203 protein-coding genes and 2 pseudogenes (2 of these 205 cut by a window edge) are annotated in these 228598 nt (G+C 71.7%); 111 read left to right on the forward strand and 94 right to left on the reverse strand.

All coding sequences use genetic code 11. The annotated features are described in order from the left end of the window. The 7 genes from ABD292_RS17985 to ABD292_RS18015 form a co-directional block, all read left to right on the forward strand. Positions 1–665: the 3' portion of a Gfo/Idh/MocA family protein gene (locus ABD292_RS17985; RefSeq protein WP_344208507.1), read on the forward strand. Its footprint begins 439 nt before the window's first position; only the last 665 of its 1104 coding nucleotides appear in the window; its start codon lies off the left edge, out of view; the stop codon is at positions 663–665. A gap of 114 nt (positions 666–779) precedes the next feature. Further along, positions 780–2123 carry a S8 family serine peptidase gene (locus ABD292_RS17990; RefSeq protein ID WP_344208509.1) on the forward strand — a complete coding sequence of 448 codons (1344 nt, stop codon included), beginning with the start codon at positions 780–782 and terminating at the stop codon, positions 2121–2123. 1 nt (position 2124) lies between these two features. Continuing rightward, entirely contained in the window at positions 2125–2334 is a 210-nt protein-coding gene (locus tag ABD292_RS17995; protein WP_344208511.1) for a hypothetical protein, read from the forward strand. Positions 2335–2374: 40 nt separating this feature from the next. Then, positions 2375–4003, forward strand: a complete 1629-nt coding sequence (gene lysS / locus ABD292_RS18000; protein ID WP_344208513.1) for a lysine--tRNA ligase — start codon at positions 2375–2377, stop codon at positions 4001–4003. Next, complete coding sequence (locus ABD292_RS18005) at positions 4000–4533, forward strand: AAA family ATPase (protein WP_344208515.1); 534 nt, start codon at positions 4000–4002, stop codon at positions 4531–4533. Before lysS ends, ABD292_RS18005 begins: the two co-directional genes overlap by 4 nt. A gap of 58 nt (positions 4534–4591) precedes the next feature. Next, complete coding sequence (locus ABD292_RS18010; protein ID WP_344208517.1) at positions 4592–5326, forward strand: glycosyltransferase family 2 protein; 735 nt, start codon at positions 4592–4594, stop codon at positions 5324–5326. A gap of 19 nt (positions 5327–5345) precedes the next feature. After that, positions 5346–6317 carry a ketopantoate reductase family protein gene (locus ABD292_RS18015; RefSeq protein ID WP_344208519.1) on the forward strand — a complete coding sequence of 324 codons (972 nt, stop codon included), beginning with the start codon at positions 5346–5348 and terminating at the stop codon, positions 6315–6317. Here ABD292_RS18015 and ABD292_RS18020 read toward each other — a convergent pair. Beyond that, a complete protein-coding gene (locus ABD292_RS18020) occupies positions 6283–6810 on the reverse strand; it encodes a DUF6886 family protein (RefSeq protein ID WP_344208520.1) in 528 nt (175 codons plus the stop codon). The two genes, ABD292_RS18015 and ABD292_RS18020, sit on opposite strands and share 35 nt — an antisense overlap. Before the next feature lie 74 nt (positions 6811–6884). Here ABD292_RS18020 and ABD292_RS18025 point away from each other — a divergent pair, with 74 nt between their 5' ends. Beyond that, positions 6885–7322, forward strand: coding sequence for a hypothetical protein (locus tag ABD292_RS18025; RefSeq protein ID WP_344208522.1), 438 nt, complete (start codon positions 6885–6887; stop codon positions 7320–7322). A 5-nt stretch (positions 7323–7327) separates the two neighbouring features. Here ABD292_RS18025 and ABD292_RS18030 read toward each other — a convergent pair whose 3' ends face one another. Continuing rightward, the gene (locus ABD292_RS18030; RefSeq protein WP_344208524.1) at positions 7328–7759 is read right to left on the reverse strand and encodes a hypothetical protein; all 432 of its coding nucleotides are present in this window, start codon (positions 7757–7759) and stop codon (positions 7328–7330) included. Positions 7760–7821: 62 nt separating this feature from the next. On the opposite strand from ABD292_RS18030, the gene ABD292_RS18035 reads away from it, so the two are divergent. Then, entirely contained in the window at positions 7822–9723 is a 1902-nt protein-coding gene (locus ABD292_RS18035; protein ID WP_344208526.1) for a sensor histidine kinase, read from the forward strand. Here ABD292_RS18035 and ABD292_RS18040 read toward each other — a convergent pair. The 4 genes from ABD292_RS18040 to ABD292_RS18055 are packed head-to-tail and all read right to left on the reverse strand — an operon-like array spanning position 9688 to position 11967. Next, entirely contained in the window at positions 9688–10164 is a 477-nt protein-coding gene (locus tag ABD292_RS18040; protein WP_344208528.1) for an NUDIX domain-containing protein, read from the reverse strand. The genes ABD292_RS18035 and ABD292_RS18040 overlap by 36 nt on opposite strands. 7 nt (positions 10165–10171) lie before the next feature. Next, positions 10172–11035, reverse strand: coding sequence for a hypothetical protein (locus ABD292_RS18045; protein WP_344208530.1), 864 nt, complete (start codon positions 11033–11035; stop codon positions 10172–10174). A gap of 27 nt (positions 11036–11062) precedes the next feature. After that, the gene (locus ABD292_RS18050) at positions 11063–11806 is read right to left on the reverse strand and encodes an MBL fold metallo-hydrolase (protein ID WP_344208532.1); all 744 of its coding nucleotides are present in this window, start codon (positions 11804–11806) and stop codon (positions 11063–11065) included. Between the two features lie 14 nt (positions 11807–11820). Next, a complete protein-coding gene (locus tag ABD292_RS18055; protein WP_329587265.1) occupies positions 11821–11967 on the reverse strand; it encodes a hypothetical protein in 147 nt (48 codons plus the stop codon). A gap of 204 nt (positions 11968–12171) precedes the next feature. Here ABD292_RS18055 and rho point away from each other — a divergent pair, with 204 nt between their 5' ends. The 9 genes from rho to ABD292_RS18100 all read left to right on the forward strand — a co-directional run bounded on the left by rho (position 12172) and on the right by ABD292_RS18100 (position 22424). Further along, positions 12172–13440, forward strand: coding sequence for a transcription termination factor Rho (gene rho / locus ABD292_RS18060; protein ID WP_344208535.1), 1269 nt, complete (start codon positions 12172–12174; stop codon positions 13438–13440). A 65-nt stretch (positions 13441–13505) separates the two neighbouring features. Continuing rightward, positions 13506–13757 (forward strand): hypothetical protein, encoded by a 252-nt coding sequence (locus tag ABD292_RS18065; RefSeq protein ID WP_091087807.1) that lies wholly within the window; start codon positions 13506–13508, stop codon positions 13755–13757. Next, a complete protein-coding gene (locus ABD292_RS18070; protein ID WP_344208539.1) occupies positions 13754–15856 on the forward strand; it encodes a hypothetical protein in 2103 nt (700 codons plus the stop codon). The genes ABD292_RS18065 and ABD292_RS18070 overlap by 4 nt, the downstream gene beginning before the upstream one ends. A gap of 148 nt (positions 15857–16004) precedes the next feature. Next, a complete protein-coding gene (locus tag ABD292_RS18075) occupies positions 16005–16421 on the forward strand; it encodes a hypothetical protein (protein WP_344208541.1) in 417 nt (138 codons plus the stop codon). A gap of 609 nt (positions 16422–17030) precedes the next feature. After that, positions 17031–17489, forward strand: a complete 459-nt coding sequence (locus tag ABD292_RS18080; RefSeq protein ID WP_344208545.1) for a GntR family transcriptional regulator — start codon at positions 17031–17033, stop codon at positions 17487–17489. Between the two features lie 482 nt (positions 17490–17971). Further along, positions 17972–18547 (forward strand): RNA polymerase sigma factor, encoded by a 576-nt coding sequence (locus ABD292_RS18085; RefSeq protein WP_344208547.1) that lies wholly within the window; start codon positions 17972–17974, stop codon positions 18545–18547. Further along, complete coding sequence (locus tag ABD292_RS18090) at positions 18544–19437, forward strand: hypothetical protein (protein ID WP_344208549.1); 894 nt, start codon at positions 18544–18546, stop codon at positions 19435–19437. Before ABD292_RS18085 ends, ABD292_RS18090 begins: the two co-directional genes overlap by 4 nt. Positions 19438–19484: 47 nt before the next feature. Beyond that, positions 19485–20513, forward strand: coding sequence for a putative RNA methyltransferase (locus ABD292_RS18095; protein ID WP_344208551.1), 1029 nt, complete (start codon positions 19485–19487; stop codon positions 20511–20513). Between the two features lie 144 nt (positions 20514–20657). Then, a complete protein-coding gene (locus ABD292_RS18100) occupies positions 20658–22424 on the forward strand; it encodes a S9 family peptidase (RefSeq protein WP_344208553.1) in 1767 nt (588 codons plus the stop codon). Between the two features lie 236 nt (positions 22425–22660). Here the strand turns inward: ABD292_RS18100 and ABD292_RS18105 are convergent, their stop codons facing one another. Further along, positions 22661–23863: a PP2C family protein-serine/threonine phosphatase gene (locus tag ABD292_RS18105; protein ID WP_344208555.1), complete on the reverse strand. Its 1203-nt coding sequence runs from the start codon at positions 23861–23863 to the stop codon at positions 22661–22663. Between the two features lie 462 nt (positions 23864–24325). Between ABD292_RS18105 and ABD292_RS18110 the strand changes: the two genes are divergently transcribed. Both ABD292_RS18110 and ABD292_RS18115 read left to right on the forward strand, forming a co-directional pair. Beyond that, positions 24326–28519: a HAMP domain-containing protein gene (locus ABD292_RS18110; protein ID WP_344208557.1), complete on the forward strand. Its 4194-nt coding sequence runs from the start codon at positions 24326–24328 to the stop codon at positions 28517–28519. A gap of 2 nt (positions 28520–28521) precedes the next feature. Next, positions 28522–29157: a response regulator gene (locus ABD292_RS18115; protein ID WP_344208559.1), complete on the forward strand. Its 636-nt coding sequence runs from the start codon at positions 28522–28524 to the stop codon at positions 29155–29157. Here ABD292_RS18115 and ABD292_RS18120 read toward each other — a convergent pair. Together ABD292_RS18120 and ABD292_RS18125 are read right to left on the reverse strand one after the other, a co-directional pair. Beyond that, positions 29154–30434, reverse strand: coding sequence for an NYN domain-containing protein (locus tag ABD292_RS18120; protein ID WP_344209101.1), 1281 nt, complete (start codon positions 30432–30434; stop codon positions 29154–29156). The two genes, ABD292_RS18115 and ABD292_RS18120, sit on opposite strands and share 4 nt — an antisense overlap. A 186-nt stretch (positions 30435–30620) precedes the next feature. After that, positions 30621–33140, reverse strand: coding sequence for a sigma factor (locus ABD292_RS18125; protein ID WP_344208561.1), 2520 nt, complete (start codon positions 33138–33140; stop codon positions 30621–30623). Between the two features lie 136 nt (positions 33141–33276). On the opposite strand from ABD292_RS18125, the gene pyrE reads away from it, so the two are divergent. Then, positions 33277–33810, forward strand: a complete 534-nt coding sequence (gene pyrE, locus ABD292_RS18130; RefSeq protein WP_344208563.1) for an orotate phosphoribosyltransferase — start codon at positions 33277–33279, stop codon at positions 33808–33810. Positions 33811–33817: 7 nt separating this feature from the next. Here the strand turns inward: pyrE and ABD292_RS18135 are convergent, their stop codons facing one another. Then, complete coding sequence (locus ABD292_RS18135) at positions 33818–34225, reverse strand: hypothetical protein (protein WP_344208565.1); 408 nt, start codon at positions 34223–34225, stop codon at positions 33818–33820. 80 nt (positions 34226–34305) lie between these two features. Then, positions 34306–35007, reverse strand: coding sequence for a DedA family protein (locus ABD292_RS18140; protein WP_344208567.1), 702 nt, complete (start codon positions 35005–35007; stop codon positions 34306–34308). Between the two features lie 129 nt (positions 35008–35136). Between ABD292_RS18140 and fbaA the strand changes: the two genes are divergently transcribed. The 3 genes from fbaA to ABD292_RS18155 all read left to right on the forward strand — a co-directional run bounded on the left by fbaA (position 35137) and on the right by ABD292_RS18155 (position 37998). After that, positions 35137–36159 (forward strand): class II fructose-bisphosphate aldolase, encoded by a 1023-nt coding sequence (gene fbaA / locus ABD292_RS18145; protein ID WP_344208569.1) that lies wholly within the window; start codon positions 35137–35139, stop codon positions 36157–36159. A 34-nt stretch (positions 36160–36193) separates the two neighbouring features. Then, entirely contained in the window at positions 36194–36604 is a 411-nt protein-coding gene (locus ABD292_RS18150) for a DUF3151 domain-containing protein (protein ID WP_344208571.1), read from the forward strand. Between the two features lie 110 nt (positions 36605–36714). Continuing rightward, positions 36715–37998, forward strand: coding sequence for an adenylosuccinate synthase (locus ABD292_RS18155; protein WP_344208573.1), 1284 nt, complete (start codon positions 36715–36717; stop codon positions 37996–37998). A gap of 5 nt (positions 37999–38003) precedes the next feature. Here the strand turns inward: ABD292_RS18155 and ABD292_RS18160 are convergent, their stop codons facing one another. Continuing rightward, entirely contained in the window at positions 38004–38552 is a 549-nt protein-coding gene (locus ABD292_RS18160) for a GNAT family N-acetyltransferase (RefSeq protein WP_344208575.1), read from the reverse strand. A 219-nt stretch (positions 38553–38771) separates the two neighbouring features. Between ABD292_RS18160 and ABD292_RS18165 the strand changes: the two genes are divergently transcribed. Further along, positions 38772–39677, forward strand: a complete 906-nt coding sequence (locus tag ABD292_RS18165) for a glycerophosphodiester phosphodiesterase family protein (RefSeq protein ID WP_344208577.1) — start codon at positions 38772–38774, stop codon at positions 39675–39677. 16 nt (positions 39678–39693) lie between these two features. On the opposite strand, the gene corA is transcribed toward ABD292_RS18165, so the two are convergent. Then, a complete protein-coding gene (corA, locus tag ABD292_RS18170; protein WP_344208579.1) occupies positions 39694–40758 on the reverse strand; it encodes a magnesium/cobalt transporter CorA in 1065 nt (354 codons plus the stop codon). A 415-nt stretch (positions 40759–41173) separates the two neighbouring features. Between corA and purD the strand changes: the two genes are divergently transcribed. The 4 genes from purD (at position 41174) to ABD292_RS18190 (ending at position 46068) form a co-directional block, all read left to right on the forward strand. Continuing rightward, on the forward strand, positions 41174–42400 hold the full coding sequence (gene purD, locus ABD292_RS18175) for a phosphoribosylamine--glycine ligase (protein WP_344208581.1): 1227 nt from the start codon (positions 41174–41176) through the stop codon (positions 42398–42400). Next, the gene (locus ABD292_RS18180; protein ID WP_344208583.1) at positions 42397–43233 is read left to right on the forward strand and encodes a phosphoribosylaminoimidazolesuccinocarboxamide synthase; all 837 of its coding nucleotides are present in this window, start codon (positions 42397–42399) and stop codon (positions 43231–43233) included. Before purD ends, ABD292_RS18180 begins: the two co-directional genes overlap by 4 nt. A 78-nt stretch (positions 43234–43311) precedes the next feature. Further along, positions 43312–44577 carry a UDP-N-acetylglucosamine 1-carboxyvinyltransferase gene (gene murA / locus ABD292_RS18185; RefSeq protein WP_344208585.1) on the forward strand — a complete coding sequence of 422 codons (1266 nt, stop codon included), beginning with the start codon at positions 43312–43314 and terminating at the stop codon, positions 44575–44577. A gap of 201 nt (positions 44578–44778) precedes the next feature. Continuing rightward, positions 44779–46068 carry a GTP cyclohydrolase IIa gene (locus ABD292_RS18190; protein ID WP_329592708.1) on the forward strand — a complete coding sequence of 430 codons (1290 nt, stop codon included), beginning with the start codon at positions 44779–44781 and terminating at the stop codon, positions 46066–46068. Between the two features lie 265 nt (positions 46069–46333). Here ABD292_RS18190 and ABD292_RS18195 read toward each other — a convergent pair whose 3' ends face one another. Next, a complete protein-coding gene (locus tag ABD292_RS18195; RefSeq protein ID WP_344208587.1) occupies positions 46334–46786 on the reverse strand; it encodes a rhodanese-like domain-containing protein in 453 nt (150 codons plus the stop codon). Between the two features lie 163 nt (positions 46787–46949). On the opposite strand from ABD292_RS18195, the gene ABD292_RS18200 reads away from it, so the two are divergent. After that, positions 46950–47891, forward strand: coding sequence for an EamA family transporter (locus tag ABD292_RS18200; RefSeq protein WP_344208589.1), 942 nt, complete (start codon positions 46950–46952; stop codon positions 47889–47891). Here the strand turns inward: ABD292_RS18200 and hisC are convergent. The 6 genes from hisC to ABD292_RS18230 form a co-directional block, all read right to left on the reverse strand. Further along, entirely contained in the window at positions 47881–48945 is a 1065-nt protein-coding gene (gene hisC, locus ABD292_RS18205; protein ID WP_344208591.1) for a histidinol-phosphate transaminase, read from the reverse strand. The two genes, ABD292_RS18200 and hisC, sit on opposite strands and share 11 nt — an antisense overlap. A gap of 23 nt (positions 48946–48968) precedes the next feature. Next, positions 48969–49649 (reverse strand): NUDIX hydrolase, encoded by a 681-nt coding sequence (locus tag ABD292_RS18210; RefSeq protein WP_344208593.1) that lies wholly within the window; start codon positions 49647–49649, stop codon positions 48969–48971. Between the two features lie 45 nt (positions 49650–49694). Next, a complete protein-coding gene (locus ABD292_RS18215) occupies positions 49695–51497 on the reverse strand; it encodes a DUF4434 domain-containing protein (RefSeq protein ID WP_344208596.1) in 1803 nt (600 codons plus the stop codon). Between the two features lie 20 nt (positions 51498–51517). Then, complete coding sequence (locus tag ABD292_RS18220; RefSeq protein ID WP_344208598.1) at positions 51518–52606, reverse strand: glycosyltransferase; 1089 nt, start codon at positions 52604–52606, stop codon at positions 51518–51520. A 19-nt stretch (positions 52607–52625) separates the two neighbouring features. Continuing rightward, the gene (locus ABD292_RS18225; RefSeq protein ID WP_344208600.1) at positions 52626–53873 is read right to left on the reverse strand and encodes a nucleotide sugar dehydrogenase; all 1248 of its coding nucleotides are present in this window, start codon (positions 53871–53873) and stop codon (positions 52626–52628) included. Positions 53874–54003: 130 nt separating this feature from the next. Then, complete coding sequence (locus ABD292_RS18230; protein ID WP_344208602.1) at positions 54004–55689, reverse strand: glycosyltransferase family 4 protein; 1686 nt, start codon at positions 55687–55689, stop codon at positions 54004–54006. A 55-nt stretch (positions 55690–55744) separates the two neighbouring features. On the opposite strand from ABD292_RS18230, the gene wecB reads away from it, so the two are divergent. Next, positions 55745–56875, forward strand: a complete 1131-nt coding sequence (gene wecB, locus ABD292_RS18235; RefSeq protein WP_344208604.1) for a non-hydrolyzing UDP-N-acetylglucosamine 2-epimerase — start codon at positions 55745–55747, stop codon at positions 56873–56875. 55 nt (positions 56876–56930) lie between these two features. Continuing rightward, complete coding sequence (locus tag ABD292_RS18240) at positions 56931–58967, forward strand: glycosyltransferase family protein (protein ID WP_344208607.1); 2037 nt, start codon at positions 56931–56933, stop codon at positions 58965–58967. On the opposite strand, the gene ABD292_RS18245 is transcribed toward ABD292_RS18240, so the two are convergent. Further along, entirely contained in the window at positions 58968–59630 is a 663-nt protein-coding gene (locus ABD292_RS18245; protein ID WP_344208609.1) for a hypothetical protein, read from the reverse strand. A gap of 316 nt (positions 59631–59946) precedes the next feature. On the opposite strand from ABD292_RS18245, the gene ABD292_RS18250 reads away from it, so the two are divergent. The 5 genes from ABD292_RS18250 to ABD292_RS18270 all read left to right on the forward strand — a co-directional run bounded on the left by ABD292_RS18250 (position 59947) and on the right by ABD292_RS18270 (position 65277). Continuing rightward, a complete protein-coding gene (locus ABD292_RS18250) occupies positions 59947–61581 on the forward strand; it encodes an FAD-dependent oxidoreductase (protein WP_344208611.1) in 1635 nt (544 codons plus the stop codon). A 245-nt stretch (positions 61582–61826) separates the two neighbouring features. Next, positions 61827–63941: a sensor histidine kinase gene (locus ABD292_RS18255; protein WP_344208612.1), complete on the forward strand. Its 2115-nt coding sequence runs from the start codon at positions 61827–61829 to the stop codon at positions 63939–63941. 13 nt (positions 63942–63954) lie between these two features. Further along, entirely contained in the window at positions 63955–64362 is a 408-nt protein-coding gene (locus tag ABD292_RS18260) for a roadblock/LC7 domain-containing protein (RefSeq protein WP_329587382.1), read from the forward strand. After that, positions 64359–64724, forward strand: a complete 366-nt coding sequence (locus ABD292_RS18265) for a DUF742 domain-containing protein (RefSeq protein ID WP_344208615.1) — start codon at positions 64359–64361, stop codon at positions 64722–64724. Before ABD292_RS18260 ends, ABD292_RS18265 begins: the two co-directional genes overlap by 4 nt. After that, complete coding sequence (locus ABD292_RS18270; protein ID WP_344208617.1) at positions 64705–65277, forward strand: GTP-binding protein; 573 nt, start codon at positions 64705–64707, stop codon at positions 65275–65277. Before ABD292_RS18265 ends, ABD292_RS18270 begins: the two co-directional genes overlap by 20 nt. Before the next feature lie 84 nt (positions 65278–65361). Here the strand turns inward: ABD292_RS18270 and ABD292_RS18275 are convergent, their stop codons facing one another. Genes ABD292_RS18275 through ABD292_RS18290 form a run of 4 tightly spaced genes read right to left on the reverse strand, consistent with a single transcriptional unit; the run spans position 65362 to position 69411 of the window. Continuing rightward, positions 65362–66801 (reverse strand): protein kinase domain-containing protein, encoded by a 1440-nt coding sequence (locus tag ABD292_RS18275; protein WP_344208619.1) that lies wholly within the window; start codon positions 66799–66801, stop codon positions 65362–65364. 15 nt (positions 66802–66816) lie between these two features. Then, positions 66817–68625, reverse strand: coding sequence for an N-6 DNA methylase (locus ABD292_RS18280; RefSeq protein ID WP_344208621.1), 1809 nt, complete (start codon positions 68623–68625; stop codon positions 66817–66819). After that, positions 68625–69206 (reverse strand): M48 family metallopeptidase, encoded by a 582-nt coding sequence (locus ABD292_RS18285; protein ID WP_344208623.1) that lies wholly within the window; start codon positions 69204–69206, stop codon positions 68625–68627. Before ABD292_RS18285 ends, ABD292_RS18280 begins: the two co-directional genes overlap by 1 nt. Positions 69207–69225: 19 nt before the next feature. After that, the gene (locus tag ABD292_RS18290; RefSeq protein ID WP_344208625.1) at positions 69226–69411 is read right to left on the reverse strand and encodes a hypothetical protein; all 186 of its coding nucleotides are present in this window, start codon (positions 69409–69411) and stop codon (positions 69226–69228) included. A gap of 202 nt (positions 69412–69613) precedes the next feature. On the opposite strand from ABD292_RS18290, the gene ABD292_RS18295 reads away from it, so the two are divergent. The 9 genes from ABD292_RS18295 (at position 69614) to ABD292_RS18335 (ending at position 80903) form a co-directional block, all read left to right on the forward strand. After that, positions 69614–72181: a HelD family protein gene (locus ABD292_RS18295; RefSeq protein ID WP_344208627.1), complete on the forward strand. Its 2568-nt coding sequence runs from the start codon at positions 69614–69616 to the stop codon at positions 72179–72181. 81 nt (positions 72182–72262) lie between these two features. Continuing rightward, the gene (locus ABD292_RS18300) at positions 72263–73420 is read left to right on the forward strand and encodes a serine/threonine-protein kinase (RefSeq protein ID WP_344208628.1); all 1158 of its coding nucleotides are present in this window, start codon (positions 72263–72265) and stop codon (positions 73418–73420) included. A gap of 159 nt (positions 73421–73579) precedes the next feature. Then, positions 73580–73936 (forward strand): hypothetical protein, encoded by a 357-nt coding sequence (locus ABD292_RS18305; protein ID WP_344208630.1) that lies wholly within the window; start codon positions 73580–73582, stop codon positions 73934–73936. Between the two features lie 15 nt (positions 73937–73951). Next, on the forward strand, positions 73952–74401 hold the full coding sequence (locus ABD292_RS18310; RefSeq protein WP_344208632.1) for a PASTA domain-containing protein: 450 nt from the start codon (positions 73952–73954) through the stop codon (positions 74399–74401). A gap of 339 nt (positions 74402–74740) precedes the next feature. Beyond that, positions 74741–75409: a Crp/Fnr family transcriptional regulator gene (locus ABD292_RS18315; RefSeq protein WP_344208634.1), complete on the forward strand. Its 669-nt coding sequence runs from the start codon at positions 74741–74743 to the stop codon at positions 75407–75409. Between the two features lie 105 nt (positions 75410–75514). Continuing rightward, positions 75515–76441, forward strand: coding sequence for a hypothetical protein (locus ABD292_RS18320; RefSeq protein WP_344208636.1), 927 nt, complete (start codon positions 75515–75517; stop codon positions 76439–76441). After that, positions 76425–78458 carry an nSTAND3 domain-containing NTPase gene (locus tag ABD292_RS18325; RefSeq protein WP_344208638.1) on the forward strand — a complete coding sequence of 678 codons (2034 nt, stop codon included), beginning with the start codon at positions 76425–76427 and terminating at the stop codon, positions 78456–78458. The genes ABD292_RS18320 and ABD292_RS18325 overlap by 17 nt, the downstream gene beginning before the upstream one ends. Beyond that, positions 78455–79579, forward strand: coding sequence for a hypothetical protein (locus tag ABD292_RS18330; RefSeq protein WP_344208640.1), 1125 nt, complete (start codon positions 78455–78457; stop codon positions 79577–79579). Before ABD292_RS18325 ends, ABD292_RS18330 begins: the two co-directional genes overlap by 4 nt. Then, positions 79572–80903 carry a DUF4407 domain-containing protein gene (locus ABD292_RS18335; RefSeq protein ID WP_344208642.1) on the forward strand — a complete coding sequence of 444 codons (1332 nt, stop codon included), beginning with the start codon at positions 79572–79574 and terminating at the stop codon, positions 80901–80903. The genes ABD292_RS18330 and ABD292_RS18335 overlap by 8 nt, the downstream gene beginning before the upstream one ends. Here the strand turns inward: ABD292_RS18335 and ABD292_RS18340 are convergent. The 5 genes from ABD292_RS18340 to ABD292_RS18360 all read right to left on the reverse strand — a co-directional run bounded on the left by ABD292_RS18340 (position 80900) and on the right by ABD292_RS18360 (position 88530). Further along, positions 80900–82975 carry a restriction endonuclease gene (locus ABD292_RS18340; RefSeq protein WP_344208644.1) on the reverse strand — a complete coding sequence of 692 codons (2076 nt, stop codon included), beginning with the start codon at positions 82973–82975 and terminating at the stop codon, positions 80900–80902. The two genes, ABD292_RS18335 and ABD292_RS18340, sit on opposite strands and share 4 nt — an antisense overlap. Before the next feature lie 335 nt (positions 82976–83310). Continuing rightward, entirely contained in the window at positions 83311–83685 is a 375-nt protein-coding gene (locus ABD292_RS18345; protein WP_344208646.1) for a DUF742 domain-containing protein, read from the reverse strand. Further along, positions 83682–86402, reverse strand: coding sequence for a sensor histidine kinase (locus ABD292_RS18350; RefSeq protein WP_344208648.1), 2721 nt, complete (start codon positions 86400–86402; stop codon positions 83682–83684). The genes ABD292_RS18345 and ABD292_RS18350 overlap by 4 nt, the downstream gene beginning before the upstream one ends. A gap of 167 nt (positions 86403–86569) precedes the next feature. Further along, positions 86570–87238, reverse strand: a complete 669-nt coding sequence (locus ABD292_RS18355; RefSeq protein WP_344208651.1) for a DUF998 domain-containing protein — start codon at positions 87236–87238, stop codon at positions 86570–86572. Between the two features lie 155 nt (positions 87239–87393). Beyond that, the gene (locus ABD292_RS18360) at positions 87394–88530 is read right to left on the reverse strand and encodes a S1 family peptidase (RefSeq protein WP_344208653.1); all 1137 of its coding nucleotides are present in this window, start codon (positions 88528–88530) and stop codon (positions 87394–87396) included. 183 nt (positions 88531–88713) lie between these two features. Here ABD292_RS18360 and ABD292_RS18365 point away from each other — a divergent pair, with 183 nt between their 5' ends. Further along, the gene (locus tag ABD292_RS18365; RefSeq protein WP_344208655.1) at positions 88714–89211 is read left to right on the forward strand and encodes a hypothetical protein; all 498 of its coding nucleotides are present in this window, start codon (positions 88714–88716) and stop codon (positions 89209–89211) included. On the opposite strand, the gene ABD292_RS18370 is transcribed toward ABD292_RS18365, so the two are convergent. Next, entirely contained in the window at positions 89205–90356 is a 1152-nt protein-coding gene (locus ABD292_RS18370) for an MFS transporter (protein WP_344208657.1), read from the reverse strand. The two genes, ABD292_RS18365 and ABD292_RS18370, sit on opposite strands and share 7 nt — an antisense overlap. A 145-nt stretch (positions 90357–90501) precedes the next feature. On the opposite strand from ABD292_RS18370, the gene ABD292_RS18375 reads away from it, so the two are divergent. Beyond that, positions 90502–91779 carry a TIGR04013 family B12-binding domain/radical SAM domain-containing protein gene (locus ABD292_RS18375; protein ID WP_344208659.1) on the forward strand — a complete coding sequence of 426 codons (1278 nt, stop codon included), beginning with the start codon at positions 90502–90504 and terminating at the stop codon, positions 91777–91779. Between the two features lie 14 nt (positions 91780–91793). On the opposite strand, the gene ABD292_RS18380 is transcribed toward ABD292_RS18375, so the two are convergent. Both ABD292_RS18380 and ABD292_RS18385 read right to left on the reverse strand, forming a co-directional pair. Further along, positions 91794–92057, reverse strand: a complete 264-nt coding sequence (locus ABD292_RS18380) for a hypothetical protein (RefSeq protein WP_344208661.1) — start codon at positions 92055–92057, stop codon at positions 91794–91796. A gap of 146 nt (positions 92058–92203) precedes the next feature. Then, on the reverse strand, positions 92204–93514 hold the full coding sequence (locus ABD292_RS18385; RefSeq protein ID WP_344208662.1) for an RNA-guided endonuclease InsQ/TnpB family protein: 1311 nt from the start codon (positions 93512–93514) through the stop codon (positions 92204–92206). Positions 93515–93526: 12 nt separating this feature from the next. On the opposite strand from ABD292_RS18385, the gene tnpA reads away from it, so the two are divergent. From tnpA to ABD292_RS18405, 4 genes are all read left to right on the forward strand, one after another. Continuing rightward, positions 93527–93919, forward strand: coding sequence for an IS200/IS605 family transposase (gene tnpA, locus ABD292_RS18390; RefSeq protein WP_344209103.1), 393 nt, complete (start codon positions 93527–93529; stop codon positions 93917–93919). Positions 93920–94096: 177 nt separating this feature from the next. After that, on the forward strand, positions 94097–94591 hold the full coding sequence (locus ABD292_RS18395; RefSeq protein ID WP_344209105.1) for a MarR family winged helix-turn-helix transcriptional regulator: 495 nt from the start codon (positions 94097–94099) through the stop codon (positions 94589–94591). A gap of 32 nt (positions 94592–94623) precedes the next feature. Continuing rightward, positions 94624–94812: a hypothetical protein gene (locus tag ABD292_RS18400; RefSeq protein WP_329587413.1), complete on the forward strand. Its 189-nt coding sequence runs from the start codon at positions 94624–94626 to the stop codon at positions 94810–94812. A 97-nt stretch (positions 94813–94909) separates the two neighbouring features. Next, on the forward strand, positions 94910–96328 hold the full coding sequence (locus ABD292_RS18405; RefSeq protein ID WP_344208665.1) for a xylulokinase: 1419 nt from the start codon (positions 94910–94912) through the stop codon (positions 96326–96328). 10 nt (positions 96329–96338) lie between these two features. Here the strand turns inward: ABD292_RS18405 and ABD292_RS18410 are convergent, their stop codons facing one another. The 8 genes from ABD292_RS18410 to ABD292_RS18445 form a co-directional block, all read right to left on the reverse strand. Beyond that, entirely contained in the window at positions 96339–97499 is a 1161-nt protein-coding gene (locus tag ABD292_RS18410; RefSeq protein WP_344208667.1) for a hypothetical protein, read from the reverse strand. Next, positions 97496–98002: a SigE family RNA polymerase sigma factor gene (locus ABD292_RS18415; RefSeq protein WP_344208669.1), complete on the reverse strand. Its 507-nt coding sequence runs from the start codon at positions 98000–98002 to the stop codon at positions 97496–97498. The genes ABD292_RS18410 and ABD292_RS18415 overlap by 4 nt, the downstream gene beginning before the upstream one ends. 61 nt (positions 98003–98063) lie before the next feature. Next, positions 98064–98429, reverse strand: coding sequence for a hypothetical protein (locus ABD292_RS18420; protein ID WP_344208671.1), 366 nt, complete (start codon positions 98427–98429; stop codon positions 98064–98066). A gap of 82 nt (positions 98430–98511) precedes the next feature. Beyond that, entirely contained in the window at positions 98512–99312 is an 801-nt protein-coding gene (locus ABD292_RS18425) for a TNT domain-containing protein (protein ID WP_344208673.1), read from the reverse strand. A gap of 256 nt (positions 99313–99568) precedes the next feature. Beyond that, the gene (locus ABD292_RS18430; RefSeq protein ID WP_344208675.1) at positions 99569–101065 is read right to left on the reverse strand and encodes an arabinofuranosidase catalytic domain-containing protein; all 1497 of its coding nucleotides are present in this window, start codon (positions 101063–101065) and stop codon (positions 99569–99571) included. 203 nt (positions 101066–101268) lie between these two features. Beyond that, positions 101269–102537 carry an RNA polymerase sigma factor gene (locus ABD292_RS18435; protein ID WP_344208678.1) on the reverse strand — a complete coding sequence of 423 codons (1269 nt, stop codon included), beginning with the start codon at positions 102535–102537 and terminating at the stop codon, positions 101269–101271. Between the two features lie 57 nt (positions 102538–102594). After that, entirely contained in the window at positions 102595–102969 is a 375-nt protein-coding gene (locus ABD292_RS18440; protein WP_344208680.1) for a YciI family protein, read from the reverse strand. Between the two features lie 37 nt (positions 102970–103006). Next, positions 103007–103666 carry a DUF998 domain-containing protein gene (locus tag ABD292_RS18445; protein WP_344208682.1) on the reverse strand — a complete coding sequence of 220 codons (660 nt, stop codon included), beginning with the start codon at positions 103664–103666 and terminating at the stop codon, positions 103007–103009. A 413-nt stretch (positions 103667–104079) separates the two neighbouring features. On the opposite strand from ABD292_RS18445, the gene ABD292_RS18450 reads away from it, so the two are divergent. Both ABD292_RS18450 and ABD292_RS18455 read left to right on the forward strand, forming a co-directional pair. Beyond that, positions 104080–104982 (forward strand): squalene/phytoene synthase family protein, encoded by a 903-nt coding sequence (locus ABD292_RS18450; protein WP_344208684.1) that lies wholly within the window; start codon positions 104080–104082, stop codon positions 104980–104982. Further along, positions 104979–105839 carry a DMT family transporter gene (locus ABD292_RS18455; RefSeq protein WP_344208686.1) on the forward strand — a complete coding sequence of 287 codons (861 nt, stop codon included), beginning with the start codon at positions 104979–104981 and terminating at the stop codon, positions 105837–105839. The genes ABD292_RS18450 and ABD292_RS18455 overlap by 4 nt, the downstream gene beginning before the upstream one ends. Here the strand turns inward: ABD292_RS18455 and ABD292_RS18460 are convergent. Further along, the gene (locus ABD292_RS18460; RefSeq protein WP_344208688.1) at positions 105735–106892 is read right to left on the reverse strand and encodes an MGDG synthase family glycosyltransferase; all 1158 of its coding nucleotides are present in this window, start codon (positions 106890–106892) and stop codon (positions 105735–105737) included. The genes ABD292_RS18455 and ABD292_RS18460 overlap by 105 nt on opposite strands. Positions 106893–106934: 42 nt before the next feature. Between ABD292_RS18460 and ABD292_RS18465 the strand changes: the two genes are divergently transcribed. The 7 genes from ABD292_RS18465 to hpnH all read left to right on the forward strand — a co-directional run bounded on the left by ABD292_RS18465 (position 106935) and on the right by hpnH (position 114536). Next, positions 106935–107657, forward strand: coding sequence for a polysaccharide deacetylase family protein (locus ABD292_RS18465; RefSeq protein WP_344208690.1), 723 nt, complete (start codon positions 106935–106937; stop codon positions 107655–107657). 157 nt (positions 107658–107814) lie between these two features. After that, positions 107815–108693 carry a squalene synthase HpnC gene (hpnC, locus tag ABD292_RS18470; protein ID WP_344208692.1) on the forward strand — a complete coding sequence of 293 codons (879 nt, stop codon included), beginning with the start codon at positions 107815–107817 and terminating at the stop codon, positions 108691–108693. 10 nt (positions 108694–108703) lie between these two features. Next, complete coding sequence (hpnE, locus tag ABD292_RS18475) at positions 108704–110047, forward strand: hydroxysqualene dehydroxylase HpnE (protein ID WP_344208694.1); 1344 nt, start codon at positions 108704–108706, stop codon at positions 110045–110047. Further along, positions 110044–111036 carry a polyprenyl synthetase family protein gene (locus ABD292_RS18480; protein ID WP_344208696.1) on the forward strand — a complete coding sequence of 331 codons (993 nt, stop codon included), beginning with the start codon at positions 110044–110046 and terminating at the stop codon, positions 111034–111036. Before hpnE ends, ABD292_RS18480 begins: the two co-directional genes overlap by 4 nt. 1 nt (position 111037) lies before the next feature. After that, the gene (gene shc, locus ABD292_RS18485) at positions 111038–112918 is read left to right on the forward strand and encodes a squalene--hopene cyclase (protein ID WP_344208698.1); all 1881 of its coding nucleotides are present in this window, start codon (positions 111038–111040) and stop codon (positions 112916–112918) included. Next, a complete protein-coding gene (locus ABD292_RS18490; RefSeq protein ID WP_344208700.1) occupies positions 112915–113535 on the forward strand; it encodes a phosphorylase family protein in 621 nt (206 codons plus the stop codon). Before shc ends, ABD292_RS18490 begins: the two co-directional genes overlap by 4 nt. Continuing rightward, positions 113532–114536 carry an adenosyl-hopene transferase HpnH gene (hpnH, locus tag ABD292_RS18495; RefSeq protein ID WP_344208702.1) on the forward strand — a complete coding sequence of 335 codons (1005 nt, stop codon included), beginning with the start codon at positions 113532–113534 and terminating at the stop codon, positions 114534–114536. The genes ABD292_RS18490 and hpnH overlap by 4 nt, the downstream gene beginning before the upstream one ends. Before the next feature lie 8 nt (positions 114537–114544). On the opposite strand, the gene ABD292_RS18500 is transcribed toward hpnH, so the two are convergent. From ABD292_RS18500 to ABD292_RS18535, 8 genes are all read right to left on the reverse strand, one after another. Then, on the reverse strand, positions 114545–115282 hold the full coding sequence (locus ABD292_RS18500; protein WP_344208704.1) for an SDR family NAD(P)-dependent oxidoreductase: 738 nt from the start codon (positions 115280–115282) through the stop codon (positions 114545–114547). Next, entirely contained in the window at positions 115279–118227 is a 2949-nt protein-coding gene (locus ABD292_RS18505) for an FAD-binding and (Fe-S)-binding domain-containing protein (protein WP_344208706.1), read from the reverse strand. Before ABD292_RS18505 ends, ABD292_RS18500 begins: the two co-directional genes overlap by 4 nt. Positions 118228–118232: 5 nt before the next feature. Further along, positions 118233–119999, reverse strand: a complete 1767-nt coding sequence (locus tag ABD292_RS18510) for a thiamine pyrophosphate-dependent enzyme (protein ID WP_344208708.1) — start codon at positions 119997–119999, stop codon at positions 118233–118235. Between the two features lie 58 nt (positions 120000–120057). Further along, positions 120058–121824, reverse strand: coding sequence for a glycoside hydrolase family 15 protein (locus ABD292_RS18515; protein ID WP_344208711.1), 1767 nt, complete (start codon positions 121822–121824; stop codon positions 120058–120060). Between the two features lie 19 nt (positions 121825–121843). After that, positions 121844–122941, reverse strand: a complete 1098-nt coding sequence (locus tag ABD292_RS18520; protein WP_344208713.1) for an enolase C-terminal domain-like protein — start codon at positions 122939–122941, stop codon at positions 121844–121846. A gap of 39 nt (positions 122942–122980) precedes the next feature. Continuing rightward, positions 122981–124363, reverse strand: coding sequence for an FG-GAP repeat domain-containing protein (locus ABD292_RS18525; RefSeq protein ID WP_344208715.1), 1383 nt, complete (start codon positions 124361–124363; stop codon positions 122981–122983). A gap of 31 nt (positions 124364–124394) precedes the next feature. Continuing rightward, positions 124395–125753 carry a VCBS repeat domain-containing M23 family metallopeptidase gene (locus ABD292_RS18530; RefSeq protein WP_344208717.1) on the reverse strand — a complete coding sequence of 453 codons (1359 nt, stop codon included), beginning with the start codon at positions 125751–125753 and terminating at the stop codon, positions 124395–124397. Positions 125754–125868: 115 nt separating this feature from the next. Next, entirely contained in the window at positions 125869–128412 is a 2544-nt protein-coding gene (locus tag ABD292_RS18535; protein WP_344208719.1) for an ATP-binding protein, read from the reverse strand. Positions 128413–128589: 177 nt separating this feature from the next. On the opposite strand from ABD292_RS18535, the gene ABD292_RS18540 reads away from it, so the two are divergent. Beyond that, positions 128590–129771, forward strand: coding sequence for a glycoside hydrolase family 26 protein (locus ABD292_RS18540; RefSeq protein WP_344208721.1), 1182 nt, complete (start codon positions 128590–128592; stop codon positions 129769–129771). 25 nt (positions 129772–129796) lie between these two features. On the opposite strand, the gene ABD292_RS18545 is transcribed toward ABD292_RS18540, so the two are convergent. The 5 genes from ABD292_RS18545 to ABD292_RS18565 form a co-directional block, all read right to left on the reverse strand. After that, entirely contained in the window at positions 129797–134104 is a 4308-nt protein-coding gene (locus ABD292_RS18545) for an nSTAND1 domain-containing NTPase (protein ID WP_344208723.1), read from the reverse strand. A 17-nt stretch (positions 134105–134121) separates the two neighbouring features. Beyond that, positions 134122–134469, reverse strand: a complete 348-nt coding sequence (locus ABD292_RS18550) for a CU044_2847 family protein (RefSeq protein ID WP_344208725.1) — start codon at positions 134467–134469, stop codon at positions 134122–134124. Positions 134470–134569: 100 nt separating this feature from the next. Next, complete coding sequence (locus ABD292_RS18555) at positions 134570–135028, reverse strand: DUF3592 domain-containing protein (protein ID WP_344208727.1); 459 nt, start codon at positions 135026–135028, stop codon at positions 134570–134572. Between the two features lie 25 nt (positions 135029–135053). Continuing rightward, positions 135054–135977: an alpha/beta fold hydrolase gene (locus ABD292_RS18560; RefSeq protein WP_344208729.1), complete on the reverse strand. Its 924-nt coding sequence runs from the start codon at positions 135975–135977 to the stop codon at positions 135054–135056. Between the two features lie 142 nt (positions 135978–136119). Further along, positions 136120–136836 carry a TetR/AcrR family transcriptional regulator gene (locus tag ABD292_RS18565; protein WP_344208731.1) on the reverse strand — a complete coding sequence of 239 codons (717 nt, stop codon included), beginning with the start codon at positions 136834–136836 and terminating at the stop codon, positions 136120–136122. Between the two features lie 93 nt (positions 136837–136929). Here ABD292_RS18565 and ABD292_RS18570 point away from each other — a divergent pair, with 93 nt between their 5' ends. Beyond that, positions 136930–137667 (forward strand): siderophore-interacting protein, encoded by a 738-nt coding sequence (locus ABD292_RS18570; RefSeq protein WP_344208733.1) that lies wholly within the window; start codon positions 136930–136932, stop codon positions 137665–137667. A gap of 3 nt (positions 137668–137670) precedes the next feature. On the opposite strand, the gene ABD292_RS18575 is transcribed toward ABD292_RS18570, so the two are convergent. From ABD292_RS18575 to ABD292_RS18590, 4 genes are read right to left on the reverse strand one after another with little or no spacing between them, the layout of a single operon-like run. Next, positions 137671–138420 carry an amino acid ABC transporter ATP-binding protein gene (locus ABD292_RS18575; RefSeq protein WP_344209107.1) on the reverse strand — a complete coding sequence of 250 codons (750 nt, stop codon included), beginning with the start codon at positions 138418–138420 and terminating at the stop codon, positions 137671–137673. A 29-nt stretch (positions 138421–138449) separates the two neighbouring features. Further along, a complete protein-coding gene (locus tag ABD292_RS18580) occupies positions 138450–139355 on the reverse strand; it encodes an amino acid ABC transporter permease (RefSeq protein WP_344208735.1) in 906 nt (301 codons plus the stop codon). A 2-nt stretch (positions 139356–139357) separates the two neighbouring features. Then, a complete protein-coding gene (locus ABD292_RS18585) occupies positions 139358–140317 on the reverse strand; it encodes an ABC transporter substrate-binding protein (protein ID WP_344208737.1) in 960 nt (319 codons plus the stop codon). 15 nt (positions 140318–140332) lie between these two features. Further along, positions 140333–141904: an amidohydrolase gene (locus ABD292_RS18590; RefSeq protein ID WP_344208739.1), complete on the reverse strand. Its 1572-nt coding sequence runs from the start codon at positions 141902–141904 to the stop codon at positions 140333–140335. Positions 141905–142023: 119 nt separating this feature from the next. Between ABD292_RS18590 and ABD292_RS18595 the strand changes: the two genes are divergently transcribed. Next, complete coding sequence (locus ABD292_RS18595; protein ID WP_344208741.1) at positions 142024–142899, forward strand: LysR family transcriptional regulator; 876 nt, start codon at positions 142024–142026, stop codon at positions 142897–142899. Positions 142900–142919: 20 nt separating this feature from the next. On the opposite strand, the gene ABD292_RS18600 is transcribed toward ABD292_RS18595, so the two are convergent. Together ABD292_RS18600 and ABD292_RS18605 are read right to left on the reverse strand one after the other, a co-directional pair. Next, positions 142920–143336: a DoxX family protein gene (locus ABD292_RS18600; RefSeq protein ID WP_344208743.1), complete on the reverse strand. Its 417-nt coding sequence runs from the start codon at positions 143334–143336 to the stop codon at positions 142920–142922. A 162-nt stretch (positions 143337–143498) separates the two neighbouring features. Next, positions 143499–144359: a universal stress protein gene (locus tag ABD292_RS18605; RefSeq protein WP_344208745.1), complete on the reverse strand. Its 861-nt coding sequence runs from the start codon at positions 144357–144359 to the stop codon at positions 143499–143501. A 210-nt stretch (positions 144360–144569) separates the two neighbouring features. Between ABD292_RS18605 and ABD292_RS18610 the strand changes: the two genes are divergently transcribed. Then, complete coding sequence (locus ABD292_RS18610) at positions 144570–145466, forward strand: sulfotransferase family protein (protein ID WP_344208747.1); 897 nt, start codon at positions 144570–144572, stop codon at positions 145464–145466. Here ABD292_RS18610 and ABD292_RS18615 read toward each other — a convergent pair. Next, on the reverse strand, positions 145461–147449 hold the full coding sequence (locus tag ABD292_RS18615) for a sensor histidine kinase (RefSeq protein ID WP_344208749.1): 1989 nt from the start codon (positions 147447–147449) through the stop codon (positions 145461–145463). The genes ABD292_RS18610 and ABD292_RS18615 overlap by 6 nt on opposite strands. Beyond that, positions 147446–148696, reverse strand: coding sequence for a sensor histidine kinase (locus ABD292_RS18620; RefSeq protein ID WP_344208751.1), 1251 nt, complete (start codon positions 148694–148696; stop codon positions 147446–147448). The genes ABD292_RS18615 and ABD292_RS18620 overlap by 4 nt, the downstream gene beginning before the upstream one ends. Positions 148697–148882: 186 nt before the next feature. Between ABD292_RS18620 and ABD292_RS18625 the strand changes: the two genes are divergently transcribed. Genes ABD292_RS18625 through ABD292_RS18635 form a run of 3 tightly spaced genes read left to right on the forward strand, consistent with a single transcriptional unit; the run spans position 148883 to position 151340 of the window. Further along, positions 148883–149482, forward strand: a complete 600-nt coding sequence (locus tag ABD292_RS18625) for a hypothetical protein (RefSeq protein WP_344208753.1) — start codon at positions 148883–148885, stop codon at positions 149480–149482. Positions 149483–149505: 23 nt separating this feature from the next. After that, positions 149506–150675 carry a sensor histidine kinase gene (locus tag ABD292_RS18630; RefSeq protein ID WP_344208754.1) on the forward strand — a complete coding sequence of 390 codons (1170 nt, stop codon included), beginning with the start codon at positions 149506–149508 and terminating at the stop codon, positions 150673–150675. Continuing rightward, entirely contained in the window at positions 150672–151340 is a 669-nt protein-coding gene (locus ABD292_RS18635; RefSeq protein ID WP_344208756.1) for a response regulator, read from the forward strand. Before ABD292_RS18630 ends, ABD292_RS18635 begins: the two co-directional genes overlap by 4 nt. 362 nt (positions 151341–151702) lie before the next feature. Here ABD292_RS18635 and ABD292_RS18640 read toward each other — a convergent pair whose 3' ends face one another. Both ABD292_RS18640 and ABD292_RS18645 read right to left on the reverse strand, forming a co-directional pair. Next, entirely contained in the window at positions 151703–152347 is a 645-nt protein-coding gene (locus ABD292_RS18640; RefSeq protein ID WP_344208758.1) for a hypothetical protein, read from the reverse strand. A 738-nt stretch (positions 152348–153085) separates the two neighbouring features. Further along, positions 153086–153301 (reverse strand): hypothetical protein, encoded by a 216-nt coding sequence (locus ABD292_RS18645; RefSeq protein WP_344208760.1) that lies wholly within the window; start codon positions 153299–153301, stop codon positions 153086–153088. Between the two features lie 112 nt (positions 153302–153413). Between ABD292_RS18645 and ABD292_RS18650 the strand changes: the two genes are divergently transcribed. Both ABD292_RS18650 and ABD292_RS18655 read left to right on the forward strand, forming a co-directional pair. Then, positions 153414–154190, forward strand: a complete 777-nt coding sequence (locus ABD292_RS18650) for a hypothetical protein (protein WP_344208762.1) — start codon at positions 153414–153416, stop codon at positions 154188–154190. A 79-nt stretch (positions 154191–154269) separates the two neighbouring features. Further along, positions 154270–154440, forward strand: a pseudogene (locus ABD292_RS18655) (response regulator transcription factor); the annotation flags it as partial. Positions 154441–154489: 49 nt separating this feature from the next. Here ABD292_RS18655 and ABD292_RS18660 read toward each other — a convergent pair. Both ABD292_RS18660 and ABD292_RS18665 read right to left on the reverse strand, forming a co-directional pair. Then, complete coding sequence (locus ABD292_RS18660; protein ID WP_344208764.1) at positions 154490–155407, reverse strand: phosphotransferase family protein; 918 nt, start codon at positions 155405–155407, stop codon at positions 154490–154492. Next, a complete protein-coding gene (locus tag ABD292_RS18665; protein ID WP_344208766.1) occupies positions 155404–155880 on the reverse strand; it encodes a glycine-rich domain-containing protein in 477 nt (158 codons plus the stop codon). The genes ABD292_RS18660 and ABD292_RS18665 overlap by 4 nt, the downstream gene beginning before the upstream one ends. Positions 155881–156124: 244 nt before the next feature. Between ABD292_RS18665 and ABD292_RS18670 the strand changes: the two genes are divergently transcribed. After that, positions 156125–157912 (forward strand): ElyC/SanA/YdcF family protein, encoded by a 1788-nt coding sequence (locus ABD292_RS18670; RefSeq protein ID WP_344208768.1) that lies wholly within the window; start codon positions 156125–156127, stop codon positions 157910–157912. Continuing rightward, entirely contained in the window at positions 157854–158681 is an 828-nt protein-coding gene (locus ABD292_RS18675; RefSeq protein ID WP_344208771.1) for a WbqC family protein, read from the forward strand. Before ABD292_RS18670 ends, ABD292_RS18675 begins: the two co-directional genes overlap by 59 nt. A gap of 184 nt (positions 158682–158865) precedes the next feature. Here the strand turns inward: ABD292_RS18675 and ABD292_RS18685 are convergent, their stop codons facing one another. Next, complete coding sequence (locus ABD292_RS18685; RefSeq protein WP_344208773.1) at positions 158866–160209, reverse strand: FAD-binding oxidoreductase; 1344 nt, start codon at positions 160207–160209, stop codon at positions 158866–158868. A gap of 179 nt (positions 160210–160388) precedes the next feature. On the opposite strand from ABD292_RS18685, the gene eno reads away from it, so the two are divergent. Next, entirely contained in the window at positions 160389–161663 is a 1275-nt protein-coding gene (gene eno, locus ABD292_RS18690) for a phosphopyruvate hydratase (protein ID WP_344208775.1), read from the forward strand. Between the two features lie 15 nt (positions 161664–161678). On the opposite strand, the gene ABD292_RS18695 is transcribed toward eno, so the two are convergent. Further along, positions 161679–162158, reverse strand: coding sequence for a VOC family protein (locus ABD292_RS18695; RefSeq protein ID WP_344208777.1), 480 nt, complete (start codon positions 162156–162158; stop codon positions 161679–161681). A gap of 107 nt (positions 162159–162265) precedes the next feature. Here ABD292_RS18695 and ABD292_RS18700 point away from each other — a divergent pair, with 107 nt between their 5' ends. The 3 genes from ABD292_RS18700 to ABD292_RS18710 are packed head-to-tail and all read left to right on the forward strand — an operon-like array spanning position 162266 to position 164309. After that, positions 162266–163084, forward strand: a complete 819-nt coding sequence (locus ABD292_RS18700; protein WP_344208779.1) for a patatin-like phospholipase family protein — start codon at positions 162266–162268, stop codon at positions 163082–163084. Between the two features lie 5 nt (positions 163085–163089). Beyond that, a complete protein-coding gene (locus tag ABD292_RS18705; protein WP_344208781.1) occupies positions 163090–163857 on the forward strand; it encodes a helix-turn-helix domain-containing protein in 768 nt (255 codons plus the stop codon). Between the two features lie 53 nt (positions 163858–163910). Further along, positions 163911–164309: a VOC family protein gene (locus tag ABD292_RS18710; protein WP_344208783.1), complete on the forward strand. Its 399-nt coding sequence runs from the start codon at positions 163911–163913 to the stop codon at positions 164307–164309. On the opposite strand, the gene ABD292_RS18715 is transcribed toward ABD292_RS18710, so the two are convergent. After that, complete coding sequence (locus tag ABD292_RS18715; RefSeq protein ID WP_344208785.1) at positions 164290–166488, reverse strand: polysaccharide lyase 8 family protein; 2199 nt, start codon at positions 166486–166488, stop codon at positions 164290–164292. The two genes, ABD292_RS18710 and ABD292_RS18715, sit on opposite strands and share 20 nt — an antisense overlap. An 18-nt stretch (positions 166489–166506) precedes the next feature. Beyond that, positions 166507–167493 carry an Lrp/AsnC family transcriptional regulator gene (locus tag ABD292_RS18720; protein ID WP_344208787.1) on the reverse strand — a complete coding sequence of 329 codons (987 nt, stop codon included), beginning with the start codon at positions 167491–167493 and terminating at the stop codon, positions 166507–166509. Positions 167494–167578: 85 nt separating this feature from the next. Here ABD292_RS18720 and ABD292_RS18725 point away from each other — a divergent pair, with 85 nt between their 5' ends. Further along, complete coding sequence (locus ABD292_RS18725) at positions 167579–168940, forward strand: DHA2 family efflux MFS transporter permease subunit (RefSeq protein WP_344208789.1); 1362 nt, start codon at positions 167579–167581, stop codon at positions 168938–168940. A gap of 5 nt (positions 168941–168945) precedes the next feature. Here ABD292_RS18725 and ABD292_RS18730 read toward each other — a convergent pair whose 3' ends face one another. The 3 genes from ABD292_RS18730 to ABD292_RS18740 all read right to left on the reverse strand — a co-directional run bounded on the left by ABD292_RS18730 (position 168946) and on the right by ABD292_RS18740 (position 173258). After that, positions 168946–170289, reverse strand: coding sequence for a right-handed parallel beta-helix repeat-containing protein (locus tag ABD292_RS18730; protein WP_344208791.1), 1344 nt, complete (start codon positions 170287–170289; stop codon positions 168946–168948). Positions 170290–170381: 92 nt separating this feature from the next. Beyond that, a complete protein-coding gene (locus tag ABD292_RS18735; RefSeq protein ID WP_344208793.1) occupies positions 170382–170852 on the reverse strand; it encodes an ATP-binding protein in 471 nt (156 codons plus the stop codon). A gap of 126 nt (positions 170853–170978) precedes the next feature. Next, positions 170979–173258: a xanthine dehydrogenase family protein molybdopterin-binding subunit gene (locus tag ABD292_RS18740; protein ID WP_344208796.1), complete on the reverse strand. Its 2280-nt coding sequence runs from the start codon at positions 173256–173258 to the stop codon at positions 170979–170981. A 74-nt stretch (positions 173259–173332) separates the two neighbouring features. Between ABD292_RS18740 and ABD292_RS18745 the strand changes: the two genes are divergently transcribed. Beyond that, on the forward strand, positions 173333–173812 hold the full coding sequence (locus tag ABD292_RS18745; RefSeq protein WP_344208798.1) for an MSMEG_6728 family protein: 480 nt from the start codon (positions 173333–173335) through the stop codon (positions 173810–173812). On the opposite strand, the gene ABD292_RS18750 is transcribed toward ABD292_RS18745, so the two are convergent. Beyond that, entirely contained in the window at positions 173728–174831 is a 1104-nt protein-coding gene (locus ABD292_RS18750; RefSeq protein ID WP_344208800.1) for a carboxymuconolactone decarboxylase family protein, read from the reverse strand. The two genes, ABD292_RS18745 and ABD292_RS18750, sit on opposite strands and share 85 nt — an antisense overlap. A 165-nt stretch (positions 174832–174996) precedes the next feature. On the opposite strand from ABD292_RS18750, the gene ABD292_RS18755 reads away from it, so the two are divergent. The 8 genes from ABD292_RS18755 (at position 174997) to ABD292_RS18790 (ending at position 183634) form a co-directional block, all read left to right on the forward strand. Continuing rightward, positions 174997–176160, forward strand: coding sequence for a sensor histidine kinase (locus ABD292_RS18755; protein ID WP_344208802.1), 1164 nt, complete (start codon positions 174997–174999; stop codon positions 176158–176160). Further along, entirely contained in the window at positions 176157–176834 is a 678-nt protein-coding gene (locus ABD292_RS18760) for a response regulator (RefSeq protein WP_344208805.1), read from the forward strand. The genes ABD292_RS18755 and ABD292_RS18760 overlap by 4 nt, the downstream gene beginning before the upstream one ends. Before the next feature lie 13 nt (positions 176835–176847). Continuing rightward, positions 176848–177447: a sulfite oxidase-like oxidoreductase gene (locus tag ABD292_RS18765; RefSeq protein WP_344208807.1), complete on the forward strand. Its 600-nt coding sequence runs from the start codon at positions 176848–176850 to the stop codon at positions 177445–177447. A gap of 1 nt (position 177448) precedes the next feature. Next, a complete protein-coding gene (locus ABD292_RS18770) occupies positions 177449–178177 on the forward strand; it encodes a ferredoxin reductase (protein ID WP_344208809.1) in 729 nt (242 codons plus the stop codon). Position 178178: 1 nt separating this feature from the next. Beyond that, entirely contained in the window at positions 178179–178445 is a 267-nt protein-coding gene (locus ABD292_RS18775; RefSeq protein WP_020542957.1) for a DUF6510 family protein, read from the forward strand. A gap of 171 nt (positions 178446–178616) precedes the next feature. Continuing rightward, positions 178617–180035, forward strand: coding sequence for an LCP family protein (locus tag ABD292_RS18780; protein WP_344208812.1), 1419 nt, complete (start codon positions 178617–178619; stop codon positions 180033–180035). A gap of 31 nt (positions 180036–180066) precedes the next feature. Further along, positions 180067–182730, forward strand: coding sequence for a helix-turn-helix transcriptional regulator (locus tag ABD292_RS18785; protein WP_344208814.1), 2664 nt, complete (start codon positions 180067–180069; stop codon positions 182728–182730). A 4-nt stretch (positions 182731–182734) separates the two neighbouring features. Further along, on the forward strand, positions 182735–183634 hold the full coding sequence (locus ABD292_RS18790; RefSeq protein ID WP_344208816.1) for an alpha/beta fold hydrolase: 900 nt from the start codon (positions 182735–182737) through the stop codon (positions 183632–183634). Between the two features lie 115 nt (positions 183635–183749). On the opposite strand, the gene ABD292_RS18795 is transcribed toward ABD292_RS18790, so the two are convergent. Further along, positions 183750–183920: a DUF3073 domain-containing protein gene (locus tag ABD292_RS18795; protein ID WP_344208818.1), complete on the reverse strand. Its 171-nt coding sequence runs from the start codon at positions 183918–183920 to the stop codon at positions 183750–183752. 87 nt (positions 183921–184007) lie between these two features. Between ABD292_RS18795 and ABD292_RS18800 the strand changes: the two genes are divergently transcribed. After that, entirely contained in the window at positions 184008–184340 is a 333-nt protein-coding gene (locus ABD292_RS18800; RefSeq protein ID WP_020542962.1) for an ArsR/SmtB family transcription factor, read from the forward strand. Here ABD292_RS18800 and ABD292_RS18805 read toward each other — a convergent pair. Next, positions 184333–184887 carry a DUF3159 domain-containing protein gene (locus tag ABD292_RS18805; RefSeq protein ID WP_344208821.1) on the reverse strand — a complete coding sequence of 185 codons (555 nt, stop codon included), beginning with the start codon at positions 184885–184887 and terminating at the stop codon, positions 184333–184335. The genes ABD292_RS18800 and ABD292_RS18805 overlap by 8 nt on opposite strands. Positions 184888–184964: 77 nt before the next feature. Here ABD292_RS18805 and ABD292_RS18810 point away from each other — a divergent pair, with 77 nt between their 5' ends. Then, a complete protein-coding gene (locus ABD292_RS18810; protein ID WP_344208823.1) occupies positions 184965–185477 on the forward strand; it encodes a PadR family transcriptional regulator in 513 nt (170 codons plus the stop codon). Between the two features lie 9 nt (positions 185478–185486). Next, positions 185487–186365, forward strand: coding sequence for a 1,4-dihydroxy-2-naphthoyl-CoA synthase (locus tag ABD292_RS18815; protein WP_344208825.1), 879 nt, complete (start codon positions 185487–185489; stop codon positions 186363–186365). A gap of 9 nt (positions 186366–186374) precedes the next feature. Here ABD292_RS18815 and ABD292_RS18820 read toward each other — a convergent pair whose 3' ends face one another. Continuing rightward, on the reverse strand, positions 186375–187340 hold the full coding sequence (locus ABD292_RS18820; protein WP_344208827.1) for an NADP-dependent oxidoreductase: 966 nt from the start codon (positions 187338–187340) through the stop codon (positions 186375–186377). Positions 187341–187424: 84 nt separating this feature from the next. On the opposite strand from ABD292_RS18820, the gene ABD292_RS18825 reads away from it, so the two are divergent. Next, complete coding sequence (locus ABD292_RS18825; RefSeq protein WP_344208829.1) at positions 187425–188012, forward strand: TetR/AcrR family transcriptional regulator; 588 nt, start codon at positions 187425–187427, stop codon at positions 188010–188012. After that, complete coding sequence (locus tag ABD292_RS18830) at positions 188009–188923, forward strand: aminoglycoside phosphotransferase family protein (RefSeq protein ID WP_344208832.1); 915 nt, start codon at positions 188009–188011, stop codon at positions 188921–188923. Before ABD292_RS18825 ends, ABD292_RS18830 begins: the two co-directional genes overlap by 4 nt. 49 nt (positions 188924–188972) lie before the next feature. On the opposite strand, the gene ABD292_RS18835 is transcribed toward ABD292_RS18830, so the two are convergent. Next, on the reverse strand, positions 188973–189884 hold the full coding sequence (locus ABD292_RS18835; protein WP_344209109.1) for an NADP-dependent oxidoreductase: 912 nt from the start codon (positions 189882–189884) through the stop codon (positions 188973–188975). Between the two features lie 216 nt (positions 189885–190100). On the opposite strand from ABD292_RS18835, the gene ABD292_RS18840 reads away from it, so the two are divergent. The 3 genes from ABD292_RS18840 to ABD292_RS18850 are packed head-to-tail and all read left to right on the forward strand — an operon-like array spanning position 190101 to position 197415. Next, a complete protein-coding gene (locus tag ABD292_RS18840) occupies positions 190101–190595 on the forward strand; it encodes a hypothetical protein (protein WP_344208835.1) in 495 nt (164 codons plus the stop codon). Beyond that, the gene (locus ABD292_RS18845) at positions 190595–192601 is read left to right on the forward strand and encodes a flotillin family protein (protein WP_344208837.1); all 2007 of its coding nucleotides are present in this window, start codon (positions 190595–190597) and stop codon (positions 192599–192601) included. Before ABD292_RS18840 ends, ABD292_RS18845 begins: the two co-directional genes overlap by 1 nt. Continuing rightward, positions 192598–197415 carry a DNA repair ATPase gene (locus tag ABD292_RS18850; RefSeq protein ID WP_344208839.1) on the forward strand — a complete coding sequence of 1606 codons (4818 nt, stop codon included), beginning with the start codon at positions 192598–192600 and terminating at the stop codon, positions 197413–197415. Before ABD292_RS18845 ends, ABD292_RS18850 begins: the two co-directional genes overlap by 4 nt. Here ABD292_RS18850 and ABD292_RS18855 read toward each other — a convergent pair. Then, the gene (locus ABD292_RS18855; protein ID WP_344208841.1) at positions 197410–198264 is read right to left on the reverse strand and encodes a dihydrodipicolinate synthase family protein; all 855 of its coding nucleotides are present in this window, start codon (positions 198262–198264) and stop codon (positions 197410–197412) included. The genes ABD292_RS18850 and ABD292_RS18855 overlap by 6 nt on opposite strands. Before the next feature lie 72 nt (positions 198265–198336). On the opposite strand from ABD292_RS18855, the gene ABD292_RS18860 reads away from it, so the two are divergent. Next, positions 198337–199212: a LysR family transcriptional regulator gene (locus ABD292_RS18860; protein ID WP_344208843.1), complete on the forward strand. Its 876-nt coding sequence runs from the start codon at positions 198337–198339 to the stop codon at positions 199210–199212. Positions 199213–199265: 53 nt separating this feature from the next. Here the strand turns inward: ABD292_RS18860 and ABD292_RS18865 are convergent, their stop codons facing one another. From ABD292_RS18865 to ABD292_RS18875, 3 genes are read right to left on the reverse strand one after another with little or no spacing between them, the layout of a single operon-like run. Continuing rightward, on the reverse strand, positions 199266–200216 hold the full coding sequence (locus tag ABD292_RS18865; RefSeq protein ID WP_344208845.1) for a serine hydrolase domain-containing protein: 951 nt from the start codon (positions 200214–200216) through the stop codon (positions 199266–199268). A gap of 47 nt (positions 200217–200263) precedes the next feature. After that, positions 200264–200785, reverse strand: coding sequence for a flavoprotein (locus ABD292_RS18870; protein ID WP_344208847.1), 522 nt, complete (start codon positions 200783–200785; stop codon positions 200264–200266). A gap of 28 nt (positions 200786–200813) precedes the next feature. Then, positions 200814–202250: an MFS transporter gene (locus tag ABD292_RS18875; protein WP_344208849.1), complete on the reverse strand. Its 1437-nt coding sequence runs from the start codon at positions 202248–202250 to the stop codon at positions 200814–200816. A gap of 149 nt (positions 202251–202399) precedes the next feature. Here ABD292_RS18875 and ABD292_RS18880 point away from each other — a divergent pair. After that, positions 202400–203676 (forward strand): annotated as a pseudogene (locus tag ABD292_RS18880) (RNA-guided endonuclease InsQ/TnpB family protein). Here the strand turns inward: ABD292_RS18880 and ABD292_RS18885 are convergent. Next, complete coding sequence (locus ABD292_RS18885; protein ID WP_344208851.1) at positions 203673–204398, reverse strand: class I SAM-dependent methyltransferase; 726 nt, start codon at positions 204396–204398, stop codon at positions 203673–203675. The pseudogene ABD292_RS18880 and the gene ABD292_RS18885 overlap by 4 nt on opposite strands. A gap of 100 nt (positions 204399–204498) precedes the next feature. Here ABD292_RS18885 and ABD292_RS18890 point away from each other — a divergent pair, with 100 nt between their 5' ends. The 7 genes from ABD292_RS18890 to ABD292_RS18920 all read left to right on the forward strand — a co-directional run bounded on the left by ABD292_RS18890 (position 204499) and on the right by ABD292_RS18920 (position 210542). Beyond that, entirely contained in the window at positions 204499–205863 is a 1365-nt protein-coding gene (locus ABD292_RS18890) for an LCP family protein (RefSeq protein ID WP_344208853.1), read from the forward strand. A gap of 86 nt (positions 205864–205949) precedes the next feature. Then, positions 205950–207002 carry an ABC transporter substrate-binding protein gene (locus ABD292_RS18895; protein ID WP_344208855.1) on the forward strand — a complete coding sequence of 351 codons (1053 nt, stop codon included), beginning with the start codon at positions 205950–205952 and terminating at the stop codon, positions 207000–207002. A 6-nt stretch (positions 207003–207008) separates the two neighbouring features. After that, positions 207009–207806, forward strand: coding sequence for an ABC transporter ATP-binding protein (locus ABD292_RS18900; RefSeq protein WP_344208857.1), 798 nt, complete (start codon positions 207009–207011; stop codon positions 207804–207806). Continuing rightward, complete coding sequence (locus ABD292_RS18905; RefSeq protein WP_344208859.1) at positions 207796–208653, forward strand: ABC transporter permease; 858 nt, start codon at positions 207796–207798, stop codon at positions 208651–208653. The genes ABD292_RS18900 and ABD292_RS18905 overlap by 11 nt, the downstream gene beginning before the upstream one ends. After that, positions 208653–209039, forward strand: a complete 387-nt coding sequence (locus ABD292_RS18910; RefSeq protein ID WP_344208861.1) for an RrF2 family transcriptional regulator — start codon at positions 208653–208655, stop codon at positions 209037–209039. The genes ABD292_RS18905 and ABD292_RS18910 overlap by 1 nt, the downstream gene beginning before the upstream one ends. Before the next feature lie 96 nt (positions 209040–209135). After that, positions 209136–210065, forward strand: a complete 930-nt coding sequence (locus ABD292_RS18915; RefSeq protein ID WP_344208863.1) for an ATP-binding protein — start codon at positions 209136–209138, stop codon at positions 210063–210065. A gap of 90 nt (positions 210066–210155) precedes the next feature. Next, positions 210156–210542 carry an SCO5389 family protein gene (locus tag ABD292_RS18920; protein WP_344208865.1) on the forward strand — a complete coding sequence of 129 codons (387 nt, stop codon included), beginning with the start codon at positions 210156–210158 and terminating at the stop codon, positions 210540–210542. On the opposite strand, the gene ABD292_RS18925 is transcribed toward ABD292_RS18920, so the two are convergent. The 3 genes from ABD292_RS18925 to ABD292_RS18935 are packed head-to-tail and all read right to left on the reverse strand — an operon-like array spanning position 210511 to position 213292. Continuing rightward, on the reverse strand, positions 210511–211557 hold the full coding sequence (locus ABD292_RS18925) for an LLM class flavin-dependent oxidoreductase (protein WP_344208867.1): 1047 nt from the start codon (positions 211555–211557) through the stop codon (positions 210511–210513). The genes ABD292_RS18920 and ABD292_RS18925 overlap by 32 nt on opposite strands. Positions 211558–211600: 43 nt before the next feature. Further along, positions 211601–212272 (reverse strand): ribonuclease HII, encoded by a 672-nt coding sequence (locus ABD292_RS18930; RefSeq protein ID WP_344208869.1) that lies wholly within the window; start codon positions 212270–212272, stop codon positions 211601–211603. Positions 212273–212290: 18 nt separating this feature from the next. Further along, on the reverse strand, positions 212291–213292 hold the full coding sequence (locus tag ABD292_RS18935; RefSeq protein ID WP_344208871.1) for a LysR family transcriptional regulator: 1002 nt from the start codon (positions 213290–213292) through the stop codon (positions 212291–212293). Positions 213293–213371: 79 nt separating this feature from the next. Between ABD292_RS18935 and ABD292_RS18940 the strand changes: the two genes are divergently transcribed. The 3 genes from ABD292_RS18940 (at position 213372) to ABD292_RS18950 (ending at position 218648) form a co-directional block, all read left to right on the forward strand. Next, the gene (locus ABD292_RS18940) at positions 213372–214607 is read left to right on the forward strand and encodes a pyridoxal phosphate-dependent aminotransferase (protein ID WP_344208872.1); all 1236 of its coding nucleotides are present in this window, start codon (positions 213372–213374) and stop codon (positions 214605–214607) included. Positions 214608–214788: 181 nt separating this feature from the next. Beyond that, positions 214789–215433, forward strand: coding sequence for a GNAT family N-acetyltransferase (locus tag ABD292_RS18945; protein ID WP_329587668.1), 645 nt, complete (start codon positions 214789–214791; stop codon positions 215431–215433). Positions 215434–215591: 158 nt separating this feature from the next. After that, positions 215592–218648, forward strand: a complete 3057-nt coding sequence (locus ABD292_RS18950) for an AfsR/SARP family transcriptional regulator (protein WP_344208874.1) — start codon at positions 215592–215594, stop codon at positions 218646–218648. Positions 218649–218925: 277 nt separating this feature from the next. Here ABD292_RS18950 and ABD292_RS18955 read toward each other — a convergent pair whose 3' ends face one another. Beyond that, positions 218926–220332 (reverse strand): DUF7059 domain-containing protein, encoded by a 1407-nt coding sequence (locus tag ABD292_RS18955; protein ID WP_344208876.1) that lies wholly within the window; start codon positions 220330–220332, stop codon positions 218926–218928. A gap of 151 nt (positions 220333–220483) precedes the next feature. Between ABD292_RS18955 and ABD292_RS18960 the strand changes: the two genes are divergently transcribed. Continuing rightward, a complete protein-coding gene (locus tag ABD292_RS18960; RefSeq protein WP_344208878.1) occupies positions 220484–220786 on the forward strand; it encodes a hypothetical protein in 303 nt (100 codons plus the stop codon). A 43-nt stretch (positions 220787–220829) separates the two neighbouring features. On the opposite strand, the gene ABD292_RS18965 is transcribed toward ABD292_RS18960, so the two are convergent. From ABD292_RS18965 to ABD292_RS18975, 3 genes are all read right to left on the reverse strand, one after another. Next, on the reverse strand, positions 220830–221789 hold the full coding sequence (locus ABD292_RS18965) for a 2-hydroxyacid dehydrogenase (RefSeq protein WP_344208880.1): 960 nt from the start codon (positions 221787–221789) through the stop codon (positions 220830–220832). Between the two features lie 67 nt (positions 221790–221856). Beyond that, entirely contained in the window at positions 221857–222453 is a 597-nt protein-coding gene (locus ABD292_RS18970; RefSeq protein ID WP_344208882.1) for a TetR/AcrR family transcriptional regulator, read from the reverse strand. Then, positions 222450–222965, reverse strand: a complete 516-nt coding sequence (locus ABD292_RS18975; protein WP_344208884.1) for a GNAT family N-acetyltransferase — start codon at positions 222963–222965, stop codon at positions 222450–222452. The genes ABD292_RS18970 and ABD292_RS18975 overlap by 4 nt, the downstream gene beginning before the upstream one ends. Positions 222966–223024: 59 nt before the next feature. Between ABD292_RS18975 and ABD292_RS18980 the strand changes: the two genes are divergently transcribed. The 4 genes from ABD292_RS18980 to ABD292_RS18995 all read left to right on the forward strand — a co-directional run bounded on the left by ABD292_RS18980 (position 223025) and on the right by ABD292_RS18995 (position 226481). After that, positions 223025–223492, forward strand: coding sequence for a winged helix-turn-helix transcriptional regulator (locus ABD292_RS18980; RefSeq protein WP_344208886.1), 468 nt, complete (start codon positions 223025–223027; stop codon positions 223490–223492). A gap of 52 nt (positions 223493–223544) precedes the next feature. After that, positions 223545–224360, forward strand: a complete 816-nt coding sequence (locus ABD292_RS18985) for an SURF1 family cytochrome oxidase biogenesis protein (protein ID WP_344208888.1) — start codon at positions 223545–223547, stop codon at positions 224358–224360. A gap of 9 nt (positions 224361–224369) precedes the next feature. Next, positions 224370–225113 (forward strand): tyrosine-protein phosphatase, encoded by a 744-nt coding sequence (locus ABD292_RS18990; RefSeq protein ID WP_344208890.1) that lies wholly within the window; start codon positions 224370–224372, stop codon positions 225111–225113. 171 nt (positions 225114–225284) lie between these two features. Then, positions 225285–226481, forward strand: a complete 1197-nt coding sequence (locus ABD292_RS18995) for an amidohydrolase family protein (protein WP_329587698.1) — start codon at positions 225285–225287, stop codon at positions 226479–226481. Here ABD292_RS18995 and ABD292_RS19000 read toward each other — a convergent pair. The 3 genes from ABD292_RS19000 to ABD292_RS19010 all read right to left on the reverse strand — a co-directional run. Then, complete coding sequence (locus tag ABD292_RS19000; RefSeq protein ID WP_344208894.1) at positions 226478–226828, reverse strand: YkvA family protein; 351 nt, start codon at positions 226826–226828, stop codon at positions 226478–226480. The two genes, ABD292_RS18995 and ABD292_RS19000, sit on opposite strands and share 4 nt — an antisense overlap. Before the next feature lie 65 nt (positions 226829–226893). Beyond that, positions 226894–228312 carry an amidase gene (locus tag ABD292_RS19005; RefSeq protein WP_344208896.1) on the reverse strand — a complete coding sequence of 473 codons (1419 nt, stop codon included), beginning with the start codon at positions 228310–228312 and terminating at the stop codon, positions 226894–226896. Continuing rightward, positions 228305–228598: the 3' end of an LLM class F420-dependent oxidoreductase gene (locus ABD292_RS19010; RefSeq protein WP_344208899.1), read on the reverse strand. Its footprint extends 684 nt past the window's final position; the window shows 294 of its 978 coding nt (coding positions 685–978); its start codon lies beyond the right edge, outside the window — the gene reads right to left on this strand; the stop codon is at positions 228305–228307. Before ABD292_RS19010 ends, ABD292_RS19005 begins: the two co-directional genes overlap by 8 nt.

A 228598-nucleotide genomic window follows, 5' to 3' on the forward strand; every position in this document is an offset into this window, starting at 1 on the left:
CGGTCGCCGTCACGGCGGCCACGCAGAGCCTCGGCCCCGAGTCCTGGCATCCCAATCCCGAGTTCTTCTACCAGCCGGGCGGCGGCCCGCTGTACGACCTCGGCCCCTACTACCTGACCGCCCTGGTGTCCCTGCTCGGTCCGGTCGCCCGGGTCGCGGCGAGCACCCGCAGGGCCCGCGCGGAGCGCGTCGTTGGCTCCGGCCCCAAGGCCGGCACCACATTCCCCGTGGACGTGCCCACCCATGTCAACGCCCTGCTGGACTTCCCCGGCACGGCGACGGCGGCGGCCACGTTCAGCTTCGACTCCCCCGTCAACCGCAGGATGATCGAGATCATCGGCACGGAGGGCGCGCTCTCCCTGCCCGATCCCAACACCTTCGAGGGGCCGCTGCTGGCCCGTGGCACGCACGACACGGACTGGCGCGAGCTGCCGGTCTCGGGCACCACCACGAGCCGGGGCATCGGCGTCCTGGACATGGCCAGGTCGCTGCGGGCGGGCACGCCGCACCGGGCCTCGGGCGAGCTGGCGTACCACGTGCTGGAGCTGATGGCCGCGATCGCCGAGGCGGGCGAGCGCGGCGAGTTCCGGGCGATCACCTCGACCCTGACCGCGCCCGAGCCGCTGCCCGACGGCTGGGACCCGCACGCCGCCACGCTGGCGTGAGACCGGGGGGCGCGGGTCGCACCCGCGCCCCCCGGCATTGCCAAAGGCCGGTCACTGCATGTATCACGGAGCGTAATCGAACGACCACGCTCGTCTCTTCGCGAAGGTGATCACATGCGTGTCCTGATCCAGCTCCGTCCTGCGGCCGACGTCGTGGCGTCCGTGCTCGACCCCTTGGTCGCCAGCTCGGTGTCCGACGTCGTCGCCGACCTGCCCGGCGTCCTGCTCGACGAGGCGTACGGACCGGTGGCGGTGCCCCGCGCCAGGCCCAGCGCGGCCCACGGCGGCCCGCTCTCGCTCTCCTCGCGCGTGGAGTTCTCGCTGTCCCCCGAGCACGCCTCGGTGCTGGTGCGCGGCGAGATCCCCGACTCGGAGCTGCCGATCAGGCTCGCCCGCCTGCAGTCGGCGGTCCACGAGGTCGCCGGCGTCTACGCCGACCCGCGGATCAGCCCGGCCGGCCCCACCTGCGGCGGCGACGGCCCGGCCGGCGACTGGCAGGAGGTCAGGCGGCTGCTGGGCGCCGCCGACCTGTGGGAGCGGGGCCACGACGGCGAGGGCGTGACCGTCGCCGTCTGCGACACCGGCATCAACGCCGCGCACGTCCGTTCGGTCCTCGGCGAGGAGGTCAGGATCGACGCGGAGCGCAGCTGGGCGCCGCCCGGCGTCCGCAAGACCCCCGGCCGCTATCCCGTCGAGCACGGCACGATGTGCGCCTTCGACGCGCTGCTGCCCGCGCCGAAGGCCACCCTGCTCGACATCCCCATCCTGCTCTCGCGGCAGGGCGACATGACGGGCCTGCTCTCCGACGCCGTCGCCGCCTACTCCCACCTGCGCGACGTGCTCAACGCCATGCCGCAGGAGTCGAGGTCGCTGGTGGTCTCCAACAGCTGGGGCCTGTTCAGCCCCGAGCACGATCTGCCGCCCGGCCACCCCGGCAACTACTCCGACAACCCGGCGCACCCGTTCAACCTGATCGTGGGCAGCCTGGCCGACGCGGGCGCCGACATCGTCTTCGCGGCCGGCAACTGCGGGCGCGACTGCCCCGACGGGCGCTGCGGCTTCCGCGAACGGCCGATCGTCGGCGCCAACGGCCATCCCGACGTGCTGTCCGTCGGCGGGGTGAACGTACGCGGCGAGCGCGTCGGCTACTCCTCCCAGGGGCCGGGCCGGCTCGCCGAACGCAAGCCCGACCTGTGCGCCTACACGCACTTCGCCGGCTCGGGCGCGGTGGGCGAGGCCGACACCGGCACCTCCGCCGCCTGCCCCGTCGCGGCCGGGGTGGTGGCCGCCGTCCGCACCGCCCGCCCGGCCGCGCAGCTCTCCCCCGAGCAGCTGCGCACCCAGCTCAACCGCACGGCCGACGACCGCAGCGCCGTCGGCTACGACTACGACTACGGCTGGGGCGTCATCGACCCGCCCGCCGCGGTCGCCGCCCTCAGTCGCGCCCGCGCGGCCTGACGTGATCCTGCTCCAGGTCCGCCTGCCGCCCGGCGCCACCCTCGCCGACGCCCTGGAAACCCTCGGCCTGACCGAGGAGGAGGTCGACGCCGGCTACGGGCTGGTGCCCGTCCTCCCCGAGGCCGGGCTGCACGTCCTGCGCGTCACGGAGGAGGCCGGCCGCCGGGTCGGCGGGCAGGTCTTCTCGGATCCGCCGATCGAACCCGGCTGATCCGTTGGCTCCGGCCATCCAGAACCGGGACAATAGCCCGATGGTTGAACGTGGTGATGGCGACTGGGTGTCCAGGTTCGCGGACGAGGTGATCTCCGAGGCGGAGCGGCGCGGCACCGGCCACCCGATTGTCTGCGCCTCCGGTCTCAGCCCCTCGGGCCCGATCCACCTGGGCAACCTGCGCGAGATCATGACCCCTCATCTGGTGGCCGACGAGCTGCGGCGGCGCGGCGTGCCCTGCGACCACCTGCTCTCGTGGGACGACTACGACCGCTTCCGCCGGGTGCCCGCGGGCATCGACCCGTCCTGGGCGGAGCACATCGGCAAGCCGCTGACCGCGGTGCCCGCGCCGCCCGGCAGCCCGCACCCCAACTGGGCCGAGCACTTCAAGGCCCCGATGATCGAGGCCATGGCCGCGCTCGGCGTGCGGTGCCGGATGATCAGCCAGACCGAGCAGTACACCTCGGGGGCCTACCGGGAGCGGATCCTGCTGGCGATGCGCGAGCGGACGGCGATCGACGCCGTGCTCTCGCGGCACCGCACCAAGCAGGCCGAGCAGCCCGAGGAGCCCGAGCGTCCCGGCGAATACTTCCCCTACCGGCCCTACTGCGAGCTGTGCGGGCGCGACCTCACCACGGTCACCGCGTACGACGACGAGAGCACCGAGCTGGCCTACACCTGCGAGTGCGGCTTCGGCGAGACCGTACGCCTGGCCGAGCACGACCAGGGCAAGCTGGTGTGGAAGGTCGACTGGCCGATGCGGTGGGCGTACGAAGGGGTGCTGTTCGAGCCGTCCGGCGTCGACCACCACTCGCCCGGCTCGGCGTGGACGGTCGGCGGCCAGATCGTCGGCGAGGTGTTCGGCGGCGAGCGGCCCATCGGCCCCATGTACGCCTTCGTCGGCATCACCGGCATGGCCAAGATGAGCAGCTCCAAGGGCGACGTGCCGACCCCGTCCGACGCCCTGGAGATCATGGAGGCCCCGGTGCTGCGCTGGCTGTACGCCCGCCGCAAGCCGGCCCAGTCCTTCAAGATCGCCTTTGACCAGGAGATCCACCGGCTCTACGACGAGTGGGACGCCCTCGGCCGCAAGGTCGCCGCCGGGCAGGGGCAGCCGGCCGAGCTGGCCGCGTACGAGCGGGCGGTCACCACCGCCGACGGCCCGCTGCCGGCGACCCCGCACCCGGTCCCCTACCGCACGCTGGCCTCCATCGCCGACGTCACGACCGGCGACGCCGAGCAGACCCTGCGCATCCTGCGCGACCTCGACGGCGTCGCCGGGCTCGACGCCGCCGCGCCGCGCCTGGACCGCGCGCAGCGCTGGGTGGAGCTGCACCTGCCCGCCGACCAGCGCACACGGGTGCGCGAGGAGCCGGACGAGAGCCTGCTCGACTCGCTCGGCCCGGACGAGCGCGAGTCGCTGCGGCTGCTGGCCGACGGCCTCGACGACTGGTCGCTGGACGGGCTGACCACGCTCGTGTACGGCGTGCCCAAGCTCCAGGCGGGCCTGCCCGCCGACGCCGCCGCGACCCCGGAGCTGAAGGCCGCCCAGCGGGCCTTCTTCGCCCTCCTCTACCGGCTGCTCGTCGGCCGCGACACCGGCCCGCGCCTGCCCACACTGCTACTCGCGGTGGGTGCCGACCGCGTACGCAAGCTGGTCGGCGCATGAGCGCCGTCCTCATCACCGGCATCATGGCCTCGGGCAAGAGCACGGTGGCCCAGCGGCTCGCCGAGCGCCTGCCGCGGGCCGCCCACGTGCGCGGCGACGCCTTCCGCCGGATGGTGGTCTCCGGCCGCGCCGAGATGACCCCCGAGCCCTCGGAAGAGGCGCTCCGCCAGCTCCGCCTGCGCTATCGTCTCACCGCGACCGCCGCCGACCTGTACGCCGAGGCCGGCTTCACCCCGGTCGTCCAGGACGTCGTGCTCGGCGCCGAGCTGGAGCACCTCGTCAACCTGATCCGCACCCGCCCCCTGCACGTGGTCGTGCTGGCGCCCCGGCCCGAGATAGTGGCGGCGCGAGAGCAAGGTCGGGTCAAGACCGGCTATGCGGGCGGATGGACACCGGCCATGCTCGACGCCGTGCTTCGCCGCGAAACGCCCCGGCTCGGCCTATGGCTGGACACCTCGGAGCAAACCCCCGAGGAGACGGTCGACAAAATCATCACTAGATGGGATGAAGCGATAATCGTCAAATCATAGAACGATCTATGCAAGGCGCTGTCAAGCGGACTGCATGCGCTGTGGAGAATCTGAAGTCATGAACATGCAGCCTTCCGCCGCCAGCGTCAGCGTCACCGTCATCGTGCCTGCGATGAACGAGGCCGACAACCTGCCCCACGTCTTCGCCACGCTGCCCGAATGGATCGACGAGGTGATACTCGTCGACGGCAACTCAACCGACGACACCGTCGCCGTCGCGCGGAAGCTGCGCCCCGACCTGCGGGTCGTCGTGCAGACCCGGCGCGGCAAGGGCAACGCGCTCATCGAGGGCTTCCAGGCCGCCAAGGGTGACATCATCGTCATGATCGACGCCGACGGGTCCACCGACGGCCGGGAGATCCGCAGCTTCGTCGACACGCTGCTCGCCGGCGCCGACTTCGCCAAGGGCTCCCGCTACGCGCCCGGCGGCGGCTCCGACGACCTCAGCCCCGTGCGCTCGCTCGGCAACAAGGCCCTGACGGGCCTGACCAACCTGCTCTACGGCACCCGCTACACCGACCTGTGCTACGGCTACAACGCCTTCTGGGCGCGCCACCTGGACGCACTGAACCTCGATTGCGACGGTTTCGAGATCGAGACGCTGATGAACGTCCGCGCCGCCAAGGCCGGGCTCGTCATCCGCGAGGTGCCCAGCCACGAGCGCTCCCGCATCCACGGCACCAGCAACCTCAACGCCGTCCGCGACGGCCTGCGGGTGCTGCGCACCATCATCCGCGAGCGGTCCGGGCGTGCCACCGTAGGGGGACGCACCCAGGTCGCCTTCGCGGAGTGACGGATGGCATTCTTCAACGATGCGCTACATCGTGATCGGAGCGGGAGCCGTCGGCGGCGCCATCGGGGCGCGTCTGCACCAAGGAGGCCATGACGTCCTCCTCGTCGCGAGAGGCGCCCATCTGGCGGCACTACGCGCCGACGGACTCCGCTTCATCACGCCGGAGGGCGCCGAGACCCTCCGGATCCCCGCGGCGGGCGGGCCGGTGCCGGCCCGCGCCGACGACGTGCTGATCCTCGCCACCAAGTCCCAGGACACCGTCGCCGCACTCGACGGCTGGTCCCGCGACCTGCCCGTGGTGTGCGCCCAGAACGGCGTCGCCAACGAGCGCGAGGTCCTGCGGCGCTTCCCCGACGTCTACGGCATGTGCGTGTGGCTGCCCGCCCAGCACCTGGAGCCCGGGGTGGTGGCCGCGTACGCGCAGCCCTGCACCGGCATGCTGCACGTCGGCCGCTATCCCCAGGGTGTGGACGACCTCACCGAGCGGATCGTCGCCGACCTCGGCAAGCACGGACTCGCCGCCCGCGCCACCCCCGACGTGATGCGCTGGAAGCACGGCAAGCTGCTCGGCAACCTCGGCAACGCCGTCGAGGCCCTGGTGGGCCACCCCGACGGCATGGCCGACCTGGCCGAACGCGCCCGCGCCGAGGCGCGGACGGTCCTCGACCGGGCCGGCATCCCCTACTCAACCCCCGAGGAGGAGGCCGCGGTGCGCGGCCACCAGGTGGACGTCCGCCCCATCGCCGGCGTCCGGCGCGGCGGCGGCTCGTCGTGGCAGAGCCTGGCCAGGGGCAGCGGCTCCATCGAGACCGACTACCTCAACGGGGAGATCGTCCTGCTCGGCCGCCTGCACGGCGTGCCCACCCCGGTCAACGAGGTGCTGCGGCGTGAGGCCGACCGGTGCGCCCGCGAGAAGCTGCCGCCCGCCTCGATGCCGCTGGAGACGCTCAACGCGCTCATCGACGAGCGTTGCGCAGCCGGATCCCGCTGAACTCCAGGCTGCTGGCCGTCACCTCGTTCCAGAACGACCACAGGTTGGGCAGCACCCGCAGCTGGATGCCCGCCCGCTCGTGCAGCTCGAACAGGTCGCCTACCGGCTCGGGCGGGCCCAGCGGCTCGACCGGGACGGTGGCGACCACCGCGTGCGGCGGGTCGCCGATCGGCCTGAACTCGCTCGCCGGCAGCCGGTAGGCGAACAGCTCGACCTCCCGCATGGCCTGCAGCCAGCAGTATTCGACGGCGTGCACCCGCTCGCCGCAGCCGGCCCCGATGATCCTGGCCCGGTCGTCCTCGGTGGTGCGCGGGCCCACCCACGCCATCGCGCGCGGGCAGGCGCGCGGGAACCAGTAGTCGGGGCAGCGCTCGGGACCGACCGCCCACACGTACGGCTCGGCCAGCGAGGTGGTCACCGCCACGTGCGGGACGAACCGCGCGATCGACGGGTCCTCGGAGAAGTGCAGCACCTGACCGGGCTCTGGTCTCATGAAAGTCATCATCGCGCATACCCCCGCGCCCGCCGGGCAGATGAAACCCACTCTTACGACAAGGGGTGAGTCGGATGATCTTCCTGGGTTTGATCCTGGTCCTGCTCGCCGTCGGCGCCGGTGTCCTGGTCTTCACCGAGGAGAGCAGCAGGTACATCCTCTTCGGTTACACCTTCGAGCTCAACCAGGTCGAGATGTTCCTCGCCGGGGCGGTCACGGCGGCCGTCCTGCTCGCGGGGCTCTGGATGCTGAGCTCGGGCGCGCGCCGTACGGCCAAGCAGCGTCGCAGCCTCCGCGCCCAGCGGGCGGAGGCCTCCAGCCGCGTGGCGCGGCTGGAGGAGGAGAAGCGCGAGCTCGAACGGCGTCTCGAGCGTGAGCACGCCGCCAAGCAGGCTCCCGTCAAGGGCGTTCCCGCGCAGCGGGAGCACACCGCCCAGCACACCGCCCGCCACTCGGCGGTCCCCGAGGACGACCGCCTCGTGGCCCGCGGCTCCGAGGACAGCAGGCGGTAAGGCCGTCAGGCCACGTCACGCGGCTTGTGGCGCGAGGGCAGGAGCTTGCCCTCGCGCCACAGCGCGAACCCCGTCACCAGCGCGCCCACGCCCTCCCAGAGCCCGACGCCGAAGAACTTCGCCGGCGCGGCCCCGGTCAGCACGAGCGTGGTGAAGACCGCGAAGGTGACCAGCCGGAAGGGCACGGTCCAGCGGAAGAACGGCGTGTAGTCGGCCGCCGCCGCGAACAGGTAGTAGACCCCCATGTTCACCGCCGCCATGGACGAGGCGGCCACGTAGACCAGCGTGTAGTCCCCCGCCGGTCGTGCGTCGAGGACCTCGAACCCCAGCATGGCCAGCAGCGTCGCGGGCGAGACGAGCCCGAGCAGGCCCAGCGCGAAGGCCAGGAATCCGAACACCGCCATGGTCCAGCCGGAGAAGGAACGCGGGAGACGCACAGGAATCCTTCCGAAGGGGGGTGTAATCTGCGAGGCGATCTCATCATGCACCCGGAGGTCGCATGCCCCCCAAGCGTGGCCGTCCCATCGCGGTGAAGCTCCTCGTCCTGCTGCTCGTCCCCCTGCTGTCCCTGGCCGGGCTGTGGGCGTTCGCGGCGGGCCTGACCGGCGGAGACGGGCTGCGCCTGCTCGCGATCAGCGAGCTGGCCACGAACGTGGCCCTGCCCTCGGAGAGAGCCGCCGCCGAGCTGCAGAAGGAGCGGCTGGCCTCGATCGAGTTCATGGTCGGCGACCTGCCGCTCAGCAAGGTCACCGAGCAGCGCACCCGCACCGACCAGGCCGTGGCGACCTTCCGCTCCTCCGCCAGGCCCATGCGTGACCTGTCGCCGGAGATGGCGACCCAGCTCAACGTGGTGTTCGGCAAGCTCGATCAGCTCAGCGAGACCCGCCGCGGCGTGGACGCCCGCACAAGGGCGCCGCTCGACGTCATCAACGGCTACAGCACGACCGTGGACGCCTTCTTCCGCATGTACGACGCCATGATCCTGGTGCCCGACACGGGCCTCTACCGCCAGGCGCGGGCCTCGACCATGCTCGGCGAGGCCACGGAGATGCTCTCGCGCGAGCGGGCGCTCATCGCGGTCGTGCTCTCCGCGGGCCGGGTGGGCGCGCGGGAGCGGGAGGCGTTCACCGGGATGGTCGCCACCCGGCGACTGCTGCTCAACCAGGCGCTCCCGCAGCTCGACAACAAGCTGCGGGGGCAGTACGAGCGGTTGGTCGCCTCGCCCGTCAACAAGGAGTTCCTGACGGCCGAGAACGCCATCAGGGACCAGGCGACCGCCGCCGGCCTGCCCGCCGCGGCGGCCACGTGGCCGGTCGACGCCCAGAACATGTGGACCGTGGTCGAGCGCGAACAGGTGCGGCTCACCCAGGACATCACCGGCCGGAGCAAGCCGGCCGCCATCGGGCTGCTGGTCAAGGTCGGCGTGGCCGGCGGCTTGGGCCTGATCGCGGTGGTCGCCTCGGTCCTGCTCTCGCTGCGCTTCCGCCGGCGGCTGGTGGAGGAGCTGGCCGGGCTCCGCGACGCGGCCACCGAGCTGGCCGAGGTACGCCTTCCCGCCCTGGTCGCGCGGCTGCGGACGAACACCTCCAAGCCGACGCCCGAGGAGACCGCGCCGCTGAAGGTCGTGACGCACAGCTCCGAGGTGGACGACATCGTCAAGGCGTTCAACCGGGTGCAGTCGACCGCCGTCGAGGCCGCCGTGGACCAGGCCAGGCTGCGGCACGGCGTCAACCAGGTCTTCGTCAACCTGGCCAGGCGCAACCAGTCGCTGCTGCACCGCCAGCTCCTCCAGCTCGACAGCATGGAGCGGGCCGCCGAGGAGCCCGGCATGCTGGCCGACCTGTTCAAGCTCGACCACCTGACGACCCGCATGCGCCGGCACGCCGAGAGCCTGATCATCCTGTCCGACCAGAGCCCCGGCCGCGCCTGGCGCAACCCGGTGCCGATCCACGACGTGCTGCGCGCCGCCGTGGCCGAGATCGAGGAGTACGAGCGGGTCGAGGTGCTCTCGACGCCGCCGGTCGCGCTCGTGGGCTCGGCCGTCACCGACGTGGCCCACCTCCTGGCCGAGCTGATCGAGAACGCCACCCTCTTCTCGCCGCCGCAGACCCGGGTGGACGTACGCACCTCGACCAGCCCGCACGGCCTCCTCGTCGAGATCGAGGACCGCGGGCTCGGCCTGCCCCGCGCCGAGCTGGACGAGCTCAACGACCGGCTGGACCGCACCCCCGAGTTCGACCTGGCGCAGAGCGAGCGGCTCGGGCTGTTCGTGGTCAGCCGGCTGGCGGCCAGGCACGGCATCAAGGCGACCCTGGTGGCCTCCCCGTACGGCGGCCTGACCGCGGTGGTGGCGCTGCCGTCGTCGCTACTGGCCGATCAGCCGGCCCTGGCCGGGCGCTAGGTAGGCGATCACGCCGGAGCCCCGGGCGGCCGCGGCGGCCACGAGCCGCGCGTGGGCGTGGTCGGCGAGCAGCCGCCCGGCCTCCTCGACGGTGAAGAACCCGTAGCCGTCGAGCTCCTCGGCCTGCAGCGTGATCGGCGTGTCCGAGCGCACCTCGCCGCAGTCGAACATGAAGTTCACCAACGGGTAAGGCACGTAGGGCAACCCGTCGACCCAGGCCACCGTCAACAGGGGGCCGACCTTGACGGTGAGCCCCACCTCCTCGGCGACCTCCCTTGCGCACGCCTGCGCGGGGTGCTCCCCGGCGTCGATGATGCCGCCGGGAAAGCCCCAGTGCTCACGGTAGTTGGGATTCACCAGCAGGACCCGGCCGCGCTCGTCCGTGATGTACGCCGCCGCCCCGCAGACCGCCCGGTTGACCGTCCCCCAGAAATCGTCCACCCACGAACTATGGCAGAACCTGGAGCAGCGCCCGGTTCCTCGTCCGCGCCGGCTCGGCGAGCCGCTGCAGCTCCGCGCCGGCGGCGTCCAGCACGACCAGCGTGTTGGCGGGCGATCCCGCGACCCGCACCACCAGGCGGCCGTCGGCCAGGTAGGAGGCGCCGATGAGCCGGCCCTTCACCTTCGGCGCCTGCCGCCGGCCGGTCACGAGGTCGAGCACGACCGGCTTGAACGCGGCCGGCCAGCTCCCGTCGCCGAGCGCGTCGGGGTCGGCCGGGAACTCCACGACGGCGCGGCGGCCGTCCGGCGACAGGCTCTGGACGTGCGTGACCTGCTTGACGCCCTTGGCCCGGACGGCCTTGCCGGTCTTCACGTCGAGCCGGTAGACGGCGTCGGCCTCGCCCGTGTAGCCGGCGAGGTAGCGGCCGTTCGCCGACCAGGCGAGGTGGCAGACGCCCTCGGAGCTTCCGAGCTTGCGCGGCGGGGCGCTCGCGTCGGCCTTGACGGACATGACGGCGTCGCCGCCGCCCGCGTAGGCGACGCGGGTGGAGTCGGGCGACCACACGGGCGTCAGGCAGGGGGTGCCGCCCTGGAGGCCGCTCGCCAGGGTGACGGTCCTGCCGCCCTCACGGACCTGGAGCCGGCCGCCCTGCGTCACCCAGGCGGCCTTCTTCCCGTCGGGCGAGGCGGCGACCTGCGGCAGCGTGCCGGTCCTCGCCAGCGTGTGCCACGCGCCGTCCTGGTAGCGGTCGAGCCGGTCGCCCCCGTACACGGCGGCGCCCGACAGCGGCTGCGGGGCGGCGGCCACGGCCTGCGCAGGGGCCGCCAGGGTGAGGCCGAGCACGACGCCGGCCACGATGCGAATCTTCATGGATGGCATCGTGACAGGTCAGCGCGCTCATAGGCGTACGAACGGCTCGCTGAAGTGGGAGGTGGCGAGCACCGCCCGCTCGGCCCGCAGCCGCTCCAGCACCTCGGTGCGGGTGCGGGCGGCGGCCTCGCGGTCGTCGTCGTAGCAGTAGTGCACGCCGGGGTCGTCGAGCTGGACCGGGTGGAGGACGAGGTCGCCGGTCATCGCGAGGTCGCCGGCCCGGACGATCTGGTGGCCGGGCGTGTGGCCCGCGGTCAGGTGCACGTGCACGCCGGGCGCGACCTCGGCGGCGCCCTCGACGACCTGGAGCTGCTCCTTGACGGGGGCGATCAGCCGGTCGAGCGCGCCGTCCCCGGCGGCGTCGAGCTCGGCGCGCTGGAGCACGTAGCGGGCGTTCTCGAAGACCGGCCGGCCGTCGTCGGTCACCCCGCCGCTCGCGTGGTCGCTGTGCAGGTGGGTGAGGACGACGGTCTCGACGTCGGCGGGCGCGACGCCGGCCGCGGCCAGCTCGCCGGTCAGCGTCCCGGGGACCGGCGCCCAGCTCGCCGCGAGCGAGCCGTGGCCGCCGATGCCGGTGTCGACCAGCGTGAGGCGGCCCGTCGCGGAACGCAGCAGGTAGCAGTGGAAGTGCAGGACCCAAGGCTCGTCCGGGAGCCCGGAACCGGGGAACATCTCGGGCAGGGGGCGGCGGATCGCCGCCCCCATGGGGCCCACGGCGTCGCAGAGAGGCGTCACCTCGACGCCGGAGACGGTGATCGGCTGATGCGGCACGAACCCCAGACTAGCTAGGCGGCGACCGGCTGGAGCGGGGCGACGTACTCGTTCTCGAGGTCGGCGGCGTACACGGCGCGGCAGCAGTTGGCGCAGCGGTACATGATCGGGCCCTCGTCGAGCTCGTGGTGGCACCGCGGGCAGTGGTTGACGGTCTTCATGATGGTGCTCCCCCAAGGAGTTCTTTCTTGTCTGCGTCCAGGAAACCCCGGCGAAGTTGCAGGGGCCCTGCATGCCACTTGACACCATGAAGCCGCTGCGCTGGGGGTTCTGCGCCTTTAGAGAATTGTCACGCGCGAGGCCGCGGATGCGCGGGGGAAACGCCGACAACCGCCCGGGAATAGTCCGAGAGGGCTAGACGTTTCATGGGTCGGATCGTGTGGTATGTTCCCACTCAAGCGTTGAGCTTCAGCTCCGCCGATCTTCATCACAGCCTCGCCCCGGCTCTTTCCGGCAGGCCCGGCTGCTTCCTCATCATCCGCCAGGCCACACCTTCGGCCCGGCGCCTTCCCAAGAGGTTCACCATGTCTGTGCACACCATTCCGCGACAGCGCGCGGACTCCGCCGACCGGCGGGTGAACGGCCTCCTCGATGTACGCGACAAGAACGCGTTCATCAGGGCCGGGCACCTTCCCGGAGCGGGGGACGTCCGTGTGCCCCCCGAGAAGATCAAGCAGTTCGGCCTGCGTCCCGGCGACCACGTCGTGGCGTCGTACACCGGCGGCAGGCTCGTGAGCGTCGAGTCGGTCAACGGCTCGCCGCACTGGCGGGAGCGGCCGGCGTTCGCCGACCTCGTGCCCGTCCACCCGACCGAGCGGCTGCGCGTCGAGACCGAGTCGCTCAGCACCCGCGTCATCGACCTGTTCGCGCCCATCGGCAAAGGCCAGCGCGGCCTGATCGTGGCCCCGCCCAAGGCCGGCAAGACGATGGTCCTGCAGGCGCTGGCCGCCGGGATCGCCCGCAACCACCCCGAGGCCCACCTGCTGGTGGTGCTGGTGGGCGAGCGGCCAGAAGAGGTCACCGAGATGCGCGCCGGCATCCCCGGCGAGATCTTCGCCTCCACCTTCGACCACCCCGACCGCGACCACACCGCCGTCGCCGAGCTGGCCGTCGAGCGCGCCAAGCGGCTCGTCGAGGACGGCCGCGACGTCGTGGTGCTGCTCGACTCCCTGACCCGGCTCGGCCGGGCCTACAACAACCTGGCGCCCGGCGGCGGCAAGGTGCTCACCGGCGGCCTCGACGCCGGCGCCCTCTACCCGCCCAAGCGCTTCTTCGGCGCCGCCCGCAACGTCGAGGGCGGCGGCTCACTCACCATCCTCGCCACCGCGCTCGTCGACACCGGCTCCCGCATGGACAACAGCCTGTACGAGGAGTTCAAGGGCACCGGCAACATGGAGGTGCACCTCACCCGCGAGCTGGCCGAGCAGCGGCTGTTCCCCGCCGTGGACCTCGACGCCTCCGGCACCCGGCGCGAGGAGATCCTGCTGCACCCGCAGGAACGTCAGATCGTCTGGCGGCTGCGCCGCTCCCTGTCCGGCCTGGACCGGCAGCAGGCCGCGCGGATGCTCATCGACAAGCTGCGCGCCACCTCCTCCAACGCCGCCTTCCTGCTGGAGACGGCCGCCGCCGCCTGAGCGAATCGGAATGTATCCGAGACCGGGCGGGCGCGTTTCGCGTACAACTGCGGTGGGAGGTCAGCATGGCTACTCGTACCGAGTTGATGAACGCGCTGCGCCGCGCGCAGGAGTTGTCGGACCAGCACTGGCATTCCCTGGACCGGCCGCTGCTGCAACTGTCGAGCGGCCGCACCTGGACCGGGCCGACCGCTGACCGGTTCGCCGGCGACCTGGCGCACCAGCGCGCGGAGCTGTGGCGGGGGCTGCGCGGAGTCATCGACCACCTCCACGAGACCATCTCCCACCAGACCGTGATGGGGCCAAGAGACGAATGACTTTTTCCTCCATCCACGCCGGCGAGATGCACCAGCTCGGATCCGGCGTGCAGAATGCGGGGAAAAGCCTGACCGAATGCGCGGCCCAGCTCCGGGCGATCCTGAACGAGGTCGAGCTCACGCACCCCGGTGTGGCCGCGATCGGCCGCGTCGGGCAGTGGCTGACCGACCAGGCCCCCGACCTCTACCGGCGGCGCGACCTCGCGTACGAGGCCGAGCAGGTCGACGTGGACGTCTTCGGCAACCCGCTGCCCGGCGCAGCCCTCCCGGCCGGGATGACCCGGATCGACGAGGCCAGGCTCATCCCGGCCGCGGTGCGCGCCGAGGCGACCCGAGCGGCCCCGCTGTTCACGTCCGCCGCCCGCGGCGACGCCGCCGCGCTGAAGCAACTCACCGCCTTAAAGAACCGACTGTCCGACCCGCAGTTCGCCACCGCCCTCCTGGAACACCTCGGCCCCGGAGGTCTGCTCACGATCCCCGCCGCCATGGGCACGCGGGTACGCAAGTCCCTCGACGCCGACGACGACTCGGCAGCGGCCGTCCGGCGCCAGAACCACGACGTCCTGTCCATGCTGAGCAAGGCGTTGGCCACGGCCACCGACCCGGCCGCGCACGCCCGTCTCGGCCGCAAGTTCCTGGAGGAGCTGAAGCGGCAAGGCCGCACCGAGATCCCGGCCCCGGACATGGGCGGCCTGACGAACCCCGGCTACTGGTCCCTCGGCCAGATCCTCGCCGCGGCGCCGAAGCAGGCGTACAGCGAGTGGTTCATGAAGACCATCGGCCAGGACATGATCCGCTGGGACCGCGACTACCTGAAGCAGCACCGCACCCGGTTCCTGCCAAAGGACACCGACGTCTACAACCTCCCCGCCCCCACCGAAACCCGCCCCTTCCAGGGCTCGGACGTCATCGGCGCCGCCGACCCGATCGCCGCGCTCCTGACCGTCGCTGGCACGTCGCGCGAACGCGCCCAGGCACTGCTCGACGACCGGGATCTCCTGAAGTACCTGATGAGCGACCGGCGTCCGCAGTGGGCGATGGGCGATCGCGGGGAGTCGCTGGGCGCGGCCATGGAGGCCGCCATGAAGGGCTCCGACGCCGACTCCAAACGACTGGTCGTCAGAGCCACACAGATCCTCGCCGACGACATGAAGCCGCACGTGTCGGTCAACGACAGCGGGGAGGTCGAGATCAACGACCCCTCCGACCTCGACTGGCTTTCCGGCATGCGCGACAACATGGGCCGCATCCTCGCCGAACACACCGACGACATGGTCACTTCCTTCTACAAGAACTACAAGCGAGCGCAGGACCATGAACTGATAGGCATCGTCGACGGGCGGCCGATCGCTGAGTTCCATCCTCCGGACATCGACCTCGTCCTGCTGGACGTCGCCAGCGACGAGCAGGGATATCAGGCACTGCTCTTCGGGCAGATCGCACACATGCGGGGCAGGATCGACCAGGCCATCGCGACGCACGACAACACCTTCCTGCGGAACGTGATCACCAACGATTCCAAGGCGCTGGGACACCTGCTTGAGGGACGCAAGCAGGCCCTGGTCGGCCGAGGCAGGGAGGCCGACGCGGCGGACGCGGCTTTTCGGAAGGTGGTCGAGGCCGGCATCGGCCTCGTTCCCGTCCCCTTCGCCGGACAGGTGGGGAAGGTGGGAGTTGAAGCAGCCAGCAGCCTTTTCGAGAACTTCGTGAAGGACGGCTACGCGAAGGCCGGGAACTGGCTGGTGGAGCAGACCGGCCACGGCGGCGGGAAGACAGCCAAAGGTTTCGGTGTGGCCGCGTCTGATCAAAAGGCAGCCGAGCAGATGATGAGACAGATGCTTGAGTCGTCCTCTGTCGCCCACGGATACTACGATCGCGACGGTTTGGAAAAGCAACCTTTTGTCGAGGGCAACCCGCCGCGCGTCAAGGCCCCCCACCAGATGACCAGATACGAGTACGACAACTTTGTGAGTTGGCTGGATCGCCACTCCAGAGTGCCCGACGATTTCGGGAGCGCCCAAACGAAAGTAAGGGTGGGGGCCGACGAGTTTCAGATCAATCTCAAGGGCCTCAAAAAGAAGGCAGGGGACGATGACTAGACGGCAGACAGCACGATACTGCCTGACCGCCTTGGTTCTTCTGACCGTTTCATGCACGGCCGACCCTCCGAGTCCCACACCTTCGACCGGGCCCGCCGCCGTCGTCGACCGCCCTCCCTATCTGTGTGACTTCATCCCGCAGGCGGCAGTGGCCGACCTGACCGGCTACACCGGCCGGTACACGGCGGGCTCCGGCAAGATTTCCTCTGCGGACAGTTGTGCGGTCATGAACGACACGCAGAGCATCCTTCTCACGGGGTACGAGCGCACAGCAGAGCGGAGTGTCATCGAGAAGTGGATGCGAAACGGGGAGGAGAACGGCCGCATCAGACTCCCGGAGGAGCTGGGTATCGGAGCGATAGACAGCTACGAGGTTCGAGGTTATCCGTTTCGTTCGGCCGGCACCTTGTTCCGCTGCGGGAACGAGAACTCGCTCATCACCATCTACGTCAAGAGAAATCCCATGCGGAACCAGGACCAGGACCTCATCCAGCTCATGCGCATAGCTCAGCGGCGATTCGCCGAGATGTTCAAGTGCGAACCCGGTGGCGCGCCACAGGGTTGACGCGACACGGCGATGTCGACCACCTGGGCCCAGTGGGACTTTGATCGTCGCCCGCGCTTTCATCGGGCTTCACCGCGCATGATCTTCTCGAAGGTGCGCCTGGCTGTCGCGATCAACGTCCATGCTGTTTCGTGGGCAGTCCGCTTGTCCCGGTCAGTACGGCGGACAAAGCCCTGCCCGGCGGCGGCGCACAGCTCGTACGTGATCGGCCGACAGCCACATGTCCACGAGAGCACACGGATGTGCGACGTGCGCTGGGTCGGCTCGTACCAGGCCAACACATGATGGTCTGGCAGAAGCGGCCCGACATGCGATCTGTGGACGTCGGGAAGCCTCCCTCCACGCCGTGTCACCACGTCCTTCCCTCGAAGATCTCCACAAGGCTCTCGAGCGCGATGCCGACGCGAGCCAGGACAAGTTCACGTATGTGATCGCCGCCTGATGGCAGCCGGTATCCGCGCTCTTCGAGCAAGGTCCTGATCTCCGCCACGAGAGGCTCGATGCGTGGATCTGTAGTGACTTGTTCTAATCCATGCAACAGACGGATTATGTGGCCCCATGTATGTAGTCGCCAGTTAAGGGACGTATTGGGACATCTAAGATGCGGCTGTGCTCAACCCTCGGGGCCCCGTACCGCTTTATCGCCAGCTCGCCAACCTCCTGCAGAAGCGAATCGACGACGGCGAGCTTCAGCCGGGTGCGCTTGTGCCGTCCGAGGCCGACCTGGTGAGCGAGTTCGGCGTCGCGCGTATCACCGCCCGGCGCGCGATCCGGGAACTGCGTGAGGCGGGAGTCATCTACACGATCAGGGGCGACGGCTCTTATGTCGGGCCGGAGAGCGCGTCACGGCAGGTCAGGTCGGGATGGAGATTCCAGACGATCGCCGACGACCTGGCCGCGCGGGTCCGGGCCGGAGACTTCCAGCAGGACGTGCCGCTGCCGTCCGAGACACAGCTCGCGCAGCACTACGAGGTGGCCAAGGGCACCGTTCGGCGCGCTTTGTCGGTGCTCCGCGACCAAGGGTTGGTGTTCACGGTGTCAGGCCGTGGCACCTACCCGTCTCCATGAACAGGCCCGACTCCTATGGGCAGTGCATTGCCCGCGGGCTCTTCATGGCGTATCCGCCAGCGCGTGACTTCTAGAGTCGGATAGCGGCAGGTTCGGCTCGTGCAGGATTTCGGAGTTGCGCGAGAGACGGCGCGAAAGGCGACCGGGATCCTCAGAGAGTTCGGCCTTATCTCCACGGTGCGCGGCACGGGCAGTTTTGTGACGGATCCCAGTGGATGGACGGAACAAGCCGGTCAGGGGTTTCGGTGGCGATTGCTGTAGCCGTCGTCGACTGCTGTGCAGGCGGGGCTTCACAGTCAGACGCTCCCGGGGCTCGGCACCGGGGGCTGCGTTTCCGGGGAGAAGGTCGCCCGGTCAGGACCGATCGCGGCGTTCGGCGGGCGTTCGCGCAGGCTGGGGCGACGTTCGGCAGTCAGATGTAATAGTTCGCCGCCTTCCTGACCAAGAAGGGGAAAATCGGGCGCTACAGGAAGGCACACGGGATGGCCGACAATCCATCGCGGGATCTCCGCCAGACGATGCGGGATCCCGCGGCGTTCGAGGTCTTCTACCGAAGACACACCGAACGGGTGAGCCGCTTCGTGGCCCGGCGGATGACCGATCCGCACACGGTGGACGATCTCACCACAGAGGTGTTCCTGGCCGCCATCGACACCGCGGCCACCTACCGGCCGGACCGGGGCAGCGAGGAAGCATGGCTGTACGGCATCGCACGCAACGTGGTGGCCTCCGAGCAGCGTAGAGCGGCCAAGGAACTGCACAAGAACGCCAGAGCGGCGGGACGGCGCACGCTGGACGCCGATGACATCACCCGCCTGGAAGAGCGCATCGACGCGGAACGAGCCGCCCGCCCGCTGCTGTCCGCCATCGCCGGCCTGCCCGGAAGCCTGCGGGCCGTGGCCGAGCTGGTGGACGTGGACGGCCTGTCGGTAGCCGACGCGGCGGCCGCGTTGCGCATCCGCGTCAGCACCGCCAGGGTCCGGCTGCATCGCGCGCGCCGCAGGCTCATGGCCGACCCGGCTGGTCGCCCGGAATCCATCTTGGAGGGATCGTCATGAATGAGACTCTTGCCGGGTTCGAACAGCGCCGGCTGGCCGAGCTGAAGGACCACATCACCACGCGGGCGGCAGCCGAACGCGACAGGCGGCCGCGCCGCCGGATCAGTCTCGCTGTGGCGGCCGGAGCGGTGGCCGCCGCCGTGGCCACCGTGGCCACCGTCACGTCCATGGGGGGCGGCGACCCCGCCTATGCCGTCACCAAGGACTCCGACGGCATCGTCTATGTGACGGTACGCGACTTCCGCGACGCGGAGGGATTGAGCAGGCAGCTCGCCGATCTGGGCGTCCCGGCCCTCGTCGACTTCGTCCCCGCCGGCCAGAAGTGCAGGGACGAACGAGGGACCGTCGTGACCGACGTTCCGCGCGGCCTGTACTACCCGCCGACGCAGATTCCGGGCGACAAGGAGGGCCTGGGCTGGCGGATGCAGATCGACACCAAGCTGTTCAAGCCGGGCCAGACCTTCGTCTGGACCCTGGAGGTCGACCCCGTCTACGGATGGACCGGCACCAGCACCATCCTCATGCACGATCCCGTGGCGCCCTGCGTGCTGGTCCCCGACGACACGCGACACAACGTGCAGACCGTGTCTCCTTGGCCGGCCACATCTCTAAGGGGTTACGAGGTGGGCGGGAAGACCGTCGGCGAGGTCCGGCCGGAGATCGACAAGCGCGGCCTCAAGGTCACCTACCTCATCACCGAGCCCCATCCCGATAGCGACCGGTTGCCTCCCGAAATCGCGCGCAGCGTCCCTTACGTCATGTACCCCAGTAAGCAGAGCACTCCGGTCGGCGATGATTGGTTCGTCTGGCAGGCGGACGAGCGGCAGCCGGGCACGATCCGGCTGATGGTCACTCCCAAGCTCAACGGCCGGGCCGGCGTCGATCACTGAGACCGGTCGGCGGGCCCGTGCACCGCGCGTGCACGAGAATGGGCCGCATGCTGGCTGACATCGTCGAATATCTCGTGTGCCCGGTCTGCCGTGCCGATCTGTGGCTGGACGAGCGGGCGCTGCGGTGCGCGGGCGGGCACGCCTTCGACGTCGCCCGGCAGGGGTACGTCAGCCTGCTCGTCGGGTCCCGCGCGCCCGGGACGGCTGACAGCGCGGAGATGGTGGCCGCCCGGGCCGCGTTCCTCGACGCCGGGCATTACGAGCCGCTGGCGGCAGCCGTGGCGGCGGCCGTGGCCGAGGCCGTGCGGGCGGACGTGGCCGGAGAACATGAGCCGATTACCGAAACCAATGACGGCAGCCAATTGAGGGCGTACCGTGGGGCGGTAATGGAGGCCGGTCGCGGCCCGGGGCAGGCAGAAGGCCCCGAGTCCGGCCGGGACAGCGTCGAAGGTCGTCGCGCGGGGGGCAGGTCCGCGCCGGTGATCGTCGACGCGGGCGCGGGCACCGGGCACTATCTGGCGGCCGCGCTCAATGCCGTGAACGATGGCATCGGGATGGCGTTCGATGTGTCGAAACACGCAGTGCGCCGGGCAGCGCGGGTGCATCCGAGGGCGGGCGCGTTCGTGGCCGACGTCTGGAAGCCGCTGCCCATCAGGGATGGGGTGGCGGACGTGGTGATCGACGTCTTCGCGCCCAGGAACGGCCCGGAGTTCGGGCGGATCCTGCGGCCGGGCGGGGTCGCGGTGGTCGTCACGCCGGCCGCCGAGCATCTGAGCCCGCTGGTGGGCGAGCTGGGGCTGCTCTCCGTCGACGAGGAGAAGGAGCGCCGGGTCGCGCGTGGCATGGAGGGCTTCGTCCAGGCAGGGCGGCGCACCGTCGCGTTCGACATGGAGCTGGACGCCGGCGGGATCGCCCAGGTGGTCGGCATGGGGCCGAGCGCGTGGCACACCGATCCGGCCGAGCTCGATGCCCGCATCGCGGCGCTTTTCTCCCCTGAGAGGGAGAGAGTGGTGACTCGCGCGGCGTTTCACCTGTCTATCTTCGAGCCCGCACCGCGTTCAAGACCTGCTCCTTGACTGACGTGTGCGACTGGTGTTACTGATGGGGCATTTAGTCCGAAATTCCCCCACATTCCCCAAGTATTTCTCCCAGACAGACGTAATACTGGACGGCATCCCGGGCCCATTGGCACGGGACATCAACGGGAGGGGGCGCGCCGCATGAAGGCGGAGGAACGCTGGCAGGCCAGGTTCCGGGCCTCGCGCATGACGCTGCCGTCCTGGGCCCGCCAGGCCCCGCACCGCTCCATCTACCGCTCCAACGCCACCGGCAAGTGGGAGGTCTACGCCTGGGACCGCGTCACCGGCGCCGTCCGGCAGGTCACCGACCGGCCCAAGGGCACGGCGTACGCGGCGCTCGACCCCACCGGCCAGTGGATCTACTGGTTCGCCGACACCGAGGGCGACGAGTTCGGCGTGTGGTGGCGCCAGCCGTTCACCGGCGGCCCCGACCAGGAAGTGGCCCCCGGCCTGCCGCCCGGCCAGCCCGGCGGCATCGCGCTGTCCATGACCGGCGTGGCCGCGATCAGCTGGGCCAGCGAGGGCACCTTCCGCATCCACCTGGGCCGCCCCGGCGAGCCGTTCCGCCAGCTGTACGAGCACACCGAGGCCGCCTGGGTGGCCGCCATGTCGCTCGACGGCTCCCTCATCGCGATCAACCACGGCGAGTACGGCGACTTCCGCCATCCTGCGCTGCGCGTCGTCCGCCCCGACGGCAGCGTCGTCGGCGAGCTGCACGACGGCCCCGGCAAGGGCGTGACCGGCCTCGGGTTCGCCCCCGTCCCCGGCGACCGCCGGCTGCTCGCCCTGCACGAGCGCCGCCACCGCAACGAGCCGCTGGTCTGGGACCCGGTGACCGGCGAGCAGCGCGAGATCTGGCTGAAGGACTCCGGCGACCTCGACGCCGACTGGTACGACGACGGCCGCGCCCTGCTCATCCTGCGCGACGACCGGGCCCGCAGCCACCTGCACCGCTACGACCTCGGCGGCGGCACCCTGACCTCGATCGAGACCCCGCACGGCGTCATCGACGAGGCCGCGCCCCGGCCCGGCGGCCACGTCGAGTACTCCTGGTCCAGCGGGTCCAGGCCGCCCGTCATCCGCTCCACCAACGGCCAGGTCGTGGTCAACTCCGGCGGTCCCGCCGCGCCGCACAGCGTGCCGGTCGAGGACCTCGACGTCGAGGGCGAGGGCGGGCGCATCCACGCGCTGATCTCCAAGCCGGAGCACGGCCTCGCCCCCTACCCCACCGTCTTCCTGCTGCACAGCGGTCCGGCCATGCACGACCGCGACGCCTTCTCCCCCACGGTCGCGGCCTGGGTGGACGCGGGCTTCGCGGTGGTACGGGTCAACTACCGCGGCTCGACCGGCTACGGCACGGCCTGGCGCGACGCGCTCCACGGCGACGTCGGCCACATCGAGCTGGCCGACGTGGCGGCGGTGCGGCAGCGCGTCGTCGAACGCGGCATCGCCGACCCCGCCCGCCTGGTGCTGGCCGGCTCGGCGTGGGGCGGCTACCTCACGCTGCTCGGCCTCGGCACCCAGCCCGACCTGTGGGCGGCCGGCATCGCGGCGGCGCCGATCGCCTGCCACCAGACGTCGTACGAGGACGAGGTCGAGAGCCTGCGCGCCTACCACCGGGCGCTGTTCGGCGGCTCGCCCGACGAGCAGCCCGAACGGTACGCCGCCAGCTCCCCCATCACGTACGTGGACCGCGTGGGCGCCCCGCTGCTGATCCTCGCGGGCGAGAACGACGCCCGCTGCCCGTTCCGCCAGATCGAGAAGTACGTGGCCAAGCTCGCCGAGCACGGGCGCGAGCACGAGCTCTACACCTACGACGCCATCCACGGCTCATTGGTGGTCTCCGAGCAGATCGCGCAGATCGCGCTGCAGCTCGATTTCGCCAGGAAACATGTGAAAACCCGCTGACATATGACATGTCGTAAAGAGTTGGCGGTTCCGGTGTCTTGAACGTCGGCGGCCCGCGCTGACAGGCTCGCGCGGAGCGCCGTCACGCCCCGGTCCCCGGGACGTACGGGCCCCGCTCGCCCGGCCACGCCCTCCCCGGCCCCGCCGCCGTTCGGTCCTGCCCCGACCGGCGCGCCCGCCGGCGCGGAGGGCGGGCCCGGCGCCGGCCGTACACAGCCGGGCACCCGGAAAAGCGGTCAGCGGGCGCGCAGGACGACGATGGCGAGGTCGTCCGCGCTCGGCTCGGTGGCGAACTCGGCCACCCCGCGCCGGATGCGCTCGGCCACCGCCCGCGCCGACAGCCCCGCGCACTCGCCCAGCATCCTCGCCAGGCCGCCGTTGTCGTCGAGCAGCCGCCCGCCGTTGCGCCGCTCGGTGACGCCGTCGGTGACGGCGAGCAGCACGTCGCCGTGGTCGAGGTGGACGGTGTCGGCCTCGAAGAGGACCTCGTGGAAGACGCCGAGCAGCGACTGCGGCGTGGTCACCGCCTCGACCTTGCCGTTGGGACGCAGCCGCAGCGCCTCCGGGTGCCCCGCCGAGACCAGCCGCACCTCCAGCCCGCTCGCCACCGGCGTGATGTCGCCGTGCAGCAGCGTCAGGAAGCGCGCCCGCTCCCCTTCCTCCAGGATCGCCTGGTTGAGCCGCCCGAGCACGGCGGCGATGCCGTAGCCCTCGCGGGCCAGCAGCCGCAGCGTGTGCCGGGCCAGGCCGGTCACGGCGGCCGCCTCCGGCCCGGTGCCGCAGACGTCGCCGATGGCGAAGCGCCAGGAGTCGTCGCCCGCCTTGAACAGGTCGTAGAAGTCGCCGCCGACCTCGTTGGCCTCGCCGGCGGGCTCGTAGATGACGCCGTAGTCGAGCCCCGGCACCTCGGGCTCGTTGGGCGGCAGCAGGCTGCGCTGGAGCGCCCGATTGGCGGCGGCCTGCTGGGCGTACAGCCGGGCGTTGTCCATCGCGAGCGCGGCGCGCCTGCCGATGTCGTCGGCGAACTGGATGACCTCGTCGGGGAAGCGGTCGGGCCGGCCGAGGCACATCAGGCCGAGGCCGCGGCCGCGCGCCGTGAGCGGCACCGCCAGCACCTGGGAGTCGGGCAGGTGGAGCAGCGAGGTGACCCGGTCGTCGGCCTCGCTGACGTCCAGGCCGTCGAGCTGCTCGCGCAGCCCGTCGATCCTGGCCTCGTCGGCGTGCCATAGGTAGACCAGCCGCAGCGGCCCCGAGTCGCCGGCGGAGGTGTAGACCGCGCACCAGGTCGCCAGGCGCGGCACCACGATCTGGGCGATGATGGCGGGCACCATGTCGGGGTCGAGGGTGCCGGCGAGCAGGTCGCTCGCGTCGGCCAGGAACCCCAGCCAGTGGGGTCCGTGCGAGCTCTCCTCCACCCGCTCGGCGGCCACGCGGTCCACGGAGCCCGGTAGCGTGAGTCTTGCCCAATGGACACGGGAATCGCCCCTGAAGGTGACTCCCCACTCCTCGACGTTCGCGGAAGGAGCCTTCGGATCACCGTGGGAAACCATGCGCTGACGGAACTCCACCCGCACCGCATCCCCAAAATGCTGCCACATTACTTCAAAAGGCTCGTCAGCGACTTGCTCTGCCAAATCCCCCGCTACCTGCTCGGCGGTATGGAGCACGCCACCAGCGGCCCACGCGGTCATCACCTCGCGCGTGAACCTCATCGCGGCCGTCACAGCGGTCTCGCCCGGCGCGAATGTCGCAGCCAGCACCGCATGGGGAGATGCAGTCATCCCATCGTGCCTACCACACATCGCACGGGCTTGGGGTAAATCCAAGGACAGGACTACGAGCTACTCAACGTGACAGACTTGAATCACTCGCGAAGGCCCAGGGCGAGTGAAGGAGGCCCCATGACCACGGCCAAGGCCGCGCCGACCCCGGAGGAGAGGACTTACACCGAGTCCGATCTCGTGCCCATTCTGGAGACTCTCTTCTCGTGGCGTGACGGCGATTTCCGGCGGCGGGTCCCCCACGCACCCCCGGGCATCCTGAGCGAGGTGCGGCTGCTGCTCAACGAAGTGGCCGACCGTCGCGAGCATCTCGCGAACGAGCTGGTCCGCGTACGTAAAGAAGTGGTCAAGGAAGGCCGCTTCAGCGAGCGGCTGACGCCCGGCCCCGGCGTGGGCGCCTGGGCCGAGAGCGTCGAGTCGGTCAACATGCTGATCGACGCCCTGGTCAGCCCGGTCAGCGGCGCCGCCGACGTCATCGACGCGGTGGCCAAGGGCGACCTGTCGCGGCGCATCGACCTCGACCGCTCGGCCCGCGGCGAGGTGCGCCGCCTGGGCAAGGCCATCAACGGCATGGTCGACCAGCTCGCGCTGTTCAACTCCGAGGTGACCAGGGTCGCCCGCGAGGCCGGCACCGAGGGACGGCTGGGCGGCAGCGCCAACCTGCGCGGCATGTCGGGAAGCTGGCGCGACCTCACCGAGGCCGTCAACACGATGTCCTCGCGCGTCGCGGCCCAGGTCCGCGACATCGCCGTGGTCACCACCGCGGTCGCCAAGGGCGACCTGAGCCGCAAGGTCACGGTCGACGCCGTGGGCGAGATGTTCGAGCTGAAGAACACCGTCAACACCATGGTCGACCAGCTCTCCGGCTTCGCCGAGGAGGTCACCAGGGTCGCCCGCGAGGTCGGCACCGAGGGCCAGCTGGGCGGCCAGGCCCAGGTCACCGGCGTGTCGGGCGTCTGGAAGGACCTCACCGACAACGTCAACTTCATGGCCAACAACCTCACCTCGCAGGTGCGCAGCATCGCGACCGTGGCGACGGCCGTGGCCCAGGGCAACCTGTCGAAGAAGATCACCGTCGACGCGCAGGGCGAGATCCTCCAGCTCAAGGACACCCTCAACACGATGGTCGACCAGCTCTCGTCGTTCGCCGACGAGGTGACACGCGTGGCCCGCGAGGTCGGCACCGAGGGCAAGCTGGGCGGGCGCGCCGAGGTCAAGGGCGTGTCGGGCGTCTGGAAGGACCTCACCGACAACGTCAACTCGATGGCCAACAACCTGACCTACCAGGTCCGCAACATCGCGCAGGTCACCACCGCGGTCGCCAACGGCGACCTCACCCGCAAGATCGACGTGGACGCCCAGGGCGAGATCCTGGAGCTCAAGTCCACCATGAACACGATGGTCGACCAGCTCTCGTCGTTCGCCTCCGAGGTCACCCGCGTGGCCCGCGAAGTCGGCACCGAGGGCCAGCTCGGCGGCCAGGCCCAGGTGCGCGGCGTGTCCGGCGTCTGGAAGGACCTGACGGACAACGTCAACTCGATGGCCAACAACCTCACCTCACAGGTACGCCAGATCGCCGCGGTCTCGTCCGCCGTTGCGCAGGGCAACCTGTCGAAGAAGATCACCGTCGATGCCCAGGGCGAGATGCTGCAGCTCAAGGACACCCTCAACACGATGGTGGACCAGCTCTCGTCGTTCGCCTCCGAGGTCACCCGGGTGGCCCGCGAGGTCGGCACCGAGGGCCAGCTGGGCGGCCAGGCCCGGGTGCAGGGCGTGTCGGGCGTCTGGAAGGACCTCACCGACAACGTCAACTTCATGGCCAACAACCTGACCTACCAGGTGCGCAACATCGCCGAGGTGACCACCGCGGTCGCCAACGGCGACCTCACCCGCAAGATCGACGTGGACGCCCAGGGCGAGATCCTGGCGCTGAAGACCACCATCAACCGCATGGTCGACCAGCTGTCCTCCTTCGCCTCCGAGGTCACCCGCGTGGCCCGCGAGGTGGGCTCGGAAGGCCAGCTCGGCGGGCAGGCCCGGGTCGAGGGCGTCGAGGGCACCTGGAAGCGGCTCACCGAGAGCGTCAACGAGCTGGCCGGCAACCTCACCACCCAGGTGCGCGCCATCGCCACCGTCACGAGCGCCGTCGCCCGCGGCGACCTCACCCGTTCGATCGCCGTCGAGGCGCAGGGCGAGCTGGCGGAGCTGAAGGACAACATCAACTCGATGGTGGCCAACCTCCGCGAGACCACCCAGGCCAACCAGGAGCAGGACTGGCTCAAGTCCAACCTGGCCCGCATCTCCCGGCTCATGCAGGGCCACCGCGACCTGTTCGAGGTGGCCAAGCTGACCATGAGCGAGCTGACGCCGCTGGTCTCGGCCCGCTACGGCGCCTTCTACGGCATCGACCCCGAGGGCGACCACGAGCTGGTGCTGATCGGCGGCTACGGCGTGCGGCCCGACAAGGCGCCGCGGCAGCGGTTCGCGATCGGCGAGGGCATCGTCGGGCAGGCCGCGGCCGAGGGCCGGCACATCGTGCTCGACGACGTGCCGCCGCAGTTCATCACGATCGACAGCGGCCTCAGCCAGTCCACGCCCGCGCAGATCGTGGTGCTGCCGATCCTGTTCGAGAACCGCGTGCTCGGCGTGCTGGAGCTGGCCTCGTTCACGCCGTTCGGCGAGGTGCACCTCGACTTCCTGCGCCAGCTCGTCGAGACCATCGGCGTCACCATGAACACCATCATCGCCAACTCCCGCACCGAGGACCTGCTGACCGAGTCGCAGCGGCTCACCCGCGAGCTCCAGGAACGCTCCGACGAGCTGCAGCGCCAGCAGGAGGAGCTGCGCAGGTCCAACGCCGAGCTGGAGGACAAGGCGGCGCTGCTGGCCAAGCAGAACCGCGCCATCGAGATCCAGAACTTCCAGATCGAGCAGGCCCGCCGCACCCTGGAGGAGCGCGCCGAGCAGCTCGCGGTCTCCTCGCGCTACAAGTCCGAGTTCCTCGCGAACATGTCGCACGAGCTGCGCACGCCGCTCAACAGCCTGCTCGTGCTGGCCAAGCTGCTGACCGAGAACGCCGAGGGCAACCTCACCTCGCAGCAGGTCGAGTTCGCCAGGACCATCCACAGCGCCGGCTCGGCGTTGCTCCAGCTCATCAACGACATGCTCGACCTGTCCAAGGTCGAGGCGGGCCGGATGGACATCCACCCGATCCAGGTGGCGCTGCCGAAGATGGTCGACCTGCTGGAGGCGGCGTTCGCGCCGCTCGCGCAGGACAAGGGGCTCGCGTTCACCGTCGACATCGAGCCGGACGTGCCGGGCGAGCTGCGCGCCGACGAGCAGCGGCTGCAGCAGGTGCTGCGCAACCTGCTGGCGAACGCGGTGAAGTTCACCCCGCGTGGCGAGGTCAAGCTGCGCGTGTCGATGGCGCCTCCCGGCGTCGACTTCGACGACGACACCCTGCACGACGCCCGCGACCTGCTGGCGTTCCAGGTGATCGACACCGGCATCGGCATCGCGCCCGACAAGCGCGACGTCATCTTCGAGGCGTTCCGCCAGGCCGACGGCACCACCAGCCGCAAGTACGGCGGCACCGGCCTCGGCCTCGCGATCTGCCGCGACATCGCCCGGCTGCTGGGCGGCGAGATCCACGTGGACAGCGAGCTGGGCAAGGGCAGCACGTTCACGCTCTACCTGCCCGCCTCCTACACCGGGCCGCTCGCGGCCACCGACGGCGGCGTGGCGCGGCGGCAGCTCATGAGCCCGCCCTCCGACGAGCCGGCCGCGCACGCCGTCCCCGAGCCGCCGCTGCCGCTCGACCTGCCCATGCCGGAGCTGGTCGAGCCGCCGGTCGAGACCCCGTCGCAGTGGCAGGGCGACGACCCGCTCAACGGCGCCAAGATCCTCATCGTGGACGACGACATCCGGAACGTGTTCGCGCTGACCAGCGTCCTGGAGCGGCACGGCTCGACGGTCGTCTACGCTGAGAACGGCCGTGAGGGGATCGAGCAGCTCGAACGGAACGAGGACGTCGCGCTCGTGCTGATGGACATCATGATGCCGGAGATGGACGGCTGGGCCACCACTTCGGCCATCCGGCGCATGCCGCAGTTCGCCGACCTGCCGATCATCGCGCTCACGGCGAAGGTCATGCGCGGCGACCGCGAGAAGAGCATCGCCTCCGGCGCCTCCGACTACGTGCCCAAGCCGGTCGACGTCGACCGCCTGCTCGAACGCCTGCGGGGCTGGCTCAGCCGCGGCAAGGGCGCCGCATCCGACTCAGCCGCATCCGACTCATCAGGCGAAGGGGCGTGATCGTGCCGGATCGTGCCAAGATCCTGCTGGTCGACGACCGCGAGGAGAATCTCATCGCGCTCGAGGCCATCCTCAGCTCGCTCGACCTGGTGCCGGTGCGCGCCCGGTCGGGCGAGGAGGCGCTCAAGGCGCTGCTCAACACCGAGTTCGCGCTCATCCTGCTCGACGTGCGGATGCCGGGCATGGACGGGTTCGAGACGGCCGCGCACATCAAGCGGCGCGAGCGGACCAGGAACATCCCGATCATCTTCCTGACCGTGGTGGACAGCGCTCCCGACTACGCCTTCCGCAGCTACGCGGCGGGCGCGGTCGACTATCTCACCAAGCCGTTCGACCCGTGGGTGCTGCGGGCCAAGGTGTCGGTGTTCGCCGAGCTCTACACCATGCACAAGCGGGTGGCCGAGCAGGCGTCCCTGCTGCGCGAGCGGCTCACCGGCGAGCTGCCGCCCGGGGCCGGCGACCACACGTCGGTGCTGCCCGAGCTGTCGCGGCGGCTGACGGCGGTCGAGGACGAGCTGGCCCGGATGCGGGAGCTGGTCCGCAAGTCGCAGGACCAGGCGCTCGCCGCTCCGCTGTCCGATCTCACGGATCGGGTCACGCACCTGCGCGCCGGGTTCGACGCCCTGTCGGGCGGCTAGCTCCGGGCCCGCTCCAGGGCGTCCCAGAACCCCCTGCGCAGGGCGTGGCGCACCTCGTCGTGGAGCAGGAAGTCGATCGGCAGCGACGACCCCTGCAGCAGCCGCGCCTCCAGGTCGGACGGCATCCGGGGCTTGCGGGCGAGCACCGCCTCCAGCCACAGCGCGGGCGCGTCCCTGGCGACGGACTCACCGAAGTCGTGCCCTTCGCGGTGGGCGGCCTTGACCGCGTCGGACAGCGTGGTGGCGCCGGCCGTGGCCGCCGCGGGGACGACCGGCGCGGCGTGCGGCCCCGAGTACGAGCCGTGCTGCGACGGCTGGTAGCCCCCGCTGCCGGACTGCGCGGCGAACTGTCCCGTGCTGGGCGACGGCGAGGGGGCCTGCTGTGCCGGCGGCGGTGCGGACGGCTGGATCGGGATGGGCCCGGTGGCCGGCGCCGGGGACGAGGGCTGCTCGATCTGGTAGTTGGTGTACGTCGGCAGCACCGGCGGCGCGGACGACTGCCCGCGTCCGGAGTGGGCCGAGCCGTTCGCGGAGTGCTGCCCGGTCGAGCCCGACGACCCGGCCGCGTGGCTCCCGGACGGCTGCGGCGCGGCCAGCGGCACCGAAGAAGGCAGGGAAGAGGGCAGGGACGAGGGCGGCGGCGACGGGGGCGGCTGCGCGGGCGGCAGGGCGTGGGTGCCCTGGCCATTGGTCAGCGGCTGGGCCTGGTGATGGTGGTGCCCGTTGGACGACTCGCTGACGCCGGAGACCATCGCGACGTAGGGCCGCAGGTGCACCGCACCCAGCTCGACCAGGTCGTCGCACTCCTGTTGCAGCGAACGGGACACCGCCCACCCGCCCTCGGCGGCCACGTGGATGACCGTGACCCGGATGCCGAGGTCCTGCGCGTCGCAGACGACCTGCGTGAGGTCCTCGTCGCCGCTGACGACCACGGCGTCGCAGATGGCGTTGTTGCGGGCGAGCGTCATGAGGTCGCGGTGGACCTGGGCGTCCACGCCCTCGCGCCGGCCGGGCCTGATGCGCGACAGCCTGAGCTTGAGCCCCGGTATGTCGGCCAGCGCGTCGTGCTCCGGCGTGCGCCGGCCCTCGACCGTGGCTTCGTACCAGTAGCAGCGCAGCAGCGGCAGCCCGGTGCGCTCGCGCGACAGGCCGGTCATGAGCTGGAGCAGCCCCGGGTAGTCCCAGGCGACCGCTTCGCGATGGCGTGTGCCGTGCACGGCCATCGCTCCGTCTGCCAGCAGATAGCCGGCGTCCACGAACAGCGCGCAGCGATCCACTGACACCGCCCCTTTCCTGGTGGTCCGACCTTGCTGGCTCTGCACCGTCAGAGACCGGATCCGGCGGCCCTCTCTCAGGGTAATGAAAGCAGGTGATCGTCCGAGGGTTAATCCCGACGATTCGCCCCTCGGCCGTCGATGCGCTGGGTCGCCTAGGCGAACCGTACCAGTTTGTCCTTTTCGCGGTCACGAGCGTGCCCGTACGCTCAGCGCCGCCACCCCGAACATGACCACGTCCTTGTCGGTGGCGATCGTCAGCCCGGGATCGGCCCCCAGCTCCGCGCCGACCGTGTCGACGTCCACGCCGAACGTCATCTCCGCCACCCCGCCCGAGGAGCCGTCGAAGACGTTGGACCGGTCGCGGTCGCCGCCCGCCGGGGTGAGGGCGCCGCTGCCGAGGGAGACGCGGTCGCCCGCGAGGCCGGCGTCGCCCTCCCAGGTGACCAGCTCGGCCCGCGCGGGAGCGGCCGCGGGGGTGAGGCCGCCGATCGGCAGGCGTACCCGCCGTCGCGGCCCGCCGACGACGGTGGCGCTGTCGAGGACCACGGCCTGGCTGTACGGCTCGCGCGGATCGGTGACGACCAGCACCAGGCTCCACCCGGCGTGCCCCGCCGTCCCCTCCATGACGGGCGCGTCGGCCGCCCACCACAGGCCGCTCCTGCGCGCACCGGCCGCCAGCATGCTCACGTCGGCGAACGCCTGGTAGACCGGCCCGTTGGGCAGCTCGCGGACGGCCGCGTTCGACGGGTGGACGGTGACGTACGACCCCCGCCCCGGCGGACGCACCCTGATCGGCCCGGCCCGGTCGCCGCTCGCCGACCAGTAGAGCCCGGCCCACACCACCCGCCCGCCCTTCGGCAGGACGAGCCGGGCGGCGCTGGAGCAGCGGGTCGCCGGATCGTCGTCGCGGTCGAGCGGCTCCATCGGCCACAGGTCGTTGTCCCGCTGGTCGCCCTGCCGCCGCCGGGCCTCCGGGCAGCCCTCCCGCTCCTCGGGGCAGGTCAGCAGGGAGTTGCCGACCGCGCGTACGGTGACCCTGCCCTCGGTGGCGAACCTGGCGGGCGCGCCGCTCGCGCGCACCCCGTCCTCGGCCCGCGCCAGCACCCGCAGCGCCCCGGCCTCGACCCGCAGCGCGGGCCCGGCGCCCTCGGGCGCGTTCTCGTCGACCCGCACCCGCAGGAACACCGCCGTGCCCTCGCCGGGCGGCAGCGGCGCCCGCCCGCACCGGGCGCCGCCGCCGGTGGGGCGGCAGGCCCAGCCGTCGGCCGTGCCGGCCGGGCCGTGGAGCGCGGCGGCCTGGTGCCGGCGGGCCGTGGGGATGAGCGTGACGCCCTTCGGCAGCTCGACCAGCGCGGCCACCTCGCCGCTGGGCGCGTCGCCGTCGTTGCGCAGCCGGACGCCGACGATGCCGGGCTGGGCGCGGACGAGCGCGCCGAGCGGCTCGACGGCGGCCCGCAACCGGGCCTGACCGGACGGGCTGCGCGCCGGCCCAGGGGCCGGCGGCGACACCAGCGCGCGACGCCCGACCGGCCCCAGCTCGGGACCCCCGACCGCCCCCATCAGGTACGGCCCCAGCTCGGAACGCCCAACCGGCCCCAGCAGGTACGGTGCCAGCTCAGGACTCCCGCCAGGCCCCAGCGGGTACGGCCCCAGCTCGGAACCCCCGCCAGACCCCAGCAGGTGCGGTGCCAGCTCGGAACGCCCGACCGGTCGTGGCGGTGACGGAGGAGACGGCACCGGCGCGGCCGGTTCCATCGCCGTCGAGGCCGCCACGGACCGGCCAGCCGGCTCGTCGGCCGACATCAGGAACAACGCGGCCGTCATCGCCGCCGCGACCGCCGCGCCACCGCCCAGCGCGGCCCTCCGCCGCCGCGCCGCCCGCCGGAGCGCGGCGAGGACCCCCAGCAGCCCGGCCGCGCCGCCCGTGCCCTTGGCCAGCGCCGCGGCGTAGCCGCCGAAGAGCGGGCCGACGTACAGCGGCCCCACCATCACCCGCAGCCCGCGGTTGACGTCGGCCAGCTCCAGCAGCACGCCGTTGCACTCCTCGCAGCGGCCGACGTGCTCGTCGACCACCCGGGAGTCGCGCCGCGCCAGCCCGCCCCGCACGTACGCGCCCATCCTGCCGAGCACCGGCCGGCACTCGCGCCGCGGCCGCGAGCCGAGATGCACCTGGAGGTACGCCTGCCGCAGCCCCTCACGCGCCCGGTAGGCGAGGGCGGCCACGCCGTTGGCCGACAGGCCGAGCAGCGGCGCGACCGCGGCGGGCCGGCACCGCTCGACCTCGACGTGCCAGAGCACGGCCCGCCACCGCTCGGGCAGCGACAGGTAGGCGCGGGCGACGATCGACCTCTCCAGCCCGACGAGCGCGGGATCGACGAAGGGCGCGCCGGGGTCGTAGTCCTCGATCTCGCCGCCGGCGAGCCCGCCGCTCTCGACGCGGGAGCGGTCGTGGACGGTGCGGCGCACGACGGTCAGTAAGCAGGTGCGGAAGCTCCACTCGGGGCCTCGGCCCCGGCCCACGAGGTCGAGGACCTTGGTGAACGCCTCGGCGACGACGTCCTCGGCCTCCGTGCCGCGGACGAGCTGGCGGGCCAGCGCCCTGGCCGCGGCCGCGTGCCGCCGGTAGAGCAGGCCGTAGGCGGCGGCGTCGCCCTGTGCGGACGCCCGCAGGAGATCCGCGTCGCTGCGCGGCGGTTCGACACTCATGGTGACCTCGCGATTACGTGGCGTTGCCTCGCGCATACATTCCGCAGTCCCCGTCTTGGCTAAACCGGGAGACCTGCTTTGGCCGCGAAGCTGTACCGGCGGGGTCGGGGCTGATCAGGACCCTAAGCTTGGAGGCATGACAGACCGCGACAATCTGCTGGCCGAGATCAAGAAGAAGGCCGTCGTCCACGGCAAGGTCACGCTCTCCTCGGGCATCGAGGCCGACTGGTATCTCGACCTGCGGCGGATCACGCTCGACGGCGTGGCCGCGCCCCTCGTCGGCAAGGTGATGCTCGACCTGACCGGCGACCTCGGCTACGACGCCGTGGGCGGCCTCACCCTCGGGGCCGATCCGGTGGCGGCCGCCATGCTGCACGCGGCGGCGGCGCGCGGGCGCGCGCTCGACTCGTTCGTGGTGCGCAAGGCCACCAAGCAGCACGGGCTCCAGCGGCGCATCGAGGGGCCCGACGTGGCCGGGCGGCGGGTGCTGGCCGTGGAGGACACCTCGACCACCGGCGGGTCGGTGCTGACCGCCGTGGAGGCGCTGCGCGAGGCCGGGGCCGAGGTGGTGGCCGTGGCCACGATCGTCGACCGGGGGGCGCGCGATCGGGTCGTCGGCGAGGGGCTGGAGTATCGCACCGCGTACACGCTGGACGACCTGGGGCTCTGACCGGCGCTCAGCCGGAGGCGCGCACCGTGAACGCCTGCCTGGCGCCCGGCTCGCCCTGCGGGCGGGGCAGGCCGTTCTCGGTGACGCGGACGGTGCCGCCGTCGCTCACCACGACGTCCAGCTCGTCCTCGAAGTAGTTGACCTCTTCGCCCCTGCTCATCTCGCGGTGCTGGAGCACGTCGCCGCCCGGCACGCGTACGGTGACGGTGGGGCACGTCTCCGCCAGGCACTCGATGCGCACGGTCGGCACCCGCGCGTCCGGCTCGCCCACGGGGGTGGCCGGCGCGGAGACCCGCTCGCGCTCGGCCTGTGACGGCGCGCTGAGCGTGCCGATCAGCGCCCGCGCGCCGATGACCAGGAGTGTCACCAGGGCGCCCGCCGCGACAACGGCCAGCGCCATGCGGGCGAGACCCATCGGATCCGACCTGTGGCGTCCCACACAGGGAGCGTAGCGCGTGGTGTGCGGCTCTTCCGGATCTTCTCCTGCTCAGGATCTCAGAAAGGGTCGCCAACGCGGTGGTGCTTGCCGTTGGGGGCGGGCAGCCGCTTGGCCTCGCGGCGCTTCTTGACCACCTCGACGATGATCGGGATGAGCGAGATCAGGACGATGACGAACACGCCCGGCAGGACGTACTTGTCGATCTGCTTCGGGTCGACCTGGCCGCCGAGGAAGTGGCCGAGCAGGAGCAGGCTCTCGACCCAGACGACGCCGCCGATGACGTTCCAGACGAAGAAACGCCGGGGGTGCATCTCCAGGACGCCCGCGACGGGATTCATGAACGTACGGACGATCGGCACGAACCTGGCCAGGACGACCGCCTTGGCCGGACCGAACTTCTCGAAGAACTCCTCGGCCCGGAGCACGTGCTCCCTCTTGAACAACCGGGAATCGGGTTTGTCGAACATCCTCCGCCCGAAACGCGCCCCCAGGAAATGCCCGAGCTGGGCCCCGGCGATGGCGCACAGCGGGGTGCCGACCACCAGGAGGGGGAAGGAGAGCGGCTCGATGTTCATGCCCGCCGCGACGGACGCGGAGCTGAAAATCCCCGCGGCCACCAGCAACGAGTCTCCGGGCAGGAAGAACCCGAGCAGCAGACCCGTCTCTGCGAAGATGATGGCCAGCACGCCGATCGTGGCGAAAGTGCCGAGAATGGTCAGCCACCACGTCGGGTCGAGGAGATTCAAAAGCCAGTCCACGGGGCAGAGCCTACCGTCAGCGGGCATGCGTGACGTGTTCCCCGCACGGGCGTTGTCTCTACCACGCCGGGTAGTGAGCCGGAATACTGGGCCCTGGCGTACAGCCGTTACTTCTCAGGGAGATGAATCATGCCTATCGCGACTCCAGAGGTCTACGCTGAGATGCTCGACCGGGCCAAGGCCGGCGGATTCGCCTACCCGGCGATCAACGTGACCTCATCGCAGACGTTGAACGCCGCCCTGCGGGGGTTCGCCGAGGCGGAGAGCGACGGCATCGTCCAGGTCTCCACGGGCGGCGCGGAGTTCCTGTCCGGCACGACGGTCAAGGACATGGTCACGGGCGCGACCGCGCTGGCCGAGTACGCCCGCATCGTCGCCGACAAATACCCGGTCACCGTGGCCCTGCACACCGACCACTGCCCGAAGAACAAGCTCGACGGCTTCATGCGGCCGCTGATCGACATCTCGCTGGAGCGGGTGTCGAAGGGCCTCGACCCGCTCTTCCAGTCGCACATGTGGGACGGCTCCGCCGTGCCGCTGGAGGAGAACCTGGAGATCGCCCAGGAGCTCCTCGACAAGTGCGCGCGGGCCCGGATCATCATGGAGATGGAGATCGGGGTCGTCGGCGGCGAGGAGGACGGCGTCGTCGGCGAGATCAACGAGAAGCTCTACACCACCAGCGAGGACGCGCTCGCCACCGCCGAGGCCGTCGGCGTGGGCGACCGCGGCCGCTACATGCTGGCCGCGACCTTCGGCAACGTCCACGGCGTCTACAAGCCGGGCCACGTCAAGCTGCGTCCGGGCGTGCTGAAGGAGATCCAGGAGGCGGTCGGCGCCAAGTACGGCAAGGACAAGCCCTTCGACCTGGTCTTCCACGGCGGCTCCGGCTCGACCCTGGAGGAGATCCAGGAGGCCATCTCCTACGGCGTGGTGAAGATGAACATCGACACCGACACTCAATACGCCTTCACCCGCCCGATCGCCGACCACATGTTCCGCAACTACGACGGCGTGCTCAAGGTGGACGGCGAGGTCGGCAACAAGAAGACCTACGACCCGCGCTCGTACGGCAAGGCCGCCGAGACCGGCATGGCCGCCCGCGTCGTCGAGGCGTGCCAGCACCTCAAGAGCGCTGGGACGAAGATCTCGTAGCCACGCGCCTGGCCCGGCGGGTATGACTTGTCCTATGGATAACCTTCTCGCCGGGCCGCCCCCGACTCATCTGCCGGACCTGCCCGAGGCCAGGGAAGCGCTGGAGTCCGGCGCCAAGGCCTCCGACGTGGCCGCCCGCTACCCCGCCCACCCGGCGGCGTGGGCCGCGCTGGCGGAGGAGTACTTCGCCCAGGGGCACGCGGTCACCTCCTACGCCTTCGCGCGCACCGGCTACCACCGCGGCCTCGACCAGCTCCGCCGCAACGGCTGGAAGGGACACGGGCCCATCCCCTGGGAGCACGAGCCCAACCGCGGCTTCCTCCGCTGCCTGTACGCCCTGTCGAGGGCCGCCCAGGCGATCGGCGAGAAGGACGAGGCCGAACGCTGCCTGCAGTTCCTCAAGGACAGCACCGAAACCGGCTACGAAGCCCTGGCGAAGGGGTAGCAGCGCACGGCCCCCTTGGGACGAAAGGACACGTTCGGGTAGTCTCTCTACGCAAGAGCCCCTGTCGCGCTTGCGCCAGGGGTTTCGTTTTGTGCTCGGGAGACTGAACCATGCCGGCTGCCGTTCTCGTTGGTGCCCAGTGGGGCGATGAGGGCAAGGGCAAGGCCACCGACTTGCTCGGTGGCGACGTCGATTACGTCGTCCGCTATCAGGGGGGCAACAACGCGGGCCACACGGTCGTCATCGGCGACCAGAAGTACGCGCTGCACCTGCTGCCGACGGGCATCCTGTCGCCGGAGGTCGTCCCCGTCATCGGCAACGGCGTGGTGATCGACCCCGGCGTGCTGCTCAGCGAGATCGACGGTCTCGCCGCGCGCGGGATCTCCGCCGAGCGGCTGCTGATCTCGGCGAACGCGCACCTGATCATGCCGCACCACAAGGCCCTGGACAAGGTCACCGAGCGCTACCTCGGCAAGGCCAAGATCGGGACGACCGGGCGCGGCATCGGTCCTGCGTACGGCGACAAGATCGCCCGGATGGGCGTGCGGGTGCAGGACCTGCTCGACCCCGGCATCCTGGCCAAGAAGATCGAGGTCGCGCTGACCGAGAAGAACCAGGTGCTCACCAAGGTCTACAACCGGCGCGGCATCGAGCCGCAGGCGGTGCTGGAGGAGTACCTCGGCTACGCCGAGCGGCTCAAGCCGCACATCGCCGACACCTCGCTGGTGCTGTCGAAGGCGCTGGACGAGGACAAGTTCGTGCTGCTGGAGGGCGGGCAGGGCACGCTGCTCGACATCGACCACGGCACGTACCCGTTCGTGACGTCGTCCTCGCCGACCTCGGGCGGCGCGTGCGCGGGGGCGGGCATCCCGCCGAACCGGCTCACGAAGATCATCGGCATTCTCAAGGCGTACACCACCCGCGTCGGCTCGGGCCCGTTCCCGACGGAGCTGACCGACGAGATGGGCGACTGGCTGCGCACGACCGGCGGCGAGTACGGCGTGACCACGGGCCGCAACCGCCGCTGCGGCTGGTTCGACGCGGTCATCGCCCGCTACGCCACCCGGATCAACGGCGTCACCGACTACTTCCTCACCAAGCTGGACGTGCTGTCCGGCCTGGAGCGCATCCCGGTCTGCGTGGCCTACGAGGTGGACGGCGTCCGCCACGACGAGATCCCCATGACGCAGACCGACTTCCACCACGCCAAGCCCATTTACGAGGAGTTCCCGGGCTGGCAGGAGGACATCACCGGCGCCAAGACCTTCGCCGACCTGCCGCCGAACGCGCAGGCGTACGTGCGGACGCTGGAGGAGATGAGCGGCGCCCCGATCAGCGCCATCGGCGTGGGCCCCGGCCGCGACCAGACCTTGGTGGTCCGCCCCCTGGTCTGACCCGTTCAGTCGGTGAGGACGGCGGCCGTCATCGGGGTGTGGAGGGTCCAGCCCAGGGTTTCGTAGAGGGCCTGGCCCTCGGCGGTGGCGACGAGGACGCCGGCGCGCGCTCCGCGGCGGGCGGCGTGGGTCGCGAGCGTGCGCATCACCACGGAGCCGAGGCCGCGGCGGCGATGGTTCGGCGCGGTCTCCACCTGGTCCACGACGGCCGTCCCGCCGGCCACGGCGAACTGGCCGCGGGCGGCGACCTCCCCGGCCGGGGTCAGCAGGCGGGCGGCCGTGACGCCGGCCCGGGTGGTGACCGCCAGGGCGTAGCCGGCCGGGGGCTCGGGCGCCGCCACGCGGGCCAGGCCGGTCAGGCGGGCGGTCATCATGTACTCGTGGTCCTTGACCTGCCAGGGTCGCGGCAGCAGCGGGGCCATCGTGTCGGCGGGGGCGCAGAGCTTGAGCCAGGTGCCCGGCGTGGTGAGGGTGGCGGTCAGGTGGCGCACGGTCTCCGGCGTGGGGTCGGCGACGATGTGGCGGGCGACGTGGCCGGGGAGTCCGACGTCCACGCGCAGGCCCCACGGTACGCGTACCGGCTCCGGGGCGTTGCGGGAGATGACCCAGCCATCAACCCATGCCCGAACTATTGGGAAATGGGCAGGTTTAAGAACCTTTGCCATAGAGAACAGCCTATTGTCCCTTGAGTAGCGCCCGACCGGGCGTAGCAGGATAAAAAGGACACGGCGTGGCACTGCCTCTGGACCCCCCGCTCCAGATAGGGTCCCGGTGTGCGCGTTGAGATTCATGGTCACCGGGGCGCCCGGGGCCTGTGGCCGGAGAACACCCTGCCGGGTATGAGCCGCACGATGGAGCTCGGCGTTCACGCGCTGGAGCTCGACGTGGCGCTCACCGCCGACCGGCGTCTCGTGCTCACGCACGACCTGACGGTCTCCGCGGTGACGAGCGCCGACCGGCGGCCGCTGCGCGACGGCGACCCGCTCCACCCCTACGTCGGCAAGCCGGTCAACGCCCTCACGCTGGCCCAGCTCCACACGCTCGACGTGGGCGTACGGCTGCCGAAGCACCCCGGCGACCCGTTCGCGCTCACCCAGGTCGCCATGCCGGAGACCAGGATGCCGACGCTCGGCGCGGTGCTCGGGCTGGTCAACGCCTACGACGCCGAGAGCGTGCGGCTGCACGTCGAGCTGAAGTCCGACCCCACGAGGCCGGAGCTGACGGCCGACCCCGGGATGTTCACCGAGCTCGTGGTGGACGAGCTCGACCGGCACGGCCGGCTCGGCAACGCCGCCGTGCTCAGCTTCGACTGGCGGATCATCCGGCACGCCGCGCGCCTCGCGCCCGGCACGCGGCGCTTCGCGCTGATCGAGCCCGACACCCTGCACTGGCACGACGACCTCGGCTCCGACGTGCCCGCCGCGGCCCGCGCGGCCGGGGCCACCACGCTCTCGCCCGAGCACGTCATGGTGGACGAGAAGCTGATGGCGCAGGCCGCCGCCGCCGAGCTCGACGTCGCCGTGTGGACGGTCAACGACGTCGCGCTCGGGGCCAGGATGCTCGACCTCGGCGTGTCGGGCATCGTGACCGACTACCCCGACCGGATGCGCGAGCTGTGGCGCGAGCGTGGGCTGGAGCTGCCGCGCCCCGTCGCCCCGCTCAAGCCGGTCGGCGTCTGAGCTTCGGCGACCCTGGTCAGAGCCAGCCGTTGCGGCGGAAGCCGCGGTGCAGCAGCACGCAGGCGGTGATCATCACGGCCAGCACCGCCGGATAGCCCCACACCTGCTTGGTCTCCGGCATGAAGTCGAAGTTCATCCCGTAGATGCCGGCGATCATGGTGGGCACCGCCAGGATGGCCACCCACGAGGAGATCTTGCGCATGTCCTCGTTGGCGAGGGCGTTCGAGCGCGCGAGCGCGGCCTGCAATATCGAGCTGCACAGCTCGTTGGAGGACTCCACCTGCTCGCAGACCCTCGACAGGTGGTCGCCGACGTCGCGGAAGTACTCGCGCATCTCGGCCGGGATCACCCGCCGCTGCGGCAGCGCGGACAGCGGCGCCTGCAACGGCGTGACCCCCCGCTTCATCTCCAGCATCTCCCGCTTGAGCTGGTAGATCCGGTTGATGTCGCGGGAGCTGACGTCGGCGAAGACGGTGGCCTCGACCTCTTCGAGTTCGAGCTGCATGAGGTCGGCCACCTGGAGGTACTGGTCGACGACGTGGTCGGCGATGGCGTGCAGCACGCCGGCCGGGCCGCGGTTCATCAGCTTGGGCTTGTCCTCAAGGCGCTCGCGCACGATCGTGAGCGGGCAGTGCTCGCCGTGCCGCACCGTGATCACGAAGTCGGCGCCGAGGAAGACCATGATCTCGCCGGTGGCGATGATCTCGGTGTTGTCGCTCGACTGGTCGTGGTCGAGGTAGGCGATGGTCTTGAGGACCATGAACAACGAGTCGCCGTACCGCTCGACCTTGGGGCGCTGGTGGGCCTTGACGGCGTCCTCGACGGCCAGCGGGTGCAGGCCGAACACCTCCGACAGCCACTCGACCTCGGGGGACTCGGGCTCGTGCAGGCCGACCCAGACGAAGGCGTTGGCGCCGTCGGAGTCCTTGTTGTGCTCGCGTACGAGGTCGAGCGCCTCGGCGATGCCCGTGGCCGGGACCTTCTTGCCCCGCACGTACGCGCCGAACTCGACGACGGACCGCGTCGGCGGCACGCAGGGAACGGCGGCGGGCTTCACGATCGGGTGAGCGGCCCGCTGCACCGGGTAACGGTTGATTCGACGGAAAAGCGTGGACGAGCGCATGGCAGTCCCTTTCCGCCCGACATGGCGCGCTCCACGCGACGAAAAAGTCACCTCACTGGCGTGGAGGCACGATCAGGCTGCCTGATTGGAGTGGTCGGGGGCATACGGGAAGTACGTGCATGAGTGGCACGTACTGCTGGGATCACCAGGATTCATCCCGGACCACCTCCAATCGCAAGAGACGCCGCAAAGCCGCCTTAACCTACCACAGGCGGTTGAACGTAAACGACGATACCGTTCCGGCGGCACACCGCTCAGGGAGAACCGCACGAAGTTCATCGGCGTTCATCGGCGTTCATCGGCTCTTCCGGCAATCGGCGCATCCGAGACCTGCACCGGCCAGCGGTCCCCCGGGCCTGCGACAATGGAGCCCGTGCGCGTTCTAGTCATTGGATCCGGAGGGCGTGAGCACGCCCTGTGCCGTTCGCTGAAGCTCGACCCGCAGGTCACCGAGCTGCATTGTGCCCCCGGCAACGCGGGCATCGAGCAGGTCGCGACCGTCCACGCGGTCGACCCGCTCGATCCCGGGCAGGTGGCCGAGCTGGCCACGCGGCTGCGGGCCGACCTCGTCGTGGTCGGGCCCGAGGCCCCGCTCGTGGCAGGCGTCTCCGACGCGGTGCGCGAGGCGGGCATCGCCTGCTTCGGGCCCTCGTGCGACGCGGCCATGATCGAGGGCTCCAAGGCGTTCGCCAAGGAGATCATGATGGCCGCCGACGTGCCCACCGCGCGGGCCCGCACCTGCTCCACCGAGCAGGAGGCCGCCGCGGCGCTCGACGAGTTCGGCGCCCCCTACGTCGTCAAGGACGACGGGCTCGCGGCCGGCAAGGGCGTCGTGGTCACCGGCGACCGCGAAAAGGCGCTGGCGCACGCGCGGGCCTGCGAGCGGGTGGTGATCGAGGAATACCTCGACGGCCCCGAGGTGTCGCTGTTCGCGCTCTGCGACGGCAGCACGGCCGTGCCCCTCCAGCTCGCCCAGGACTTCAAGCGCGCCTACGACGGCGACGAGGGACCCAACACCGGCGGCATGGGCGCCTACACGCCGCTGCCCTGGGCCCCCGAAGGGCTGACCGACCAGGTCATGCGGGAGATCGTGCACCCCACGATGGCCGAGCTGTCCCGGCGCGGGCTGCCCTACCAGGGGGTCCTCTACGTCGGGCTGGCCCTGACGGCGAAGGGGCCGAAGGTCGTCGAGTTCAACGCGCGCTTCGGCGACCCCGAGACCGAGGTCCTGCTCGACCGGCTGGAGACGCCGCTCGGCGGGCTGCTCATGGCCTGCGCCACCGGCGAGCTGGGGCTCGACCCGGTGTTCAAGCCGGGCGCGGCGGTCACCGTCGTGATCGCGGCCGAGGGCTACCCCGAGGCCCCGGTCAAGGGCGACCCGATCACCGGGCTCGCCGACACCGAGCACGACACAGAGCACGCCTATGTCCTGCACTCCGGCACCGTCCGCGAGGGTGGCGAGGTCCGCTCCGCGGGCGGCCGCGTGCTGGCCGTGGTCGGCAACGGTCCCGACCAGGAGAGCGCCCGCGCCAACGCCTACGACCTGGTGGCCCGCATCGGGCTGCGCGGCTCCCACCACAGGACGGACATCGCCCGATGAAGCACGTGCACTCCGGCAAGGTACGCGACCTCTACGAGACCGACGACGGCCTGCTGCTCATGGTGGCCTCCGACCGGATCTCCGCCTTCGATTACGTGCTGCAGCCCGACATCCCCGACAAGGGGGCCATTCTCACGCAGCTCTCGCTGTGGTGGTTCGACCAGCTCAAGGACATCGTGCCCAACCACGTGGTGGCACCCGGCGACGAGGCGCGCGGCGTGCTGTGCCGGCCGCTGCGGATGGTGCAGGTCGAGTGCGTGGCGCGCGGCTACCTCGCGGGCGGCGGGCTGAGCGAATACCGCGCGAGCGGCGCGGTCTCCGGCGTGCCGCTGCCCGAGGGGCTGGAGGACGGCTCGCGGCTGCCCGAGCCGATCTTCACGCCGTCCACCAAGGCGCCGCAGGGCGAGCACGACGAGCCGATCACGTACGAGCGGGTGGTGGCGGAGATCGGCGCGGAGACCGCCGAGGAGCTGCGCAGGATCACGCTGGCCGTCTACACGCGCGGCGCGCGGATCGCCGCCGAGCGCGGCATCATCCTCGCCGACACCAAGATCGAGCTGGGCTGGGACGCCGACGGCGTGCTGACGCTGGGCGACGAGGTGCTGACGCCCGACTCCTCACGGTTCTGGCCGGCCGACGAGTGGCGGCCGGGCCGGTCCCAGCCGTCTTTTGACAAGCAATATGTACGCGACTGGCTACTTTCGCCCGAATCCGGATGGGACAAATCCTCCGGAAACCCCCCACCTCGTCTTCCGGACCATGTCGTCGAGCGCACCCGGCAGCGATACCTAGAAGCATATGAGCGGCTCACGGGGGCTCCCTTTAGCGGATGATTCGGCTGGGTCATCTGGTGCGAGCGACTACTGTTGGCCCGATCGACCCTTCCCCGTGATTTCAAGGAGCCGCACGAAATGGTCCGTTACCGCGTGCGCGGTGGCAACGCACTGCGTGGAACCGCGTTCATCCAGGGCGCGAAGAACGCCGTGCTACCCATGATCGGTGCGGCCCTGCTCGCCGCCACGGGGCGCACCGTCCTGCGCAACGTGCCGATCATCGAGGACGTCCGGCGCGCGGTCGAGCTGGCCGAGGCCGTGGGCGCCTACGTCGAGCTGCACGAGTCCGAGCGCACGCTGGTCATCGACGCCTCCAGGGTGAGCAGCCCCGTGCTGCCCGCCGAGATCGCCCGACGCTTCCGCGGCTCGGTGCTGTTCACCCCCGCGCTGCTGCACCGCCTCGGCGAGGCGATCGTCGAGGGGGTCGGCGGCTGCAACCTCGGCAGCCGCAACCTCGACTTCCACTACCTCGGCTACAAGCGCCTCGGCGCGATCGTGGACGAGGAGGAGACCGTCATCCACGTCAAGGCCAGCGGCCTGACCGGCGCGACGCTCTACCTCGACACCCCGTCCCACACCGGCACCGAGAACCTCATCATGGCCGCCTGCCTGGCCAAGGGCACGACCGTGATCGAGAACGCCGCGCTGGAGCCCGAGGTGCTCGACGTCATCGACATGCTCACCAAGATGGGCGCGCGCATCAGCGGCGGCGGCACCGGGTTCATCACCGTCGAGGGCGTGGAGGAGCTGCACGCGGTCGAGCACACCGTGATGCCCGACCGGCTCGACGCCGGCGTCTTCGCGATGGCCGCGGCGATCACCGGGGGCGAGCTCAACCTCGTCGGCACCGGCCTCGACCTCGGCGTCGTGCGCTACAAGCTGGAGCAGATGGGCGTCGAGTTCGCCCGCCAGGGCGCGGTGCTGCACGTGCGCTGCGAGGGCCCGCTGCGCCCGATCAACATCATCACCGACACCTATCCCGGTTTCGCCACCGACCTCCAGTCGCCGATGATGACGGTCGCGGCCCTGGCCGAGGGCACCAGCTACATCCACGAGCGCATCTTCGACGGCCGCTTCGCGCTGGCCGGCGAGCTCAACAAGATGGGCGCCAACGTCGAGGTGGACGGCAGCCGCGCGGTGGTGCGCGGGCGCACCCCGCTGACCGGCGCCCAGGTGACCGCGCACGACCTGCGCTCCGGGATCGCGCTGGTGCTCGCCGGCCTCGCGGCCGAGGGCGAGACCGTCATCGACTCGGGTTACCTCATCGACCGCGGCCACGCGCATCTCGCCGCGCGAATGCGCGCGCTCGGCGCGGACATTACACGAGAGATTTCCGAACGCTAAAAAACGGCGGAAAAACCTCGCTGAGCTGCTAGGACATACTGCCGGGCGGTCAACCAGAACGGCTTTCCGGAAAAGTCGGGCGTGACATTACGGCCCCCGCGAGCGATCGTTCCAAAAGAGAGCATTGCAACGGACGGCAGGATGGGACGAACATTGGTCGAGAGGGCCGAAGAAACTCCCCGAGTGTCACGCCCGGGCGCCATGACCCCGGACCTCACCATCGGCGTGGTCGGACCCCACGACCTGGTCGAGCGGGTCATGCTGATGGGTCACGCCGCTGCACCGCTGCCGTGTCGCCTTGTCGCCGCCGCTTATCGCGACGAGCAGGAGGCGCCCGACAAGGTGACGCGGCTGGGTCCAGGTGTCGACGCGTGTCTGTTCGCCAGCCCGGTCCCCTATGACCTGGCGCGGCGTTCCGGCGTGTTGACGATGCCCGCGACCTACGTACAACTCGGCGGAGCGGCATTGGTGGCGGCGTTGGCGAAGGCGGCGCTGGACACTCGGATCGACCCCCAGAGGGTCAGCATCGACGTGATAAGCCGGGCGGACGTCGAGGAGGCGTACACCGACCTCGGCATCCCGGCCACGGACGTGCACAGCCGCGACGAGCCGGGAGCGACCGGCACGATCGCGGCCTACCACGAACGCCTGGCCCGCCAGGGGGTCACCACGGGGGCGCTCACCTGCCTCCCCGCGGTGGCCGAACGCCTCAACGCGGCGGGGGTGCCGGCCATCAGGATCCGGCCCACCTCGGCGGCGGTGCGCACGGCGCTGCACACGGCGGCGCTGCTCGGCGCGCACCACCGGCTGGAGGAGTCGCAGCTCACCGTGGTGCTGGTGGAGGTGCCGACGCTGCGCGAACCCGTGCGCCGCGCCGCGCCCCGCTACTGGCGCGACGAGCTGCGGCTGTCGCTGCACCGGCTGCTGGTCCAGGAGGCGAACCGGATCAACGCCACCGTCTGGCCGATCGACGATCACAGCTATCTGGTCACCGCGACCAGGGGCTCGATCGCGGCGGCCACCGACGGGTTCCGGGTGTTGCCGTTCGCGGCCAGGATCCGCGACGAGCTGGGGCTGGCGGTCGAGGTGGGCGTGGGCATGGGGCGCACGACGCACGACGCGGAGTCGCACGCGCGGGCCGCGCTGGCCCGCACCCAGGCGGGCAAGCAGGCACAGGGCTTCGCCGTGGACCGCGAGGGGCGGGCGCTCATCCCGGCCCCGCGGATGCCGCCGGCCGGGGCCACCGCGCTGAAGCCGAAGGGCGTGGAGGTGCTGGCCAGGCTGGCGGCGAAGCTGGAGGGCGGCGACACGGTGGTGGACGCGGAAGGAGCGGGCAAGATGCTGGGGGTCACCCCCCGGACGGCCCGGCGGTTGCTGCGCACGTTGGTTGACGAGGGACTCGCGTGGCCGCTACCGCCCAACCGCACCCCGCAGCCGGGCCGCCCCCGGCAGCTCTACCGGCTGATCGTGGAGAAGCTGGGCCCGAGGTGACCCGCTCCGGCGGGGTCGGTCCTGCACTGGGCAAGGGGTCGTGGTGACCGGCGTTTTGACCGACGCTGTCACCTTTGCGCACCTGCGCATTGACTCTTGCCGAGTTGTTGGTTGACCCGGCCGGATCCGGGTATGTTCTCGGACGCCCCCGATCGACACGATTCGGACGGGGGCGCCAACTTTTTCGGCCACCGGCCGCCAGAAGGCCGCTGCGCGGCGCTGTAGGGGCGCTGCGCGGCGCCGCCGGGCCCGTGACGGGTTCCGGTCAGCAGCCGCAGGCGATGGCTTCCACCGGTGCCGTGAGCGCGTCGACCGGCCGGCGGCTGACGCCGGAGGCGGTCTCGACCGCGAAGCCCTCCCGCGCCCAATACTCGAAGCCGCCGATCATCTCCTTGACCTGATAGCCGAGCCGGGCGAACTCCAGGGCGGCGCGGGTCGCGCCGTTGCAGCCCGGCCCCCAGCAGTAGGTGACCACCCGGGCGTCCGGCGGCACGAGCCCGGCGGCCCGCGTGGCGATCTCGCGGGTGGGCAGGTGGACCGCGCCCGGCAGGTGCCCCTGGTCCCAGCTCTCCCGGCTGCGGGAGTCGACGACCACGAGGCCGGGCAGGCCGGCGGCGAGGTCGGCGGCGACGTCGGAGACGTCGGTCTCGAACGTCAGGCGGGCGGCGAAGTGGGCGACGGCCTCAGTGTTGGCAGCAGACAGGTTGACGGCGGACATGGGACTCCTCCCGGTGCGGACTTCCGGACGCCGCGATCCTGGCAGCCCGTACAGGGACCCCGACAGTGGCACGAATGCCCACTATCGCTCATATTTCGCCACTCGTCCCACAGTCCGATACCCGCGAGCGTTCTGTCGCACCCGCCCGGTAAAGTCATGAGCCATGACTGGCAACGCTGCTGACACCCCCCGCCCCCTGATGGTCTGGGGCGCGTTGGCCATCGTCTACGTGGTGTGGGGCTCGACCTACCTCGGCATCAAGTTCGCCATCGAGACCATGCCCCCGATGCTCAGCGGCTCACTCCGGTTCGTCGTGGCCGCACTCCTGCTCGGCGCCTTCCTCCTGGTCAAGAACGGCACCGCGCCCTTCCGCATGTCGGGCCGCCAGCTCGGCGGGGCCGCGCTGGTCGGGCTGCTGCTGCTGACCGGCGGCAACGGCATGGTGGCCGTGGCCGAGCAGCACATCTCCACCGGCCTCGCCGCGCTGCTCGTCGCGTCGGTGCCGCTCTGGCTGGTGGTGTTCCGCATCGCGGCCCGCGACCGGCCCGCGCTGCTCACGCTGCTGGGCGTGCTGGTCGGCTTCGGCGGGGTCGCCGCGCTGTCGCTCAGCGGCGGCGGCGAGACGGCGAGCACCACCGGGATCGTGGTGATCCTGGTGGCCTCGCTGTCGTGGTCGATCGGGTCGTTCCTGTCGGCGCGCATCCCGATGCCGCCCAACGTGTGGGCGGCCAGCGCGGTCGAGATGGCGGCGGGCGGCCTCGGCCTGCTGGTGGCCGGGCTGTCGTTCGGCGAGCGGCTCGACGTGGCGGCGGTCTCCGGGCGCTCCTGGGGAGGCCTCGTCTACCTGATCCTGGTGGGCTCGCTGGTGGGCTTCACCGCCTACACCTGGCTGCTCGGCAACGCGCCCATCTCGCTGGTGTCCACCTACGCCTACGTCAACCCGGCCGTCGCGGTCGTGCTCGGCGTGCTCGTGGTCAACGAGGTGGCCACGCCGCAGATGATCGCCGGTGGCGCGGTCATCCTGGTGGGCGTCGCCCTGGTGGTCTCCACCGAGCGACGCGCCAAGGTCAGGACGGCGGCCACCGCCGAAGAGGTCAAGGTCTAGCGGCGAAGCTCTCCGCGGCGGCCAGGAAGGCGTCGTTCGCCTCGGGGTCGGCGATCGTCACCCGGCAGCCCTCCGGATGGAACGGCCGCACCGCGACGCCCTCGGCCGCGCAGGCCGCGGCGAAGTCGGCGGTGCGCTCGCCGAGCCGCAGCCAGACGAAGTTGGCCTCGGAGTGCGGCACCGTCCAGCCCTGCGCGGCCAGCGCCTCGCTCACCCTGGTGCGCTCCTTGACCACCCGCTCGACCCGCTCCAGCAGCTCGTCCTCGGCCTGGAGCGAGGCCACGGCGGCGAGCTGGGCGAGGCTGTTGACGGCGAACGGCACGGTGGTCTTGCGCACCGCCGAGGCCACCGGCTCGTGCCCGATGAGGTAGCCGACCCGCAGGCCCGCCAGCCCGTACGCCTTGGAGAACGTGCGCAGCACGCACACGTTGGGCCGGTCGCGGTAGAGCTCGACGCCGTCGGGGACGTCCTCGTCGCGGATGTACTCGCGGTAGGCCTCGTCGAGCACCACCAGCACGTCCTCGGGCACCCGGTCGAGGAAGGCCGTCAGCTCGCGGCGGCGGATCGCGGTGCCGGTCGGGTTGTTGGGGTTGCAGACGAAGATCAGGCTCGTCCGGTCGGTCACGGCCTCGGCCATGGCGTCGAGGTCGTGGTCCTCGCCCGCGAGCGGCACGCGTACGGACGTCACCCCGGCGAGGTCGGCCAGCAGCGGGTAGGCCTCGAACGAGCGCCAGGCGTAGACGACCTCCGCGCCGGGCTCGCCCACCGCCTCCAGGAGCTGCTGCGCCACCGTCACCGAGCCGGGCCCGGTGGCCACGTGCTCGGCCGGCACGCCGTAGCGCGCCGCGATCGCCTCGGTGAGCGCGACCGCGCCGGCGTCGGGATAGCGGTGGATCTGCCGCGCGCCCTCGGCGACCGCCTCCACCACGGACGGCAGCGGGTCGTAGGGCGACTCGTTGGAGGAGAGCTTGTAGGACCGCCCGTCGGGTGCGGCGACCGCCTTGCCCGGTTTGTACGGGGCCATGCTGTCCAGGATCTGGCGGAAACGAGGCATGCCCCTACCTTAGTTCCTGGCCTTCAGTTCCTGGCCGGCTCGTCCTTGAGCGAGCGCAGCATCGGCGGGTGCAGCAGCTCGGCCGGCCCGCGCCGGTAGAGCTTGGCCGGCCGGCCGCCGTCACGGGTGGTGGTGCCGCCGGTCTCGACGAGAAAGCCCTCGGCCTTGGTGACCTTGCGGTGGAAGTTGCGCGGGTCGAGCGTCCGGCCCCAGACGATCTCGTAGACCCGCCGCAGGTCCGCCACCGTGAACTCCGGCCCGCAGAAGGCCGCGCCCAGCGAGGTGTACTCCAGCTTGGCGCGGGCCCGCTCGACGCCGTCGAGCATGATGCGGCGGTGGTCGAAGGCCATGACCGTGAGCGCGTCGACCGGCTGCCAGCTCATGTGGGCCTGCTCCGAGGCGGGCAGGTCGGGGGCGAGGCCGAGGTAGGCGACGCTCAGCACGCGCTGGCGCGGGTCGCGGTCGGGGTAGCCGTAGGTCTGAAGCTGCTCCAGGTGCACCGGCGCGCCGGGCAGGCCGGCCCGCTCGGCCAGGATGCGCCTGGCGGCGTCGGGAAGGTCCTCGTCGAGCTGGATGAAACCGCCCGACAACGACCAGCGCCGCAGGAACGGCGGGTTGTCGCGGCGCCACACCAGGGCGCTCAGGGCGTTGTTGCGCACGGTGAGCACCACCAGGTCGACGCTGACCGGCACGCTCGGGACCATGAACGGCACGTTACACGCACCGGCGAGCGGGCCGCGAACGCCGCGTCAGGTCGTGATCCGCACGTGCAGGGGCTCGGTGGAGGTCAGACCCGCCGCCCCCTTGACGGTGATCCGTACCCATTCGCCGGCCGGCACCTGGGCCCAGTCGAACGGCACCCATGCCGTCACCATGCCCTCGGGCAGCTCCTCCAGCGGGTTCTCGTCCAGCCAGCCGACCTCGGAGACGACCAGGTCGCGCACGCCGCCGGACCACTCGACGGAGACGGCGCCGTCCTTGAGGTTGTAGCCGCGCACCTCGACGCCGTCCTGGATGTCGCGCGAGGTCCTGATGGCGTCGACGGCGATCGGCCGCCGCCAGTCGGCGGTGATCTCCTTCTCCAGCGACGGCTCGCCGCAGGTCATGTAGTCGCTCCACATGTAGGAGACGACCTTCTGGACGTACCGGCCGGTCATGGTGACGGCCTGGTCCAGGCGTTTCTTGTCGGTCTTGCCGCGGGTGCCCTGCGGGGCGCACGGCTGATCGCCCGACGGCTCGAACGCCTCCACGTTCGCCCACAGGTCCACCTGGTAGCCGGCCTGGAGCATCTCCTCGCGGGCCAGCGACATCTCGCGGTAGTAGTCGCGGGTGGAGCCGTGGTAGGCGGTGCCGTACGTGGCCTCGCCGACCACCGGCCGCAGCCGCTCGTCCACCTCGGCGCCGCGCTCGTCCGGCCAGAACAGGCCGACCTTGCCGGTGCCGCGGCTGTCCTGCGGGGCGATGATGCCGACCCCGGTCTTGGCCAGCTCCTTGAACGCCTCGGCCACCTGCTTGGGCGTCTGGCCGAAGGCCTTGCGCTTGCGGGCGTCCATGTAGGGGCTGATGAGGATGGGCTTGCCGGGGAGCTCCTGCTCGACGATCGTGTGCTGGTCGGCGTAGACCTCCAGCGTCGGGTTCGAGGCCAGGGTGTCCGACATCTGCACCTCGAACGGCTGGTAGACGCCGCCGAGGGAGTCCCGGTCGGCGAAGCGGGCGCCGTAGTCCTGGAGGATGCGCCGGGTGAGGGTGGTCAGCGTGCCGAGGTGCTTCTTGTTGGCCCTGATCTCGCTGTTCGGGTCGCGGGGCGCGAGCGGCAGCGCGGGAAAGACGCGCATGCCGAACTGGTCGCCGAGGTCGAGGAGCTGGGTCAGGCTGTCGTTCTCGGCGCCGGCGACGAGGATCAGGTCGTAGGAGGCGCCCTTGCGGGAGAAGTCGCAGGTGGAGTCGTCCGAGCCGTCGGGCTGGGTGATGATGCGGAAGTAGGTGCGCTTGCCGGTCCGCACCGCGTGCTCCACCTCGGGGCAGCGGAACAGGTCGGGGCCGAACGACTCGTCGGTGCGGTAGACGTACGTGCGGCCGATGCGGTTGTCCGGGTGGGCCTTCATCAGGTCGCGCTCGGCGGCGTCGTGGCAGCTCATGCCGTCCTCGCGGCAGCCCTTGTAGAGGGAGTCCAGCTCGCCGTCCCTGGTCAGGATGTCGCCCGAGGACGAGACCGTACGGAACTGCAGGCCGTAGCCGATCCTGATGACGGTGTCGCCGCCGACGTCGTGGATCTCCTTGAGCTGGGTGCGCCAGGTGCAGGGGTTCGACTTCGGCATGATCCAGTAGCCGGTGACCGCGTAGGGGGCCTTCTCCCGGGTCTCGAACGTTCCACAGTCGTCGGTGAACTCGCTCACCTTGGGTGTGGGGGCCTCGGCGGACGGCGTCGGCTTGGCCGGGGTGGTCTTCACCACCGACGCGACCTTCTGCCCGGGACCCGGCTGGAGCACGATGACCACGGCGGCGACCGCGGCCAGGATCGCCACACCCAGGACGAGGAGGAGCCAGCGCACCTTCGACGACCCGCCGCCCGCTATGGCTTGACCCCCGCCCAGGCTTCGAGCTGGGCGACGAAGCGCTTGGCGGAATTGGGCCAGTGGTGGTTGGCGCGGGCCGCCGCGTAACCGCGCGCGCCCTGCGCCTTGCGCTCGCGTACGTCGTCGCGGAGCGTCAGCACGGCCTGGGCCACCGCCTTCGGGTCCTGCCAGGGCACGACCATGCCGCTGTCGTAGCGCTCGACGAGCTCCACGGCGCGCGGCGAGGGGGTGGTGATGACCGGGATGCCGTGCGCCATGTACTCGACGATCTTGGTGGGCATCGAGTGGCGGTAGTTGGGCTCGTCGTGCAGCAGCGACAGCCCGGCGAGCGCGCCGTCGAGCCGCTTCAGCGCCTCGTCGTTGGGCATGAAGTCGCGCCACTCCAGCAGGCCCTCGGTCACGGCCTGGTTGAGCACCGGACGGCTCTGCGGGTCGGCGTAGCCGATGAGCTCCACCGCCACGCGGTACGGCTGGAGCAGCTTGGCCACCTCGACCGCCTCCAGCACGCCCCGGGCCCGCGACAGCCAGCCGAGATAGACCACCCGGTCGTCACCGGGCGGGGTGACGGAGTCGGGCACCCAGGTCTCGTTGGGCACGATCGGGTGCGCGTCCTTGAACCGGCCCGCGTACGCGGTCTCGGCCAGCAGGAGGTGCAGGTGACGCTCGGCGGTGCCTTCGAGCAGCCGCGCGAGGAAGCGCACCGGCGGGCGCAGCGGCGAGGGCAGCCACGGCTTGAGCGAGAGCGTGGCCGGGGTGTCCTCGTGGACGTCCCACACCACCGGCGGCCGGTTGCGCACGCCCCACACCGCGAACAGCAGCTCGGGATCGTGGATCAGGACCAGGTCGACCTTGTCGCGCATGCGCTTGAACAACCGGCGGGCCGCCCAGACCGCCGCCACCCGCTTGCGCTGGGCGGCCCTGGGGAGGTCGACGCCGTTCACCCAGGGTCTCGGCACGACCCCGAAACCGGTGAAGGAGGCGGCATACGTGACCTCATGACCGGCATCCACGAGCGCGCGGATCTGCCGATGCAGGATCCTCGCGTCCTCGGGGTTATGCACCACCGTCATGACGAGCACGTGCACTGCGCGCAGCCCTCCGTCGCTACAGCCGCTCGACGCGTTCACCCTCGGCGAGCACGCCGCGGGTGTCGAGCACGAGCCTGGCCTTCGCCTCGACCATGTCGAGATCGAACGCGGCATGCTGCTGAAGCAGCAGCGTGACGTCCGCGTCGACCACGGCCTCGGCCAGATCCTCTTCACGCGGCACCGGGGTGCCGTCCACCGACCACTCCTTGACGTACGGGTCCGCGAACGAGAGATCGGCGCCCAGTTCGAGCAGCGCGCGGGCCACCGGCAGTGCCGGGGTCTCCCTCTCGTCGGCGATATCCGGTTTGTAGGTGACGCCGAGCATAACGACTTTGGCGCCGTTCACGGGCTTCTTATGCCGGTTGAGCAATCGCTGGACGCGCGCCACCACGTACGACGGCATCCGCTCGTTGATCTCCTGCGCCAGCTCCACGAACCGGAACGGGTAGCCGAGCTTGCGCACGGTGTAGGACAGGTAGGACGGGTCCACGGGGATGCAGTGGCCGCCGACGCCCGGTCCCGGCAGGAACTTCTGGAAGCCGAACGGCTTGGTCGCCGCCGCCTCTATCGACTCCCACAGGTTGACGCCGAGCTCGTCGCAGAAGATCGCCATCTCGTTGACGAGGGCGATGTTCACGTGCCGGTAGGTGTTCTCCAGCAGCTTGGCCATCTCGGCCTCGCGGGTGCCGCTGACCGGCACGACCTGCTCGATGAAGCGGCCGTAGAACGCCGTCGCGCGGTCCCGGCAGGTCGCGGTGTAGCCGCCGACGACCTTGGGGGTGTTGCGCAGGCCGAACTTGGGGTTGCCCGGGTCGATGCGCTCGGGCGAGAAGGCCAGGTGGAAGTCCTCGCCTGCGGTCAGCCCCGAGCCCTCGAGCAGGGGGCGGACCAGCTCGTCGGTGGTGCCGGGCCACGTGGTGGACTCCAGCACGACGAGGGTGCCCTTGGTGAGGTTGCGGGCGACGGCTTTGGCGGCGCCCTCGACGGCGGAGAGGTCCGGACGGTGGTCCTCGTCCAGCGGCGTCGGGACGCAGATGACGATGGTGTTGCTCCGGGCCAGCACGCTCTCGTCGAGCGTGGCGGTGAAACCGTTGGCCAGCATGTGCTCGAGATCGGCGTCGGTCAGGTCGTCGATGTAGGACTGTCCCGCGGTGAGCGCCTCGACCTTGCGGGGGTCGACGTCCACACCGACAACGCGCAGACCAGCGCCGACCGCCTCCTTGGCGAGCGGCATGCCGACGTAGCCCAGGCCGATGACAGCCAAGTCTATTTCTGTCACAGCTGTGCCTTTGGGAGCCGGATACAACACTTCATGGTGGCAAAGGTTATCTCAAGTCCACCTAGCTCACGCCTAATGCGACCGAAACCGTCACAACGTACAGCCAACACGAAGGTCAACTTTCGGCAAGCGACTGGTAAAGGGACCGGTAGGTCTCGGCAACGCGGCTCCAGGTCCGCTTGGCGGCCACCTCCGCGCGGCCGGCCTCGCCCATCTCGGCCCGCCTGGCGGGGTCCTCCCGCAGCCCGGCCACGGCCTCCGCCAGCGCCTCGGGGTCGCCCGGCGGCACCAGCAGGCCGGCGCCGTCGGAGCCGACCAGCTCCGACAGGGCGGGCAGGTCGCTGAGCACCACCGGCTTGCCGAGCGCCATGGCCTCGACCGGCTTCAGCGGCGTCACCAGCCGACAGACCCGCAGGTCCTCGCGCGGGCAGGCGAAGATGTCGATGGCGTCCTGGGCCTGCAGCGCCTCGTCGGGGCCGACCCGGCCGGGCAGGATCGCGTCCTTGAGCCCCAGCTCCTCGACCAGCGCCAGCAGGTTCTCCCGCTCGGCGCCGTCGCCCACGATGAGCACCCGCACCGGCGTGCCCGCGTCGCGCAGCAGCGCGCCGGCCCGCAGCAGGGTGGCGAAGCCCTCGTAGGCCACGATGCTCGACACCGAGCCGACGACGATCTCGCCGGGCTCGATGCCGTGCGCGGCGCGGAAGGAGGCGCCGTCGTAGCGGGCGGTGAGCAGGGAGTCGTCCACGGCGTTGGGCGCCAGGTGGATGCGCTCCCTGGGCACGCCGCGTTCGACGATCTCCGTGGCCATGGTCTCGGCCAGCGTGACCACCGCGTCGGCCTCGCGCATCAGGAACGCCTCGCGCTCGCGCTGGAGCACGTGCCGCTCGCTGCCGACCCGGATCGGGTCGCGGGAGGCCCAGGTCTCCTCCAGGAAGCCGCGCACCTCGTAGACGAACGGCGTGCCCGTACGGTCGCGCACGGCGTGGGCCACCGAGCCGTTGCGGTGGTCGGTGGCGGCGTGCAGGACCTGCGGGCGCAGCTCGGTGACGAGCCTGGTGACCGAGTCGGCGCCCCTGACCATGCGGCCGCGCATCTCGAAGGGCACCTCGCCGTGCCCGTCCGGCAGGTGCCGGTAGTAGGGGATGCCGTCGATCTCCTCGTACGGCGGCGCGTCCGCGTGCCCCTGCATCATCGGCCAGCCCCAGCTCGTGACCACGTGCGGGTCGAGCCCCGCGGCCTTCTGCGAGGTGACGATGCGGTGGGTGCGCACGGTGTAGCCGGCCTGCGTGTACGGCAGCGCGTTGGTGACCAGGTGCAGGACCCGGCCCTTGACCCGCTCCAGGATGGCCACCTTGGGGCCGGGCGGGATCGGGTCGGGGCTGATGGCGGCCAGCTCGCCGCGGTAGTAGGCGGCCCTGCGCTTGATGAACGGGTATTTCGTGTGGGCTTCCAGCACGGCGGCGGCCTCGCTGACCCGGCCGGCGTCCCAGTGCGCCTTGGCCTCGTTCCACGGGCCCTTGAGCACCCGCATGCCGAACTTGCGCACCATGCGCCGGGCGCCCCGGGCCGCGGGCCAAGCCACGCTGCCCACGATGGGGCGCAGCCGGGGCGGGAGCGCGTCGGCGGCCGCCTGGGCGACGCGGACGGGGTCGGACTTGACCTTGGTCGCGACGACGCGGGAGACGATGATCGGGTGCTGGACGAAGCCCTTGAGAAGCCCGCCGACACCGGCGCGGGCGGACTTCGCGGAAACCCTGCCGGCGCTTTGGGAGGAGTCTTGACGACTGGCGTCGGATGCCACGCGGTGACCGTACCATAGGCAGCGTTTTTTCCCTTCCGCTATGAAAGGCGAGGTCATGAGGGAGAACCCCCTGGTCCTCCACGTATTGGGAGCTCGTCCCAATTTCGTGAAAGCGGCCCCGGTGGTGCGGGCACTCGGCGAGCTCGGCGTGCGGCAAGGCATCATCCACACCGGTCAGCACTACGACGCCCTGATGTCCGACGTGTTCTTCGCCGACCTCGGCCTGCCGGAGCCGGTGGCCAACCTCGGGGTCGGCTCGGGCAGCCACGCGAAGCAGACGGCGGCCCTGCTCGTCGGGCTGGAGGAGGTGGTCGAGGAGCACGACCCCGACCTGGTCGTGGTCTACGGCGACGTCAACTCGACCCTCGCCGCCATCCTCGTCTGCGCCAAGCTCGGCGTGCGGACGGCGCACGTGGAGGCGGGGCTGCGCTCGTTCGACCGGGGCATGCCCGAGGAGGTCAACCGGGTCGTCACCGACGCCCTCGCCGACCTGCTCTTCGCCACCTCGCCCGAGGCGCTCGCGTACCTGGCCGGCGAGGGCGTGCCGGCCTCCAAGGTGCACCTGGTGGGCAACCCCATGATCGACAGCCTGTACGCCGCCCTCCCCGCGCTGGACCCGGCCCCCGTGGTCGCGCGGCTCGGCATACCGGACCGGTATGCCGTCGCGACCCTGCACCGCCCGGCCAACGTGGACACCCCCGAGGCCGCCAAGGAGCTGGTGGACGCGGTGCTGGAGGTCTCGCGGCAGGTCCCGGTCGTGGTGCCGGTGCACCCGCGCGGCAAGGCCAGGCTGGCCGAGGCCGGTCTCGTGGACGGCGGGACGGTCAGGGTCGTCGATCCGCTCGGCTATGTGGACTTCCTCTCACTCGTGCGCGGTGCCGCCCTGGTCGTCACCGACTCCGGCGGCGTGCAGGAGGAGACGACCATGCTGGGCGTCCCCTGCCTCACCCTGCGGCCCAACACCGAGCGGCCGATCACGATCACGCACGGCACGAACCGCCTGGTCACCCCCGCCCTGCTGCCCGCCGCGGCGGAGAAGGCGCTGGCCGACGGCGCGGCCACCCCGGCCGGCGAGCTGCCGGTGCTGTGGGACGGCAAGGCCGGGCCGCGCATCGCCACGGTGATCGCCGGCTGGCTCAAGGGCGACAACCTGGCACCGGCTTCCCAGGCAAAACGCCCCGAATAGTCACCATCGGCGGCGTAACATGGCAAATCTCCCCTGAGCGTTAGGCGTCATCACCATGGCCGAAACCCCTGAGCCCCCCTCGTTCCAGCGACTCGGTCCCGTCAACTGGCTGCCCGAGGAGCGCAAGGTCGTCGAGCGTCACGAGGCGGAGCTCAGGGAGCTGCGGCGACGCCTGGAGATCGCCGAGGCCAAGGCCGCGTACGCGACGTGGAAGCTGGAGGCGACCCAGGCCAAGCGGACGTACAAGCTGGGCGAGGCCCTGGGCTCGAAGAGCCCGGGGAAGATCATGGACGCGGTCCGCTCGAAGGAGCGCGCGCCGAAGCCGCCGATGCCCGTCACCGAGGCCGTCGAGCTGGCGAACAACCGGCCCCCGCTGGTCGAGGTGCCGGCCGTGAAGTGGCCGGCCGGCCCGGTCAACCGGCCGGACTTCAAGGTCGCGGTGATCCTCGACGACTTCTCCCGCATGGCCTTCCGCTACGAGTGGGACCAGATCGAGTTCGGGCTCAAGGACTGGCCGGAGATCTTCGCCGACAAGCGGCCCGACCTGCTGTTCTGCGAGTCGGCCTGGCACGGCAACCAGGGCCGCTGGCGCTACCAGATGACCGGGACCAACGCGCCCAAGGAGCCGCTGCGCGAGCTGGTGGCCTGGTGCAGGAGCGAGGGCATCCCGACGGTCTTCTGGAACAAGGAGGACCCGCCGAACTTCGACTTCTTCATCGACACGGCCAAGCTGTTCGACTACGTGTTCACGTGCGATGGCGACATGCTGCCGAAGTATCGGGAAATTTTGGGACACGACCGGGTTGATGTGCTGCAGTTCGCCGCCCAGCCGCGCGTCCACAACCCGATCCAGCAGAAGCAGGGCCGCCTCCACGACGTGGTCTTCGCCGGGATGTACTTCCGCGACAAGCACCCCGAGCGCCGCGAGCAGATGGAGACCGTCCTCGACCCGGTGCGCGAGCTGGGCCTGCACATCTTCGCCCGCAACGGCGAGGTGGACGAGAAGTACGCCTGGCCCGAGAAGTACCGGCCGCACATCGTGGGCGAGCTGCCCTACGACCAGATGCTGTCGGCGTACCGGATGTACAAGGTCTTCCTCAACGTCAACTCCGTGCTCGACTCGCCGACCATGTGCGCGCGGCGGGTCTTCGAGCTGTCGGCGTGCGCGACCCCGGTCGTGACCGGCTGGTCACGGGCCATCGAGGAGACCTTCGGCGACCTCATCCCCGTCGCGCGCGAGCCGGTCGAGTCGTACAACCAGGTGCTGCACCTGATCAACAGCCCCGAGCTGCGCGCCAGGATGGGCCACCTCGCCATGCGCGAGGTCTTCGACAAGCACCTGTTCTCGCACCGCGTGGACCAGATCCTCCAGGACCTCGGCCACCACGTCGAGCCGCGCACCCGCTCGATCTCGGTCGTGCTGCCCACCAACCGCGCCTCCCAGATCGAGCACGCCATCTCGTCGGTGGCCAAGCAGCTCCACCGGCCGCTCCAGCTCGTCATGGTGCTGCACGGCCTCGACATCGACCCCGTCGTGGTGGCCGACAAGGCCCGCATGGCCGGGATCACCGACGTCGTGGTGCTGCCCGCCGCCGCCGAGCTGTCGCTCGGCGCGTGCATGAACCTCGGCATCTCGGCCGCCGAGGGCGACCTCATCGCCAAGATGGACGACGACAACCTCTACGGCGAGCACTACCTGTCGGACCTGGTGCGGGCCTTCGACTACTCCGACGCCGAGCTGGTCGGCAAGGGCGCGCACTACGCCTACTTCGAGGGCTCCAACACCACGATGCTGCGGCTGCCCGGCCTGGAGCACCGCTACTCGTTCCTGGTGCAGGGCGGGACGTTCCTCGGCAAGGCGGACATGTTCCGCTCCTACCGGTTCGCCGACATCACCCGGGGGGAGGACACCGAGCTGGTGCGGCGGCTCAAGGAGGACTCCGTCAAGATCTACTCGGCGGACCGCTTCAACTTCGTCTACTGGCGCAGCGCCGACGCCTCGATGCACACCTGGCAGGCCGACCACATCAAGCTGACCCGCAACGCGCAGTTCGCCTTCGTCGGGCGGCCGGACGACCACGTGCTCATCTGATCAGCGCTTGACCCTGGCGAGGTTCTGGTCGGCCAGCTTGGCCAGCTCGTAGAGGCCGTCCGGCTGCACCTGGCGGCCCACGACGAGCATGCTCATGATGAGGTTGCCCCGCCGGATCATCACCGAGCCGATCTCGGCGCTCTCCTTCCCGCCCGCGGCCGTGGTGAGGTAGGCGCGCGACTGGTCGCCCTTGGCCGGCATGGGCAGCATGCGGGTCCGGTAGACGACCTTGGCGCCGTCGACGTCGGCGGTGTAGGAGGCGCACTTCGCCGGCAGCGGCGCGGGGAAGGCGGCCGACGGCAGCGCGACCACGGCCTGGGTGATCGAGCCGCGCTCGGCGGCGAAGGCGATCACGGCGGCGGGGGCCTTGGCGACGTCGGGCCGCGCGGCGTCGAGCTGGGCCGCGCCGGCGCACTCCGGACGCTCCAGCCGGGCCTGGCGGACCGCGGCGAGGCCCTGCTGGGTGGACTTGAGCGAGCCGAACGCGCCCAGCTCCGGGCCGTACGAGATGTGCATCCCCTCGGGCACGGGCAGCAGCGCGGCCCGCAGCTTCGCGGCGTCGGCGGGCGGCGACCCGGCGCCCTGCGCCGGCTCGACGGCCGCGTCGGCGGCGGCGGGCGGGGCCTGCGCCTCCGACGACGAGCATCCGGCGACGGCCATCATGCTCAGGAATATGCCGGAAACGGCCTTTAGCATGAGTTCTCCCATTCCATTGGCGGCATTCTCGTGAACGTTAGAGGAGTCGCGGGCCCGCCACCCCGGCAACGTCGTTATCTGCGGAATTCAGCGGGTTTGTCGACACCGGTCGGACAACCACCTTCACCTGCGGCGACGGCCCTGCTACGGATCAAGGAGCCAAATCGGCATTCGCCGTAATAGGCCGCGCAAAATGTTTCTCTGGGCGCTGCGCGTCCCCGTACCCGGCCGTTCCGGGGCTGCCGATGATCGCGCCATGACTCTGACGCCACGGGACCTCGGGATGAATCTGTCCATTTCCCGCCGCGACTTCTTCGACGGCATCGCGGTGGGCGCCCTGGGGAGCGTGGTCTCCGTGAGCCCGGCCGAGGCGGCGCCGTCGGCCCCGTCGTCCCCGTCGTCCTCGGCCTATGGGTTCGGCGGCGGCGCCCCCGAGGCCCTCAGCGTGCCGCACGCGCTCAGGGACGGCCGCTTCTGGCAGTACGCCGGCCCGCCCGAGCCCACCGGCGAGAGCTACGACCTCGTCGTGGTCGGCGGCGGGCTCAGCGGCGTCAGCGCAGCCGGCGAGTGGCTGCGCCGCCTGCCGGGCGCGAGCGTGCTGGTCATCGACAACCACGACGAGATCGGCGGGCAGGCGCGGCGGGTGATGTTCCACCGCCAGAGCGCCCCCGGCCGGACCGGCGCCGGGCTGGTGGACGCGGTCATGTGCGACGAGGAGAGCTTCGGCGCCGACACGCTGGTCCGGCTCACCGGCGACTGGGTCGCGCGGCTGCCGATCGCCGCCCGCGCCAGGGACGACCTGCGCAGGCTCCGCCACGACCCTCCCGACTGGTTTCCCGGGCTGCCCGCCGAGGCCAAGCAGGAACGGCTGGCCGGGCTGACGTACTCGGCGTTCCTGCTGGAGGCGTGCGGCGCGCACCCGGACGTGGAGCGCTTCTGCCGGAGCATGTCCTGCCCCGAGTGGGGCTACGACACCCGGGCGCTCGGCGCGATCGACGCCTGGGGCACCGGCTATCCGGGGTTCGGCGGGCTCGGGCTGGAGAAGGACAAGCCGTCGCGGTACAACTCGCCGACGGTCAGGAGGCAGTGGGGCGCCGGCGAGGTCCACCTCTTCCCCGAGGGGAACCAGGCGCTGGTGCGCACGATGGTCGCGCGCCTGCTGCCCGACCCCGGCTCCCCCGACCGGCCGGGCGACCGGGTGCGGTTCCGGCTGTCCAGCCCGGTCGTGTCGGTGCGCGACGGCGAGGGGGCGGCCGAGGTCGCCTACTTCGACGGGCACCGGGTCAGGAGCGTGGCGGCCGGGTCGGTCATCCTGGCCTGCTGGAGCGCGGTGATCCCCTACCTGGTGCCGGAGCTGCCCGACGAGCAGCGCCAGGCGCTGGGCGAGGCGGTACGGGTGCCGCTGCTGCACGCGAGCGTACGGGTGCGCGACTGGGACGCCTGGCGGCGGGCCGGGGTGCGCAGGGTGCGGTGGACGGGGGCGTACTGGTCGCTCGCCGAGCTGGAGACGCCCCGGCGGGCGGGCGGGCCGGCCGAGGTGCACCTGCTGGCCACGCCGTGCCGGGCCGAGCTGGGGCCGAAGGCGGGGGCGGCGGCGGGCCGGCGTGAGCTCATCAGGACGCCGTACGAGGTGCTGGAGCGTACGATCCGCGAGCAGCTGGCCCGGCTGCTCGGCCCGGCGGGCTTCGACCCCGCGCGGGACGTCGAGGGCATCACGGTCAACCGCTGGGGCCACGGGAACGCGCCGGAGTACTGCCGGCCCTGGCACGCCTTCTACCCGGACGGGCCGTATCCGGCGGAGGCGGCCCGCCGCCGGTTCGGGCGGATCGCGATCGCGGGCTCGGACGCGGCCCCCGCCGCCCGCGCCGACGCCGCCGTGACGGCGGCCTTCCGCGCGGTGGAGGAGCTGACGGGGTGAGATCCGCGCTGGTCGAGCCGGGGATGGGCGGCGACGGCCCGGCTCACGGCTCGCCACTGCTGGGGGATCTTGTCCCAATAATCACGGTAATGAACGTGTTCCTCCCACTGCGCCGGAAGCGTAAACGGTGCTAGTCTCCTGTGCGATCTTCCGGAGGTGTATTTACACAAGGTGTGGAAATGCCCCCGACTCGAGGTTGGGACATGGGCTCGCGAAACCGGTCTATTCGGTTCAAGATCTTCTTATTGCTGCTGCTACCCCTCCTGTCTCTGAGCGCGCTCTGGGGTTTCGTCCTCAACCTCACCATGGGCGACGCCCAGTCACTGCTCCGCGGCGGCACGCTTTACCGGACCATCGGCGTCGCCACCTCCGACCTGGCAATTCAGCTCCAGGCCGAGCGCATGCGCACCGCCGAGGCGCTCACGACGCGTGAGCTCACCGAGGTGCTCGGCGCCCAGCGCGCCCGTACCGACCGCGCGGTCGAGGACCTCCGCATCGCCGTCGCCGAGGCCGGGGGCGGCGCCGCCACCGACGTGCGCGGCCCGCTGAGCGCGCTCTGGCCCGCGCTCGACCGGCTCGGCCCCGTCAGGGCGGACATCGACGCCGGGCGCGGCTCCCGCCTGGGCGGGCTGACCGCGTACAACACCATCGTCGACGCGCTGTTCACCGTCTACTCCCAGCTGCTCACCGTCACCGACCTGGCCATCGTCCAGCAGGCCACCGCGATGCAGACCATGGGCCTGGCCAGGGAGTACATCGCCAGGGAGCAGGCGCTCGTCCTCGTGGGGATCGGCCGGCAGCGGCTCAGCGGGTCCGAGGTCTCCGCCTTCACCGAGTACGCCGCCTCGCGCCGCTTCCTGCACGCGCGCGGCCTCGCCGGTCTCGACGTGACGATGCGGCGGCCGTACGAGCAGCTCTTCGCCTCCGACACCTTCCAGACCTTCGTCGCGATGGAGGCGCGGATCGCCCAGACCGGCACGCCGCCCACGAACGGCACCGCCTGGACCGACACCCTCGACAAGCTCAGCGCCCAGCTCGACAAGGACGCCCGGACCGCCTCCGAGGCCCTGGCCGCCCGCACCTCCGAGGCCGCCACCGCCACCGTCGTCCAGATCGCCGTCGCGGGCGGCGTCGGGTTGATCGCGGTGCTCGCGTCGATCATCATCTCTGTACGCTTCGGTCGCCGCCTGGCCGGAGAGCTCGGCGGGCTGCGCGCGGCCGCGGTCGAGCTGTCGGAGCGCCGCCTGCCCGACCTCGTGGCCAGGCTGCGCAAGGGCGAGGACGTCGACGTGAAGAAGGAGGCCAAGGCGATCAAGGTCAGCGGATCCGCGGAGATCATCGACGTGGCCAGGGCCTTCGGCTCCGTGCAGCGCACCGCCGTCAACGCCGCCGTCGGCCAGGCCGCGCTGCGCCGCGGCGTCGGCCAGGTCTTCCTCAACCTCGCCCGGCGCAAGCAGGGCCTGCTGCACCGCCAGCTCGCGCTGCTCGACGGCATGCAGCGGCGCACCCACGACCCCGACAAGCTCGAAGAGCTCTTCCGCCTCGACCACCTGACCACCCGCATGCGGCGGCACGCCGAGAGCCTCATCGTGCTGTCCGGCTCCGCGCCCGGCCGCGCCTGGCGCAAGCCGGTGCCGGTGATCGACATCGTCCGGGCCGCCGTCGCCGAGGTCGAGGACTACACCAGGGTCGAGGTCCAGGCCATGCCGGTCAGCGCGTTCGACGGCGCCGCCGCCGCCGACCTCACCCACCTGGTCGCCGAGCTCATCGAGAACGCCACCATCTACTCGCCACCCGACACCGCCGTCCACGTACGCGGCGACCAGGTCAGCAACGGCTACGCGATCGAGATCGAGGACAAGGGCCTCGGCCTGTCCGCCACCGAGTACGCGGCCACCAACCGCATGCTCGCCAACCCGCCCGAGTTCGACCTGGCGGACAGCGACCGGCTCGGCCTGTTCGTGGTGGCGCGGCTGGCCGAACGGCACGGCATCAAGGTCATGCTGCGGCGCTCGCCCTTCGGCGGCACCACGGCCATCGTCCTGGTGCCGCGGTCCCTGGTGACCGAGCAGAGCGCGCTGACGGCCGGCAGCGGCGGCGAGGAGATGGCCGCGGTGCCGAGCCGTACGAGGAAGAAGGCGCTCGCGGTCGTGACCTCGGGCACCCACAAGGGGCTGCCCCGGCGCGTACGCCAGGCCGGCCTCTCGCCCAAGCTCGCGGAGGCGCCCCAGAGCCCGCCGCAGCCGCCCGCTGAGGAGAAGCCCGCCGAACGCTCTCCCGACGAGGTCCGCGACCTGTTCTCCGCCTTCCAGCGGGGAACCCAACGCGCCCGAGAAGAAGCCTCTGAGGAGGGGCCATGAGTAAGGGGGATGCATGAGTGTGCCGACCACCAACACCGGTGAGCTGAACTGGCTGCTTGACGACCTGACGTCGCGGGTCGCGGCGGTGCGCCAGGCGGTCATCCTGTCGACCGACGGGCTGGCGATCGGATACTCCAAGGGGCTCATCCGGGAGGACGCCGAGCACCTGTCGGCCGTGGCGGCCGGTTTCCAGAGCCTGGCCCGCGGCACCGGGCGCCACTTCGGCGGCGGCGACGTGCGCCAGACCATCGTGGAGATGGAGTCGGCGTTCCTGTTCGTGACCGCGGCGGGGCAGGGCACCTGCCTGGCCGTGATCGCCGAGGCGAACGTGGACGTCGGGCACATCGCGTACGAGATGGCCATGCTGGTCAAGCGGGTGGGCCAGCACATCACCACCAACCCGCGCGCCGGAGCGTCATGAGCGACAGCCCGCAGTGGTTCGATGAGGAGGCCGGACCCGTCGTCCGGCCCTATGCTCTCATCCGTGGCCGTACGCGTCCCTCCGGGGACGTGTTCGACCTCGTCGCGATCGTGCGCGCCGTCGGCGAGACGCCGACCGGCGAGCTCGGTCCCGAGCAGCGACTGATCCTGCGGGCTGCCCGGGCTCCGATCTCGGTGGCCGACCTGGCCGTCGAGCTGGACCTGCCCGTCGGTGTCGTCCGGGTGCTCCTGGGCGATCTGCGTGACCACGGCCTCATCTCGGTGTCGTCGCCCTCCGCCGGAGGCCCGCGCACGAACGAGCGCATTCTCAAGGAAGTGATCAATGGACTCCGTGCTCTCTGAGGATCCCGTCGCGCTGAAGATCCTCATCGCCGGCGGCTTCGGCGTCGGCAAGACCACCCTGGTCGGGTCGATCAGCGAGATCAAGCCGCTGCGCACGGAAGAGGTGCTCTCCGACCGCGGGGTCGGCGTGGACGACCTCGACGGCGTGGAGGCCAAGACCACCACGACCGTGGCGATGGACTTCGGCCGCATCACCATCCGCGACGGGCTCGTGGTCTACCTGTTCGGCACCCCCGGGCAGGAGCGGTTCTGGTTCATGTGGGACGAGCTGTCCTACGGCGCGTTAGGGGCCGTGGTGATCGCCGACACCCGGCGGCTCACCGACTGCTTCCCGTCGGTCGACTACTTCGAGCAGCGCGGCACGCCGTTCGTGGTGGCCGTCAACTGCTTCGACGGCGCCGACCGGCACAGCGTGGACGACGTGCGGATCGCACTCGACCTCGACGACGACGTCCCGGTGATGCTGTGCGACGTACGCCGGCGCACCTCGGCCAAGGAAGTGATGATCACCCTGGTCGAGCACTCCCTGAGGACACTCACCTCGGCGAACTGACGACGGCGTTCGCCGGGCTGGTGGGACGGCCCCATTGCCGAGTTCATCGGCGTGCGGGCCGTTCTTGAAATCTGGGACAGGCCATCACGTCGACATGAGTAGTTCGCGCACGCGCTCTGTCGCGGCATGCTCCGCGCCGTAGATCCGCTCAAGGTCGGACAGGAGTGCGGCGAGGGTGCGCCGAGCCCGATCCAGCAATCCGGCGCTGCGCTCCAGCTCGCCGATCTGGCGCCGCAGTTCCAAAGCCTGCGGATCATCCTCCGCCGGGACGTCGGCCACCAGTGCCGTCATGAGGTGCAGCGCCTGTTCGACGTCGCCGAGGTGAGCGTGGCAGGTGGCTTCCTGGAGCCGGTAGTAGAACGCCTGACCCGTCTTACTCGACGCCGCCAACTCGCCGTATATCTGGGCCGCTCGACGGTGGTCACCCGCCGCCATGAAGGCCTCGGCCAGCTCTTCCCGCAGTCCAGGCGCATCGGGCCCGCGGGCGAGGGCCCGCTCCAGTGTCGAGGTCGCTTCGCTGTACCGGGACTCCCGAATCAGTGTCTGCGCGTGGCGGCGAGCACGGCGTACGTCACCCTGGCCGAACTCGTCACCGGCTCCCCGCGCTTCTGCCGCTGACCTCGGCGGGTCCGTGACGGTGGTCCGGCTCAGCGCGCGGGCGTACAAGAGCAAGGGGCTCGCGCGGCGATCCGTCATGTCGCCCAGCGGCTCGGTGCCGTACAGGTAGGGGGTGAGCCGCTCGTACACCTCGCGGACGTTCGCGGGCCTGTCGGCAGGGTCCTTCTCCACCATCGCCATCAGCAGCTCATCCAGCCCACGTGGGATGTCGGGCCGGTGCCGCCCGGCCGGCATCGGCGGCGTCGTGATGTGCTGCGTCTTCACGCTGTGATCGTTGGGCCCGGTGAACAACGGGTGGCCGGTGGCCGCTTCGTAGAGTACGCACCCCAAGGAATAGATGTCGGCATGCACAGTCCCCCGCTTGCCTTCGACCTGCTCGGGAGACATGTACGCGGCGGTCCCGAGCTGCTGCCCGGTCTGGGTGAGCGTGGTCATGTCCGCGTCATGCATGAACGCCAGGCCGAAGTCCAGAACCCGGATCGAGCCGTCCCGGCAGAGCATGAGATTGGACGGTTTCAGATCCCGATGCAGAATGTCCTGCTCATGAGCAGCCTCCAGAACGGTCGCGATCTGGGCTCCGATGGACGCCACCCAGCCGATGGAGAGCGGCGCGTGCTCGGCGATGACGTCGTGCAGGCCGTTCCCCTCGATGTACTGCATGATCATGTAGTGGCGGCCGTCGACCGTCCCGAAGTCGTACAGCGCGGGAACGCCCGGGTGAGCCAAGCTGGACAGCGCCTTGGCTTCCCGGGCGAACCTCTGGTGCAGCTCCGCGTCCGGCAGAAGGACGAACTTGATCGCCACTTTCCGGGCGAGCACGATGTCGTGGGCGCCCCACACCTCGCCCATCCCGCCACGACCGAGCCGATAGGGGTCAAGCTGGTAACGACCGAGAAAGTGGGACACCAAGCCTCCCGGGGGTCACTCCGGGGTCAGACTCCCGTCAAGAAGCCCGTCGAGCCCGGCAACCACAAGATTATCGCTGATCTCGCGCAGCGCTCTGGCCGTATCCTCGAACACGAGAAGCTGAGCGAAGGCCTTTCCATACCGGCGCTGTTCCTCGATCGGCAGTCGGGGCAGCGACGCCCGCCGTGGATCCCTCCTGACGGTCGAACCGTGACGGCTCGCGGCGGTGCTCTCAGCCCGTAGACAGCCGGCAAGGAAGTAGGGATCGAGCCGCTCCGGATCGGTCCGGAAGAGCAGCAGCTGCGATCCGAGCACAGCCCCTGCCCGGCTCATCACCCGTGGCGACGCGCCGCTGGAATGGAGCAGAGAGGCGATCACGTCGCCTTCCTCGATACGGACGAGTCCTGGAGCGTCACCAGTACGGCCAGTGGGCTCTCTGTTGAGCAGGAGATCCTTGGCCGTGAGCACGGGAAGGTCACCGTCTTCCTGGAGCTTGAGCGGACCTTGCATGATGGTGACGGCCCCTGCCCGGGCAAGCTCACCGAGGTTGGTCATCGCAAGATCTCGACGAGGTGTCGCGACGATTCGGGGAAGTCGCAGCTCCTTCACGATGGATGAGAGGCCATCGCTCATCACGAGATATCCGGAAGTGGGCTCCTGCGTCGCCACCCGATGGCTCGTCGTCAGATCGATCTCCTCATCGAGAAGATCGATGATGCGAACCACCCGGCTGTTCTCCGGCAGCTCCGCTTTCTCTCGGTAGGCTCGCCATGCCGTCTCGGCCAGGGCCAGGTCCTCGCCCGCGTTGACCATCAACACGTCCGACGGCGGCTCATCCCGTTGGGCGGGTTTGCGGAGCACCCACAGGTCGGGTGGTCCGCTGGAGGCGGGAGCGGCGCCGGGGAAGAGGCTGATGATGGCTCGCAGGGCGCCGGCTCTTAGGAGATTGCCGCGTATTCGCCTGCCCGGACGGCGACCGGCGGCCACACTCGGCATCATGATCACCACAAGCCCGCCTGGTTTCACGTGCGCCAGGCAATGCTGTACCCAGGCAAGCTCGGACTCACCGCGCGGTGGCAGACCGAACTCCCAGCGCGGGTCGCTGGTCAGCTCCTCATATCCCCAGCCGCGCTCGTTGAACGGCGGATTGCAGACCACGGCGTCGAACTGCGTGCCGGCGAAGGCGTCGTCACGGAGCGAATCGCCGGCTTCGATCTGCGCCGCATAGCCATGAAGGCGTAGCCGGACACTGGTCAGCCTGGCGGCGTTCTCGTTCAGCTCCTGGCCCGATATGTGGATGCCGTGGCTTTCCAGCAATATGGTGCCGATTCCACAGGCCGGGTCGAGAACGGTGCCGCCCTCAGTGCTGCCGATCGCGGTCATCAGTCTCGCCACCGCTGGTGGAGTAGCAAGCAGGCGGCGGGAATGTAGATCGACATAGCGCTCACATATCCCGTCGAATGCGGCGCTCACGCCCTCCGCCTGCCCAATGTCCCTGATCTCCCTGGTCAGAGCATCATCAAGCCTGGCGCTCTCCCCCAGCAGGACCGCGCCGACCTCGGCCACCACCTCGCCCAACCGCAGATCGTCAGTGCTGCTGCGCAGCCGCTGCCAGAGTCGTTCCAGTGGCGACACCTCGACATAACGGCCGTGGTCCCGGAGCCACTGCTCCACTTCGCTCAGCGAGAAGGCAGGACTTGAGGCGGTGCCGCCCACAGGCTGGGGAAAGTCGTCGAAGCGCTTGCGCCAGTTACTCACCGCGGCCCGGCCGACGTCGGCCATCCGCGCGATGTCAACGGCATTGACCAGGACGTCGTCTTGCATCAGAGCCCCTCCTCCGGCAACCACAGCTCGTTTCCGGCATGGCGGAGCCACCCGCGATAGTCCTCATGCCCTGGTAGCGCCCGCTCGACGGTGCTCCAGAACTCGGCCCCGTGATCGGGCCTGCGGATGTGGGCCAGCTCGTGAACGAGCACGTCGTCGATCAGGCTGGGGGGCAGTTGCATGGTGGCCCAGTGGATGTTGACCTGTCCGTCCCTCGAACACGATCCCCATCGGTAACCGAGCGGCCGGACTCGTAGTCCGTTGACCTCGACGCCGAGCCGGGTCGCCCAGGGGCGCACCCGCTTGGACAGCCAGGGGTGGCCGACCCGGCGATACCAGCCGACGAGTTCCTTGGCAGGTGGGGCGTCGCCCAACTCCCGCTTCTCCGCGAGCTTGCCGTACAGCCAGGGTCTTTTGGCCTCCACCACCTTGGTCAGCTCGGACTTCGACAGCTGGGGTGGAACGACCGCAGTAATGGAGGCGTCCCGTTCGACGGTCAGGCGTACGTTCTTGCGCCGATCGCTCACCGAGACGGCGACCTCCAGGTCACCGACTCGCAGGACTCCTGGTATTTCACTCACGGTCACCAGCATGCCAGGGTCACGCTTTGGGGATCGTCGCGTGGTTGTTCTTGACGGCGTCCCGGGCCTTGTCCGCCACCTGCTCCAGCTGATCGACGTCACCGAGGTCGGCTGTCACGAGGATCTCGAAGATCTCGTCGCGGAAGTCGGCGACGTCGGGGCGCTTGTCCCAGAAGCCGTGCCGCGGCAACGTCAACTTCGCCACGTGGTGGCCTCTCTTGATCGGTCGGTGTGCGTCAGGGGCCCAGTTTCCCAGCGACGGAGGGTCTGCGCGGCTTCTTCACGCTGTAGAGAGCGAACGGCTGTGTTGACAGCACTCTAGGAGCGACTTACTACTGTCGTCAACACCAAATGCTATACCTGTGTACTAGGATCACAAGGCAGGCTCAGATTCCCCCGGAGGTCAGATGAGCACGCTCGATCGGAACGCGGTGATCGCTGAGGAACAGCTGGCCGTCGATCACATCTACGACTGCGTCGACCAGGACCGGAAGGCTGTCGAGAACTTTCGATCCAGCAGCCTGGGAGATTGCCCGGACGCCGGGCTGTCGTCTCATCCGGACCTTCCGAAGGAGTACGGACGCCGCGAGGATCTCGGCCGACAGCCCCTGGTGATCGCTCGGATCGACCTCCTCGAGGACCCCGATGACAAGCTCACCTGGTACATCGGCCGGGCCACCGTACGAGACCGCCAAGGCGACCTGGCGTTGGTGAAGTGGACGTCCAAGGCGGCGACCGCCTGGCGCCTGGCCACTCCCGACGAGCCCGCGGATGTGCGGCGGCAGCGTCAGCTCCGCTGCGACGGCCCCAAGGTTGTCGACTACAGCGACACCGAGATCCAGGTGATCAACGCCAAGGGGGAAACCATCGCGGCTCCGGTCACCGACGACGAGCCCGACCTGTTCCTCCTCGCCGACCTGGACCTTGCCCGCGACGGCGTCATGCGTGACATCGTCGAGACGATCCAGCGCCACCAGCTCAGGCTGGTCGCCGACGAACGGAAGGGCGTGCTCGTCATCCAGGGCGGGCCGGGCACCGGCAAGACGGCGGTCGGGCTGCACCGTGTGACTTGGTTGCTCGACAATGAGCACTTCACCCCTGATCAGGTGCTCGTCATCGGTCCACACAAAGCGTTCCTTCAGTACGTTCGTGATGTCCTTCCCCGTATGGGCAGCCGAGGTGTGGCGACCGTGGACATCGCGGAACTCTGGACGGGCGACGTCCGGGGAACCGATCCAGTCGCTGCCCGGCTGGTCAAGTCGGACGACCGAATGGCCAGGGTGCTGCACAACGCGGTCGAGAACCTCATCCGGGAGGATCTCGCCACCGAAGAGGGCTTCAACTTCCGCGGCGCGCGGCTGGACATCGACAAGGCCGAGCTTGTCCGGCTTGTCACAGCGGCTCGCGAGGCCAAGGGTCCCTACCTCGTACGGCGTCGCCGCTTCGTCGACACCGTCATCGACGGGTTGCTGACCCAGTACGCCGAGGCAACCCGGGTCAAGAAGTCCGACGGCGCGCTCCGTGGCAACTTGGAGAAGGCTCCGGCCGTTTCCACGCTCATCAACCGGATCTGGCCGTCAACCAGCGCCGAGCAGATTTATCGGCAACTGCTCGCGGACAAGGACGCCCTTGCCGCTGCCGCCTTCGGCGTGCTCACCCTCGACGAGCAGGCCGCGCTCGTCCGCCCGCCGGCCAGACGAGTCGCGGACGAGCCCTGGTCGGCCGAGGACCTCGTCTGCCTGGAGGAGCTCCGGTGGCTCCTGACCGGTGAGAACGAACGGCGCTACCAGCACCTGGTCATCGACGAAGCCCAGGACCTGACGCCCATGCAGGCCAAGTCGCTGGCCCGCTGGTGCCCGTCCGGCTCGATGACCATCCTCGGAGACCTGGCGCAGAGCACGGGCATCCGCCAGTACGACGTCTGGGAACGCCTGGCCGACATCCTGGCCGGCGCCGAAGGCTGGCACATCGCCGAACTGGGCGTCGGCTACCGAGTGCCGACGGAAGTCATGAAGTTCGCCGCGATGCTGGGGACGGAGATCTCGCCGTCCACGGCGATCCCGGCTTCCGTTCGCCCGTCCTCGCCGGACACTCTGGCGATCGTTCCGGTCCCCCGGCAGCGCATCATCACCGAGACGGTCACCAGGGCCCAGCGGTTGGCCATGCAAGACGGCGACCAGGCACGTTCCGTCGCGGTCCTGACTCCCGCGCAGGACGAGCTCCATACCGAACTCGCCCGACAGATCGCCGCCGCCCAGGAGTCCGCGTTGCCGGGAATGGGACAGCGGGTCGCCGTCATGCCCGCGCACATGGCGAAGGGTCTGGAGTTCGACCACGTCGTGGTGGTAGAACCGCATCTGTTCGCCGAACAGGGTTCGACGGGGCTTCGCCAGCTTTACGTCGCTCTGACGCGGTGCACGCAGTCCCTGACGGTGCTCCATTCGTCCCCTCTGCCTGCCGAGCTAGGCGGGCCTGTCAAGGTGCCTGTGGCTGAGATCAAGAAGACTGATGCTGTCCCTTCGTCCCAGAGTGAGCGGTTCGCCGACGGGGATGAGTTTCGAGCTTTCCTCAAGGAGCAGGCCGCGGCCAGCCGGAAGCAGGCGGCGCACGCCCGCCTCAAGCACATGCTCGCCGCCGAGTTGTACGGCAACGAACGCGAGCCCGTGCTGGACACCGAGTACGCCGACATCCTCTGTGAGGACGAGCGCGGGCTCGGGTTCTACATGATCTCAGCGCAGAGCGTCGACACCTACGCCGAGCTTCGCGCCATGGCACCTCGGCTCCTGGAAGCCGAATGGGCCAGCGGCAAGCACAAGGAGATCGACCGGCTCTTCCTCCTCTTCCTCGTCCTGCCGAAGGCGCCTCAGGACCTGTGGGCGGTCGACATCATCAAGGCGCTCTTCGACGTCTCGATCATCTGGAAGACCGAGACCGGCTGGGACGGCCCGTTCGTGGAGGCCGCTCTGGGGCAGTGACGGCAGGACCGCACGGCCACGATGTCGGCTCCCCGCGAAGCTGCGAACGCCGGCGCCGAACGCCTCCATATCATGCGGTTCATGACTGCCGGGCCCGATCGGGCCGCCCTCCAGACGAACCTGCGTCAGAGCCTGGCCTGGGCTCTGATGCCGGTCTGCTGCTGCGGCGGGTTACCAATCCCCTTCATGATCGGCTATGCCGCCTATCGGCTCCGCAACACGACATTGTGGATCTTCGCGGCGGCCTATCTCGCAGTCGAGGGAGCGGTGTTCGCGGCCTCTTGGGCCCTCGAGAACGTGCCGGAGGATGCCCGCTGGACCCTGACGTCGATGATCTGGATGGGCACCTATCTCGGCGGTGCGGTGCACCTCTTCGTCCTGGCCAAGCGAGTCCTGCCCCGCAAAAGTCCGCCTGCGGCGACCGTTCCGAAAGCCTGGCCAGGACCGGTGGCGCCCAGCCCGGCCCCTGCACCGGCACAGGCATGGATCGGTCCGTACGCACTCCTCACCAAAATAGGCGAAGGAGGTCAGGGACAGGTCTATCTGGCTCGTTCTCCGGACGGCGGGCAGGTCGCCATCAAGCTGTTGCACGCACGAGTGGCCTTCACGGAGCGGGACGGCTTCCTCGCCGAGGCCAGTGCGGCCCGCCGGGTGCCAGGGTTCGCAACCGCCCGGGTGATCGACGTCGGCGTCGACGATGGGAGACCGTACATCGTCAGCGAGTACATCCAGGGTCCCTCTCTCGATCAGCTCATTCGTCTCGAGGGTCCGCGTTCCCCGGACAGCATGGTCCGGCTGGCCATCGCGACAGCCGCCGCCCTCAACGGAATCCACCAGGCGGGCATCGTCCATCGGGACTTCAAGCCGGCCAACGTCCTGCTCGCCACCGACGGCCCACGAGTGATCGACTTCGGGATCGCACGCGCCGTCGAGCGGCTCACCATTTCGGGAGGCGCCAAGGGCACTCCGGCCTTCAAGTCGCCCGAACAGGTCGAAGGCCGTCCGATCAGTCCCGCCTCAGACGTCTTCAGCTGGGGCGCGACCATGTACTTCGCGGCCGCCGGTCGCCTGGCCTTCGATGGTCCGTCCGTCTGGGCAGTCGAGAACCAGATCATCCACTCCGACCCGGATTTCCGCATGGTGCCCGTTCCTCTTCGCGACCTCCTTCGGCAGGCCATGCACAAGAGCCCGCATGAACGCCCGTCGGCATGGCAACTCCTCCTACTGCTGTCACGCTGAACTTGCTTGCATACTCAGTTCACAGCCTCTAGTCTTTGTTCAACGAGAGAGGCGGGGTCTGTGATGCGTACTCTGCGAGCCGGACGAGCCATCCACTTACTGGACATCGAGAACCTGACCGCGTCACCGTCGCCCACCGCGGCGGAGATCGCACACACCATGTCCGACTACCTGCAACGGGTGCCGGTCGGGCCTTTGGATCAGTTCGTCGTCGGCGTCAACCCGCGATCGCTCGTCGAGGTTGGCCGAGTGATCCATGGCGCTCAGATCCTCACCCGTTCGGGTCCGGACGGAGCCGACAGCGTGCTCGCCGAGATGGCCGTGAGCGACCGCGTCGACCTCCGCTTCGAACGGGTCGTCATCGGGTCCGGAGACGGCTACTTCGCCGACTTGGCCGTCTGGCTCGCCGCTCGTGACACGCGGGTCACGGTGGTGACCCGCACCGGCCTGCTCAGCTGGCGCCTCTACGTCGCGGTCCGCGACATCACCTACCTCGACGCGGCTTTGGCCGCCTGATCCCAAGGACTCACCATGACGTACCAACCCCCTGTGCCGCCTCCCGCACGCCGGGGAATTCCCGGCCCGGCGGTCGCCCTGATCGCCGTTCTCGCCCTGGGCGCGGGTTGCGTCGGCGGTGTGGCCGTGGGAAGTGCCGGCAGCACGCCGACCACGGCCACGGCCCCCACCTGGGCGGCCTCCGCGGAGGCGTCGCAGGACACCGCTCTTCCTCCCGCCGAGAAGGAGAAGGACCGTCTCGTGAAGCTGCCCGACTTCAAGGGGCAGAACGCCGCGATCGCCCAGCAGTGGCTGGTCGATCGGGGATGGGATGAGTTCAGCGACATCAAGCTCGGCTCGCAGGACCGCTACGACACGATGGTCCTCCTGCCGGAGAACTGGACGGTGACCAAGCAGTCCCACAAGGCCGGCACCAAGGTCGCGGTCGGCACGACCATCGTGCTCACCTGTACGAAGGCGTCCTGACAGCCTCGCTCGTCCTGCGTACCGGAAGCAGCCGTCAAATAAGTACATAGAACACAGAAGTCACAAAGAACGAGATCAAAAGCACATAGGTCACAGATCGGTTCTTATGGCTCGCCAGACCAGGCGAACCACAGGAATATTGTTCCGTTCACTTAGAAATTTCGACTAATTCTTCGGGATAAGCCGGACAAGATACTTCATATCCGCACATCCCTGACCACTCACGCCTGGCTCCTAGATATTCCAGGGTGTAGCTTCTTACAGCTTCACATCGATGACCAAGGCGCTTAATCCGTGATAAATGATCAACTGCCCGCTACGTGGCCCATTGGCACCTTCATGCACAGACTCAGCCCGGAGGAGCGGACGGAACTGCTGGCTCTCGCGCCGCCGTCCCCGCGGCGGGCCGGCGAGCCACTCATACAGCAAGGGGACCGAGGGGGGTCCGAGGTCTACCTACTGAGGTCCATGCCAGGCCAGAGGCCCACGGCGTGCGTGAAGGTGACGGCCTACCTGGAAACGGGCGCGGCAGCCATGCTGGGCATTCGGGTCAGCGGCGATGTGGTCGGCGAGCTGGCGGCCCTGCGCAGAGAGCCGAGATCGGCCATGGTGACCACGTGCAGTCCGATGTTGGTGCACGTCATCCGGGCCCAGGCGTTCACGGACTTCCTCGATCGTCACCCCGCGGCCTGGAACGCGCTGGCCAGGATGATCGCCGACCGGCTCGACTGGGCCAACCGCAGAAGAACCGACTTCGCTCAGTTCAGCGTGCCGGTACGGGTCGCGAACGTGCTGGTGGAACTCGCAGGCCGACACGGCATCGACCGGGTGGACGGGAAACGAGACCTCGGGATCGATCTCACCCATGAGGAGATCGCCAATCTGATCGGGGCCGGAAAAGACGCCGTCTTCAAGGCCATCCGATGTCTCAAAGATCTCAAACTGATCGATCCCAGTCATCGCCGGAAGATCATCATCGACCCGGTCAGACTGGCCGAGTTCCGATAAAGCGTACTGGTACGTCTTGGGGCGAAGAGATCTTCGCCAGACTCTATCCCCGACGATCTCCCCGGCCACTCCGTGGGATCTTTTCCGCAACCACAAGGTGACGTGATGCTCGATTCCGATTTCAGCCGCCGCTTGATCATGGCGGTCGATGCAGAGGGATACGGCCGCGGCGATGATCTACGGCACGACTCGATCCAGTCGGGTCTGGCCCAGGTCATGGACCGTGGCGCCCGTGAGACCGGACTGCGCCGTGACACCTGGACCCGCCAGGAGGCCGGCGACGGCGAGGTCATCGTCCTCCCGGACGGCGAGCCCGAACTCCGGGTCATCGACGACCTGATCCGTCGCGTACGCAAAGCACTCCACGACTACAACCGCGAACGCCGGGACGACGCCCGTCTACGGATCCGCGTGGCCATCGGCCACGGCGTCGTGAAGCGCGGCGCGATGGGCTTCGTCGGCCAGGTCGTGGTGACCACCTGCCGGCTGCTCGACGCGAAGGCCGCTCGTGCCGCCCTGAAGGCGAACCCGCGCGCCGACCTGGTGCTGATCCTCACCGATCGGCTCTACGAGGACGTCGTCCGGCAGCTCCACACCTCCTATAGGCCGGAGTCCTTCACCCGACTGGAAGTGCCGACCAAGGAACGCACCGAGATCGCCTGGATGTGGATCCCCTCCGAAGACCTGGACCAGAAGGGAACCCTCGACATGGACAACCTGCCCGAGGTCGCCGACACCCTGTGGGCGCTGATCGCCGGCGGCGCCCTCGAACGTCTGGGTGCCTACGGCACCGAGACCGGCCTCGGTGGCGCCAGAAAATTGCTCGCGAAGATCAAGGCGTTCCGGTCCGAGCAGGGCCGACCGGCCGACCCGGAGTCCCGCGACGACCTGCTGGAGTCCCTGGAGAGGCTGGTGCGGGTCGACGCCGCCGCCAAGCAGTTCGCCCAGCAGTTCAACGCCGAGCAGATGACCGTCAACCTGATCACCGCCCCCATTTCCGGCGAGGAGATCAACTTTGGCATCCGAAACTGACTCGCCGGCCGAGGGGGTGAGGATCGGCGGAGAGGCCACGCCGGTCGATCTGACTGATCAGCCTCAGTCGACGGACGAGATCTTCGCGCAGGTCTCCCACGTCCAGACCGTCATCAACCACATCCACGGCAACATCGGGGGAGCCTCCTTCGGCATCTCGGATTCCCGCCCCAAGTCGCGCCGCACGTCCGGCCCCGTATCCCAGCACGAGATGGCGGAGGCTCGCACCTGCTACGTACGCCACGCCAGTTACAGGGCCGCCGCCGAACAACTGGAGAGCAACAACATGGTGGCCTTGATCGGCAACGCCGGCACGGGCCGACGGACGGCAGCGCTCAATCTGCTTCACGATGTCGTCGCCGCCCGGCCCGACATGGTGGTGGAACTCAGTCCGGCCTACACGCTGGAGAAGCTGGCCGCCCGCGAGATTCGGCCAGGCCACGGCTATCTGCTGTGCGACTGGCCCAAGGACGACGTCGAGGGGAGCATCGCTGACTTCCACGTACGGGAGATCAGGCGCCGCGTGCGGGATGCCGGAGCTTACTTGGTGATCACAGGGACGGCTACCTCGCTGCCCGACGGGGACCAGATACCTTGGCTGCCGCCGCCGGTCGGCGACGTCCTGCGGGCCCACCACGTGGCGTCCGAGATCGCTGACGAGGCGGCCGCCCAGATCACCGTCGACCATGCCATGGCCGACGTGGTGGCACTGGCGCGCGAGCTGGCCTCAGGGGTTCCGCTGGACAAAGCGCTCGACAGGCTGGAGTCCGCCGGGCGCCGTGACGTGGTCGCCTGGTTCGACGGCCCGCGTACCCGGGGTGAGCTCTTCGAGATGGCTGCCATGGCCTTCACCGCCGGTCTCCCGGAAAGCGGCTTCGAGATCCTGCTCGCCCGGCTGGAGTCCATCGCCGGCATCGGCGGGGAAAAGGCGGATGCCATCTCGGCCGACGATCCGATGCCGAGCCGCCGCCTGCTCCGGGTGGCAGAGGGCTCGCTTTTCGGCCTGGCACCGGGGCGCAGGCTGGTGTTCAAGGTCGAGGGGCATCGAACGCACGTCATGCGGGAGCTGTACCAGCGGCACGGCATGCGGTTGTGGGATCCGGTCATCGAATGGCTGCATGAGTGCGCCAATCTTCGCGACCCGAGCGTACAGGCGGAGATCGCCAGGGGCGTGGCGGTTCTGGCCTCCGTCACGGACTACTCGTACGTCGAAAGCACGTTTCTCACCCCATGGGCCCGAGGAGGGGGCGTCATGCGCAGGCAGGCGACCGCCGCGATGGCCATCTCATGGTTGTGCCTGGACGAAACGACCCGTCCGGAGGTTCTGCGTACGGTCGCCTCGTGGACGAGGGCATCCGCGGTCAGACCCAAATTCACCGCCAGCCTGGCCTGGTCCGGTGAGCTGGGCATCCGATTTCCGCTGGAGGCGACCCGGATGCTCTGGCTGCAGATCAAAGTCAGTGAGAAGCCGGTTCGGCACGCAGAGATCGCATTGGCTCGGCTGTTCGCAGCGCTGACCGAGGCCACCGGCAACGCCCTCCCGATGCTCGATCGGATGGCGGCTCAGATCAGCAACGACAGGCGGATCGGCCGCGCAGTCGACCCGTCGATCCGGGCGATCTTGAGTGTCCTGTCGGCTCGCGCGGACGGGGTCAGGGTCCCCACAGTCACCGCCCACCTGCGTAGTCGCCCCGAATCAGCTATCCCCCTCGCCCAGCTGTGGTCGGCGGTTCTGGTCAAGCGCCCTCACCGCAGGGACGCGCTGGCCGCCCTGTACGACGCCGTCTGCGCGTTCGACGAGCGTGACGACGACGACCGCAGCCGTGTCCGTGCCCTCTTCGCAGCGCTCGTGGAGGCGCTTCCTGCGAGGGAACGGCCGCTGCTGGCCCATGATCTGCGGCGTTACGCGATCTCCCGCAACACCGACGAGAACCGGATGGAGCTTCTCCTGTCGCTGCTCCGGATCTTCTTGAGCCCCGCTGCACTGTCCCTCGACACCACTGGAAAGCGTCCATGAGCTACCCCGTGATCAGGCAGGTCCCCCTTGAGCCTGTCGCCAGGAAAGGGTTCCTGAGCAAGCCCCGCCGGCCGATCTCCAGTCTGCCCCGCCAACTTCCGCACGAGCGGCTCGTCTTCGAATACGACGGCACGTTCGTGCTGGGCGACCGGCGGCTGCACGGTGACGAACCGCACGTGCTGCACGGCGACAGCGTCAGCGTCGTGGACGTGTCCAAGGACCACCCGGTGACGATCCACGTACCGATCAACTCCTCTGGCGCCCACGACTTCAGGGTCGCGGTGCGGTTCCACTGCACGGTCGACGAACCGATCGAGGTGGTGCGTGCCGGTCTGACCGATGTCTCCGATCACCTCGTCACCTATATCCGGGCCTACCACAAGCTCTTCGAGCTCGGCCGCGACTACGAGTTGCACCAGGTCCACGACCTGTGGACGCTCGTGCACGCCCAGGTGAAGGCCTACGCGACCCTGGTGCCGTGTGTGCTGTCCGGCATGACCGCCGAGTTCTCCGGCCTCGACGTGTACGCCCCCGAAGAGATCGCTCGGGGGCGGCGGCACTACGAGACCAGTCTGCACAACATCCAGGGCGAACACGGCCTCCGCGACGCCAGGCGCAAGCTCGACCGTGACTTCGAGCTGGACGAGCAGGACTACCTGCACACCAAGGGTCGTAGCGCCAACGACTTCACCCGGCAGGAGGCGACCCTCGACCGGGATCAGCAGATCAGCGAGGCCACGAAGGTCAGGGACTTCCTGAACAGCGGTCCTGGCGCCGCCGACAGTCTGTACGTCACGGTGCACGGCCTCAGCGAGCAACAGGTCGCCGAACGGTACGCCGCCCTGGGAGACCGTGAGTACAGCGCTGTCCAGCACAGGATGCAGCGCGAGCACGAGTTGCAGGTCGTTCAGGCTCGTGGCAGGGCCGAGGTCGTCCGGGCGGCGATCGCCCAGGGCCTGTTCAACGAGAACACCGGAAAGGAACTGCTTGCCTCGTTCGACGATGTCGAGCCGGACGCGGAGGCGAGGGACCTCGAAGGCCCGGCCTATGAGCCCCGCGCCGAGGTGACGGCCGGCGACCCCGACGACGACTTCTTCATGGAGGAGGACGTCCGTGGTTGACATCCTCCACGAGTCCAAGGCCGGCGAGCAGCGCGGACGGCGTCCCCGGCGCCGGGAACGGCTCACGCTCGGGGTGTTCCTGCGTCGGTTCACCGGAGTCGACGAGAAGATCCTCGCAAGTGTCCCGCAGGAACGTTCCCGCTACACCAGCCTCGGCGCAGTCGTGATCAGCACCGCGCTCATCGCGGGCACCTCCATGCTGGGCGCGCTGACCCTGCTCTCGCAGGCGTCCCTGCTCTACCTGGTGCCGGTCGCGGCGCTGTGGGGCCTGATCATCGCCAACATCGACCGATTCCTGATCACCAGCCTGCACGGCGACAACGACGGCTGGACCCGCTGGGGCAACGTGCTCATCCGCCTCGCCCTCGCCGTCGTCATCGGGATCTTCATCGCCGAACCCCTCACCCTGAAGATCTTCCAGGAGCGGCTCGATCGGCAGATCCTGGTGGAGCGCGACCAGGCGATCAGCTTGACGGAGAGCCGATACAAGCAGTGCAACCCCCTCGACGGGCCAGCTCCTTCGGGGGTCGACTGCACCGGCTATCTTCTCGACGGCGGCGACCAGGCGCTCGCCATCGAACGGAACATGACGCAGAGGCAAAGCAGCCTCAAGGCCGCCGAAGACCAGTTGGCGGCAGACATCAACCGACGCCAGGAGTTGGAGGCGCTCCGCGGACGGGAGTGTAACGGCATAAAGGTGGCGAACCGCACCACAGGCGTCGAGGGCAACGGCCCTGAGTGCAAGGTCCGGACGAACGATCTCACCACCTTCCTCGCCACCCATGACATTCCCCGACAGCAGGCGGAGATCGCGAAACTGAGGACCGAGATCGGCTCGCTGACGGCCGATCGTGCCAGCGCCGAAGAGCAGCGTTCGACGGCTCTCAGCAAGAAGATCACCGCGCGCGTCGAGGAGAAGAAGCGGGCCTACGCCGACATCGGCCTGCTGGACCGATGGGAGGCATTGGGCACACTCGCAGGCCAGAGTGGCATGGTCAACTTCGCTCACTGGTTGCTGCGGATCATCTTCGTCCTGCTCGACTGCATGCCGATCATCTCGAAGATGCTGAACGGCAAGACCGAGTACGACCGCCTCCTCACGCAGGAGCTGCGCGCCGGCTCAGCCTGTCACGAGGCCGAACTGAACTTCACCACCCGGCAGACCACCGGCGAGTACGAGATCAGGCTGCGCGAAGAGGAACGCCGGCTGAAAGCCGAACGCGGCCGGATCGACCGGGACCAGCGCGTCGACGAGGCCTCCAGGGACGACGAGATCGACCGCCTCGCCCGCACTTTCATGACCTCGACGCCCACGCGCCGTTAGACCACCGGATCGCCGTCGGGCTCGGGAACCATCTCAGCATCCTCCTCTGTCATGCCCGGGTCGGTCCCGGTCGCGGCCAGCGTGGCGATCCGGGATGCGGCCTCGTTGCGAGCCAGTCGGCATACGGTGAGCATCGAGTTCAGGCTGGCCCGCAGGTCGTCTTTGATCGCTTCGAGAGCCGCGTCCCTACGGAGCCAAGTGACCTTCCGCACCTGTCGGAAGTCGGCAGGCTCGTGCGGATGGTGTTCGTAGGGCCCGGTGACCTCCCCGATGGCGATGCGGCCGGGAAGCGATTGGAGCGGCATGACCACCAGGTCTCCGGGCTGGATCTCGGTGGTGAATCTCCAGAGTTGTCCCATCCAGTTGGCGATGGTGTTGGGATTGTCCGCCGGGAAGGCGTTGCGCAGGGCGTCCGCCAGCGCCTCCCGGGTCGGGTAACGGCTGAGGTCTCCCACCTCATGCCAGCCGACGATGATCAGCCCCTCTTCCAGCGCTCGCACTTCACGCTCCCCCTCACTGCCGCCGCGCACCAGCCATGCGCGAGGTGAGGTGTCTGCGTTCAGGAGGTCGTTCAGCGCTCCGATGACGACCGTGGAGGCATCCGGCCTTTGCAGCGCGATCGGTGCCAAGGACGGCCTCCTCGCGAAGTTGGCGGCGGAGAGCTGCGCCGGCATGCTCGCCCACCCGGGAAGCACGGAGAGGGCATGAGCGAGCCGCTCCAGGCGATCCACCGGCACGCCCCTGTTGCGCATCCACTCGAAATTGATCGACAGCACCGACTTGCTCACGCCGGTGTAGATGCTCCACATCGCTGCCTCGTCGTGCCCGGTGCTGAACCAGGCGGTGACGGAGGGATGGGCGGCTTCCCCGAAGTAATAGCCCCGGAAGGCTGGATGGCCCTCCGCATGCCGATAGACCGCGAGGAGTGTGTCGGCCACGCCAGGAGGACAGTATTCGTCGAGGGCGTGGAGAAGGCTCTCCTCGGTCCATCTCGACAGTGCCCGGATCGCGCCTCTGCGCTTCGCGTCAGACTGGACCGGAGCAGCCCCCAAGGAGCCGGCCTCGGCCGGTGGGAGACTGTGATCCGTGGCCGGCGGCAGGTCACCGAGCGCCTGGAGTATCGCGATCACCACCGACTCGAGCACATCGATGGTCTGCTCGGTCTCCTGCGCGGTGATCCTCATCTTGCGGTGGAAGCTGCCCGGGTCGTGGTCGCCGGTGTGCGCGATGTTGTTCCGGCGTCTGGCTATCTCGGCAAGCTTCCTGCGTATCCGATCGGCCGCGATCGGCTCGCTCGGGTCCTGATCAGTCAGCTTGCCCGCGACAGCTGTCCACAGACTGACCTTGCTGACATGAGAGAAGCCTTCCGCGATCTTGTCCGGGTGCTGGAAGGTCTTGAACTCGAAGAAACGCTCCAGTGCGGCACGGAACGCGTCCTCCAGCGGCTCGGCGTTCCGGTGTACTTTCTCCACCAGCTCGACCGGCATGGACAGGCGGCTGAAGTTGTTCGGACGCGGGGATCCCGGCCTCTGCGCCAGCGCCACGGCCCGATCGATGATCTCTTGAGTGACCCAATGGTCGAGGGCCGCGACGGCCTGGGTCCATGCAGCACGGTAGAGATCAGTGACGTCGAAAGCGGCGACGCCCAATCTTTCCAGATTGCGACCGCCGTGCACGAGTTGCCGGGCATAACCCAGGTTGCGTTGATATTGCTCGAACGCATTGGGGAAATCACCGGCCCTGATGAGCCGCCGCTCACGGTACTGGCGTTGCAATTCCCGATATATGGCGATATCTGGGAAATCGTCCAGCGCCTTGATCCCGATGCTGGTTATCGACCAGCCGTTCCTTTTGGTCATCCATCCCAGGGACGCCGCCTCGCCGGTGCGGAAGCTCACTTGGGTCCACCAGAGGATCTCGCCGTGCGCGTCAGGACGTCGCAGGTCGCGTGGTATCTCAACGCGCTCCGCTATCGCCTCACGTACAGCGCCGGGCTGCATCGGGCCCCCAGCCTCACGTAGCACCTCCAAGGCTATGCCGAAAATCGGCATAATCTGCTCGGCGAAGGACATGCGACACGCCTCTCTATGCCCAAATATCAGCCTCGGCTCAGCCGCGAGGATATCAATACTCCCCAGGAGAAAGAATCATCACGCAACACGGGTGGCCAATAAGTGCAATGAACCCGTGCTGCATTATGGCGATGCCCAGATCACGTGACTGCGGTTTATCGGACTGCCATGGCCGGCGACAGCGGCTTCGGAGGCTCGTCGTGAGCTCCCCAGGCCGGCCAACAGGCGTCAACCTCGGGGAGCGTTTTTCGACTTCTTCGGCCCCGCCCGGAGCGGGGTTCCATCGCCGCACACCGCGTACGTGCGCGGACCTCGGCGAGGCAGAGGAGAGCGCGTCAGAGCGCCCTCAGGCCGTTGATCACTTCGCGGAGCAGGCTCTCCGTGGGTGAGGACGCGCGGTCGCGTTGCGGGCGGACCGCCACCAGGCCGTACTCCAGCAGGTCGCCCAGCAGCACCCTGATCACGCCGACCGGCAGGCCGACCTCCGAGGCCAGCTCGGCCACCGGCGTGGACTTGCCGGACAGGCAGGCGAGCACGCGGCGGTGCTGGGCGCTCAGTTCGGCGCCCGACGGGGCGGGCAGCCCCGTCGCGCCGACGTTCGCCAGCAGGTCGAGCGCCGAGGACGCGGGTCTCGTGCGTCCGCGCGCCACCGCGTAGGGCCGCACGACCGGCCCGGCCTCCTCATCGACCCATTCGTGCTCGCGGCTCACGATTGAGTTCCCCCATCCTGGTCGCTGTCCTGGCGGCCGCGCTGCCAGCCGGACTGGAGCGAGGAGAGCAGCGCCCTGGCCTCCTCGGGCGAGCGCTCCGGCGCGGGCGCGGGCTCCGGCGGCGGCGCCTCCTTGAGGCGCGGCGACAGGCCGTTCTGGCGCTGTCTGCGGGGCAGGCTCGCCGGGGGCCGCCCGTCGGCGGTCTGGGGCGGGCCCGCCTGCTGCTCGGCGGGCTGCTGCCCGCTCGTACGCGCCCGCCGCGGCAGGACCGCCGACCCGTCACCGTTCCCCACCGGCGGAGCTACGGCAGGACCACCGCCGCCCCGGAACGGTGAGTTGTCGGGAGCGTCGCCGCCCCGGAACGGTGAGACGTCGGGAGCGTCGCCGCCCCGGAACAGAGAAACCTCCGGCGCGTCGCCGCCTCTGAGCGGGGAGACCTCCGGCGTGTCACCTCCGAAGGGCGAGGCCGCAGGGGCGTCGCCGCCCCGGAACGGGGAGACCTCCGGCGCGTCGCCGCTCCGGAACGGAGAAACCTCGGGCGCGCCGCCCCCGAAGGGCGAGGGCGCGTCGTTGCCCCGGAACGGGGAGACCTCCGGCGCGTCGTCGCTTCCGAACGGCGAGAGTGCGGGGGCGTCGCCGGTGCCGCCGAAGAGCGGGGCGGGGTCGGGGCGGGGGCCGAGTTCGTCGTCCAGAGGCTGGGCGGGCTGCGGGAGGGCGGGGCCGCGTCTGCTGGTGTGCACGCGCCGCGGCAGCCCCCCGTTCGCCGCGTTCCCGTTGGTCGCCGGCCCGTCCGTACGCACCACCGACACGGACACCGGCTCGAAGTCCAGCGCCTTCGCGGGCGTCACCAGCGGCTCCACGAGCGACCCAGGCACGAGCACGATGGCGGTGGTGCCGCCGTACGGCGACGGCTTCAGCGTCACCTTGATCCCGTGCCTGGCCGCGAGCATGCCGACGACGGCGAACCCGAGGCGCTCGGTCTGCGCCGCGTCGAACTCCGGCGGGCTGGCCAGCCGGCAGTTGATGGCCTGCCGGGTGGCCTCGTCCATGCCGAGCCCGCGGTCCTCGATCTCGACGGCGAAGCCCCTGCCCACCATCTCGCCGCGTACCGAGACCTCGTTGCTGGGCGAGGAGAAGGCGGCGGCGTTCTCGATGAGCTCGGCGAACAGGTGCATGAGGTCGGCGACCGCGGCGCCGGAGACGCCGGCCTCGGGCATCGGGTAGACCCGGACCCGGGTGTACTCCTCGACCTGGGCGGCGGCGCCGCTCAGCACGTCCTCCATCGGGATGACGCCGCGCCACCTGCGCCCGGCCGAGCCGCCCGACAGCAGCACCAGGCCCTCGGCGTGGCGGCGCATGCGGGTGGTCAGGTGGTCGAGCTTGAACAGAGGCTCCAGCGCCTCCGGCTCCTCCGTCTGGCGCTGCATCTCGTCGAGCAGCTTGAGCTGGCGCTGCAGCAGCGACTGGCTGCGCCTGGCCAGGTTGCGCAGCGCCTCCGACAGGCCCTCGCGGAGGTGGGCCTGCTCGACGGCGGCGTCCACGGCCGTGCTCTGCACGCTGTCGAAGGCCGCGGCGAGGTCGGCGACCTCGCTGGTGGCGTTCCTGGCCACCCTGATGGGCGGCGCCTCGGCGGCGATGTCCACGCGCTCGCCCTTGCGCAGCTTCGCCACGACGTCGGGGAGCCTGATCTCGGCCAGGTCCAGCGCGGTACGGCGGAGCGCCGCGAGCTCACGCGTGATGCGGCGGCCGAACCGTACCGAGATGAAGATCGAGACGATGACCGCGACGAGGCCGAGCGCGCCCGCGACGGCGGCCTGGACGACGATGGCGATGCCGGCCGGCTCCATCCGGCCGAGCAGCTTGTCGCCGGTGCGCCAGACGGCCTCCTGGTATTCGTCCTGCACCTGGGTGGCGATGCCGCGCCAGAGCTCGATGTCCAGCGGCTGGCCGCTGATGGTGCTCTCCACCAGGTTCTCCATGGTGACGTACCTGGGGGAGTAGTAGATCCGCTCGAACGGGGCACGCAGCTCGGTGTCGAGGTTGGCGAGGGCCTTCGGGAACAGGTACGCCCTGGAGCCGTCGATGCCGGCCAGCATGTGGAGGTCGTGCATGGTGGCGCGGCCGTTCGAGGCGATGATCAGCGCGTGCTCGCGGCTGAGCAGCTCGCGCACCTCATCGGCGGCGATCACGCCCTGGGCCTGGAGCGAGAGCTCGACGTCGGTGCTCATGTTGAGCCGCGAGTACAGCAGGTGGATCTCGTCGGAGATCTTGGCGTACTCGGTGACCAGGCTGCCCGGGGTGAGCCGGCGCTCGTCCACCTTGCGGCGGATGTCCGGGATGCGGTCGATGGCGGCGAAAACCGTCTGGAGCTGGTTCTTCATGTCCGGCGTCAGCGCCGCCTGTACGTCCTCCGTGGCCGCGCTCTGCGTCAGGCGCTTCCTGCTGGCGTCCACCTTGGCGCGGGACTCGGCCAGGGCGTCGGGATCGGTGACGTTGTTCCCGAGGCGCTCGGCGGAGGCCAGGCGCTCCTTCTGGAGGTTGCCGATCAGGCCGTCGGAGTGGTTGATGACGCCGGTCCAGATGGTCTCGACCTTGAGCAGGTTGAGCGCCTCACCCGCCGTGGTGCTCGCGGCGAAGCCCCACAGTGCGACCAGGGAGACCAACGGGATGACGAGCAGCGTCGAGATCTTGAATCGGATGGATCTGCCCGATGCCATGACACCTGCTCCCGGATAGAAGATCGCGGGAGAGAATAGCATCGAAACGCCTGGTTTTAAGATCGACTAGCGATAAATCTGTGATATGTCGGGAAAACGGAGGCTTTGGGGCCCCTGGGGACACCCCATGTGACCTGCCGGAAACCGTCCGATCCAACCCCTGGATGTCAGGCCGCCGTCGTCAGCTCGCTGCGCACCCGGGTGGCCGTCCGGGCCAGGGCGGGACGCCACGACAGCCACGCCAGCCAGAACGCCAGCACGCCCAGCAGCGTCACCTCCGCCCCCAGCAGCAGCCGCTCCACGAGCCCGATCATGACCCGCTCCCCGGGCAGGGCCACGTACGTGATCGCCAGCAGCCCGAACCCCCCGGCCAGCGCCACCCACTCGACGACCCGCGCCACGGGCTTCCACGCGGCGTCCGCGGTCAACCGGGGCACCAGGAGCGCCCCTGCGGCCGGCAGGCTCACGAAGGCGGCGACGGACACGTACCGGTGGATCTGCGCCGCCAGGTCGAGGTCCTGCCCGATCGGCGTCGTCGGGATGACCGCCGCCACCATCAGCGCCCCCGACCACAGCAGCAGCAGGCGCTCCGGCATCCCCCGCACCGGAGCGCCCGCGGACCGCAGCCCCGCCAGCAGGGCCAGCGACCCGAGCCCGAGCACCGCCATCGCGACCTCCGTGACGCCCCCGCGGTCGGAGACGGCGTACTCGCTGATGGTCACGTTCATGGGGTCGAGGTAGGGGTCCGGGCCGAACTGACCGGCCACCACCGCGATCACCGCGAACACGATCGAGCCACAGGCGGCGGCCGGGAGGAGCTTCTTTGCTGCGGTCATGCCACCACCATCCCGCCACCGCCCCTCCCCCGGCATCCGGCGCCGTCCCCGATCCGCCCCTGACCCGACCCTGACCTCCTCAGGGTTCCGGCACGAAAAGGACCGCGCAGCGTGCCCGGGTCTGGTGGGCGCGCTGCGCGGCGAGGGGGGAAGGATCAGCCGGTACGGAGGGTGAGCCCGTACGCGCTCAGAGCCTCATTGACCGGCTGGTGGTACGTGGTGCCGCCGACCGAGCAGTTGCCCGAGCCGCCGGAGGTCATGCCCTGGGCCTGGTTGCCCGAGATGAACGAGCCGCCGGAGTCGCCGGGCTCGGCGCAGGCGCTGGTCCTGGTCAGGCCGGTGACGGTGCCCTGGGAGTACCTGACGGAGGCGTTGTGCTGCTGGATGGTGCCGCAGCGCCAGCCGGTGGTGGAGCCGGAGCGGCAGATGGACGCGCCCACGGACGCCTGCGTGGACCCGCGTACGGTCACGTTCGCGCCGCCGGAGCCGCGCACGTACGGCGTGGCGGTGTTGCCGCTGTCGGCGGCGACCCACGCGTAGTCGTTGCCGGGGAAGGACGAACCCTGGAAGGTGCCGGACGGGTTCGAGGTCCTGTTGCCGGCCCGGCCGCAGTGCCCGGCCGTGGTGAAGCCCTGGACGCTGCCCTTGGTGACGGGGAAGCCGACGCTGCACCGGCTGGAGCCGATGTAGTACGGCGCGCCGCCGATGATGTTGATGAAGAGCGTCGGCTGCTCGGCCGTCGCCGCCACGCTCACCGCGCCGCGGTCCACGCCGGCGGCGGCGACCAGCGCCTCGGCGGCCTGGACCGTGGGCGCCTGGACGGAGACGGTGTTGGTGGTGACGTCGACGTACCAGAGGGTGGCGTTGTCCTTGGCCTTGCGGGGGGCCTGGTCCAGCTTCTGCTTGACCGCGTCGAGGTCGGCCAGGGAGCGCTGGACGACGACGGGCTGCGCGCCGCGCGCCGAGATGGCCGGAGCGGCGGCGGCGTCAGTGGTGGCGACGTTGAGCTTGCTGGCGTCGGCGTTGAGCCAGGCGCCGCCGAACGAGCCGCCGAGCTGGCTGCTCAGCGCGGTCTCGGTGGCGGCGGCGCGTTCCTCGTTGGCGAGCCGGGTGACGACCTGCGCCTCGGAGAGGCCGAGGTCGCGCTCCATGGCGTCGATCACGGCCGGGGGGACGGACGGGGAGGCTGCTTGAGGCGCGGGTTCCGCCGCTGCCGCGGCCGAGCTGAGGGGGGTGGCCAGGCTGACGGCGAGGATGATGCCGCCGGCCAGCGCACAGCGTTTACTCGACATGTGCACTCCTCGGGTGGGGGTGCTGTCAAGCTAACGGCTGGTAGGGCCGCCGTTCAGATGTTAATGAGCCCCTATTTCGGTGTTATGGCGGCTTTTTGGTCCTGGTTCAAAAGGTGACATCTCCCGCCTTAAAGGCGAACGCCGAGGTGGGCCGGTAATGTCCCGGGGCTGGAGGTGTTGTCGGTGCGCAGTGGTGTTCGTCATCTTCTCGGCGCCGGCGCGGGACTGCTGGCCACGCCGCTCGTGGCGGCGGGTTTCGCGTACGGTCACGTCCAGCTTCGCGTCGCTCCCGACTGGCTGCCGCTCGCCGCGTTCGCGGGCGCGGCCCTTCTGGTCGGCGTCCTTTCCGGATCGCGGCTCTCCCCGCTCGCCTCGCTGCTGCCCGGCCTCGCCCTGACCGGGCTCGCGGTCGCGGGGCCGGCCCGGCTCGATCTGAGCTGGCTCCGGGCGCCCGGCATGTACCTGGCCGGCGGACAAGTGGCCGGCGCGTACCTGGCCGCCGTCGAACAATTGGTGAGCTTCGGCGCGCCGGCCGCCGGGTGCGTGCTGCTGGCCGCCTCCGCTTTCCCGTCCCGGTGGCGGGCCCGGCCGGCCGCGCCGGAGGCGCCCCCTCCCCCGCAGCCGGAGGAGGAGACGCCCGCGCCGCCGCCGCTGCCCAAGCGGATCCCGTCGCGCTACTGAGCGACGACCCGCTCCCTGCGACCGGCCAGCACGGCGACCACCAGGTACGGCACCGCGAACAACGCGAACGCGGCCCCGTTCGACAGCCGCCCGGAGACCGCGCCGTAGCCGGCGTAGACGGCTAGCGTGATCACGTTCACGCCGAGCCCGGCCACCGACGTGACGGTGGCCCTGGCCGCCCCGCCGATCCGCTCCTGCAGCCGGGCGTCGGCCACCACCCCGGCGAGCTGGAACGCGCCGAACGCCACGGCGATCAGCACGAACCCGGCCGGATGCCCGCTCAGCGCCCCTGCCGCGAGGGCGACGGCCGCCGCCGCGACGGTGAGGCCGTAGGCCCGGTCGGGCAGCCGCGCGGCGGCCCCGGCCAGCAGCCCGCCGGCCGTGGCCCCGATCCAGACGACGAGCACCAGCAGAGGCACGGTGCTCTGCACGACGCCGGTCTCGACGCCCAGGAACGGGATGTACTCCTCCAGCGCGCCCCAGATCGCCGTGACGACGGCGACCAGCAGCAGCGCCCGCAGCACGGCGCGATCGGCGCGCGCCGCGGCGAGCCCCGAACGCAGGACCGCGAGATAGCCCTCCTCCCCGGCCGCGCGCGGGGCGCGGTGCTCGGGCAGCGTCAGCGCCGTGACCGCGCAGAGGACGCAGGCCGCCACGCTGGCCGCGCCGACGACGGCGTAGCCGCCGGCCGCGAAGACGGGCACCGCCAGCCCGATGGCGAGGGCGTTGGCCACGAGCCCGGCGGCCTCCGCCCGGCCCATGACGGCGGCGTAGCGGTCTTCCTGGCCCCGACGTTGCAACTCCTCGTACGCCAGGGCCTCGTAGGAGCCGGACACGAGGGCGCCCTGCGCCCCCCACAGCACGAATCCGGCGGCGAAGGCCCAGAAGGACGGGACCGAGACCCACAGGGCGTAACCGGCCCCGGCCAGCAGCGGGCCGAGGAACAGCAGCAGCCGCCTCGACACGGTGTCGGCCCAGGCCCCGGACGGGACCTCCAGCACCATGCCCGTCACCGACCAGATGACGAACAGCACGGATGCCTCGGCGACGGACACCCCGGCGTCGGCGAACAGCAGCGTGTAGACCGGGTAGAGCAGAATGAATTCGCCTAAGAACGCATAGGCGTACAGCTTGAAGACGAGCATGAGGCCCTCCAGCAGGACGAACAGGATCTCCGGGAGCTCGTCGCCCCGGAGGTCCGCGCGCCCCGCGCGGGCCTGCGGCCGTCAGTCATCAATGTCGTCGGATCATGCCCGCGAGTCTAGCGGCCCCGCTGCTACCCTGCGGTGCGTGGCCAGGGCAGTGAGCGTGGTGGTGCGCTATCGCAAGGCGGTGACGTACGGCGTGCACGCGCTGCTCGCCGCGCTGGAGACCGCGCAGGTCGAGCACGAGCTGCGGCTCGGCACCACCCCCGAGGAGACCGCCGGGCACATCAGGGACGCCGGGGCCGACCGCGTGCTCACGCTCTGGTCGTTCTACTCGCCGGACGCCGAGGCCATGGCCGCCGAGCTCGCCGTGGTCAAGGAGCTGAGCGGCGGGCGCGGTCTGCACATCGCGGGCGGCGTGCACGCCACGGCCGAGCCGCAGCAGGTCATCGACGCCGGCTGGGACCTCGCGGGCATCGGCGAGGGCGAGTCCACGATCATCGCGCTGGTCCGGGCGCTGCGCGAGGACGCGCCGCTCACCACCGTCCCCGGCCTGGCGATCAGGGACGCCGACGGGGTCGCGCTCCGCACCCGGCCCGCGCCGCAGCTCCCGCTGGACGCGTTCCCGTCCTTTGTCGGCAGGAACGGACCCATCGAGATCACGCGTGGGTGCCGTTACACCTGCCGCTTCTGTCAGACGCCGTTCATGTTCGGCGGCCAGTTCCGGCACCGGTCGGTGGCGAGCGTGCGCGAGCACGTCCGGGGCATGGTGGAGCGCGGGCTGAAGGACATCCGGTTCATCACGCCCACGTCGCTGTCGTACGGCTCCCCCGGCCCCGACCCCGACCTCGGCGCGGTGGAGGAGCTGCTGGCGGGGGTGAAGGAGGAGCTGCCACCGCACGGCCGGGTCTTCTTCGGCAGCTTCCCGTCGGAGGTGCGGCCCGAGCACGTGACGCCGGAGGCGATGCGCCTGCTCAAGCGGTACGTCGCCAACGACAACCTGATCATCGGCGCCCAGTCGGGTTCGGACAAGGTGCTGGCCGCCTCCGGGCGCGGCCACGACACCTCACCGGTGCGCGACGCGGTCCGCATCGCGGTCGAGCACGGCTTCCGGCCCAACGTCGACTTCATCTTCGGCATGCCCGGCGAGGACGAGTCCGACCAGGCCGCCTCGCTCCGGCTCGCCGCCGACCTGGCCGAGCTGGGCGCGCGCATCCACACGCACACGTTCATGCCGCTGCCCGGCACGCCGTGGCGGGACGCCGAGCCGGCCTTCATCCCGCTGACGACGATGCGCGAGCTCGACCGGCTGGCGCAGCGCGGCGACGCCTACGGGCACTGGCGCAAGCAAGCCGAGCACTCGGCCCGGCTGGCCGAGACCGCCAAGAACTACCCGCGCCGCGCCCGGCGCAGGCGCGCCTGACCGGGCTGGGCGGGTCAGGCCGGGCGGCCCGCGTCGTCGTCCTCGTCGTGCCCGTCGTCGAAGGCGGCGGTCAACGCCCGCTCGAACGCGTCGCTGACCGGCCGCAACGCCTGCGAGAACGCGTTGACGAGCGGCCCGATGATCTCGGACACCTCGGTCATGAGGTCGGGGCTCTTGCTCTCGGGAGGCGCCCAGCGCATGGCGTCGGCGCTCAGCGTCTCCCATTCCTCGACGACACCGTCGATGGCGTCGAGCACATGATCAGGATCGCTTGGCATGACGGCTCCCCGCGGCGAGAAAGGGGTCAACACCACGGTAACCCAGCCGAGGGCGCGGCGACCGCTCAGGCCGGGACGGAGACACAGCCTCCCAGGCCAGGTGTTGACGTGCTCCTCCACATGAATGCGGAGGATTCCTGTGCTGCCTAGGCAGCAGCTCGCGGCGCCGGGGCGGGCGAGACTGTAGGACAGGATGCTTGGCGCTTCACCGACCCCGACACCTCGGAGTCTCCACGCCCTGTGACCGCCCGTCCGGCGGCAGCGGTGTACCGGTGGAGCTGATTTCTGGCGGCGTTGGTGTCGGCGTTGCCGATCCATCCGCACGCCGGGTTCTTGCACACGAACCGGGCCTGACTCTCGCGCGAGCCCGGCACGGTCGTGTGGCAGCGGTGGCACTGGCGGCTGGTGCCGTGCGGCGGGACCTTGGCCACCAGGCCGCCCCGATCGGCGGCCTTGTAGGTCAGCAGATCGACCGTGCGGCCCCACGCCTCCCCTGCGATGGCCCGGTTCAGGCCCCGCTTGCGGGCGACGCCCCGGCCGGGTTCCTCCACGGTCCCCGCCGCCGAGGCCATCATGTTCACGATACGGAGGTCCTCCACCACGATCACGCTGAACCACTCGGCCAGCATCGTGGTGGTCTTGTGCTGCCAGTCGAGAGCCCGGCGCTTGGCTTTCGCACGGAGCTTGGCGATCTGGTCGTAGATGTGGCGCTCCCGGTTCGAGGCCGGAGCGCCCTTCGTACGGTGGGCGCGCCGGCGAGCGCTCGCGCGTTGCAGGCGCAGCAGCCGGGCCTGCTCCCCGCCGGTGAGCCATGGCCCGTGCGTAAGGTGCTCCCCTGTGGACAAGGCGAGGGGGACCGCGATGCCCCGATCCATCCCCACGGTCGGCCCCTGATGCGGGGCCGGGACCGGGACATTCAGTTCGGTGCGGAAGACGATGTGCCAGCCGAGGGCGTCCTTGACCAGCCGCGCCCCGGTGATCCGCCCCCGGGGTGAGCTTCTGGTGACGCCGGGCAGGTCTTTGGTCCAGCGGAACCGGACCCGGCCGATCTTGGGCAGGTTCACCGCGCCCCATCTGCGGTTGATCCGGGTGATGCGCAGGTCGCGGGCCTGGGGGACATCGACGGCCATCCGCGACCGCACGCGGCTCTTGAACGCGGGCCGCCCGGCAGGATGTTTGGGGTCGAAGAAGTTCACCCACGCCCGCCGGTAGGTCTTCAGCACCGCCTGCGCGGCCTGAGCGGGCAGGTCGTTCAGCCAGGCGATCTCCCGGCGTGCCGTACGGATCGCCTCGTCGCAGTCCTTGAGCGAGGCGAGGCGGCCCTGCCGGAACGTCGTGTACTCATGCAGCAGGTTCCACAGGGCACGCGCGCAGTGCGCCTGACGGTCCAGGGCGGCGCTCTGCGCCCGGTCCAGGTCCAGCCGCGCAACGTGCGCCCGGGCCCGCCTCTCCTTCACGCCGGCGATCGTATCGTCCGGTGTCACGGACCAACCTTTGATTTACACAAGGGACGGCACTTACTCGGTGTCCGCCTCGTGTTCGTGACCAAATACCGGCGGGAGGTGTTCACCGCGCCGACGCGGACCTACTGCGATGAAATCATGCGGGACGCCTGCGCGAGCTTCGACATTGTCCTGGTCGAGTTGAACGGCGAGGACGACCATGTCCACCTGCTGGTGAACATCCCACCCAAGATTGCCCTGCGCGTCCTGGTCAACTCCCTCGCAGGCGACTCGGCGCGTCACCTGCGCAAGGAGTACGACGCTTTATGGTCCCGCTCCTCTTACGCGGGCTCGGCCGGCGGCGCGAACCTGGCCACCATCAGGGCCTACATCCAAGGCCAGGACCGGCCCACTGGCTGAGGTTCAGGCCCGCTCGTGCCCTGGCGGGCACTCCCGCGCGGGTAGAAGGCGACGCTGCGCTCGACGTCGCGGACGTACAGGACGGCGTGGTTGAGGCGCTGGACCGGCATGATGATCCCCTTTCGCGGGTGTCTCGCCTCAAGTATATGAGAGTTCAACTAAAATGGGAGGGTGACGATGACGACCCGATGGCTGGACGAGGACGAGCAGCGGACCTGGCGCGCGTTCCTGGCGGCCACCCGGCACGTCCAGGAGACGCTGGACCGGCAGCTCCAGCGCGACGCGGGCATGCCGCACGCCTACTACGAGATCCTCGTGCGCCTGTCCGAGGCTCCCGAGCGCACGCTGCGCATGAGCGAGCTGGCCAGCCGGGCCGGCAGCTCGCAGAGCCGGCTGTCGCACGCCGTGGCGCGGCTGGAGGAGCGCGGCTGGGTGCGCCGCGAGCGGTGCCCGGCCGACGGCCGCGGCCTGCTCGCCGTCCTGACCGACGACGGGTACGCCGCGCTCGCCGCCGCCGCTCCCGGCCACGTGGAGGAGGTCAGGCGGACCCTGTTCGACGTGCTGGAGCCCGGCCAGGTCGCGGCGCTTGAGGCGATCTGCACCGCGATCGTGTCGTCTCCCGGCGGGACACACGGCGGAGGTAGCGCGCGAAGTGTCGGGCCGAGGCCGTAGCGTTCTCCCGGTACCCGAGCGAGGAGAGGCCGATGCACCACTCAGAGAAGGCGCTGTTCCTGGCGGTCCACGGCATCGCGGGGCGGTTCGCCGGCCAGCCCGTGCCCGTGGTCATGGAGGCGCTGCTGCGCGGCCTGCCCAAGGCCCCCGGCCTTGAGGTGACGGAGATCCGCAAGATCGCCGAGGAGATCAGCGTCGGACGCGATCCCTCGGGCTTGTGACCGCCTGATCGCGGGGGGAGGGGACGGGCGAAAACGGCACGGCAGGGTTACCATTTGTCGCGTCTGATCCAGCTTGCGCCCGACAAGGAGTCCGTGAGTGACGCTGGTCGCCGGGGTCGATTCTTCGACGCAGAGTTGCAAAGTCGTCATCCGTGACGCGGAGACGGGCGCGCTGGTCCGCGAGGGCCGGGCCCGGCATCCCGAGGGCACGGAGGTCCACCCGTCGCACTGGTGGGCGGCGCTGCTGGAGGCCCTGGAGGGCGCCGGCGGGCTCGACGGGGTGGCGGCCGTCAGCGTGGGCGGGCAGCAGCACGGCATGGTCTGCCTGGACGAGTCCGGAAATGTCGTACGCGATGCCCTGCTCTGGAACGACACCCGCTCCGCCCGGGCCGCCGCCGACCTCACCACCGAGCTGGGCGGCCCCCAGGCGTGGGCCGACGCGGTCGGCTCGGTGCCGGTGGCGTCGTTCACGATCACCAAGCTGCGGTGGCTGGCCGAGCACGAGCCCGACAACGCCCGCCGCACCGCCGCCGTGTGCCTCCCCCACGACTGGCTGACCTGGCGGCTGGCCGGGGCGCTCGCCTCCGGCGTCCCGTTCTCCCGCGAGGGCTGGGTGGACGCGCCGCTCGCGCCCCTCGACGCGCTCACGACCGACCGGGGCGACGCCTCCGGCACCGGCTACTGGTCGCCGTTCACCGGCTCCTACCGCACCGACCTGCTGAAGGCCGCCTTCGGCGGGACGCCGCTGCTGCCCCGCGTGCTCGGCCCCACCGACCGGGCCTACGACGGCGGTGTCCTGCTCGCGCCCGGCACCGGCGACAACATGGCCGCCGCGCTCGGCGTGGGCGCCCGCCCCGGCGACGTCGTGGTCTCGCTCGGCACCTCGGGCACCGCCTTCGCGGTCGCCGAGCAGCCCAGCGCCGACCCGACGGGCGCGGTGGCGGGGTTCGCCGACGCGACGGGCCGCTTCCTGCCGCTGGTGTGCACGCTCAACGCCGCCCGCGTCCTCGACGCCGCCGCCCGCATCGCCGGCGTCGGCCTCGGCGAGCTGAGCGACCTCGCGCTCCAGGCCCCCGCCGGGGCCGGCGGGCTGACCCTGGTGCCCTACCTCGAAGGCGAGCGCACCCCCAACCGCCCCACCGCCACCGGCTCGGTCCACGGGCTGACGCTGGCCACCGCCACCCCCGCCCACCTGGCCCGCGCGGCCGTCGAGGGCATGCTGTGCGGCCTCGCCGACGCCCTCGACGCGCTGCGCACGCGGCCCGAACGGGTGCTCATGATCGGCGGCGCGGCCCGCTCGGAGGCCGTCCGGCGCATCGCGCCGACCGTCTTCGGCGTGCCCGTCACCGTGCCGCCCCCCGCCGAGTACGTCGCCGACGGGGCCGCCTACCAGGCGGCGACGCTGCTGACCACGCCGGAGTGGCGGGGGGCGGAGGAGACGGCCACGTACGACGGCGAGGCCGTCCCCGAGATCCGCGCCCGCTACGCCCGCGCCACCGAGCACATCCTCGACTGATCGTGCCCGCTCATCGGCCCGCGGTCGGGGCGTAGGGCTCGCGCCAGAGCTCCCGGCCCGCGGCGTCGTACCCGACGACCTCGAAGCCCTTCCCGTAGATGTCGCCGTCGCGCCCGTGCCTACCCGCGAACAACCGCACGCCGATCCCCCACGGGTCCTTCCTGGTCGTGGCGGTCGCCCTGCGCCCGTCCGGGAAGACCAGCTCGACCTCGGTCGTCCGCAGGTCGGCCACGACGCCGAACCAGCGGCGCTCGCGCTCGTGCAGCAGCACCGGGATCCTCCCCCCGCCCAGGTCGCGCAGGAGATCCTTGGCGCGTACGAGGTCGGCGGCCACCGGATCCCCGTCCAGCCGCCAGATCAGGGTCCGGTCGGGGACGTCGAACACGTTGGCGCTCAGCCCGCCGCCCAGCCGCAGCACCGTACCGACCGGCTCGGCCGTCGCCTCCGGCACGGTCAGCGGCGTGTGCGTCGCCGTGGCCACCGTCAGGCCCCGCGCGTCGGTGAACTCGAAGCCCGTCACCCGCGTCGAGGCGGGCAGGGTGACCGTCCAGATGGCCCGGGGCGCGCCGGCCGGACGCGTGATCTGCCCGGGCGTCCTTCGTCCCGTGGCCGAGACGGCGTTCACCCCCGCGACCCGGTCGCCGGCCGCGCCGAAGTACAGCGTCTTCTCGGGCGGCGGCCACGACTCGGTGGTTCCTTCGAACGACGCATCCCCGCTGACCGGCCCGGCGTTGCAGGAGGACGACGACCCGCCCGTCCTGTTCCGGTGCAGCCGGCAGAAGGCCAGGGCGCCGTCGGAGCGCCGCGCGTACCAGAGCTCCACAGCCCCGCCGAGCGCCGGGTCGTCCACGACCAATCGGTCGCCCAGCGGCGGCTTGCCCTCCAACCCGATCTCGCGGCCGGACGCGTTCACGCCTGTGGACGGCACCGGCTGGAGAACGCCGGTGGCCACGTCCACGCCACCGCCGCCGCCCAGCCCCGTCGTCACGATGGCCACGGCCGCCGCCGTGCCCCCCACCGCCGCCAGCATCCGCATCCGGTCGCGCCGTCTGCCCCGCGACCGCGCCACGACCCGGCCGGGCAGCCCGGCCGGCGACTGCGGCGCGTCTTCGGCGGCGTGCCGGAGGGTGCTCCGCAGCAGGCCCTCCACCCGCTCGTCCTCGGTCATCATGAAATGCCCTCCTCGGCCTCGCGACGGTCGTCTGACAGGGCGGAACGCAGCTTGCCGAGACCCAGGGAGGCGTGGCTGCGCACCGTCCCGCGCGAGATCCCGAGCACCCGGGCGATCTCCTCGTCCGCCAGGTCCTCGTAGTAGCGCAGGACGAGCACGGTCCGCTGCTTGCGCGGCAGCCCCTTCAGCGCCTCCCACAGCCCCTGCTCCGCCTCGGACGGCAGCAGGTCATGGCGTACGGGTGCGTCCGGCACCTCGCCGAACAGGTGCTCCCGCCTGCGCCGCCGCCAGACGCTGATGTGCAGCCTGGCCATGATCGTGCGGGTGTACGCCTCGGGGTCCTGCTTGCGCCGTACGCGGGGCCAGGCCCGGTGCAGCCTGATCAGCGCCTCCTGCGTCAGATCGGCCGCGTCGTGGGCGTTGCCGCTGAGCACGTAGCCGTACCGCAGCAACGCGTCGGCGCGATCCGCCACGAAGCTCTCGAACCTGGAGTCATCCTCCAAGATCCAACCTTTCCTCGTTCCGTCCCCCTGTAGACGGACCGAGCCCCCGAACTGTTGAACCTCACCCGGTCGCCTTGGCCTCACTCATGAGCCAGGCGCAGATCAGGGCGGTGACCACGAAGCCGGTCGTCGCGGGTACGGCGACGAAGAGGTGGAGCGGGAGGTTCCCGTCGGGCATCCAGGAGCCGTAGTCCGGCTGGAGGAAGGCGACCGCCAGCATGGCGAACGGCGCCAGCATCCCCACGAGCGGCCACGGAGACAGGCGGGCCAGCCACGCGGCCACCAGGCTGAGCGGGAAGGGCGCGAGCGCGAACGCCGACAGCAGCTTGAGCTCGGAGTCCGAGTCACGGGTCGGCCAGTGGAGGAGCAGCAGCAGCGCGAACGCCACCGCGGCCCCTGCCAGGGCGGACCTCAGGATGAGGCGCACAGCGTGATTCTGGGGCATCAGCCGCGGCCGGGTCGACGTCAGGGGCCCCTGCCGACGGGAGGTCGGCGGGGCCCCGGCCGGTTCACTTGACGGCGGTCACGAGATCGACGGACGCGAACGGATTGAACTCCTCCAGGAACCCTCTGGCCACCAGGACGCTCACCGGCACCTCGTCGTTCGTCTGCGGGAACCCGGGGACGAGCCTGCTGATCACGTGATACTGCGTGCCGCCGCCCGGCATCTGGAACGCGGGAGCGGCCGGGCCCACCTCGACGCCGAACGCGGTCCTCACGACGAACGCGTGATAGTTGCACAGGTTCATGGGGGCCGCGGAGCTGGTGTTCAGGTTCCGCGGCGGCAGTCCGCGTCTGATGAACAGGTCGCCCATCGGCGCCAGGAACGAGCCCGCGTTGCTGCCGAACCGGTCGAGCTTCATGCCGGGCTGCAGGGTGGTCGTCTTGAGCAGCAGCCGGCCGTTCGGGTAGTTGCCGGAACGGCCGAAGCCGGAGTCGGGCGGGAAACGGTAGTTGCGCAGGTCGTAGTCCCAGTAGCGGGCGAGGAAGTGCTGCGGGGCGAGGCCGCCCAGCGGCACGTAGCCGTGCAGGATCGCCCCCAGGTAGCCGGTTCTCGGCAGGACGGTCGGCCCGAGGTCGGGGTCGCCGGTGATGTAAGGGGGGCCGCAGACCCGCTTGCCGGGCACCGGGACGGCGGCCGACCCGGTGGGCGTGTCCTTGCTCGAAGACGGCGTGCTGAGCTCCGGCTGCTGGACGAGCCGGGTCTCGGGCTGGACGGCGCTCTCGGCGTACGCGGCCGTGCCGCCCATGGCGCTCAACATCGTGCACAGCGCGGCGGCCAGCATGGCGCCGCGTCGGTTTTCCGGCATGACTTTCCCGTCGATCCTCAATGGCGAACGAATGAGAACTGATCACCAGAGAATGGACGACCAAGCGCCGCGTATAGTGATCGATTCCTACATTCCCGCCATCGCCGGAATCGCAATCTCGGGCACTCTAAGAGAACAGCAAAGCTCGAAGGCTAAATTGTCATATGTGGTGATTTGTATTCGATGTCGGGTATGGGGCGCTCCTCCTCGACGGCCGCGCGGCCGTCGAGGAGGAGCCGGCGCGAGCGGGCCGGCTCTACGGTGCGATCGACCAGAGCTGGCAGGTGTTGTTGAGCCACATCCACAACCGGACCGGCGTGCCGTTCGCCGTGCCGCAGTTCTGGTTGTCGAGCACCATGCCGCTGTTCTCCACCACGAGCTCGTACCGCCCGTTGCCCGCGGGCACGACCGCCCACTGCTGGCAGAGGTTGCCGAGCGGCTGCCACAGGTTGACGGCCGTGCCGAGGGCCAGCCCGCAGTTGACCGCGTCGAGCACCTTGCCGGCGTTGACGTTGGTGATCGTCCACTTGTTCGCGCCGACGCTGGTGAAGCGCCACTGCTGGCAGGTGTTGCCGAGCGCCTGCCACTGGTCGATCTGCGTGCCGTTGGCCGTGCCGCAGTTGACCGCGTCGAGCACCTTGCCGCTCGCGAGGTTCGTGATCCGGTAGGTGGCTCCGTTCACGGGGAAGGTGACGCTCTTGCTGTAGCCGACGGAGACGATGTTGGCCTGCACGGCGTTCTCCGTGGCGTCGCTCGGATAGCCGCTGGTCATGACGCCCTCGAAGAACGATCCGACGGAGCCGTTGCTGTTGTCGCCGCCGATGCCGAGGATGATGGCGCCCTGCTTGGTCATCGGGCGGTAGCCCGCCTGGGTGGGCAGCGGTCCGTCGTACCGGGTCGCCAGGCCGCCGGACTGGGCGTTGCCGTCCTTGATGGCGTACGTCGAGGTGCCGTTGTTCTTCAGCATGGCCGTCACGAACGCGGAGTTGCGGCCGGTGTTCGCGGTCCAGGAGCCGTTGCCGCCGGCGAACAGCCCGTTCTCCAGGTCGGCCGCGACGCGCGGCCCGCCCGCGCACGGTGAGAACCAGCAGAGCGTGCCGAAGTAGATCGCGTCCATGTCGCCGTTGCCGGTGTCCATGTTGTTCGTCTCGGCGTTGCCGTAGTCGAAGCAGCACCGGTCGTTGACGTGCGTGCCCTCGGTCACCATGTACATGCCCTCGGGCTGGCTGCCGGTGGCGACGCCGTTCGTCGCGTTGTTGCGGTAGCCGTTGCCCGCCGACATGTAGATGCCGTAGACCTTGTGGCCGCCCGCCGTCACGGGCAGGGCCGCCGCGTTCGCGCCCTGGTCGGCCGTGGGATTCGCGCCGCCGCCCGGGGCGATCGTGAGGTCGTTGTGGCGCGAGGTCTGGTCGTAGACGCGGACGATCGTGCAGTACGTGCCCGAGCAGAAGGAGTCCTGGGTGGCGGCGTTCGCGTAACCGCCTGCGCTGAGCACGCCGATGTTGGCCGTCGCGCCGTCGGACCAGCGTCGCACCTGGTAGAGCGGGCCGTTGTAGGAGCCGAAGAGGGCACGGGTGGTGCTGTGCGCGGCGACGCACGGGGTGCCGCCGCTCGCGTAGATGTCGCAGGACGACGGTCCGGCCGCCTGTGCGGTGCCTGGTGGCACGGCGACCAGCGCGGTGACGACGAGCGCCGCCGAGGAGGCGACGGTGAGGGCCGTCCGCCGCCAATGGCGCAAGGACCAGAAACCCATGATGTGCCTTTCATGTGCGGCGAGGCAGCGCGGTGCCAGGCGGTGAAGGGAATGATTGTTAGCGCTAACATGCGTCGCTGGAAAACCGACTTGTTAGCGCTAACATTTATGGCCACAACATTTCCGAGGTGTTTCGACCAAAGTGTCATCGCCGGGATGGCGACTGTCAATAGCCGTCGAAGGCCGGTGTCAACTCCGCGCGCTCAGGCCAGACGGGCGCCGAGTGCGGCGGCGCGGTCCAGGAACAGGTCGCGCTCGCGGGCGTTCCTGGTCAGCTCGGCCGCGCGCCGGAACTCGGCGCTCGCCTCCTCGGCCCGCCCCAGCTTGGCCAGCAGGTCCCCGCGTACGGCGGGCAGATGCGCGTACCCCCGCAGGGCCCGCTCGTCCCGGAGGCCGTCGGCGATCTCCAGGCCGCGCGCGGGCCCGTACGCCATGCCGACCGCGACCGCCCGGTTCAGCTCGACGATCGGCGAGGGCGTGAGGTGGGCCAGCAGCCGGTAGAGGGCCGCCATGCGCTCCCAGTCGGTGGCCTCCGGGGTGAGCGCGCGGGCGTGGCACGCGGCGATGGCGGCCTGCAGCCCGTACGGACCGAGCGTGCCCAGCTCCTCGGCGCGGCGCAGCGCCGCCAGGCCCCGGCGGATCAGCAGCCGGTCCCAGCGGCTGCGGTCCTGGTCGAGCAGGAGGATGGGCGTGCCGTCGGGGGCGGTCCTGGCCGGGAGCCGCGACGCCTGGATCTCCATGAGCGCGAGCAGGCCGTGGACCTCGGGCTCTTCCGGCATGAGCCCGGCCAGCACGCGGCCGAGGCGCATGGCCTCCTGGCACAGCGACGGGCGGATCCAGTCGTCGCCCGCGGTCGCCGCGTACCCCTCGTTGAAGATCAGGTAGATGACCTCCAGGAGGGAGGCCAGCCGGGCCGGCAGCTCGGCGGGCGGCGGCAGCTCGATCGGGATCCTCTTGTCGGCGAGGGTGCGCTTGGCGCGCGAGATGCGCTGCCCGACGGTGGGCTCGGGGACCAGGAAGGCGCGGGCGATCTCGGCGGTGGTCAGATTGCCGAGCAGGCGGAGCGTGAGCGCCAGCCGGCCCTCGACGGGGAGCGCGGGGTGGCAGGCGGTGAAGATCAGGCGGAGCAGGTCGTCGCCGATGTGGTCGTCGAGTGCGTCGTCCAGCTCGGCCTGCGCCGACTCCTGGCGGAGCTCCATGTCCATGCCGATCTCCTGCAGCTTGCGCTGGTAGGTGTCGCGGCGGCGGAACTGGTCGACGGCCCGGTGCTTGGCCGTGAGCGTCAGCCACGCCCCCGGATTCTCGGGCACGCCCTTGACCGGCCACTCTTCGAGCGCGGCCACCAGGGCGTCCTGCGCCAGCTCCTCGGCCAGTCCGATGTCGCCGACCATGCGGGCCAGAGCCGCGATGACCCGGGCGGACTCGATCCGCCACACCGCCTCCACCGCCCGATGCGCAACAGCTACCGTCATATGTCCTGAATACCATCAGGCCGGGGATCATGTCCCCGGCCTGGTGAAGCGGCCCGGTCAGGCCGGCGGGGCGAAGTCCTCGGGCCCGAACAGCCGCAGGACGTCCGACTCGCCCTCCCATCCCGGCCACAGGTCACGGTGCAGCTTGACGAAACGGGTGGTCCATTCCACGACCTCCTCCTTGCTCCTGACCTCGTACAGGGCGTAGCTGATCAGCTCCTTGGCCTCGGCGAACGGCCCGTCGCTGACGGTCAGCCGGCCTCCGCTCACCTCGACCCTGGCTCCCTCGGAGCTGGGGGCCAGGCCGCTGTTGTCGAGCAGGACCCCGGCCTCGGTGGCCTCCTGACCGAGCTTGAAGATGGCCTCCATGAGGTCGGCCGGCGGCGGTCCGGCGGGCTGGGCGGTGGCCTTGAACGTGACCAGGTAGCGCATCGTGAATCTCCTTCTCGTCATGAGGTGTTACAGGTGGTCAGGCGGCGTCACGGGACAGGCTGAGCGACACCAGCGACAGCCAGCTCCAGACCGCCACGATGCCGACGACGAACATCAGGTTGGTCCAGGCCGCGCCGGAGCCGCTCGCGATGCCGACGAACGAGCCGAGGAACAGTGTGCCGGTGACGCGGGAGTACAGAGCCCAGCCGCCGTGGCCCTGGCGGGCCTGCCGGGAGGCGATGACGTAGCAGGCCGCCGCCATGCACAGGAACCCGACGCCGCCGACGGCCATGTGCAGGGTCCCGGACAGGGTGACGACGCCCGGACCCTCAGGGGTCCCCGCGGGGAAGCCCATCGCGGGGTCGGCGGGGAAGACCGCGGCGCCGATCATGCCGGCGCCGAACACGCCGACCAGGGCCGGCGCCCACCGGGCTCCCCGTCCGGGCGTCAGGGCGCGGCGCAGGCCGGCGGCCGCGGCGATGGTGGCGAGGGCGGTGACGACGAAGTTGACGGTCTGGATCCAGCCGAGCTCTCCGTTGGCCAGGAAGCTCCACGGGTGGCGGGCCAGGTCGAAGCCCTCACGGGTGAGCGCCTGGGCCAGGGCGACCGTCACGTAGAAGGGGCCGGCGAGGACGCCGCAGCCGAGGAGCAGGCGCTGGGTGGAGACCGGGCGGGTGTGGGCGAGCTGCAGAGTCATGGTCGTCAACCTCCTGTCGCGGGACCGGCGCATCCGGACCGTCTGCCTACGCTGCGAACGGGGCGGGCCGATTTCGACACCCGCCCCCAAGATCTTTCAAGATCTTTTCGGGACGCGGCACCCCGGCCCGGCGGCGGGGCTCGCGACCGCCGCCGGACGGGGGCGGCCCGGCCGGCCCCGCCCCGGCCCCTGGGCGACCGCGCGGTCCCTCCCGGCCGCGGTCGTCCTGAAAGTCTCCGGGCATTCACCGAGCGAAACAAATAGGTGGCGGGATTCTTCAACCGCGCGCAAACAAATGGCCCGGTCATGTCCGGCGGCTCCCTTTCCGGCCGACGCTCGGGTTTATCGCCACGAGCCAGCGGACAGCCCTCATCCATGCCATGGGGAAAAATACGCAAACGGCCGTCGCTGCCATGATGTCCGAGCATTCGAAGAAGGCGTACCGGCACTGCGAGCAGATCATGCGCAGTCAGGCCCGCAACTTCTCGTACGGTCTGCGGCTGCTCCCCGTCCCCAAGCGGCGTGCGCTGAGCGCCGTCTACGCGCTCGCCCGCAGGATCGACGACATCGCCGACGGCGACGGCCCGGCCGGGCAGCGGCTGGCCCGGCTGTCGGCGGTCCGCGAGACGCTCGGCGCGCCCGTCCCCGAGGCGCACGACCTCGTGCTGGTGGCGGTGTTCGAGGCCGCGCGCCGTTATCCGATCCCGCTCGGCGCGTTCGCCGACCTGGTGGACGGCTGCGTCGCCGACGTGCACGGCAGGACGTACACGGAGTTCGAGGACCTGGTCGGCTACTGCCGGTGCGTCGCCGGCTCGATCGGGCGGCTCTCGCTGGGCGTGTTCGGCTCGGACGACGCCGAGGCTGCCACGCCGCTCGCCGACGCGCTCGGCGTGGCCCTGCAGATCACCAACATCCTGCGCGACCTGCGCGAGGACCGCTTGGCCGGGCGGATCTACCTGCCCGCGGAGGACCTCAAGCGGTTCGGCTGCACCTTGGACGTCGACGCGTCCGGCCGGTTCGTCGACCCGCCGGAGCGCCTGGCCGAGCTGGTCAGGTTCGAGGCCGACCGGGCGCGCGACTGGTTCACCGTCGGGATGGGCCTGCTGCCGCTGCTGGACGCGCGCAGCGCCGCCTGCACGGCCACCATGGCCGGCATCTACCGGTGCCTGCTCGACCGCATCTCGGCCGATCCCCGTCGCGCGGTGGCCGCCAGGCTCTCCCTGACGACGAAGGAGAAGTCCGTGGTCGCGGTGCGCGCCCTCGCCCGCGCCGGGCGCGCGAGAGGCCGGCCGGCCGATCGCGCCGGGTTCCGTTGATCACAGCCGCGCTGCTGGCGGTGCTCGCGGCGCTGTGCAACGCCGTCGCGTCGGTCCTGCAGCGCCGCGCGGCGCTGACGGTGCCGCAGGGGCCGGCAGCGCAGGCGGGCCTGATCCTGGCGCTGGTGCGGAAACCGGTGTGGCTGTGGGGGATCACGGCGCTGATCGGCGGCTTCCTGTTCCAGGCCGCCGCGCTGTCGCGCGGAGCCGTCGCCCTGGTCCAGCCCGTCATGGTGGTCGAGCTGCCGTTCACCATGATCATCTTGTCGATGGCGTTCGGCATCGTCCTGGATCGGCGCACCTGGCTGGCGATCGGCGCGCTGTCGGCCGGGCTCGCGATCTTCCTCATCGCGGCGGCTCCCGACGTGGGGCGGTGGCTGCCCGACGCGATCGGCTGGATCGTCGCCACCGCCGTGACCGCGGCCGTCGTGGCCGCGCTGGTCGCGGTGGGGGTCCTGGCGAGGGGAGCGCTGCGGCCCGCGGCGCTGGGCGTCGCCGCGGGCATCGGCTTCGCCTTCACCGCGACGCTCATCAAGAGGTGCACGGCCATCGCCGAGGAGGACCTGAGCGCGCTGCCGCGGTCCTGGCAGCTGTACGCGATGGTGCTGGCCGGCCTGTGCAGCCTGCTCCTTCTGCAGCACGCCCTGCACAGCGGTTCCCTGGTGATCGCGCAGCCCGCGCTGACCATCAGCGACCCCATCGCCGGCATCCTCTACGGCGGGCTGTTGTTCGGGGAGCCCATCCGCTCCGGCTCATGGATCGTGTTCGAGGCGATCGGCATCGGGAGCATGGCCTACGGCGTCATCCAACTGGCCCGCTCGCCGATCGTCCAGGCCCAGAACACTCCCCTTCGGTGAGGAGACGAGACCCGCCTCGGCCGGCATCGCGGCGAACAGGGCGGAGGCGCGGTCCGCCTGGCGCCCACGCGCCCGCGCGTCGGCGAGGCGGTCCAGCGCCTCCAGCAGCGCGGTCGCGTCGCCGGTGCACGCGCTCACCCCGGCCGCGGCCATCGCCCGCGCGCCGTCGCGCCCGTGGCCGCTGATCGGCCGGTGGACGACGACCGGCAGCCCGGCGGCGAACGCCTCCTCGCAGGTCAGGCCGGAACCGTTGTCGACCAGGGCGTACGCGGCCGCCATCAGCTCGGGGACGTCGTCGCGCCAGCCGAGCGCGGGCCCCAGTCCGGCCAGGCGCAGGCGGCGGCGCAGCGCCGCGTTGTCCCCGCAGAGCACGAGCGGCGTGTACCGCCCCGACCGCGCCAGAGCGCGCGTGGTCGCGACGATCTCCCCCGCTCCCCATGACCCTCCCGACACCAGGACGAGCCGGGCGCCGGGGTCCGCGCCCACGCCGCGGGCCACCCGTACGGGATCGGCCACCGCCTGCCCGAACACCGGGCGGACGACCGGCGCGCAGCGCAACGCCGGCCGACGGGTGCATGCGGCTATATATCCAACTATGTCGGGGTTCGGGCACAGGTACCGGTCGTTGCCCTGGTGCAACCACAACCGGTGCACCGCGAAGTCCGTGACCAGCACCGTGCTCGGGCACGGCAGCCCGCCGCGCTCGCGCAGCCGCCCGGTGATCTGCGCGGCCAGGTGGAACGTCGAGACGACCTCGTCGGGCCGCCAGTCCTCGACGAGCCGGCGCAGGCGGGCGGCCGCGAGCACCGTGAGCGGAGACGTCCCCGGCGCCCGTTTGCCCACGAAGAAGACCTGGTAGATGAGCTCGTAGAGCCAGGGGGCGCGCAGGATCATCCAGCGGTACCCATGACGCAGCGCCGGTCCCAGCCGGAGCGGGAAGAGCAGGAGGACATCGATGATCCGCGCGTCGGCATCCTCGGCCGCGAGCCGCGCGGCCAGCTCGGCGGCGACCCCGTCGTGGCCGCTGCCCATGGACGCGGTGAGGATGAGCACCCGCCGCCTCCCCGCTCCCCCGGGCGGACGAGCGGCACGACGATGAGCCGGTTCGCCCTGCCGCTCGGGCTGGCCTGCCTGTCCCTGCTGCACGCGGCCCCGGCCGCCACCTGGCTGCCGCCGGTCCGTCGCCGGATGCCCGCGCTGGCCGGCGCCGGTGACCCCGGCCACGTGGCGCTCACCTTCGACGACGGCCCCCACCCCGGCTCCACCCCGCGTTTCCTGGACGAGCTGGGACGCCTCGGCGCCCACGCGACCTTCTTCGTCCTCGGCGAGCTGCTCGAACGCCATCCGGGGCTGGGCCGCCGCATCGTGGCCGAGGGCCACGAGCTGGCCGTGCACGGCTGGCGGCACGGCAACGCCCTGATCGCCCCGCCCGGCCGGCTGACGGCCGAGATCGGCCGCGCCGCCGCCCTGGTGCGGGAGGTCTGCGGGGTCCGCGCGGCCTGGTACCGCCCGCCCTACGGGGCGCTCAGCCTGGAGGCGCTGGTCTCCGCCCGCGCGCTGGGGCTGCGTCCCGTGCTGTGGACCGACTGGGGCCGGGACTGGGAGGCGGCCGCCACGGCGCGCTCGGTCCTCGCCACCGTGACGGCCGGGCTGCGCGGAGGAGCGACCGTCCTGCTGCATGACTCCGACCACGCCTCCGTTCCTGGTTCCTGGCGATCGGCGCTCGACGCCCTCCCCGCACTCGTGGAGCGCTGCCGGCTCATGGGCCTGCGGGTGGGGCCGCTGCGCGACCACGGCGTGGCGGCGAGCCGCCGTTAAATGCCGGTGCAGCGGGTTTCCATAATGGCGAGTCCCCTTTCCCCGCGCATTCAAACGCCAATTTACCGGCGGCCCCGAAAAGTAAATGCGGAGCCAATGGAACGGAAACGAATCACCTTCAGGTTTGCGCTGCCCGGCGACGGATAATTTCCCTGTCGTGTTGTCACGGAAGGGCTATTCACAGGAGCTCGCGAAAAAGGCCCGCCGGGAGAACTTCCCGGTGGCCTCGCGGCTGCTGCCGCGCCGGCACCGCGACCACCTCATGGCCGTGTACGGCTTCGCGCGCTCCGTGGACGACGTCGGCGACGAGGAGCCCTCCGGTGACCGGCTGCGCCTGCTGGACGAGTTCGAGGCCGACCTGGCGCGGCTCTACGACGGGGAGACCCCGCGGCTGCGGCCGGTCCGCGCGCTGGCCCCCACCGTCCGGGAGTGCGCGATCCCGGCCGAGCCGTTCCACCACCTCATCGAGGCCAACCGGCGTGACCAGTCGGTCACCCGCTACGAGACGTTCGACGACCTGCTCGGCTACTGCGCGCTCTCGGCGAACCCGGTCGGCCGGCTCGTGCTGCACGTGTTCGGCGAGGTGAGCGACGCCCGGCTGGCCCTGTCGGACCGCGTCTGCTCGGCGCTGCAGATCATCGAGCACTGCCAGGACGTGGGCGAGGACTACCGGCGCGGACGCGTCTACCTGCCGGAGAAGGACCTGCGGCGGGCCGGCTGCCCGGACGGCCATCTCGCGGCGACGGCCACCTCCCCGCCGCTCCGCGCGGCGGTCGCCGTGCAGGCCGCGCGGGCCGCGAAGCTGCTGGGCGAGGGGGAGGCGATCGTCGCCACGCTGGCCGGCTTCGCCCGTACGGCGGCGGCGGGTTATGTCGCGGGAGGTCACGCGACCCTGGCCGCGCTGGCCGCCGCCCGCTACGACGTCCTGGGCCGTGCCGTGCGCCCGCGCCGCCTGCGCCTGCTCGCGGCGTGGGCGCGGGTCCTCATGACCACGAGATCGTCCGATCCGGCGCTCCAACGCCTTCCTTCGGCATGAGGGGGCCGCGATGAGTCCCCGGCCGGGCTCCGAGCCGGTGGCGGTGATCGGCGGCGGCCTGGCCGGCATCTCGGCGGCCGTCGCGCTCACCGAGGCCGGGCACCGCGTGACGCTGTACGAGGCCCGCCCGAGGCTGGGCGGCGCGGCCTGCTCCTTCCAGCGCGACGGGCTGACGGTGGACAACGGCCAGCACGTCTTCCTCCGCTGCTGCACGGCCTACCGTGGGCTGCTCGACCGGATCGGCGGCACCGCGCTGGTGGATCTGCAGAGCCGGTTCGACGTGCGGGTGCTGAGCGCGGCGGGCCGGTCGGGGCGGCTGCGCCGGGCCGCACTGCCGGGACCGTTGCACTTCGTGCCCGCGCTCGCCGGCTACCGCCTGCTCGGCCCCGGCGACCGGGTCCGCGCCCTGCGCGGCTCCATCGCGCTCAGCAGGCTCGATCCGGCCGATCCCGTCCTCGACCAGGTGACGTTCGGGAGCTGGCTCGCCGCGCACGGCCAGCGGGCACCCGCACGGCAGGCGCTGTGGGACCTGCTCGCCGTGGCGGCGCTGAACACGGGCGTCGAGGAGGCCGCGCTCGGCCCGGCCGTGAAGGTGTTCAAGACCGCGCTGCTCGGCCGGCCGGACGCCGCGGACCTGGGCATCCCCCTGGTCCCTCTGGGCGAGCTGCACGACACCGCCGCCAGGGCGGCCATCGTCCGGCGCGGCGGCGACGTACGGGTGGGGGCGAAGGTCAGCGCCATCGAGCCGGGACCGGCCGTCGTCGTGGACGGCGCCAGGATCGGGGCGTCGGCGGTCATCGTGGCCACCCGCCACGAGCAGGCCGCCAAGCTGGTGCCCCTGGACGCGGCGCCCGGCAGGGACACGTGGACCGCCCTCGACGCGAGCCCGATCATCAACGTGCACGCCGTCTACGACCGCCCGGTCATGCCGGCGCCGTTCGTCGCGGTCACGGACTCGCCGGTGCAGTGGGTGTTCGACAAGACCCGCGTCGCGGGCCTGCGCCGGGGCCAGTACCTCGCGGTGTCCGTGTCGGTCGCGGACACCTGGATCGACCGGCCGACCGCCGACCTGCGCGAGGTGTTCGTCCCCGCGTTGCGCTCGGTCCTGCCCGCCGCGCGCCGGGCCCGGCTGACCGACTTCTTCGTCACCAGAGAACGGCGCGCGACCTTCCGCCAGGCGCCCGGCAGCGGGGCGCTCCGCCCGCGCAGCACCACCCACTGGCCCGGCCTCTACCTCGCCGGCGCCTGGACCGACACCGGCTGGCCCGACACCATGGAAGGGGCCGTACGCAGTGGACTGCACGCGGCCGGCCTGGTCAGGCGGCACCTGCGACGTCAGGAGACGACGCCATGACCCTGACCCTGCCGGCCGCCGAGGCCGCCCGCGAGCTGGTGGAGCCGGTGCTGCGCGAGGCCGTCGGCCGTCTCGACCCGCTCTCCGCGCGCGTCGCCCGCTATCACTTCGGCTGGGCGGACGGCGGCGAAGCGGGCGGCGGCAAAGCACTGCGGCCGACGCTCGCGGTGTTGTCCGGCCGGGCGGCCGGAGCGGACGTCGAGCGCTGCCTGCCCGCCGCCGCGGCGGTGGAGCTCGTGCACGCCTTCTCGCTCCTGCACGACGACGTCATGGACGACGACCCGGTACGCCGGCACCGACCGGCAGCCTGGACCGTCTTCGGCCGCCCCCACGCCCTCCTCTGCGGCAACGCCCTGCTCACCCTGGCCGGGGAGCTGCTGCTGGAACAGGGCTGTGCGGCGGCGGCCCGCGCGCTCAACGACGCCGTGCTCGCGCTCGTCGCGGGCCAGGCCCTCGATCTGGAGTTCCAGGACCGGGACGACGTGACGAGGGAGGAGTGCCTGCTGATGTCGCGGTGCAAGACCGCCTCGCTGCTCGCCTGCGCCTGCTCGATCGGCGTCACGGCGGCCGGCGGCCCCGCGCCTCTGGCCGGCGCCCTGGCCGCGTTCGGGGCCGAGGCGGGCCTGGCCTTCCAGCTGGCCGACGACCTGCTCGGCATCTGGGGCAGCACCGAGGCGACGGGCAAGCCGGTGCTCGCCGATCTGCGCACCCGTAAGAAGAGCCTGCCCGTCGTCGCCGCGCTCACCGGCGGGACCGCGGCCGGCCGGCGGCTCGCCGCACTGCTGGCCAGGCCCGAGCCGCTCGCCGAGGCCGACCTGCACGAGGCCGCCCGCCTGGTCGAGGAGGCGGGCGGCCGGGCGTGGGCCGAGGCGGAGGCCGGGCGGCGGCTCGACGCGGCGGTCCGGTGCCTCGACGAGGCCGACCTGCCCGCGGACGTACGAGCTGAATTCCTGCACCTCGCCCGATTCATCGCATCCAGGGACCACTGACATGACGACTCTTGAGACCCGGAACGTGCTCACCGGAGCCGAGCACGCCCTCCAGAGCGCCTGCGACCACCTGCTGGGCCTGCGGTCCCCGGAGGGCTGGTGGAAGGGCGAGCTGCAGACCAACGTGACCATGGACGCCGAGGACCTGCTGCTGCGGCAGTTCCTCGGCATCCGCACCGAGCGGGACACGGCGGAGGCGGGCCGGTGGATCCGCTCGCAGCAGCGGGCCGACGGCACCTGGGCCAACTTCCACGAAGGACCCGCCGACCTGTCCACCACCGTCGAGGCGTACGCCGCGCTGCGGCTCGCCGGCGACCCGCCCGACGCGGCGCACATGCGCGCCGCCCGCGGCCCGATCCTGGACATGGGCGGCATCGAGGCGAGCCGGGTGTTCACCCGGATCTGGCTGGCGCTGTTCGGGGAGTGGCCGTGGCGGCGGCTGCCGGTCATGCCGCCCGAGCTGATGTTCCTCCCGCCGTGGTTCCCGCTGAACATCTACGACTGGGCCTGCTGGGCCAGGCAGACGATCGTGCCGCTGACCGTCGTGACCGCGTGCCGGCCGGTGCGCCGGCTCCCGTTCGACCTGGCCGAGCTGCGCACCGGGCGGGAGCCGCGCCGGGCCGCGGGCGGAGGCTGGGAGAGAGCCTTCGGCGTCCTCGACAGGGCGCTGCACCGCTACGAGCGGCGCCCTTCGCCGATCCTGCGGCGGGCCGCGCTGAGGCGCGCCATCAACTGGATCGCCGCGCGTCAGGAGGCCGACGGCTCCTGGGGCGGCATCCAGCCCCCGTGGGTCTACTCGGTGATCGCGCTCCACCTCGCCGGCTACCGGCTCGACCATCCGGTGCTGACCAAAGCCATCAAGGGACTCGACCGGTTCACCATCAGGGACGAGAACGGACGCCGGTTGGAGGCGTGCCAGTCCCCCGTCTGGGACACCGCGCTCGCGGTCAACGCCCTGCTCGACGCCGGGACGCCCGCCGACCACCCGGCCCTCACCGGAGCCGCCGCCTGGCTGCTGCGCGAGGAGATCACCACGACGGGCGACTGGGCCGTGCGCAGGCCCGGACTGTCGCCGGGCGGATGGGCGTTCGAGTTCGACAACGACGGCTATCCCGACATCGACGACACCGCCGAGGTGATCCTGGCGCTGCGCAGGCTGGACGTCCCCGGCGTACGGCCGGCGATCGAGCGCGGGGTCCGGTGGATGGCCGGCATGGCGAGCTCCGACGGCGGCTTCGGGGCGTTCGACGCCGACAACGACCGCGTGCTCTGCACCAAGCTGCCCTTCTGCGACTTCGGCGCGGTGATCGACCCGCCGTCCGCCGACGTCACCGCGCACGTCGTCGAAGCCCTGGCCAAGGAGCGGCCCCACTCCCCCGAGCTGCGCAGGGGCGTGGTCTGGCTGCTCAGGGCGCAGGAGCGGGACGGCTCGTGGTTCGGCCGCTGGGGCGCCAACCACGTCTACGGCACCGGGGCCGTGGTGCCGGCCCTCGTCGCCGCCGGGGTCGACCCGGGACATTCCTCCGTACGCAACGCCGTGGCCTGGCTCGAACGGCACCAGAACGACGACGGCGGCTGGGGAGAGGACCTGCGCTCCTACCGTGACCCCGCCTGGATCGGCCGCGGCGCCTCGACGGCGTCGCAGACCGCCTGGGCGCTGCTCGCCCTGCTGGCCGCCGGCGAACGCTCTCCGGCAGTGGAGAACGGCGTGCGCTGGCTCGTCGAGCACCAGCGGCCGGACGGCACCTGGGACGAGCCCTACTTCACGGGCACCGGTTTCCCCGGCGACTTCTACATCAACTACCACCTCTACCGGCTCGTCTTCCCGATCAGCGCCCTCGGGCGCTACCTGCGCCGCGACACCCCGCCGGACGTCCGATGACCGGCCTGCTGATCTGCGCCGCGCTCGGCATCGAGGCCCACGCGATCAGGCGCGGCCTGCCGGCCCACCTCACGGACGTCAGGGTGGTCACCACCGGGATCGGCCCGCGCCGGGCCGCCCGCGCGGCCGGCCACCTGCACGGACAGGGGGCGGTCGCCGTCGTGGGGTTCGGCGGCGCCGTCGCCGCCGGTCTCCGGCCGGGCGACGTCCTGGTGGCCGACGAGATCCGGTTCAGGGGACGGACCCATCCCTGTCCTTGGGCCGCCCTGCTCGTGGAGGAGCTGGCCCGCGCCGGCCTGCCCGCCAGGACCGGGCCGCTGCTCACCGTCGACCACCTCGTCAGGGAGGCCGAACGCCGCCGCCTCGCCGGTCAGGGCGTGCGGGCCGTGGACATGGAGAGCGGGCCGCTGGCCCGCGCCGCCGCGGACCGGCCGCTCGCCGCCGTCCGGGTCATCGTCGACGCGCCGCGGGCGCCGCTGCTGCGGCCTGCGACGCTGACCCGTGGCCTCGCCGCGCGGCGCACGCTCACCGCCCTCGGCCCCTTCCTGATGCACTGGGCGGCGGCCGTCGCCCCCGAACCCGTGTCCGTCCCGCTACGCAAGGAACCGCTGCCATGACGATCCCGCTTCGGCAAAGCCTGCGCATCGGCGGCTACATCCTCGGCCAGCGGCTCCGGGGACGGACCAAGTTCCCGCTGCTGGTCGAGCTGGAGCCGTTGTTCGCGTGCAACCTCAAATGCGCCGGGTGCGGCAAGATCCAGCACCCCGCCGACGTGCTCAGGCGGCGCATGCCGGTGGACCAGGCCGTCGCGGCCATCGAGGAGTGCGGCGCGCCCATGGTCTCGATCGCCGGCGGGGAGCCGCTCATGCACCCGCAGATCGGCGAGCTGGTCCGCCGCCTCGTCGGCATGAAGAAGTACGTCTTCCTGTGCACGAACGCCCTGCTGATCCCCAAGAAGATCGACGAGTTCGAGCCCTCCCGTTACTTCGCCTGGACCGTGCACATCGACGGCGTCCGCGAACGCCACGACGCGGCGGTGTGCAAGGAGGGCGTCTTCGACGAGGCGGTCGCCGCCGTGCGCGAGTGCCAGCGGCGCGGCTTCCGGGTGACCACGAACACGACGTTCTTCTCCTCCGACAGCCCGCAGACCGTCATCGAGGTGCTCGACTACCTCAACGACGAGCTCGCCGTGGACCAGATGATGATCTCGCCCGCGTACGCGTACGAGAAGGCGCCGGTCCAGGATCGGTTCATGGGCGTGCGGGAGACGCGCGAGCTGTTCCGCGAGGCGTTCAAGGGCGGGAGGCGGAGCCGCTGGCGGTTCAACCACTCGCCGCTGTTCCTGGACTTCCTCGAGGGCCTGACGGAGCTGCCGTGCACGGCCTGGGCGATCCCTTCGTACTCGCTGTTCGGCTGGCAGCGGCCCTGCTACCTGATGGCCGACGGGTACGCCCAGACCTACCGCGAGCTGATCGAGGACACCGACTGGTCGGCCTACGGCCGGGGCCGCGACCCGCGGTGCGACAACTGCATGGCGCACTGCGGCTACGAGCCCACCGCCGTCCTCGCCACGCTCGGCTCGCTGAAGGAGTCGCTGCGGGCCATCAGGAGCGGCTGAGCGAAAGGTCAGCCGAAGCGCCGCGCGAGCAGCCGGAACGGTCCGGGCGCCGCGCCGCGCAGCCTGGCCGGCAGCCTGAGCCAGCCCGGCACGAACGACTCGGGCCGGCCGTGCAGGATCGCCGCCACGACGGCCCGCGCCACCCGCTCGGGCGGGATCGGCGCCGGCCAGCCGCGCGTGTAGGGGGCGCCGCGCCGGACGAAGAAGGGCGTGTTCACCACCCCCGGCAGCAGGACGGACACGCCGACCCCTGGCGCGTGGCGCAGCTCGTGGCGCAGGCCCTCGGCGAAGACCACCAGCCCCGCCTTCGTGGCCGAGTAGACGGCCTCCCGCGCCACGCCCACCGCTCCCGCGATGGAGGCCACGAACACGACGTGCCCGCGCCCCGCCGCCAGCATCCCGGGGAGCAGCAGCCGCGTCAGCGCGATCGGCGCGGCGAGGTTGACGGCGAGCAGCCGTTCGGCGCTGCCGGCCGGCATCTCCACGAACGACCCGGCCCACCCCACCCCGGCGTTGTTCACCAGGACGTCCACGTGACCGGCCCGCGTGACGAGCTCTTCGGCCTGGGTGGCGACGTCGCAGACCACCATGTCCCCGCCCGTCGCCGCGGCGACGGCCGCGAGGCGTTCGCGGTCGCGGCCCGCCAGCGTCAGCCGGGCGCCGGTGCCCGCCAGCGCGTGCGCGGTGGCCGCGCCGATCCCCGAGGAGGCCCCGGTGATCAGCACGTGGGCGTCCGCGAGCCTCATCGCGTCGGCCCGCAGGTGAGCCGGGTGCTCGCCTGGGCGAGGAGTTCGGCCAGGTGGAGCGGGCGGTCCGCGGCTTTGGTGTGTTCGAGCTGGGTGCGGCAGCTGAAGCCGTCGGCCAGGACGAGCGTGCCCGGCTCGCTCTCGCGGACGGCGGGCAGCAGCTCGTGCTCGGCGCAGGCGAGCGAGGTGTTCAGGTGCCCGGCGGTGAAGCCGAAGTCGCCGGCCAGGCCGCAGCAGCCGCCGACGGTCTTGAGCTTGACCCCGGCCTGCTGGAGCAGCCGCTGATCGGCCTCGTAGCCGAGCACGGCGTGCTGGTGGCAGTGCGGCTGGGCGACGGCGGCGCGGTCGATGCGCGGCGGCCGCCAGCCGTCGGTGCCGGTGAGCAGCTCGGCGAGGGTCTTCGTCTGCTCGGCCAGCCGGGTGACGTCCTGGTCGCCGGGCAGCAGGTTGGCCGCGTCGTCGCGGAAGACGGCGGTGCAGGACGGCTCCAGCCCGACGATCGGGATGCCGCTCCTGAGCAGGGGCGCGAGCGTGTCCAGGGTCCGCCGCAGCACGCGGCGGGCGACGCCGAGCTGCCCGGTGGAGATCCAGGTCAGCCCGCAGCACAGGGTGCGCGGCGGCACGATCACCCGGTAGCCGGCGGATTCGAGCACGGCGACGGCCGAGGCCCCGATGCGCGGGGCCAGGTTGTCGGTGAAGGTGTCCGGCCACAGCAGCACCTCGCCGAGGTCGCCGCTGCCGCGCGGCCCCCGGCGGCGGTAGGCGTCGCTGAAGCGGATCCCCGCGAAGGACGGCAGCGGCCGGGCCGGCTCCAGCCCGCCCAGCCGCTTGACCAGCCGGGCCAGGCCGGGCGCGTGGGTCACGGCGTTGACCAGGCCGGGCGCGAACGAGGCCAGCCGCGCCCACACCGGCAGCCAGCCCATGCTGTAGTGGGCGGCGGGCCGGAGCCGGCCCGCGTAGTGGTGGGCGAGGAACTCGGCCTTGTACGTGGCCATGTCCACCTCCACCGGGCAGTCGTGCTTGCAGCCCTTGCAGGCCAGGCACAGGTCGAGGGCGTCGTGGACGGCCGTGGAGCGCCAGCCGTCGGTCACGGTGGAGTCGCGGTGGCCGTTCAGCATCTCGAACAGCAGCCGGGCGCGGCCCCGGGTGGAGTGCTCCTCCTCGCCGGTGGCCCGGTAGGAGGGGCACATGACGCCGCCCTGGTGGCTGCGGCACTGGCCGACGCCGACGCAGCGCATCACGGCCCGCTGGAAGCTGCCCTGGTCGTCGGGGTAGCCGAACTCGGTCTCCGGCTCGGCGGGCGTCCAGGCGCTGCCCAGCCGCAGGTCCGTGGTGATCCCGTTGGGCGAGACGATCTTGCCGGGGTTCATCCGGTCGTCGGGGTCGAACACCGCCTTGACCTGCTGGAACGCGGTGACGACGGCGTCGCCGAACATCTTGGGCAGCAGCTCGGCCCGCGCCTGGCCGTCGCCGTGCTCGCCCGACAGCGAGCCGCCGTAGGAGACGGCCAGGTCCGCGGCCCGGTCGAGGAAGGCGCGGAAGGCCGCCACGCCGTCGGCGGTGAGCAGGTCGAACGGGATGCGGGTGTGCACGCACGCCTGGCCGAAGTGGCCGTACAGGGAGGCGTCGCCGTAGCCGAACTCGTCCAGCAGCCGGCGCAGGTCGCGCAGGTAGTCGCCGAGTCGTTCCGGAGGGACGGCCGAGTCCTCCCAGCCGGGCCAGGTGTCGGCCATGCCCGGCCCGCGCGCGGTGGCGCCGAGCCCCGCCTCGCGCAGGTCCCAGAGCTCCGTCTCGGACTCGGGGTCGTCGAAGAACGCCACGTCGGGGCCGTTCCCGTCGCGGCCGATGTCCTCCAGGAGCGCGTGGGCCCGCCGGTCGGCGTCCTCCTGGTCGTCACCGGTGAACGAGGCCATCAGCCAGGCGCCGCCCTCCGGCAGCCGGGCCGCCGCCTTCCCGTGCATGTGCTTGCGCGTCTCGTAGCCGATGAGCTTGTCGTCGATGCCCTCCAGCTGGAGCGGCCGATGCGCGGTGATCGGCAGCACGGCGTCGCCGGCCGCGGCGATGTCGTGGTAGCCGAGCACGACCAGGCTCCGCGCGGCCGGTACGGGCACCAGCGCCAGCTCGGCGCGGAGCACGGTGACCAGCGTGCCCTCCGAGCCGACCAGGGCCCGCGCCACGTCGAACGGCCCGCCGGGCAGCAGCTGGTCGAGGTTGTAGCCGGAGACCCGGCGCGGGATGTCGGGGTAGCGGCGGCGGATCTCGTCGGCGTGCTCGCTCATGATGTCGCGCAGCCGCCGCAGGATCTCGGCCGGGCGGCCACCCTCGGCGGTGATCCTGGCGTACTCCTCGTCGCTCGTGGGACCCACCCACATGCGGGTGCCGTCGTAGGTGAGGATCTCCAGCCGGACGACGTTGTCGGCGGTCTTGCCGTAGAGCTGGGCGGTGGACCCGCACGAGTTGTTGCCGATCATGCCGCCGAGCGTGCAGTGGGAGTGCGTGGACGGGCGCGGGCCGAACATCAGGCCGGTCGGCTTGAGCCGCCGGTTGAGGTCGTCCAGGACGATCCCGGGCTCGACCACGCAGGTACGCGCCCGCTCGTCCACGGCGACCAGGCGGTGGCAGAACTTCGACCAGTCGATGATCACGGCGGTGTTGCAGGTCTGGCCGGCCAGGCTGGTCCCGCCGCCGCGCGAGGTGATCGGCGCCCGGTGCTCACGGCAGATCGCCACCGCGACCTCCGCGGCGTCCACCGTGCGCGGCACGACGACGCCGAGCGGCACCTGGCGGTAGTTGGAGGCGTCGGTGGAGTAGGCGCCCCGGCTGCCGGGGTCGAAGCGGACCTCGCCGTCGACCTCGGCGGCGAGGTCCCGCTCCAGGTCGCGCACCCGCACGTAGGGCTGCGCGGTCCGGAGGGCGGGAGTGGGAAGCGTGGCAGGACGGGTCATCACCTTCACCAGCCCATCTGGGAGATCTTGTCCTTGAACAGGGTGGTCGCGATCGACGCCTTGTGCGGCTGGCCCTTCATGAACGCCTCGGCGAACTTCTTCGCCTGCTCGTACGTCACCTTGCCCGGCATCGGCGGCTCATTGGGGTTGACGTCGGCGTCGACCAGCGCCGGCCCGTCGTGCGCGAGCGCCTCCCATACGGCCTCGGCGAGGTCACGGGGGTCGCTCACCTTGCGGCCGTAGCCGCCGCAGGAGCGGGCCCAGGCGGAGAAGTCGGCGGCGGGCTCGGCGAAGCGCACGCCGTGCTCGGGGTAGCCGAGCACCATCTGCTCCCAGAGGATCTGGCCCAGCGCGTTGTTGTTGTTGACGATCACCTTGATCGGCAGCCGGTGCTGGGCGGCGGTCAGGAACTCGGCCATCAGCATCGCGAAGCCGCCGTCCCCGACGAACGCGATCACCTGCCGGCCGGGGAAGGCGTGCTGCATGGCGATCGCGTACGGCAGGCCCGGCGCCATGGTGGCGAGGTTGCCCGACAGGTAGAAGCCGCGCTCGCCGCGGATGGTCCAGTGCCGGGCCGCCCAGGTGGCGATGGTGCCCGAGTCGCAGGTCAGGATCGCGTCGTCGGTGGCGGCCTCGTCCACGCAGGCCATCAGGTACTGAGGGGCGATCGGATCGCGGTCGGGCGTGCGCAGGGCGGCCATGTCGGCGCGCCAGCGGTCCATAGCCTGGGCGTACTTGGCCAGGTGCCCGCGGTCGCCGTTCCGCTCCAGCAGCGGCAGGAGCGCGGCGAGGCCCTGTTTGGCGTCGCCGATCATCGGCACCTCGGTCGGCATGCGCACGCCCGCCCTGATCGGGTCGGCCTCCAGCTGCACCACGCGGGCCTGGCCGGGCTCCGGCAGGTGCTTGGTGTAGGGGAAGTTGGTGCCGATCATGAACAGCGTGTCGCAGTCCTCGACGAGCTCCTCGCCCGGCCGGGTGCCGAGCAGGCCGATGCCGCCCACGGCGAAGGGCGAGTCGTCGGGGATGACGGCCTTGCCGGGCAGCGTCTTGATCACCGGCGCGCCGAGCACGTCGGCCACCGCCAGCACCTCGCGCCGGGCGTGCAGCGCGCCCGCACCGGCCAGGATCGCCGGCCGCGCGGCGGCGTTCAGCACCGACGCCGCCGCCTCCAGGTCCTCCTGCCGGGGGACGCCGGGAGCGCTCAGGTAGATCGGCGCGGTGGCCGGCGGGCGGGCCGGCGCGACGCCGGGGTAGGGATCCTCGTGGGCGTCGGCGACCTGGACGTCGTTGGGGATGGTCAGGTGGGCCACTCCGCGCCGGGCGTAGGCGGCCCTGATCGCGAGGTCGACGACGCCGGGCAGCTGCGCGGGGTTGTCGATCAGGAGGTTGTACTCGGTGACGTCCTCGTACAGCCGGTCCAGGTGGACCTCCTGCTGGTAGCCGGTGCCGAGCACGCTCGTCTCCTGCATGCCGGTGATGGCGAGGACCGGCTGGTGGTCCAGCTTGGCGTCGTACAGGCCGTTGAGCAGGTGGATGCCGCCCGGCCCCGAGGTGGCCAGGCACACCCCGATCTGACCGGTGGCCTTGGCGTGCGCGGTGGCCATGAACGCCGCCGCCTCCTCGTGGTGCACCAGCAGGAAACGGACGCGGTCACGGTGGCGGCGAAGGCCCTCCATGATGCCGTTGATCCCGTCGCCCGGCAGGCCGAACACGGTGTCCACACCCCAGGCGACCAGCCGTTCTATGAGCGATTCTGCGACGATACGGGTCATGCCCGGCGTCCTGCCCGGCCTGCTGGAGCGGAATGCTGACGAATACGGAAAGTGTTCGTCAGTCCGGGGCCAGGGCCGCGGCGGTGTTGATGACGGACACGTGGCTGTACGCCTGCGGGAAGTTGCCGGCCTGCCGGCGGAGGCCGGTGTCGTACTCCTCCGAGAGCAGCCCGACGTCGTTGCGCAGGCCGAGCAGCCGGTCGAACAGCTCGCGCGCCTCGCGGCGCCGGCCCAGCATCGCCAGCGCGTCGGCCAGCCAGAACGAGCAGGCCAGGAAGGTGCCCTCGCGGCCGGGCAGCCCGTCCACGCCCTCCTGCTGGGGCCGGTAGCGCAGCACGAAGCCGTCCTCCATCAGCTCGCGCCTGATCGCGTCCACGGTCCCCGCCACGCGCGGGTCGTCCACGGGCAGGAAACCGAGGCGCGGGATGAGCAGCAGCGCGGCGTCCAGCCCGGTCGAGCCGTAGTACTGGGTGAAGGTGTTGCGGTCGGCGTCGTAGCCGCGCGCGCACACCTCGTCGTGGATCTCCGCGCGCAGCGCCCGCCACCGGTCCACCGGCCCGCCCAGCCCGTACGTCTCCACCGCCCGCACCATCCGGTCGGCGGCCACCCAGGTGAGGATCTTGGAGTGGGTGAACTGCCGGCGCGGGCCGCGCGTCTCCCACACCCCGTTGTCGGGCCGCCGCCAGGCCCCTTCGAGATAGTCCATGATGCTCCGCTGCAGGTCCCACGCCTCCTCCTCCACCGCGAGCCCCGACCGCCTGGCGAGGTGCAGGCATTCGAGGGTCTCGCCGTAGACGTCGAGCTGGAACTGGCCGGAGGCGGCGTTGCCGACGACGACCGGGGACGAGCCGTCGAAGCCGGGCAGCCAGTCCACGGTCCACTCGGGGATGCGCCTGGCCCCCTCGACGGTGTACATGATCTGCATGTCGGCGGGGTGACCGGCGACGGCCCGGAGCAGCCAGTCCCGCCAGGCGCGGGCCTCGGCGTCGTAACCGGCCGACATGAGCGCCTGGAGGGTGAACGTGGCGTCGCGCAGCCAGCAGTAGCGGTAGTCCCAGTTGCGCGAGCCGCCGAACTGCTCGGGCAGGGAGGTGGTCGCGGCGGCGACGATCCCGCCGGTCGGCTCGTACGTGAGCGCCTTCAGCACCAGCAGGCTGTCGCGCACGGCGGAGTCGTCGTCGCTCCGGTGGTGGCACCGGCCGATCCAGTCGCGCCACATCCGCACGGTCGCGTCCAGGGACTGCCGCGCGTCGATGGCGTGCGGGCGCGGCAGCCACGAGTGCTGCCAGGTCAGCACGAACGGCACCCGATCGCCCGGACCCACCGTGAACTCCGCCGTGGTACGCCGGCTGTCCTCGTTCTGGCGCAGCGGGACGGGGGCGCGCAGCCAGGCGGCGTCGGGCCCGGCCACGGCGGCCAGGAGGCCGTGATCGTGGCGCAGCCAGGGCTCGTCGCGCCCGTAGTCGAAGCGCAGCGCCAGCTCCATGCTCATCTCGACCCGGCCGCGTACGCCCTCGACGATGCGGACCACGTCGGGCGCCTGGCCGCGCGGCGGCATGAAGTCCAGGATCCGCACCGCGCCGCCGTCACGCTCCCACGTGCTCTCCAGGACCAGCGTGCCGTCCAGGTAACGGCGGGAGGAGCAGGGCCCCGCTCCGGCCGGGGCCAGCAGCCACCGGCCCGCGCCGGGATCGGCGAGCAGGGCGGCGAAGCAGGCGGGAGAGTCGAAGCGCGGCAGGCACAGCCAGTCCACGGAGCCGTCCCTGCCGACCAGCGCGGCGGTCTGCATGTCCCCGATGAGGGCGTAGTCCTCGATCCTCCGCATCTCCCCGTCACCTCCGGCTTCACGCTGTGCGGTACGGCTGGGCGGCGTCGGCGCGCAGCGTCAGGCCGTGACCCGGCCCCCCGGTGGCCGGGGCGGCCAGCCCGCCGCTGGGGTCGGCGGCCCCGTCGAACAGCTCGGCCTCGATGCGCTGGTGATCGTGGAACCACTCGATGTGCCGCAGGTTCGGGGTGGCGGCGGCGGCCGGCAGGTGCAGGTTGGGCGCGCAGTGCGCGGAGACCTCCAGGTTGTGCCCGGCCGCGATCGCGCAGGCGGCGAACCAGCCGGTGTAGCCGCCGCAGCGGGTCGCGTCCGCCTGGAGGCAGTCCACCGCCTCCGCCTGGCACATCCGGGTGAAGTAGGCCGGGTCGCCGCCGTACTCGCCCGCGGCCACGTCGGCGCTGATCCGCTGCCTGACCAGCCGCAGGCCGGCCAGGTCGTCGGAGGAGACCGGCTCCTCGAACCAGCGCACGTCGTGCTCGCGCATCCGCTCGGCCTGCCGGACGGCCTGCTTGGCGGTGTAGCCGCCGTTGGCGTCCACGTACAGCTCGGCGTCGTCGCCGATGACCCGCCGGGCCAGCGCGACCCGGCGCAGGTCCCTGGCGGGTCTGGTGCCGGACGACTCCCCTATTTTGATCTTGACGCGGCCGATGCCCAGGTCGTGCACCCAGTGGGTGAGCTGGGCGGCGGTCGTGTCGTCGTCGTAGGTGGTGAAGCCGCCCGACCCGTACAGCGGGACCTGTTCGCGGGCCGGCCCGAACAGCCCGGCCAGCGACGTCCCCAGCAGCCGCGCCTTCAGATCCCACAGGGCGACGTCGAGGGCGGAGACGGCGTACCCGGCGAGGCCGGGCCGCCCGGCGTTGCGCACCTGACGGACCAGGGAGTCCCAGATCGCCGGGATCGCCAGGGCGTCCCTGCCCTCGACCACCTTCGCCAGCGCCTCGCCGATGAACCGGGCCGCGGCGGCGGGCGCGTACGTCCAGCCCGTCCCCGTCATGCCCTCGGCGCGGACCTCGGCGACGACCAGCGTCGTGGCGTCCCAGGCGAGCGTCCCGTCCCCTTCGGGCCGGTCGGCCGGCACCCGGTAGGCCGCGGCGGTCACCTGCTCGATCCTGCTCATGTGACGGGTTTCTACCCCGTCCGACCTCGGCAAACGAGGTCAGAAGATGGCATCGAAGGCACCCCAGTTGTTGCCGATCGCGTCACCGGTCCCCGCCTTGAAGCCCCCGCTGCCGTTGCCGAGGTAGAGATGCAGGTCCTTCGTGGCGGAGTTACGGGCGATCACGTCCGCCTTACCGTCGCCGCTGAAGTCACCGGGCGAGAAGATGACGTCGAACGCTCCCCAGTTGTTACCGATCGCGTCACCCGTCCCCGCCTTGAACCCACCGCTCCCGTTGCCGAGGTAGAGGTGAAGGTCCTTCGTGGCGGAGTTGCGGGCGATGACATCGGCCTTCCCGTCACCGTTGAAGTCGCCCGGCGAGAAGATGGTGTCGAAGGCGCCCCAGTTGTTGCCGATGGCGGCGCCTGTGCCCGCCTTGAACCCACCGCTCCCGTTCCCGAGGTAGAGGTGCAGGTCCTTCGTCGTGGAGTTACGGGCGATGACATCGGCCTTCCCGTCGCCGCTGAAGTCGCCCGGCGAGAAGATGACGTCGAAGGCACCCCAGTTGTTACCGATCGCGTCACCCGTCCCCGCCTTGAACCCACCGCTCCCGTTGCCCAGGTAGAGGTGCAGGTCCTTCGTGGCGGAGTTGCGGGCGATGACATCCGCCTTACCGTCGCCGCTGAAGTCACCCGGCGAGAAGATGACGTCGAACGCACCCCAGTTGTTACCGATCGCGTCACCCGTCCCCGCCTTGAACCCACCACTCCCGTTCCCGAGATACAGATGCAGGTCCTTCGTGGCCGCGTTGCGGGCGATCACGTCCGCCTTGCCGTCGCCGCTGAAGTCGGGCTTCGAGAGCGCGTCCACGATGATCTGGGCGTCGGCGGCCTGGACCTGGTAGCGGTCCGGGTAGGCGGACACCTGGACCGCCTGGCACACCTCGCCGACGGGAGCCGTCTTCCAGCTGTCGCCGGGGTAGAGCCTGATCATCTTGTCGAGGAAGGCGTTGGTGGCCCACGTCGGGTTGAGGCGCTGGGCGCTCGTCCCCCAGGAGGCGCGCTGCTGGAACAGGCCGAGGCTGTCGTGGTCGACCTCCTCGCTGATGTTCTGGATGCTGGACTCCACGATGGTCGTGGCGATGGCGATCACCGCGGCTCGGGGGGCCAGGCCGCGGTCACGTACGGCCTTGATCACCATCCGGGCGCAGGAGACCCGGTAGGCGGACATGTAGCCGCGCATCTTGGCGTTGAGTGTGCTGTTGAGCTGGGTGGCCAGAGCCGCGTCGGCCGAGGTCGTGCCGTTGGGGTCGCAGGCGGCGAGCTGGTAGGCCGCGTTGAGGCGCACGGCCGGCTCGGGTTCGGCCGCCATCGCCGGGTACGCCGATAAGCCGAGAACGGTGATGACGGCCGCTGCCGTCATGCCGAGAGGGGTTTTGCGCATGACAGTACTCCAAGGGGAAGTGGGGTTCGGGTCAGAAGATGGTGTCGAAGGCGCCCCAGTTGTTGCCGATCGCGTCACCGGTCCCCGCCTTGAACCCGCCGCTGCCGTTGCCCAGGTAGAGGTGCAGGTCCTTCGTGGCGGAGTTACGGACGATCACGTCCGCCTTACCGTCGCCGCTGAAGTCACCCGGCGAGAAGATGGTGTCGAACGCGCCCCAGTTGTTGCCGATCGCATCACCGGTCCCCGCCTTGAACCCACCACTCCCGTTCCCGAGGTAGAGGTGCAGGTCCTTCGTCGTGGAGTTACGGACGATCACGTCCGCCTTACCGTCGCCGCTGAAGTCACCCGGCGAGAAGATGGTGTCGAACGCGCCCCAGTTGTTACCGATCGCATCACCGGTCCCCGCCTTGAACCCACCACTCCCGTTCCCGAGGTAGAGGTGCAGGTCCTTGGTGGCGGAGTTGCGGGCGATGACATCGGCCTTCCCGTCACCGTTGAAATCGCCCGGCGAGAAGATGACGTCGAACGCACCCCAGTTGTTGCCGATCGCATCACCCGTCCCCGCCTTGAACCCACCACTGCCGTTCCCGAGGTAGAGGTGCAGGTCCTTCGTCGTGGAGTTACGGGCGATGACATCCGCCTTACCGTCACCGTTGAAATCGCCCGGCGAGAAGATGGTGTCGAACGCACCCCAGTTGTTGCCGATCGCATCGCCGGTCCCCGCCTTGAAGCCCCCGCTGCCGTTGCCGAGGTAGAGGTGCAGGTCCTTCGTCGTGGAGTTACGGGCGATGACATCCGCCTTACCGTCACCGCTGAAGTCGGTCGCCGAGGACCCCTGGCCGCAGTTGTTGCTGGTGACGTTGCGCCAGGTCTGGCCGTTGGCCGAGCCGTAGGTGACGCCGTTGAAGGTCGGCCTGACCCGTTCCGAGCCCGCGTACCCCCAGGTCGCCGACCCGCTGCCGTCGGCGTCGTACCCCAGCTCGAAGTGCAGGTGGGGATGTCCGTTGCTGGTCGGGCCGGTCGCGCCGACCCGGCCGATCGACGATCCCATCTGCACCTTCGCGCCGACCGAGACGCTGCGCGACTGCAGGTGCAGGTACGTGGTGAAGTAGCCGCCGCCGTGGTCGATCTGGATCACGTTCCCGGCGTTGCTGTGGTAGAAGGACTGGTTCACCGTGCCGGCGGCCGGCGCGACGAGGAGTGCGCCGTCGGTCCCCTGCTGGTCGGGTTCCCGCACCATGTCGAGCGCGGGAGCGTGCGCCCAGGTGTCCAGCCGCCACTGCTGGCCGCAGGGGAAGGGGAGCTGGAGGTTGGGGGCGGCCATCGCCGGGGTCGCCGCGGCGACCAGGCCGAAGGCGGCGATGAGCGAGGTGGTGACGGCAGCCCTCATGGGCGTGTTTCTGAACATGGCATTCCTCCTGGCGCGGATCGGACGCTCCTCATCGAATCCCGCGGCAGGGAAGCGGACCAGGACGTTCGACCTGACGTTCGTCCTGACGCCCGCCTCAGGTGGTCGGCGCGGGGCCTTCCTGCGTGCCGAGCCGGCGGGCGAGCTCGGCCGCGGCGGGCACTTCCAGCGCCTGGTAGATCTGGTACGCCTGCATGAGCAGCTCCCGCGCGGCGGGATCGCCCTGCTGCTCGCCGGCGTCCGCGAGGGCCACGAGCGTGCGCGCCTGGAGAGCGGGGACCTGCTCGTCGAGCCAATACCGCAGGGACCGGCGGAGGCGCGCGGTGGCTTCAGGGTTGCCCTGGCGGGCCTCGATCTCGCCCAGGCTCAGCTCGGTGAGCGCCAGCCCCCAGCGGTGTCCCTGTTCGCGGAACAGCGCGGCGGCGGCGGTCAGCGCCTGTTGCACCTCCTCCAGCCGGTGCGGCTCGTGCGCCAGCGCCTCGCCCAGCACGCGCAGGCTCTGCGCGGTGCCGATGAGGTCGCCGACCTGCTCGAAGATCGCGGCGGCCTCGCGGGCCGCCGCCTGCGCCTGCCGGGGCCGGTCGCAGGCCCGGAGCGCGCCGGAGAGGCCCCGCAGCGCGTACGCCTCGGTGAACCGCGCGCCGCACGAGCGGGCGATGCTGAGCGCGGAGGTGATGACGTCGACCGCTTCGGCCGTGTCGCCCCGTTCGCGCAGCACGAATCCGAGGCTCGTGAGCGTGAGGGCCCTGGCGAGCGGCAGGTCGGCCTGTCCCAGCCGTTCTGCGGCCGTACGCAGCTCGGCCTCCGCCTCCTGGACCCGGCCGATGAGGCTCAGCATGAAGCCGATCTCCTTGCCGGCCAGAGCGACGCCGGCCAGGTCGCCGATCTCTTCCGCCAGCGTCCGCGCGGCGTTCAGCGCCGACATGGCGGCCTTCGGATCGTCGAGCTCGATGAGGCAGCTGCCGAGCCCGCGCAGCATCGTCGCCTCGCCCGCGCGGTCGCCGGCGCGCCGGCAGGCGGCCTGCGCCGCGCTCACGGCCCGCCGCCAGTCGTCGTAGTAGCCCCGCAGCTCGTAGAAGTCGGCGCTGCAACCGGCCAGGCAGCGCGCGGTCGCGGCGAGACCCGCCTCCGCGCAGGCCGACACCAGCACGGCCAGCGCCTCCCGCTCGGCCTCGAACCACTCGACGGGCCGGTCGGCGACGGCGGCGGCGGCCCGCTGGTCGGTGACGGCCGCCGGATGGTCCCTGTCGTCGAGGTGGAAGCGCAGGCAGTCGAGGTGGTCCTGCGCGTGCCTGGCCAGGGCCAGCCAGCCGGTGGCGGCGCGGGCCAGCGCGGCGGTCCACTCGGATTGGGGAATCGCGGCTTCGCGCCGCTCGCGGGCGTACAGGCGGGTGATGTCGTGGAAGCGGTAGCGCGGCTGGCCGGCCCGGTCGGAGCCGAGCGCCTCCAGCAGCCGCGCGTCGAGCAGCTCTTCGAGCACGGCGGTTCCCGCGGCGGGATCGGCGCCCAGCAGGGCGGCCACCGCCCATTCGGGGAAGGACGGCACCCCCAGCTCGCCGAGCAGCGCGAACGCCCGGGCGGCCGTGGGGGTGAGCCCTTCGTGGGCGAGGTGCAGCCCCGGGCGTACGGCCAGGTCGCCGTGGCGCAGCTCGTTGAGCCGCCTGCGTTCGTCGGCCAGTCGCTCGTTGAGCGCCTCGACGCTCCAGTGCGGACGCGCGGCCAGCCGTGCCCCGGCGATCCGTACGGCCAGGGGCAGCCCGCCGCATGCCGAGACCAGCTCGACGGCCGCCGCGGGCTCCGCCCGTACGCGTTCTTCGCCGGCGACCTGGGAGAGCAGCCGGACGGCCGTCGGACCGGACAGCGGCCGCAGGTCGATGGAGGTCACGCCGGGCAGGCCGGTCAGGGGTAATCGGCTGGTGACCATCATCGCGACGCCCTTGGCCGGCAGGAGCTGCTCCACCTGGCGGTACCCGCCGGCGTCGTCGACGACGAGGAGCACCCGCTGGACGGCCAGCCGGTCCCGGAACAGCGCGGCGCGCGCGTCCACGCCCACGGGCAGCGCCGAGCCGTCCACGCCGAGCGCCCGCAGCCACTGGGCCAGCACCTCGGCGGGGTCCACGGGGTCGGCGGTGCCGCCGCGCAGCGCCGCGTAGAGCTGCCCGTCGGGGAACCACGACGCGAACCGGTGCCCCGCGTGCACGGCCAGGGCCGTCTTGCCGACGCCGGGCGGCCCGGAGAGCACCGCCAGCCTCGCGTTGTGGTTGCCCGGGTCGAGGACCGAGGCCAGGAGGGCGAGCTCGTCGTCGCGGCCGACGAAGTCGGGGGCGTCCGCGGGGAGCTGCCTGCACGTCGAGCCGGCGTCGGGGACGCTCTCGCCCGCGGGTTCGCGGTCCGTCCGGCCGGCGCGGCTCGCCCAGAACAGCGTGTGACCGGCCGCGATGAACTCCTCCCGCTCCTCGCCGTCCAGGTCCAGCGCCGTGGCCAGCTGCTCCAGCGAGCGGGGGCGCGGGCTGCGGCCGCGGCCCCGTTCGAGTTCGGCGACCGAGCGGGAGCTGATGCCCGCACGCTCGGCGAGCGCTTCTTGGGTGAGCCGGCGGCGGAGCCGGTGGGATCGAAGCAGCACGCCGAACGCGTCCCCCACGTCTTGCGCCTCCCGTGTTGGCGTCTGTGAGGGTCCACACCATATGTCGTGATCAACGTCCGGCTCAATGTCCGCTCCAACGTCGGGGTGAACGTCATGGTGCGGTGATCGCGGGTCGGCTTTGCTGAGGACGGCCGGGCCGGGCAGGGCGTCCGGCCGGACAGAAGGAGGGTCCCTGTGAAGGGAAGCATCGTGGCGGCGCTCGCCGCCGGGGTCGTGCTGTGCGGCCTGCAGGCGCCGGCCCGCGCGGACACGCCCACGCTCTTCGGCGCCTCCGTCCATCAGTCGCCGGGGCAGACGTTCGCGGCGGCGCTGGCGGGCACCGACGCCGCGTACGGCACTCCCCCGGCGCTGCGGGTCTTCTACTCCGGCGCCCCGGGGGCGTGGACCGACGCCAAGCTCAACACTCCGGGCCGGGCGACCATCGTGTCGTTCAAGTACCCGCCGAAGGACGTGCTGGCGGGCAAGCACGACGCGTATCTGCGCGCGTGGTTCGCGAGCGCGCCGCGCGACCGGGACGTCTTCTGGTGCTTCTACCACGAACCCGAGAACGAGATCCAGGACGGGCTGTTCACGGCGGCGGACTACAAGGCGGCGTGGAGACGCATCGACGGCCTCGCCGACGAGGCGCGCAACGCCCGGCTGTCGGCCACCACGATCCTGATGGACTGGACGCTCAGCCCGAGCAGCGGCCGGCGCTGGCAGGACTACTACCCCGGCTCCTCGTACGTCGACGTCATGGCCTGGGACGTGTACGGCTTCGACGAGGCGAAGTCCGAGACGATGGCCGCGCACGACGCGAGCCGTCCGGGCCTGGAGGTCGCCCGGTCGCAGGGCAAGCCGTACGCCGTCGCGGAGCTCGGCGTGCGGGACCACGCCAATCGTCCCGCGATGCTCCGGGACATCGCGAAGTGGATGCGGAACACGGCCGACGCCCGCTTCGTCACGTACTTCGACGCGTACGGCTGGCCGGAGTACGCCCTGAACGGCGACGACGCGAGCGTCCAGGCGTGGCGCGGCGCGGTGACCGGCACGCTGTTCGCCGGCACTCCTGCGCTGACCACGTCCGCCGGTCCGGCGGCGCCGACCTCGACCTCCATCGAGTGGACGACCCTGGTGGACCCCGCCCAGAAGAGCGGGTGGGTGTCGTGCGCGTCGTGGACTCCCGCGACCGGCGGCAATTTCTCCGAGGGACCGCGCCGCCACGTCACCGGCAATCCCGAGACGGTCACGTGCACGAGAGGGAACCTCCTGCCGAACACGGCCTACCGGGCCCGGCTCAAGTGGTGGGACGCCGAGACCGGCGGAACGCTGCTCCACGCCGGCAACACCGTCGACCAGACGACCGCCCCGGCCTGACCGGCAGGGGGATCGCCGCCGCTCCTCAGAGCGGGCAGACGACGTCCGGCAGGCCCGGCGGGAGGCCGCGGCGCTCGTCCTCGCTGAGGTCGCGGCCGATGACGGCACACAGGTGGGATTTCCACAGCTCGGGATCGAGCCGGATCAGGCTCACGACCCGGTTGTCGCTCCTCAGCAGCGTCCTGCCGTCGTCGGTCGAGGCGAGGAACTGCTGCTTGGCGGCGAAGGTGTAGGTGGTCATCTCGACGGTGTCGGAGTCGAGCACGCGCATGAACCGCACAGACGGCCCATAAGCCAGGAAAAAACCTGGATTGCCGGACTCGTCCTCTTCGAGGATTCCCAGCGAGGATCCGTTGACATCCAGGGGTCCGAGCGGGCCCAGGATCCTGCGCGTTCGCTCGCGGTCCCGCACCGACCACAGCTCGATCATGCCGCCGGGGGTCAGCACCATGGCGTAACGGCCGCCGCGCTCGACCGCCGCCGTGACGATGGGGGTGCCCAGATTGATCCGCAGGGCCGGGTCCTCGGTCCGCCCGGCCAGGTCGACGGCGCGGAGAGTGTGCCTGGCCACGTCCGTGACCTGCACGTATCCGAGCCGGCTGTGCCGCTGCACGTGGAACTCCCCGAGGCCGGGAAACAGGTCGCGGAGGTCGAGCGGGTCGGAGAGCCGGCGGCCGTCGCGGGCGTTCCAGTGCTCGATCACAGTGCCGGAGACCGTCACCAGGTCGTCGTCCCCGCGCTCGTTCCTGATGAAGAAGAAGCGCACCCGGTCCCTGCTCCCGTCCTTGAGCAGCGGAGGCGGGCGGGTCGTGACCCGGGTCACCACGCGCAGGCCCGGCAGGCCGTAGACCGTGATCCTGTTGTGGTCGTCCACCTCGGCCACGTCGGCCGCCAGAGTCTGGGCGCGGTTGACCGCCAGGATCAGGTTCGGGTCGCTGGGGGCGGGCGGGATGGGGGTCTCGGCGAGTGTTCTCTCCTCGCCTTCGGTCTCCATGACGATCAGCCGGTCCGCGGCCTCCCCACCGTCCTTTCCGACGCGGACCAGCATCGCGCGCCCCCGGTCGATCAGCACCGGCGGGCTGAACGACCCGAGCCCGGAGTCGGCGGCCAGCCGCCAGCCCGTCACGCCGGCCTCCGCGCGGTGCACCACCACCGGATGGGCGGCCGCGTCCAGGAGCGGACCGAGCTTGCCCGTGTAAGCGGGGAGGTCAGGGCCGAGGAAGCGGCGCGGCGGCGTCCCTTGCCTGGTGCCGAGGAGCGTCCACTTGCCGGTGCCCTCGTGGAGCGCGACGTTCTCCCCCGTCCGGTCGACAACGGGCCGCCTGCACCAGTTCAAGCTGCCCGGAGGTGTGTAGCGGGTCAGTTCCCGGCCGTCGGACACCCTGATCGCCCGGTAGACGGCCGTTCCCCCCTCGGAGGGCTTCCGGCACACCACGAGGACGTTGCCGTCGGCCGACACCTCGGCCTCCAGCGCGCCGCCCGCCGGCACGTCACGGCGGTCCTCCAGCTCCCTCACGGCGCCGGTGCGCAGGTCGAGCGAGACCAGAGGGCGCGCTTCGTCCTTCGGCGCGCCCACCAGTGTGCTCTCGTCCGCGCCGAACCACACCTGGAGCAGGCGGGGAAACCGCCCCGGTAGGTCCTGGAGCCGCTCGGCGGCGAGGTTCCACACGCGCAGCTGCCCGTCGAACGTCACCGTGGCGATCCGCTCGGCGCCCGGCGAGAAGGCGACGATGTTGTAGCTGCCGCTCTGCCCGCCCAGGGTGAACTTCCGCAGGGCCGCGCCGGGCAGCGAGTGCGCGGGGCCCACGACGATCTCGGACGCGGTGTGCCGGACGTCGTGCCAGATCATCTCGCCGCTCCCGTCCGGCATGTACGCGATGCGCCGCCCGTCCCTGCTGACCAGTGGGAAGGTCGGGTTGCCCGGGACGGCGAGATGCCTGCGCAGCACCCGACCGCCGGCCTGGCGGACCGACAGGACCGCGCGGCCGCGCCGGGTCGAGGCGAGGGTCACCGTGGCGTCGGCGCTCATCGTGGCGTTCAGTATCGGCCCCTGGAAGCCCGTCACCGTCCAGGCGGCCTGCCTGAGCTGGTCATAGCGCTGGAGCAGGGCGTTCCTGGCCTCCTGCGTCGGCGAGAGCTCGTACGCGGCGACGGCCGCCAGGGCCGCCAGCCCCGGGTCGTCCTCGACCATCTCCTTCGTGAAGCCGGCCAGCATCTGTGACTTGTTGTCGTCCGCCTGCTTGGCGCTGACCCCCAGCTGGTTGACGAGGGAGGTGGCGAGGACCACGAACGTCGCGGCCACCAGGGCCAGCGCCGCCCGCCCCGCCCGCCTGCGCCGCCGCAGCGTCCGGCTCCGCTCCCGGGCCTGGGCCAGGAACTCCCGTTGCTCCCCGGTCAGGTCGTCCTCGCGCTCGCCCAGCCAGTGGCCGGCCAGCAGGGACTCCGCGACCGGCAGCAGCGCCGGCGACCGCCCGCCGTGCTGCCAGCGCCGCAGCTCGTGGGCCAGCTCCGCCTGCCCGGCCAGGAACTTCCTGTCCGTCTCCACCTGCTCGCGCAGCGCCGGCCACGCGGTGATCAGCGCCTCGTGCGCGAGCTCCGCGCTCTCACTCTCGCCCTCGCCGCCGCGCAGCACCAGCAGCCGCCGCCCGGCGAACGCCTGCGCGAGCTCCCACTGCCGGTCGTCCACCTCGTCCCTGGTGAGCCTGCGGCGCAGCAGGGTCTGGCTGCCGGGCAGCATCCGCACCAGTTTGGTCAGCAGCAGCCGCGCCGCCTCCTCCTTGTCCGGATCGCGGGCGATCAGGTCGCGCCAGGCACGCTCGGCGTGGTCCTCCAGCGCGCCCGACACACCCCCCATCCGCTTGTAGGCCGCGTACCGCAGGTAGCCGCCGTCCTGCTGGTCCCATAGCTGGCGCAGGACGAAGTTCAGCAGCGGGAGGACGCCGGGCTCCTCGCCGGCGTCGTCCAGGATGCGCCGGACCAGCCCCTGCTCGTACGCCACGGCCGGCAGCCGCTCGACGGGTCTGGTGATCACCTCTTCGAGCTGACCGGCGGACATGGGAGCGAGCGGCATCGTCGTGCCGCCTAGCAGCGCGGGGCCCAGCCGAGGGTGCCGCAGGACGGCGTCCACCAGGTCGGAGCGCAGCGTGACCAGGATGCGCACGCCGCCGATCGGACCGCCCCGCGGGAACAGCAGGCCGGTAAGCTCGTCGAGCTCGGCCGGGGTGCGGTTGAGCAGCGCCTCGGCCTGGTCGAGGACGACGACCGTGCCGCCGGGGGCGCCGCCGCGGATTCGGTGAAGGGTGTCCGCGAGCCCCCGGCCGGTGAGCCACTCGTCGATCACACTGGCGCTGTCCACGCGGGCGGGGCCGTACCGGCCGGACCGGACGGCCTCGTACAGGGAGGTCGCCAGCGCGAAGCGTACGGAGGAGACGCCGCCGGCGTTGAACACGAACGCCTCGTCCCCGTCCGCGCGGATCCTCGGCACCACCCCGGCGCGGGCCAGCGAGGACTTGCCGCAGCCCGAGGGGCCGTAGACGGTGACGGTGCGGGCGGCGGAAAGGGCCGTGACGACGGCCTCGACGTCCTCCTCCCGTCCGAAGAAGACGCCGGCGTCGCTCTCCTCGTACGACTCCAGACCGCGGAAGGGCGAGGGCGGGCGGAGCACGGGGCCGAGTACGGGGATCTCGCGCACTATGGTCCTGGTGTGCATCGCGTACGCCCGCTGCACGTCACCGACCGGCTGCGCGGCCACCAGCAGGCCGATCACGGCGTTCAGCCCGTCGTGCCAGACGGGGGCGCCGCTGAAGCCGGGCGTGACGTACACGGCCTGCCCGTCGGCTCTCGACAGCTCCAACCAGCCCTCACCGGTCGGGCCGCTGAGCCTGCCCGCGAACCAGGTGCCGCCCGGCGCGTGCCGGGGGAATCCCACCGCGAGCACGTCGCCGCCCCGCACCCGTCCTGGATCGGCCATGGGGAGCGGGCGGACGTCGACGATCGGCTCCGGCAGTCGCAGGACGGCGAGGTCACCGGTGCGCTCGGGGGCCCTGATCGGCACCCAGTGCTCGACCAGGGCAGGCCACGCCGGGCGCCCGCCACCGTCGATCGGAGGCTCGGACAGCGCGAACTCCACCGTGACCGCCGTCCCCTCGGCCACGGGCTCCTCGCGGGGCCGCTCCAGCGCGTCCGACACCACATGGGCGCAGGTCAGCACGAGGTCGGCGGTGATGAGAAAGCCCGCGCCCCCCGTCGTGCCGCGCGGCCCCCTGACCTGGACGACCGCCCCGGCCATCGCTTCGTAAGGGTTGCCGGACCACGTCCGCGTGGTGTCCGCCACCGAGTCCTCCTGCCGGCTCAGTCCTCGCCGGGCCGCTCGCCTCGTCTCCACGTCAAGCTCACCGAGAAGTTGGCCTCGGTCGCCGTGCTCGCGATGACGACATCCGCCTCGGCCGAGAGCGAGACCCCGAACTCCAGCACCATCTCGTCCGGCGCGTGGGCGAGCCCCTGGAAGCGCGTGACGAAGCTCTCCGCGACGGGGCGGACGGTCTCCAGCATGCGCCCGAGCGAGCGTTCCGCCCGGACGACGGTGTTGGCGGCTCTGCCCACTCGTACGAGGGTTTCGTCCACTTCGCGAATCTGGACCCGGACGAATTCGCCGTCACCCACCGGAACTTCCACCGTGCGCACAGAACGATCACTCATCGATGTCCCCTTCGTCACGGCCAGTGATCGGCTCCCGGATGCCGACACGATAGAACAGATCCGGCACGTCCGGCCGGGCAATCTGCCGATCCGGCAGGAATCAGCGCTTGGCGCTCCGCCGTCCCAGGACGAACACGATCGTGCCGATCGAGGCGAACACCACGCCCAGCCCGCCGGTGATCACCGGGGCCAGGTAGGCCGACCAGAACGTGGAGATCCGCGCGTCGGACGGGTCGTCGGGGTCGTAGGCGACGGGCACGCCCTCGCCTTGCCTGTAGGCCGGCGGGTTGTTGCCGGTGGAGCTCTGGAACGAGTACCGCCTGCCGTCGACGGTGAACTCCACGGTCGGGTACCACGTGGTGCTGCGGCGCGTGTAGCCGTCGGAATCCCGTGACGTGGTGGTCCGCGGGGTCAGCCCGGTCACGGTGCCCTCCGTCCGCTGGGCCGAGGCCAGGAAGCTCGCCGTGGAGGCGGCCAGTGCGAGGGTGACGCCGAGCAGGATCAGGCCGACCAGGGCGAAGATCGCGCCGATGAGGGTGAGGGGCCGTCCGTTGTGCATGGGACGAGTGTCCCAACACGTACGGTCAGGCGTGGGAGCGGGCGGCGGCGGCGACGCGCTGGATGGCGCGGACGGCGAGGTCGGGCTGGTCGAGGTAGATGTAGTGCGCGCTCTTCGCGGCCGTGCTCAGCTTGGCGCGCTTGGACAGGGCGAGCCACTTGCGCTGGCCGGCGGACCACGCCCGCTCCAGGCGGGGGCCGTACTGGGGGACGGCGGCCGCGAGGTACTGCTTGCCGTGCTGGACGACCTCCACGGGGATGTTCCCGGCGGAACGCACCTTGCCGTCGGCGATGACCAGCTTCTCCGGGTTGGCGCCCTGGAAGACGGCGAGGTTCTGCGCGCGCAGCTCGGCCGCCTGGCCCTTCGCGGACGCCGGGATGGCCTTCTTGACGTCGGCGAGCATCGTCGGCGACGTGGCGTCCAGCAGCACCACGCCCTTGACCCGGTCGCGGTGCTCGGGGGCGTACCTGGCGGCGATCAGGCCACCGAGCGAGTGCCCGGCGAGCACCACCGGCCGGTCGCCGGCGACCCGGTCGAGCACCCCGGTGAGGGTCTTGCCGACGGCGGCGAAGTCCTGCTGCCCGGCGGGGGCGTCGCTCGCGCCGGCGCCGAGCCGGTCGTAGGAGCAGACCCGGTTCTTGCCGCTCAGGGTCTTCTGGAGCGGGGCCAGCTTGTCCAGCCCGTCGCCCAGCCCGGCCAGCAGGACGATGACCGGCGCGCCCTTCGCCGAGCGGCCCGAGCAGGACACGTTCACCGACCGGCCGCCGACCTTGATCTTCTGCGGGCCCGAGGAGGCGGCGAAGGGGTCCCAGTTCTCCAGGGAGGTGTTCGCCAGCGGGTCCCATTCGGCGGCCGGGGCGGCCGACGCGGCCGGGGCGCCGGCGATCCCCACACCGACGACGGTGCAGCACAGGGCGGCCACGGCGGTTGCCTTGAACGTGCGGAGCATGCTGTTCTCCAGGTGATCTCGGGGAGCGGTTCGAACCGCTGCTGTCACATCGAGAACGTTAGGGAACGGGCGCCCCCCGGGTCGTCACCGCACGGTGGACATCCGCCGGTAGCTCTCACGGGGGACAGCAGGCCGGCGGGCTCTAGTCGGCGGTGGCGGCCAGGTCGAGGGTGACGGCCAGGTCGCGCAGGCACTCCTCGAAGACGGGCTCGGCGTCGGTGTAGGCGAAGTCGAGCTGGTGCAGGACCTCCATGCACAGCAGGCCGTACAGCCTGATCCAGCAGGACAGGAAGACGTGCGCGGCTTCGGGCGGGAGCCGCCCGTCGATGGACTCGGAGTAGGCGATCAGCTGCTCGCGCTGGGACGCGGGCAGGGCGGCGAGGTCCGGCACCGGGAACTTCCGCGTCCGCCACAGCTCGGCGACCAGGTCCAGCAGGACGTACTCGAACCGGAGTGCGGCCTGGTGGCGGCTGGAGTCGGGCCGCCGGTCCGGCGGGGCGACCGGGTTGGCGAAGATCCAGCCGAACTCGGCGGGATGGGCGACGGCCCAGGCGCGCATCGCGCGGCAGGCGGCCAGCAGGCGCTCGCCGGTCGGCGCGTCGGCGTGGGCGTCGCGGCCCTGCTCGACGGCGGCGGTCAGCTCGCGGAAGAAGCCCGCGGTCACCGCGCCGACCAGCTCGTCGTGGCCGGAGTAGTAGTGGTAGAGGGCCGGGCCGCTCATGCCGACCTGCCTGGCGACCGCGTTGACGGTCACGGCGGCCGAGCCCTGCTCGACCAGCAGTTTGCGCGCGGCCGCGTGGATCTCCTCCAGCGTGGCCCGGCGCAGCCTCTCCCGCCTGTTGCCGGTCTTCTGGGACATCGTCGCTCCTCCCGCTGTTGTGCCGTTGACATTCTATTGCATCTATGTTTGCTTAATAGCTCTAAATAACTTAGAGACAGTAAGGAGCGGGACGTGCTGCGCGACCATCTGTCAGGCAAGTACGCCAGGGAGGCCACCGTCACCGTCACCGAGCAGGTGACGCCCACCGTCCGCCGGATCCGGCTGGAGACGGACCGGCCCGTCGAGTTCCCCTACACCCCCGGCCAGCACATCAGGATCCAGCTCATGGACCCGCTCTCGGTGCCGGGAATCCTCCGCCCGGGAGAGACGCTGCGGACGTACACGATCTGGGACCTGGACGCCGGCAGGACCGGCATCGAGCTGCGCGTCCACCTGTACGACGGCGACGGCATCGGGCTGCGATGGGCGCGGAAGGCCGCGCCCGGGGAGCGGGTGACGTTCTGGTGGCCCCAGGGCGACTTCTTCACCCGGGAGGCGGCCTACCACGTGTTCGTCGGGGAGGAGACGGCCGCCGCCGCGTTCGGGCCGATGCTCCGGGCACTGGACGCCGCCGCCGAGGTGCACGGGGTGCTGGAGAGCGAGGCCCCCGAGCACGACCTGCCCATGCCGGACGTCGCCCGGCGGGTGCGCCGCGTCCACCGCCGCGGCGCGCCCGCCACCGCGTCGGCGGTGCTGCTCGGCGCCGTGGCCGAGCTCGACCTGCCCGGCAACGCCGGCGCCGCGTACGTGGCCGGGGAGGCGAGGACCTGCCGCCTCGTCCGCGACTACCTCGTACGCGAGCGCAACTGGCCACGGACCTCGATCAAGGTCAAGCCGTTCTGGACCCCGGGCAAGCGGGGCCTGCACTGACCGTCAGCCGGCCTCCTCCCGCTGGCTCAGCACGCTGGACAGGAACGCCCTGGTCCGTTCGTGGCCGGGGTTGGCGACCAGCTCGGCGGGCGGGCCGCTCTCGACCACGACGCCGTCGGCGAAGAACGTCAGCCGGTCGCCGACCTCCCTGGCGAAGGCGATCTCGTGGGTGACCACGACCATGGTCATGCCGTCGGCGGCGAGACCGCGCATGACCTCAAGCACCTCGTCCACCAGCTCGGGGTCCAGCGCCGACGTGGGCTCGTCGAACAGCATCAGCTCCGGGCTCATCGCCAGCGCCCTCGCGATGGCGACGCGCTGCTGCTGGCCGCCGGAGAGCTGGTGGGGCCGCTTGTGGGCGTGCTCGGCGAGGCCCACCCGCTCCAGGTGCTCCATCGCCGACCTCCGCGCCCGCTCGGCGGGCAGGCCGAGGACGTGGACGGGCGCGCAGGCCACGTTCTCCAGCGCGCTCTGGTGGGCGAACAGGTTGAAGCGCTGGAACACCATGCCGATCCTGCGGCGGAAGGCGGCGAACTCCTTGGGGGACCACGGCCGGTAGCGCCCCTCGTGGAGGCGGTGGCCGACCTCCTCGCCGAGCACCCGCAGGCTGCCGCCGAGCACCGGCTCCAGCCCGTTGACGCAGCGCAGGAAGGTCGACTTGCCCGACCCCGACGGCCCGATGACGCAGCTCACCTCGCCGGGCGCGACGGCGAAGTCCACGCCGTTGAGCACCTGCGTGTCGCCGTAGCTCATGCGCACGCCCGTGGCGTGCACGACCGGGGTCACGCCGCCGCCTTGGACAGGAGCCGGACGCTCCGCCCGCCGCGGACCAGCCGTACGGCGTCGGCGCCGAAGCGCCGCTCCAGCCTGCTCTGCAGGAAGGTCGCGATGGCGGTCATGAGCATGTACCACAGGCTGGCCACGATCAGCAGCTCCATGATCAGGTTGTTGGCCTTGTAGATCTGGCTGGCGTTCGTCATCAGGTCGTGCCCGGCGACCACGTACACCAGCGAGGTCGTCTTCAGCATGGAGATGAACTCGTTGCCGGTCGGCGGGATGATGATGCGCAGCGCCTGCGGCAGCACGATCACCCGCATGCGCTTGGCCGGGGTCATGCCGAGCGCGTACGCCGCCTCCGTCTGCCCCTTGTCCACGGCCTGGATGCCGGCCCGCACGGTCTCGGCGAAGTACGCCGCCAGGTTCAGCCCGAGCCCCAGCATGGCCGCGGTGAAGCCGGTCATCACCTCGTTCGTGTCCCACTTGACGCCGATCATGGTGAACGGGATCTTGAGCACCAGCTCGGGGAACAGGAACGCCAGGTTGTACCAGAAGATGAGCTGCACCAGCACCGGCGTGCCGCGGAAGAACCAGATGTAGAGCGTGGCGAGCCCGCTCAGCACCGGGTTGTGCGACAGCCGCAGGATCGCCATCCCCACGCCGAGCACCAGCCCGAGCACAGTCGCCAGCACCGAGATCTCGATGGTGACCCAGATGCCGTCCAGGATGCGGTCGTTGAACAGGTATTCGGCGACCTTGTCCCAGTGCAGGCGCGGGTTCACCACCATCACGTAGACCAGCCAGCCGGCGACCGCGATCGCGACGGCCGCGGCCGCGAGCCGGCCCCAGTGCCGGGTCCTGACGACCGGGATGCGCTCTCCGGAGGGCCCGGTGAAGGGTTCCGTGCGCATGCTCACTTACCGCCGTTGATCACCGCGGACTGGACGGCCAGCTTGTCCAGGTTCCACGCGGCCAACAGCTTGCCGTACTCGCCGCTCGCGATCAGGGAGTCGAGCGCGCCCTTCACCGAGTCGATGAGCTGCTGGTTGTCCGGCTTCATGCCGATGCCCCACGGGCTCTCGGTGCCCTCCAGGGCGAGCGCCTCGATGTCCAGCTTGGGGTCGTCCAGCTTGTACGCCGCCACCACGTAGTCGGTGATGGTGGCCTGCGCCCGCCCGCCGGTGACCTGGAGCATGGCCTCCTGGTCGCCGGGGAACTTCAGCAGGTTCACCGGCTTCTTGCCGGACTTGTCGCAGTCGGCGGAGTACTGCTCGGCCAGCTCCATCGACGAGCCGTTGTCGACCACGGAGACCGTCTTGCCGCACAGGTCGGCCGGGCCCTTGATCCCTGCCGGGTTGCCCTTCTTGACGATCATGCCGGCGCCGGCCTGCACGTAGTCGACGAACGTGACCTGCTTCTGCCGCTCCGGCGAGTCGGTCATGGAGGAGATGACGAAGTCGTAGCGGCCGGTCAGCACGCCGGGGATCTGGGAGTTGAACTCCTCGTCGGTGATCGTCACCTTGACGCCGAGCTTCCTCGCGATGGCCCTGGCCAGCGCCGGGTCGAAGCCGATCGCCGTCTTGCCGTCGCTCGCGTACAGCTCCATGGGCGGGTAGCCGATCGAGCTGACCACCTTCAGCCCGTCGGACTTGAGCTTCGCGGGCACCTTGGCGGCCAGGCTCTCGTCCGGCGTGATGGCGTTGATGACGTCGGCGGCCTTCTCCTCGGCGGGCGCCTGGTCCAGCGTGACCGCGGGCGCGCCGCCCCCGGACTCGGTCCCGGTCGAGCCTCCGTCCAGGGACTGGGCGCCACAGGCCGTGGTGGCGGCCAGCAACGCGCCGGCGGCCAGGACGGTGATGGTACGGATCTTCACGTGGGGGGCTCCTTCTCAGAGGCGCTGCCAGCGGACTTCGCCGCCGACGACGGTGGTGAGGACCTGGGTGCGGAGCACGGCCTCCGGCGCTTCCAGGTAGGGGTCGGTGTCCACGGCGATGAAGTCGGCGAGCATGCCGGGGGCCAGGACGCCCTTGCGGTCGCTCTCACCGGCCGCGTACGCGGCGCCGAGCGTGTGCGCGGTGATCGCCTCCGCCATGCTCAGCCGCTGCTCGGGCTGCCAGCCGCCGGCCGGGGTGCCGTCCTCGCGGGTACGGGTGACGGCGGCGTACAGCGCGGCCCACGGGTTCGGGCTCTCCACCGGCGCGTCCGAGCCGAAGGCCAGCGCGACCCCGGCGTTGAGCATGCCGCGCCAGGCGTACGAGGCCAGGTCGTGCCCGGCGAGCAGCGAGTCGACCAGCGCGATGTCCGTGGTGCAGTGCACCGGCTGCATCGAGGCGACGACGCCGAGCCTGGCCATCCTGGTCAGGTCCTCGGGGCGCAGGTGCTGGGCGTGCTCGATGCGGTGCCTCAGGCCGGGGGTGGGCCCGATCTGCTCGTACGCGTCGAGGACCAGCCGGTTGGCGCGGTCGCCGATGGCGTGGGTGGCGACCGCGATCCCGGCCGCCGCCGCGGTGCTGAAGATCCGGACGAGGTCTTCGTACGGAGTGACCGCGATGCCGGTGTTGTCGTGCTCGCCGGCGAAAGCCTGGTGCATGTGGCAGGTGTGCGAGCCGAGCGCGCCGTCGCTGAACACCTTGACCGGCCCGGTACGGAACCAGTCGTCGCCCTGGCCGGTGCGCCGGCCCTCGGCGATGGCCGCCTCCAGGTGGACCGTGGGGATCGCCTTGTGCACGCGGATCTTCAGCTCGCCGGCCTCGCGCAGCTCCAGGTAGGCGGCGCGGCAGTCCTCGCCGTCGATGTCGTGCACGCTGGTCAGGCCGAACGCGAGCAGCTCCTCCTGCCCGGCGCGCAGCCGGTCGCGCAGGTCGCCGGTGACCATGAGGGCGCGCAGCGGGTACGACGCCGACTCGCGCAGGATGCCGGTGGGCTCGCCGTCGGCGTACCTGACGATCTCGCCGCCGACCGGGTCGGGGGTGGTGGCGTCGATCCCGGCCATCCGCAGGGCGGCGGAGTTGGCCCAGACGGTGTGGCCGTCCACGTTGGGCAGCGCCACGGGCAGGTCGGGGCAGACCGAGTCGAGGGCGTAGCGGTCGGGCTGGACGGGCGGGTTCCAGATGTTGCTGTTCCACCGGCCGCCGAACAGCCATCCGCCCGGCCGCAGCCGCGCGGCGTGCTCGGCCACCGTGGCGAGGGCCTCGTCCAGGGAGCGCACGTCGCGCAGGTCGACGCCGCCGAGGCTCTGGGCGTACTGGGCGGTGTGGATGTGGGCGTCGTACAGGCCGGGCAGGACGGCCGCGCCGTCGAGGTCCACCAGCTCGGCTCCCGGGCCCGCGGCCTCGCGCACCTCGGCCTCGGAGCCCACGGCGACGATCAGCTCGCCGTCCACGGCCATGGCCTGGGCGACGGGCCGGCCGGTGTCTCCCGTGCCGCCGGTGCGGATGGAGGCGTTGCGATATACGCGCATGCTCTTGGATCTTCCAGGGGTTCGAGGAGGAGTGGTCCGACTGACTGTAGGGGTGGCGAAAACAAGGTCGGAAGCGCTATAACCAGGACATTTAGCGCGGCTCAGAGCAAGGAACGCTTATGCTGAAGCCAGAACATCTCCGCACGCTGCGTGAGGTCGTGCGGCTGGGATCCTTCGCCGCGGCGGCCAACCGGCTCGGCTACACCTCCTCCGCCGTCTCCCAGCAGATGGCCTCGCTGGAGCGGGAGACCGGGGTGCGGCTGTTCGAGCGCTTCGCCCACAGCGTGCTGCCGACCAGCGCCGCCGAGGTGCTGGCCAGGCAGTCCGAGACCCTGCTCGCCGACATCGAGCGCATGGTGGCGACGGTCAGGGAGGTGCACAGGAACAGCGAGCCGCAGGTCCGCCTGGGCGTCTTCCCCAGCATCTGCGACCTGCTGTCGAGCGTGCTGCGGGACCTGGAGCCGGAGGAGCGCTCCGGCATCCGGCTGTCGGTGGCCGAGCCCTCGCAGCTCATCGCGCGGCTGGGCGCGGGCGGCGAGATGGACGCGGCGATCGTCTACCAGGTGGGCAACTCGGGCCTGTCCTGGCCGTCCACGCTGTCGAGGCGGTGGGTCGCCGAGGACCGCTACCGGCTCGTCCTGCCACGGACCTGGCCCGACCTGTCACCGCACCGGGCCGAGCAGCTCGTGGACCTGCCGTGGATCATGCACCATCCGGGCAGCAGCGACGCCACGCTCTTCGAGGCCATGCTCGGCCACTGGAAGCTGCATCCGCGCGTGGTCTGCCACTCCGACGACTTCAAGGTCACCCTCTCGCTGATCGGCGCGGGCCTCGGCGCGGCCCTCATCCCGGACCTCGCGCTCCGCGACCACAGCCCGGACGTCGTCGTGGTCGACCTGCCCTGGCTGAACATCAGCCGCAGCATCTTCACCCTGGTCCGCCCCGAACGCGAGAGCGCCCGCCTGCAGACGCTGCTGGACAAGCTGGCGTTCTGAGGCGGGCGATCCGGACGGCCTTACCTGGCGAGCGATTCCTCGGGGGTCCGCAGTGTGGACAGCGCCCAGCGGCCCGGGCCGAGGACGGCGATGAGCAGGAAACCCCAGCAGAAAAGGGCGGCTTTCTCGCCGCCGTTCTCGATGGGGAACAACGCCTGCGGCTGGTGCACGACGAAGTAGGCGTACGCCATGGTGCCCGAGCAGATGACGGCGGCGGCCCGCGTGGCCACGCCGAGAAGGACCATGGTGCCGGCGACGAGCTCGATGGCGGCGGCCCACCAGCCCGGCCATTCGGCGAAGGCCGGCGCCGGGCCGCCCTGCGGGCCGCCGAGGACGCCGAAGAGGGTGGCCGCGCCGTGGCAGGCGAACAGCAGCCCCAGCACGATCCGATAGAGGGCCAGGAAAAGGTCCTGATGCTGCTTGAACAGGGATTCCATGAAGGCGTCCTTTCACGAAATGGGAGCGCTTCCAGCAGAGTCAAGAATGTGGCTTCACCACGTCAACTCTGGTCAGTCAGGTAGATCGGCCGGGAAAAGCAGAAAGAGGGCGTTCACTTGGTTCGACGCCATTCCGATAAACATTTCGAGATGGTGAAAATTTCAACCGTCTGCCGTGGGACGGGCCCGTACGATCGCCACCGGGCAGGGCGCCTGCCGCAGCAGGCCCGAGGCCACGGAGCCGAACCGCCCGTGCGGGCTCCCGATCACCACCAGGGTCGCCTCGGCGACGGCCGCGACCGTCTCGGCCGCCCGCGCGTTCGCGACGCGGAGCTCGACGGCGAGGCCGGGATGCCGGCTCCGCCAGGGCGCGACCGTGGCGGCGAGCCAGTCCTCCGACGCCTCCTGGAGGGCCATCGGGTCGAGCGCCGGGTACGTCATCCCCGCCCACGCCACCGGGGGCTGGTGCCAGGCGTGCACGACGAGCAGCGGCAGGCGTCGCATGGCCGCCTCCTCGCAGGCGAAGCCGAGCACGGCGTCGGCTTTGCCGTCGTCGGCCACGCCGGCCACGATCGGGCCGGGGTCCGGGGTCCGCGGCAACGCGCCCCTGCCGCGTACGACGATGACCGGGCAGCGGGCGTGGGCCGCCGCGTGGCTCGCCACGGAGCCGATGACCGCCCGCGCCATCCCGCGCAGCCCGCGCGAGCCGAGCACGATCAGCTCGGCCTGTCCCGACAGCTCCTCCAGGCGCTCGGTGGGCGAGCCCTCGTACAGGTCGCCCCGCACGTCGAGCCCGCCTGCGCCGGTCCGCGCGCAGTCGGCGCCGTGCCACAGCACGTGCTCGGCGGCGCGGCGGAGCGAGTCGCGGCCCCCCGGGTCGCCCTCGCCGTACGGCCACTGCCAGGCGTGGCAGACGGTCAGGGGAAGCCTGCGCAGCTCGGCCTCGTCCATCGCCCAGTCCAGGGCCTGCATGGAGTGGTCGGAGCCGTCGTAGCCGACGAGCACGCCCAATGACTGTTCCACGGTCCCCACTGTGCGCGGACGGTGGCGGGGTGGCGCGAGGACACGGGGACCGCCTCTCGAAAGCTTGCCCATTCCGTGGCCGCCCTTGGTCCGCGCGCCAGTTCGGTTTTATGCGAGGTTTATCCGGAAGTGGGGCAAGATGCCGTTGTGGCTCCTGCCACGGCTTTTGTCGGAAGGGGACACGGGGGTGAAGGGCTGAGCACAGCGCGCATGGGAGTAGTCAACAAAGGTTTCAAACGACGGGCACGGCTCCTGCGCGAGGCGCTACGCCCCCCACGGCAGCTCACCGGCCCGCTCACCGGCACCGCGCCGGGCGCCACGGGACCCCAGGTCAGGCGCCCGCCGAAGCGGACGCAGGTCGTCGACTACGCCGTTCCGACCATGCCACGCCTGGTGCGCTCGCCCGTCTTCCTCATCGCCCCGGTGCGCTCCGGCTCCACGCTGCTGCGCATGCTGCTGAACGCCCACTCCCGCGTCCGCGCCCCGCACGAGCTGCACCTGCGCACCGTCGGCGTACGGCTCACCCCCGGCTTCTCCGAGGCCGCCATGCTGGAGCTCGGGCTCGACCAGGTGGAGCTGGAGCACGTGATCTGGGACCGCATCCTGCACCTGGAGCTGCTGCGCAGCGGCAAGGACGTCGTGGTCGACAAGACGCCGGGCAACGTCTTCGTCTGGGAGCGGCTGAAGTACGCCTGGCCGCACGCCAAATTCCTGTTCCTGCTGCGCCACCCGATGGGCGTGGTCTCGTCGCTGGAGAACCGCAAGGAGAACACCGCCTCCAGGGAGGCGCTGGAAGCCACCGCGTGCAAGTACTTCAAGCCCCTGGAGCAGGCCCGCCGCACCCTCGGCGGCCTGACCGTGCGCTACGAGGACCTGACCGCGCAGCCGGAGCGGGTCACCCGGGAGGTCTGCGCGTACCTGGGCGTGGAGTGGGAGCCCGCCATGCTGGCGTACGGCGAGCGCAACCAGGAGCAGTTCGTGCCGAACCTGGGCGACCGCAGCGACAACATCAAGTCGGGCCGCGTCCAGGCCGCCCGCACCTTCACCGGAGCGGACGGCCTGTCCCCCAGGCTCGCCGAGTACGCCGCCGCATGGGGCTACTCATGAGGGCATGAGCGGCAGGGTCGCCGTGACGGTGGTGCCGCCCTCCGGACCCGAGGTGATGACGCAGGTGCCGCCGATCTCGGCGGCCCGCTCGCGCATCGAGGTCAGCCCGACCCCCGGCGACGGCTCCTCGGGCAGCCCCACGCCGTCGTCGGCGACCGTCACCAGCAGCACGCCGTCGCCGCGGTCCAGCGTGACCACGATCCGGCTCGCGCGGGCGTGCCGGCGGGCGTTGGTGAGCGCCTCCTGGACGATGCGGTACGCGGCCGTCTCGACCCCGGCGGGCAGCTCGCCCAGAGGCTCCCCCGGCATGCGGATCCGCACCCGGGGGCCCGGGGTGGCGCGGGCGAACTTGCGCAGCGCCCCGGGCAGGCCCAGCTCCTCCAGCGCGGGCGGGCGCAGGCCGTCCACCAGCTCGCGGACCGAGCCCAGCGTGGCCGTCATCTCCTCCCGGAACCGGACCAGCAGCTCCTCCACCGAGTCAGGATCGCGTTCGAGGCGGCGGCGGGCCTCGTCCAGGGTCATGGTGACGCTGGTCAGGCTGGGGCCGAGGCCGTCGTGCAGCTCGCGGCCGAGGCGGCGGCGCTCCTCGTCGCGGGTGGCGGTGATGCGCTCGCGCGAGTCGTGCAGGTCGGTGCTGAGGCGTACCGCGTGGGCCAGCTCGGCCAGGTGCTTGGCCATGACGCGGAGCTGCTGCCGGCTCTGCCGGCCGCCGGCGAGCAGCAGGCGGCCGGCGTGCTCGCCCTGCCAGACCAGCTCGATCTCGCGCGGCCGGGCCCCCAGCTCGCCGTCCGCGAACGACACCGCCGGCTCCCCCGCCACCCGTACGCCCGCGCCCCGCGCGCCCAGCGTGGTGCGCACGATCGACAGCGCCTCGGCCAGCGCGGCGGCCGGGTCGCCGGCCCGCTGCACGGCGCGGCTGAGCAGGTCGGCCGCCCGGTACGGATCGCGTTCGACGTTGAAGAGCCGGTCCACCGAGCGTTGCAGGCGCAGCCGTACGGGGTGGAAGACCGCGGCCGTGGCGAGGGCGGCGGCCAGCCCGGCGACCGTCCCGTAGTCGCCGGCGACGCTGTTGGCCGCCCAGATGAGCCCCGAGTACGTGAGGCCGGCGACGACGGCGAGCGTGCCGTACACGAGGGTGCGGTCGAGGATGAGGCGGATGCCGTAGAGCTGGTGGCGCAGCGCCGAGGCCACCACGGCGATGGGGATGCCGGCCGTCAGGAAGATGCGCAGGCCGATCACGACGGGATCCTCCGACCCCTGGCTGCCCACCCAGTAGCCCATGAAGATCACCATCGCCCAGAGGTACCAGGCGATCTGCCGGCGCACCTCGGGCGTGGCCGCCCGGTACCTGAAGCCCAGCGAGGCGACGCTCAGCAGGCTGAGCAGGATCATGGGGAGCCCGATCCACTCCTCGACGACCTCGGGGATCCGGCCCAGCGCCGGCACCCCGAACGGGTTCTCGATCGGCAGCCCCAGCTCGAACTCGGGGTCGGGGCTCAGCCCGAGCAGCAGCGAGTGACCGACCATGAGGGCGAGATGGCCGTAGAGCACCGGTCGCCACCGCTTCGAGGGCAGCCGGCCGTCAGGGAAGAGCAGCGGCATGATCCCGGAGAACGTCGGCACCACCAGGAGCCACAGCCAGAGGGACGGCCAGGCGAGGTACGGCGTCAGCGGGCCGGGCGCGTACGTGTGGGTCCACGCGGTCAGCGCGAACAGCAGCAGGTAGACCGCCCAGAGCACGCCCGTGCCCCAGAGCAGCCACGGGAACAGCAGCCGCGGCCGGTGCGTGACGAGGAAGGCCCCGGCCGCCGGGAACAGCAGCCCGACCGGGTCGGGGCCGCCGTCGAGCTCGTTCCAGCCGGCGAGCTGCGCGCCGAGGACGCTGGTGACGATCGTGGCGACGGGCGCTGCCGCCGCCAGGGTCCACACGACGACGAGCAGCGCCCGGCGCGTGGCCGGGGTGCTTCCGCTGGCGGTTGTCACGCGGGCTCCTTGACCGGAAGTTCCACCACGACCTCGGTGCCGCCGCCGGGACGGGTGTCGTGCTCGTACGTGCCGCCCAGCTCCTCGGCGCGGTGCCGCAGCCGGGTGGCGCCCTCGCGGCGCTGCTCGGGCAGGCCGATGCCGTCGTCGGCCACCGACAGGCAGAGCCCGCCCGGCCGCCGCTCCACCCGGATCAGCGCGGTGGTGGCGCGGGCGTGCCTGCGCACGCCGGCCACGGCCTCGTGCGCGATCCGGTACGCGGCCACCTCCACGGCAGCGGGCAGGTCGCCGAGCGGGCCGGACACCGCGACGTCCACGCGCGGCCCCGGGGTGTCGGCCAGCGTGCGGAGCGCGCCCTCCAGGCCCAGCTCGCCGAGGTCGGTGCCGTCGAGCGCGGGCGGGCGCAGGCCGTACACCAGCTCGCGCACCTCCACGATGGCCTCGGTCATGCGCCGGCGCATCCTGGTCAGCAGCGGATCGACCGCCTCGGGTCCGCCGGCCAGGCTGATCCGCGCCTCGTCCGCGCTCAGCGCCAGCTCGGTGAGGGTCGGGCCGAGGCCGGCGTAGAGGTCGCGGCGCAGCTTGTGCCGCTCCTCCTCGCGGGTGAGGAGCATGCGCTCGCGGGAGCGCCGCAGGTCGGCGCTGAGTCGTACGGCGTGGGCGACCTCGGCGAGCTGGCGGGCCAGCATGTCCAGCAGGGCGGGGTCGGCGGGCTCGCCGGCCACCAGGAGCCAGCCCATCGAGGTGCCCTGCCACTCCAGCCGCAGCACCGTCGGGCTCGCGCCCACCTCACCGTCGGCGACCGTGCGCGAGCGTCCGCCGGGCAGCACCACCTCGACCGCGACGCCGGGGGCGCGCAACGCCCTGCGGGACGCGGCGACGGCGGAGGCCAGCGCCTCGGCCGGCCCCGGAGCCTCCTGCACCCGCCGGTTGACCCGGTCGGCCAGCCGGTACGGATCCCGCTCGATCCCGAACACCCGGTCCGCCGCCCCCTGCAGCCCCACCCGCACCGGATGGAACAGCGCGCCCGCGACCAGCGCCGCCACCAGCCCCGCCGAGGAGGTGAGCGGCCGGCCGAGCGCGATGATGCCGAAGTAGACCGCGCCGACCACGGCGGTGAGCGTCAGGTAGACCAACGCGCGGTTGAGCAGGACGAGCGCGAGGCGGCTCCGCCGCATGCCGGAGAGAACCGCCACCCGCACGAGCAGCGGTCCCGCCACTCTCAGCAGCATGAGCTTGATGGTCATGTGTCGCGCACATCATAAATCGCACGATTCACCGCGTCTCCGGCACGCATGGCCCCATGATTGTGGCGACGCCTTGCGTACCGGTTGCGGCCCGCCAAAATCGGGCGACTCGCCCTCAGGAGTGAGCGGCAGGATCGCTCCCACCGGCGATGTCCCCGGCCCCCTCCGCCGAGCACGATGAGCGACATGAAGCTCCTGAACCTCCGTGCCGCCTTCATCGCCGCCCCCCTGCTCGTCCTCGCCTACGGCGTCATCCGCATCCTCGACGGGCTCGACGGCGAACGGGGCCCCGGCCTCGCCTGGACCACCGGGCATCTCGCCTTCGTCGCGGCCCTGCTGCTGTTCGTACCGATCTACTGGCGTTTGCGGCGGATGGCGGGAGGCGGGGCGCTCGCGACCGCCACCGCGACCGCCGGCACCGTCGGCGTCGCCGCGCTGGTCGGGCAGTTCGGGATCGACCTCGTCGTCGGATTCATGTCGGCCGACCACGCCGCCATGAGCGTGCTGTTCGATCGGGTGCAGTCCGTGCCCGGCGTGTCGTTCGCGGTCTACGACGTCCTGCCGAGCCTCTTCTACGTCGGCCAGCTCGCCCTGGTCACGCAGCTCGCCGCGCAGCGCCGGGTCAAGGCATGGACGCCCGTGCTGGTGCTGGCCGACCTCGCGCTGCCGTTCGTGGACAAGGACCTCATCCCGCTCGGCGCGCTCTGCCTGCTGGTGTCGTTCGTGCCGCTGGCCCGCGCCTCCGCCGCCGTCGCGCCTGCTCGGCCCGCCGCCGTGTACGCATGACCCGGACGGCAGGATGGGATGCCGTGTCCGACGTACGGTTCCTCGTCCCGCTCCGCCGCTGGGCGAACACGCTGCCCCCGATCTGGGTGGACGCCGCGCTGGCCGCGCTGATCTGGGTCGTGCAGCTCTGGCCGTTCATCAGCCGCGACAACCCCGCGGGCGGCCCCTGGCACTGGTGGGGGTACGTCGTCGTCACGCTCTCCACGCTGCCGCTGATCTGGCGGCGGCGCGCCCCGGCCGTCGCCCTGGTGGCCGCGCTCCTGGCGATCGCCTGCTACGACCTCGTGGACGGCGTGGCCGCCCAGCCCGTCTGGTACGGCGCCCTGGTCGCCCTCTACACGGTGGCCGCGACCTGCACCCGATGGGTCAGGATCACGCTGTTCGTCCTCTCGTCCGGCGGCGGGCTGCTGCTCGTCGGCTCGTCCGACACCGCGATGCGCGGCGTGGTGCTGTTCGTCAGCGCCTACGCCGTCGGCCGGGCGGCGGCCGCCTCCCGCGCTCACGCGGCGGCGCTGGAGGAACGCGCCGCCCAGCTCGCCCGCGAGCGGCAGGTCGCCGCCGAGCGGGCCGCCGAACGCGAGCGGGCCAGGATCGCCCGCGACATGCACGACATCCTCGCCCACGCCGTCAGCCTCATGGTGGTGCAGGCCGAGGCCGGCCCCGTCGCGGTCGCCGCCGACCCGGCGCGCGCGGTGGCCGCCTTCGACGCCATCTCCGCCGCCGGACGGGACGCGATGGGCCAGCTCCGCCGCCTGCTCCAGGTGCTGAAGGAGGAGGAGGGGCCGCGCGAGCCGCAGCCCACGATCGACGGGCTGCCCGCACTCGCCGAGCAGGTCAGGGCGGCCGGGATCGAGGTCGTCCACACCGCGGACGGCGAGCCGAGGCGGCTGCCGCCGGACGCCGAGGTGGCGGCGTACCGGATCGTGCAGGAAGCTCTCACCAACATCGTCAAGCACGCCGGTGCGACCCGCGCCGGCCTCACCCTCACCTGGCGGGACGACGCACTGATGATCGACGTCACCGACGACGGCCGCGGCCGGGGACCTGCGTTCCCCTCCGGCGGCAACGGCCTGATCGGCATCCGCGAGCGCGCGGCCGCCTGCGGCGGCGACGCGCAGGCCGGCCCGCTCCCCGGCGGGGCCGGCTTCCGCGTCCGCGTCCGCCTGCCACTCGCGGGCAAGGCGGCGGCGTGAGCGTGCGCGTGGTCGTCGCCGACGACCAGGAGCTGGTACGCGCCGGATTCGGCATGATCCTCGACGCCCAGCCGGACATCGAGGTCGTCGCCGAGGCGGGCGACGGCGCGCAGGCCGTCGCGGCGGTGCGCGAGCACCGGCCGGACGTGCTGCTGCTCGACATCCGGATGCCGGTCATGGACGGCATCGAGGCCGCCCGGCGGGTCTGCGCGGACGGCACCTGCCGGGTGATCATGCTGACCACGTTCGACCTCGACGACTACGTCTACGACGCGCTGCGCGCGGGCGCCAGCGGTTTCCTGCTGAAGGACGTGCGCCGCGACGACCTCGTCCACGCCGTACGGGTGGTCGCCGCCGGTCAGTCCCTGCTCGCCCCCGCGATCACCACGAAGCTGATCGCCGAGTTCGCCGGCAGAGCCGCCCGCCCGGCCGGGCAGGTGGCGCCCGAACGGCTGTCGGCGCTCACCACGCGCGAACGGGAGACGCTGCGGCTGATCGCGCGCGGCCTGTCCAACGCGGAGATCGCCCAGGTCATGGTGGTCAGCGAGCACACGGTGAAGACGCACGTCAGCAATGTGCTGACCAAGCTCGGCCTGCGCGACCGGGTACAGGCGGTGATCGCCGCGTACGAAACCGGCCTCACCGTCCCCGGCGACCCCGACTGAAGCCACTCTTCCATGAACTTGACTTCGGAATCTTGGACTTCGGGCCCCACTCGCCCAAGTCGATGCGCGCGTTCAGGACTTCGAGGATCTGCTTCCAGCGGGAGGACTGCCGGCCCGACGGGCAGGGATTCACCCGGCGGTACGACCGCTCCGTCGTACCGTGGGCCATCACAGAGAGCCTGCGGGTGAAGATCCGCGAGGCTGAGATGCTGTGCGACAGCTCATGTCCCGGCAGGCGAGATGACGACGCGTGGTCCCTTCGCCAAGCCCGATCTCAGAAGGTGTTTCCATCCCGATGGATGATCTCGGGACGAGGGATCATGGTCGGCGAGGAGCCCTTGACTGGGACAACCGACGACTGCTCATGACTGCGCACCGAGCTGACCCGCATCAGCCGCCTGCTGTCGCGAGCCCGGCGCTGGCAAACGGTTGTCCGGTGGGTCCGTGACCTTTCCTCTCTGCGTTCGGGGACGCCTTGGTTTAACCTCCGGAGCAGGTTCCCTCCACAAGATGAAGACCACAACGCTGGCGACGGTCACCATGAAGGCCAGGCCATATAGGACGAGAAGAGCGATCGATGGCTTAGCCACGTGGATGCTGGCGCCGATCGCCAGAAGAGAGGTCGTTGGGAATATCGAGCGAAGCCCCCAGTAGGCGAAGCGCCCCCTCGGGAGCGGGTGCTGCTGGACGAAGTGCTCCCAGCCGAGATTGGACTGTCCCACGCGCTCTTCCACTCCGCTACGAAGGTAAGCCGCGATGCGAGTGATCAGGTGCGCCTTGTACAGCCAGACGATGCCCAAGATTAGCGACAGCAGCGGGTAAACCAGGACGATTGCGGCGTTGTTATTCTGAAGTCCCACCGGCACGATGGCGCCGAAGGCTACAACGGTCAGAGTGACGATCTGCGACTGCAGGCCTGTTAATTGCACAATCTCGGCGCGGAGGGCGGTGAATTCAGCAACCGCTAGAGAGGTGGGATCCCACCCGGAAAGAGAAGTCTCTGCCACAGGTGGGTATGTACCCGTTTCCGAGCACCTCTCCTGATGCCTAAGGCGGCTTGTGTCCGGCCGAACCTCGTCCGGTCCACGCCAATGCCGTTTTCTTCCTGGTCAAGCGGCTTGTCATCAGCGTGATCGAGGCCCACGTCAGGTGGGCCTCGATGTGCTGCGAGAGCTGCTCATGGTTGATCAGTGACTGAGCAGGCGCCGCATGGTTGAAGATTCACCAGTTGCCGGTCGGACAACTGGTGGAGGCGTGACGTCTGCTCTCCGCCTGCAGGTTCGTAGCCAGTTCGTCCAATGTCTCCCCGCACCGGACGTTGGACAACCCGCTTGCACACGGGACCAAGGTCTTGCGCAGGGCCACCCAGCCGCCGGTCAGGTCCTGAATGCGCCACGCCGGGTATTTTCTGATCAACTGCTCCAAGGTCACGGGCACGGTGGCGCCCCGGCGACCGGCGTGAAGAGCGTGTGGGACTCTCGCAGTTGGGCGTAGCGCAGTGCGACGCGGTAGGCGGGCCTGAGCGGGTTCGCCGGAGGGGTGCCAGGCGTAGATGACTCGCTGCCGCCTCGCGTCCCACGCCGATCGCCACCAATATCGCCCGCCGTGGCACCACACGACCAATCCGGCCCAAACGGACACCAGCGCCAGGCCATAGCCGTCGTGCACGTCGGCGCGGATGCCCTGAGCGGCGAGGGCAGCGGCCAGGGCAGCGGCCTCTGTCTCTGGTCGAGATGATGGGGCGTTCACAGCGCCTGCTCCGTTGCGCGCTGTTCCTCCAACTGCTCGGCGAGTTGGGCGACGTCGTCCGCATCGATCGTCTGGCAGAGGCCGTGATCCACTTCTCGCTGGGACAGGTGCCGGCCGTTGCGCGTTGCCCAGAGACGGCCGGCAGAACTGCGCCAAATGCACCAACCAGGAAAAGCCGACTGGAGGTCTTCGAGAATTGCCGGTGTGGACATGGGAACAGCGTGCTTACCCGGGCGTTACGAACCCACCGCGTTATCAAGACGTCCAGGACCTTATGGAGTTACGCTCGAAACGTCCCTGACGTCCTCCGCTTCGAGGTGTACCGTGGCCAACGTCCCCCTGCGTACCGCGATGCTGAACGCCCAGGTCACGAACCAGAACTTGGCCGACCGATGTGGTGTGGACGTCAAGACGGTGGAACGCTGGTTGCAGGACGAAACGCGTATTCCGCACATGCGACACCAATGGGCCGCCGCAGAGGCGCTAGGAGCTGAGACAGCAGTGCTATGGCCAGACGCAATTCGCAATACGATGAAAACCGGTCCGGACAAGGAAGTCTTGACAGTTTATCCGTATCGCTCCGCATGCCCGAAATCAATCTGGCGCAATCTCATCAATTCGGCACGAAACGAGATCGTGTTCGCCGGTTACACGAACTACTTCCTGTGGCTGGAACACCCGAACCTGGCCAAGGTCCTCAAGCGGAAGGCACAGCAGGGTTGCAAGATCCGGTTCCTCGTCGGCGACCCGGAGAGCGACGTCACCCGCCGCCGTGAGGAGGTGGAAAATGTCCCGCTGACCGTCTCCACCCGCATCCGGATCACCCTGTCGGAGATCGAGCAGCTACGCGACGTCCCCGGAGTCGAGGCCCGTCATGGTGACGAGCACATCGCCATGAGCGTGTTCCGGTTCGACGCGGAAATGCTCGTCACGCCCCACCTGGCCAGGCTCGTCGGGCATGACTCGCCGATGCTGCACCTGCGGCGGTACCAGGACGACGGGCTGTTCGACCGGTTCGCCTATCATGCCTCTGAGCTGTGGAGCAACGGCCGCGACGTGTGGCAGCAGCCCCAGCCCACAGGCCCGACTCCGAGTGACTGACCGGGTGACGATCGGCCCGGACCACCCTGAACTTCACGGGACTGTTCAGGGCCATGATCCCAGGTAGGGGTGGGTAGTGCTGATCCCGCGCCGCCTGTCCAACGCGGAGATCGCGCAGGCCATGGTCAGCGAGCACACGGTGAAGACGCACGTCAGCAACGTGCTCACCAAGCTCGGCCTGCGCGACCGGGTGCAGGCGGTGATCGCCGCGTACGAGACCGGCCTCACCGTCCCCGGCGACCCGAACTGAGGGCTTCCGCGCTACTCGGAGCACATACATGCGCCCGACGGGCGCCCAGTCAGCCCTTTGCCCGCTGATGGGCCAGCCAGGCGCGGCCCGCCTCAGCCGCTCGGGCGCGAGCGTCGCGGATCTCCTTCGGGCCGTAACGGGCCTTGTACTCGCGGAACAACGTCCACGCCGCGGCGATCCCGGCCACGGCCGGCCGGGGCGCGCTCTTCCATGGCGTGAGCGTGGTCAGCAGAGCATCGACCTTGCCCGGCGCGTGGCCGGCCTCGACGAGTCGGGGCGCGAACAGGGCGGCGTCCAACCAAGCCGGGCCACGTGCTGCGAATGACCAGTCCACGACCTTGACGCGCTGACCGGCGACGAGAAGGTTGCTCGCGCTGAGGTCATAGTGCAGGAGCGTGTCGCCGCGCAGGTGCGCCGGGTCGAGGCCCTCGAACGCCTCCTCGAACAGCTCCCGATCGGGTAGCTCACCGATCGGCCCGTCGAGCAGAGCCCGCCCCTTGGCGACCAGCGCTTTGACATTGTCGGACACCGGCATCGCACCGTTCGGGCACGGCGTGAGGATCGCGCCGAGCAGCGCCATCGTGTCGAGCACCGGAGCCAGGTCCGGTGATGCGGGCGACAGGTCGGCATGGCGGGCGTTGTCGCCGACGTACTCCCACACCGCCGCGTGCCATCCGCCCAGGGTGTCGGCCCAGAGCATGCGCGGGGCGGGGGTGTCCTCGCGGAGGTTCTCGCCTGCCCACCGCTCCCGCAGGTGCAAGCGCGCGGCCTCGTGGGTGCGGTCGATGGCCTTGAGGAACACGTGCTCGTGGTCGCCGCGCTCGATGTCGAGGCGGGCGACCACGCCCGGCATGATGCCGCCGGACATCGTCTCGGCCTTGAGGACCCTACCGAACTGCGCCTCGACAGCGTTGATGACCGAGTCGGGCAGCTCCTCCCATGCCGTACGGGGCGCGCGGGCGCTCATGCGGTAATCCCTTCGGGGCTCGGGTCGTCGGCGCAGCCCTGGTAGCACTGGCTGCAGTCTCCTGCGGTCAGCCACAGCGCTGGGTCCACGGTCAGGCCGAGGTCGCGCATGGCGTTGATGCTGTCGCCCAGCCTTGCCACGAACGCCGCCTTGTCGTTGCCGGGCTCCTCCGGATTGTGGTGGAGGAATCGGCCGGCGACGCGCTGGCACCAGTCGGCGTAGTTGTGCGTGTCGAGGATGAACGTGTGCCACCCGAGGTCAACCTCAGGCGACGGGGTGAGGCCGGCCCCAGGGTTGCGGGCGCAGGCGTACAGGAACAGGAGCGTCTGCTCGATGATGCGGCCGGCGTACTCGGTCGGCTGGTTGTGCTGGTGTGCGACGCGGGCCGTGAGCCGGTCGAACAGGTCATCGTCGATCAGGTCGGCGGCGAGGACGTCGGCGGGGTGCGTGCCGTCCGTCGTCAAGATGCTCATGTGCTTCGTTCTCCCATCGGGTGTGGTTCTGCCCTGCGGTGCGGTGTTGGTCGGGCCTCACCGTCCTCTCACCGGGGCGTGTACGGGGACTCGTGGGCCAGGCGAAGCGGGGGCCGATGACCCGCTCTTCGAGCATGACCATCGCTGACCTGCCTGGATACGAACCGCTGTCGCACTTTCGTTGCACTTGCGTGAGCTCCCGGTATCTCTCCGTGCTTCCATGGCCGTGGAAGGGAGCAGCGTCGTGACGACCGTGCATGAGTGGACCGGCCTGGAAGCCCGTGCGCTGCGGCTTGCGCTGCGAATGAGCGTGCGTACGTTCGCCCTACACCTCGGCGTGGCACCCCGCACCGTGGCGAAGTGGGACCACTTCGGCTCCTCCACGCGGCCGCGACCGGACACCCAAGCGATCCTGGACACCGCGCTCGCTCGCGCGGACTCGGCGACCCACCTGCGGTTCGAGACCTTGCTGCTGGAACTCGGTCAGGGCACGGAACAGGGGCTCAGGGTCACCCGCGTAGGACCACGAGCATGGGAGTACGAGACGTGGACGGACGACCTCGACCGGGCCGTGGTCGCTCTCGGCCGCCAGAGCTTCAACTACGCCGCAGACCTGCTGAACCGATGGCTGGCCCGCTACGACCTGCACACCCTGGACGACAAGGGCCTCTACCTGTTCGCGCGATCCACGACTTTGCTCGGCGACCTGCAGCGCGACCAGGGCGCGGTGACCGGCCCGCTCTCCGCGCGCCGCTCCTACCTCAACGCTCGCTCCGTCTACACCCAGCTCGACATCCCGCGCCGCGTCGCCCAGCTCGATCTGTCGCTCGCGGTCGTCGCCGAGATGTCGGGCCAACTGAACGAAGCCGCCCAGGAGTACGAGGTGCTGGCCGTCGACGACCGGCTCTCACCGCGCGACCGGGCACGCGCCCGCCTGTGGGTCGGGACCGCCCTGAGCAAGAACGGCAAGTACGACTACGCCGCCCGGTTGATGACGACCGCCATCCGGGAGTTCGAGGGCATCGGCGAACCCGAGGACTGGTCGGTCGCGCACCAGAAGCTCGCCCTGGCTCACCGCGGCGCGGGGAACCTGGCGGAGGCCCTACGCCTGATCGACCTCGCCCGGGCCACCGCCGTCACCGATGCCCCCATGCAACGGGTACGGCTGGAGACGGCCTACGGGCACATCCTGCTTTCTGACCGGGACACCGTGGATGATGGGCTGATGATCCTCGACCGTGCCGCGCGAGAGGCGGCACAGCATGGGCTCGCGCACCAACTGTGCAGCATCGAGGGCATCCAGCGGACCCACCAGGGGAACGTCCGTCCTCCCCTCCCACGGCGACCAGGGAGCAACCGAGTGAGCGTCAAGCAGCAGCAGGTCATCACCGACGAGCAGTGGCGGCACGCCCGCACCGTCTGGGGCTACCACCAGATGCGCCACGACCTGCGCCGGTGCGATGTGGCCATCGGCTTGGGCAGCCATGATCTCGGCGTCGCGCGTGCGGCCGTCAGGCTGTACCGCGCCGGATGGTTCCCGCTGCTCGTCTTCACCGGCGCCACCAGCCCCACCACCGCAGCCCGGTTCCCGCGCGGCGAAGCCGTCCACTACCGCGAGCACGCCGTGGAACTCGGTATGCCCGACGAAGCGATCCTGCTGGAGCCGAACGCGACCAACACCGGGCAGAACATCAGCCTGTCGCGGCAGGTCCTGGCGGACTCCGGAGTCGAACCTGCGTCGGTATTGCTGATCTCCAAGCCGTACATGGAGCGCCGCGCCTACGCCACCGCCCGGAAGGTGTGGCCGGAGGTCGAGGTGGTGTGCGCCTCCGAGCCGCTGGAGCTGGACGACTACGTCAGCTCGATCGGTGATCCAAAGCTGGTCGTCGACATGCTCGTGGGCGACCTCCAGCGCGTGATCGAGTACCCGAAGCTCGGCTACGCCATCGAGCAGCCCGTACCAGGAGAGGTCCATGACGCCTATCAGGCTCTTCTCCGCGCCGGATTCGACAGCAGACTTCTGCCGTCCTGACCTGCCGTACGGTGAGGTGTGCGCGATCCACCAGCCGAACCTCTTCCCCCGGCTCTCGACCTTGGCCAAGCTGTACGCCGCCGACTACTGGATCGTCATGGACGACGTCCAGTTCACCCGGCGCGACTACCAGCACCGCACGCGCCTCGGCTCACTCGACGGCTCGGGACAGGCACAGTGGCTCTCCATAGCGACCCACCTGCCGCACGGCCGTTCGACGTCCATCCGGGGAGCTCGCCTGGCCGACCCCGCGCGCTGTCGGCGTCGCATCGCGCAGCTCCTCGCCGACCACTATCGGCGCAGTATCCACTGGCCGCCGTTCAGGCGGCGGCTCGAATCTCTCCTTGCCCGGTTCGAGAGCACCGACCGGTTGGTTGACGTGACCGAGTTGTCCACGCGCCTGCTGCTGGAACAGGTCAGGTGGCCGGGACGAATTCTCCACAGCAGCGATCTGTTCGCACGGGGCGGGCGGTCGCAGCGGCTCGCCGACCTCGCGTGGCTGACCGGCGCGACGACGTACCTGTGCGGAACCGGAGGCATGCGGTACCTGGAGCCGCCCGCGTTCCAGGTTCGCTCGATCGAGATCCTCCCGTTCCGAACCCCAGCGTCGGGCATCTGGGAATCGGCTCGCGAGATGAGCGCCGTACACGCCCTGATGCTTGCCGGCCCGCATGCGCTGCGGCAGGAGTTCGAGACGCTGAAGGCGCGGGTGCTGGCGGGTGAGCCCGCGAGGTCCAGCGGGGCCGCCGGCGAGCCCAATGCGCTCTGAGTCAGGCATCCACCGGCGACCTCCAAGCGCTCTCGGCTCCCAGCGGGCTTCCCCGGTGGATCGCCGATGTCGAGCCGGGCTCGGTCCGCGATCTGACCGCCGCTCGCGCGCATGTGCTGGGGACGTTGTGTGTTCGACCCGAAGAACGGCCGGGTCGCCGGGCGGCGGCGACCCGGACGGATGCTCAGCCGAGGACCGGGAAGTTGGAGCGGAAGACGCCGTGCGGGTCGCGGGCGCGCTTGATCGCGCGCAGTCGCTCCAGCGTGGCGGCCGGGAACGCCGCCGCGGCCGACTCGCCGTCGCCGAGGAACGTGAACGGCTTGAAGCCGGTGGTGTGCGAGGCCAGCGCCCCGGCGATCGCGCCCATCCTGGCCGTCCCCGCCGCCGCCAGCTCGGGCACCGGCGCGGGGGCGATCATGCTCAGCAGGTACGGCTCCGCCAGGTGCCCGCAGGCGCCCCCGTCCGCCTGGGGCCGGGCCAGCGCGCCGCCGAGGTGGCGGATCTGGACCGTGGCCAGCGGCGCGATGCCCTCGGCCGTCGCCCCCAGCAGGGCCGCCACGGCGTCGTCGCCGAGGTCGGTCAGCAGCTCGCCGCGCGACAGGACGGGCATGGGCTCGGTCGGCTCGGCGCAGATGGAGCCCAGCTCGCTGACCGGCAGCTCGCCGCGCGTGTCCAGCAGCGCGCCGGGCACCGACTCCAGCGGGCGCACCAGCTCGCGGCCGGCGGCGGCGTCGCCGAGGAAGGTGAGGTCGACCATGACGGCGGCGAGGCCGCGCAGCGGCTCGGGCACCTCGGGGAAGGGCGGGAACTCGGCGAGGGTGAACCACAGGCTCAGCTCCTCGGGCGCGTTCGCGGTGATCTCGCGGAAGGCGGCCATGACCTCGGCGGCGCGGGCGGCGGGCCACAGCAGGCGGCCGCCGTACAGGCCGGCCGCGGGGAACAGCTCCAGCTCCAGCGCGGTCACCACGGCGAAGTCGCCGCCGCCGCCGCGCAGCGCCCAGAACAGCTCGGGGTCGGAGTCGGCGGTGACGCGGGACGTGGCGCCCTCGGCGTCCACGATCTCCAGTGCGCGCACGGCGTTGGCGGCCAGGCCGCGGGCGCGGCCGTACCAGCTGAGGCCGCCGCCCAGGACGTAACCGGTCACGCTGATCACGGGCGAGCTGCCCGCGGGGCCGGTGAGGTCGTGCTTGGCGGCGGCGGCCAGCAGCTCGCCCCACGAGGCCCCCGCCTCGACCCGCGCCACGCGCTCGTCGGGGCGGATCTCCACGGCCCGCATGCGGGACGTACGGATCAGGATCTCGCCGTCGAGGCCGCTGGTGGCGCCGTGGCCGCTCGGCTGCGTGGTGACGCGGAGCCCGGACGCGGCGGCCTGGCGTACGACGGCGGCCACGTCGGCGGCGCCCTCGGCCTCCACCACGACGGAGACCCGCTGCGGCACCGCGCGGTTCCACGGCAGCGCCGCCTGCTCGAAGCCGTCGTCGCCGGCGGAGAGCGTCAGCCCGCGCAGCGCCCTGTCGTCGATGGTCATGTGATCCCCCTGTCGTGGCGGTGTCGTCGATCGCCAAGGGTGGACCAGAGCGCTAAACGCTGGGTTGGATGTGACTTGTGCCGGACTTGTCCAAGAGAGTCAGGTTGATCTGCCCTATGTACGTGCCGACGACCATGACACCGTCGAAGGGACGGTGACGCACCGAATCTGGAGGAAACGTGTGCGCGTTCCACATCATCGACCTGGGCGCCATGCAGATCCTGGACTCCCGCGGTCGCCCCACCCTGTCGGTCACCCTCACCCTGGCCGGCGGCGCGACCGGGTGGGCCGGCGTTCCCTCCGGCGCCTCCACGGGCGCCCTGGAGGCCGTCGAGCTGCGTGACGGCGACAGCGGCAGGTACGCCGGCGCCGGCGTGACGCGAGCCGCGGCACGCATCACCGGCACCATCTTCCACCGGTTGAAGGGCCGGCCGTGGTACTCGCTCGCCGACGTCGACCAGGCACTCATCGAGCTGGACGGCACGCCGGACAAGAGCCGGCTCGGCGGCAACGCCACCGTGGGCGTGTCGATGGCCGTCGCGCGGGCCGTCGCGGCGGCGCACGGACAGCAGTTGTGGGAGTTCCTGTCCCCGTCCACGGTGCGGCCCAGGATGCCGGTGCCGCACTTCAACATGGTGAGCGGCGGCATGCTCGCCTCGAACCAGCTCGACTTCCAGGAGTTCATGATCGCGCCGATCGGGGCGCCGTCGATGGCGGAGGCCGTACGGGCCGGGGCCGAGATCTACGCCGTGCTGCGCGCGAACCTGGCCGCCGCCGGCCGGCCCACCGGGCAGGGCGACGACGGCGGCTTCGCGCCCGACTTCACCCGGCCCCGCGAGGTGCTGTCGGCGCTGATGCGGGCCATCGACGACGCCGGCTACACCGCCGCTCGCGACCAGGTCGCCATCGCGCTGGACCCGGCCGCCACCCGGTTCCGCCGCCCCGACGGCGCCTACGAGGTCGCCGGTGAGCGGCTGTCCGGCCCGGAGCTGGTCGAGATGTACGCGGACCTGGCCGCCGACTTCCCCGTCTGGAGCATCGAGGACGGCATGGCCGAGGACGACGCCGACGGCTGGCGGCTGCTCACCGAACGGCTCGGCGAGCGGCTCCAGCTCGTCGGCGACGACGTCTTCTGCACCAACCCCGCCGTCATCGAGCAGGGCATCGCCGGCAACATCGCCAACGCGGCGCTCATCAAGGTCAACCAGGTCGGCACCGTCACCGAGACGATGCAGGCCATGGACCTGTGCCGCAAGCACGGCTACGCGCGCATGGTCTCCCACCGCTCCGGCGAGACCGTGGACGACTTCGCCGCCGAGCTGGCCGTGGCCACCGGCTGCGGGCAGTTCAAGGGGGGCGCGCCGGCGCGCGGCGAGCGCGTCATCAAGTACAACCGGCTGATGCACATCGCCGGGCAGCGGCCCGACCTGCCGTACGGGCTGGCCGAGCGGTGACGCGCCCTCCCCTGGTCAGCCCGCCGCGGCGGCCTCCTCCAACGCCCGGATGTCGATCTTGCCCATGCGGAGCATCGCCTGCATGGCGCGCCCGGCCCGGCCGGGGTCGGGGTCGGCGATCAGCTCGGGCAGCCGGCTCGGCACGATCTGCCAGGACAGGCCCCACCGGTCCTTGAGCCAGCCGCACTGCGACTCCTCGCCGCCGTCCGCCGTGAGCCGCGCCCACAGCTCGTCCACCTCCTCCTGCATCTCGCAGTCCACGTACAGCGAGACCGCCTCGTTGAAGGTGAAGTGCGGGCCGCCGTTCAGCGCGAGGAAGCGCTGCCCGGCCAGCTCGAACTCGACCAGCATCACCGTGCCGGCCTCTCCAGGGCCGGCGTCGCCGTTGCGCTGCACGCGCACGATGCGCGAGCCGGCGAACAACGAGGTGTAGAAGGTGGCGGCCTCCTCGGCCTGGTGGTCGAACCACAGGTACGTCGTGATCTTCTGAGTCATCGTCGAGCCCCTTTCACTAGCCTGTATGGCGTTTCGTCAACAACGCGTCGAACGGGCTCCGGCCGGATCGACACGGCGGCCGGATTTTTTTCGCGGGGAGTTCGCACATGAACAGAAGAGCATTGGTGCTGGGCGGCGGCGGGGTCGCCGGGATCGCGTGGCTGACCGGCCTGCTGGCCGCGCTGGCCGACGCGGGCGTCGACGTGACCGCCGCCGACCGGATCGTCGGCACCTCGGCGGGCGCCACGGTGGCCGCCCAGGTCACCTCCGGCCTGCCGCTCGCCGACCTGCTGGCCCGGCAGACCGACCCCGCACTGCAGACGCCCGAGCTGGCGAGCGGGGTCGACATGGCGGAGCTGTGGACCCGGTTGCAGGCCGCGTACGGAAGCTCGCCCGACCCGGCCGAGCAGCGGCGCAAGGTCGGCGAGCTGGCCCTGGCGGCCTCGACGGTGCCCGAGGCCGAGCGGCGGGCGGTCATCGAGGCCCGGCTGCCGGTGCACACCTGGCCGGCCCGCGACCTGGTGATCACGGCGGTCGACGCGCACACCGGCGAGCCGCGCCTGTTCACGCCCGGGTCGGGGGTGGAGCTGGTCGACGCGGTGGCGGCCAGCTGCGCGGTGCCCGGCGTGTGGCCGTGCGTACGGATCGGCGGGGCGGCGTACACGGACGGCGGCGTGCGCTCCTCCACCAACGCCGACCTCGCGGCGGGCTTCGACCCGGTGCTGGTGATCGCGCCGATGGCCGAGCTGGGCGAGCCGTCGTGGAGCGGGCTCGGCGGCGCGGTCGAGGTGATCGAGCCCGACGAGACGTCGCTGGCCGCGTTCGGCGCCGACCCCCTCTCCCCCGCCTCCCGCACGCCGAGCGCCGAAGCCGGCTACGCCCAGGGCAAGGCCGCGGCGACCAGGGTCGCGTCCTTCTGGGGGTGACCGACGTGCGGAGGTCCGCCGCGCTGGCGCCGTTCGTGGTGACGCTGAGCCCCTATGAGCTCGGCGCGGACGGCACGCATCGGGGGCTGCCCTCGTCCACGGTGTCGGTCACCATCCCCGAGGCGGACTCGCTGGAGATCGGGTGGCCTGGACGGTCCGGCTCGCGTGAGCGGTTCCGGGCCGTTGTCGCCGGTCTTCATCTGGACGCGGCCGAGTTGCGGCAGGTGGGCGGCACGCAGGGTGTGTGGCTGACGCTCAGCCCGGCGGGGGCGGGCGCGCTGCTGGGGGTGCCGGCGGCGGCGCTGGCGGGGCAGGTCGCCGATCTCGCCGACGTGGCTCCGGCGATGGCTCATCTGCCGGAGCGGCTGGCGGCGTGCCGGTCCTGGCCGCAACGCCGGGCCGTCGTCGAGAGCGCTCTGCTGGCCGGGCGGACGCGGTACAGCGGGGGTGAGGAGCTGCGGGCCGTGCTGGCGGCGCTGTCCGGGGCCGGTCGGGTGCAGGAGGCGGCTCGGCGGCTCGGGTGCTCGCGGCGTCACCTGAGTGGTACGGTCCGGCGGGAGCTGGGGGTGACGCCGAAGGAGTACCAGCGGCTCCTGCGGTTCGAGACCGCGCGTGGCGGGCTCGTGGCCGCCGCCCGTGCCGGGACGGTCAGCCTGGCGGCGGTGGCCGCCGCGGCGGGGTTCGCCGACCAGGCGCACTTCACCAGGGAATGGCGGGTCATGGCCGGGTGTACGCCTGCCGAGTGGCTGCGCGTCGAAGGACTCACCGCGTAGGGCGTGCCCAAATCTTCAAGACCGTCGCCTCCGCCCGGCCCGACGATGGGCGCATGACGTCTCTCTTTCCCCGGCTCGTCGTGCCCGACCCCGAACTCGCGTCGGCGTTCTACCAGGCCGCCCTGGGCGCTGATCAGGTGTTCAGCGCCCCTCCGGGCGACGACGGCAGGCCCAGTGTCATCGATCACCGCGTCGGCGGGGCGTCCTTCCGGGTCTCGCCGGCCGTCGCGGCGTGGGGGTGGCTGTCGCCCGACGATCTCGGCGGGTCGGCGGTGCTCGTGGAGATCGAGGTCGACGACCCTGACGTGGTCGGGGCGCGCATGGTCGCCCACGGCGCCGAGGTGGTCGTGCCGATCGAGAACCGGCCCTACGGCAAGCGCTCGGGCCGCGTCCGTGACCCGTTCGGCCACCTGTGGATCATCTCCGGAGAGCTCAAGCCAGACGTACGGTGACCGAGGCGCCCTCACGGGCGGCGAGACCCCGGAAGGACAGGGTGGAGCCGGTCAGGAGGGCGTCCCCGGCGAGCAGGCCGGCGATCGGCCGGTCCCAGGTGACCGTCAGCTCCTCCAGGTCGCGGCGGGGGTCGGACACCGCCAGCGTGGCCGTGCCGTCGCCGTGCTCGCGGGCCAGGATCGCGCACGGAGCGGAGGCGGTCAGGCCGCCGGCCGAACCGGCGAGCCAGAAGTTCGCCGCCGTGAGGCCGAGGGCGGGCACGTGCACGGCCTGCGCGCCGGTGGAGTTGGCGAGCACCCGCACGCGGCCGGGCTCTGCCGCGCGGGCCCGTGTCTCCTCCGGCGTCGCGCCCGGCAGCAGGACGTAGTGGTAGCCGGCCGAGCGCGGGTCGACGCCGTGGTCGAGCCAGAGCGTGACGTAGTCGCGGGCGAACCCGCCGCCCGCGCGGCGCTCCCGCAGCGTGCGGAGCCGCCCGCCGGGCGCCAGGTAGCCGCCGTGGCCCTCCAGGTGCGCCCAGCCCTCCCCCTGGGTGAGCCGCGCGGCGGTCCTGCGATTGTCGACGATCGTCTCGACCGGCGTGCCGTCCTCGGCGGTGATGCCCGCGCCGAGGCAGACCACGGCGTCGTCGAGGAAGAACCACGACGCGAAGGCCTCCAGCGTGCTCTCCAGCCCGCTCAGGTGCTGGCCGACGGCCGCGTACGTGCCGTCCGTGGCCCCGCCGACCCACCGCCACGGCGTACGGGTGTCGCCCCACGCGCCGCCCGCGCCGTCCGGCAGCCGCCTGGCCGAGACGGTCGTGCCGGGCAGGCGGTAGGGGTCGACGGTGGGCCAGAAGGCGTCGGAGTAGTGCTCGCCGTGGCCGTCCGCCCACCAGTAGAGCATCCCCGAGCCGGTGTGCCAGCCGCGCGGGTTCTCGCCGTTGCCGTGCTCGTAGTGCCCGATGCGGTCGGAGGACATGCTGAGCGCCGCGCACCAGCCGGGCCGCCGGTGCACCGCCCGCGCGCTCATCGGCAGCAGCCGGTGCCCGACCGGCTCGGGCGCGGCCGGCACCGCGGGATCGGCCTCAACCGCCGCCAGGCGGGCGTGCGCGGCGGGCTCCAGCGCGGGCCGGTGACCGCTCCGCGCCGCCCAGCCCTTCACCAGCGCCTGCCAGCGGGCCCGGTACGCGGCCGGGGCCACCTCGCCGAGCAGCAGGATCGCGTCGGCGAGCGCGTGGCCCCGCTCGTGGTCGCCGAAGGGGCGCCGGCCGACGGCACGCCCGCTCACGAGATCCATGCACGCCCCGTCGCGCACGAACGGCGCGAACGAGCGCTCCACCACCTCGAAGGCCACCGGATGGGTGACCTCCCACGGCGAGCCGCGCAGCAGCGCGAAGATCACGGCCGCGCCCGACAGCAGCGTCACCCCGTAGGAGCCCTGGTAGGGGACGTACGCGTGCTGGATGAACGAGCCGTCCCGGTAGAAGCCGTCGCCCTCGCCGACGTACCGGAACACCGGCGCCAGCGCGGCGACCGCGAGGTCCGCCCTGCCGTGGTCGCCGTCGAGCATGGCCCGCAGGAGCATCACCAGGCACAGGTCCACCCGATTGGCGGCGGTGCTGGTGCCGCTGTAGGAGCCGAGGCGGTGCTGGGGGACGAAGTGGTCCACGGCCCCGGCCAGCGCGCGCCGGCGCTCCTCGCCGAGCTGCGGCTCGACCAGTGCGGACGCGTCGAGCAGCGCCTTCGGGACGCCGATCTGCCAGTGCCACCAGTTGCCCGCCGGGTAGGCGCCGGCCGCGTACACGTGCCGCCGGTAATGGTCGATCCCGGCGGCCACCGCCTCGGCGAGCGCGGGGTCGCCGGTCAGGCCGGTGCCGGGCAGCGCGTACGCGCGGGCCATCGTCCGCAGGCGGCGCGGCGTCGCGACGAAGGAGGGGAACGGCTGGTCCGGCCAGAGCCGGCCGGGCCCCGGCGCCATCGTGTCCAGGTGGCGGACGGCGGCCCGGCCCAGGGTCGCCAGCTCGGCCCGGTAGGGTTCGGCCGCCGGGTCGTAGCCGGAGCCCGCGGCGAGCTCGCGCCAGCGGCGGCGTAAGCGGACGAAGCAGTCGTCGGGCGTGCGCGCGACCCCGGCCGGCGTCAGCGCCCCGGCCACCCCGGCCGCCGCCACCCCGCCGGCCCGCAGGAACGCCCGCCGCCGCACCTTTCCGATTATCGGCGCTCAGCCGGGCAGCAGGGCGCCGGCGCGTTTGATCGTGCGGATGATGGGGGCCGTCTCGATCTGGCGGATCGCGGGCAGCGCGCCCAGATCCTCCGTCAGGTAGCGGTAGAACGCCGCGTCGTCGCGGCACACGATGCTGGCCGCCAGGTTGTGCGGGCCGGTCGTCGCGCCCGCGAAGGCCACCTCGGGATGCCGGGTCAGCGCCCGTCCCGTCGCGTGCAGTTCGGCGGGCGGCACCGACATCCAGAGCTGCGCCTCCACCTGGTAGCCGAGCAGCGGGGGCAGCACGTCCATGTCGAAGAAGAGCACGCCGGCCGCGCACAGCTGCTCCATGCGGCGCTTGACCGTGGACTCCGACCAGCCGGTGGCCGCGGCGAGGTCGGCGTGGACCGCCCGGCCGTCCAGCGACAGCGCCCGGAGCAGCGCCTCGTCGCCCGCGCTCAGGGAGACGACGGGTTCGCCGGTGGAGCCGTGTCCCGGGTACGTCCGGCCGGCCTCCAGGCGGGCCACCTGGTCGGCGGAGAGCGCCGCCAGCCCGGCCCAGCCGATCCGCCCGCCGACGAACACGTGCAGCGTCCGGTGCGCCACCACCGACAGCACCCGGCTCGTCCTGGCCAGCTTGTTGAGCAGCAGCTCCTGCCGCTGGGCGGGCGTGCGCTGGAGGGTGCCGCAGGAGATCTCGGTGCCGCCGGACAGCAGGTGCACCCAGGACGTGTCGGGGCGCCGCCCCAGCGCCTCGGCGATCGAGCTCGCCGCGTCGGGCGTGCACCGCAGCCGCAGCGCCCACGACTCGTAGCCGAGCCGCCGCCCGTCCACCACGCCCACCACCCGCAGCATCCCGGTGGAGCGCAGCCGCCGGTAGCGGCGCGCCACCCGCTGGTCGGACACGCCGAGCACGTCCGCGATCCGGCTGAACGAGGCCCGCCCGTCCACCTGGAGCGCGTGCAGCAGCCCCCGGTCCACCTCGTCCAGCGTGATGTTTTCCACCACAGGAGCGTAGCTCGCACGGAAATCCGGCAGAACGGCCCGGTTTTCGGGCGAGAACCGGCATCCGTCCCCGACCTTGGCACTCATGACACAAGTGACGACCCCCACCACGACCGCGAGCTGGCGGCCGCTGGTCGCCGCCTGCCTCGGCGCCTTCATGCTGCTCGTCGACGTGACCATCGTCATGGTCGCGCTCCCCCCGATCGCCGCCGACCTGCGGATGTCGTTCGGCGACACGCAGTGGCTGCTCGACGGCTACGCGCTGGCCCTCGCCGCCCTGCTGCTGGCGGCCGGGTCCGTCGCGGACCACGCCGGCCGCCGGCGGGTCTACCTGGTGGCGCTGGCGGTGTTCGCGCTGGCCTCGCTGGCCTGCGGGGTCGCCCCGAACGGCGCGCTGCTGCTGGCGGCCAGGGTGGTGCAGGGCGCGGGCGGCGCGGCCATGATGGCCACCACGCTCGCCCTGGTCAGCGCCACCTACGAGGGGCGGCAGCGGGGCATCGCGTTCGGCGTGTGGGGCGGCGTGAACGGGGCCGCCGCCGCCGTCGCGCCCGTGCTCGGCGGCCTGCTCACCGAACACCTGCACTGGCGGGCCATCTTCCTGGTGAACCTGCCCATCAGCCTGGTCGCCGCCTGGCTCACGCTGCGCTCGGTCAAGGAGTCGCGGCTGCCGGGCGGGGCCGGGCTCGACTGGGCGGGGATGGCGACGTTCACGGTGGCGGCGGGGGCGCTGACGTACGGGCTGATCGAGGCCGGGCAGCACGGCTGGGCGGCGGCGCGGACGCTCGGGCCGCTGGCCGCCGCCACGGTGGCGCTGGCCGCGTTCCTGGTGATCGAGCTGCGGAGCCCGCGGCCCATGCTGGACCTGCGGCTGTTCGCGAACCGGTCGTTCAGCGGGATCATGGCGGGCGCCGGGCTGCTCATGCCGGCCGCCTTCGCCTGCCTCGCCTTCACCTCGCTCTGGCTGCAGCAGTCCCTGGCGCTCGGGCCGGTGCTGGCGGGGGTGGCGCTGTCGCCGATGGCGGTCACGTCCCTGGTGGTCTCGGTGGCCGCCGCCCGGCTACTCCCCCGGCTGTCGCCGCGCGTCGCGCTCGGCGGCGGGCTGCTGCTCATCGCCGCGGGCGCGTTCCTCCAGGGCCGGCTCGGCCCGGACACGGGCTGGACCGCGCTCGCGCCCGGCCTGGTGGTGGTCGGCGTCGGCGTGGGCCTCGCCATCCCGGCGCTCAACTCGGCCGCCATGGGCGCCGTCCCGCCGCACCGGGCGGGCATGGCGGCCGGCGCGGTCAACACGGTCAGGCAGCTCGGCTACGCGCTCGGCGTCGCCGCGCTCGGCCTGCTCTACCAGGGCGGGGGCAGGGCGGCGTACGCGGCGCTGAACGAGGTCTACCTGGCCGCCGCGCTGACCGGGCTGGCGGCGGGGCTGCTGGTCCTCGCCGCCGTCCGGCGCTGACCCGCTTACTTGTCGTACTCGTGGGCTCCGGCGTCCACGGGGCCGTCGCTGCCGTCGATGGCGCGCCCGGCGACGTCCTGGTCGCTGAACCGCGTCACGCCGAGGTCGATGGCCGGGCTGCCGGCGCGGAGCCTGAGCGGCTGGGCGGCGTCGGTCAGGTCGAACAGCGGGTCGGCCGTGACGTTGGCGGTGCCGCCCATCTGGTGCTGGCGGGCGCCGAAGAACACGTTGTGGTGGCTGTCGGTGACGCCGGGGCCGTAGGCGGTCTTGACCACGGCCTGGACGATGTTCTGGGACATGGACAGGTGCGCGTTCGTGCAGGAGGCGTCGCAGATCACGCCCTGGGAGTCGGCGTGGGTGAGGCGGACGCTGTTGTTGCGGAAGACGGTGCCGAGGACGGGGCCGTTGGGGTCGGGATCCTCGCCGGGCTCCTGCGGCCCCCTGGTCACCAGCGCGGCCTGGGTCTCCGGCCCGGTGATCACGTTGTACTCGAAGACGTTGCCCGTGGTGCCGTCGGGGTCGGACGGGCTGCCGTCGGGGTTGACGTCCCTGCTGGTGCCGAGCTCGGTGAAGGTCTCGTTGTCCACGGCGATGTTGTGGTGGATCCGGTTGCGCGAGCCGAGGAAGATCTCGACGGCGGCGCCGTCCGTGCCGTAGTCGTGGCTGAAGGCGGAGGAGCCGCGGATCTCGTTCCAGCCGATGTTGGAGTCGTCGCCCTGGACGAGGATCGCGAACGCGCCCGAGTCGTCGTTGTCGTCGACGTCCTTCGGGGTGAGCGTGCTCATGTGGTCGTTGTCGACGAAGTCGTTGGCCGTCACGGCCGTGTAGCGCGTGCCCTGCTCGATGTAGACGCCGGCGGCGGCGCCGGTGATGAGGTTGCGCTCGACCACGTTGTCGTCGCCGGAGACCTTCACCCCGGCCCACGTGCAGCGCGCGCCGTCCCGCGCGATCCCGATCTGCAGGTTGTAGAGCTCGATGTGGGCGCCTTCGAGGCTCACGCACGCCTCGGCGTGCCCGGTGATCACCGGGCGGGCGGCGGCGGTGCCGTAGGCGTCCACGACGATCGGCGCGGCGGAGGTGCCCGAGCCGGTGATGGCGAGCTGCTGCCCCTGCCAGGTGCTGCCGCGGGCGAGCAGCAGCCGGTCGCCGGGGGCGAGGGCCGCGCCGGACGCCTTGGTGAGCGTCTTCCACGCGGTGGCGGGCGAGGTGCCGGCCGCCGCGTCGCTGCCGTTGACGGCGTCCACGTAGTACGTCCGCGCGGCTGCGGCCGACGCCGGTGAGGCGGTGAGGGCTGCGGCGAGCGCGAGGACGGCGACCGCGGCGCCGGCACGCGGGATCCAGACAGACATACGGCCTCCAGGGCGGCCGCGGCCCGTCCCTCGACGAAGATCATCCACGGCTCGCGGCTGACACTGTAGCCGGGAAGTCCTGACTTAATAAGCTATGTCCCAGAACGAATCGGCACGACGGCGCACGCCGGGCCCTCGCGGGGCAGGGCGAACCAGGTGCCCTTGCCCACCAGCTCGGGACGCGTGGCGTAACGCTGGGGGTGGCAGCCGTAGAAGCCGTCGGAGAGCCGGGCCACGATGCGCAGGCCGCGCCCGTGCTCGGCCTCCAGGTCGGGCGGCCCGGGCTCGGGCGGGGCCGGGCCGCCGTCCACGACCACGCACATGATGTCCTTGGCGTCCACGTGCAGCAGCAGCTCGTACGGCGCCTCCCCGTACATGAAGGCGTTGGTCACCAGCTCGCTCACCATGAGCACGGCGTCGTGGACGAGGTCGGGGTGCAGGCCGAGGTCCGACAGGTGCCGCCGGATGACCGTGCGCGCGTGAGCGACCGTCCGGACGTCCTCCCGCAGCGGCCACACGTACCGCGTCCCGCGCCGGCGGGGCGATCGCAGGGTGGTCGTCATAACGTCTCGCTTCCGGGGGTTCACGGGTGAACTGAAGCGGCTGTCGAAACGTGTACGCACGAGACGGCCGTCCGGCTCGATGTTTCCGGTGAGAAATCGTGAACTCACGGAAAGGAGAACGGAACCTCAGCGCAGCAGCGACCACACCGCCGCCGGGGTCAGCGGCACGTCCGTGACCCGGTCGGCGACCTCGGGAAGGGCGGCGGCGACCGCGTTGGCGACGGCGGCCGGCGGGCCGATCGTGCCCGCCTCGCCCACCCCCTTCATGCCGCCCGGCGTGATCGGCGACGGCGTCTCCAGCAGGACGACCTGGATGTCCGGAACCTCCCGGGTGGTCGGCAGCAGGTAGTCGGTGATCGGCTGGCCCTCCTCGCTGTAGCCGATGTCCTCGGTCAGCGCCTGTCCGAGCCCCTGGGCGACGCCGCCGTGGATCTGGCCCTCCACCACGGCGGGGTTCACCAGCACGCCCGCGTCGTTCACCGCCCAGTAGCGCTCGACCTCGACCGCGCCCGTCTCCGGGTCCACGGCGACGGCCGCCGCGTGCGCGCCGTAGGCGTAGGTGTAGCCGGGCGGGTCGTAGCTGACCCGCTCCTCCAGGCCGGGCGGCACGCCCTCCGGCAGGTCCCAGCCCCGCCAGGCGGACGTGGCCAGCTCGCGCAGCGGCACCGACGCCTGCGGGTCGCCCTTGACCCGTACGACGTCGCCGACGAGCTCCAGGTCCTCCTGCGCGGCCTCCAGCCGGTGCGCCGCGATGGCCAGCAGTTTGTCCCGCAGCCGCGCCGCCGCCCGCACCAGCGCGCCGCCGCCGAGCGTCAGCGCCCGGCTGGCGATCGACCCCACCGACGAGTACGGCGTCGCCGCCGTGTCCCCCAGCACCACCCGCACCCGCTCCAGCGGCACCCCCACCCGGTCGGCGGCGAGCTGCGCCAGCGCGGTCTCGATGCCCTGGCCCATGCCGACCACGCCCGAGGCGACGACCACGGAGGCGTCCTGCTCCATCCGCAGCACCGCCGTCTCGTAGCCGCCGGCCAGGATCCCGATGGCCTTGAGGTCGTCGGACGGTCCCATGCCGGTGCTCTCGACATGGCAGGACCAGCCGATGCCGCGCCGCCGGCCGTCGTCCTTCACCACCGGCTCGACCAGGTCGCGCAGCGTCCGCAGGGCACGCGGATAGTCGCCCGAGTCGTAGCGCTGATGGACGCGGGTCGTGCACGGCAGCTCGTCCGGCCGCAGCATGTTGCGCAGCCGCAGCTCGACCGGGTCGACGCCCAGCCTGCGGGCGGCCTCGTCGATCAGCCGCTCCCGCGTCAGTGTCCCCTCGGGCTGGCCGAAGCCGCGGTAGGAGCCGGTGGGGGTCGTGGTGGTCATCACGGCCCGCACGCGGACGCCGACGCGCTCGAACCGGTACGGGCCGGGCAGCAGCGTGGCGGTCACCGCCGCCGTCGAGGCGCCCGCGTTGGACGGGTGGGCGCCGAGGTCGGCGAGCACGTCCGCCTCCAGGGCCAGGAACCGCCCGTCGTGGTCCAGCGCCAGCCGTCCCCGGTGCACGGCGGCCCGCGCGGGCAGCGTGGCCAGCAGCCGGTCGCCAGGGGCCTCCGTCCAGGCCACCGGGCGGCCGAGGCGCGTCGCGGCCAGGCAGATCAGCGTCTCGTCCGGGTAGACGTGCTCCTTGGCGCCGAAGCCGCCGCCGGTGTCGCCGGCGATCACCCGTACCCGGTCGTGCGAGAGGCCGAGCGCCTCGGCCAGGTGCTCGCGCACGTGGTGCGGCGCCTGCGTGGAGATGTGCACGGTCAGCTCGTCGCCGGACCAGTCGGCCACGACGCCGCGCGGCTCGATGGGGTGCGGCGAGACCCGTCCCATCCGGAACGTCATCTCCACGACGTGCGCCGCTCCCTCGATCACGGCCGCGCAGTCGTCGTCGCCGAGCAGGAACTCGGTGACGACGTTCGTGCCCAGCTCGGGGTGGAGCAGCGGGGCGTCCGCCGCCAGCGCCCGCTCCGCGCCGACGAGCGCGGGCAGCTCGCCGAGCTCCAGGTCGACGAGGTCGGCGGCGTCCCTGGCGGCCTCGGGGGTACGGGCGACGACGAGGGCGAGGGGCTGGCCCGCGTACCTGATGGTCTCGTCCAGCACCGGGTAGCCGGTGAGGCGCTGGCCCGGTGAGAGGTTGACGCAGGGCAGGCGGAGGCCCGCGGCGTCCGCCGGGGTGATCACGTCGAGCACGCCCTCGGCCGCCCAGGCTCCCTTGACGTCGCAGCCGAGCAGCCGCCCGTGCGCGATGGGGCTGCGGATCACGTGCGCGTACGCCTGGCTGGGCAACCGGACGTTGCCGACGTACCTGGCCCGTCCGGTCAGCAGCCGGGCGTCTTCCCGTCGCGGCGTCCTGGCGCCGACATATCCGTCTCCCATGGGCCGATTGTGAGCGCGCTTCGGCGAGCGGTCCAGACGATCCAGGGGTAGGAGCAGGTCAGAGGGGGTGGCCGATGCAGACGTTCCTGCCTTATCCGGATTTTGTGGCGACAGCGGGGGTGCTCGACCCGCTGCGGCTCGGCAAGCAGCGGGTCGAGACCCTGCAGATCCTGCGCGCCCTCACCGTCCCCGGCTACGGCTGGCGGCACCACCCCGTCGTCAAGATGTGGGCCGGGTACGAAGAGGCGCTCATCCGCTACGGCCTGGAGGTCTGCGACACCTGGTGCGCCCTGGGCCGCGCCGACACCTGCGCCGCCACCATGACCACCGAGCTGGCCCAGCTCCGCGGCACCTCCGAGATCCGCCGCCAGCCCGAGCTCGCCACGGCCGGCGAGCTGCCGCCCTGGCTCGGCGACGAGGCCCTGCACCGCAGCCACCGTTCGGCCCTCCTGCGCAAGGACCCCGCCTACTACCGGCCGAAGTTCGGCGACGAGGAGCCCGACGACCTGGAGTACGTCTGGCCCCGCTCCGACCGCCTCCCGCCTCCGGCGTAGCCCGTCGGCGGGAGGCCCGCGATGATCACGCTCTCCGCCCACTCGGTCGCGAGGATCGCCCCATAAGCGATGATCCGCACCAGCGCGGCGTCCCCTCCCGAGCCGGAGCCGCGCCAGGCGGCCACGTCGGCGTCCGTCACCCGGTACGGCGCCAGCGCCGTGAGCAGCGCCAGCCGGGCCGCGGGCCGGTCGGCGGGCGGGAGCCCGGCGAGCAGGCCGTCCAGCCGGGCACCGCCCATCAGCGGGTGTTCGCCGTCCCAGGCGGCGACCGCGCCGGCGACGGCGTCCCTGGCCTCGACGCTGAGCAGGTCGCCCCCGTCGCCCGCCACCGTGCGCAGCGCCGCGTAGGCCACGCCGGCCGGCCTGCGCCGCGCCCAGCCGGGCTCGGGACGCCCGCCCAGATCGGCGATCAGCGGCAGGGCCGCCCCGCCGGGCAGCCGCCTGCGCACCGTCCGCGACATCGCCCGCCCGCCCACGCTCCGCACCAGCCGCGACCGCTGCAGGTTGCCGGGCAGCAGGTTCTCGGTGAGCAGCGCCGAGGCGATCCGGTTGACGAAGTGAAAGGTCAGTGCGGTCCCTACGTACTCGGGGGCGTGCTCGGCGGGGAACGGCGCCGGGCCCCGGTCCTTGGCCCAAGCCAGCAGCCGCGCGTGCCCGGGATCGTCGGGGACGCCGCCTGCGGCGACGGTCTCGGCGAGCCGGTGGTCGCCGGTCGCGTGCAGCAGCGTCGTGTGCGCCGCCACGCAGAACGGGCACCGGTTGGCCAGCGACACCCCCAGCGCCACGACCTCCTTGCCGGTGCGCGGGACGTCCCCCGCGAGCAGCGTCTCGCGCAGCAGCGCCCAGGTGGCCGCCAGCACCTCGGGCGCGGGCGACAGGGTCAGGAAGACCGCCATGCGCGCCATGCCGAAGTCGTCGGCGAGCTGCCGGTAGACGTCGGCGACCCTGCCGGTCGCGGCGTCGGGCGGCACCGGGGTCACGTAGCGGAACTGGCCCCTGTTTCTGGTCGTGTCGTCCATGCCGGACATCGTGCGGCCCCAGCGGGCCCGCGGTCGTCGTGCCGCCGGATGCTTCTCCCCGTACCCCGCGCAACCGGGATGCCCGCCGCGTACTACGCCGGAAGTAGCCGGAGAATACGCCCTTCTGCGGAGGATCACCGCCTGGAAAAACCCTAATCTGCAGAGGTGAGGTATCTGGAGCGCTTGGGGCCGTCCGCCCAGGACGCGCTGCTCGCCGGGGTCGTCGCCGTCATGCTGACGGTCAACGTGCTCATCGGCACACCGCACCCGGACCCGGCCGGCCTCTCGATCGACCTCGGAGCAGTGCTCGCCGGCTCGCTGGCGCTCGCGGCCTGGCGGCGGGCTCCCCTGCCGGCGCTGGCCGGGAGCACGGCCGCCATGCTCGTCTACGCCGTGCACGCCCAGCCGGGGCCGCCGGCCGCGTTCCCCGTGATGATCTCGGTGTTCGGCGCGGTCAGGTACGGTCACCGGCTGCTCCCCGCGCTCGCCGCCACCGCCTTCCTGGGCGCGAGCCTCGCCACGGATTTCGCCACCGTCACCGACCGGAGCGCCAAGGAGATCCTGCAGGCCACGACGCTGCTGCTCGGCTGGTTCGTGGCGGCCGGGGTGGCGGCGACGGTGACCCGGCACCGGCAGGCGTACCTGGAGCAGGCCCAGCAGCGGGCCGCCGAGGCCGAGCGCACCCGCGAGGAGGCCGCCAGGCGGCGGGCGGGCGAGGAGCGGCTGCGCATCGCCAGGGAGCTGCACGACTCGCTCACCCACAGCATCTCGGTCATCAAGGTGCAGGCCGGGGTGGCCGTGCACCTGGCGCGCAAGCGGGGCGAGGAGGTGCCCGCGGCGCTGCTCGCGATCCAGGAGGCGAGCGGTGACGCCATGCGCGAGCTGCGCGCCACCCTGGAGGTCCTGCGCGACCCCGCCCCCACTCCGGAGGAGGACGTGCCGAGCGGGCTGGACCGGCTCGACGACCTGGTGCGGCGGGCCCATTCGATCGGCCTGCCGACCACGGTGACCGTCGCGGGAGCCCGGCGCGCGCTGCCGCCCGAGGTGGACCGGGCCGCGTACCGGATCGTCCAGGAGGCGCTCACCAACGTCTCACGCCACGCCGGAGCGGCGGCGGCGCGGGTGCGCGTCGAGTACGCGGACGCCGAGCTGGTGGTGCAGGTGGACGACGACGGCAGCGCGTCGGCCGGCGAGCCCCCCGTCCCCGGCACCGGCCTGCGCGGCATGCGCGAGCGCGTGTCGGCGCTCGGCGGCCGGCTGCGCACCGAGCCCCGCCCCGAGGGCGGCTTCACCGTCCAGGCCGCGCTGCCGCTGCGGGAGCCGGCGTGATCCGCGTCCTGCTCGCCGACGACCAGGCGCTTATCCGCGGCGGCTTCCGCGCCCTGCTGGAGGCCGAGGACGACCTGGAGGTGGTCGCCGAGGCCGCGAACGGCGAGCAGGCCGTCGCGCTGGCCCTGGAGCACCGCCCCGACGTGGCCCTGGTCGACATCCAGATGCCGGTCATGGACGGCATCGAGGCCACCCGCCGGATCGCCGCCGACGACCGCCTGTCCGGCACGCACGTCGTGATCCTCACCAACTACGGCCTCGACGAGTACGTCGTGGGCGCCCTGCGGGCCGGCGCCGGCGGCTTCCTGGTGAAGGACACCGAGCCCGCCGACCTGCTCCAGGGCGTCCGCGTGGCGGCCCGAGGCGACGCCCTGCTGTCCCCCGCGATCACCCGCCGCCTGATCGGCGAGTACGTCGCCCGCCGCCCCGGCCCGTCCCCCGAGGCGCTGGGCGTGCTGACCAACCGCGAGCGCGAGGTCACCGCGCTGGTCGCCCGCGGCCTGTCCAACGACGAGATCGCCGCCCACATGGTGATCAGCCCGACCACCGCGAAGACGCACGTCAGCCGGGCGATGACCAAGCTGCACGCCCGTGACCGGGCGCAACTCGTGGTGTTCGCCTATGAATCCGGGCTGGTCGCCCCCCGACGTGGTGAAATGGACGTCGATCACTAGGGAGGAGCGGTTCGTGGGCGTGGTTTCGCGAGGCTTCCGTGGACGGCGCAGGGACGACGACGACCGGCTGCCTCCCGGCCAGTACCTCGTCGAGGACTTCCCCGTGCTGTCCGCGGGGCCGACGCCGCGGGTGCCGCGGGAGCGTTGGGAGTTCACCATCGGCACGGAGTCGGGGCACGCGCACCGGTGGTCCTGGGACGAGCTGATGGCGCTGCCCCAGGAGACGCCGACCGTCGACCTGCACTGCGTGACCAAATGGTCGAAGCTGGACACCAGGTGGCAGGGCGTCTCCCTGGACGTGCTCTTCGAGGACGTCGAGAGCGCCGCCGACCACGCGCTGATCCACTCCTACGGCGGCTACACCACGAACCTGCCGGTGGAGGACCTGCTCGACGGCAAGGCGTGGATCGCGCACCGCTTCGACGGCGAGGAGCTGGCGCCCCAGCACGGCGGCCCGGCCCGGCTGCTCGTCCCGCACCTCTACCTGTGGAAGTCGGCCAAGTGGGTGCGTGGCATCCACCTGCTCGACGACGACCATCCGGGCTTCTGGGAGACCGCGGGCTACCACAACTACGGCGACCCGTGGCGCGAGCAGCGTTACGAGGGCGACTGAGGTGCGCGGCCGCCTCCCCTGGCGGGCCGCCCGCCTGCGCGAGGGCAGGGCGGAGACGGCCACCGCGCGCACGCTCGTGTTCGAGGTGCCCGGCTGGCCCGGCCACCTGGCGGGCCAGCACGTGGACGTGCGGCTGACGGCGGAGGACGGCTACACCGCGCAGCGCAGCTACTCGCTGGCCGCGCCGCCGGACGGCGAGCTGGTCACGCTGACGGTGGAGACCGTGCCGGACGGCGAGGTGTCGCCGTACCTGACCGGGGTGATGGAGCCCGGCGACCAGGTCGAGATCCGGGGGCCGGTGGGCGGCTGGTTCGTCTGGCGGCCGGCGGGCAAGGCTCCGGTGCTGCTGGTCGGCGGCGGGTCCGGGATCGTCCCGCTGATGGCGATGATCAGGGAGCGCCGCCGTACGGGCAGCCGGGCGCCGTTCCGCCTGGTCTACTCGCTGCGCGACCCGGAGAGCCGCTACTACGCCGAGGAGCTGCGCCGGCCCGACCCCGGCCTGGACGTCGCCTACCTCTACACCAGGGCCGCGCCCGACGGCGCGTCCCGCCCGGCCGGGCGCGTCACGCTGGCCGACCTGGCGGAGGGCGGCTGGCCGGCCGGGTTCGAGGCCGACTGCTACGTGTGCGGGCCGACCGGGTTCGTGGAGGCCGCCGCCGACCTGCTGCTGACGCTCGGGCACGCGCCTGAGCGCATCCGTACCGAACGATTCGGCCCGACCGGAGGGTGACATGACCGCTGACCACCTGGACGGCAACGTCCTGGCGGGCCCGCTCGGCGAGCTCTTCGCCGTGGACCTCACCGCGGCGACCGGCCGCTGCGTCCACTGCGGGCGCACCGGCCCGGTCGGCGAGATGCGCGTCTACGGCCCCGAACCCGGCCTGGTGGCCCGCTGCCCCGGCTGCGAGGAGGTGCTGATGCGGCTCGTCCGCGGCCCCGGCGCGGCCTGGCTCGACCTGCGGGGCGTGGTGTCCCTCCGGGTTCCCCTGCCCGAGTGAGGCATGGCGGGCGGATGAACATATCGGGTCCTTCCCGCCCGGACGTCCGGATGCGGGCCCGCACGCGCCGCTGACTGGATACACTCGGGCTCGATCCACGGCCGAGAACTGTACGGCGAGGCTCTTGGCCAGGGGCGGCCCGCCCTTCGGCCCCGTCCCTTGGGGAGTCACGTGAGCAGCGGGCTTGTCGACGCGCCGGCCTCCGAGCCGGACTCGGAGCCGGGCGCGCAGCCGCGCCGGCGCCGCCGCTGGCTGCGGTGGGTGCTGGCGATCTCGGTGACCGTCGTCCTGCTGGTGGCGGGCGTCGCGGTCGGCGTCCTCGCCAAGCTCAACGGCAACATCAAGCACGAGGACCTCACCTCCGACGACCTCGGCACGACCCGCCCGCCGAAGGTCGCCGGCACCGCGATGAACGTCCTGGTGGTCGGCTCCGACCAGCGCGACGGCAAGAACGCCAGATACGGCCACTCGATCGCGGGCGAGCGCACCGACACGATCATGCTGATGCACGTGTCGTCCAAGCGCGACAACGCGATGGTCGTCAGCTTCCCGCGCGACTCGCTCGTGCAGCTTCCGGCCTGCCGGGCCACGGGCGCGTTCCCTGGGCAGCGGGCGCACCTCGGCATGATCAACGAGTCGTTCAACTCGGGCGGCATCGGCTGCACCTGGAAGACGATCGAGCACCTCACCCACATCCGCATCGACCACTTCGTGAAGGTCGACTTCACCGGCTTCAAGGGCATCGTCAACGCCCTCGGCGGCGTCGAGGTCTGCCTGCCGCAGCGCGTGGACGACAAGAAGGCGCTGCTGCACCTGCCCGCCGGCCGGCAGAAGCTCAACGGCGAGCAGGCGCTCGGCTACGTACGCGCCCGCTACAGCTTCGGCGACGGCTCCGACATCGGGCGCATCCAGCGGCAGCAGATGTTCATCGCCTCGATGGTCAAGCAGGTGATGAGCGGCGAGACGCTGACCGATCCGGCGAAGCTGTTCGGCCTGCTCGACGCGGCCACCAAGGCGGTCACCACCGACCGCGACCTGACCACGGGCGTCATGAAGGACCTCGCCACCAGCCTTCAGGGGCTCGACGCCGGCAAGATCCGGTTCATCACCACCCCGTGGCACTACTCGCTCACCCAGCCGGGCCGGGTGGAGTGGACGCAGCCGCAGGCCAACCGGCTGTTCCAGATCGTCGCCAAGGACCAGAGCGTCGAGGGCGTCAAGGGCGGCCAGGCCAAGGTGGGCCGCTCCAAGATCCAGGTCGAGCTGCGCAACGGCACCTGGCGCGGCGGCCTCGGCACCCAGGTCGCCGCCTTCCTCGAACAGCGCGGCTACCACGTCACGAAGATCGGCGACACCGCCCGCAAGCCGTACGCGAAGACCACCGTGCTCTACGGCCCCAACGGCGAGACCCGCGTCCCGACCCTCACCGGCGACCTGCTCGGCGCGTCGCTGCGCGAGCTGCCCAAGGCCCGGACCAACCAGCTCGTGCTGGTGATCGGCGACGACTGGAAGGGCCTGAAGGAGCTGCGTCCCGACGACGGCGAGGCGATCAAGGGCTTCGACGCCACCCACGACTCCTGCGCCACCTGAGGACCGTCCCGCGCCGGATAAAGTCCTTTTCGTGCTTTATGGGAGAGCCGCGGAGACCACCGCCGTCACGCTCCTGCTCGACTCGGCCCGCGACGGTGAGGGCGGCGCTCTGGCGCTGCGCGGGGAGGCCGGCGTGGGCAAGTCCGCCCTCCTCGACCTGGCCGCCTCCCTCGCGGCCGCGAGCGGGATGCGGGTGCTGCGCGCCGACGGCATCGAGCCGGAGTCCGACCTCGCCTTCGCCGCCCTGCACCAGCTCCTGCGCCCGGTGACCGGCCTGCTGGACGCGCTGCCGGGTCCGCAGCGCGACGCGCTCTCCGCGGCCCTCGGCCTCGCGGACACCCCCCACTCCGACCGGTTCCTGGTGGGGGCGGGGGTGCTGTCGCTGCTGGCCGAGGCGGCGGCCGCGGACGGGCTGCTGTGCCTGGTGGACGACGTCCAGTGGGTGGACCGGGCCTCGGCCGACGCCCTGCTGTTCGCGGCCAGGCGGCTGCGCACCGAGCGGGTCGCCGTGCTGTTCTCCGTACGCGGGGACGCGCTGCTCAAGGGCGTGCCCGAGCTGCGGGTCGGCGGCCTCGACGAGGAGAGCTGCGCCGCCCTGCTCGCCTCCGGCGGGCCCGTCGCGCCCGACGTCGTACGGCGGCTGACGGCCCTGACCGGGGGCAACCCGCTCGTGCTGCGCGAGGGCGTGGCCGCGCTGTCGCCGGCGCAGCTGGCCGGGCAGGCTCCCCTGCCGGATCCACTGCCGGGGGGCGCGCAGCTGTTCGGCGAGCAGGTGGCCAGGCTGTCGCCGGAGGCCCGGCGGTTCCTGCTGGTCGCGTCGCTGGAGGCGGAGCTCGCCCTCGTCGTACGGGCCGCCGGGGAGGCGCTGCACGAGGTGGAGGCCGCCGGGCTGGTGACCGTGGCCGACGGGACGGTCAGGTTCCGGCACCCGCTCGTGCGCTCGGCCGTGCACGCCGCCGCCACGTCGGCCGAGGTACGGGACGCGCACGTCACCCTGGCCGGCCTGGTGGACGGCGACCGCCGGGCCCTGCACCTGGCCGCCGCCGCGCTGGCCCCGGACGAGACGGTCGCCGCCGAGCTGACCGCCGCCGCCGGACGGGCCCGTACGCGCGGCGGCCACGGGGACGCGGCCACCGCGCTCGCCCGCGCCGCCGAGCTCACCCCCGACCCCCTGCGCAGGGCGGAACGGCTCAAGGACGCCGCCACCGCCGCCTGGCTCGCCGGCCGCCCCGGCCAGGCCCAGACCCACCTCGCAGAGGCCCGCGAGCTGGCCGAGCACGGGGAGGGCGGGCTGCTGGAGGAGATCGCGCAGCTGCGCGGCCGGTTCGAGCTGAACAGCGGCGACGCCTCCGAGGCCGTCAGGATCCTGGCCGCGGGCGACGGCATCGAGATGCTGGCCGACGCCTCCGAGGCCGCCAGCTACGTGGGCGACGTCGCGGCCATCGTGGAGCTGGGCCGCCGGGCGCGGGCGCACCCGCCCGGCTTCCTCCGCGACGTGGTGGCCGGCATCGGCGCCATGCTGGAGGACGGCAGCGGCGGCGAGCTGCTGCGCGGGGCGCTGGCCCGTACCGGCGAGCTGACCCTGGCGGCGGAGCTGCTGTGGGCGTCGGCGGCGGCCAGCTATCTCGGCGAGGCCGACGTCTCCGCCGAGCTGGTCGAGCGGGCCGGGCGCGCGGCCCGCGTGTCGGGGATGGTGGGGCAGCTCCCGGTCGTGCTGGAGTTCGTGGCCACGGGCGAGCGCTTCAAGGGCCGCCTCTCGGAGAGCGCCGCCGTCGCCGAGGAGGGCCTGCAGCTCGCCCGCGAGGCCGGCTACACCAACTCCGTGGCCGCCCACCTCGCCAACCTGGCCGTCGTGGCCGCGCTGCGCGGCGAGGAGGAGCGCTGCCGCGAGCTGGCGGAGGAGGCGCTGTCCATCGCCGTCCCGCACCGGATCGGCCTGCGCGCGGGCGTCGCCGGGTACGCGCTGGCGCTCCTGGACCTCGGCCTCGGCCGGTACGCGGCGGCGCACGCCAGGTTCGCGGCGCTGGCCGCGGCCGGCCCCGGCGCGGGCCATCCCACGGTGACCTGGCGTTCCACCCCGGACCGGGTGGAGGCCGCCCTGGCGGCGGGCGAGCACGAGGCGGCGGCGGAGGCGCTGGCCGCGTACGAGCAGTGGGTCGCCAACGCCGTCACCGACGAGGCGCGGGCGCTGCTGGCCCGCTGCCGCGCCCTGCTCGCCGCCCCCGGCGCGGACGCCGAGCTGTTCGAGGAGGCGCTGCGCCGGCACGGCGAGCCGATGGAGCGGGCGCGCACGGCGCTGCTGTACGGCGAGCGGCTGCGCCGCGCGCAGCGGCCCGGCCAGGCGAGGAACCATCTGCGGGCGGCGCTGGAGACCTTCGAGCGGCTGGGGGCGGCCCCCTGGGCGGAGCGGGCGCGTGGCGAGCTGCGCGCGGCGGGCGAGGCGGCCCGGCCCGCCGCCGACGACCCGGAGACCGTGCTGACGCCGCAGGAGCTGCGCATCGCGCGGCTGGTGGCGGAGGGCGCCTCCAGCAAGGAGGTCGCGGCCCGGCTGTTCCTCAGCCCGCGCACGGTCGAGTACCACCTGTACAAGATCTATCCCAAGCTCGGCATCACGACCCGTACTGAACTGGCCGGGCTACTGGTGAAGGCCAGTAGTCCTACGGAAGGCGTCCGCGCCCGCGCCGGGCAAGCTTGAGCACATGACAACGAACATGATCGAGACCGACGGCGTGGACCTCTGGACCGAGGAGTTCGGCGACCCGGCGCACCCGCCGATCCTGCTGGTGATGGGGTCGATGACGCAGGGCGTCCTGTGGCCGGACGAGCTCGTCGGGCGGCTGGTCGCCGCGGGCCGCCGGGTCATCAGGTACGACCACCGCGACACCGGCCGCTCGGCCACCTTCGACTTCGCCGAGCAGCCCTACACCTGGCACGACATCAAGGACGACGTGCTGCGGGTGATGGACGCCTACGGGCTGGAGTCCGCGCACCTCGTCTGCCACTCGGCGGGCGGCCTGCTCGGCCAGTTCATCGCCGTGGAGCGACCGGAGCGGGTGCGCACCCTCACCGTGATCGGCTCCTCGCCGCTGGGCGGGCACGAGGGCGAGACCATCCTGCGGGCGCTCACCGGGCAGCCGCAGCCGGAGGGAAGCCTGCCGCCGCCCCGGCCGGAGTTCACGGCGTACTACACGCAGCTGATCACCGCGCCGCCGCCCGCCGACCGGCGCGAGCAGGTGCAACGGATGATCGACGAGGCGCGGGTGCTGCACGGCACCGCGCTGCCGTTCGACGAGGACGCCGAGCGCCGGCTCCAGGAGCGGGTGCTGGAGCGGGCCCGTGACCTGTCGTCGGTGGTCAACCACCGTCTGGCGCACGCGGCCTGCCCGGACTTCGAGCCGGAGGGCGTGCTCGGGCGGGTGCAGGCGCCGACGCTGGTGATCGAGGGCACGCACGAGCCCGCCAAGCCCGGGCACGGAGCGATCATCGCCGAGCAGATCCCCGGCGCGGAGCTGCTGATGATCGAAGGGATGGGGCACATGATGCCGCCCCAGGTCCACGCGGAGCTGGCCGCCGCGATCATCCGCCACACCGCGACATGACCCGCCGACCTCACGCCCGGGCGTGTCGCGGAATGCGCGCCCGGGCGTGTCGCGGGACACCCGCCGCCCGGCTCCGGCGCGGCGGGCACCGGCCCGCCCTGCCGGGCCGGGCGGGTCATCGCCCGCGCTCGGGCTCCTGCTCCGGCACCGTGGAGGGGTAAAGCTCCTCGCGCCGCGTGTCGGCACCCAGCTCCTCGCGAAGCCGGTCGTAGTCGATGTTGTGGTTGGCGTACTTCAGCTGGCGAGCGACCTTCGTCTGCTTCGCCTTGGCTCTTCCTCGACCCATGGCTACTCCCTAGTCCCCGGCGTCATACTATCCAACGACGTTACGACTTGAAGAATTATGCAACTGCACTGGATTAGTCTGGGCAGTATGCACGTGGAGGTCTATCAGGCCAAGGCCGACTTCTTCCGTACGCTCGGCCACCCCGCTCGCATCAGAGTGTTGGAGCTTCTTCAGGAAGGGCCCCTACCCGTCAGGGACCTGCTGGCCCAGATCGACATCGAGCCGTCGAGCCTTTCCCAGCAGCTCGCGGTCCTGCGCAGAGCGGGGATCGTGAGCGCCATCCGCGAGGGCAGCACGGTGGTCTACACGCTGGCCACGCCCGAGCTGGCCGATCTGCTCGGCGCCGCCCGCCGGATCCTCACCGACATGCTCGCCGACCAGGGGGAGCTGCTCGCCGAGCTGAGAGCCGAGGTCACCTAGCCGCCAGACGTCGCACGCGCTTCGGATACCAGGCCGTGAAGACGGCGGGCAGCGCGAACGAGAGCACCTTGACGGCGACCACCGCCGTGGTGGCGTGCGGCGCGGCCGCGAGGACGATGGTCAGCGAGATCGCCGCGGCGGTGAAGGCCACCGCCCAGACCGCCGTGATGACCACGTTGACGCGGCGGAACCTCGGCGTGTCCCAGACCTCGCGGGGCGTCGCCGCCCGCGCGATGCCCAGCGTGAACGGCCTGCCGATGGCCAGCGAGCCCCAGGCCGTGCCGGCCAGCCACACGTTGACCAGCGCGGGCCCGTACGGTGTGAGCGGCGAGTGCGGGGCCGCCAGGGAGAGCGCCGTCAGGCCGGCGAAGAACAGCGCCGCGCTGGTCTCGATGACCATCTCGTCCCAGCCCCGCCCGGCCCGCCGGTCCACCAGGACGAGCCCGGCCGCGATGACCAGGCCGGCGATGGCGCCCCAGCGCCACTCGTCGCCGGTCGCGATCACGGCGTAGACGATCCAGGGCAGGAAACCGAGCAGACCACGCATGTCCCCGAACCTTCCGACGTTCCTATTGTGACAGGTCGAAGCTAGACCCTCCTTCTTCGACATGTCAATATAGGAATATGAGCCTTCGACACGCCGTGCTGGGACTGCTCTCCGAGGGACCCGCGAGCGGCTACGACCTGATGAAGCTGTTCGACGTCTCGCTGTCCAACACCTGGCCGGCCACGCAGAGCCAGCTCTACGCCGAGCTGGGCAAGCTCGCCGACGCCGGCCTCGTCACGGTGGCCGCGGAGGGGCCGCGGGGCCGCAAGGAGTACGCAATCACCGAGGACGGCCTGGCCGAGCTGCGCCGCTGGATCACCGACGTCGAGCCGACCCGGGTCAACCGCAGCGACATGCTGCTCCGGGTGTTCTTCCTCGGGCGGATCCCGCCCGAGCGGGCCCGTGCCTACCTGCGCGAGCAGGCCGACCTCGCGGCCGAGCGGCTGGCGCACATGGAGGGCATCCGCCCGTTCGTGGAGAGCGGCACCGACGACCTGTCCCGTTACGGCCGCATCGCCCTGGAGTACGGCCTGCGCCTGAGCCAGGTCCAGCGGGAGTGGGCCGAGTGGGCGGAGAGCCAGATCAAGTAGGCTCCTGCCATGGTCTCCGAGCTGTTCGATCCCAAGGCGTGGCAGGCGGTCGAGGGATTCGACTTCACCGACATCACCTACCACCGGGCGGTCGACCAGGGCACCGTGCGCATCGCCTTCAACCGGCCCGAGGTGCGCAACGCCTTCCGCCCGCAGACGGTGGACGAGCTCTACCGGGCGCTCGACCACGCCCGGCAGACGACCGACGTCGGCTGCGTGCTGCTCACCGGCAACGGCCCCTCGCCCAAGGACGGCGGCTGGGCCTTCTGCTCCGGCGGAGACCAGCGCATCAGGGGCAAGGACGGCTACCAGTACGCCGACGGCTCGGCCTCGACCGGCCGCCTGCACATCCTGGAGGTGCAGCGGCTCATCCGCTTCATGCCGAAGGTCGTGATCTGCGTGGTGCCCGGCTGGGCCGCGGGCGGCGGCCACAGCCTCCACGTCGTGTCCGACCTCACGCTGGCCAGCGCCGAGCACGCCCGCTTCAAGCAGACCGACGCCGACGTCGCCAGCTTCGACGGCGGCTTCGGCTCGGCCTACCTCGCCCGGCAGGTCGGGCAGAAGTTCGCGCGGGAGATCTTCTTCCTCGGCGACACCTACACCGCCGAGGACGCCCACCGCATGGGCATGGTCAACCGGGTGGTGCCGCACGCCGAGCTGGAGAGCACGGCGCTGGAGTGGGCCCGCAAGATCAACGGCAAGTCGCCGACCGCGCAGCGGATGCTCAAGTTCGCCTTCAACCTGATCGACGACGGGCTGGTCGGGCAGCAGGTGTTCGCGGGCGAGGCGACGCGGCTCGCCTATATGACGGACGAGGCGGCCGAGGGCCGTGACTCGTTCCTGGAGAAGCGCGAGCCCGACTGGTCGCCCTTCCCCTGGCACTTCTAGGGCGGGCCGTCAGGCCACCCGCAGGACGATCTTGCCCTGGATGTGGCCGCGTTCCGCCCGCTCGTGGGCCTTGGCGGCGTCGGCGAGCGGGAAGACGCTGTCGACGCCGACCCGCAGCCGGCCGGCGTCGGCCAGGCGGGCCAGCTCCGCCATTTGCGCGCCGTCGGAGCGCACCTGCCCCTGCACCAAGGTGATGCCCAGCTCGGCGGCGCGGTCGGGGTGATACTCGCCGAGGAAGACGGGGCTGATGGTGCCGCCCCGTCTGAGCACCGCGAGGAAGCGGTGCCCGTGCGGGCCGCCGACGGTGTCGAAGAGGTGGTCGACGCCGCGTACGACGTCCTCGGCGGCGGTCATGGTGTAGTCGACGAACTCGTCCACGCCGAGGTCGCGCAGGAAACGTTCGTGGCGTCCCGAGGCGACGCCGATCACGCGGGCGTCCTTCGTCCTCGCGAGCTGGACGAGGAAGTGGCCGACGCCGCCGGCCGCGCCGTTGACCAGCACGGTCCTGCCCGGTTCGAGCCGGACCAGGTCGAAGAGGAACTGGTAGGCGGTGAGCCCGGCCATCGGCACGCCCGCCGCCTCGACGTGGTCCAGCGCGGCCGGCTTGCGGGCCAGATGGGAAGCGGGCGCGGTGGTGTACTCGGCGTAGGCCCGGCCGCCGCCCTCGGGGAAGCGCAGCAGGCCGAACACTTCGTCCCCGACCTGCCACTCGGTGACGCCGGGGCCGAGCGCGGCGACCACGCCCGACACGTCCGTGCCCGGGATCAAGGGCAGAGCCCGCTTCGGCCGCAGGTCCTCGGGGATGATCGAGTAGCCCGACCTGGCGTACCAGTCGGGCGGGTTGAGCCCGGCGGCGTGGACGCGGACGAGCACGTCGCCCGGCCCCGGCTCGGGGACCGGGACCTCCTCGGGCACCAGCACCTCGGGCCCGCCGACCCGGTGCACGCGGACGGCGGTCATCATCTTCTCGGGCATGGTGATGTCCTCTCCGGTACGATGTGGAGCACTGCTCCGCAATATAACCGGAGCAGTGCTCCACATACAATGGGAACGGATCACGTGACGGAGAAGCAGACCCGCGCCCCCCGCCTGGACGCGCGCCGCAACCACGCGCGCATCCTGGAGGTGGCCCACGCCGTCGTCGCCGAGCAGGGCACCCAGGCCTCGCTCCGCGACATCGCCCGCCGCGCCGGCATCGGCCTCGGCACGCTCTACCGCCACTTCCCGACCAGGGACGAGCTGCTGGAGACGCTGCTCGGCGAGCGCTTCGACCGGCTCGCCGCCACGGCCGCCGCACTGGAGACCACGCACACGCCGGCGGACGCCCTGACCGAATGGCTGGCCGAGTACGCCGCCTTCACCACCGTCTACCGGGGCCTGACCAGCTCGGTGATGGCGACGCTGGAGGACGAGAACTCCTCGCTGCACGCCTCCTGCCTCGCCATGCGGCAGACCGCGGGCCGGCTGCTGAGCAACGCCCAGCAGGCGGGGCTGGTCCGCTCCGACGTGACGGGGATCGACCTGTTCGCGCTGGTCAACGCCGTCGGCTGGATCGCCGAGCAGGCCCCGTCGCTGTCCGCCCGGCGCGACCACCTCCTCGGGCTCGTCCTCGACGGCCTGCGCCCGGCGGCGGCGGGTCGCCCGTGAGGATCGTGGTCCCGGAGGCGCTGACCGCCTCGCATGTCAAGTGGGACGGCGAGGCCGGCCGCGCCTGGTCGGCCGGACTGCCCGCGCTGGCCGAGCGCTACCTGGAGGAGTGGGAGCTGCGGCCGGACGGCGAGCCCGGCCACGGCGTGGTGTCCCTGGTGCTGCCGGTGATCCGCGCGGACGGCACGCAGGCCGCGCTCAAGCTGCAGCCGGTCAACGACGAGAACGCCACCGAGGCCGTCGGCCTGCGCGCCTGGGACGGCGACGGCGCGGTCCGCCTGCTCGCCGCCGACCCCGCCACCGGCACCCTGCTGCTGGAACGCCTGCACGCCGAGCGCTCGCTGTCGGCGCTGCCCGACGACCTGGCGGCGCTGGAGATCCTCACCGCCCTCCTCGCCCGCCTGACCGGCCGTCCCGCCCCGTCCGGCCTGCGCCGCCTGGCGGACATCGCCCAGGACATGCTGGACGACGTGGACCAGGCGCTGGCCGCGCTGCCGCGCGAGCCGGACCGCCGCCTGCTGCGCCACTGCGCCGGCGCGCTCGCCGAGGTCGTGGCCGAGCCCGGCGACCGGCTGCTGCACTGGGACCTGCACTACGACAACGTGCTGGCGGCCGACCGCGAGCCGTGGCTGGCCATCGACCCCAAGCCGCTGGCCGGCGACCCCGGCTTCGACCTGCTGCCCGCGCTGCACAACCGGTGGGACGACCTGGTGGCGACCGGCGACGTGGGGCGGGCGGTGCTGCGCCGCTTCGACCTGATGACGGCCGGGCTCGGCCTCGACCCCGGCCGGGCGGCCCGCTGGACGCTGGGCCGGGTGCTGCAGAACGCCCTGTGGGACGTCGAGGCAGGGGCCGACCACCTCGCCGAGACGCACGTCACGCTCGCCACCGCGCTCCGCCCCCGCCTGTAGACCGGCCGGCAACGCCGCCGACCTGGGCCGGTCGGCACGATCGCCGGCTCTAGAGCGTCAGCACGACCTTGCCCCGGCCGTGGCCGGTCTCGATCTCGCGGTGGGCCTCCGCCGCCTCCGCCAGCGCGTACGTCCGCCGCACCGGCCAAGCGAACCGTCCCTCGGCGTACAGCCTGGCGTAGCGCCCCAGCCGCTCGGCCGTGCGCTCGCCGCGCACCGTCCGCACCCCCAGCTCGGCGGCCCGCCCGTGCTCGACCAGCGTGACGATGCGGCCGGGGTCGGCGACCAGCTCCAGCGAGACCTCCAGCGCGTGCCCCCCGGCGCCGTCCAGGGCGGCGTCCACGCCGTCGGGCGCGAGCGCCCGCACCCGGCCGGCCAGCCCCTCGCCGTACGTGACCGGCTCGGCGCCGAGCTCGCGCAGGTGGTCGTGGTTGACCTCGCGGGCGGTGCCGATCACCCGCGCGCCGCGCATGCGGGCGATCTGCACGGCGGCCGTGCCGACGGCTCCGGCCGCGCCGTGCACGAGCAGCGTCTCCCCCTCCTTCAGGCCGAGCTCGTCAAGGGCCAGCTCGGCGGTCTGCACGCCCGCGGTCAGCCCGCCGGCCACCTCCCAGGGCACGCCGGCCGGCTTGGGCGCCACGTCCGTCGCGGGCACCACGACGTACTCGGCGTAGGCGAACAGCCGGGAGAAGCCCAGCACCTCGTCCCCTGCGGCCACGCCGCGCACGCCCTCGCCGACCTGGTCCACCACCCCGGCGAACTCGTTGCCGGGAATGCGGGGGAAGCTCACCTCGCCCAGGTACGGCGGCAGCCAGCCGCCCCGTACCGCCGTGTCGAAGGGCTGCACCCCGGCCGCACGCACGCGCACCCGCACCTCGCCCGGCCCCGCCTGCGGGGCCGGCAGCTCCATCACCTTCAGCACTTCGGGGCCGCCCGGCGTGGCGAACGCCGCGGCCCTCATCGACTCAGTCATGGGACCAGCGTGCTACCTCAACCTAGGTTGAGATCAAGTCCGCCGGACTTTGCATCCCATTTCGGGAACTTTCCTCTTTACTCGCACTTTATATAGATATAGTCCGTCGAGACATCGATACGGGGATGGATACAACGGGGCAAGATGGGCGAGTTCTTCAGCGCGGTGTTGAGTTTTCCGACTGTCGTTTTCAGCTTCCTTCTCGTGGTGGTCGTCGGTTATTGGCTCATCGTCGTGACCGGCGTTCTGGAGCTGGACGACGGCGACGCCGTCTGGCTGGGCCTCGGGGGAGCTCCGGCCGGCGTCACGCTCTCCCTGCTGATCGCGACCGCCTGGCTGCTGTGCCTGATCGGCAGCCAGGTCGTGAGCGGCGGCCCGCTGATCGCCGTGCCCTTCGCCGCCGCCGGCCTCGCCTGGCTCGTCACCCGCGGCCTGCTCAAGCCGCTGCGCCGGCTGGTCCCTGACGGGGACCGGCACTCGCGCGGCGACTTCGTCGGCCGGCCGTGCGTCATCCGCACCGGCTCGGCGACCCCCGACTTCGGCCAGGCCGAGGTCACCGCGGCCGACGGCTCGACCGCGCTGGTGCAGGTCCGTACGACCGGCGCCGACCGCCTGTCCCGCGGCGAGCGGGCCCTCATCTTCGACTACGACAAAGACGGCGAGTTCTTCTTGGTCATGCCGCACGAAAGTGGGTTTTGATGGACGTCATCTCGACAGGGTTCGGGGTATTCCTAGCGGTTGTCCTGGTTGTTGCGATCGGTCTGATCGTCATCATCGGCCGGCTTTTCCGTAAGGTCGAACAGGGCAAGGCGCTCATCGTCTCGAAAGTCAACAAGGTGGACGTCACGTTCACGGGCGCGGTCGTGCTGCCCGTCGTCCACAAGGCCGAGGTCATGGACATCTCGGTCAAGACCATCGAGATCGAGCGGACCGGCCGCGAGGGCCTGATCTGCCGGGACAACATCAGGGCGGACATCAGGATCACCTTCTTCGTCCGGGTGAACAAGACCGCCGAGGACGTCATCAAGGTCGCCCAGGCCATCGGCACCGCCCGCGCCAGCGACGAGGCCACGCTGCAGGCGCTGTTCAACGCGAAGTTCTCGGAGGCGCTGAAGACCGCCGGCAAGCACCTCGACTTCGTCGACCTCTACACCAAGCGGGACGAGTTCCGTGACGAGATCGTCCGGCTCATCGGCACCGACCTCAACGGCTACAGCCTGGAGGACGCCGCCATCGACTACCTCGAGCAGACCAGCATGGTCCAGCTCGACAAGAACAACATCCTCGACGCGCAGGGCATCAGGAAGATCACCGAGCTGACGGCCATCGAGCACGTCCGCACGAACGAGTTCCAGCGCCAGGAGGAGAAGGAGATCACCCGCCAGAACGTCGACGCCCGCGAGGCCATTCTCGAGCTCCAGCGCCGCCAGGCCGACGCCGAGCTGAAGCAGCGGCGCGAGATCGAGACCGTCAAGGCCCGCGAGGAGGCGGAGATCGCCCGCGTCCAGGCCGAGGAGCGGCTGCGCGCCCAGAGCGCCAACATCAAGGCCGACGAGTCGATCGGCGTCCAGCGCGAGAACCTCGCCCGCGAGGTCGCCGTCGCCGAGAAGAACCGCGAGCGGGTCATCGCGATCGAGAGCGAGCGCATCGAGAAGGACCGCGTCCTGGAGGTCATCGCCCGCGAGCGGGAGACCGAGCTGTCGCGCATCGCCAAGGACAAGGAGGTCGAGTCCGAGAAGCGGCTCATCGCCGAGGTCATCCGCGAGCGCGTCGCCGTCGACAAGACCGTGGCCGAGCAGGAGGAGGCCATCAAGCGGCTGCGCGTGGTCGAGGAGGCCGAGCGCACCCGCCAGCAGGTCGTCATCGCCGCCGAGGCCGAGGCCCAGGAGAACCTGGTCAAGGACATCAAGGCCGCCGAGGCCGCCGAGGCCGCCGCGAAGTTCAGGGCCCGCGAGGAGCTGGTGCTGGCCGAGTCCCGTCAGCAGGCCGCCGAGCTGGAGGCACGGGCCAAGATCCGGCTCGCCGAGGGCGTGCAGGCCGAGGCCGCGGCGAGCGGGCTGGCCCAGGTGCAGGTCAAGGAGCGCGACGCCGCGGCCATCGAGAAGGTCGGCCGCGCCGAGGCCGTCGCGCTGCGCGAGAAGCTGGCCGCCGAGGCCGCCGCGGTGGGCGAGAAGCTGAAGTCCGAGGCCGAGGGCCTCACCGAGAAGGCCGCCGCGCTGGCCGCGCTGGACGAGGCGAGCCGGGCGCACGAGGAGTACCGCCTGCGGCTGGAGGCCGAGAAGGAGATCAGGCTCAAGCACATCGACGTCTCCCGCGCCGTGGCCGAGTCGCAGGCCGGGGTGCTGGCCGCCGGGCTCACCAACGCCAACATCGACATCGTGGGCGGCGAGTCGACGTTCTTCGAGAAGGTCATCGGCTCGATCACGGCGGGCAAGGCCGTGGACGGGTTCGTGGAGCACTCGCAGGTCGCCACGGCGCTCGCGGCGCCGTACGTCAACGGGCAGGCCAGCATCGCCGCCGACCTCGCGCGGGTCGTCGGCGGGATCAGCACCGAGGACCTGAAGAACGTCACCGTCTCCGCGCTGCTCATGAAGCTCATCCAGGACGGCGGCCCGCAGGCCGGCGCCATGGGCGAGCTGCTGGACACCGCGCGCCGCCTCGGCGTGGCGGACTCCCCGGTGAACGCGCTGGCCGGGGCCAAGTGAGCGTGACGGGAGCGGGGCTGGAGGCGGGGACGTACGAGGTTCTGCGGAACCGCCTCCAGGCCCAGGCCAAGGCCCTGGCGGCAGCCGCCGGGGCGCTCAACGGGGAGCGGCTGAAGGTGTTCGGCGGCGCGGAGCTGCGCCTGCTCGGCACCGAGCGTATCCGTACGGAGAACAACTGCGTCCCCAGGGACATCGTCTCGGTCGGCGGCGTGATGTTGTTCGGCTACAACGTCTTCATCGGGCTGAAGCCCGAGACGCGCGTGGCCGACGTGTTCGCCGTGCACCGCTTCAGCCGTGACGGCGACCGCTTCGGTTTCGCGGCGGACCGGCTGGAGGCGCTGGCCGATCCGGCGTTCGCCAAGGACTTCGCCGAGCTCTACCGCTACTACAAGGAGACCCGGCTCCAGCAGCTCCGCCGGGTGGACGGCAAGCTGCTGGCGGTGTTCAGGACCGGCCCGGCCGACCTGCGGGTGCTGCGCTGGGCCGTGGACGCGGCCGGCGTGCCGACGTACCTGGACAACCGGGGCGAGCGCGACCACGTGTTCCCGCCGTCGCACGACTTCGAGTGGACACCGACCACCCGCGACGACCACGTCCTGGGCCGGCATCCGCACATCTCGATCGCGGGCGAGGTGTTCGTCGAGACCGTGGGCGGCGACCTCACGATCAAGATCGAGGACAACACCGAGACCGGCGCGGGCATCTACAGCGAGCCGGTCAGCGAGCCGCTGCAGAGCCTCGCCGACGCCGACGTCGAGTACGCCCGCGTGGGCCCGCTCATCCTCATGCGGATCCGGCCGTACAAGGAGACCGAGTGGCGGCACCTGGTCTTCAACACCCGTACGAAGGGCGTCGACCGGCTGGACGGCATCGGCCAGGCGTGCCGGCGCCTGCCCGAGGACCAGGGCTTCATCTTCCCCGGCGGCTACTACCTGTCGACCGGGGTCAGCAGGACGTTCGACACGGACGTGAGCGACCTGGAGTTCGAGCGGGTGGTCCGGGCGCCCAACGGCGAGGACGTGCTGTACGTCTTCCACGCGCGGGAGGACGGGCGCTCGCTGCTGCTGCCGTACAACGTGATCAGGAAGGAGGTGGCCACGCCCATCGTCTGTCACGGGTACTCGCTCTTCGACGACGGCACGATGGTGGTCTTCCGCGCCACCTCCGAGGAGCCGACCCGGGTCCACCCGATGCAGGTGTGGCAGACGCCGTACGTCTCCGACACCTTCGCCGCCGCCCAGCCGGCCGGTGACCATCCGCTGGAGCGCATCGGCAACGCCGAGCTGGTGCGCGGCATCTCCGACTGCCTGTCCGTGGCCAGAATGGTCGAGGAGATGGCGCCGTCGGCGGGGACGTTCGAAGGGCTGATCGCGGCCTGCGCGCGGGCCTTCGACTCCTACCACTGGCTCGGCGAGCACGGCCTGCACGGGCCGCTCGCCGACGTACGGGCCACCGCCGAGCAGGTGCTCGACGAGTACGAGAACGTCGAGCAGCTCACCCGCCAGGCCCGCGACACCCTCGACCGGGCCACGGAGGAGACCACCCACCTGGTCAGGCAGGCCCGCGCCGACAGCCCGGAGAGCGCCGACGCCTGGGTGGGCACGCTCGCCGCGCTGCGCAGGGCGCAGGGCCACCTGGTGACGCTGCGCGAGGTCCGCTACATCGACCTGGCCGCCCTGGACGTCCTGGCGGAGTCCGTGGCCGAGGAGCTGGCCGCGACCGGGCGGCGGGCGGTGGACTTCCTGTCCGGCGCGGACGCGTTCACCTCCTACCAGGCCGCCGTCGAGCGCCTCGCCGCCGAGGCCGCCGCGATCGCGACGGTCGCCGAGGCCGCGCCCGTCGCCGAGCGGCTCGCCGAGCAGGGCGAGGGGCTGGAGGTGGTGACCGAGGTCGTCGGCTCGCTGGAGATCGCCGACGCGACCGTGCGCACGTCCGTGCTGGCGCGCATCGCCGAGGTCCTGGGCGGCGTGAACCGGGCGCGGGCCCTCCTCGACGGGCGGCGGCGCGAGCTGCTGGGCAGCGAGGGGCGGGCCGCGTTCGCCGCCGAGTTCGCGCTGCTCGGCCAGGCCGTGACGGGGGCGCTGGCGGTGGCCGGCACGCCCGCCGCGTGCGACGAGCAGCTCGGCCGGCTCATGCTGCGGCTGGAGGGCCTGGAGTCGCGTTTCGGGGAGTTCGACGACTTCGCCGCCCAGCTGGCCGCAAAGCGGGACGACGTCTACGAGGCGTTCTCGGCGCGCAAGCAGGCGCAGCTCGACGAGCTGGCGCGGCGGGCCGACCGGCTGTTCGCCTCGGCCGAGCGGGTGCTGGGGGCGATCACCCGGCGGCTCGGGACGCTCACCTCCCCGGACGAGGTCAACACCTACTTCGCCACCGACCCCATGGTGGCCAAGGTGCGTGCGACGGCCGGGGAGCTGCGGTCGCTGGGCGACGCCGTACGGGCCGAGGAGCTGGACGGGCGGGTCAAGGCCGCCCAGCAGGAGGCGGGGCGGGCCCTGCGGGACCGCCTGGAGCTGTTCTCCGACGGCGGCGAGGTGCTGCGGCTCGGTCACCACCGTTTCGCGGTCAACACCCAGCCGATCGACCTGACGCTGGTCCCGCACGACGGCACCATGCACTTCGCCATCACCGGCACCGACTACCGCTCCCCCACGCCCGCCTCGTTCGCCGACACGCGGCCGTTCTGGGACCAGCTCCTCGTCTCGGAGACCGCCGACGTCTACCGGGCCGAGCACCTGGCCGCCTCGCTCCTGCCCGCCGTCGCCCCCGGCGCGCCGCTCGCCGACCTCGTACGCCAGGCCGCCGAGTCCCGCTACGACGAGGGCTACGAGCGCGGCGTCCACGACCACGACGCGGCCGCCATCCTGGACGTGCTGGTCCGGCTGCGTGAGAGCGCGGGGCTGCTCCGCTATGCACCGGAGGCGCGGGCCCTGGCCCAGCTCTTCTGGGCGTTCGGGACCGATGATGTTTCACGTAAAACATTCGCCACCCGGGCCGTGTCGCTGACCCGTGCCCGCGACCTGTTCGGCCCCACGCCCGCGCTGGACGCCCTGGCCGGCGAGCTCGGCGCGCTGATCGCCGCCTTCGTGGCGGAGCTGGGCGCCGGTGCGGCGGAGGACACGGCGGCGGCCGGCGAGTACCTGGTCGAGGAGCTGGGGAGCGGCCCGGACGGGTTCGTGACCAGCAAGGCGGCCCGCGACGTCCTCGACGGGTTCCGCGCCGGCCTCGGCCCGGACCGGACGCGGGAGTTCGAGGAGGACCTGGAGGCGGTGCCGCTCCCCGAGCGGGTGCAGCTCGCCCACGCCTGGCTGACCGCCTACCACCAGGGCCCGGAGACGGCCGAGGCCGTCGCCGCGCTGCTCTGCGGCGACCTGCCCCGCCACGATTCCAGCGCCGCCACCACCGCCACGGTGACCGGCCTGCTCGGCTCCCACCCCCGCGTCAAGGACCGGGCGCTGGAGATCCGGCTGGAGGAGTTCCTGCCGCGCACCCGCCGCTTCCGCGAGGAGCGGGTGCCGGCCTACCGGGCCTACCAGCGCCGCCGCACCGAGCTGGTCGAGGCCGAGCGGGCCCGGCTGCGCCTGGAGGAGTACCGGCCGAAGGTGATGAGCGCGTTCGTCCGCAACCGCCTGCTCGACGAGGTCTACCTGCCGCTGATCGGCGACAACCTGGCCAAGCAGCTCGGCGCGGCGGGCGCGGGCAAGCGCACCGACCAGATGGGGCTGCTCCTGCTCATCTCCCCGCCCGGCTACGGCAAGACCACCCTCATGGAGTACGTCGCCAGCCGGCTCGGCCTCGTCTTCGTCAAGGTGAACGGCCCCGCACTCGGCCACCGGGTCACCTCGCTCGACCCGGCCGAGGCCCCCGACGCCACCGCCAGGCAGGAGGTCGAGAAGATCTCCTTCGCGCTGGAGACGGGCAACAACACGCTGCTCTACCTGGACGACATCCAGCACACCTCGCCGGAGCTGCTGCAGAAGTTCATCTCGCTCTGCGACGCCCAGCGCCGCATCGAGGGCGTCTGGAACGGCCGCACCCGCACCTACGACCTGCGCGGCAAGCGGTTCGCGGTCTGCATGGCGGGCAACCCGTACACCGAGTCGGGCCGCCGCTTCCGCATCCCGGACATGCTGGCCAACCGGGCCGACGTCTGGAACCTGGGCGACGTGCTGTCCGGCAGGGACGAGCTGTTCGCGCTCAGCTACGTCGACAACGCGCTCACCAGCAACCCGGTGCTGGCCCCGCTCGCCGGCCGCGACCACGCCGACGTGGAGCTGCTGATCCGGCTGGCGAAGGGCGACCCTGCGGTCCGCCCCGACCAGCTCGGGCACCCGTACACGAAGCCGGAGCTGGAGCAGATCCTCGCCGTCCTCGCCAAGCTGACGCGGGTGCAGGAGGTCGTGCTGGCCAACAACCGGGCCTACATCGCCTCGGCGGGCCAGTCGGACGCGGCCCGCACCGAGCCGCCGTACCGGCTGCAGGGCTCCTACCGGAACATGAACAAGCTGGCCGAGCGGATCGTCCCCGCCATGAACGAGGACGAGCTGGAGGCGGTGATCGACGATCACTACCTGGGCGAGGCCCAGACGCTCACCTCCGACGCCGAGGCGAACCTGCTCAAGCTGGCCGAGCTGCGCGGCAGGCTCACCCCGGAGCGGGCCGAGAGGTGGGCGGAGATCAAGCGCGCCTACCTCAAGGCGAAGGCGCTCGGCGGCGCCGAGGACGACCCGGCCACCCGTACGGTGGGCGCGATCGGCCTGCTGGCCGACCGGGTGGGCGAGGTCGGGACGGCCATCAGGGAGGCCGGCCGGCTATAGGGCCGCGGCCACCGATGCGGGGCTCGCGGGCAGCAGCGGCAGCCGTACGTCCGGGGTCGGGATGAGACCCCGGGCGTGCAGGACGCCCTTCAGGACGGTCGGGTTGGGCTCGGCGAACAGCGCGGCCGACAGGGCGGCCAGCCGGTGCCCGAGCGCGCGGGCGCGGGGCACGTCGCCCGCGTGCCAGGCGTCCGCCAGGTCGGCGAACTCGCGCGTGCGCAGGTGGGCCGAGGCGAGGATGCCGCCCGCGGCCCCCAGCGCCAGCATCGGCGAGACGTACAGGTCGTCGCCGCACAGCACCTCGAACCCGTCGACCGGGTCGCCGAGCAGGTCGAGCGCGTCCTGGTCGAGGCCGCCTGTCGCGTACTTGACCCCGGCGACCATCGGGTGCTCCCCCAGCCTGCGCAGCGTCGCCGCCCCGACCTGCTGCCCGGTCCGATAGGGGATGTGGTAGATCACCAGCGGCACCGGCGTCTCCTCGGCCAGCGCCGTGAAGTGCGCCTCGACGCCGCGCTCACCGGGCCGCAGAAACGACGGGACGGTCACCAGCGCCGCCCCCACGCCCTCCGGCAGAGCGCGCAGCGCGCGGGCCGTCGTGCGGGTGTCGCTCCCGCCCACCCCCACCGTGAGCAGCGCTCCGCGCCCCTCGCAGACGCGGGCGCAGGTCTCGATCACCAGGGCCCGCTCCTCCGGGTCGAGCGCGGCGACCTCGCCGGTGGTGCCGAGCGCGACCAGCCCGGCCGCGCCGTCGTCCAGGACCTGGGAGGCGAGCTTCTCGACGGCGTCGGCGGCCACCTCGCCCTCCGGCGTGAACGGGGTGACCAGCGGCACGTGGATTCCTCTCAACATGCCTCCGAGCCTGGCCTCTGCCCACCCTTAAGGTCCAGTTCGGATACGTGACGTCGAGCGTAAGCTGTCCTTATGCTCGATCCCCGCAAGCTGCACCTGCTCCGCGAGCTGGCCAGGCGCGGCACCATCGCCGCGGTCGCCGAGGCGGTCACCTTCACGCCGTCGGCCGTCTCGCAGCAGCTCAGCGCGCTCGAACGGGAGGCCGGCGTGCCGCTGCTCGAACGCACGGGCCGCCGGGTTGCCCTCACCCCGGCCGGCCGCCTGCTCGTCGAGCACGCGCAGGCCGTGCTCGAACAGCTCGACCGCGCCTCGGCCGCGCTGGCCGCCGTGCGTGGCGGCCCGTCAGGGCCGCTGCGGATCGGCGCGTTCCCGACCGCCGTCCGCGTCCTGCTGCCGGCCGCGCTGGCGGCGCTCGCCGCCGAGCATCCCGGGTTGGAGCCGATGGTGGCCGAGATCGACCCCGCCGACGTCTCGGCCGCGCTGGGGGCGGGCGAGCTGGACGTGGCCCTCGTCCACGAGTACGACTTCGTCCCGCCCGTCACCGACGACTCCGTGGCCGTCGAGCCGCTGTTCGCCGAGCCCATGTACCTGACGAACCACCCGTCGCCGGCCGCGGCGCGCGAGGAGGCGTGGATCACCGGCAAGCCGGGGACGCTCTGCCACGCCATGGCGGTGCGGGCCTGCCAGGCGGCCGGGTTCGAGCCGCGGGTGCGGCACCACGTGGACGACTTCGACGCGGTGCTCGCCTTCGTGGCCGCCGGTCAGGGGGTGGCGCTCGTCCCGCACCTGGCCGCCGCCGCACCCCCGCCCGGCGTCACGCTCACCCGCCTGCCGCTGGAACGCCGCACCCTCGCCGCCTTCCGCCGCGGCCACGACGACCACCCGGCCGTCCACGCCGCCATCACCGCCTTCCGCGCCGCCACCCCCGCCCTCCCCCCGGTTCGCTGACCCGCCCGGCAGACCCCGCCCTCACCCTGCCCCCAGCTGGCTGAGCCGCCTGGTCAGCGGTCGAGGACGGCGGCGACGAGTGCGTGGGAGCCCGCCGAGTCCTGGTCGTAGTTGCCTCCGGTCACCGCCACCACCAGCTCCTCCTCCGGCTCCACCACGAGGAGCTGCCCGCCGTTCCCTCTGCCCTGGACCCGGCGGCGCTCCTCATCGACCACGTACCACTGGTAGCCGTAGGTGAAGGACCCGTCGATCGGCACCCGCGACCGCAGCGCCTCCCGCAGCCACCCCTCGGGGACGATCCCGCGCCCGCCGTCGAGCACGAGCTGCCCGACAGCCGCCAGGTCCACCGGCCGCAGCCGCAGCCCGGCGGCGGCCGACGCGACCCCGTCGCCGCCCTTCGTCCACGTGAAGTCCGTGATGCCGAGCGGCCCGAACAGCGCCTCGGCGGCGTACTCCTCGACCGGCCGCCCCGTCCCCCTCGCGATGATCCCGCCGAGCAGGGCGGTCGCGCCGCCGCAGTAGCGCCACCGCTTGCCCGCCTCCTCGACGACCGGCCGCTCCAGCACGTACCGGTAGCGGTCGGGGGCCAGCTCCATGCCGATCTCGTCGTTGAGCGGGCTGGTGTAGGGGGCGTCCTCGTTCCAGTCGAGACCGAGCGTCATGGTCAGCGCGTGCTCGATCGTCAGGTGCGCCTTGCCGGGGTCCTCCGCCAGGTCCGGGTACTCGGGGAACTGCGCCATGAGCCCCGCCCCCGGCTCCGGCACGAGCCCGTCGCCGAGCGCGATGCCGTACAGCAGGGCCACCACGCTCTTGCTGACCGACCGCAGGTCGTGCAGGGTGTCCCGGTCGAACGTGACGTGCCCGAGCGGCTCACCCAGCCGGTGGTCCGGCCCCGCGCCGTACCGCTCCAGGACGACCTCCCCGCCGCGCATCACCACCAGCCCGTGGAACCCGGGCACCCGCCCGTCCCGCAGCACCGCCTCGACCCGCTCGTCCATCCCCATGCTCTCCTCCTCCACAAAGTAGGACCGCTTCTTACCAAGAGACAGTCTTACTTTGTGCCCGCCGAGGCCGGTGGGCCGAGTTCGGTCAGGGCGGCCCGCCAGGGGTCGGGGTCGGCGTCGTCCGGTGGGGGGAGGACGCGGACGCCGTCCGCGCGCAGGTCCGCGACCGCGCGCCGGAACGGCAGCCGGGAGGCGAGGGCCGCGTTGACGAAGGGCAGCACGACGACGGGGATGCCGAGCCCCGGCGCCTCGGCCAGCACCCCCAGCGCGTACGTGTCCGCCACCCCCAGCGCGAGCTTGTTGACCGTGTTGTACGTCGCCGGCGCCACGACCATGGCGTCCGCCCGCGGCGGCTTCGGCTCGGACGGCTTGCGGTAGCGGCTGCGTACCGGCCGCCCGGTCCGCGCCTCCAGCGCCGGGACGTCGATGAAGTCGAGCGCCGCCGGAGTGGCGACGACCTGCACGGTCCAGCCGAGCTCCTGCGCGCCGGCGACGAGCCGGGCGACGTCGCCGGCCGCCTGGGCGGCGCAGACGACGACGTACAGCACCTTGCCCGGCGACCCGATCACCTCGCCAGCATCGCACGCCCCCCGGCGGTCACGCGGACTGGGTCCCGGCGGCCGAGAGCGGGGCCGCGATGTCCTCCAGGCCCTTGCGTTCGGCCTTGACCCCGAGGAACAGCTCCACCAGGCCGCCGGCGATCATCACGAGCGCGCCGATGACGAACGCGAGCGCCGTGTCACCCGGCACGCCGCTCTCCACGAGCGAGGAGAAGACCAGCGGGCCCGCGATGCCGCCCGCCGCGGTGCCGATCGCGAAGAAGAACGCGATGGCCATGGCCCTGGTCTCCATCGGGAAGATCTCGCTCACGGTCAGATAGGCCGAGCTGGCCCCGGCCGAGGCCACGAACAGCACCGCGCACCAGCACGCGGTCAGCGTCACCGCGCTCAGCGCGCCCTGGTTGAACAGCCAGGCGGTGCCGAGCAGCAGCACTCCCGAGCCGATGTAGGTGGCCGAGATCATCGGCACCCGCCCCACGGTGTCGAAGAGGTGGCCGAGCAGCAGCGGGCCGAGGAAGTTGCCGACCGCGATGACCGCGAAGTAGTAGCCGGTGTGCGTCTCGATGCCGTAGAAGGTGGACAGGATCTGCGCGTACCCGAAGGTGATCGCGTTGTAGAGGAACGCCTGGCCGATGAAGAGCGACAGGCCGAGCACGGTGCGCTTGGGGTAGAGCGCCACCATGGTGTGCGCGATCCGGACGAAGCCGATCGACTTGCGCTGGTGGATGGTCATCGACCGGGAGGGCTCCGGCAGGTCGCCGCCGATCTGCCGCTCGACGTCGTCGACGATCTCCTCCGCCTCCTGGCCGCGCCCGTGGATGAACAGCCAGCGCGGGCTCTCGGGGACGTGCCTGCGCACCAGCAGGATGGCGAGGCCGAGCACCACGCCGAGGCCGAACGCCACCCGCCAGCCGATGTTGACCGGCAGGTCGTTGAGCAGCGGCACGGTCAGCAGCGCGCCGCCCGCCGCGCCGAGCCAGTAGCTGCCGTTGATGATGATGTCGATGCGGCCCCGGTGCCTGCTCGGGATCAGCTCGTCGATGGCCGAGTTGATGGCCGCGTACTCGCCGCCGATGCCGAAGCCCGTCATGAACCGGAACAGGAAGAACCACCAGGCGTTGAACGAGAACGCCGTCATCAGCGTCGCCGCCAGGTAGACCAGCAGCGTGATGAGGAACAGCTTCTTGCGGCCGAACTTGTCGGTCAGCCAGCCGAAGAACAGCGCACCCGAGCAGGCCCCCGCGACGTAGAGCGCGGCGGCCGTGCCCGCGACCTGGGCCTGCGTGATGTCGATGCCGCTGCCCGGCTTCGCGAGCTGGGCCGACAGGTTTCCGACGATGGTGACTTCGAGCCCGTCGAGGATCCAGACGGTGCCGAGCCCTATGACGATCATCCAGTGCCAGCGGGACCAGGGGAGCCGGTCCAGTCTGGCGGGCACCTTGGTGGTGACGGTGCCGACCTCCACGTCGCTCATTAAATACCTCCGAGGAGACCCCTGCCTTCAGGCGGGAGAGGGATTGGACTCCTTCCCTGCTGTGCAGGAGTAGGCGGTAAGCCGTCAGGCGGACCGCCGTCTTTCCGGATCGGCCGGTGCGCGACTGATCTCGCACATACCATCGACAGGTGGCGCAGCTTGTGAAGCGGGCCTACAAGTACCGCTTCTACCCGACCCCCGAACAGGCCGAACAGCTTGTCCGGACGTTCGGCTGCGTGCGCCTGGTCTACAACAAGGCTCTGGAGGAGCGGACCCGCGCCTACAGGCTGGAAGGCCGGGGCGTCTCCTATGGCGAGTCGTCGGCGACGCTGACCGCATGGAAGAAGACGCCGGAGCTGGCGTTCTTGTGTGAGGTGTCGTCGGTGCCGTTGCAGCAGGCGCTGCGGCATTTGCAGGCGGCGTTCGCCAGCTTCTTCGCCCGCCGCGCGAAGTATCCGACGTTCAAGAGCAAGAAGAGGTCGCGGGCGTCGGCGGAGTACACCCGTTCGGCGTTCCGCTGGCGTGACGGGAGGCTCACCCTGGCCAAGATGGGCGCGCCGCTGGACATCGTGTGGTCGCGCCCGCTGCCCGAGGGAGCCGAGCCGTCCACGGTCACCGTGAGCCGGGACCCGGCCGGGCGGTGGTTCGTGTCCCTCCTGGTGGAGGAGAAGATCGCGGCCTTGCCGCCGGTCGAGCAGTCGACGGGCCTGGACGCGGGCCTGACCGCGCTGCTCACGCTGTCGTGCGGCGAGCAGATCGCCAACCCGCGTCACGAGCGGCGTGAGCGGCGCAGGCTGGCCAAGGCGCAGCGGGCGCTGGCCCGCAAACAGAAGGGGTCGAAGAACCGGGCCAAGGCCCGGCTGAAGGTGGCACGGGTGCACGCCCGGATCGCCGACCGCAGGCGCGACTACCTGCACAAGGTCACCACCCGGCTGGTACGCGACAATCAAGTGATCGCCGTGGAAGACCTGGCCGTCAGCAACCTGCTCAAGAACCATGCCCTGGCCCGCGCCATCTCCGATGCCGGCTGGCGGGAGCTGCGGCGCATGCTGGAGTACAAGACGGACTGGTACCGCCGCACGCTGGCGGTGGCAGACCGCTTCTTTCCCTCCTCCAAGTTGTGCTCGGTCTGCGGGGTGCTGCGGGAAGAGATGCCGCTGAGCGTCCGGGTGTGGGTCTGTGCGTGCGGTGCGGTTCATGATCGGGAGGTGAACGCGGCGCAGAACTTGCTGCTCGCCGCCGGGCTGGCGGAGAGCTGAAACGCCTGTGGAGCTGGTGTAAGACCTCAACGGGAGTCCTCCTCCCGGGCGGGCGACCGGCGATGAAACAGGAAGACCGACCGGCGACGGTCGGAATCCCCCTCGTTCACAAGGGGGAGGATGTCAAAAGGGCATCTCGTTACCCGCGCCGCGAAACAACGTTCTAGGCGGGCTTCCTGGCCTCCACGATGCCGGTGCCGAACCACGGTCCGCCGTACCAGAACCGCCACCCGGCGTCGCGCCGGCGCACGTCCACGACGCCGAGGTCACGCAGGGTCTCCTCGTACGCGGGCGTGTGCTGGAAGTCGGCGAGCAGCAGCAGCCCGCCGGGCCGCAGCACCCGGTACGCCTCCCGCACCGCCCGCGCCCGCCCCTCGGCGTCCGGGATGTTGTGCACCGCCTGGCTGGAGACGACCACGTCGAACGCCGCGTCGCCGAAGGGCAGGTCGCGCAGGTCGCCGGTGACCAGTTCGACGCGGTCGGAGACGCCTTCGGCCTCGGCGTTGGCGCGGGTGCGCGCCTCGGCGTTGCCCGACTGGTCCGCCGAGCGCCACAGGTCGACGCCGGTGGCTCGGCCCGCGGGCAGCCGCTCGGCGGCCATGAGCAGCACCGCGCCGCGACCGCAGCCGAGGTCGAGCAGGCGCTCGTCGCCCTTCAGCCGGCGCAGCTCCTCGGCCCAGACCGCGAACTTGCCGCGCCGGGTGGTGTAGAGGTAGCTGGCCGCGCTGGCCAGCGTGTAGAGCCCGCCGAGGAGGAAGGCGAGCCCCGCGAGGAGGATGTCGAGGGCGTACGAGACCGCCGCGAGAGCCACCAGCACGATCGCTCCGAGGAGCAACCCGGTCAGGGCCCACGGCGCGTCGATGCCATAACTGCCGTGTCGCTTGCTCACACTCACGTTATATCGCAAGATGCGGAATTGGCGATGACTTGACGGGACCCTTCCCTTTCGCACCGGCAATCACGCACATCCCCTTCCTAGGGTGGCCGGGATGGATAAACAGCGGGGATTCGGCCTCGGCGCCAGCATCGCGTTGACGCTGGCCTCGGCCATGTTGTGGGGAGTCGCGCACCTGGCCGCCGAGCGGCGCAGGGCCGGGTTCGCGCTCATGGCGGCGCACGTTCTCACGCTGGCCGCGATCCTCGTCCTGTTCACCGGCTTCAGCACCCGCCTGCTCTCGCTGGCCGTCCAGCCCCGCTGGCTGACCTGGCTCACCACCGGGCTGGTGGTGCTCGCGCTGGCCTGGACGCTCGTGATCGTCTGGTCGTTCGTCCTGGTCCGCCCGCCGCGCGGGGACCTCGTCGGCCGGGTGCTCAGCACGTCGCTGACCATCGCGCTCTGCGCGCTCGTGCTCGGGCCGGCCGTCTACGCCACCCGCCTCGCCCACGTCTCGCGCGACGTCATGGACAGCCTGTTCCCGGCCGCCGGCAGCTCCCCCGTCATGTCGCAGGACCCGTGGAACGGCGCCCAGCGGGTCAACTTCCTGCTGCTCGGCGCGGACGCCGCCCCCGGCCGGCCCGGGGTGCGCACCGACAGCGTGACCGTGGCCAGCGTGGACACCCGGACCGGCGCGACCACGCTGCTCGGCCTGCCGCGCAACCTCCAGCGGGTGCCGCTGCCCAAGGGCCCGGCGCGCGACCGCTTCCCCTACGGCTTCAGCGGCACCGACCCCGAGACGCCCGGCCTGCTCAACGAGATCTTCCAGTACGCCGAGGACCACCCCGAGATGGTGCCGGGCGTCGGGCGCGGCCGGCGCGGCCCGGCCCTGATGAAGGAGACCGTCGGCGGCATCCTCGGCCTCCAGGTGCCCTACTACGCGATGGTGGACATGGCGGGCTTCGCCGAGATCATCGACGCCATGGGCGGCGTCGAGGTCACGGTCAAGGAGCCCATCGTGTACGGCCGCTACCGCGAGGGCCTGCTGCCCGCCGGCACCCGCAGGCTGACAGGCCAGCAGGCCCTGTGGTTCGGCCGCTCGCGCACCGACAGCGACGACTACGTCCGCATGGGCCGCCAGAAGTGCCTGCTCAACGCGGTGGCCAAGCAGGCCGACCCGCTGACCGTGCTCAACAGCTTCGAGCGCCTGGCGGCGGCCACCAAGCGGGCGATCTCCACCGACCTGCCGCAGGACCTGCTGCCGGCCGTCATCGAGCTGTCCCAGAAGGTCAAGGATCACAAGATCCACAGCCTCAGCTTCGTCCCGCCGCTCATCAGCACGGTCTATCCGGACTGGTCGCTGATCCGCCACAAGGTGTCCGAGGCCCTGGACGAGCCGCGTTGGCCCAGGTCGGACCAGGCGTCCACGCCCCGGCGCAGCCCCGAGGACGCGATCAACCTCGACGCCGTCTGCCAGTAGTCCCCATATTCCTACTTGACGTATAGGGAACTATGCCTTTTGATACTCGCATAGCCGACTTATTAAGTAGGAATAGAGGGCTGGGCATGAACGCTCGCAGGGTGCTGGCCGCACTGGCGCTGATCGCACTCGCCGGGACGACGGCCGCGTGCGGGAGCGACACCGCGGGCGCCGGCGACAGCGGCGGCAGCGGGGCCGCCGCCACCGAGGTGCGCCTCGGCTTCTTCCCGAACATCACCCACGCCACCGCGCTGGTGGGCGTCGAGAAGGGCCTCTACGCGAAGGACCTGGGCGTCCCGGTCAAGACCAGCACGTTCAACGCCGGCCCCGCCGCGATCGAGGCGCTGTTCTCCGGCGCGATCGACGCCACCTACATCGGTCCGAACCCGGCGATCAACGCCTGGCAGAAGTCGAAGGGCCAGGCCATCAAGATCGTCGCCGGCGCCGCGTCCGGCGGCGTCTTCCTGGTCGTCAAGCCGGGGATCGACAGCGTCGAGGACCTCAAGGGCAAGAAGATCGCCACACCGCAGCTCGGTAACACCCAGGACGTGGCGCTGCGCTACTGGCTCACCAGCAAGGGGATCAAGACCGACACCAAGGGCGGCGGCGAGGTCCACATCGTGCCGCAGGAGAACTCCCAGACCCTCCAGACCTTCGCCACCGGCGACATCGACGGCGCGTGGGTGCCCGAGCCGTTCGCCAGCCGCCTGGTCCTGGAGAGCGGCGGCAAGATCCTGCTGGACGAGCGCGACCTCTGGCCGAACAAGGAGTTCGTGATCACCCACCTGATCGTCAGGCAGGAGTGGGCCAAGCAGCACCCCGACCTGGTCAAGAAGCTGCTCCAGGCGCACGTCGAGGCCAACAAGCTCATCGCCGACGACCCCGACGGCGCGGCCCAGACCGCCAACGCCGCCATCGAGAAGCTCACCCAGAAGCCGCTCAAGCCCGAGGTGCTGAAGAGCGCCTTCAAGAACATCACCTTCACCAACGACCCGATCGCCTCCTCGCTCACCCTCAGCGCCAAGCACGCCGAGGAGGTCGGGCTGCTCGAACCGGTGGACCTCAACGGCATCTACGACCTGGGCCCGCTCAACGAGATCCTGGCGGCGGCCGGCCAGTCGGCCGTCGCGGACAAGTGAGGTGAGATGAGCACCGCCCAGCTCGGCGCCGGCCCCGGCACGGACGCGGCCGTCCGCCTGGAGTCCGTCTCCAAGACCTACGGCCACGGCAGGAACGCCCTGCTCGCGCTCGACCAGGTGTCCCTCGACGTGCGCCCCGGCGAGTTCGTCTGCATCCTCGGCGCCTCCGGCTGCGGCAAGAGCACGCTGCTGTCGCTGGTCGCCGGGCTCGACCGGCCGAGCGCCGGGCAGATCTCCACGAACGGCCACAAGGTCGCGATGATGTTCCAGGACCCGGCGCTGTTCCCGTGGCTGACCGTCGCGGCCAACGTCGAGCTGGCCTTCCGCGCCGACGGCGTGGGCAAGGCCGAGCGCAAGGCCAGGGCCGCGGAGTTCCTGGAGCTGGTGCACCTCGGCGGCTTCGGCCGCAAGCGCCCGCACGAGCTGTCGGGCGGCATGCGCCAGCGGGTGGCGCTCGCCCGCGCGCTCGCGCAGTCCTCGTCCTCCTCGGAGGGCTCGGCGGTGCTGCTCATGGACGAGCCGTTCGGCGCGCTCGACGCCATGACCCGCGACCTGCTCCACGACGAGCTGGAGCGGATCTGGCGGGAGCGGTCGCTGTCGGTGCTGTTCGTCACCCACAACGTCCGCGAGGCCGTCCGGCTCGGCGACCGGGTCGTGCTGCTGAGCAGCCGGCCCGGCCGGGTGGCGGAGGAGTTCCCCGTCGAGCTGGAGCGGCCGCGCCGCACCGACTCCGCCGAGGTCGCCACGCTCGCCGCGACGATCACCGACCGGCTGAAGGAAGAGGTCGCCCGGCATGGCCGTTGACACGCAGCACGCCCGCCGGATCGCCGGGCTCGACGCGCTGGAGCTGGGCGGCGAGCGGCGGGCCGGGCTCGCCGCCCGGCTGTGGGCGCGCCTGTGGCCGATGCTCACCGCCGTGGCGCTGGTGCTGGTGGCCTGGCAGCTCGTCGTGATGAGCGGGCGCTGGCCCGAGTACGTCTTCGCCGGCCCGGTCGAGACCTTCGGGGCGATGTGGGAGCGCTTCGGCGAGGCCGACTTCTACCGGGCCGTCGCCACCACCATGCGGCGGGCGTTCACCGGGTTCGCGCTGGCGGTGCTGGTCGGCCTGGTGATCGGGGCGGCGGTGTCGCGGGTGAAGGTGCTGCGGGCGGCGTTCGGCGCGCTCATCACCGGGCTGCAGACGATGCCGTCGATCGCCTGGTTCCCGTTCGCGATCCTGCTGTTCGGGCTGACGGAGAGCGCGATCACGTTCGTGGTGATCCTGGGGGCGGCGCCGTCCATCGCCAACGGGCTGATCACCGGCGTGGACTACACGCCGCCGCTGCTGCTGCGGGCCGGGCACGTGCTCGGGTTCCGGCGGCTCAGCCTCTACCGGCACGTCATCCTGCCCGCGTCGCTGCCGTCGTTCCTCGCGGGGCTGAAGCAGGGGTGGGCCTTCGCCTGGCGCTCGCTGATGGCGGGCGAGCTGATGGTGATCATCGCTTACCAGTCCTCGCTGGGCGAGCAGCTCGCCTACGCCCGCGAGGTGTCCGACTCGCCCGGCCTGATCGGCACGATGATCGTCATCCTGTCCATCGGCATCGTCATCGACCTGCTCTTCGAGGCGGCCGACGGGGCACTGCGCCGCCGCTGGGGCCTCGACCAAAGGTGATGCGGCTCTCCGCGAGAACCGACTACGCGCTGCGGGCGGTCAGCGAGCTGGCCGCCGCGCCTCCCGGCCCGGTGCCGGCCGAGCGCATCGCCGCGGCGCAGCAGATCCCCCGCCGCTTCCTCGACAACATCCTGCTCCAGCTGCGGCGGGCCGGGCTCATCCACAGCATGCGCGGGCCCGAGGGCGGCTACTGGCTGGCCCGGCCGGCGGAGGAGATCACGCTGGCCGACGTCATCGTGGTGATCGAGGGGCGGCCGGAGTTCCAGGGGCACGGGGGCTATCCCGGGGCGGCCGGGCCGCTGGCCGCCGTGTGGGCGGCGCTGCGCGAGCACGAGGACCGGCTGCTCGCCGAGACCACCTTCGCGCAGATCGTGGCCGGTCGCTGACGCGCCTCTCCGGCGAATTCCCCGCTCACGGGGTTCAGGTGTGGCATGATGCTGCCGACGGAATGACAACGATTTTCATCCTCACCTGGAGTCCCCGTGAGAGTGGCCTTCGTCGGCAAGGGCGGCAGCGGCAAGACGACGATGTCGGCGCTGTTCGCCAGGCACCTGGCCCAGCAGGGCGCGCCGGTGGTCGCCATCGACGCCGACATCAACCAGCACCTGGCCCTCGTCCTCGGCCTCGACCGCCAGCCCGAGCCGCTCGGCGAGCACCTGACCGAGATCAAGGAGCGCCTGCGCGGCGACAACCCGCGCATCCCGTCGGCCGCCGAGATGATCAAGACCACGCCGCCGGGCCGCGGCTCTCGCCTGCTGAGCTTCGACGACCTCGCCGCCGACCCCTACGGGCTCACCACCCCCGACGGCGTCCGGCTGCTCGCGGCCGGCGCGTTCAACGCCGACGACCTCGGCGTGGCCTGCTACCACTCCAAGATCGGCGCGGTGGAGCTGCTGCTCAACCACCTGGTCGACGGCCCCGGCGAGTACGTCGTCGTCGACATGACCGCCGGCGCCGACTCCTTCGCCTCGGGCCTGTTCACCCGCTTCGACCTGACCTTCCTCGTCGCCGAGCCCACCCGTCAGGGCGTGAGCGTCTACCGCCAATACCTGGAGCACGCGGCCGCGTACGACGTAGCCGTCGCGGTCGTGGGCAACAAGGTCCACGGCCCCGAGGACGTCGCGTTCCTGCGCGCGCACGCGGGCGACGACCTGCTCGGCTGGATGGAGCACTCCCCCGCCGTCCGCGCGATGGAGCAGGGCCGCCACTTCGCCCTCGACGACCTGGAGCCGGCCAACGCCGACGCGCTCAGCCTGCTGCGCAAGAGCGTGGACGAGCGCGAGAAGGACTGGGCGCGCTTCGGCCGCCAGACCGTCGAGTTCCACCTGCGCAACGCGCGGGCGTGGGCCGACGAACGGCTCGGGCGCGACCTCGCCGAGCAGGTCGATCCCGACTTCGTCTATGGCCCGTGACGACCATGAACCTGTGCCTGCCAGGCATCTGGAGAGTCACCATTTTTCAACCTAGCGTCATTGATGACCCATTCGAGAGGAGAAATCAGCATGTCGCTGACCGTTCCGAACGACCTGCTCGACCAGGCCAGGACCGGTGAGATCGACGACGCGGCCTTCGTCGCGTGCGTACGCGACTCCCTGCCCTACGCGTGGTCGCTGATCAGCGAGCTGGTCAAGCAGCGCGAGCACAGCGGCGCCGAGTTCGCCGACAACCAGGTGCCGCCGCCGTCCGAGGAGGCCCGCGGCCAGCTCCTGCGCTGTCTGGCGAGCGACGCCATGCGCGGCGCGCTGGAGCGTCACTTCGGGGTGCGGCTGGCCTTCCAGAACTGCCACCGGGTCGCCGTCTTCGACCCCGCGGCCACGGGGGCCCTGGCCGAGTTCGTCACCCCGAGGGCACAGATCCTCAACCAGGAACCGGAGCTGGTGGACTGCTGAGGCCACCGGCCGGCGAGCCGGGTCCGCCCGGCTCGCCACGCAGCAGCGGCAGCACCTCGGCCCCGAACCTCCGCACGTTCTCCAGCGTCCTCCGGTGCTCGCCGATGCCCTCCACCAGCAGGATGACGTGCTCGATCCCGGTGCGGTCCGCGGTGCGCAGGATCGACTCGGCGCAGTGCTCGGGCGAGCCCACCGGGTGGATGCGGGTGAGCAGGTCCACGTACGCGCCGACGTCCCGCGACGGGCGCGGCCGGCCGTCCACCGGCCGGTAGCCCGCGAGGCCGGGGCCGAGCCAGCGGGGCATCGACTCCTTGAGCTCGCGCACCGCCCGCGCGGTGGAGTCGGCGACGTGCCCCACGGCCGCCGCCACGTGCCGGACGGCGACCCCGGGAGCCCGCTTCTCGTACGCGGCGACCGCGGCGGCCTTCTCCTCGTCGCCGACGTGCAGGCCGAGCAGCATCGGCAGGCCGCGCGCGGCGGCCAGCGCCACGGTCGCCGGTGACGTGCAGGCGACCAGCGGGCGGAGGGGGGCGCGCGGCACCGTACGCACCTCGCGGAAGCGGAAGAACTCCCCGTCGGCGGCCACCCGCTCGGCCGACAGCGCGGCGAGCAGCAGGTCGAGCGACTCGGCGAAGCCCCGCTCGTAGCGTTCCAGCCCCGTGCCGAACACCTCCAGGTCCACCCAGGGCCCGCCCCGGCCCACGCCCAGCGTGAAGCGCCCGCCGGACAGGTGGTGCAGCATCGCGGCCTGCTCGGCCAGCGCCACCGGGTGCTGCGTGGACAGCACGCTCACCGCCGTGCCGAGCCCGATGCGCGTGGTGCGGCCGGCGGCGACGGCCATCAGCGTGGTCGCCGACGGGCAGACGCCGTACGACATGAAGTGGTGCTCGGCCACCCAGGCGTCGTCGAAGCCCGCCTCCTCTGCCGCCACGACCAGCTCGACCGCGTCGGCCAGCACCTGCCCGGCCTCCCTGCCGGGGAACTGCGCGGCGACGACGAAGATGCCTGTGCGCACGCTCCCGATGATGACCGATCGGCCGGAGCGGGCCCAGCCCCGATCAGCCGAAGAGCGCGGCCTGGCCCTCGCCGGCCAGCGGGTCGCGATGCCGCTTGAGGTGCCGCCAGCGCGGCAGGTCGTCCAGGTAGGACCAGGACAGCCGGTGGTGCGGGGTGGGGCCGAGGCGGGCCAGGGCCTCCTGGTGGAGCGGCGAGGGGTAGCCGGCGTTGTCGGCGAAGCCGTAGTCGTCGCAGCCGAGCGTCGCCATGTGGGCGTCGCGCCGCACCTTGGCCAGCACCGACGCCGCCGCCACCGACACGCTGGCCGCGTCGCCCTTCACCTCCAGCCGCACCGGCCAGGGAGCGCCGATGTAGTCGTGCTTGCCGTCGAGGATCACCGCGTCGGGGCGGACCGGCAGCGCCTCCAGGGCGCGGCGGGCGGCCCGGCGCAGCGCCTCGGTCATGCCGAGCGTGTCGATCTCCTCGTGCGTGGCCTCGCCGAAGCCGACCCCGGCCGCCCAGGCGGCCAGCTCGGCGGCGAGCGGCCCGCGCCTGGCGGGGGTGAGCTGCTTGGAGTCGGTCAGCCCCGCCGGGGGCTCGGACAGGTCGGTGACGACCGCGCAGACGGTGACCGGGCCCGCCCACGCGCCCCGGCCCACCTCGTCCACGCCCGCGACCGTGCGGACGCTCGGCTGGGCGAGCAGGAGCTGCTCGATGTCGTACGTCGGCGCCATGGCAGCAGACGCTACCGCTCATTCCCCGAGCGGACTGCCGAGATGGCTGTCGAGGAAACCGCCGGCCGGCGCGTCGCCGGGCTTCGGCCGCTCGGCCGCCCGCACCGGCTCCAGGTCGGCCGAGATGTAGCGGGCGGCCACGTGGATCGCCCGCAGCGTCACCGACACCGACGGCCGGTGCACGCTGGAGCCCCGGGCCACCGCGTGCACGTCGCGGCCGACGGGATTGCCGGGGATCGGCCGTACGGCCAGCCCGCGCACGCCCCCCGCGAGCGCGAGCGCCGGCACGGCCGCGATGCCGATGCCCTTGGCGACCAGCGACAGGATGGTGGTCAGCCCCTCGAACTCCCACGGCGTCGGCCGGATGCCGCCCACGTCCACCAGCAGCCGGTCCACCGCCAGGCGGGACGGCTCGCCGTCGGGCGTCGCCATCCACGGCTCGTCGCGCAGCTCCCGCAGGTCGAGCGGCACGTCAGGGTCGGCCAGGCGGTGCTTGCGCGGCACCACCAGGACCAGCGGGTCGCGCAGCAGCGGGAAGACGCGCAGGCTGTCGCTGTCGTGGACCCGGCCGTACCAGTCGTCCACGAGCGCGATGTCCACCTCGCCGGAACGCACCTCGCGCATGCCGCGCCCGGAGCGGGCCTGGCCGAGCCGCAGGGTCAGGCCGGTGTGCCGGCGCAGCGAGCGGGCCAGCGCGGGCGCGAAGGCCACCGCCGCCGTGGGGAACGCGGTCACCACGACCCGCCCGGACGGGGTGCCGGCGTGCGCCGACAGGTCGGACTCGGCCTCCTCGACCATGGACAGGATGCGCTCGGCGTGGAGGACCAGCCGACGGCCCGCGTCGGTGAGCTCGGCGCTGCGCGCGGTGCGGTCGATGAGCGCGGTGCCCGCCTCGCGTTCGAGCGCCTGGAGCTGCTGCGAGACGGCGGAGGGGCTGTAGCCGAGCGCGGCGGCGGCGGCCGCGATGCTGCCCCGGCGAGCGAACTCGCAAATCAGGACCAACCGCCGCAATTCGAGCATCAGACTTCCTTACGCCCACCCACGAAAAGCCTCGCTTGTGGTGATGCCTTCATCCAATCACGCTGGGAACGTGACAGCCATGACGGTTACCCTGTCCGCCACCCTGGCGGCCAACGAGGACATCGAACGAAGACGGCGCGCCGGGGAACGCGTGCTCCACCTGGCCTTCGGCGAGGCCGGGCTGCCCGTCCACCCGGCGCTGCGCGACCGGCTGGCCGCCGCCTCCGAGCACAACGGCTACGGGCCGGTCGCCGGCGCGGCCGGGCTGCGGGAGTCGGCGGCGGGCTACTGGGACCGGCGCGGGCTCCCCACCGACCCCGAGCTGGTCGTCTGCGGACCGGGCAGCAAGTCCCTGCTGTACGGCCTGCTGCTCGCGATCGGCGGCGACATCGTGCTGCCCATGCCGAGCTGGGTCAGCTACGCCGCGCAGGCCGACCTCGTCGGGTCCCGTCCCGTCCTCGTGCCGGCGCCGCCCGGAGAGGGCGGCGTGCCCGACCCCGATCGCGTGGCCGCCGAGGTGCGCGCCGCCCGCGCCGCGGGCCGGACCGTCAGCTCCGTGCTGGTCACGCTGCCGGACAACCCCACCGGCCGGCTGGCCTCGCCGGGATGCGTCGCCCGACTCGTGGAGGTGGCGCGGGAGCTCGACCTGACGATCATCTCGGACGAGATCTACCGCGACCTGGTGCACGATCCGGCGCTCCCCTACACCTCGCCGGCCGACCTCGCCCCCGAGCGCACGGTGATCACGACGGGGCTGAGCAAGAGCCTGGCACTCGGCGGCTGGCGGATCGGGGTGGTCAGGCTCCCCACGGGCGCGCACGCGCTGCGCGGGAAGCTGCTGGCCGTGGCGAGCGAGATCTGGTCGGCGCCGGCCGCTCCCGTGCAGGAGGCCGCGGCCTACGCCTTCGGCGAGCCGGAGGAGCTGGTGGAGCGGGTGGCGCTCAGCCGCCGGCTGCACGGCACGCTCGCGCGGGCGGTGCACGCGTGCTTCACGGCCGTCGGCGCGCGGGTGCCGGAGCCGCAGGGCGGCTTCTACCTCTACCCCGATCTCGGGCACCTCGGGGTGGGCGGCTCGGCCGAGCTCACCAAGGTGCTGCTGGAGGAGCACGGCATCGGCGTGCTGCCGGGGCACGCCTTCGGCGACGACCCGGCCGCGGCCCGCGTACGGGTGGCCGTCAGCCTGCTCTACGGCGCCTCGCCCGAGCAGCGCATGACCGCTCTGACCAGCGAAGAACCGCTCCGGCTGCCCTGGATCGCGGACAGTCTCGACCATCTTTCCCGCGGCCTCGCGAGCCTCGCGCTCCGCCGTGCGTGAACCGGGCCGGACCGACGGCTCGCCGCCATGTCACGGTTAGGCGAATTTCTGCCCAAGAGCCGGTTGAACGTCCCCCAAAAGGGGCCTCTGACCTGCGAAAACGACCCACTCGCGGAAACCCGGGAAAGATCTTCCTGGCGGCATGGTCACACACACCCCGTGCACCCTTCATCATGTGCACATGCCCGCTCTTGTCACCTTGTCCGGGCGCCTCGTGCGCCTGGAGCCTCTCAGCCTCGCGGTGGTCGATGACCTCGTCGCCGCGGCGAGTGAAGACCGTGCCACGTACGCCTTCACTCGGGTCCCGGACGGCCGGGACGAGATGGTCTCCTATGTGGAGGCCGCCATGGCTGAGCAGGCGGAGGGCCGCACGCTGCCCTTCGCCATCCGGTGGCTGAACACCGACCGCGTGGTCGGTGCCACCCGTCTCATGCACCTGGAGTATTGGCAGGGCCCCATGCCCTGGCCTCCGGGTACGCGCGGCGCGGTGGGCGACATCCCGTCCGTGGCGGACATCGGTTACACCTGGCTGGGCGCGAGCGCCCAGGGCACGGGTGTCAACCGGGAGAGCAAGTTCCTCATGCTCTCGCACGCCTTCGAGACCTGGGACGTCCACCGCATCACTCTCAAAGCAGACGTACGCAACACCAAATCCCGGGCCGCCATCGAGGCCCTCGGCGCACACTTCGACGGTGTGCGGCGAGCGGACAGCCGAGGCGCCGACAACACGGTCCGAGATACCGCGTTCTACTCGATCCTGAACTCCGAATGGCCGCTCGTCCGCGAGCGTCTGCTCAGCCGGATGGGACTGTTCGAGGCAGCCTGAGTCTCCGTTCACCTCGGCCCCGCCCACACGAATGGGCGGGGCCTGTATTTTTCGGCCCCGCCGTCGCTCTGCATGAAGGCGTACTGAATCTAGGTGACGATCGTCCCTCGATCTATCATTTGGTCACAAAACGTTCCATTGGCTGGGAGACAGACGGCATGGCTGGTCAGAGCGGTGAAGGCGGCCTGTGGTTCGCCGTGCTCGGTCCTGTCCGCGCGTGGCGGGACGGCCGGGAGCTCGACCTGGGCACCCCACTCCAGCGGTCCATCCTCGGGATGCTGCTGCTGCGCGAGGGCCGCGCGATCTCGCCCAACGAGATGATCGACGCCGTGTGGGGCGAGGACGCGCCGCCGCGGGCCCTCGGCGCGCTGCGCACCTACGTCTCCAGGCTCCGCACCGTGCTCGAACCCGACCGGGTCGCCCGCTCCCGCCCCGAGCTGCTGACCTCCATCGGCCGCGGCTACGCGCTGCGGCTGCCCGACGACGCCCTCGACCTGACCCGCTTCGAGCGCCGCATCGCCGAGGCCGAGACCGCGCGCAGGTCCGGCCGGCCGCGCGAGGCCGCCGACCTCCTGCGCGCCGCGCTCGCCCTGTTCGAGGGCGAGCCGCTGGCCGGCACCGTCGGCCCGTACGCCGAGCACCAGCGCGACCGCCTCGCCGAGCGCCGCCTCAGCGTCGTCGAGACCCTCATGGACGTCGACCTGGAGCTAGGCGACCACGCCTCGGTCGTCTCCGAGCTGATCGCGCTCACCGCCGACCACCCGCTGCGCGAACGGCTGCGCGCCCAGCTCATGCTGGCCCTCTACCGGTGCGGCCGGCAGGGCGACGCGCTCAACGTCTTCACCGAGACCCGCGAGGCGCTGATCGACGAGCTGGGCATCGAGCCCGGCCCCGAGCTGACCGCGCTCCACCAGCGCATCCTCACCGCCGACCCCACGCTCACCCCGCCTCCGGCCCCCGCCGAGGAGCCCGTGATCGAGCCCGCCGCGCCGGGAAGGCCCGCCGGGTCCGGGAGGCCCGCCGACGGGCCGGCCGAGGAGCCTCAGCCCGCCGAGGAGGAGCCGTACGCGGCCCCCGAGCTGCCGAGGCCCGCCCAGCTCCCCGCCGCGGTCACCGACTTCACCGGCCGCAAGGAGCAGGCCGCCCGGCTGCGCTCGCTGCTGTCCACCGCCTCCGCCGAGGGCCTGCCCTTGGTGGCGATCTCCGGCATCGGCGGCGTCGGCAAGACCACGCTCGCCGTGCACGTCGCCCACCAGGTGGAGGAGGTCTTCCCCGACGGCCAGCTCTACGCCGACCTGCGCGGCTACGGCGACGGCGCCACGGCGCCGGAGTCCGCGCTCGGCGGCTTCCTGCGCGCGCTCGGCATCCCGCCCGACGTCATCCCCGACGGCCTCGCCGAGCGCTCGGCGCTCTACCGCTCGCTCCTCGCCGAGCGGCGCGTCCTGGTGCTGCTCGACAACGCCCGCGACGCCGAGCAGGTCAGCCCGCTGCTGCCCGGCTCCCCCGGCTGCGCCGCGATCGTGACGAGCCGGGTCAAGCTGGCCGACCTGCCGGCCGCCCGGCTCGTGGACCTCGACGTGATGGAGCCGGACGAGGCCCTGTCGCTGTTCGCCGCCGTCGCCGGGCCCGAGCGCGTGGCCGCCGAGCACGGCGCGGCCATGGACGTCGTCGCCGCCTGCGGGTTCCTGCCGCTCGCGGTGCGCATCGTGGCCGCCCGCCTGGCCGCCCGCCCGTCCTGGACGGTCGCCTCGCTGGCGCCCCGCCTGGCCGACGAGCAGCGCCGGCTCGACGAGATGCGCGTCGGCAACCTGGCCGTGGAGGCCACCTTCGCGCTCGGCTACGGCCAGCTCGCGCCCGAGCAGGCCCGCGCGTTCCGGCTGCTGTCGCTGCCCAGCGGGCCCGACATCTCCTCGGAGGCCGCGGCGGCGGTGCTGGCGCTGCCCGCGTACGAGACCGAGGCGCTGCTGGAGTCGCTGGTGGACGCCAGCCTCCTGGAGGCCCCCGGCCCCGGCCGCTACCGCTACCACGACCTGCTCAGGCTGTTCGCCCGCCGCGAGCTGAACAAGGCCGAGCGGCCCGAGGCGCTCGCCCTCGCGCTCGGCCGGCTGCTCGGCTTCTACCTCGCCTCCGCCCAGTCGGCGCACCGGCTGGCCTACGAGGGCAGCGCGATCGCCGACAACCTGGTGGTGGTCGGCACCGGCCGTACGTTCACCACGGTCGACGAGGCCGTGGCGTGGCTGATCGCCGAGGGCGACTCGCTGTTCGCCGCCATCGGCCAGACCGCCGCCTCCGCCCGCTCCGGCGAGCAGCTGCTGCCCGCCGGCGACCTGCTGGTCGCGATGGAGCCGCTGCTGGAGTCCGGCACCCACACCCGCGAGTTCGACCAGGGCACCAGGGCCGTGCTGGCCGCCGCGCTGCGGATCGGCGACCCCGGCAGCGAGCTGCGCTCCCGCTACGTGCTCGGCAGGGTGCTGTTCGCCGCCAACCGGCTGCGCGAGGCCGAGGAGCAGTTCAGGCGCGTGCGCGAGCTGTCGGCCGAACGCGCCGAGAAGGTCGTCACCGGCGAGGTGCTCAACGCCCTGGCCGTGGTCGTCGGCAGGCAGCGCAGGCACGCCGAGGCGCTGGCGCTGTTCGAGGCGGCCATGACCTGGTATCGCGAGAACGGCGTGCCCGCCGGCGAGGCGCTGGTGCTCAGCTACTCCGCCCGCGACCACCTGGGCCTCGGCCGGCCCGACGACGCCATCGCGGCGGCCGAGAAGGGCCTGGCCATCTTCACCGAGATGGGCAGCGGCGCCGGCACCGCCCGCGCCCGCTACCACCTCGGCATCGTGCTGTCGCGCGTGGGCCGCCTCACCGAGGCCGTCCACCACCACGCCGAGTGCCTGGCCTTCTTCCGTGCCAGCAAGCAGCGGGTCTGGGAGCAGCGGGTGTGCTCACGCCTGGCGGAGACGTTCATCGCCGCCGAGCGTTATCCGGAGGCCGTCCGCCACGCCGAGCAGGCCCTCGTCGTCTCCCGCGACATCGGCCACCCCTACGGCGAGGCGCTGTCGCTGACCGTGCTCGGCAAGGCCCTGCGCGGGCTCGGCGACCTCTCCAGGAGCCTCGCCTGCCTCCGGCAGGCGTACGACGTCTTCTCCCGGCTCGGCGCCCCCGAGGCCGGCGATCTCAAGGTCCTGCTGGACGGCGTGCCCCACGGCGCCGTCGTCGAGACCTGAGTACAGCTCGTCGTCCAGACGTGTCATCCACACATGGTTGATCAAGGCTGTCCTCGGCATTCACGATCGGCGCTCGTGATCGGCTGATGAGCAGCCCGGCCGGTCATCCTCACCGCCGCGCTTCGCCAGGGGGCCCGGTCATCCGGATGCTCCACGCGACGGCCAGCCGCCTCACTGCCGAACGACCGGCCGGACCCGACACGGCCCTCGAACCCCCCAGGTCCGTGTCGTAGGTCACAGTCTTCACTCCGGGAGTTGACGTCCGATCAACGCCGGATCAAAGCAGGAAATAGCCCTCCGCGATGAGCGGCCGGATCGCGTCGGCGTCCGGCATCTCGCCCTCCCCGACCAGCTCGGCGATCACGTTGAGCAGCGGGCCGAGTGCGAGGTCGCCGTCGCACACCCCGGCCAGCGCGGCCTCCACCGTGCCGACCTCCCTGCTGCGCCGCAGCCCCTGCGTCTGGCGCAGCACGATGCGGATCGGGTCCTCCGCGCCGGGCAGGCCGACGCGCTCGTCGAGCAGGCCGACGGCGGTGCGCAGCCGGGCCGCGCCGAGATCGCCCGCCCGGTGGGCGGCGGCGATCGAGTCGAGCACGTCGTCGACGTAGTCGCCGACCGGGAGCACCACCTGGTGGTCCAGGTGCTCGACGCGGACGACCGGGTCGAGGGTGCCGGACGCCCGCATGGTGATCCAGCCGAAGCCGATGCCCTCGACCTTGTGCTCGTCGAACCAGGACAGCCAGCGGTCGTAGAGCTCGGTGTAGCGGGGGGTGCCCTGCCGGGCGGCGTCGCGCAGCCACAGTTCGACGTACTCGGCCGGGTCCTGGACGTCGCGCTGCACCACCCAGCCGTCGCAGCCGGTCTCGCGCAGCCAGCCGCCCACCCGCTCGTGCCAGTCCTCGCCCTCGACGTGCAGCCAGTTGGCCAGGAAGTGGGCCTGGCCGCCGGGGTTGAGGTGGTCGGGCGTGCGGCGGACCAGCTCGCGGCAGAAGGCGTCGCCGGCCTCGCCCGACTCGCGGTAGGTCAGCTTCCCCTCGCCGACGGGCGCGATGACGAACGGGGGATTGCTCACGACCAGGTCGAACCGCTCGCCCTCGACCGGGTCGTACGCAGAGCCCTCCCGCGTCTCCACGCCTTCGACGCCGGACAGCTCCCAGCTCAGCCGGGCCAGCTCCAGTGCGCGCGGGTTGAGGTCGGTGGCGACCACGCGCTCGGCCCGCCCGGCCAGGTGCAGCACCTGGACGCCGCAGCCGGTGCCGAGGTCGAGCGCGCTGCCCACCGGGCGGCGGGTGACGAGCTGGGCCAGGTTGGCCGAGGCCCCGCCGGCCCCCACGACGTGGTCGGGCCGCAGCGGCGGGTCGCCCGGCCGCACCTTGCGGTCGGAGACGAGGTAGCCGCCGGTCTCCCAGGGCTGCAGGTGGACCGTCGCCCGCACCTCGCCGTCGCCGGCCTCCTCGACCAGGCCCGAGTCCAGGACCTCCGGGCCGAGCGCCGCGGCGGGCACGGGCACCCCGAGCCACCACAGCCTGATCAGCGTCGCCAGGGGGTCGCCGGCGGCGGTCGCCCGCAGGGCGGGCACCAGCTCCTCGCGGGCCAGGGCCGAGGCGGCCATGCTGCCGAGTCGTTCGCGTACGCCGTCGATCGTGTAGTCGGTTCGGAGGAGGAGTTGGCGCAGTCGTTCCACCCACCCATCCTTTCACCGTGGACGCTCGCACATGATCTGCCACCGACAGTGCCCATACTGTTACACAAGTACCCAAGTGAACTGCAAGCCACAGGTAAGCGCGACGGGGTATCTCTATGGAGGCAAGGAACGACTCTTAGGAGTGGGTCTCATGCTGATCCCCTGTTTGGCCTGCGAGTCCCGCTTCGGGCCCGACGAGTACTTCAACGCCTGCTCCGACTACAACCGCGGCCTCGACCTGGTGTCCTGGACGTGCCCCCACTGCGGCAACCGCGACGACCTGCGGGTGCTGCCGGGCGAGCTCGGCTTCGGCTATCCGCACCGCGGGCGGTTCGCCGTGCACGACCGGGTGCGGGTGCCCGGGCTGCGCCGGCAGCGGGGCGAGCTGCGGCTGGACATCTCCTTGGAGCGGTCCAGCTGGCGGGTCCACACCCGGCTGCGCCAGCCCGCCTGAAGGAGGTCAGACCGCCTGAGGGAGATCAGCCGCCTGAAGGAGGTCAGGCCGGCCGGGCGATCGGCACGGCCGGCCGCGTGTCGCCGCGCAGCACCCGCTCGATGTCGGCGACCAGCGCCTCGGCCAGTTCCTCCCGCGTCTCCCCGGTGGCCTCGCCGAGCCGGGGCGTCAGCACCACGTTCGGCAGCTCGATCAGCGGATGCGACGGATCCAGCCACTCCCCCTCGAAGTGGTCGAGCCCGGCGCCGCCCACCTGCCCCCGGCGCAGCGCCTCGACCAGGGCCGTCAGGTCGTGGAGCGCGCCGCGCGAGGTGTTGAGATAGATCGCGCCGGGCCGCATCGCGCCGAACTCGGCGTAGCCGAACATGCCGCGCGTCTCGGCGGTCAGCGGCAGGTGCAGCGAGATCACGTCGGACTCGGCGAGCAGCGCGGCGAACGTGTGGGTGGCCTCGGCGACACCGGGATCGCAGGCGATCACCCGCATGCCGAGCCCCTCGCACCGCCAGCGCATGGCCTCGCCGACCCGGCCGAGCCCGACGATGCCGAGCGTGCGCCCGGTGAGCCGGCGCCCGCGGTGGCGCTGGGCGGGCGGCACCTTGCCGCGGTAGGCGCGGCCCCTGCGCACCTCGCTGTCGGCGGTGACGATGTGCCTGCTGACCGCGAACATCAGCGCCAGCGTCAGCTCGGCCACCGCGTCGGCGTCGCGGTCGCCGGCGTGCAGGACGGGCACCCCGCGCTCGGCGGCGAGGTCGAGATCGACGCTGGTCGGCGGGCCCATGACGGCCACGACGTCGAGATCGAGGTCGAGGACCGAGGCGCCGACCTGGTCCCCGTCGGTGACGAGCACGGTGGCGCCGGTCTCCACGACGAGATCGGCCAGCCGCTCGTCGGTGAAGCCGAGGTCCGGGCGCGCGGGAGCCTCGGTCAGCTCGGCCACCTCGGCCAGGCGGGCGAGCGCGCTCTCCGGCAAGACGGGCAGCACCAGAGCCCGAGGTCGTCTCACAAGCAGCACGATAACACCACGAACCGTGCTCAAATCATCGCTCCCCGTGCAGAGGACTACACGCGCGTCACCCGGCGGGCTGTCGGAGGCTGTGCCAGGCCGCCTCGCCCAGCCCCTTGATCTCCTCCTCGGTCGGCGTGTGCGCCCCCGCGAACCATAGCCGGCACATCTCCTGCGCCGGGCCCAGCCACAGGACGTAGCACATGGTGGGGTGCACGGGCTGGAGCAGGCCGTTCTTCATGTGCGGCCGCCACCAGTCGGACACCTTGCGGAAGAACGCCCGCCGGGCCTCGGCGACCTCCGCGCCGCCCGGCTCCTGCTTGCGCGGCGGCCGCTCGCTGATGAGCAGCCGGGCCCGCTCAGGATGCTCGCCGGCCCAGCGCATGTGGAAGGCGACGACGGCCTCGATGCCGGCGCGCGCGTCCTCGTGCTCGGTGAGCTTGGCGAGGAAGGCTTCCTGGTAGGCGTCGAGGATCTCGGCGTAGAGGACGCCGAAGACGTGCTCTTTGCTGGCGAAGTGGTGGTAGAAGCTGCCGACGCTGACGCCGCTCTCCTCGCGGAGGCTGGCCAGCGTCGTGGCCGACACCCCGTCCTGGCTGAAGCGGCGGAGGGCGCCCTCGATGATGCGGGTCCGGCCGTCGCGTCCGTTCTTGACACTCTTCACACTGTCAATGGTGTGGCAACAGAACCTTGTTCCGCAAATAGGACGGCCGGATCGATCATAGCGGTCACCTCGACCGCCCCGGAGCACACCGTCATCCGGGCGTCCGGCCACACCCTGCGGATCAGCCGCAGCGCCCGCCGGTTCTCCCCCATGACGTCCATGGCGACGGTCCGCGCGCCCCGGACGAAGGCCCTGAGCAGGAGCGTACGGACCAGGCAGGGACCGAGCCCGCGGCCCTGCCAGTCGTCGGTGACGACGACCGCGACCTCGACGTCGGCGACGCCGCCCTGGTAGCTCATCGCGTGCCCGACGATCTCGCCGTCCGGCGTGGTGGCCACGAGCACGTCGCGCCGCTCGTTCACCGCGACCAGGGCGCGGACGAGGCTCGCCGCCGGCGACGGCTGGCCGGTGAAGAACCGCAGCGTCTGCGTGTGCAGCGACAGCCCGCACAGGAAGCGGCGGACCCGTTCCTCGTCGTCGGGCCCGGCGGGGCGGATCTGAGTTCCTAACATGGACTCAGCCTGCCCGGTCAGACCTGAGTCTGTCAATCGAACTCAGATATAATGAAAAAATGAACGTTCCCTTCCGGGTGGACAACTGCTCGATCGAGCGCACCCTGGACATCGTCGGGGAGAAATGGACCTTCCTGGTGCTGCGTGAGGCGTTCAGCGGCGTGCGGCGCTTCGCCGACATGCAGGCCGTCACCGGCGCCCCCCGCCAGGTCCTCAGCGCCCGCCTGGCCCGCCTGGTGGAGGAGGGGCTGCTGCGCAAAGAGCCCTACCGCGAGCCCGGCCAGCGGCAGCGCGACGAATACCGCCTCACCGACAAGGGCCGCGACCTCTATCCGCTGCTGGTCGCGCTCATGCACTGGGGAGACCGCTACCTGGCCGACGACGACGGCCCGCCCGTGCTGCTCACCCACCGCGACTGCGGCGCGCCCATCGAGCTGCACTTCCGCTGCGCGGACGGCCATGAAGTGTCCGGGCCGCGCGAGGTCACCCCGCAGCCGGGCGCCGGCGCCCGGCTCAGAAGCGTCTGATCAGGGCGAGGCGCGTACGAGGGCACCGGCAGGTCTGCCTACCCTGGAGAGCGTGTACCGGATCCTGCTGACGCCCCGATGGCTCGGGCTCACCCTGGTGGTGCTGCTCGCCATCCCCGCCTTCGTCTTCCTCGGGCGGTGGCAGTACGGGCGCTTCGAGGAGCGGTCGGCCAACAGCGAGCGGGTCACCGCCAACATCGAGGCGCCCCCGGTGCCGATGGAGCGGCTGGCCGCGCCCGGCGGGCGGGTCGAGGCCGCCGACCGGTTCCGCCGGGTGACCGTGGCCGGCTCCTACGACCCCGCGCACGCCCTCGTCGTACGCCGCCGGCCCCAGGACGGCCGCCCCGGCTTCTACGTCCTGACCCCGCTCGTCACCGCCGACGGCACGGGCGTGCTGGTCAACCGGGGCTGGGTCCCGGCCGGCGCGACCGCCGACACCCCGCCGACCGTGCCGCCGCCGCCCACCGGGCAGGTAACTGTCACCGGACGGCTACGCCAGAGCGAGACCGAGAAGTCGTCCGGCATCCGCGAGGTCTCCGGCCTGCCGGCCGGGCAGGTGCTGCTGATCGACGCGGGATCGATCGGGCGGCAGGTCCCGTACCGGCTGCTTGACGGGTACGTCGAGCTCATCTCCCAGGAGCCGGCGGGAAAGCCGGCGCCCGAGCCGGTCCCCGCGCCCGACGTGGGCGCGGGCGGCGGGCTCAACCTGGCCTACGCCTTCCAGTGGTGGTTGTTCATCGGCGTGGCGATCGGCGGCTGGGTGCTGCTGCTGCGCCGCGAACTGGCCGAACAGCGTGACGGGCAGGGTGAGGGGCAGCGGCCCGGCGCGCCCGTCGTGCCCGAGGAGGCGCGGACGCCCTCGACGTAAGGTGATGGGGTGATCCGGCACATCGAGTTCGCCAACCTGTGCAACTTCCGCGACATGGGTGGATACCCCACCGCCGACGGCCGCGCCATCCGGTGGCAGCGGCTCTACCGTGCCGACTCGCTCGGCTGGCTCGACCGGGACGACCTGGCCGCCTTCCGCGCGTTGCGCGTGCGTACGGTCATCGACCTGCGCCACCCGTTCGAGATCGAGAGGATGGGGCGGGTCCCGGAGAGCGAGGGGCAGCGCTACCACAACCTGCCCATCGAGGGCCGCCGCTGGGACGTCAACGCCTACGACGAGGCGCTCGGCGTGGCCCGCTACCTCGCCGACCGCTACCTGGAGGTCACCGAGGACGGCGTGGACAACCTGCGCGCGGCGCTGGAGATGATCGCCGACGCCGGCAACGCGCCCGTGGTGATCCACTGCGCGGCCGGCAAGGACCGCACCGGCGTGCTGGCCGCGCTGGTGCTCTCGCTCGCGGGGGTGAGCGAGGACGACATCGTGGCCGACTACGCGCTCACCGGCCTGGCCACCGAGCGCTTCATCGCCGACTGGCGGCGGCGGCACCCCGACGCGGCCCTCTGGCCGGGCTTCGGGCTGGCCCCTGCCGAGGCGATGCGCTTCTTCCTGACCGATCTGACGGCCAGGCACGGCTCGCCCGAACGGTACGTCTCGCAGGTCGTGGGCCTCTCCCCCGCCGCGACCGAGGAGCTGCGCCGGCACCTGCTGACTGAACCCCGCCCGCGGGGGTAGAGGGCGCGGCAGGGTCCGCGCGAGCAGCATCCCTCGCCGGAACAAGCGGACCCGAACGCCCGGGATCGTCCGGCGATCCCCCTCCCCGGCGATCCCGGGCCTCGGCTTCGGATACCCAACGGATACGTCGCAGCTTGTTCGACGTTATCCCGTCGTCGTACGGTTACCTGCGTGACTACGCCGCTGCTCCCCGACCCCGAACCCCGGCGGCGCGACTACGTGATCATCTCAGCCGACGATCACCTGATCGAGCCGCCCGACCTCTTCGAAGACCGACTGCCGGAGAAATACGCCGACGTCGCGCCCAAGGTCGTGGAGACGGAGGCGGGTCACCAGGTCTGGCGCTACGGCGGCGCCACCTACCCGTGCGCCGGCATCGACGTCGGCGCCGGTCTGCCCCGCGAGCAGTGGACGCTCGACCCGGTCCGCTTCGAGAACATGCGTCCTGGCTGCCACGACATCGAGGCCCGCGTCCAGGACATGGACGTGGCCGGCATCTGGGCCGCGCTGTGCTTCCCCGGCATGCTCGCCCAGCAGGCCGGCATGCCGTTCGCCAGGACCCGCGACCAGGAGCTCGGCCTCGCCCTGGTCCGCGCGTGGAACGACTGGCACATCGACGTGTGGGCGGGCACCTATCCCGAGCGGGTCATCGGCCTGCAGCTCCCGTGGCTGCCCGATCCCGACGTGGCCGCCAAGGAGATCCGGGCCAACGCGGCGCGCGGCTTCAAGGCCGTGGTCTTCCCCGAGTTCCCCAACCGGATGCGGCTGCCGTCCATCCACACCGGCCACTGGGACCCGTTCTTCGCCGCCTGCGAGGAGACCGGCACCGTCGTGTGCCTGCACACCAGCGACTCCTCGTGGTCGCCCGTGCCCTCCCCCGACACGCCCATCGAGGCCATCACCACGCTGATGCCCACCACTGCCATGTTCGCCTGCGCCGACTGGCTGTGGTCGGGGCTGCCGCTGCGCTTCCCCGCGCTGCGCATCCTCATCGTCGAGGGCGGCGTGGGCTGGCTGCCGCTGCTGGCCGAGCGCGCCGACTACGCGCTCGACCACCCGGTGGCGGGCGAGGCGTCCTGGGACGGCGGGCTCAAGCCGAGCGAGGTGCTGCGCCGCAACTTCTTCTTCGGCACGCGCGACGACCACGCGCTGTCGGGGGTGCGGCTCGCGGTCGGGCTCGACCACGTGCTCCAGGAGAGCGGCTATCCGCACTCCGACTCGACCTGGCCCGACACGCAGAAGGCCGTCTCGCGCAACCTCGGCCCGCTGCCGCCCGCGGACATCGCCCGGGTGGCCTACGGCAACGCGGCCCGCCTGTTCGGGCACCCGCTGCCGTCGCGGGCCTGGCTGCGCATGGAGGAGATCTAGGCCTCCCCTTCCACCTGGCCCAGGATGATCCGGCGCTCGTGCTCGACGTAGCGGCCGCTCTCGCCGAGGAGCGCGGTCGCCAGCCACAGGAACACGCCGAAGTCGTCGGCGACGCCGATCAGGGTGAGGAAGTCGGGGACGATGTCGATCGGCGAGATGATGTAGACGACGCCGAGGGCGATGAGGCCGAGCCGGCCCTTGCCCATGCCGCCGTAGTCACCGCGCATCACCGCGCGCACCATGCGCGGGATGGCGCGCACCCTGGTCATCAGAGCGGGCGATCCAGGCTTGGTCACCTCGCGGTACGTGCGCCACGCCGCCGCTGCCCGTGCTGCCTTAGCCATCATGTCCAACCCCCTACCCCCGGCTTTTCACGATATAACGCGACGCCGGGGTGAGAGGTTCCTGTCGATCACCGCATGGCGTCGTGCGCGAAGGGCCGGGCCCGCTCGATCTGGGCCGCCACCCGGACCAGCAGGTCCTCCCGCCCGTACGCGGCCACGAGCTGCACTCCGACGGGCAGCCCGGCGGCCGTCCGGTGCAGCGGCAGGGAGATCGCCGGCTGGCCGGTCGCGTTGATCGGCGAGGTGAACGCCACCGCGTGCGCCGTACGGCCGAGCGCGAGGGTGAGGTCGTCGGACGGGATCCAGCCGAGGGGGAACGGCGCGACCCCGAGCGACGGCATCAGCAGCAGGTCGTGCCCGGCGCTCCACCAGGCGGCCATGCGGCGGCGGAAGGCGTCCACCCACTGGGTGGCGCGGAGGTGCTGCGCCGCGCTGCGGCTGCGCGCGGCGGCCACCATGGCGGCGTTGCGCGGCTCCAGCTCCTCCGGCTCGACCGGCTTGCCGCGCAGCTCGCCGAGCCCGTCCACCGTGGCGGCCAGGTTCTCGGCCACGATCGCGCCGAAGTGGGAGGGGAAGTCCGGGTCGGCGAGCGCTTCAGGGCCGCCGGGCGTCACGTCGTGGCCCAGCGACTCCAGCAGGGCGGCCGCCGCGGCGACCGCCTCCGCCGGCTCGGCCGCCTCCGGGACGTCGGCCCTCGGGTGGGCGGTGAGGTAGCCGACGCGCAGCCGTCCGGGGTCGCGTCCGGCCTCGGCGGCCAGCGGGCCGGGCAGCGCGGGCGCGTCGTACGGGTCGCCCGCGTGCAGCCCGGCGACCACGTCGAGCGCGGCGGCGGTGTCGCGTACGGTCCTGGTGACGAATCCCGGGCAGGAGAAGCCGCTCCAGCCCTCGCCGAGCGCCGGGCCGAGGCTGACCCGCCCCCGCGACGGTTTGAGCCCCACGAGGCCGCACAGGGACGCGGGGATGCGGATGGAGCCGCCGCCGTCGCTCGCCGTGGCCAGCGCCACCATGCCGGCCGCCACGGCCGCCGCGGAGCCGCCGCTGGAGCCGCCCGCCGAGTACGCCGGATCGTACGGGTTGTGGGTCGGCCCGAACGCCGCCGGCTCGGTGGTGATCGTGCTGCCGAACTCGGGCGTGTTCGTCCGCCCCAGGATGACGAACCCGGCCTCGCGCAGCCGCGTCACGCCGTAGCCGTCCCGGGCGTCCTCGACCCCGTCGCGGACCGCCGAGCCCGCCGCGTACGGCTCGCCCGCCTGCCGCCAGCCCAGGTCCTTCAGCAGGATCGGCACCCCGGCGAAGGGCGCCTCGCGTGGCAGGCGGTCCAGCTCGGCCAGCGCCCGCTCGAAGCGGGGGAAGACGACCGCGTTGAGCTCGCCGTCGCGCTCCTCGATGGCGGCGATGGCGGCCTCGGCCAGCTCGCGGGGCGACAGGTCGCCGTTCCTGATAGCCGCCGCCTGCCCGACCGCGTCCAGCCTCAGCGCGTCATGCACGGTCCGCCTCCCCCGCCTTGGGCGACAGGTCGCGTACGGCCTGCTCGATGGGGATCTCGCCGCCGGGGATGGGCGCGAGGATGGGGGTGTCGAGGCCGTTCGCCACGTACTCGCGGATCCTGGCCCGGCACGTGGCGGCGTCGCCGTGCACGATGAGGTCGTCCACCACCTCGTCGGGGATGGCCTTGAGCGCGGCCTGGCGGTCGCCCGCCGCCCACGCCTCGTGCATCGGGCGCAGGAGCTCGCCGCGGCCGAGCCAGTCGTGGAAGGCGGCGTACACGGGGAC

Source organism: Nonomuraea bangladeshensis, from assembly GCF_039529455.1.
Taxonomy (GTDB): domain Bacteria; phylum Actinomycetota; class Actinomycetes; order Streptosporangiales; family Streptosporangiaceae; genus Nonomuraea; species Nonomuraea bangladeshensis.

What these genes read in the sequence shown, in the direction of transcription:
- ABD292_RS18510 (WP_344208708.1), bottom strand. Translation starts at nt 119,999, where the DNA reads ATGACCCGTATCGTCGCAGAATCGCTCATAGAACGGCTGGTCGCCTGG.
- ABD292_RS18530 (WP_344208717.1), bottom strand. Translation starts at nt 125,753, where the DNA reads ATGAGGGCTGCCGTCACCACCTCGCTCATCGCCGCCTTCGGCCTGGTC.
- ABD292_RS18910 (WP_344208861.1), top strand. Translation starts at nt 208,653, where the DNA reads ATGCGGCTCTCCGCGAGAACCGACTACGCGCTGCGGGCGGTCAGCGAG.
- ABD292_RS18265 (WP_344208615.1), top strand. Translation starts at nt 64,359, where the DNA reads ATGAGCGACAGCCCGCAGTGGTTCGATGAGGAGGCCGGACCCGTCGTC.
- ABD292_RS18625 (WP_344208753.1), top strand. Translation starts at nt 148,883, where the DNA reads ATGAAGCTCCTGAACCTCCGTGCCGCCTTCATCGCCGCCCCCCTGCTC.
- ABD292_RS18300 (WP_344208628.1), top strand. Translation starts at nt 72,263, where the DNA reads ATGACTGCCGGGCCCGATCGGGCCGCCCTCCAGACGAACCTGCGTCAG.
- ABD292_RS18010 (WP_344208517.1), top strand. Translation starts at nt 4,592, where the DNA reads ATGAACATGCAGCCTTCCGCCGCCAGCGTCAGCGTCACCGTCATCGTG.
- ABD292_RS18590 (WP_344208739.1), bottom strand. Translation starts at nt 141,904, where the DNA reads ATGCGCGTATATCGCAACGCCTCCATCCGCACCGGCGGCACGGGAGAC.
- ABD292_RS18745 (WP_344208798.1), top strand. Translation starts at nt 173,333, where the DNA reads ATGCAGACGTTCCTGCCTTATCCGGATTTTGTGGCGACAGCGGGGGTG.
- ABD292_RS18800 (WP_020542962.1), top strand. Translation starts at nt 184,008, where the DNA reads ATGCACGTGGAGGTCTATCAGGCCAAGGCCGACTTCTTCCGTACGCTC.
- ABD292_RS18620 (WP_344208751.1), bottom strand. Translation starts at nt 148,696, where the DNA reads ATGACCATCAAGCTCATGCTGCTGAGAGTGGCGGGACCGCTGCTCGTG.
- ABD292_RS18350 (WP_344208648.1), bottom strand. Translation starts at nt 86,402, where the DNA reads ATGGCATCGGGCAGATCCATCCGATTCAAGATCTCGACGCTGCTCGTC.
- ABD292_RS18150 (WP_344208571.1), top strand. Translation starts at nt 36,194, where the DNA reads ATGGATAACCTTCTCGCCGGGCCGCCCCCGACTCATCTGCCGGACCTG.
- ABD292_RS18450 (WP_344208684.1), top strand. Translation starts at nt 104,080, where the DNA reads ATGATGTCCGAGCATTCGAAGAAGGCGTACCGGCACTGCGAGCAGATC.
- ABD292_RS18685 (WP_344208773.1), bottom strand. Translation starts at nt 160,209, where the DNA reads ATGACCATCGACGACAGGGCGCTGCGCGGGCTGACGCTCTCCGCCGGC.
- wecB (WP_344208604.1), top strand. Translation starts at nt 55,745, where the DNA reads ATGAGGGAGAACCCCCTGGTCCTCCACGTATTGGGAGCTCGTCCCAAT.
- ABD292_RS18055 (WP_329587265.1), bottom strand. Translation starts at nt 11,967, where the DNA reads ATGAAGACCGTCAACCACTGCCCGCGGTGCCACCACGAGCTCGACGAG.
- ABD292_RS18240 (WP_344208607.1), top strand. Translation starts at nt 56,931, where the DNA reads ATGGCCGAAACCCCTGAGCCCCCCTCGTTCCAGCGACTCGGTCCCGTC.
- ABD292_RS18125 (WP_344208561.1), bottom strand. Translation starts at nt 33,140, where the DNA reads ATGAGTGTCGAACCGCCGCGCAGCGACGCGGATCTCCTGCGGGCGTCC.
- ABD292_RS17990 (WP_344208509.1), top strand. Translation starts at nt 780, where the DNA reads ATGCGTGTCCTGATCCAGCTCCGTCCTGCGGCCGACGTCGTGGCGTCC.
- ABD292_RS18725 (WP_344208789.1), top strand. Translation starts at nt 167,579, where the DNA reads ATGACACAAGTGACGACCCCCACCACGACCGCGAGCTGGCGGCCGCTG.
- ABD292_RS18440 (WP_344208680.1), bottom strand. Translation starts at nt 102,969, where the DNA reads ATGCGCTACCTGGTCACGTTCAAGGCCACCGCCCAGCCCGCCGGACCG.
- rho (WP_344208535.1), top strand. Translation starts at nt 12,172, where the DNA reads ATGGGTCGGATCGTGTGGTATGTTCCCACTCAAGCGTTGAGCTTCAGC.
- lysS (WP_344208513.1), top strand. Translation starts at nt 2,375, where the DNA reads ATGGTTGAACGTGGTGATGGCGACTGGGTGTCCAGGTTCGCGGACGAG.
- ABD292_RS18695 (WP_344208777.1), bottom strand. Translation starts at nt 162,158, where the DNA reads ATGACTCAGAAGATCACGACGTACCTGTGGTTCGACCACCAGGCCGAG.
- ABD292_RS18660 (WP_344208764.1), bottom strand. Translation starts at nt 155,407, where the DNA reads ATGAGCGCCCGCGCGCCCCGTACGGCATGGGAGGAGCTGCCCGACTCG.
- ABD292_RS18245 (WP_344208609.1), bottom strand. Translation starts at nt 59,630, where the DNA reads ATGATGGCCGTCGCCGGATGCTCGTCGTCGGAGGCGCAGGCCCCGCCC.
- ABD292_RS18310 (WP_344208632.1), top strand. Translation starts at nt 73,952, where the DNA reads ATGACGTACCAACCCCCTGTGCCGCCTCCCGCACGCCGGGGAATTCCC.
- ABD292_RS18645 (WP_344208760.1), bottom strand. Translation starts at nt 153,301, where the DNA reads ATGTCCACACCGGCAATTCTCGAAGACCTCCAGTCGGCTTTTCCTGGT.
- ABD292_RS18665 (WP_344208766.1), bottom strand. Translation starts at nt 155,880, where the DNA reads ATGAGCATCTTGACGACGGACGGCACGCACCCCGCCGACGTCCTCGCC.
- ABD292_RS18865 (WP_344208845.1), bottom strand. Translation starts at nt 200,216, where the DNA reads ATGGGGATGGACGAGCGGGTCGAGGCGGTGCTGCGGGACGGGCGGGTG.
- ABD292_RS18735 (WP_344208793.1), bottom strand. Translation starts at nt 170,852, where the DNA reads ATGACGACCACCCTGCGATCGCCCCGCCGGCGCGGGACGCGGTACGTG.
- ABD292_RS18920 (WP_344208865.1), top strand. Translation starts at nt 210,156, where the DNA reads ATGTCGCTGACCGTTCCGAACGACCTGCTCGACCAGGCCAGGACCGGT.
- ABD292_RS18815 (WP_344208825.1), top strand. Translation starts at nt 185,487, where the DNA reads ATGGTCTCCGAGCTGTTCGATCCCAAGGCGTGGCAGGCGGTCGAGGGA.
- ABD292_RS18110 (WP_344208557.1), top strand. Translation starts at nt 24,326, where the DNA reads ATGACCACGGCCAAGGCCGCGCCGACCCCGGAGGAGAGGACTTACACC.
- ABD292_RS18445 (WP_344208682.1), bottom strand. Translation starts at nt 103,666, where the DNA reads ATGACTCTGCAGCTCGCCCACACCCGCCCGGTCTCCACCCAGCGCCTG.
- ABD292_RS18195 (WP_344208587.1), bottom strand. Translation starts at nt 46,786, where the DNA reads ATGTCCGCCGTCAACCTGTCTGCTGCCAACACTGAGGCCGTCGCCCAC.
- fbaA (WP_344208569.1), top strand. Translation starts at nt 35,137, where the DNA reads ATGCCTATCGCGACTCCAGAGGTCTACGCTGAGATGCTCGACCGGGCC.
- ABD292_RS18210 (WP_344208593.1), bottom strand. Translation starts at nt 49,649, where the DNA reads ATGGTCCCGAGCGTGCCGGTCAGCGTCGACCTGGTGGTGCTCACCGTG.
- hpnH (WP_344208702.1), top strand. Translation starts at nt 113,532, where the DNA reads ATGACGATCCCGCTTCGGCAAAGCCTGCGCATCGGCGGCTACATCCTC.
- pyrE (WP_344208563.1), top strand. Translation starts at nt 33,277, where the DNA reads ATGACAGACCGCGACAATCTGCTGGCCGAGATCAAGAAGAAGGCCGTC.
- ABD292_RS18465 (WP_344208690.1), top strand. Translation starts at nt 106,935, where the DNA reads ATGAGCCGGTTCGCCCTGCCGCTCGGGCTGGCCTGCCTGTCCCTGCTG.
- ABD292_RS18340 (WP_344208644.1), bottom strand. Translation starts at nt 82,975, where the DNA reads ATGTCCTTCGCCGAGCAGATTATGCCGATTTTCGGCATAGCCTTGGAG.
- ABD292_RS18260 (WP_329587382.1), top strand. Translation starts at nt 63,955, where the DNA reads ATGAGTGTGCCGACCACCAACACCGGTGAGCTGAACTGGCTGCTTGAC.
- ABD292_RS18025 (WP_344208522.1), top strand. Translation starts at nt 6,885, where the DNA reads ATGATCTTCCTGGGTTTGATCCTGGTCCTGCTCGCCGTCGGCGCCGGT.
- ABD292_RS18100 (WP_344208553.1), top strand. Translation starts at nt 20,658, where the DNA reads ATGAAGGCGGAGGAACGCTGGCAGGCCAGGTTCCGGGCCTCGCGCATG.
- ABD292_RS18565 (WP_344208731.1), bottom strand. Translation starts at nt 136,836, where the DNA reads ATGTCCCAGAAGACCGGCAACAGGCGGGAGAGGCTGCGCCGGGCCACG.
- ABD292_RS18500 (WP_344208704.1), bottom strand. Translation starts at nt 115,282, where the DNA reads ATGAGGCTCGCGGACGCCCACGTGCTGATCACCGGGGCCTCCTCGGGG.
- ABD292_RS18430 (WP_344208675.1), bottom strand. Translation starts at nt 101,065, where the DNA reads ATGGGTTTCTGGTCCTTGCGCCATTGGCGGCGGACGGCCCTCACCGTC.
- shc (WP_344208698.1), top strand. Translation starts at nt 111,038, where the DNA reads ATGACGACTCTTGAGACCCGGAACGTGCTCACCGGAGCCGAGCACGCC.
- ABD292_RS18410 (WP_344208667.1), bottom strand. Translation starts at nt 97,499, where the DNA reads ATGATGACCGAGGACGAGCGGGTGGAGGGCCTGCTGCGGAGCACCCTC.
- ABD292_RS18550 (WP_344208725.1), bottom strand. Translation starts at nt 134,469, where the DNA reads ATGAGTGATCGTTCTGTGCGCACGGTGGAAGTTCCGGTGGGTGACGGC.
- ABD292_RS18740 (WP_344208796.1), bottom strand. Translation starts at nt 173,258, where the DNA reads ATGGGAGACGGATATGTCGGCGCCAGGACGCCGCGACGGGAAGACGCC.
- ABD292_RS18355 (WP_344208651.1), bottom strand. Translation starts at nt 87,238, where the DNA reads ATGACCGCAGCAAAGAAGCTCCTCCCGGCCGCCGCCTGTGGCTCGATC.
- ABD292_RS18805 (WP_344208821.1), bottom strand. Translation starts at nt 184,887, where the DNA reads ATGCGTGGTCTGCTCGGTTTCCTGCCCTGGATCGTCTACGCCGTGATC.
- ABD292_RS18790 (WP_344208816.1), top strand. Translation starts at nt 182,735, where the DNA reads ATGACAACGAACATGATCGAGACCGACGGCGTGGACCTCTGGACCGAG.
- ABD292_RS18380 (WP_344208661.1), bottom strand. Translation starts at nt 92,057, where the DNA reads ATGCCAAGCGATCCTGATCATGTGCTCGACGCCATCGACGGTGTCGTC.
- ABD292_RS18835 (WP_344209109.1), bottom strand. Translation starts at nt 189,884, where the DNA reads ATGAGGGCCGCGGCGTTCGCCACGCCGGGCGGCCCCGAAGTGCTGAAG.
- ABD292_RS19000 (WP_344208894.1), bottom strand. Translation starts at nt 226,828, where the DNA reads ATGATGGCTAAGGCAGCACGGGCAGCGGCGGCGTGGCGCACGTACCGC.
- ABD292_RS18320 (WP_344208636.1), top strand. Translation starts at nt 75,515, where the DNA reads ATGCTCGATTCCGATTTCAGCCGCCGCTTGATCATGGCGGTCGATGCA.
- ABD292_RS18700 (WP_344208779.1), top strand. Translation starts at nt 162,266, where the DNA reads ATGAACAGAAGAGCATTGGTGCTGGGCGGCGGCGGGGTCGCCGGGATC.
- ABD292_RS18425 (WP_344208673.1), bottom strand. Translation starts at nt 99,312, where the DNA reads ATGCCGGAAAACCGACGCGGCGCCATGCTGGCCGCCGCGCTGTGCACG.
- ABD292_RS18515 (WP_344208711.1), bottom strand. Translation starts at nt 121,824, where the DNA reads ATGCGGAGGATCGAGGACTACGCCCTCATCGGGGACATGCAGACCGCC.
- ABD292_RS18775 (WP_020542957.1), top strand. Translation starts at nt 178,179, where the DNA reads ATGACCGCTGACCACCTGGACGGCAACGTCCTGGCGGGCCCGCTCGGC.
- ABD292_RS18020 (WP_344208520.1), bottom strand. Translation starts at nt 6,810, where the DNA reads ATGAGACCAGAGCCCGGTCAGGTGCTGCACTTCTCCGAGGACCCGTCG.
- ABD292_RS18400 (WP_329587413.1), top strand. Translation starts at nt 94,624, where the DNA reads ATGCACCACTCAGAGAAGGCGCTGTTCCTGGCGGTCCACGGCATCGCG.
- ABD292_RS18555 (WP_344208727.1), bottom strand. Translation starts at nt 135,028, where the DNA reads ATGCACAACGGACGGCCCCTCACCCTCATCGGCGCGATCTTCGCCCTG.
- ABD292_RS18370 (WP_344208657.1), bottom strand. Translation starts at nt 90,356, where the DNA reads ATGCTCGTCTTCAAGCTGTACGCCTATGCGTTCTTAGGCGAATTCATT.
- ABD292_RS18005 (WP_344208515.1), top strand. Translation starts at nt 4,000, where the DNA reads ATGAGCGCCGTCCTCATCACCGGCATCATGGCCTCGGGCAAGAGCACG.
- ABD292_RS18015 (WP_344208519.1), top strand. Translation starts at nt 5,346, where the DNA reads ATGCGCTACATCGTGATCGGAGCGGGAGCCGTCGGCGGCGCCATCGGG.
- ABD292_RS18610 (WP_344208747.1), top strand. Translation starts at nt 144,570, where the DNA reads ATGGGAGTAGTCAACAAAGGTTTCAAACGACGGGCACGGCTCCTGCGC.
- ABD292_RS18135 (WP_344208565.1), bottom strand. Translation starts at nt 34,225, where the DNA reads ATGGGTCTCGCCCGCATGGCGCTGGCCGTTGTCGCGGCGGGCGCCCTG.
- ABD292_RS18930 (WP_344208869.1), bottom strand. Translation starts at nt 212,272, where the DNA reads ATGGCGCCGACGTACGACATCGAGCAGCTCCTGCTCGCCCAGCCGAGC.
- ABD292_RS18900 (WP_344208857.1), top strand. Translation starts at nt 207,009, where the DNA reads ATGAGCACCGCCCAGCTCGGCGCCGGCCCCGGCACGGACGCGGCCGTC.
- ABD292_RS18980 (WP_344208886.1), top strand. Translation starts at nt 223,025, where the DNA reads ATGAACGTTCCCTTCCGGGTGGACAACTGCTCGATCGAGCGCACCCTG.
- ABD292_RS18975 (WP_344208884.1), bottom strand. Translation starts at nt 222,965, where the DNA reads ATGTTAGGAACTCAGATCCGCCCCGCCGGGCCCGACGACGAGGAACGG.
- ABD292_RS18095 (WP_344208551.1), top strand. Translation starts at nt 19,485, where the DNA reads ATGCTGGCTGACATCGTCGAATATCTCGTGTGCCCGGTCTGCCGTGCC.
- ABD292_RS18595 (WP_344208741.1), top strand. Translation starts at nt 142,024, where the DNA reads ATGCTGAAGCCAGAACATCTCCGCACGCTGCGTGAGGTCGTGCGGCTG.
- ABD292_RS18855 (WP_344208841.1), bottom strand. Translation starts at nt 198,264, where the DNA reads ATGTTGAGAGGAATCCACGTGCCGCTGGTCACCCCGTTCACGCCGGAG.
- ABD292_RS18575 (WP_344209107.1), bottom strand. Translation starts at nt 138,420, where the DNA reads ATGAGCTACGGCGACACGCAGGTGCTCAACGGCGTGGACTTCGCCGTC.
- ABD292_RS18950 (WP_344208874.1), top strand. Translation starts at nt 215,592, where the DNA reads ATGGCTGGTCAGAGCGGTGAAGGCGGCCTGTGGTTCGCCGTGCTCGGT.
- ABD292_RS18935 (WP_344208871.1), bottom strand. Translation starts at nt 213,292, where the DNA reads ATGCTCGAATTGCGGCGGTTGGTCCTGATTTGCGAGTTCGCTCGCCGG.
- ABD292_RS18750 (WP_344208800.1), bottom strand. Translation starts at nt 174,831, where the DNA reads ATGGACGACACGACCAGAAACAGGGGCCAGTTCCGCTACGTGACCCCG.
- ABD292_RS18280 (WP_344208621.1), bottom strand. Translation starts at nt 68,625, where the DNA reads ATGCAAGACGACGTCCTGGTCAATGCCGTTGACATCGCGCGGATGGCC.
- ABD292_RS18875 (WP_344208849.1), bottom strand. Translation starts at nt 202,250, where the DNA reads ATGAGCGACGTGGAGGTCGGCACCGTCACCACCAAGGTGCCCGCCAGA.
- ABD292_RS18675 (WP_344208771.1), top strand. Translation starts at nt 157,854, where the DNA reads ATGACGCCTATCAGGCTCTTCTCCGCGCCGGATTCGACAGCAGACTTC.
- ABD292_RS18810 (WP_344208823.1), top strand. Translation starts at nt 184,965, where the DNA reads ATGAGCCTTCGACACGCCGTGCTGGGACTGCTCTCCGAGGGACCCGCG.
- ABD292_RS18295 (WP_344208627.1), top strand. Translation starts at nt 69,614, where the DNA reads ATGAGCACGCTCGATCGGAACGCGGTGATCGCTGAGGAACAGCTGGCC.
- ABD292_RS18270 (WP_344208617.1), top strand. Translation starts at nt 64,705, where the DNA reads ATGGACTCCGTGCTCTCTGAGGATCCCGTCGCGCTGAAGATCCTCATC.
- ABD292_RS18905 (WP_344208859.1), top strand. Translation starts at nt 207,796, where the DNA reads ATGGCCGTTGACACGCAGCACGCCCGCCGGATCGCCGGGCTCGACGCG.
- murA (WP_344208585.1), top strand. Translation starts at nt 43,312, where the DNA reads ATGGTCCGTTACCGCGTGCGCGGTGGCAACGCACTGCGTGGAACCGCG.
- ABD292_RS18795 (WP_344208818.1), bottom strand. Translation starts at nt 183,920, where the DNA reads ATGGGTCGAGGAAGAGCCAAGGCGAAGCAGACGAAGGTCGCTCGCCAG.
- hisC (WP_344208591.1), bottom strand. Translation starts at nt 48,945, where the DNA reads ATGCCTCGTTTCCGCCAGATCCTGGACAGCATGGCCCCGTACAAACCG.
- ABD292_RS18710 (WP_344208783.1), top strand. Translation starts at nt 163,911, where the DNA reads ATGACGTCTCTCTTTCCCCGGCTCGTCGTGCCCGACCCCGAACTCGCG.
- ABD292_RS18480 (WP_344208696.1), top strand. Translation starts at nt 110,044, where the DNA reads ATGACCCTGACCCTGCCGGCCGCCGAGGCCGCCCGCGAGCTGGTGGAG.
- ABD292_RS18820 (WP_344208827.1), bottom strand. Translation starts at nt 187,340, where the DNA reads ATGCCCGAGAAGATGATGACCGCCGTCCGCGTGCACCGGGTCGGCGGG.
- ABD292_RS18845 (WP_344208837.1), top strand. Translation starts at nt 190,595, where the DNA reads ATGGACGTCATCTCGACAGGGTTCGGGGTATTCCTAGCGGTTGTCCTG.
- hpnE (WP_344208694.1), top strand. Translation starts at nt 108,704, where the DNA reads ATGAGTCCCCGGCCGGGCTCCGAGCCGGTGGCGGTGATCGGCGGCGGC.
- ABD292_RS18395 (WP_344209105.1), top strand. Translation starts at nt 94,097, where the DNA reads ATGACGACCCGATGGCTGGACGAGGACGAGCAGCGGACCTGGCGCGCG.
- ABD292_RS18360 (WP_344208653.1), bottom strand. Translation starts at nt 88,530, where the DNA reads ATGTCGAGTAAACGCTGTGCGCTGGCCGGCGGCATCATCCTCGCCGTC.
- ABD292_RS18085 (WP_344208547.1), top strand. Translation starts at nt 17,972, where the DNA reads ATGGCCGACAATCCATCGCGGGATCTCCGCCAGACGATGCGGGATCCC.
- ABD292_RS18435 (WP_344208678.1), bottom strand. Translation starts at nt 102,537, where the DNA reads ATGACGGTAGCTGTTGCGCATCGGGCGGTGGAGGCGGTGTGGCGGATC.
- ABD292_RS18250 (WP_344208611.1), top strand. Translation starts at nt 59,947, where the DNA reads ATGAATCTGTCCATTTCCCGCCGCGACTTCTTCGACGGCATCGCGGTG.
- ABD292_RS18490 (WP_344208700.1), top strand. Translation starts at nt 112,915, where the DNA reads ATGACCGGCCTGCTGATCTGCGCCGCGCTCGGCATCGAGGCCCACGCG.
- ABD292_RS18155 (WP_344208573.1), top strand. Translation starts at nt 36,715, where the DNA reads ATGCCGGCTGCCGTTCTCGTTGGTGCCCAGTGGGGCGATGAGGGCAAG.
- ABD292_RS18560 (WP_344208729.1), bottom strand. Translation starts at nt 135,977, where the DNA reads ATGCTCCGCACGTTCAAGGCAACCGCCGTGGCCGCCCTGTGCTGCACC.
- ABD292_RS18070 (WP_344208539.1), top strand. Translation starts at nt 13,754, where the DNA reads ATGACTTTTTCCTCCATCCACGCCGGCGAGATGCACCAGCTCGGATCC.
- ABD292_RS18525 (WP_344208715.1), bottom strand. Translation starts at nt 124,363, where the DNA reads ATGCGCAAAACCCCTCTCGGCATGACGGCAGCGGCCGTCATCACCGTT.
- ABD292_RS18090 (WP_344208549.1), top strand. Translation starts at nt 18,544, where the DNA reads ATGAATGAGACTCTTGCCGGGTTCGAACAGCGCCGGCTGGCCGAGCTG.
- ABD292_RS18520 (WP_344208713.1), bottom strand. Translation starts at nt 122,941, where the DNA reads ATGAGCAGGATCGAGCAGGTGACCGCCGCGGCCTACCGGGTGCCGGCC.
- ABD292_RS18045 (WP_344208530.1), bottom strand. Translation starts at nt 11,035, where the DNA reads ATGAAGATTCGCATCGTGGCCGGCGTCGTGCTCGGCCTCACCCTGGCG.
- ABD292_RS18945 (WP_329587668.1), top strand. Translation starts at nt 214,789, where the DNA reads ATGCCCGCTCTTGTCACCTTGTCCGGGCGCCTCGTGCGCCTGGAGCCT.
- ABD292_RS18065 (WP_091087807.1), top strand. Translation starts at nt 13,506, where the DNA reads ATGGCTACTCGTACCGAGTTGATGAACGCGCTGCGCCGCGCGCAGGAG.
- ABD292_RS18035 (WP_344208526.1), top strand. Translation starts at nt 7,822, where the DNA reads ATGCCCCCCAAGCGTGGCCGTCCCATCGCGGTGAAGCTCCTCGTCCTG.
- ABD292_RS18890 (WP_344208853.1), top strand. Translation starts at nt 204,499, where the DNA reads ATGGATAAACAGCGGGGATTCGGCCTCGGCGCCAGCATCGCGTTGACG.
- ABD292_RS18860 (WP_344208843.1), top strand. Translation starts at nt 198,337, where the DNA reads ATGCTCGATCCCCGCAAGCTGCACCTGCTCCGCGAGCTGGCCAGGCGC.
- ABD292_RS18200 (WP_344208589.1), top strand. Translation starts at nt 46,950, where the DNA reads ATGACTGGCAACGCTGCTGACACCCCCCGCCCCCTGATGGTCTGGGGC.
- ABD292_RS18600 (WP_344208743.1), bottom strand. Translation starts at nt 143,336, where the DNA reads ATGGAATCCCTGTTCAAGCAGCATCAGGACCTTTTCCTGGCCCTCTAT.
- ABD292_RS18330 (WP_344208640.1), top strand. Translation starts at nt 78,455, where the DNA reads ATGAGCTACCCCGTGATCAGGCAGGTCCCCCTTGAGCCTGTCGCCAGG.
- ABD292_RS18940 (WP_344208872.1), top strand. Translation starts at nt 213,372, where the DNA reads ATGACGGTTACCCTGTCCGCCACCCTGGCGGCCAACGAGGACATCGAA.
- ABD292_RS18580 (WP_344208735.1), bottom strand. Translation starts at nt 139,355, where the DNA reads ATGCGCACGGAACCCTTCACCGGGCCCTCCGGAGAGCGCATCCCGGTC.
- ABD292_RS18895 (WP_344208855.1), top strand. Translation starts at nt 205,950, where the DNA reads ATGAACGCTCGCAGGGTGCTGGCCGCACTGGCGCTGATCGCACTCGCC.
- ABD292_RS18180 (WP_344208583.1), top strand. Translation starts at nt 42,397, where the DNA reads ATGAAGCACGTGCACTCCGGCAAGGTACGCGACCTCTACGAGACCGAC.
- ABD292_RS18505 (WP_344208706.1), bottom strand. Translation starts at nt 118,227, where the DNA reads ATGACCCGTCCTGCCACGCTTCCCACTCCCGCCCTCCGGACCGCGCAG.
- ABD292_RS18960 (WP_344208878.1), top strand. Translation starts at nt 220,484, where the DNA reads ATGCTGATCCCCTGTTTGGCCTGCGAGTCCCGCTTCGGGCCCGACGAG.
- ABD292_RS18730 (WP_344208791.1), bottom strand. Translation starts at nt 170,289, where the DNA reads ATGTCTGTCTGGATCCCGCGTGCCGGCGCCGCGGTCGCCGTCCTCGCG.
- ABD292_RS18315 (WP_344208634.1), top strand. Translation starts at nt 74,741, where the DNA reads ATGCACAGACTCAGCCCGGAGGAGCGGACGGAACTGCTGGCTCTCGCG.
- ABD292_RS18190 (WP_329592708.1), top strand. Translation starts at nt 44,779, where the DNA reads ATGACCCCGGACCTCACCATCGGCGTGGTCGGACCCCACGACCTGGTC.
- ABD292_RS18305 (WP_344208630.1), top strand. Translation starts at nt 73,580, where the DNA reads ATGTCCGACTACCTGCAACGGGTGCCGGTCGGGCCTTTGGATCAGTTC.